This is a genomic window from Arthrobacter tumbae, from assembly GCF_016907495.1.
Lineage (GTDB): Bacteria > Actinomycetota > Actinomycetes > Actinomycetales > Micrococcaceae > Arthrobacter_D > Arthrobacter_D tumbae.
This window is the reverse complement of the sequence record NZ_JAFBCC010000001.1, coordinates 2,049,492-2,280,177: the sequence shown is the minus strand read 5'-3', so window position 1 is coordinate 2,280,177 and position 230,686 is coordinate 2,049,492. Positions and strand designations below refer to the sequence as shown.

194 protein-coding genes, 5 tRNA genes, 4 rRNA genes and 2 pseudogenes (2 of these 205 only partly in view) are annotated in these 230,686 nt (G+C 61.7%); 98 read left to right on the top strand and 107 right to left on the bottom strand.

Features of this window, described 5'->3' with window-relative positions; all coding sequences use genetic code 11:
* The 5 genes from JOD47_RS10955 to JOD47_RS10935 all read right to left on the bottom strand — a co-directional run.
* A 16S ribosomal RNA gene (locus tag JOD47_RS10955) occupies nt 1–1,041 on the bottom strand (it extends 482 nt beyond the left edge of the window).
* A 711-nt stretch (nt 1,042–1,752) separates the two neighbouring features.
* Nucleotides 1,753–1,908, bottom strand: a complete 156-nt coding sequence (locus JOD47_RS10950) for a hypothetical protein (RefSeq protein ID WP_204534239.1) — start codon at nt 1,906–1,908, stop codon at nt 1,753–1,755.
* Nucleotides 1,909–2,091: 183 nt separating this feature from the next.
* Nucleotides 2,092–2,208: ribosomal RNA gene (rrf, locus tag JOD47_RS10945) — 5S ribosomal RNA — on the bottom strand.
* Nucleotides 2,209–2,362: 154 nt separating this feature from the next.
* A 23S ribosomal RNA gene (locus JOD47_RS10940) occupies nt 2,363–5,512 on the bottom strand.
* A gap of 507 nt (nt 5,513–6,019) precedes the next feature.
* Nucleotides 6,020–7,542, bottom strand: a 16S ribosomal RNA gene (locus tag JOD47_RS10935).
* Together the 16S, 23S and 5S rRNA genes form the textbook arrangement of a ribosomal RNA operon.
* Before the next feature lie 96 nt (nt 7,543–7,638).
* On the opposite strand from JOD47_RS10935, the gene JOD47_RS10930 reads away from it, so the two are divergent.
* Nucleotides 7,639–7,848: a hypothetical protein gene (locus JOD47_RS10930; protein WP_204534237.1), complete on the top strand. Its 210-nt coding sequence runs from the start codon at nt 7,639–7,641 to the stop codon at nt 7,846–7,848.
* Nucleotides 7,849–7,959: 111 nt separating this feature from the next.
* Here JOD47_RS10930 and glgB read toward each other — a convergent pair whose 3' ends face one another.
* The 3 genes from glgB to JOD47_RS10915 are packed head-to-tail and all read right to left on the bottom strand — an operon-like array spanning nt 7,960 to nt 15,397.
* A complete protein-coding gene (gene glgB / locus JOD47_RS10925; protein ID WP_204534235.1) occupies nt 7,960–11,616 on the bottom strand; it encodes a 1,4-alpha-glucan branching protein GlgB in 3,657 nt (1,218 codons plus the stop codon).
* Nucleotides 11,616–13,382 carry a maltose alpha-D-glucosyltransferase gene (treS, locus tag JOD47_RS10920; protein WP_204534234.1) on the bottom strand — a complete coding sequence of 589 codons (1,767 nt, stop codon included), beginning with the start codon at nt 13,380–13,382 and terminating at the stop codon, nt 11,616–11,618. Before treS ends, glgB begins: the two co-directional genes overlap by 1 nt.
* Nucleotides 13,382–15,397 carry an alpha-1,4-glucan--maltose-1-phosphate maltosyltransferase gene (locus JOD47_RS10915; protein WP_204536631.1) on the bottom strand — a complete coding sequence of 672 codons (2,016 nt, stop codon included), beginning with the start codon at nt 15,395–15,397 and terminating at the stop codon, nt 13,382–13,384. The genes treS and JOD47_RS10915 overlap by 1 nt, the downstream gene beginning before the upstream one ends.
* A 189-nt stretch (nt 15,398–15,586) precedes the next feature.
* On the opposite strand from JOD47_RS10915, the gene glgP reads away from it, so the two are divergent.
* Nucleotides 15,587–18,199, top strand: a complete 2,613-nt coding sequence (glgP, locus tag JOD47_RS10910; protein ID WP_204534233.1) for an alpha-glucan family phosphorylase — start codon at nt 15,587–15,589, stop codon at nt 18,197–18,199.
* On the opposite strand, the gene glgX is transcribed toward glgP, so the two are convergent.
* From glgX to JOD47_RS10880, 6 genes are all read right to left on the bottom strand, one after another.
* Nucleotides 18,196–20,274: a glycogen debranching protein GlgX gene (glgX, locus tag JOD47_RS10905; protein WP_204534232.1), complete on the bottom strand. Its 2,079-nt coding sequence runs from the start codon at nt 20,272–20,274 to the stop codon at nt 18,196–18,198. The genes glgP and glgX overlap by 4 nt on opposite strands.
* A gap of 16 nt (nt 20,275–20,290) precedes the next feature.
* Nucleotides 20,291–21,283 carry a 23S rRNA (guanosine(2251)-2'-O)-methyltransferase RlmB gene (gene rlmB / locus JOD47_RS10900; RefSeq protein ID WP_204534231.1) on the bottom strand — a complete coding sequence of 331 codons (993 nt, stop codon included), beginning with the start codon at nt 21,281–21,283 and terminating at the stop codon, nt 20,291–20,293.
* An 87-nt stretch (nt 21,284–21,370) separates the two neighbouring features.
* Nucleotides 21,371–22,834, bottom strand: coding sequence for a cysteine--tRNA ligase (cysS, locus tag JOD47_RS10895; RefSeq protein WP_204534230.1), 1,464 nt, complete (start codon nt 22,832–22,834; stop codon nt 21,371–21,373).
* A gap of 52 nt (nt 22,835–22,886) precedes the next feature.
* Nucleotides 22,887–23,375, bottom strand: coding sequence for a 2-C-methyl-D-erythritol 2,4-cyclodiphosphate synthase (gene ispF, locus JOD47_RS10890; protein WP_204534229.1), 489 nt, complete (start codon nt 23,373–23,375; stop codon nt 22,887–22,889).
* Nucleotides 23,372–24,091, bottom strand: coding sequence for a 2-C-methyl-D-erythritol 4-phosphate cytidylyltransferase (gene ispD, locus JOD47_RS10885; RefSeq protein WP_204534226.1), 720 nt, complete (start codon nt 24,089–24,091; stop codon nt 23,372–23,374). The genes ispF and ispD overlap by 4 nt, the downstream gene beginning before the upstream one ends.
* Before the next feature lie 101 nt (nt 24,092–24,192).
* Nucleotides 24,193–24,675 (bottom strand): CarD family transcriptional regulator, encoded by a 483-nt coding sequence (locus JOD47_RS10880; RefSeq protein ID WP_167990786.1) that lies wholly within the window; start codon nt 24,673–24,675, stop codon nt 24,193–24,195.
* 268 nt (nt 24,676–24,943) lie between these two features.
* On the opposite strand from JOD47_RS10880, the gene JOD47_RS10875 reads away from it, so the two are divergent.
* Nucleotides 24,944–25,474 carry a hypothetical protein gene (locus JOD47_RS10875; protein ID WP_204534224.1) on the top strand — a complete coding sequence of 177 codons (531 nt, stop codon included), beginning with the start codon at nt 24,944–24,946 and terminating at the stop codon, nt 25,472–25,474.
* Here the strand turns inward: JOD47_RS10875 and JOD47_RS10870 are convergent.
* Both JOD47_RS10870 and JOD47_RS10865 read right to left on the bottom strand, forming a co-directional pair.
* Nucleotides 25,471–26,151 carry a winged helix-turn-helix domain-containing protein gene (locus JOD47_RS10870; protein ID WP_204534222.1) on the bottom strand — a complete coding sequence of 227 codons (681 nt, stop codon included), beginning with the start codon at nt 26,149–26,151 and terminating at the stop codon, nt 25,471–25,473. The genes JOD47_RS10875 and JOD47_RS10870 overlap by 4 nt on opposite strands.
* Nucleotides 26,148–27,392, bottom strand: a complete 1,245-nt coding sequence (locus JOD47_RS10865) for a sensor histidine kinase (RefSeq protein WP_307836262.1) — start codon at nt 27,390–27,392, stop codon at nt 26,148–26,150. The genes JOD47_RS10870 and JOD47_RS10865 overlap by 4 nt, the downstream gene beginning before the upstream one ends.
* Nucleotides 27,393–27,565: 173 nt before the next feature.
* On the opposite strand from JOD47_RS10865, the gene phoU reads away from it, so the two are divergent.
* Nucleotides 27,566–28,225, top strand: coding sequence for a phosphate signaling complex protein PhoU (gene phoU / locus JOD47_RS10860; RefSeq protein WP_204534220.1), 660 nt, complete (start codon nt 27,566–27,568; stop codon nt 28,223–28,225).
* A 121-nt stretch (nt 28,226–28,346) separates the two neighbouring features.
* Here the strand turns inward: phoU and JOD47_RS10855 are convergent, their stop codons facing one another.
* On the bottom strand, nt 28,347–29,102 hold the full coding sequence (locus JOD47_RS10855) for a phosphoglyceromutase (protein WP_204534218.1): 756 nt from the start codon (nt 29,100–29,102) through the stop codon (nt 28,347–28,349).
* Between the two features lie 80 nt (nt 29,103–29,182).
* Here JOD47_RS10855 and JOD47_RS10850 point away from each other — a divergent pair, with 80 nt between their 5' ends.
* On the top strand, nt 29,183–29,980 hold the full coding sequence (locus JOD47_RS10850; protein WP_204534216.1) for a class I SAM-dependent methyltransferase: 798 nt from the start codon (nt 29,183–29,185) through the stop codon (nt 29,978–29,980).
* Nucleotides 29,981–29,994: 14 nt separating this feature from the next.
* On the opposite strand, the gene JOD47_RS10845 is transcribed toward JOD47_RS10850, so the two are convergent.
* Together JOD47_RS10845 and JOD47_RS10840 are read right to left on the bottom strand one after the other, a co-directional pair.
* A complete protein-coding gene (locus tag JOD47_RS10845) occupies nt 29,995–30,315 on the bottom strand; it encodes a DUF2516 family protein (RefSeq protein WP_204534214.1) in 321 nt (106 codons plus the stop codon).
* A 9-nt stretch (nt 30,316–30,324) separates the two neighbouring features.
* Nucleotides 30,325–31,482: a trans-sulfuration enzyme family protein gene (locus tag JOD47_RS10840; protein WP_204534211.1), complete on the bottom strand. Its 1,158-nt coding sequence runs from the start codon at nt 31,480–31,482 to the stop codon at nt 30,325–30,327.
* Nucleotides 31,483–31,753: 271 nt separating this feature from the next.
* Here JOD47_RS10840 and tmk point away from each other — a divergent pair, with 271 nt between their 5' ends.
* From tmk to JOD47_RS10820, 4 genes are all read left to right on the top strand, one after another.
* Nucleotides 31,754–32,368, top strand: a complete 615-nt coding sequence (gene tmk, locus JOD47_RS10835; protein ID WP_204536628.1) for a dTMP kinase — start codon at nt 31,754–31,756, stop codon at nt 32,366–32,368.
* Nucleotides 32,365–33,528 (top strand): DNA polymerase III subunit delta', encoded by a 1,164-nt coding sequence (locus JOD47_RS10830; protein WP_204534209.1) that lies wholly within the window; start codon nt 32,365–32,367, stop codon nt 33,526–33,528. Before tmk ends, JOD47_RS10830 begins: the two co-directional genes overlap by 4 nt.
* Nucleotides 33,525–35,072 carry an alpha/beta hydrolase gene (locus JOD47_RS10825; protein ID WP_204534207.1) on the top strand — a complete coding sequence of 516 codons (1,548 nt, stop codon included), beginning with the start codon at nt 33,525–33,527 and terminating at the stop codon, nt 35,070–35,072. The genes JOD47_RS10830 and JOD47_RS10825 overlap by 4 nt, the downstream gene beginning before the upstream one ends.
* 80 nt (nt 35,073–35,152) lie before the next feature.
* Nucleotides 35,153–35,225 (top strand) — tRNA-Thr (locus tag JOD47_RS10820).
* Between the two features lie 57 nt (nt 35,226–35,282).
* Here JOD47_RS10820 and JOD47_RS10815 read toward each other — a convergent pair.
* From JOD47_RS10815 to JOD47_RS10750, 14 genes are all read right to left on the bottom strand, one after another.
* Entirely contained in the window at nt 35,283–36,512 is a 1,230-nt protein-coding gene (locus tag JOD47_RS10815) for an MFS transporter (protein ID WP_204534205.1), read from the bottom strand.
* A 40-nt stretch (nt 36,513–36,552) separates the two neighbouring features.
* A complete protein-coding gene (locus JOD47_RS10810) occupies nt 36,553–37,107 on the bottom strand; it encodes a TetR/AcrR family transcriptional regulator (RefSeq protein ID WP_204534204.1) in 555 nt (184 codons plus the stop codon).
* Between the two features lie 4 nt (nt 37,108–37,111).
* Nucleotides 37,112–37,690, bottom strand: a complete 579-nt coding sequence (locus JOD47_RS10805; protein WP_204534203.1) for a sugar O-acetyltransferase — start codon at nt 37,688–37,690, stop codon at nt 37,112–37,114.
* A 47-nt stretch (nt 37,691–37,737) separates the two neighbouring features.
* Entirely contained in the window at nt 37,738–39,639 is a 1,902-nt protein-coding gene (locus JOD47_RS10800) for an amylosucrase (RefSeq protein ID WP_204534202.1), read from the bottom strand.
* Nucleotides 39,640–39,649: 10 nt separating this feature from the next.
* Nucleotides 39,650–40,711 (bottom strand): lactonase family protein, encoded by a 1,062-nt coding sequence (locus JOD47_RS10795; RefSeq protein ID WP_204534201.1) that lies wholly within the window; start codon nt 40,709–40,711, stop codon nt 39,650–39,652.
* 128 nt (nt 40,712–40,839) lie between these two features.
* The gene (locus JOD47_RS10790) at nt 40,840–41,679 is read right to left on the bottom strand and encodes an aldo/keto reductase (RefSeq protein WP_204534200.1); all 840 of its coding nucleotides are present in this window, start codon (nt 41,677–41,679) and stop codon (nt 40,840–40,842) included.
* A gap of 90 nt (nt 41,680–41,769) precedes the next feature.
* Nucleotides 41,770–42,225, bottom strand: a complete 456-nt coding sequence (locus JOD47_RS10785; RefSeq protein WP_204534199.1) for a hypothetical protein — start codon at nt 42,223–42,225, stop codon at nt 41,770–41,772.
* Nucleotides 42,226–42,231: 6 nt separating this feature from the next.
* A complete protein-coding gene (locus JOD47_RS10780; protein WP_204534197.1) occupies nt 42,232–42,870 on the bottom strand; it encodes a bacterial proteasome activator family protein in 639 nt (212 codons plus the stop codon).
* 38 nt (nt 42,871–42,908) lie between these two features.
* Nucleotides 42,909–43,163: a hypothetical protein gene (locus JOD47_RS10775; protein ID WP_204534195.1), complete on the bottom strand. Its 255-nt coding sequence runs from the start codon at nt 43,161–43,163 to the stop codon at nt 42,909–42,911.
* A gap of 104 nt (nt 43,164–43,267) precedes the next feature.
* Nucleotides 43,268–43,507, bottom strand: a complete 240-nt coding sequence (locus tag JOD47_RS10770) for a hypothetical protein (RefSeq protein WP_204534193.1) — start codon at nt 43,505–43,507, stop codon at nt 43,268–43,270.
* A 94-nt stretch (nt 43,508–43,601) separates the two neighbouring features.
* Nucleotides 43,602–46,343 (bottom strand): FtsX-like permease family protein, encoded by a 2,742-nt coding sequence (locus tag JOD47_RS10765; RefSeq protein ID WP_204534192.1) that lies wholly within the window; start codon nt 46,341–46,343, stop codon nt 43,602–43,604.
* Nucleotides 46,344–46,345: 2 nt separating this feature from the next.
* Complete coding sequence (locus JOD47_RS10760; protein WP_204534189.1) at nt 46,346–47,068, bottom strand: ABC transporter ATP-binding protein; 723 nt, start codon at nt 47,066–47,068, stop codon at nt 46,346–46,348.
* Nucleotides 47,065–47,685, bottom strand: a complete 621-nt coding sequence (locus tag JOD47_RS10755) for a PadR family transcriptional regulator (RefSeq protein ID WP_204534187.1) — start codon at nt 47,683–47,685, stop codon at nt 47,065–47,067. Before JOD47_RS10755 ends, JOD47_RS10760 begins: the two co-directional genes overlap by 4 nt.
* A gap of 74 nt (nt 47,686–47,759) precedes the next feature.
* The gene (locus tag JOD47_RS10750; RefSeq protein ID WP_204536626.1) at nt 47,760–48,731 is read right to left on the bottom strand and encodes an NAD(P)H-quinone oxidoreductase; all 972 of its coding nucleotides are present in this window, start codon (nt 48,729–48,731) and stop codon (nt 47,760–47,762) included.
* A 76-nt stretch (nt 48,732–48,807) separates the two neighbouring features.
* On the opposite strand from JOD47_RS10750, the gene JOD47_RS10745 reads away from it, so the two are divergent.
* The 3 genes from JOD47_RS10745 to JOD47_RS10735 all read left to right on the top strand — a co-directional run bounded on the left by JOD47_RS10745 (nt 48,808) and on the right by JOD47_RS10735 (nt 54,382).
* A tRNA-Ser gene (locus JOD47_RS10745) sits at nt 48,808–48,895 on the top strand.
* 165 nt (nt 48,896–49,060) lie between these two features.
* Nucleotides 49,061–49,582, top strand: coding sequence for a septum formation family protein (locus JOD47_RS10740; protein ID WP_204534185.1), 522 nt, complete (start codon nt 49,061–49,063; stop codon nt 49,580–49,582).
* Nucleotides 49,583–49,900: 318 nt separating this feature from the next.
* Nucleotides 49,901–54,382 carry an ExeM/NucH family extracellular endonuclease gene (locus JOD47_RS10735; RefSeq protein WP_204534183.1) on the top strand — a complete coding sequence of 1,494 codons (4,482 nt, stop codon included), beginning with the start codon at nt 49,901–49,903 and terminating at the stop codon, nt 54,380–54,382.
* A 124-nt stretch (nt 54,383–54,506) separates the two neighbouring features.
* Here JOD47_RS10735 and JOD47_RS10730 read toward each other — a convergent pair whose 3' ends face one another.
* Together JOD47_RS10730 and JOD47_RS10725 are read right to left on the bottom strand one after the other, a co-directional pair.
* The gene (locus JOD47_RS10730; RefSeq protein ID WP_204534181.1) at nt 54,507–56,423 is read right to left on the bottom strand and encodes an FAD/NAD(P)-binding protein; all 1,917 of its coding nucleotides are present in this window, start codon (nt 56,421–56,423) and stop codon (nt 54,507–54,509) included.
* A 61-nt stretch (nt 56,424–56,484) separates the two neighbouring features.
* Nucleotides 56,485–58,842 carry an ATP-binding cassette domain-containing protein gene (locus tag JOD47_RS10725; protein WP_204534179.1) on the bottom strand — a complete coding sequence of 786 codons (2,358 nt, stop codon included), beginning with the start codon at nt 58,840–58,842 and terminating at the stop codon, nt 56,485–56,487.
* Between the two features lie 91 nt (nt 58,843–58,933).
* Here JOD47_RS10725 and JOD47_RS10720 point away from each other — a divergent pair, with 91 nt between their 5' ends.
* Nucleotides 58,934–61,024: a prolyl oligopeptidase family serine peptidase gene (locus JOD47_RS10720; RefSeq protein ID WP_204534177.1), complete on the top strand. Its 2,091-nt coding sequence runs from the start codon at nt 58,934–58,936 to the stop codon at nt 61,022–61,024.
* Nucleotides 61,025–61,088: 64 nt separating this feature from the next.
* Nucleotides 61,089–61,176: transfer RNA gene (locus JOD47_RS10715), tRNA-Ser, on the top strand.
* A 70-nt stretch (nt 61,177–61,246) separates the two neighbouring features.
* On the opposite strand, the gene JOD47_RS10710 is transcribed toward JOD47_RS10715, so the two are convergent.
* Nucleotides 61,247–63,361 carry a RecQ family ATP-dependent DNA helicase gene (locus JOD47_RS10710; RefSeq protein ID WP_204534175.1) on the bottom strand — a complete coding sequence of 705 codons (2,115 nt, stop codon included), beginning with the start codon at nt 63,359–63,361 and terminating at the stop codon, nt 61,247–61,249.
* Between the two features lie 123 nt (nt 63,362–63,484).
* Between JOD47_RS10710 and JOD47_RS10705 the strand changes: the two genes are divergently transcribed.
* Nucleotides 63,485–64,891, top strand: coding sequence for a phosphomannomutase/phosphoglucomutase (locus JOD47_RS10705; RefSeq protein ID WP_204534173.1), 1,407 nt, complete (start codon nt 63,485–63,487; stop codon nt 64,889–64,891).
* A gap of 92 nt (nt 64,892–64,983) precedes the next feature.
* Here the strand turns inward: JOD47_RS10705 and JOD47_RS10700 are convergent, their stop codons facing one another.
* Nucleotides 64,984–66,843 (bottom strand): phosphoenolpyruvate carboxykinase (GTP), encoded by a 1,860-nt coding sequence (locus JOD47_RS10700; protein ID WP_204534171.1) that lies wholly within the window; start codon nt 66,841–66,843, stop codon nt 64,984–64,986.
* 293 nt (nt 66,844–67,136) lie between these two features.
* On the opposite strand from JOD47_RS10700, the gene JOD47_RS10695 reads away from it, so the two are divergent.
* Together JOD47_RS10695 and JOD47_RS10690 are read left to right on the top strand one after the other, a co-directional pair.
* Nucleotides 67,137–67,212, top strand: a tRNA-Arg gene (locus tag JOD47_RS10695).
* 96 nt (nt 67,213–67,308) lie between these two features.
* A complete protein-coding gene (locus JOD47_RS10690) occupies nt 67,309–68,721 on the top strand; it encodes a dihydrolipoyl dehydrogenase family protein (protein ID WP_204534169.1) in 1,413 nt (470 codons plus the stop codon).
* Here the strand turns inward: JOD47_RS10690 and JOD47_RS10685 are convergent.
* The 3 genes from JOD47_RS10685 to upp form a co-directional block, all read right to left on the bottom strand.
* Nucleotides 68,718–69,242, bottom strand: a complete 525-nt coding sequence (locus JOD47_RS10685; RefSeq protein WP_204534167.1) for a SixA phosphatase family protein — start codon at nt 69,240–69,242, stop codon at nt 68,718–68,720. The genes JOD47_RS10690 and JOD47_RS10685 overlap by 4 nt on opposite strands.
* Before the next feature lie 31 nt (nt 69,243–69,273).
* On the bottom strand, nt 69,274–70,116 hold the full coding sequence (locus tag JOD47_RS10680; RefSeq protein WP_204534165.1) for a winged helix-turn-helix domain-containing protein: 843 nt from the start codon (nt 70,114–70,116) through the stop codon (nt 69,274–69,276).
* 450 nt (nt 70,117–70,566) lie between these two features.
* Nucleotides 70,567–71,202 (bottom strand): uracil phosphoribosyltransferase, encoded by a 636-nt coding sequence (gene upp / locus JOD47_RS10675; protein WP_204534163.1) that lies wholly within the window; start codon nt 71,200–71,202, stop codon nt 70,567–70,569.
* Between the two features lie 22 nt (nt 71,203–71,224).
* On the opposite strand from upp, the gene tadA reads away from it, so the two are divergent.
* The 3 genes from tadA (at nt 71,225) to JOD47_RS10660 (ending at nt 72,387) form a co-directional block, all read left to right on the top strand.
* Nucleotides 71,225–71,704 carry a tRNA adenosine(34) deaminase TadA gene (gene tadA, locus JOD47_RS10670; protein WP_204534161.1) on the top strand — a complete coding sequence of 160 codons (480 nt, stop codon included), beginning with the start codon at nt 71,225–71,227 and terminating at the stop codon, nt 71,702–71,704.
* Between the two features lie 60 nt (nt 71,705–71,764).
* Nucleotides 71,765–72,247, top strand: a complete 483-nt coding sequence (locus JOD47_RS10665; RefSeq protein ID WP_204534159.1) for a pyridoxamine 5'-phosphate oxidase family protein — start codon at nt 71,765–71,767, stop codon at nt 72,245–72,247.
* A gap of 50 nt (nt 72,248–72,297) precedes the next feature.
* Nucleotides 72,298–72,387: transfer RNA gene (locus JOD47_RS10660), tRNA-Ser, on the top strand.
* A gap of 80 nt (nt 72,388–72,467) precedes the next feature.
* Here JOD47_RS10660 and JOD47_RS10655 read toward each other — a convergent pair.
* Nucleotides 72,468–73,235: a type 1 glutamine amidotransferase domain-containing protein gene (locus JOD47_RS10655; RefSeq protein ID WP_204534157.1), complete on the bottom strand. Its 768-nt coding sequence runs from the start codon at nt 73,233–73,235 to the stop codon at nt 72,468–72,470.
* Between the two features lie 135 nt (nt 73,236–73,370).
* Here JOD47_RS10655 and JOD47_RS10650 point away from each other — a divergent pair, with 135 nt between their 5' ends.
* The 11 genes from JOD47_RS10650 to JOD47_RS10600 all read left to right on the top strand — a co-directional run bounded on the left by JOD47_RS10650 (nt 73,371) and on the right by JOD47_RS10600 (nt 87,152).
* Complete coding sequence (locus JOD47_RS10650) at nt 73,371–73,778, top strand: ester cyclase (RefSeq protein ID WP_204534155.1); 408 nt, start codon at nt 73,371–73,373, stop codon at nt 73,776–73,778.
* Nucleotides 73,779–73,867: 89 nt separating this feature from the next.
* Complete coding sequence (locus tag JOD47_RS10645; RefSeq protein ID WP_204534153.1) at nt 73,868–74,335, top strand: 23S rRNA (pseudouridine(1915)-N(3))-methyltransferase RlmH; 468 nt, start codon at nt 73,868–73,870, stop codon at nt 74,333–74,335.
* Nucleotides 74,336–74,455: 120 nt separating this feature from the next.
* Complete coding sequence (locus tag JOD47_RS10640; protein WP_204534152.1) at nt 74,456–75,055, top strand: hypothetical protein; 600 nt, start codon at nt 74,456–74,458, stop codon at nt 75,053–75,055.
* A gap of 76 nt (nt 75,056–75,131) precedes the next feature.
* Complete coding sequence (locus tag JOD47_RS10635; RefSeq protein WP_204534151.1) at nt 75,132–75,860, top strand: YcnI family copper-binding membrane protein; 729 nt, start codon at nt 75,132–75,134, stop codon at nt 75,858–75,860.
* A gap of 82 nt (nt 75,861–75,942) precedes the next feature.
* Complete coding sequence (locus JOD47_RS10630; RefSeq protein WP_204534150.1) at nt 75,943–76,656, top strand: DUF4232 domain-containing protein; 714 nt, start codon at nt 75,943–75,945, stop codon at nt 76,654–76,656.
* Nucleotides 76,657–76,729: 73 nt separating this feature from the next.
* Nucleotides 76,730–81,439, top strand: coding sequence for an ATP-dependent helicase (locus JOD47_RS10625; protein WP_204534149.1), 4,710 nt, complete (start codon nt 76,730–76,732; stop codon nt 81,437–81,439).
* Entirely contained in the window at nt 81,432–82,226 is a 795-nt protein-coding gene (locus JOD47_RS10620) for a DNA-formamidopyrimidine glycosylase family protein (RefSeq protein ID WP_204534148.1), read from the top strand. The genes JOD47_RS10625 and JOD47_RS10620 overlap by 8 nt, the downstream gene beginning before the upstream one ends.
* 58 nt (nt 82,227–82,284) lie before the next feature.
* Entirely contained in the window at nt 82,285–84,207 is a 1,923-nt protein-coding gene (locus JOD47_RS10615; RefSeq protein WP_204534147.1) for a DUF6541 family protein, read from the top strand.
* 39 nt (nt 84,208–84,246) lie between these two features.
* Complete coding sequence (locus tag JOD47_RS10610) at nt 84,247–85,155, top strand: RluA family pseudouridine synthase (RefSeq protein WP_204536624.1); 909 nt, start codon at nt 84,247–84,249, stop codon at nt 85,153–85,155.
* Between the two features lie 61 nt (nt 85,156–85,216).
* A complete protein-coding gene (locus JOD47_RS10605; RefSeq protein ID WP_307836260.1) occupies nt 85,217–85,924 on the top strand; it encodes a DedA family protein in 708 nt (235 codons plus the stop codon).
* The gene (locus tag JOD47_RS10600) at nt 85,821–87,152 is read left to right on the top strand and encodes a TspO-related membrane protein (protein ID WP_204534145.1); all 1,332 of its coding nucleotides are present in this window, start codon (nt 85,821–85,823) and stop codon (nt 87,150–87,152) included. Before JOD47_RS10605 ends, JOD47_RS10600 begins: the two co-directional genes overlap by 104 nt.
* Here the strand turns inward: JOD47_RS10600 and JOD47_RS10595 are convergent.
* The 4 genes from JOD47_RS10595 to JOD47_RS10580 form a co-directional block, all read right to left on the bottom strand.
* Nucleotides 87,149–88,072, bottom strand: a complete 924-nt coding sequence (locus JOD47_RS10595) for an NADP-dependent oxidoreductase (RefSeq protein WP_204534143.1) — start codon at nt 88,070–88,072, stop codon at nt 87,149–87,151. The two genes, JOD47_RS10600 and JOD47_RS10595, sit on opposite strands and share 4 nt — an antisense overlap.
* Nucleotides 88,073–88,185: 113 nt before the next feature.
* Nucleotides 88,186–89,520, bottom strand: coding sequence for a cytochrome P450 (locus tag JOD47_RS10590; protein ID WP_204534141.1), 1,335 nt, complete (start codon nt 89,518–89,520; stop codon nt 88,186–88,188).
* Between the two features lie 125 nt (nt 89,521–89,645).
* Nucleotides 89,646–90,851 carry an acyl-CoA dehydrogenase family protein gene (locus tag JOD47_RS10585; RefSeq protein ID WP_204534140.1) on the bottom strand — a complete coding sequence of 402 codons (1,206 nt, stop codon included), beginning with the start codon at nt 90,849–90,851 and terminating at the stop codon, nt 89,646–89,648.
* A gap of 39 nt (nt 90,852–90,890) precedes the next feature.
* Entirely contained in the window at nt 90,891–91,667 is a 777-nt protein-coding gene (locus tag JOD47_RS10580) for a 3-hydroxyacyl-CoA dehydrogenase (protein WP_204534139.1), read from the bottom strand.
* A gap of 164 nt (nt 91,668–91,831) precedes the next feature.
* On the opposite strand from JOD47_RS10580, the gene JOD47_RS10575 reads away from it, so the two are divergent.
* The 3 genes from JOD47_RS10575 to JOD47_RS10565 all read left to right on the top strand — a co-directional run bounded on the left by JOD47_RS10575 (nt 91,832) and on the right by JOD47_RS10565 (nt 93,773).
* A complete protein-coding gene (locus tag JOD47_RS10575; protein WP_204534138.1) occupies nt 91,832–92,971 on the top strand; it encodes a glycoside hydrolase family 76 protein in 1,140 nt (379 codons plus the stop codon).
* Between the two features lie 110 nt (nt 92,972–93,081).
* Nucleotides 93,082–93,411, top strand: coding sequence for a PadR family transcriptional regulator (locus JOD47_RS10570; protein WP_204534137.1), 330 nt, complete (start codon nt 93,082–93,084; stop codon nt 93,409–93,411).
* Nucleotides 93,408–93,773, top strand: a complete 366-nt coding sequence (locus JOD47_RS10565) for a DUF1048 domain-containing protein (protein ID WP_204534136.1) — start codon at nt 93,408–93,410, stop codon at nt 93,771–93,773. The genes JOD47_RS10570 and JOD47_RS10565 overlap by 4 nt, the downstream gene beginning before the upstream one ends.
* Nucleotides 93,774–93,803: 30 nt before the next feature.
* On the opposite strand, the gene JOD47_RS10560 is transcribed toward JOD47_RS10565, so the two are convergent.
* Nucleotides 93,804–94,391 carry a DUF2238 domain-containing protein gene (locus JOD47_RS10560; protein ID WP_204534135.1) on the bottom strand — a complete coding sequence of 196 codons (588 nt, stop codon included), beginning with the start codon at nt 94,389–94,391 and terminating at the stop codon, nt 93,804–93,806.
* Nucleotides 94,392–94,421: 30 nt separating this feature from the next.
* Between JOD47_RS10560 and JOD47_RS10555 the strand changes: the two genes are divergently transcribed.
* Complete coding sequence (locus tag JOD47_RS10555; RefSeq protein WP_239548074.1) at nt 94,422–95,180, top strand: glycosyltransferase family 2 protein; 759 nt, start codon at nt 94,422–94,424, stop codon at nt 95,178–95,180.
* Between the two features lie 43 nt (nt 95,181–95,223).
* On the opposite strand, the gene idi is transcribed toward JOD47_RS10555, so the two are convergent.
* Nucleotides 95,224–95,766, bottom strand: coding sequence for an isopentenyl-diphosphate Delta-isomerase (gene idi / locus JOD47_RS10550; RefSeq protein ID WP_204534134.1), 543 nt, complete (start codon nt 95,764–95,766; stop codon nt 95,224–95,226).
* A 35-nt stretch (nt 95,767–95,801) separates the two neighbouring features.
* On the opposite strand from idi, the gene JOD47_RS10545 reads away from it, so the two are divergent.
* From JOD47_RS10545 to JOD47_RS10505, 9 genes are all read left to right on the top strand, one after another.
* Nucleotides 95,802–96,872, top strand: a complete 1,071-nt coding sequence (locus tag JOD47_RS10545; RefSeq protein ID WP_239548073.1) for a polyprenyl synthetase family protein — start codon at nt 95,802–95,804, stop codon at nt 96,870–96,872.
* Nucleotides 96,869–97,783 carry a phytoene/squalene synthase family protein gene (locus JOD47_RS10540; RefSeq protein ID WP_204534132.1) on the top strand — a complete coding sequence of 305 codons (915 nt, stop codon included), beginning with the start codon at nt 96,869–96,871 and terminating at the stop codon, nt 97,781–97,783. Before JOD47_RS10545 ends, JOD47_RS10540 begins: the two co-directional genes overlap by 4 nt.
* Nucleotides 97,780–99,387, top strand: a complete 1,608-nt coding sequence (gene crtI, locus JOD47_RS10535) for a phytoene desaturase family protein (protein ID WP_204534130.1) — start codon at nt 97,780–97,782, stop codon at nt 99,385–99,387. The genes JOD47_RS10540 and crtI overlap by 4 nt, the downstream gene beginning before the upstream one ends.
* The gene (locus JOD47_RS10530) at nt 99,387–99,752 is read left to right on the top strand and encodes a lycopene cyclase domain-containing protein (protein ID WP_204534128.1); all 366 of its coding nucleotides are present in this window, start codon (nt 99,387–99,389) and stop codon (nt 99,750–99,752) included. The genes crtI and JOD47_RS10530 overlap by 1 nt, the downstream gene beginning before the upstream one ends.
* Nucleotides 99,749–100,072 (top strand): lycopene cyclase domain-containing protein, encoded by a 324-nt coding sequence (locus tag JOD47_RS10525; protein ID WP_204534126.1) that lies wholly within the window; start codon nt 99,749–99,751, stop codon nt 100,070–100,072. The genes JOD47_RS10530 and JOD47_RS10525 overlap by 4 nt, the downstream gene beginning before the upstream one ends.
* Nucleotides 100,069–100,932 carry a prenyltransferase gene (locus tag JOD47_RS10520; protein ID WP_204534124.1) on the top strand — a complete coding sequence of 288 codons (864 nt, stop codon included), beginning with the start codon at nt 100,069–100,071 and terminating at the stop codon, nt 100,930–100,932. Before JOD47_RS10525 ends, JOD47_RS10520 begins: the two co-directional genes overlap by 4 nt.
* 71 nt (nt 100,933–101,003) lie before the next feature.
* A complete protein-coding gene (locus JOD47_RS10515; RefSeq protein WP_204534123.1) occupies nt 101,004–101,858 on the top strand; it encodes an ABC transporter ATP-binding protein in 855 nt (284 codons plus the stop codon).
* Nucleotides 101,859–101,903: 45 nt separating this feature from the next.
* Nucleotides 101,904–102,902, top strand: coding sequence for an ABC transporter substrate-binding protein (locus tag JOD47_RS10510; protein ID WP_443623162.1), 999 nt, complete (start codon nt 101,904–101,906; stop codon nt 102,900–102,902).
* A gap of 8 nt (nt 102,903–102,910) precedes the next feature.
* The gene (locus JOD47_RS10505) at nt 102,911–105,004 is read left to right on the top strand and encodes an iron ABC transporter permease (protein WP_204534121.1); all 2,094 of its coding nucleotides are present in this window, start codon (nt 102,911–102,913) and stop codon (nt 105,002–105,004) included.
* A 5-nt stretch (nt 105,005–105,009) separates the two neighbouring features.
* On the opposite strand, the gene JOD47_RS10500 is transcribed toward JOD47_RS10505, so the two are convergent.
* On the bottom strand, nt 105,010–105,588 hold the full coding sequence (locus JOD47_RS10500) for a recombinase family protein (RefSeq protein ID WP_307836259.1): 579 nt from the start codon (nt 105,586–105,588) through the stop codon (nt 105,010–105,012).
* A gap of 113 nt (nt 105,589–105,701) precedes the next feature.
* Between JOD47_RS10500 and JOD47_RS10495 the strand changes: the two genes are divergently transcribed.
* The 3 genes from JOD47_RS10495 to JOD47_RS10485 all read left to right on the top strand — a co-directional run bounded on the left by JOD47_RS10495 (nt 105,702) and on the right by JOD47_RS10485 (nt 107,954).
* Complete coding sequence (locus tag JOD47_RS10495; protein ID WP_204534119.1) at nt 105,702–106,373, top strand: Type 1 glutamine amidotransferase-like domain-containing protein; 672 nt, start codon at nt 105,702–105,704, stop codon at nt 106,371–106,373.
* A 223-nt stretch (nt 106,374–106,596) separates the two neighbouring features.
* Nucleotides 106,597–107,481, top strand: coding sequence for a TIR domain-containing protein (locus JOD47_RS10490; RefSeq protein WP_204534118.1), 885 nt, complete (start codon nt 106,597–106,599; stop codon nt 107,479–107,481).
* A gap of 5 nt (nt 107,482–107,486) precedes the next feature.
* Nucleotides 107,487–107,954 carry a hypothetical protein gene (locus JOD47_RS10485; protein WP_204534117.1) on the top strand — a complete coding sequence of 156 codons (468 nt, stop codon included), beginning with the start codon at nt 107,487–107,489 and terminating at the stop codon, nt 107,952–107,954.
* A gap of 1,460 nt (nt 107,955–109,414) precedes the next feature.
* On the opposite strand, the gene JOD47_RS10480 is transcribed toward JOD47_RS10485, so the two are convergent.
* The 16 genes from JOD47_RS10480 to JOD47_RS10405 form a co-directional block, all read right to left on the bottom strand.
* Nucleotides 109,415–110,563: a glycerate kinase gene (locus JOD47_RS10480; protein ID WP_307836258.1), complete on the bottom strand. Its 1,149-nt coding sequence runs from the start codon at nt 110,561–110,563 to the stop codon at nt 109,415–109,417.
* 163 nt (nt 110,564–110,726) lie between these two features.
* Nucleotides 110,727–111,662, bottom strand: coding sequence for an NAD(P)-dependent oxidoreductase (locus tag JOD47_RS10475; RefSeq protein WP_204534115.1), 936 nt, complete (start codon nt 111,660–111,662; stop codon nt 110,727–110,729).
* Entirely contained in the window at nt 111,659–113,182 is a 1,524-nt protein-coding gene (locus JOD47_RS10470; RefSeq protein ID WP_204534114.1) for a tripartite tricarboxylate transporter permease, read from the bottom strand. Before JOD47_RS10470 ends, JOD47_RS10475 begins: the two co-directional genes overlap by 4 nt.
* On the bottom strand, nt 113,179–113,649 hold the full coding sequence (locus JOD47_RS10465) for a tripartite tricarboxylate transporter TctB family protein (protein WP_204534113.1): 471 nt from the start codon (nt 113,647–113,649) through the stop codon (nt 113,179–113,181). Before JOD47_RS10465 ends, JOD47_RS10470 begins: the two co-directional genes overlap by 4 nt.
* Nucleotides 113,650–113,706: 57 nt before the next feature.
* Nucleotides 113,707–114,726, bottom strand: coding sequence for a tripartite tricarboxylate transporter substrate binding protein (locus JOD47_RS10460; RefSeq protein WP_204534111.1), 1,020 nt, complete (start codon nt 114,724–114,726; stop codon nt 113,707–113,709).
* 43 nt (nt 114,727–114,769) lie between these two features.
* Nucleotides 114,770–115,588 (bottom strand): enoyl-CoA hydratase/isomerase family protein, encoded by an 819-nt coding sequence (locus JOD47_RS10455; RefSeq protein ID WP_204534109.1) that lies wholly within the window; start codon nt 115,586–115,588, stop codon nt 114,770–114,772.
* A gap of 282 nt (nt 115,589–115,870) precedes the next feature.
* Nucleotides 115,871–117,043, bottom strand: coding sequence for an acyl-CoA dehydrogenase family protein (locus JOD47_RS10450; protein WP_204534107.1), 1,173 nt, complete (start codon nt 117,041–117,043; stop codon nt 115,871–115,873).
* A complete protein-coding gene (locus JOD47_RS10445; RefSeq protein ID WP_204534105.1) occupies nt 117,040–118,266 on the bottom strand; it encodes a CaiB/BaiF CoA transferase family protein in 1,227 nt (408 codons plus the stop codon). Before JOD47_RS10445 ends, JOD47_RS10450 begins: the two co-directional genes overlap by 4 nt.
* On the bottom strand, nt 118,263–119,510 hold the full coding sequence (locus JOD47_RS10440) for a YyaL domain-containing protein (RefSeq protein ID WP_204534103.1): 1,248 nt from the start codon (nt 119,508–119,510) through the stop codon (nt 118,263–118,265). Before JOD47_RS10440 ends, JOD47_RS10445 begins: the two co-directional genes overlap by 4 nt.
* A complete protein-coding gene (locus tag JOD47_RS10435; protein WP_204534101.1) occupies nt 119,507–120,769 on the bottom strand; it encodes a CaiB/BaiF CoA transferase family protein in 1,263 nt (420 codons plus the stop codon). Before JOD47_RS10435 ends, JOD47_RS10440 begins: the two co-directional genes overlap by 4 nt.
* A 94-nt stretch (nt 120,770–120,863) precedes the next feature.
* The gene (locus JOD47_RS10430) at nt 120,864–121,631 is read right to left on the bottom strand and encodes an IclR family transcriptional regulator (protein WP_204534099.1); all 768 of its coding nucleotides are present in this window, start codon (nt 121,629–121,631) and stop codon (nt 120,864–120,866) included.
* Nucleotides 121,632–122,663, bottom strand: coding sequence for a 2-hydroxyacid dehydrogenase (locus tag JOD47_RS10425; protein WP_204534098.1), 1,032 nt, complete (start codon nt 122,661–122,663; stop codon nt 121,632–121,634).
* A 43-nt stretch (nt 122,664–122,706) separates the two neighbouring features.
* Nucleotides 122,707–124,233 carry an aldehyde dehydrogenase family protein gene (locus JOD47_RS10420; RefSeq protein ID WP_204534097.1) on the bottom strand — a complete coding sequence of 509 codons (1,527 nt, stop codon included), beginning with the start codon at nt 124,231–124,233 and terminating at the stop codon, nt 122,707–122,709.
* Nucleotides 124,234–124,280: 47 nt separating this feature from the next.
* The gene (locus JOD47_RS10415; protein ID WP_204534096.1) at nt 124,281–124,967 is read right to left on the bottom strand and encodes an RraA family protein; all 687 of its coding nucleotides are present in this window, start codon (nt 124,965–124,967) and stop codon (nt 124,281–124,283) included.
* A gap of 1 nt (nt 124,968) precedes the next feature.
* Nucleotides 124,969–126,093, bottom strand: coding sequence for a zinc-binding dehydrogenase (locus JOD47_RS10410; RefSeq protein ID WP_204534095.1), 1,125 nt, complete (start codon nt 126,091–126,093; stop codon nt 124,969–124,971).
* A gap of 629 nt (nt 126,094–126,722) precedes the next feature.
* On the bottom strand, nt 126,723–126,872 hold the full coding sequence (locus JOD47_RS10405; protein ID WP_204534094.1) for a hypothetical protein: 150 nt from the start codon (nt 126,870–126,872) through the stop codon (nt 126,723–126,725).
* A gap of 721 nt (nt 126,873–127,593) precedes the next feature.
* On the opposite strand from JOD47_RS10405, the gene JOD47_RS10400 reads away from it, so the two are divergent.
* Nucleotides 127,594–127,911 (top strand): hypothetical protein, encoded by a 318-nt coding sequence (locus tag JOD47_RS10400; protein ID WP_204534092.1) that lies wholly within the window; start codon nt 127,594–127,596, stop codon nt 127,909–127,911.
* Between the two features lie 1,376 nt (nt 127,912–129,287).
* On the opposite strand, the gene JOD47_RS10395 is transcribed toward JOD47_RS10400, so the two are convergent.
* The gene (locus JOD47_RS10395) at nt 129,288–130,070 is read right to left on the bottom strand and encodes a tetratricopeptide repeat protein (protein WP_204534090.1); all 783 of its coding nucleotides are present in this window, start codon (nt 130,068–130,070) and stop codon (nt 129,288–129,290) included.
* Between the two features lie 911 nt (nt 130,071–130,981).
* Between JOD47_RS10395 and JOD47_RS10390 the strand changes: the two genes are divergently transcribed.
* From JOD47_RS10390 to JOD47_RS10330, 13 genes and pseudogenes are all read left to right on the top strand, one after another.
* On the top strand, nt 130,982–131,215 hold the full coding sequence (locus tag JOD47_RS10390; protein ID WP_204534088.1) for a hypothetical protein: 234 nt from the start codon (nt 130,982–130,984) through the stop codon (nt 131,213–131,215).
* Between the two features lie 87 nt (nt 131,216–131,302).
* On the top strand, nt 131,303–131,914 hold the full coding sequence (locus JOD47_RS10385) for an RNA polymerase sigma factor (protein ID WP_204534086.1): 612 nt from the start codon (nt 131,303–131,305) through the stop codon (nt 131,912–131,914).
* Complete coding sequence (locus JOD47_RS10380) at nt 131,911–132,873, top strand: CU044_5270 family protein (RefSeq protein ID WP_204534084.1); 963 nt, start codon at nt 131,911–131,913, stop codon at nt 132,871–132,873. Before JOD47_RS10385 ends, JOD47_RS10380 begins: the two co-directional genes overlap by 4 nt.
* A 611-nt stretch (nt 132,874–133,484) precedes the next feature.
* A complete protein-coding gene (locus JOD47_RS10375; protein ID WP_204534082.1) occupies nt 133,485–133,700 on the top strand; it encodes a hypothetical protein in 216 nt (71 codons plus the stop codon).
* A gap of 121 nt (nt 133,701–133,821) precedes the next feature.
* A complete protein-coding gene (locus tag JOD47_RS10370) occupies nt 133,822–134,019 on the top strand; it encodes a hypothetical protein (RefSeq protein WP_204534080.1) in 198 nt (65 codons plus the stop codon).
* 1,287 nt (nt 134,020–135,306) lie between these two features.
* On the top strand, nt 135,307–135,672 hold the full coding sequence (locus JOD47_RS10365; protein ID WP_204534078.1) for a hypothetical protein: 366 nt from the start codon (nt 135,307–135,309) through the stop codon (nt 135,670–135,672).
* Between the two features lie 155 nt (nt 135,673–135,827).
* On the top strand, nt 135,828–136,070 hold the full coding sequence (locus JOD47_RS10360; protein ID WP_204534077.1) for a hypothetical protein: 243 nt from the start codon (nt 135,828–135,830) through the stop codon (nt 136,068–136,070).
* Between the two features lie 301 nt (nt 136,071–136,371).
* Nucleotides 136,372–137,942, top strand: a pseudogene (gene istA, locus JOD47_RS10355) (IS21 family transposase).
* Nucleotides 137,939–138,727: an IS21-like element helper ATPase IstB gene (istB, locus tag JOD47_RS10350; RefSeq protein WP_204532013.1), complete on the top strand. Its 789-nt coding sequence runs from the start codon at nt 137,939–137,941 to the stop codon at nt 138,725–138,727. Before istA ends, istB begins: the two are co-directional and overlap by 4 nt.
* Before the next feature lie 207 nt (nt 138,728–138,934).
* Nucleotides 138,935–139,471, top strand: coding sequence for a hypothetical protein (locus JOD47_RS10345; protein ID WP_204534075.1), 537 nt, complete (start codon nt 138,935–138,937; stop codon nt 139,469–139,471).
* Between the two features lie 207 nt (nt 139,472–139,678).
* Entirely contained in the window at nt 139,679–140,563 is an 885-nt protein-coding gene (locus JOD47_RS10340) for a GNAT family N-acetyltransferase (RefSeq protein ID WP_204534073.1), read from the top strand.
* Nucleotides 140,564–140,677: 114 nt separating this feature from the next.
* Nucleotides 140,678–141,190: an RES family NAD+ phosphorylase gene (locus JOD47_RS10335; RefSeq protein WP_239548068.1), complete on the top strand. Its 513-nt coding sequence runs from the start codon at nt 140,678–140,680 to the stop codon at nt 141,188–141,190.
* A 369-nt stretch (nt 141,191–141,559) separates the two neighbouring features.
* Nucleotides 141,560–142,318, top strand: coding sequence for a hypothetical protein (locus JOD47_RS10330; RefSeq protein WP_204534071.1), 759 nt, complete (start codon nt 141,560–141,562; stop codon nt 142,316–142,318).
* 94 nt (nt 142,319–142,412) lie between these two features.
* Here the strand turns inward: JOD47_RS10330 and JOD47_RS10325 are convergent, their stop codons facing one another.
* The 9 genes from JOD47_RS10325 to JOD47_RS10285 form a co-directional block, all read right to left on the bottom strand.
* Nucleotides 142,413–142,925, bottom strand: a complete 513-nt coding sequence (locus tag JOD47_RS10325; RefSeq protein WP_204534069.1) for a GNAT family N-acetyltransferase — start codon at nt 142,923–142,925, stop codon at nt 142,413–142,415.
* 99 nt (nt 142,926–143,024) lie between these two features.
* On the bottom strand, nt 143,025–143,426 hold the full coding sequence (locus JOD47_RS10320; protein WP_204534067.1) for a ribonuclease E inhibitor RraB: 402 nt from the start codon (nt 143,424–143,426) through the stop codon (nt 143,025–143,027).
* A 616-nt stretch (nt 143,427–144,042) separates the two neighbouring features.
* Entirely contained in the window at nt 144,043–145,515 is a 1,473-nt protein-coding gene (locus tag JOD47_RS10315) for a mannitol dehydrogenase family protein (RefSeq protein ID WP_204534065.1), read from the bottom strand.
* Nucleotides 145,516–145,559: 44 nt separating this feature from the next.
* A complete protein-coding gene (locus JOD47_RS10310; protein WP_204534063.1) occupies nt 145,560–146,261 on the bottom strand; it encodes a nucleoside/nucleotide kinase family protein in 702 nt (233 codons plus the stop codon).
* Complete coding sequence (locus JOD47_RS10305) at nt 146,258–147,316, bottom strand: carbohydrate kinase family protein (RefSeq protein ID WP_204534061.1); 1,059 nt, start codon at nt 147,314–147,316, stop codon at nt 146,258–146,260. Before JOD47_RS10305 ends, JOD47_RS10310 begins: the two co-directional genes overlap by 4 nt.
* A complete protein-coding gene (locus JOD47_RS10300; RefSeq protein ID WP_239548066.1) occupies nt 147,313–148,362 on the bottom strand; it encodes an NAD(P)-dependent alcohol dehydrogenase in 1,050 nt (349 codons plus the stop codon). The genes JOD47_RS10305 and JOD47_RS10300 overlap by 4 nt, the downstream gene beginning before the upstream one ends.
* Nucleotides 148,363–148,387: 25 nt before the next feature.
* Entirely contained in the window at nt 148,388–149,287 is a 900-nt protein-coding gene (locus tag JOD47_RS10295; protein ID WP_204534059.1) for a carbohydrate ABC transporter permease, read from the bottom strand.
* Nucleotides 149,284–150,258 carry a carbohydrate ABC transporter permease gene (locus JOD47_RS10290; protein ID WP_204534057.1) on the bottom strand — a complete coding sequence of 325 codons (975 nt, stop codon included), beginning with the start codon at nt 150,256–150,258 and terminating at the stop codon, nt 149,284–149,286. The genes JOD47_RS10295 and JOD47_RS10290 overlap by 4 nt, the downstream gene beginning before the upstream one ends.
* Before the next feature lie 66 nt (nt 150,259–150,324).
* Nucleotides 150,325–151,692 carry an ABC transporter substrate-binding protein gene (locus JOD47_RS10285; RefSeq protein WP_204534055.1) on the bottom strand — a complete coding sequence of 456 codons (1,368 nt, stop codon included), beginning with the start codon at nt 151,690–151,692 and terminating at the stop codon, nt 150,325–150,327.
* A gap of 276 nt (nt 151,693–151,968) precedes the next feature.
* On the opposite strand from JOD47_RS10285, the gene JOD47_RS10280 reads away from it, so the two are divergent.
* A complete protein-coding gene (locus JOD47_RS10280; RefSeq protein ID WP_204534053.1) occupies nt 151,969–152,895 on the top strand; it encodes a helix-turn-helix domain-containing protein in 927 nt (308 codons plus the stop codon).
* Nucleotides 152,896–153,200: 305 nt separating this feature from the next.
* Here the strand turns inward: JOD47_RS10280 and JOD47_RS10275 are convergent, their stop codons facing one another.
* Nucleotides 153,201–153,611: a DUF6968 family protein gene (locus JOD47_RS10275; RefSeq protein WP_204534051.1), complete on the bottom strand. Its 411-nt coding sequence runs from the start codon at nt 153,609–153,611 to the stop codon at nt 153,201–153,203.
* A 564-nt stretch (nt 153,612–154,175) separates the two neighbouring features.
* Here JOD47_RS10275 and JOD47_RS10270 point away from each other — a divergent pair.
* Together JOD47_RS10270 and JOD47_RS10265 are read left to right on the top strand one after the other, a co-directional pair.
* Nucleotides 154,176–155,219 (top strand): PDDEXK nuclease domain-containing protein, encoded by a 1,044-nt coding sequence (locus JOD47_RS10270; protein ID WP_204534050.1) that lies wholly within the window; start codon nt 154,176–154,178, stop codon nt 155,217–155,219.
* 1,107 nt (nt 155,220–156,326) lie between these two features.
* Nucleotides 156,327–156,638: an ROK family protein gene (locus JOD47_RS10265; protein ID WP_204534049.1), complete on the top strand. Its 312-nt coding sequence runs from the start codon at nt 156,327–156,329 to the stop codon at nt 156,636–156,638.
* 167 nt (nt 156,639–156,805) lie between these two features.
* Here the strand turns inward: JOD47_RS10265 and JOD47_RS10260 are convergent, their stop codons facing one another.
* Complete coding sequence (locus JOD47_RS10260; RefSeq protein WP_204534048.1) at nt 156,806–157,804, bottom strand: ROK family protein; 999 nt, start codon at nt 157,802–157,804, stop codon at nt 156,806–156,808.
* Nucleotides 157,805–157,867: 63 nt separating this feature from the next.
* Nucleotides 157,868–157,975, bottom strand: a pseudogene (locus JOD47_RS17900) (winged helix-turn-helix transcriptional regulator); the annotation flags it as partial.
* A 166-nt stretch (nt 157,976–158,141) separates the two neighbouring features.
* On the opposite strand from JOD47_RS17900, the gene JOD47_RS10255 reads away from it, so the two are divergent.
* Both JOD47_RS10255 and JOD47_RS10250 read left to right on the top strand, forming a co-directional pair.
* A complete protein-coding gene (locus JOD47_RS10255) occupies nt 158,142–159,029 on the top strand; it encodes a LacI family DNA-binding transcriptional regulator (RefSeq protein ID WP_204534047.1) in 888 nt (295 codons plus the stop codon).
* Nucleotides 159,030–159,126: 97 nt separating this feature from the next.
* Nucleotides 159,127–160,134: a cellulase family glycosylhydrolase gene (locus JOD47_RS10250; RefSeq protein ID WP_204534046.1), complete on the top strand. Its 1,008-nt coding sequence runs from the start codon at nt 159,127–159,129 to the stop codon at nt 160,132–160,134.
* Between the two features lie 719 nt (nt 160,135–160,853).
* Here the strand turns inward: JOD47_RS10250 and JOD47_RS10245 are convergent.
* The 12 genes from JOD47_RS10245 to JOD47_RS10190 all read right to left on the bottom strand — a co-directional run bounded on the left by JOD47_RS10245 (nt 160,854) and on the right by JOD47_RS10190 (nt 180,582).
* Nucleotides 160,854–164,105 carry a glycosyl hydrolase gene (locus JOD47_RS10245; protein ID WP_204534045.1) on the bottom strand — a complete coding sequence of 1,084 codons (3,252 nt, stop codon included), beginning with the start codon at nt 164,103–164,105 and terminating at the stop codon, nt 160,854–160,856.
* A gap of 109 nt (nt 164,106–164,214) precedes the next feature.
* On the bottom strand, nt 164,215–165,483 hold the full coding sequence (locus JOD47_RS10240; RefSeq protein ID WP_204534044.1) for an ROK family transcriptional regulator: 1,269 nt from the start codon (nt 165,481–165,483) through the stop codon (nt 164,215–164,217).
* Between the two features lie 296 nt (nt 165,484–165,779).
* A complete protein-coding gene (locus JOD47_RS10235; RefSeq protein WP_204534042.1) occupies nt 165,780–167,912 on the bottom strand; it encodes a glycoside hydrolase family 36 protein in 2,133 nt (710 codons plus the stop codon).
* Entirely contained in the window at nt 167,909–170,356 is a 2,448-nt protein-coding gene (locus tag JOD47_RS10230; RefSeq protein ID WP_204534040.1) for a glycoside hydrolase family 2 protein, read from the bottom strand. Before JOD47_RS10230 ends, JOD47_RS10235 begins: the two co-directional genes overlap by 4 nt.
* A gap of 196 nt (nt 170,357–170,552) precedes the next feature.
* Complete coding sequence (locus JOD47_RS10225) at nt 170,553–171,563, bottom strand: sugar phosphate isomerase/epimerase family protein (protein ID WP_204534038.1); 1,011 nt, start codon at nt 171,561–171,563, stop codon at nt 170,553–170,555.
* 17 nt (nt 171,564–171,580) lie between these two features.
* The gene (locus JOD47_RS10220; RefSeq protein ID WP_204534036.1) at nt 171,581–172,765 is read right to left on the bottom strand and encodes a Gfo/Idh/MocA family protein; all 1,185 of its coding nucleotides are present in this window, start codon (nt 172,763–172,765) and stop codon (nt 171,581–171,583) included.
* An 89-nt stretch (nt 172,766–172,854) separates the two neighbouring features.
* A complete protein-coding gene (locus tag JOD47_RS10215) occupies nt 172,855–173,835 on the bottom strand; it encodes an ROK family protein (RefSeq protein WP_307836257.1) in 981 nt (326 codons plus the stop codon).
* A complete protein-coding gene (locus JOD47_RS10210; RefSeq protein ID WP_239548473.1) occupies nt 173,828–174,799 on the bottom strand; it encodes a glycoside hydrolase family 113 in 972 nt (323 codons plus the stop codon). The genes JOD47_RS10215 and JOD47_RS10210 overlap by 8 nt, the downstream gene beginning before the upstream one ends.
* A gap of 35 nt (nt 174,800–174,834) precedes the next feature.
* On the bottom strand, nt 174,835–177,321 hold the full coding sequence (locus tag JOD47_RS10205) for a glycoside hydrolase family 2 protein (RefSeq protein ID WP_307836256.1): 2,487 nt from the start codon (nt 177,319–177,321) through the stop codon (nt 174,835–174,837).
* The gene (locus JOD47_RS10200; protein ID WP_204534030.1) at nt 177,318–178,214 is read right to left on the bottom strand and encodes a carbohydrate ABC transporter permease; all 897 of its coding nucleotides are present in this window, start codon (nt 178,212–178,214) and stop codon (nt 177,318–177,320) included. Before JOD47_RS10200 ends, JOD47_RS10205 begins: the two co-directional genes overlap by 4 nt.
* Nucleotides 178,211–179,164, bottom strand: coding sequence for a carbohydrate ABC transporter permease (locus tag JOD47_RS10195; RefSeq protein WP_204534028.1), 954 nt, complete (start codon nt 179,162–179,164; stop codon nt 178,211–178,213). The genes JOD47_RS10200 and JOD47_RS10195 overlap by 4 nt, the downstream gene beginning before the upstream one ends.
* Nucleotides 179,165–179,286: 122 nt before the next feature.
* Nucleotides 179,287–180,582 carry an ABC transporter substrate-binding protein gene (locus JOD47_RS10190; protein ID WP_204534026.1) on the bottom strand — a complete coding sequence of 432 codons (1,296 nt, stop codon included), beginning with the start codon at nt 180,580–180,582 and terminating at the stop codon, nt 179,287–179,289.
* 323 nt (nt 180,583–180,905) lie between these two features.
* On the opposite strand from JOD47_RS10190, the gene JOD47_RS10185 reads away from it, so the two are divergent.
* The 7 genes from JOD47_RS10185 (at nt 180,906) to JOD47_RS10155 (ending at nt 188,878) form a co-directional block, all read left to right on the top strand.
* The gene (locus JOD47_RS10185; protein ID WP_204536612.1) at nt 180,906–181,940 is read left to right on the top strand and encodes a LacI family DNA-binding transcriptional regulator; all 1,035 of its coding nucleotides are present in this window, start codon (nt 180,906–180,908) and stop codon (nt 181,938–181,940) included.
* Nucleotides 181,941–181,965: 25 nt separating this feature from the next.
* On the top strand, nt 181,966–182,739 hold the full coding sequence (locus JOD47_RS10180) for a ThuA domain-containing protein (protein ID WP_204534024.1): 774 nt from the start codon (nt 181,966–181,968) through the stop codon (nt 182,737–182,739).
* A complete protein-coding gene (locus tag JOD47_RS10175) occupies nt 182,736–183,848 on the top strand; it encodes a Gfo/Idh/MocA family protein (protein ID WP_204534022.1) in 1,113 nt (370 codons plus the stop codon). The genes JOD47_RS10180 and JOD47_RS10175 overlap by 4 nt, the downstream gene beginning before the upstream one ends.
* Before the next feature lie 68 nt (nt 183,849–183,916).
* Entirely contained in the window at nt 183,917–185,656 is a 1,740-nt protein-coding gene (locus JOD47_RS10170; protein ID WP_204534021.1) for an ABC transporter ATP-binding protein, read from the top strand.
* A 335-nt stretch (nt 185,657–185,991) separates the two neighbouring features.
* Nucleotides 185,992–186,285, top strand: coding sequence for a transposase (locus tag JOD47_RS10165; RefSeq protein WP_204534019.1), 294 nt, complete (start codon nt 185,992–185,994; stop codon nt 186,283–186,285).
* A 174-nt stretch (nt 186,286–186,459) separates the two neighbouring features.
* A complete protein-coding gene (locus tag JOD47_RS10160) occupies nt 186,460–187,083 on the top strand; it encodes an IS3 family transposase (RefSeq protein WP_204536610.1) in 624 nt (207 codons plus the stop codon).
* 397 nt (nt 187,084–187,480) lie between these two features.
* Nucleotides 187,481–188,878: a plasmid pRiA4b ORF-3 family protein gene (locus tag JOD47_RS10155; RefSeq protein WP_204534017.1), complete on the top strand. Its 1,398-nt coding sequence runs from the start codon at nt 187,481–187,483 to the stop codon at nt 188,876–188,878.
* Between the two features lie 180 nt (nt 188,879–189,058).
* Here the strand turns inward: JOD47_RS10155 and JOD47_RS10150 are convergent, their stop codons facing one another.
* Both JOD47_RS10150 and mobF read right to left on the bottom strand, forming a co-directional pair.
* Nucleotides 189,059–189,340, bottom strand: a complete 282-nt coding sequence (locus tag JOD47_RS10150) for a hypothetical protein (RefSeq protein WP_204534016.1) — start codon at nt 189,338–189,340, stop codon at nt 189,059–189,061.
* A 208-nt stretch (nt 189,341–189,548) separates the two neighbouring features.
* Entirely contained in the window at nt 189,549–193,925 is a 4,377-nt protein-coding gene (mobF, locus tag JOD47_RS10145; protein WP_204534015.1) for a MobF family relaxase, read from the bottom strand.
* A 438-nt stretch (nt 193,926–194,363) separates the two neighbouring features.
* On the opposite strand from mobF, the gene JOD47_RS10140 reads away from it, so the two are divergent.
* Nucleotides 194,364–194,825: a hypothetical protein gene (locus tag JOD47_RS10140; RefSeq protein ID WP_204534013.1), complete on the top strand. Its 462-nt coding sequence runs from the start codon at nt 194,364–194,366 to the stop codon at nt 194,823–194,825.
* Between the two features lie 279 nt (nt 194,826–195,104).
* Here the strand turns inward: JOD47_RS10140 and JOD47_RS10135 are convergent, their stop codons facing one another.
* Nucleotides 195,105–195,914, bottom strand: a complete 810-nt coding sequence (locus JOD47_RS10135; RefSeq protein ID WP_204534010.1) for an alpha/beta hydrolase family protein — start codon at nt 195,912–195,914, stop codon at nt 195,105–195,107.
* A 793-nt stretch (nt 195,915–196,707) separates the two neighbouring features.
* On the opposite strand from JOD47_RS10135, the gene JOD47_RS10130 reads away from it, so the two are divergent.
* On the top strand, nt 196,708–197,322 hold the full coding sequence (locus JOD47_RS10130; protein WP_204534008.1) for a recombinase family protein: 615 nt from the start codon (nt 196,708–196,710) through the stop codon (nt 197,320–197,322).
* Between the two features lie 293 nt (nt 197,323–197,615).
* Here the strand turns inward: JOD47_RS10130 and JOD47_RS10125 are convergent, their stop codons facing one another.
* The 3 genes from JOD47_RS10125 to JOD47_RS10115 are packed head-to-tail and all read right to left on the bottom strand — an operon-like array spanning nt 197,616 to nt 200,183.
* The gene (locus JOD47_RS10125; RefSeq protein ID WP_204534006.1) at nt 197,616–198,479 is read right to left on the bottom strand and encodes an ABC transporter permease; all 864 of its coding nucleotides are present in this window, start codon (nt 198,477–198,479) and stop codon (nt 197,616–197,618) included.
* Complete coding sequence (locus JOD47_RS10120; RefSeq protein WP_239548468.1) at nt 198,469–199,236, bottom strand: ABC transporter permease; 768 nt, start codon at nt 199,234–199,236, stop codon at nt 198,469–198,471. Before JOD47_RS10120 ends, JOD47_RS10125 begins: the two co-directional genes overlap by 11 nt.
* The gene (locus JOD47_RS10115; RefSeq protein WP_204534002.1) at nt 199,236–200,183 is read right to left on the bottom strand and encodes an ABC transporter ATP-binding protein; all 948 of its coding nucleotides are present in this window, start codon (nt 200,181–200,183) and stop codon (nt 199,236–199,238) included. The genes JOD47_RS10120 and JOD47_RS10115 overlap by 1 nt, the downstream gene beginning before the upstream one ends.
* 284 nt (nt 200,184–200,467) lie before the next feature.
* On the opposite strand from JOD47_RS10115, the gene JOD47_RS10110 reads away from it, so the two are divergent.
* Nucleotides 200,468–201,871, top strand: coding sequence for a helix-turn-helix transcriptional regulator (locus tag JOD47_RS10110; RefSeq protein ID WP_204534001.1), 1,404 nt, complete (start codon nt 200,468–200,470; stop codon nt 201,869–201,871).
* A 151-nt stretch (nt 201,872–202,022) separates the two neighbouring features.
* Here the strand turns inward: JOD47_RS10110 and JOD47_RS10105 are convergent, their stop codons facing one another.
* Nucleotides 202,023–202,988 carry a DUF2332 domain-containing protein gene (locus tag JOD47_RS10105; protein ID WP_204534000.1) on the bottom strand — a complete coding sequence of 322 codons (966 nt, stop codon included), beginning with the start codon at nt 202,986–202,988 and terminating at the stop codon, nt 202,023–202,025.
* A 101-nt stretch (nt 202,989–203,089) separates the two neighbouring features.
* Here JOD47_RS10105 and JOD47_RS10100 point away from each other — a divergent pair, with 101 nt between their 5' ends.
* The 4 genes from JOD47_RS10100 to JOD47_RS10085 all read left to right on the top strand — a co-directional run bounded on the left by JOD47_RS10100 (nt 203,090) and on the right by JOD47_RS10085 (nt 205,533).
* On the top strand, nt 203,090–203,533 hold the full coding sequence (locus tag JOD47_RS10100; protein ID WP_204533999.1) for a GNAT family N-acetyltransferase: 444 nt from the start codon (nt 203,090–203,092) through the stop codon (nt 203,531–203,533).
* Between the two features lie 138 nt (nt 203,534–203,671).
* Nucleotides 203,672–204,277: a ribonuclease FAU-1 family protein gene (locus JOD47_RS10095; RefSeq protein ID WP_204533998.1), complete on the top strand. Its 606-nt coding sequence runs from the start codon at nt 203,672–203,674 to the stop codon at nt 204,275–204,277.
* A 9-nt stretch (nt 204,278–204,286) separates the two neighbouring features.
* The gene (locus JOD47_RS10090) at nt 204,287–204,865 is read left to right on the top strand and encodes a GNAT family N-acetyltransferase (protein WP_204533997.1); all 579 of its coding nucleotides are present in this window, start codon (nt 204,287–204,289) and stop codon (nt 204,863–204,865) included.
* Between the two features lie 35 nt (nt 204,866–204,900).
* Nucleotides 204,901–205,533: a histidine phosphatase family protein gene (locus JOD47_RS10085; protein ID WP_204533996.1), complete on the top strand. Its 633-nt coding sequence runs from the start codon at nt 204,901–204,903 to the stop codon at nt 205,531–205,533.
* Between the two features lie 68 nt (nt 205,534–205,601).
* On the opposite strand, the gene JOD47_RS10080 is transcribed toward JOD47_RS10085, so the two are convergent.
* A complete protein-coding gene (locus JOD47_RS10080) occupies nt 205,602–206,435 on the bottom strand; it encodes a PP2C family protein-serine/threonine phosphatase (RefSeq protein ID WP_239548465.1) in 834 nt (277 codons plus the stop codon).
* A gap of 240 nt (nt 206,436–206,675) precedes the next feature.
* Between JOD47_RS10080 and JOD47_RS10075 the strand changes: the two genes are divergently transcribed.
* From JOD47_RS10075 to JOD47_RS10060, 4 genes are all read left to right on the top strand, one after another.
* Nucleotides 206,676–207,089, top strand: coding sequence for a VOC family protein (locus JOD47_RS10075; protein WP_204533992.1), 414 nt, complete (start codon nt 206,676–206,678; stop codon nt 207,087–207,089).
* 152 nt (nt 207,090–207,241) lie between these two features.
* Complete coding sequence (locus JOD47_RS17895; RefSeq protein ID WP_204533990.1) at nt 207,242–207,643, top strand: GNAT family N-acetyltransferase; 402 nt, start codon at nt 207,242–207,244, stop codon at nt 207,641–207,643.
* Between the two features lie 291 nt (nt 207,644–207,934).
* Nucleotides 207,935–209,260, top strand: a complete 1,326-nt coding sequence (locus JOD47_RS10065) for an MFS transporter (protein WP_204533988.1) — start codon at nt 207,935–207,937, stop codon at nt 209,258–209,260.
* 53 nt (nt 209,261–209,313) lie between these two features.
* Nucleotides 209,314–210,063, top strand: a complete 750-nt coding sequence (locus JOD47_RS10060; RefSeq protein ID WP_204533987.1) for a phosphotransferase — start codon at nt 209,314–209,316, stop codon at nt 210,061–210,063.
* A 193-nt stretch (nt 210,064–210,256) separates the two neighbouring features.
* Here the strand turns inward: JOD47_RS10060 and JOD47_RS10055 are convergent, their stop codons facing one another.
* Entirely contained in the window at nt 210,257–210,619 is a 363-nt protein-coding gene (locus tag JOD47_RS10055; RefSeq protein ID WP_372432802.1) for a hypothetical protein, read from the bottom strand.
* Nucleotides 210,620–211,024: 405 nt separating this feature from the next.
* Between JOD47_RS10055 and JOD47_RS17890 the strand changes: the two genes are divergently transcribed.
* The 3 genes from JOD47_RS17890 (at nt 211,025) to JOD47_RS10040 (ending at nt 214,225) form a co-directional block, all read left to right on the top strand.
* Nucleotides 211,025–212,026: a cytochrome P450 gene (locus JOD47_RS17890; RefSeq protein ID WP_372432801.1), complete on the top strand. Its 1,002-nt coding sequence runs from the start codon at nt 211,025–211,027 to the stop codon at nt 212,024–212,026.
* The gene (locus JOD47_RS10045) at nt 211,959–212,939 is read left to right on the top strand and encodes a GNAT family N-acetyltransferase (protein ID WP_372432800.1); all 981 of its coding nucleotides are present in this window, start codon (nt 211,959–211,961) and stop codon (nt 212,937–212,939) included. Before JOD47_RS17890 ends, JOD47_RS10045 begins: the two co-directional genes overlap by 68 nt.
* An 86-nt stretch (nt 212,940–213,025) precedes the next feature.
* A complete protein-coding gene (locus tag JOD47_RS10040) occupies nt 213,026–214,225 on the top strand; it encodes a CaiB/BaiF CoA transferase family protein (RefSeq protein ID WP_204533979.1) in 1,200 nt (399 codons plus the stop codon).
* Between the two features lie 43 nt (nt 214,226–214,268).
* On the opposite strand, the gene JOD47_RS17885 is transcribed toward JOD47_RS10040, so the two are convergent.
* Entirely contained in the window at nt 214,269–214,640 is a 372-nt protein-coding gene (locus JOD47_RS17885; protein WP_204533977.1) for a ClpX C4-type zinc finger protein, read from the bottom strand.
* A 67-nt stretch (nt 214,641–214,707) separates the two neighbouring features.
* Here JOD47_RS17885 and JOD47_RS10030 point away from each other — a divergent pair, with 67 nt between their 5' ends.
* Complete coding sequence (locus JOD47_RS10030; RefSeq protein ID WP_239548064.1) at nt 214,708–216,048, top strand: MFS transporter; 1,341 nt, start codon at nt 214,708–214,710, stop codon at nt 216,046–216,048.
* A 338-nt stretch (nt 216,049–216,386) separates the two neighbouring features.
* Here the strand turns inward: JOD47_RS10030 and JOD47_RS10025 are convergent, their stop codons facing one another.
* Both JOD47_RS10025 and JOD47_RS10020 read right to left on the bottom strand, forming a co-directional pair.
* Nucleotides 216,387–217,334, bottom strand: a complete 948-nt coding sequence (locus JOD47_RS10025; RefSeq protein ID WP_204533973.1) for a hypothetical protein — start codon at nt 217,332–217,334, stop codon at nt 216,387–216,389.
* Nucleotides 217,335–217,624: 290 nt separating this feature from the next.
* On the bottom strand, nt 217,625–218,347 hold the full coding sequence (locus tag JOD47_RS10020) for a hypothetical protein (RefSeq protein WP_204533971.1): 723 nt from the start codon (nt 218,345–218,347) through the stop codon (nt 217,625–217,627).
* A gap of 338 nt (nt 218,348–218,685) precedes the next feature.
* On the opposite strand from JOD47_RS10020, the gene JOD47_RS10015 reads away from it, so the two are divergent.
* From JOD47_RS10015 to JOD47_RS10005, 3 genes are all read left to right on the top strand, one after another.
* Nucleotides 218,686–219,021: a type II toxin-antitoxin system RelE/ParE family toxin gene (locus JOD47_RS10015; RefSeq protein WP_204533969.1), complete on the top strand. Its 336-nt coding sequence runs from the start codon at nt 218,686–218,688 to the stop codon at nt 219,019–219,021.
* Nucleotides 219,002–220,087, top strand: a complete 1,086-nt coding sequence (locus tag JOD47_RS10010) for a HigA family addiction module antitoxin (RefSeq protein WP_204533968.1) — start codon at nt 219,002–219,004, stop codon at nt 220,085–220,087. The genes JOD47_RS10015 and JOD47_RS10010 overlap by 20 nt, the downstream gene beginning before the upstream one ends.
* Nucleotides 220,088–220,505: 418 nt before the next feature.
* Complete coding sequence (locus tag JOD47_RS10005) at nt 220,506–220,859, top strand: GNAT family N-acetyltransferase (RefSeq protein WP_307836255.1); 354 nt, start codon at nt 220,506–220,508, stop codon at nt 220,857–220,859.
* 48 nt (nt 220,860–220,907) lie between these two features.
* Here the strand turns inward: JOD47_RS10005 and JOD47_RS10000 are convergent, their stop codons facing one another.
* Nucleotides 220,908–221,405: a GNAT family N-acetyltransferase gene (locus JOD47_RS10000; protein ID WP_204533967.1), complete on the bottom strand. Its 498-nt coding sequence runs from the start codon at nt 221,403–221,405 to the stop codon at nt 220,908–220,910.
* A gap of 75 nt (nt 221,406–221,480) precedes the next feature.
* Entirely contained in the window at nt 221,481–222,287 is an 807-nt protein-coding gene (locus tag JOD47_RS09995; RefSeq protein WP_204533966.1) for an alpha/beta fold hydrolase, read from the bottom strand.
* A gap of 244 nt (nt 222,288–222,531) precedes the next feature.
* On the opposite strand from JOD47_RS09995, the gene JOD47_RS09990 reads away from it, so the two are divergent.
* The 4 genes from JOD47_RS09990 to JOD47_RS17780 all read left to right on the top strand — a co-directional run bounded on the left by JOD47_RS09990 (nt 222,532) and on the right by JOD47_RS17780 (nt 225,339).
* The gene (locus JOD47_RS09990; RefSeq protein WP_204533965.1) at nt 222,532–223,134 is read left to right on the top strand and encodes a recombinase family protein; all 603 of its coding nucleotides are present in this window, start codon (nt 222,532–222,534) and stop codon (nt 223,132–223,134) included.
* Nucleotides 223,135–223,266: 132 nt separating this feature from the next.
* Nucleotides 223,267–223,671: a VOC family protein gene (locus tag JOD47_RS09985; RefSeq protein ID WP_204533964.1), complete on the top strand. Its 405-nt coding sequence runs from the start codon at nt 223,267–223,269 to the stop codon at nt 223,669–223,671.
* Between the two features lie 89 nt (nt 223,672–223,760).
* Nucleotides 223,761–224,315 carry a GNAT family N-acetyltransferase gene (locus tag JOD47_RS09980; protein WP_204533963.1) on the top strand — a complete coding sequence of 185 codons (555 nt, stop codon included), beginning with the start codon at nt 223,761–223,763 and terminating at the stop codon, nt 224,313–224,315.
* A gap of 166 nt (nt 224,316–224,481) precedes the next feature.
* Nucleotides 224,482–225,339: an RCC1 domain-containing protein gene (locus JOD47_RS17780; RefSeq protein WP_204533961.1), complete on the top strand. Its 858-nt coding sequence runs from the start codon at nt 224,482–224,484 to the stop codon at nt 225,337–225,339.
* Nucleotides 225,340–225,383: 44 nt separating this feature from the next.
* Here JOD47_RS17780 and JOD47_RS09970 read toward each other — a convergent pair whose 3' ends face one another.
* From JOD47_RS09970 to JOD47_RS09960, 3 genes are all read right to left on the bottom strand, one after another.
* Nucleotides 225,384–225,965: a GNAT family N-acetyltransferase gene (locus JOD47_RS09970; RefSeq protein WP_239548063.1), complete on the bottom strand. Its 582-nt coding sequence runs from the start codon at nt 225,963–225,965 to the stop codon at nt 225,384–225,386.
* 142 nt (nt 225,966–226,107) lie between these two features.
* Complete coding sequence (locus tag JOD47_RS09965) at nt 226,108–226,716, bottom strand: HAD family hydrolase (protein WP_307836254.1); 609 nt, start codon at nt 226,714–226,716, stop codon at nt 226,108–226,110.
* 29 nt (nt 226,717–226,745) lie between these two features.
* The gene (locus tag JOD47_RS09960) at nt 226,746–227,474 is read right to left on the bottom strand and encodes a class I SAM-dependent methyltransferase (RefSeq protein WP_204533957.1); all 729 of its coding nucleotides are present in this window, start codon (nt 227,472–227,474) and stop codon (nt 226,746–226,748) included.
* Nucleotides 227,475–227,596: 122 nt separating this feature from the next.
* On the opposite strand from JOD47_RS09960, the gene JOD47_RS09955 reads away from it, so the two are divergent.
* Entirely contained in the window at nt 227,597–227,770 is a 174-nt protein-coding gene (locus JOD47_RS09955) for a hypothetical protein (protein WP_204533956.1), read from the top strand.
* A gap of 918 nt (nt 227,771–228,688) precedes the next feature.
* On the opposite strand, the gene JOD47_RS09950 is transcribed toward JOD47_RS09955, so the two are convergent.
* Nucleotides 228,689–229,627 carry a hypothetical protein gene (locus tag JOD47_RS09950; protein ID WP_204533955.1) on the bottom strand — a complete coding sequence of 313 codons (939 nt, stop codon included), beginning with the start codon at nt 229,625–229,627 and terminating at the stop codon, nt 228,689–228,691.
* A gap of 406 nt (nt 229,628–230,033) precedes the next feature.
* Here JOD47_RS09950 and JOD47_RS09945 point away from each other — a divergent pair, with 406 nt between their 5' ends.
* Together JOD47_RS09945 and JOD47_RS09940 are read left to right on the top strand one after the other, a co-directional pair.
* Nucleotides 230,034–230,462 carry a hypothetical protein gene (locus JOD47_RS09945; protein ID WP_204533954.1) on the top strand — a complete coding sequence of 143 codons (429 nt, stop codon included), beginning with the start codon at nt 230,034–230,036 and terminating at the stop codon, nt 230,460–230,462.
* A gap of 12 nt (nt 230,463–230,474) precedes the next feature.
* On the top strand, nt 230,475–230,686 hold the start of the coding sequence (locus tag JOD47_RS09940) for a glycoside hydrolase domain-containing protein (RefSeq protein ID WP_204536607.1). The gene runs 976 nt beyond the window's last position; the window shows 212 of its 1,188 coding nt (coding positions 1–212); its start codon is at nt 230,475–230,477; its stop codon lies off the right edge, out of view.

Sequence of the window (230,686 nt, the reverse complement as noted above, 5' to 3'; positions counted from 1 at the left end):
CGACAACCATGCACCACCTGTAAACCGGCCACAAGTGGCCGACACATCTCTGCGCCGTTCCGGTTCATGTCAAGCCTTGGTAAGGTTCTTCGCGTTGCATCGAATTAATCCGCATGCTCCGCCGCTTGTGCGGGCCCCCGTCAATTCCTTTGAGTTTTAGCCTTGCGGCCGTACTCCCCAGGCGGGGCACTTAATGCGTTAGCTACGGCGCGGAAAACGTGGAATGTCCCCCACACCTAGTGCCCAACGTTTACGGCATGGACTACCAGGGTATCTAATCCTGTTCGCTCCCCATGCTTTCGCTCCTCAGCGTCAGTTAATGCCCAGAGACCTGCCTTCGCCATCGGTGTTCCTCCTGATATCTGCGCATTTCACCGCTACACCAGGAATTCCAGTCTCCCCTACATCACTCAAGTCTGCCCGTACCCACCGCAGATCCGGGGTTAAGCCCCGGACTTTCACGGCAGACGCGACAAACCGCCTACGAGCTCTTTACGCCCAATAATTCCGGATAACGCTTGCGCCCTACGTATTACCGCGGCTGCTGGCACGTAGTTAGCCGGCGCTTCTTCTGCAGGTACCGTCACTTTCGCTTCTTCCCTACTGAAAGAGGTTTACAACCCGAAGGCCTTCATCCCTCACGCGGCGTCGCTGCATCAGGCTTGCGCCCATTGTGCAATATTCCCCACTGCTGCCTCCCGTAGGAGTCTGGGCCGTGTCTCAGTCCCAGTGTGGCCGTCCACCCTCTCAGGCCGGCTACCCGTCGTCGCCTTGGTAGGCCATTACCCCACCAACAAGCTGATAGGCCGCGAGTCCATCCAAAACCACAAAAGCTTTCCACCAACCACCATGCGATGGAAGGTCGTATCCAGTATTAGACCCAGTTTCCCAGGCTTATCCCAGAGTCAAGGGCAGGTTACTCACGTGTTACTCACCCGTTCGCCACTAATCCCCCCAGCAAGCTAGGGATCATCGTTCGACTTGCATGTGTTAAGCACGCCGCCAGCGTTCATCCTGAGCCAGGATCAAACTCTCCGTAAAAAACTACGAACACAACACGAACCCCCCGGAAAAAGAGAAACCCATGCTGCACAAAATTCGAAACCAGCCAAAAAACCAGCCACCCCACGGGGTGAGATGACCAGCAAATCAACCAATCAAAAAACAATCGGTATCAACAAACATGGCACACTATTGAGTTCTCAAACAACAGAAGCACCCGGCACCAAACACAACCCTCAAGGCCGCATCATCGCTCCGGAGCAACTTTTCAAACTTACCGACCAAACCCCACCCCGTCAAATCCGCCCTCGCGGGCCATCTGAGCGAGTGTGGCACGGTGGCCACTCCCCACACCAGGCGCACTCCATGAAGGAATACATCCAGATAATGTTGGGAGTCTGTCGCTCTTGCCGGTAACTTTCGCAGTCCCGGCCGCGGCGACTCAGAAAACATTACACGTCGATCCGGGGGCGGGCAAATCAGCGGTTCCTGGCCCCAAAAACCCCGCGTTTGCACGGATCCAGCCCCGCTGGGTGCGCACTTTCAGCGGGCAAGCAGTTCGTGCAACGGAGTGACGTCAACCACAAGCGGGTCCGGACGACGATGGAGGAAGGCGTTCCTTCGGATGATTCGGGCCCACCTTCCCGACACGCTCAGAATGACGACGCCCGGGGCAAACTGCTTCCCTGGCCGAGCTGCACAGTCCACTATGTGCGGAAGATCTCACTCATACGCCTGCGACCAGTGTGATCAGTCTGTCCGGCTGGACAGCCTCGGCAGCCAGACGTCAATATCGCCGCGGACGTAGGCAGGCTTATCAACCAGACCGAGCCCGAACCAGGAGCCCCATCGGATCCCGCCGCTTGCCCGTACCGCCTTGAGTCGATGAACCGGTGATACTTTCATCCACCATGCCGGCAGCCTCGAAGAAACCGCTACGGACCAAGCCCTACACCTGGTTGCGGGTGTGTGGGGTCGGCGTCGCTGTGGGAGAAGAGGCTGTCCATAGTGGAACTGTAGTGGGTGTTGATCGGGGTGGTTAAAGCAGGAAAGGCCTCACCGTCACGGTGAGGCCTTTCCTTAAGTGTTGTCCGGCGGTGTCCTACTCTCCCACACTCTCTCGGGTGCAGTACCATCGGCGCTGTGGGTCTTAGCTTCCGGGTTCGGAATGGGACCGGGCGTTTCCCCCACGCTATGACCGCCGTAACCCTGTGACCCGACCCCGCGCACCTGGTGTTGCTTGGTGTGTGGGTGGGAAAACTTGTGTGGTTACAACTGTGGTATGTAGTTGTGTTGTGTTCCCTGGTGGGTTGTTGGTTGGGAACCGCATAGTGGACGCGTAGCATAAAAGTGTTTTGTGTGTATCAAGTTATCGGCGTATTAGTACCGGTCAGCTTCACGAGTCGTTAGTCCTCGCTTCCACATCCGGCCTATCAACCCAGTGGTCTGGCTGGGGGCCTCTCACACCAAATGGTGTATGGAAATCTCATCTTGAAGCAGGCTTCCCGCTTAGATGCTTTCAGCGGTTATCCCATCCGAACGTAGCTAATCAGCGGTGCACTTGGCAGTACAACTGACACACCAGAGGTTCGTCCGTCCCGGTCCTCTCGTACTAAGGACAGCCCTTCTCAAATTTCCTACGCGCGCAGCGGATAGGGACCGAACTGTCTCACGACGTTCTAAACCCAGCTCGCGTACCGCTTTAATGGGCGAACAGCCCAACCCTTGGGACCTACTCCAGCCCCAGGATGCGACGAGCCGACATCGAGGTGCCAAACCATGCCGTCGATATGGACTCTTGGGCAAGATCAGCCTGTTATCCCCGAGGTACCTTTTATCCGTTGAGCGACGGCCATTCCACAATGTACCGCCGGATCACTAGTCCCGACTTTCGTCCCTGCTTGAGATGTCTCTCTCACAGTCAAGCTCCCTTGTGCACTTACACTCGACACCTGATTGCCAACCAGGCTGAGGGAACCTTTGGGCGCCTCCGTTACTTTTTAGGAGGCAACCGCCCCAGTTAAACTACCCATCAGGCACTGTCCCTGACCCGGATTACGGGCCGAAGTTAGATATCCAGAGTGACCAGAGTGGTATTTCAACGATGACTCCACCTGAACTGGCGTCCAAGCTTCACAGTCTCCCACCTATCCTACACAAGCCACACCGAACACCAATACCAAACTATAGTGAAGGTCTCGGGGTCTTTCCGTCCTGCTGCGCGTAACGAGCATCTTTACTCGTAGTGCAATTTCGCCGAGTTTATGGTTGAGACAGCGGGGAAGTCGTTACTCCATTCGTGCAGGTCGGAACTTACCCGACAAGGAATTTCGCTACCTTAGGATGGTTATAGTTACCACCGCCGTTTACTGGGGCTTAAATTCCCAGCTTCGCCCGTAAGGGCTAACCGGTCCTCTTAACCTTCCAGCACCGGGCAGGAGTCAGTCCGTATACATCGTCTTGCGACTTCGCACGGACCTGTGTTTTTAGTAAACAGTCGCTTCCCCCTGGTCTCTGCGGCCCCGATCCGCCTCCCCACAGCAAGTGTGGTTCACGGTTGGGGCCCCCCTTCTCCCGAAGTTACGGGGGCATTTTGCCGAGTTCCTTAACCATAATTCTCTCGATCGCCTTAGTATTCTCTACCTGATCACCTGTGTCGGTTTGGGGTACGGGCAGTTGGAACCTCACGCCGATGCTTTTCTAGGCAGCATAGGATCATCGGATCCCCACCAAAAAGCGGGGCCCATCGGGTCTCAGAGACGGTATCCAAACCAGGACCACGGATTTGCCTATGGTCCCTCCTACATCCTTAGACCGGGACAACCATCGCCCGGCCCGACTACCTTCCTGCGTCACACCTGTTAATACGCTTACCTCCCAAGATCAGGTCCCACGCTCCCCACCAACACTGGGTCCGAAGACCACGGGAAGGTGGTTTGGGTGGTTAGTATCCCTTGTTCAGTATGGGCGGTTCTTCACCGGTACGGGAATATCAACCCGTTGTCCATCGACTACGCCTGTCGGCCTCGCCTTAGGTCCCGACTTACCCAGGGCAGATTAGCTTGACCCTGGAACCCTTGATCATTCGGCGGACGGGTTTCTCACCCGTCTTTCGCTACTCATGCCTGCATTCTCACTCGTGTAGGCTCCACCGCTGGTTTACACCGCGACTTCACTGCCCACACGACGCTCCCCTACCACTCCAAACGCCTGAACTCAGGAGAACAAGTCTCCGGCTTGGCTAACATTTGAAATCCACAACTTCGGCGGTGTACTTGAGCCCCGCTACATTGTCGGCGCGGAATCACTTGACCAGTGAGCTATTACGCACTCTTTCAAGGATGGCTGCTTCTAAGCCAACCTCCTGGTTGTCTGAGCAACTCCACATCCTTTCCCACTTAGCACACGCTTAGGGGCCTTAGTTGGTGGTCTGGGCTGTTTCCCTCTCGACTATGAAGCTTATCCCCCACAGTCTCACTGCTGCGCTCTCACTTACCGGCATTCGGAGTTTGGCTGACGTCAGTAACCTTGTAGGGCCCATCGGCCATCCAGTAGCTCTACCTCCGGCAAGAAACACGCAACGCTGCACCTAAATGCATTTCGGGGAGAACCAGCTATCACGAAGTTTGATTGGCCTTTCACCCCTACCCACAGCTCATCCCCTCCATTTTCAACTGAAGTGGGTTCGGTCCTCCACGACGTCTTACCGTCGCTTCAACCTGGCCATGGGTAGATCACTTCGCTTCGGGTCTAGATCACGCCACTCACTCGCCCTATTCAGACTCGCTTTCGCTACGGCTACCCCACACGGGTTAACCTCGCGACGTAACACTAACTCGCAGGCTCATTCTTCAAAAGGCACGCTGTCACCAAAACAAGTCTGGCTCCAACGGATTGTAGGCACACGGTTTCAGGTACTATTTCACTCCCCTCCCGGGGTACTTTTCACCTTTCCCTCACGGTACTGGTCCGCTATCGGTCATCAGGGAGTATTTAGGCTTACCAGGTGGTCCTGGCAGATTCGCACGGGATTTCTCGGGCCCCGTACTACTTGGGATACTCTCCAAGCGGCAGCACGCATTACAGCTACGGGACTCTCACCCACTCCGGTCGGGCCTTCAAACCCGTTCACCTATACGCCTGCACTCACTTCACCAGTCCGGCAGAACTGATACGGAAAGTCCCGCAACCCCAGAGATGCAACGCCCGCCGGCTATCACACACCACTGGTTTAGCCTCATCCGCGTTCGCTCGCCACTACTAACGGAATCACTATTGTTTTCTCTTCCTGTGGGTACTGAGATGTTTCACTTCCCCACGTTCCCCCCACGCACCCTATGTGTTCAGGTACGGGTCACCCAGTCACTCGCGCGCTGAGCGGGGTTTCCCCATTCGGACATCCTGGGATCAAAGTTCGGTTATCAACTCCCCCAGGCTTATCGCAGATTCCCACGTCCTTCTTCGGCTCCTGATGCCAAGGCATCCACCGTGTGCCCTTAAAAACTTGACGATCACACACAACCACCACACCACCCCCCAAAGGAAGCAGTACGACAAACGATTGCGTGCATACACAAAATTTAAGATGCTCGCGTCCACTATGCAGTTCTCAAACAACAACCCCAGTCAACACACCACCCACACCCCACAACCCCAAACAAACAGGATCAAGACGTGAGCAGACATGCCCAGGAAAACCAGAAACCCCAACAACCCACACCCCCAAAAGGATGCAGACTCCTGTTGCCTCAGGACCCAACAGTGTGCCACACAATGAAACCACCACCACCAACCACGCCTTTCCCAAACCCACACCCCCCACACCAACCCCCACACAGGGGACCAGCAGAAGGACACAAGCCCGTACTCAACACGACCAGCACCAGCAGCCATCAATTCGTTGATATTCCACCCATGAGCACCCACCGCAGAACAAACGCCTGCGCAATGGGCATACTCCTGACAACCCCCACACCCCACACAACGTGGAACACGGACAGTTGTAGGCGCTCCTTAGAAAGGAGGTGATCCAGCCGCACCTTCCGGTACGGCTACCTTGTTACGACTTAGTCCCAATCGCCGGTCCCACCTTCGACGGCTCCCCCCCAAAAGGGTTAGGCCACCGGCTTCGGGTGTTACCAACTTTCGTGACTTGACGGGCGGTGTGTACAAGGCCCGGGAACGTATTCACCGCAGCGTTGCTGATCTGCGATTACTAGCGACTCCGACTTCATGAGGTCGAGTTGCAGACCTCAATCCGAACTGAGACCGGCTTTTTGGGATTAGCTCCACCTCACAGCATCGCAACCCTTTGTACCGGCCATTGTAGCATGCGTGAAGCCCAAGACATAAGGGGCATGATGATTTGACGTCGTCCCCACCTTCCTCCGAGTTGACCCCGGCAGTCTCCCATGAGTCCCCGGCATAACCCGCTGGCAACATGGAACGAGGGTTGCGCTCGTTGCGGGACTTAACCCAACATCTCACGACACGAGCTGACGACAACCATGCACCACCTGTAAACCGGCCACAAGTGGCCGACACATCTCTGCGCCGTTCCGGTTCATGTCAAGCCTTGGTAAGGTTCTTCGCGTTGCATCGAATTAATCCGCATGCTCCGCCGCTTGTGCGGGCCCCCGTCAATTCCTTTGAGTTTTAGCCTTGCGGCCGTACTCCCCAGGCGGGGCACTTAATGCGTTAGCTACGGCGCGGAAAACGTGGAATGTCCCCCACACCTAGTGCCCAACGTTTACGGCATGGACTACCAGGGTATCTAATCCTGTTCGCTCCCCATGCTTTCGCTCCTCAGCGTCAGTTAATGCCCAGAGACCTGCCTTCGCCATCGGTGTTCCTCCTGATATCTGCGCATTTCACCGCTACACCAGGAATTCCAGTCTCCCCTACATCACTCAAGTCTGCCCGTACCCACCGCAGATCCGGGGTTAAGCCCCGGACTTTCACGGCAGACGCGACAAACCGCCTACGAGCTCTTTACGCCCAATAATTCCGGATAACGCTTGCGCCCTACGTATTACCGCGGCTGCTGGCACGTAGTTAGCCGGCGCTTCTTCTGCAGGTACCGTCACTTTCGCTTCTTCCCTACTGAAAGAGGTTTACAACCCGAAGGCCTTCATCCCTCACGCGGCGTCGCTGCATCAGGCTTGCGCCCATTGTGCAATATTCCCCACTGCTGCCTCCCGTAGGAGTCTGGGCCGTGTCTCAGTCCCAGTGTGGCCGTCCACCCTCTCAGGCCGGCTACCCGTCGTCGCCTTGGTAGGCCATTACCCCACCAACAAGCTGATAGGCCGCGAGTCCATCCAAAACCACAAAAGCTTTCCACCAACCACCATGCGATGGAAGGTCGTATCCAGTATTAGACCCAGTTTCCCAGGCTTATCCCAGAGTCAAGGGCAGGTTACTCACGTGTTACTCACCCGTTCGCCACTAATCCCCCCAGCAAGCTAGGGATCATCGTTCGACTTGCATGTGTTAAGCACGCCGCCAGCGTTCATCCTGAGCCAGGATCAAACTCTCCGTAAAAAACTACGAACACAACACGAACCCCCCGGAAAAAGAGAAACCCATGCTGCACAAAATTCGAAACCAGCCAAAAAACCAGCCACCCCACGGGGTGAGATGACCAGCAAATCAACCAATCAAAAAACAATCGGTATCAACAAACATGGCACACTATTGAGTTCTCAAACAACAGAAGCACCCGGCACCAAACACAACCCTCAAGGCCGCATCATCGCTCCGGAGCAACTTTTCAAACTTACCCACCAAACCCCACCCCGTCAAATCCGCCCTTCACACACGATCCGCTGCAACCAGAATTGGATCTGATTTTCACGAGTAGTGGATGTTGGCCTGATCCGAAGTGATCGTCGGCGCGGATATAAACTCTAGCACCCCGGAAGCGGAGTTGTAAATCCGGCTTCCGGGGGCCTTCCCGGGCTAGACCTGGGCCGGTGTGAGGTAGAGAACTCCCAGCGGCGGAACCCGCAGATCCGCATACGCCGGCAGTCCGTGGTGCGCTCCTTCGACGGCTTCAACGAGGCCCATGTTTCGTACACCAGATCCGCCGTATTCTTCGGCATCCGTGTTGAGCAGTTCGGTCCATTGCCCCGACCACGGCATGCCCACCCGGTAACCCTCATGGGGCGAACCCGAGAAATTCGCAACACAGACAAGGGGATTGCCTTGGGTATCCCAGCGGATGAAGGACAGGGTGTTGTGGGCACCGTCATTCTCATCAATCCACTGGAACCCTGATGGATCGTTGTCCCGCACATACAGTGCCGGCGTATCCCTGTAGATCGAGTTGAGTGACCGAACCATGGTCTGCACGCCCTTATGCGGGATAGTGTCCGACAGCCACCAGTCCAGCCCGTACTGCTCGGACCATTCCGACTCCTGCGCAAACTCGGTGCCCATGAAGATGAGCTGCTTGCCCGGGTGCGCCCACTGGAATGCCAGGTAGGCGCGCACGTTAGCCAGTTGCTGCCACCGGTCACCCGGCATCTTGCGAAGCAGCGAGCCCTTTCCGTGCACGACCTCGTCATGACTGATCGGAAGCATGAAGTTCTCGGTGTAGGCATACACCATCGAAAAAGTAGCCTTGCCGTGATGATGCATCCGATTGATCGGATCCTCGGAAATGTACTGCAGGGAATCGTGCATCCAGCCCATATTCCACTTGATGCCGAATCCCAGCCCGCCCTGCGCTGTTGGGCGGGTCACGCCGTCGAACGCTGTTGATTCTTCGGCGATCATCACAATGCCGGGCACACGCTTGTACGCGGTGGCATTGACCTCCTGAAGGAACGAGATCGCCTCAAGGTTTTCACGGCCCCCGAATTTGTTCGGCTGCCACTGTCCTTCCTCGCGGGAATAGTCCAGGTACAGCATCGAGGCGACGGCGTCGACCCTCAACCCGTCGATGTGGAATTCCTCCAGCCAGTACAGGGCGTTGGCCACCAGGAAATTACGCACTTCCCGCCGACCGTAATCAAAAATCAGTGTGCCCCAGTCGGGATGCTCGCCCAGCTGCGGGTTGCCGTGCTCGTACAGAGTGTCGCCGTCGAACCGGGCGAGAGCCCATTCGTCCTTGGGGAAGTGGGCCGGCACCCAGTCCATGATTACGCCGATACCCGCCTGGTGCAGCTTGTCCACCAGGTATTTGAAGTCGTCCGGGTGGCCGAACCGGGCCGTCGGTGCAAAGTAGGACGTCACTTGGTAGCCCCACGAACCACCGAAGGGGTGCTCAGCGACCGGCATAAGCTCGATGTGGGTGAACCCCTGCCACTGCAGGTACTCAACCAGCTGTTCAGCGAGCTGTTTGTAATCGAGTCCAAGACGCCAGGACCCGAGGTGAACTTCGTAGACGCTCATCGGGCCGTTGTGTGGATCATTGGAGGCCCGCTTTTGGATCCACTCATCATCTTCGAATACGTAGCGTGACTCCACAACCCGGGATCCGGTGAGCGGCGGGATCTCTGTACCCCGTGCCATCGGGTCGGCTTTCTCACGCCATTGCCCATCACGACCGAGGATTTCGAACTTGTAGCGGGCGCCTGCCTCTGCGCCCGGAACGAAAAGCTCCCAGATCCCGGAGCTGCCCAGCGACCTCATGGCGTGGACCGAACCGTCCCAGCCATTGAAGTCGGCCTTGACCCGGACTGATTGTGCATTCGGAGCCCACACAGCGAAGCTGACTCCAGCGATGTCGCCCAGGGTGGAAGCGTAGCGGCGCACATGAGCACCCAGCGCCGTCCAGAGGGTCTCGTGCCTTCCCTCCGCAAGCAGGTGCATGTCGATCTCGCCCAGAGTGGGCAGGAACCGGTAGGCATCATCAACCAGTTGCGGCGCGCCGTCGTACACCACTTCCAGGCGGTAGTCCGGCACATGTCCCGGCCGTTCAGGTTCCACCGTGCCAACCCAGATGCCGTTGTGTTCGTGGCTCAGCTCGATCCGGCCGGTGCCGGTCACCACAGTGACGCGTTCCGCGAGCCTGCGAAGGGTGCGGATGGTCACGTGCCCATGGTGGTCCAGATGAGCTCCGAGAACGGCGTGCGGTTGATAGTACCGCCCTTCGGAGACTTGCTGGAGAACATCCGGATCCACCTGGATAGGATCACCGGGAGGCGCCGTGGTGGCCTGGTCCTGCGCCGCGGCCGTCCCGCTCGCTTCGCCGGCCTGATCCAATGTTTTCTCCTTGGCGGAACCGCCGCCCTTAAGCATCCGCCGAACTGCTGACACGGGTACATCCACCCAATCTGGCCGGTTTCTCAATTCGTACACCACCTCATAGAGTGCCTTGTCAAGCCATAGCGCACGGAAAAGGGAACCCGCGCGATCGACCGTTGTTCCAGCCTCACTGGAATAGCCGTCGAGGAAGGCAGCCACCGAATCCGTGGCCCAAGCCTCAGCGGCCGATGGCGGGACCACCGTTTCATGTACGCCCACTCCCGCTGCGTACTCCAGAGACCGTACAAGCCCGACGACGTCGCGGACCGGGACATCCGGCACACTTCGTTCGGATGCCGGCCGCAGTGGTTCACCTTCGAAGTCGAGGACGAGCCAGCTACCCTCGCGGGTTGCAAGAATCTGTCCAAGGTGCAGATCCGCGTGGATGCGTTGCAGTTCCGGGAGCGCTTTCAACTCCTGCACTTCGCCGATGACCGCCTGGATCTGCTCGTCGTACGGCCCTACGGTGGCTCCCGCTTCACGCCAGGCCCACTCGATACGGCTGGCCAGGGACTCCCTGAACTCAGCTGATTCCTGCTCGGTTGCGGCGCGGCTCCCGAAGGCATGTGCGAGCTGGTTGTGGATGCGTGCGATGACACGGCCAAGCTCACCCGCCTCCGTGGTGAATGGCTGCCCCGCCTCCAGAGCAGTGATCGCCTGCCGCCAGGCATCCTTGCTGCCCGGAATGAACTCGCGAAGCACGCTGAGATGCCCAGTGACCCATTCGTCGGTGGACCTGGTGTCCTGCCAACTGCCCATCACCCAACCAAAAGTCTGCGGGACGTCAGTGGAACCGGCATCGGTGAGCTTTGCGCTCACCAGCACATCGGGGCTCTCCCCCGCGGCCAGGACGCGGAAGAACTTCAGGATTGTCGGTGTCTCGCCGGAGGAAATAACAACCGATGTGTTTGACTGTTCGCCGCCGAGTACCGAGATATCTGCCGACGGCGCCACGGCGTCGGTGGACGGGAAGCCACCGAGTGATGTTGCCCTGGTTCGGCCGTCATCCGTGCCGCCCCCGGTTCGGATGAGCTCGAGCCACGCGGCGATGAACACGGGATCATGGGTGCCGTCATAGACGTACCTGCGTCCGAGTTCGGCGTGGTCGGTTTCCCCCAGAAGCGCCGATTCGGCCCCTTCAAGAGGCTCCGATCGAAAAGTAAGCGGCACATTGACGACGTCCAGCCTTCTTCCGGACTCGACCGCAACGAGATGCACCTCCAGCCCCACCTCAGCTGCTGGGTCTTCAAGCCGGATACCACCGGCGCGGCTCAGGGAGATTTCCCTGCCCTTCGAAGGGAACCAGCGCTGGCTGGGCATCCAATTTGTAAGCAGTTCGGGAACGGATGACGTGGATTCGGCCATTACTGCACTGCCTTCGAGATAGGGATGACGGGGATGGCTTCGGTAAGTGGCGACGCCACATTGGAACTCGCCGAGCGCAGCCGCAGCCAGTAAAAGTCGTGGCTGCCCAGTGTCAGCGTGAGATCGCCGTCCTCACCGAATGCAGGGAAGGGGGTACCGCCGAAGAGGTCCCGCAGCCCCCTGCCTGAGTACTCGGGCAGGTGGAGTCGTGCAGCCACCGGATGCTGGGACAGGTTGAACACGCAGAGGATGATTTCGGGCTGTTCCCCTTCGGGGTTGTCCTCCGGGACCTCACGGATGAATGCGAGCACCGGCTCGGCCTCAGTGGGTACGTTGCGGTAGGAGCCGAGACCGAATGCGGGATGCGATCGCCGCACAGCGAGCATCTGCCGCATCCAGTGCAGCAGCGAACTCGAGCTTGCGAGCTGCGCTTCGACGTTCACGTGGTTGTAGTGATAGACGAGCGACTGAACGACCGGAAGGTAGAGCTTGCCGGGATCTGCGGTTGAGAAACCTGCGTTCCTGTCCGGATTCCACTGCATCGGTGTGCGGGAGGCATCGCGGTCCTCAAGCCAGATGTTGTCGCCCATGCCGATCTCATCGCCGTAGTACAGGAACGGGCTTCCCGGCAGCGAGAGGAGCAGTGCATGGATGAGTTCCACCTCGGCCCGTGAGTTGTCCAGCAGCGGCGAGAGCCGACGGCGGATACCGACATTGGCGCGCATCCGGGAGTCTGGGGCATACCACCCGAGCATCGCTTCGCGCTCCGCATTGGTGACCATTTCGAGCGTGAGCTCATCGTGGTTCCGGAGGAAAGTGCCCCACTGGGCGCCGGCCGGGATGTCCGGGGTCTCCGCCATCGTTTCAATGATCGGGGCAGCTTTCTGGTCACGCAGCGCGTAGAACAGCCGCGGCATGATCGGGAAGTGGAAGCACATGTGGCACTCCGCGCCGTCGTCGTCGCCGAAGTACTCCACCACCTGGTCCGGCATCTGGTTTGCCTCAGCGATGATCACACGCCCCGGGTAGTTCTCGTCCACCATGGACCGCAGGTCCTTGAGGAACGTGTGGGTGGCGGGCAGGTTTTCACAGTTGGTGCCCTCCTCCTCGAAGAGGTAGGGGATGGCGTCTGCGCGGAAGCCGTCGATTCCCTGATCCAGCCAGAAGCGCACGACGTCGAACAATGCCTCCGTCACCTTGGGGTTCTCGAAGTTGAGGTCAGGCTGGTGGCTGAAGAACCTGTGCCAGAAGAACTGCCGGCGGACGGGATCGAAGGTCCAGTTGGACTCCTCCGTGTCAACGAAGATAATCCGGGCGTCCTGGTACTTCTCGTCCGTGTCGCTCCACACGTAAAAGTCACCATAAGGCCCGTCCGGATCCGTGCGTGACTCCTCGAACCACTGATGTTTGTCCGACGTATGGTTCAGCGGAAGGTCGATGATGACGCGCACACCGCGTGCGTGGGCTTCGGCTACCAGCCGCTTGAAATCGCTCAGACTGCCGAATTCATCGAGCACGTCATAGTAGTCCGCGATGTCATAGCCGCCGTCGCGCAACGGGGACTTGAAGAACGGAGGCAGCCAGAGGCAGTCGACTCCGAGCCACTGCAGATAATCGAGCTTGTCGATCAGGCCGGTGAAGTCTCCGGACCCGTCGCCGTTTGCGTCGGCGAAACCTCGAACCAACACTTCATAGAACACTGCCTTGCGATACCAATGCGGGTCATGCGCAAGGCCCGGGGCATGCAGCTGAAACGGATTCGCCACTAACGAGTCCTCCTGACGGAAAGGATATGAGCCGGTTCCACATGGGCATCCAGCCTGACATAGTTGTGGGCTCCCCACTGCCAACTCTGGCCGGTGACGAGGTCATCCACCCAGAACGTGCCATCCTCATTCCAGTCCCCGCCGGCAAGACCGAGGGCACCGAGATTGAGGGACACGGTGGACTCCCGTGCGCTATGCGGATCAACATTGACGACGACGATCAAGGTGTCCTTTTCCTGGCCGTCCTCGCCCAGATTTTCCTTGTGCTTGGAGAAGACCAGGGTGGCCTCATCCGTGCTGCTGTGGACCGTAAGGTTCTCGAGATCACCGAGTGCCGGATGGGAGCGGCGGATCTCGTTCAGCCGGGTGAGGAAGGGTGCGAGGCTTCGCCCCTGTGCTTCGGCGGCTTCGTAGTCACGGGGGCGGTACTCGAACTTCTCATTGTCGATGTACTCCTCCGCACCCGGCCGGGCAACGTGCTCGTACAGCTCATAGCCGGAGTACACACCCCACAGCGGGCTTGCCATGGACGCGAGCACGGCCTTCACCTTGAACGCCGCCGGCCCACCGTACTGGAGGTACTCGGTCAGGATGTCCGGCGTGTTCACAAAGAAGTTGGGGCGGAAGAATGCGGCCGTGTCCCGGCTGACCTCGGTGAAGTACTGCTCCAGCTCTTCCTTGGTGTTCCGCCAGGTGAAGTAGGTGTAGGACTGCTGGAAGCCTGCCCGCCCAAGGGCGTGCATCATGGCCGGCCGCGTGAACGCCTCGGCCAGGAAGACGACGTCGGGGTGTTGCCTGTTCACCCGCGCGATGAGCCATTCCCAGAACTGCACCGGTTTGGTGTGCGGGTTGTCCACACGGAAGATGCGGACACCATGGCTCACCCACAACAGGACAATGCGCAGAACCTCGTTGTAGATGCCGTCCGGATCATTGTCGAAATTGATCGGGTAGATGTCCTGGTACTTCTTCGGCGGGTTCTCGGCGTAGGCGATCGAACCGTCCACGCGTGTAGTGAACCATTCGGGGTGTTCCGTGACCCAGGGATGGTCCGGGGAAGCCTGCAGCGCCAGATCCAGGGCTACTTCGAGGTTCAGTTCCTGCGCCCGCCGGACAAAGGCGTCGAAGTCTTCGAAGGTACCCAGGTCCGGGTGGATGGCGTCGTGGCCACCTTCCGGGGCGCCGATTGCCCACGGGGAACCGGGATCGCCCGGCCCTGCGTTCAGCGTGTTGTTGGGGCCTTTGCGGTGCGACGTTCCGATCGGATGGATTGGAGGGAGATAGACGACGTCGAAACCCATCTGCGCGACCGCGGGGAGCCTTGTCGCTGCGGTGACGAAGTTCCCCGAGGTCCATTGTGCGGTGCCGGGGTCATAGCTGGCGCCTTCCGAGCGAGGGAAGAACTCGTACCACGCGCCACGGCCGGCGGCCTCGCGCTCCACAAGGATCGGGTACGCACGTGACGGCGTAACCAGATCCCGCAGCGGTTCGCGCTCAACCGCTGCAACAATGTCCGGGCTGTGCCCGGCGGCAAGGCGCTCATCGATGGGCAGCTCCCGGTTCCGGAGCCGCTCAGCGGTGGAGAGGAAAAGGTCCTTCTCGGATGCCGGCCGGAAGGAGGCCTGGGAGGTGAAGAGCACCGCGCCTTCTTCGAGCATCAGCTCGACGTCGACACCCACTTCAATCTTTACGGTTGCGTTGTGGTGCCAGGTTTCGTAGAGATCGCTCCAGCCTTCGATCAGGAAGGAATGAAGCCCGACGGCCGGGGGCCGCAGCCTGCCTTCATAATGGTCCGTTCCCATCCCGAGGGGCGCCAGCCGTACCCGCTGCACTTCCGCACCCTGTGGGTCGAGCAGTACAGCCGATACACCGAGTTGATCGTGCCCTTCCCGGAAAACCGTTGCCCCCACCACGATGTCCGACCCCGGTACGGCCTTCGAGGGGAACCGCCCGCCCTCGACCACCGGAGACACCCTGGTGATGGGAATTCGTCCGAACCGCAAATCTTCGCCCATGGATGCGCCTGCCCTTGTTCGTGTCGCGTCGCTCGAAGTGGTCACAGACTAGACGTTATCCATTATCGCGTCAGATTGCTAAGGCGACTTTCTAAAGGGGATGAGTGTTGCACTTCACATTGCAAGCGTTTACGCACATGCGGGGCCAAGACGTACTCCGGCTCGGAAATGTACGCTAACCTACCCAACGTGAAGGCAATCCGTAGGTTTACTGTCCGTACCGTTCTTCCGCCGAGCATCGCTCCCTTAGGTAAGCTGGCTGGCAATCTGCGCTGGTCCTGGCATTTGCCGACCGCGCGCCTGTTCCATGACATCAATCCTGAGGCGTGGGAAGCCAGCGGCCACGATCCCGTGCAGTTCCTCGGGTCCATCACCCGTGAGCAGCTGAAGCAGATTGCGGCGAACCAGGAACTTGTTGCACGGATCCAGGATCTCGGAAACGATCTCGAGCAGTACCTTTCCGAGCCCCGGTGGTATCAGTCGCTCGGCGAGGACGCGCCGAGGTCCATCGCCTACTTCTCCCCCGAGTACGGCATCAGCGCCGTCCTCCCCCAGTACTCCGGCGGCCTCGGCATCCTTGCCGGTGACCACCTCAAGGCGGCATCCGACCTGGGTGTTCCGCTCGTCGGGGTCGGCCTCCTCTATCAGGCGGGCTACTTCAAGCAGTCCCTGTCCCGTGACGCGTGGCAGCAGGAAACCTATCCTGTCCTCGACCCGGACGGACTCCCACTCACGCTCCTGCGCGAGGACGACGGCACCGCTGCGACGGTAGTGCTGCCGCTTCCCAACGGGCGGGAGCTGCGCGCCCACATCTGGAGGGCCGACGTCGGGCGCGTTCCGCTGCTGCTGCTCGATTCAAACGTTCCGGGCAACGATGAAGCGGCGCGCAACGTCACCGACCGCCTGTACGGCGGCGGCGGTGACCAGCGTCTGCAGCAGGAGCTGCTGCTGGGCATGGGCGGCGTGAAGGCACTGCGCATCTTCCAGCGATTGACCGGGCTTTCAGCCCCCGAGGTGTTCCACACCAACGAGGGACACGCCGGATTCCTCGGCATCGAACGCATCCGCGAGCTCATGGACTCGTCGAATGAGCAGCCTATGTCCTGGGAGGAAGCGCTGACCGCCGGCCGCGCGTCCACCGTCTTCACCACGCACACGCCTGTTCCAGCCGGTATTGACCGATTTGAACGGGCACAGATCCAGCACTTCTTCGATGCAGGCCTGGCGCCTTCCGTCCCCACCGAACGTGTCCTTGAGCTGGGAGCAGAAAATTACGACGGCGGTGACTCGTCGAAGTTCAATATGGCGGTCATGGGGCTGCGGTTGGCGCAGCGCGCCAACGGCGTGGCAAAACTGCACGGCGAAGTATCTCGGGAAATGTTTTCCGGACTCTGGCCGGGGTTCGATTCCCGGGAGGTCCCCATCACCTCGGTGACGAACGGCGTCCATGTACCCACCTGGGTGGACCCCCTCATCGCCGACTTCGCCCGGGAGAACTTCGGTGCGGAGTCCGTGCTGGACCCGCAGTGGGCACGTGTGTATGACGTTGAGGACGCCGACATCTGGCGGCTGAGGCGGATCATGCGCTCGAACCTCATCGATGACGTCCGCTCCCGCCTGCGGTCCTCGTGGAAGAAGCGCGGCGCAGCCGACGCGGAGCTGGCCTGGACCGATCATGTCCTCGACCCGAACGTGCTGACCATCGGATTCGCGCGCCGTGTACCCACCTACAAGCGGCTCACCCTGATGCTGCGCGACGCCGACCGCCTCAAGGCACTTCTGCGTCACCCCACCAATCCCATCCAGCTCGTCATCGCCGGAAAGTCACACCCGGCTGATGAGCAGGGCAAACGCATGATCCAGGACCTCGTTCGTTTCACTGACGACCCGGAGGTTCGTCATCGGATCGTGTTCCTCCCGAACTACGACATCGCCATGGCACGCACGCTCTTCCCGGGCTGCGATGTATGGCTCAACAACCCGCTCCGCCCACTCGAGGCATGCGGTACGTCAGGGATGAAATCGGCCATCAACGGCGGGCTCAACCTGTCCGTGCTGGACGGCTGGTGGGATGAGATGTACGACGGCGACAACGGCTGGGCGATCCCGACCGCCAACAACGGAGCCTCTGCCGACGAGCGCGACGACATCGAGGCGGCCGCCCTGTACGACCTGATCGAGGAGCAGGTGGCTCCCCGCTTCTACAGCACGGTCCGCGCGCCCGGCGTGGGCGCTGCGGGTCCCTCGTCTCCGTCAAGCGACGGCGTCCCGCATCAGTGGGTGGCAATGATTAAACACACCATGGCGAAACTGGGGCCTGCGGTTTCCGCTGAGCGCATGCTTCAGGACTATGTGGGCCGGCTGTACCAGCCCGCATGCCGGGCAGGGCGTCTGGCAGTCCGCGACGGCTACAGCTCGGCGAAGCAGATGGCGTCATGGCGTTCGAAGATCAAGGACGGCTGGTCAGCCGTTCAGGTTGAACACGTCGACTCACTCGGCGTCTCCGAGGAGCCTCAGATCGGCGACTCGCTCACCGTCAATGCCTACGTCTCGCTGGGAAGCGTAGGGCCGGAGGACGTGTCGGTGGAAGTGGTTTACGGCCGCGCCTCCGATAGCGATGACCTGAGCGAGGTAGCCGTAGCCGATCTTCAGGTTGGCGAGGATCTGGGCCGCGGCAGGTTCCTGTTCAGTGGTGAAATTGTCATTGACCACTCCGGCTCGTTCGGCTACACCGTCCGCGTTCTGCCGCAGCACGAGAGCCTTGCATCCAGGGCTGAACTTGGACTCGTGGTGAACGCCTAGACCCGGTAGACAGTTACCGAGTTTGCCGCCGCGGTGTCCGTTTCTCCTCCACGGAGACGGGCACCGCGGCGTTTTCCGTTGGCGGTCGCTGTGGTGAACCGCAGCTCGAACATCTGGTTCTGACTCTCGGGGACACCCAATCCCCGCAGTGCTGCTGCAGTGGGAAGAACCAGGTTGCGGTCCTCCAGATGTCCGTTGACCACAATCAGTCCGTCGAGGTCTCCACCCGGCGACCCAAGCAGCAGCTGGACGGTCCGGCACTCTGGATCCGACCATTGCTCCTGGCGCATGGGCTCGCCGTCCGCATTGAACCAGAGCAGGTAGGAGGTATCTTCCCGCGCGGGGTATCCGGCGGGCTGCTCGGTCAGGAATTCCCGGCGGATGCGCAGCAGTTCGCGTGTTGCCGTAAGCATGCTGCGGGCGTCGTTGTCGTGGTTCCAGTGCACCCACGCCAGCTCATTGTCCTGGCAGTAGGCGTTGTTGTTCCCGTGCTGGGTGCGGCCGAATTCATCCCCGGCGGTGATCATCGGGACCCCGAGCGCGAGCAGCTGCGTCGCCATCAGGTTTCTGGCCGTAAGCGAACGGGCGGCCAGGATGGCCTCCTGCTCCGTTGGTCCCTCGATACCGTGGTTGTAGCTGCGGTTGTCGTTGTGTCCGTCACGGTTGGCCTCGCCGTTGGCCTCATTGTGCTTCCGGTTGTAGGCCGTCAGGTCCGCCAGCGTGAAGCCGTCGTGGGCTGTGACGAAGTTGATCGAAGACACCGCCGTCCGACCGGAACGGCCGAACACCTCGGCAGAGCCGGCCAGGCAACTGGCCAGCCGGGCCACCGTGCCCCCGCGCCGCCCTTCGGCCAGGGCAGCCTGGTCAGACAACCAGAAGTCGCGGGCGGTATCCCGGAAGCGGTCGTTCCAGTCGGCCCAGCCCTGGGGGAAGTTTCCCGTCTGCCAGCCGTTGTACCCGACGTCCCACGGCTCAGCGATCAGCTTGACGCCGCTCAGCACCGTGTCTGCGGCGATCGCGATCAGCAGTGGGTGCCGCGGCGTGAACTGGTGGCTTTCATCCCGGCAGAGGGCGACCGCGAGGTCAAACCGGAAGCCGTCGATACCGAACTCGTCGACCCAGTATCGCAGGGAATCCAGTGCGAACTGGATCACGCGCGGCTCAGTGAAGTTGACCGTGTTTCCGCAACCGGTGGTGTCCAGGTACCGGCCGTCGTCGTGGTGGCGGTAGTACTTCATTTCGCTCAGTCCGCGCCAGCAGAGTGCGGGACCGCCCTGTGGGCCCTCGGCGGTGTGGTTGTAGACGACGTCGAGGATGACCTCGATCCCGGCCTCGTGGAGGAGTCGGACCATGCCCTTCAGCTCGTCCTGCACGGCCTTCGGCCCGGCCTTGCGCGCGGCGTCGGTGGCGTACTCCGGGTGGGGAGCAAAGAACCCCAGCGTGTTGTAGCCCCAGTAGTTGTTCAGCCCGAGCGGTTCCAGGTGCGGCTCATCTATGTGGAAGTGGATCGGCAGGAGCTCAACCGCAGTGACTCCCAGTTCCAACAGGTGCCGGATCATTGCCGGGTGGGCAAGGCCCGCGTAGGTGCCGCGGAGCTCCTCAGGCACATCCGGATGCAGCTGTGTGAGGCCCTTGACGTGCGCCTCATAGATGACGCTGTCCCTCCAGCGGGTACCCGGACGACGGGATGAGCCCCAGTTGAACGCCTGATCAACCACGACGGAGAAGTAGACCGGGGTTTCATCCACCCGGACGGTGTCGATCGCGCGGCCGTACGGGTCCAGCAACAACTGCGCCGTCCCGGGCTTACCCTCCAGCGGCACGTCCGCCGGCCAGAACGCGTACCTGGAGGACTCCCCCATACCGTCCACCAACCCGTGGTGGACACCATCCGTGAGTTCCGGAAGCACAACAGCGTTCCAGCTGCCCTGACCATCCTGGTAATGCACCGCCACCGCATCCAGGTCAGGTGCGTAGACGGCAACGTCGAAGAGGTGCGACTGTTCACCGGCACACCGGCGGACCCCCAGCGGGAAGGCTTGCGAACGTTGGGCGATCTCGGTGGTCATGCTCATGGAGGGAATTCGTTTCCTAACGGGCTTCGGCCGCCCGCTGACGCGAGATTTCATAGAGGCTGATGCCCACAGCCATTGAGGCATTCAGCGATTCCATGGCGGAGTCGATGGGAATGGACACGATCTGGTCGCAGTTCTCCCGCACCAGCCGTGAGAGACCCTTGCCCTCCGAACCGACCACCAGGCAGACAGGCTCGACGCCGAGAGTGATTTCCGGCAGCGAGATATCGCCGTCGCCGTCCAGTCCCAGAACAAAGATGCCCTGGTCCTTGAAGGACTTCAGCGTGGAGTTCAGGTTGCCCACACGGGCAACGGGTACCCGCACGGCCGCCCCGGCACTGGTTTTCCAGGCTGAAGCGGTCACGCCGACCGAGCGCCGTTCAGGCACGATGACGCCGTGGCCGCTGAAGGCGGACAGCGACCGGATGATGGCGCCCAGGTTGCGCGGGTCGGTGATGCCGTCCAGCGCCACGAACAGGGGCGCCTGGCTGATGTGCCCCTTCTTCCATTTGGCGATTACCTCGCCGGCGAGATCGAGGCCGTCGGCGTATTCGTAGGGCGGAATCTGAAGCATCATGCCCTGATGAACGGAGCCATCCGCAAGACGGTCCAGCTCAGGCTTGCCCGTTTCCATGAGCGGGATACCGCGCTCGGTCGCAAGCTTGAGTGACTCACGGACGCGGTCATCCACGTCGATCCGGATGGCGACATGCAGTGCCTTGGCAGGGATACCGGCCCGCAGCGCTTCCACCACGGCGTTCCGCCCGGTGACGTACTCTTCGCCCGGTTTTGCCTTGGACCGGCTGGGAGCTGCCCGGCCGGCAAGCCGCTTTGCCGCGGAACGCTCCGCCAGCTGCTTGCTCTTGTGCGACTTGTGGTACGGCCGGTCCTCAGCCTTGGGCGTTGGCCCCTTGCCCTCAAGCGACTTCCGTCCATGCCCGCCCGTGCCAATGGTGGGACCCTTCTTGGTCTTGCGGATAGCACCAGGACGTCCGTGGGGGTTGGCCATGGGGAAACACCTTCAGATAGGGAACTTGCGTGAGTCCAGTTTACGCGGGTGGATGCCCGGTCCTTCCCCTACCTATTTTGCGGACAGTCAGTCGCGGGCGAGGCTCCAGCGCGCACCGTCCGGGGAGTCCTCGACCACGACGCCGGCCGCCGCCAGTGCGTCCCGGATGGCATCCGCCCGTGCCCAGTCCCTGGCTGCGCGGGCTGCGGCGCGTTCGGCGAGCTGGGACCGGATCAAAGCGTCAAGCGCGCCGTGTTCCGGGCTTTCCCGGTTTCCCTCGGCCGACCTCACATCATCGAGCCCCAGCGCAGCGGTCATGGCGGTGACGGCGGCTGCTGCCCGGGCGGCGCCGTCGTCGTCCTTGCCTGCCAGCGCCGAATTGCCGACCCGCACCGTCTCGTGGAGGACAGCAAGCGCGCGCGGAACGTTGAGATCCTCGTCCATGGCCTCGGCGAAAGCCTCCGGTATGTCCTGCCACTCCGGCGCGCGTCCTGCATGACCGAACTTGGCTGCACCCGCCTTTGCAAGGAATCCATCAATGCGTTCGACGGCGGCAGCAGCCTCCTGGAGCGACGTAGGCCGGTAGTCCAGGACGGAGCGGTAATGCGCCTGCCCGAGGTAGTAGCGGACTACCCTCGCACCGGCGAGCTGCAGCATCTCGTCGGGGCTGATCGTGTTACCCACCGACTTCGACATCTTCTCGCCCTCGTAGGTCACCATCCCGTTGTGCATCCAGAACCTGGCGAACGCATGGCCTGCGGCCTGCGACTGCGCCATCTCGTTCTCGTGATGGGGAAAACGCAGGTCCAGGCCGCCGCCATGAATGTCGAACTCGGCGCCAAGGTACTTCGTCACCATCGCGGAGCATTCGAGGTGCCAGCCCGGACGGCCCGGCCCCCACGGGCTGGGCCACGCCGCGGTCTCCGGTTCGCCCTCTTTCCAGCCCTTCCAGAGGGCGAAGTCTCGTGGGTCCTTCTTGCGGTTGCTGAACTGTGCTTCGACGTCCGGTGCGGCCTGCATGTCATCGACGTTCTGGTTGGTGAGGCTGCCATAGGCTGGCCAGGACCGCACGTCGAAATAGACATCGCCCGACCCGTCCGCAGCCGGATACGCATGGCCCCGGTCGATGAGTTGCTGGATGAGCTGGTGCATTTCCGGGATGTGGCCGGTGGCGCGGGGTTCATAGGTGGGCCGTTGCACCCCGAGGGTGTCGTAGGCCTTGAGGAACTCCTGCTCGTAGCGGTAGGCCAGTGCCCACCACTCTTCGTTGGGCACAGCGTCCGGATCTGCCGGCACCTCATCGAAGGAGGCTTTGGACTTGGCGAGGATTTTGTCGTCGATGTCCGTGACGTTCCGGACCACGGTCACCACGTAACCGCGGATGCGCAGCCAGCGGGTGAGCTGGTCGAAAGCGATGGCGGAACGGACGTGACCTACGTGGGGCATCCCCTGGACAGTGGCCCCGCAATAGTAGACCCGTGCTTCCCCGGAGCGTACCGGTGTGAACTCGCGGACTTCTGCCGTTGCGGTGTCATAGAATCTCAGGCTCACCGATCCAGACTACCGAATCCGGGTGCGCGAGCCGGCGGCCGCCGGCGAAGTGTCAGAGCTGAACGACGACGGCGGTTGCGATCGCCGCGATTCCCTCACCACGGCCGGTGAAGCCCAATCCGTCACTGGTGGTTGCCGAGACGCTGACCGGCGCGCCGATCGCTGCAGAAAGAATCGCTTCCGCTTCCTGTCGGCGGGGCGTGAACCGCGGCCGGTTCCCGACCAACTGGACGGCTACGTTGCCGATTTCGAAGCCTGCCTCGCGCACAATCCGGGCGGCTTCTGTCAGGAGCGTGATGCCGGAGGCACCGGCATACTCTGGGCGGTCGGTGCCGAAGTTGGTGCCGAGGTCGCCTGTTCCCGAGGCCGAGAAAAGGGCGTCGGCTGCTGCGTGGGCAACGGCGTCGCCGTCGGAATGGCCGGCCAGCCCGCGCTCGCCCGGCCATTCAAGCCCGGCCAGCCATAACGTCCGCGGCTGGTCAGCGGGCGCAAAGGCGTGCACGTCGATGCCGATCCCGGTGCGTGGAAGATTGGCGGTCACTGCTGCTCCCCGGCAGTTTCGTGCGCCTGCCGCACGAGCGCTTCGGCGAGCATCAGATCGTTGGGGGTGGTTACCTTGAACGCCAGCGGATCACCCTGGGCAACAGTCACGGGGATTCCGAGAGACTCGACCAGCATCGCGTCATCGGTAACGGCCGCGTGGTCCACGGAGGCCTCGTGCGCGGTCCGCAGCGTGGCGGCGTCAAAGCCCTGCGGGGTCTGGATGGCGCGCAACGTAGTACGGTCCGGCGTGGCTGTGACAGTGTTCCCCGTCACCACCTTGATGGTGTCTGATACCGCAATTCCAGGAACGACGGCGACCGCACCGTCCCGCACCGCACTCACCACAGCGCGGAAAACCTGTGGCGGGGTGAGAGCGCGGGCCGCGTCATGGACGAGCACGATCTCGACGCCTCCCGGCAGGGCATCCAAACCGGCGCGTACGGATGCCGGCCGGCTTGCACCGCCGTCGACGGCGGTGAGGGTGAGCTGTGGGTGAGTATGCGCCTCGACGATCGAGCGCAGCTCTGTGTCACCGGCCGGAACGACCACGCGAACATGGCCGGCAACTCCGGCGGCAAGGACGCCGTCGAGGGCGTGTTCCAGCAGGGTACGGCCGGCACACTGAACGAGCGCCTTGGGCATACCCCGGCCGAGGCGCTCCCCGGCGCCGGCGGCGACAATGATCACGCCAATGCGTGTTGGATCTTCAGACACAGCTTCACCCTACGTGAACCCATACTGCACCTATTACTGAGGCATCCGCACTGGATCGGCCACAAAAAAGGACCGCAGCTATGCGGTCCTTTTCCTTAGTGCTAGGAAGCGAGTACTTCGTCGAGTACCGTCGCTGCCTTCTCTTCGTCCGTTTTCTCCGCCAGAGCCAACTCGGAGATGAGGATCTGGCGAGCCTTCGCCAGCATCCGCTTCTCACCGGCAGACAGTCCGCGATCATGGTCACGGCGCCAGAGGTCCCGAACTACTTCGGCAACCTTGATGACGTCTCCCGATGCGAGCTTCTCCAGGTTTGCCTTGTACCGGCGTGACCAGTTGGTAGGCTCCTCCGTGAATTCGGCCCGGAGTACGTCGAAGACGTGCTCTAGACCTTCCTTGCCCACAACATCACGTACGCCGACGAGGTCGACGTTCTCTGCTGGAACTTCAATGGTCAGATCACCCTGTGCCACTTTGAGCTTGAGATACATCTTCTCTTCGCCCTTGATGGTGCGCATCTTGATCTCTTCGATCTTCGCTGCGCCGTGGTGAGGGTAAACAACTGTTTCGCCGACCTCAAAAACCATGTGGATAAACCCCTTTCCCGCAGATCAGTTTATCACGGAAACGACACGCCGATGACGCGTTTACGCAGGTCAGCGGGACGAAGAGCGATCAATTGGCTATCATTCCGCTCTTGACGCAGAGCAGAATTGGTGCTTGCGGGTTGTGGTTCCACCCTTCACCGGCGGCAGTTGAAGTTCAGTGAAATCCAATAATCACCCTCAATGCCGATAGGCTGTTCTCTAGTGTTGTCCGTCGGTCCGCGCGACCATACCTACAGGAGTTAGTGCCGTGAACAGTGCCCCGAAGAAACGAGTACAGCTGGCAGCTGCCGGAACCGCTGTACTGGCTCTCCTTGGAGCAACCGGCTGTTCCGCAGTGAACGAGCAGGCCACCACCATCCAGTACGCCGCATCGGACGGAATCGTGGACAGCGTGGGCCCGGTCCTTCTGCGCAACATCCTCATCATCACCTCCGCTGAAGGTGAGCCGGGCGCGCTGCTGGGTACTCTCTTCAACGAGTCCGACTCCGCAGTCCAGGTGAGAATTGACGGCGAGAACGAGAATTCGCAGGTCACCATCGAGGCGAACGGCAAGTACGTCTTCGAGGACGAGGTGGACGACGACGGCACCCTGGAAGGCATCAGTGAGGTTCCGGGATCGCTGGTCGACCTCGAGTTCACCGTGAATTCCGAAAGCGAGACCATCCGGGTGCCGGTCCTCGACGGAACGCTTGAGGAGTACCGCGAGTACGTTCCCGGCGGCTTCACTCCGCCGCCTGCCCCCATCGAAGAAGTCGTTGAAGATGAGGAAGAGCTCTAGGGCTCGTATTTGTAACCCAGCCCCCGCACCGTCACGAGGTGCCGCGGGTTTGACGGATCAGGTTCGATTTTCCCCCGCAGCCGCTTGACATGGACATCGAGCGTCTTTGTGTCCCCCACGTAGTCCGACCCCCACACTCTGTCGATGAGCTGCCCGCGGGTCAGCACACGTCCGGAATTACGCAGCAGCATCTCGAGCAGCTCGAACTCCTTCAGCGGCAGCGAAACCTGCTCCCCGCTGACGCTCACAACGTGCCGTTCCACATCCATGCGTACCGGGCCTCCCGCGACGGTGCTGGCCACCAGCTCTTCCGGCTCGCCCTGCCTGCGCAGTACAGCACGCACCCGGGCCACCAGCTCCCGCGACGAATAGGGTTTGGTGACGTAATCGTCGGCGCCCAGTTCGAGTCCCACAACCTTGTCGATCTCTGAATCCTTGGCCGTAAGCATGATGACCGGGACGGAGGAGCGCTGCCGCAGCTGGCGGCATACTTCCGTACCGGAGAGGCCCGGCAGCTGAAGATCGAGGAGTACCAGGTCCGCGCCGCCGCGGTCGAACTCGGTGAGCGCATCAAGGCCGTTATCCACGACGACGGCGTCAAAGCCCTCCTTGCCCAACAGATAGGACAGGGGGTCGCTGAAGGACTCTTCGTCCTCAACGATCAGGATGCGGCTCACGCTTTCACTCCTTGGTTCTGGACACTGCTGCCCTTGTCGTTGCGGGCACTTTCGTGCCTGCTTCCCTGCACCGCGCCGGCGGCGACGCTCGCCGCCGGCCCTGCGCCGTCGTCGTCGGCTGTTTCCATCTCCGGCAGACGGACAGTGAACGTGCTGCCCTGGCCCTGCTGCGACCACACCGTCACTTCGCCGCCGTGGTTCGAGACGACGTGCTTGACGATGCTCAGCCCGAGGCCCGTGCCGCCCGTCTGCCGTGAGCGCGCCGCGTCGATGCGGTAGAAGCGCTCAAAGATCCGCTCCTGCTCCTCGGGGGTGATGCCCAGGCCCTGGTCCGTGACGGAGATCTGCGCCAGTCCGTCGCGTGAGCGCAGCCCAACACCCACCCTGGTTCCGTCCGGAGAATAGCGGATGGCATTGTCGATCAGGTTGCGGAAGGCGGTCATGAGGAGGTCCGGATCCCCGTAGACCGGTGCGTCGATCTTCCCGCCGACCACGATGTCGATCTGTTTGCTTTCGGCAGGAAGCTTGTTCCGGTCCACTGCCTCGGCGAGCACCGCATTGATATTGACCGCCTTGCCGCGGCGGACGACGTCGGTTCCCTGCAGCCGGGACAGCTCGATGATGTCCTGGACCAGGGCCGAGAGCCTGCCCGATTCCTTGTGCATCCGCTGGGCGAACCTGCGGACCGCCACCTCGTCGGAGGCTGCATCATCAAGGGCCTCTGCAAGGAGGGAGATGGCGCCCACGGGAGTTTTCAATTCATGGGATACGTTCGCGACGAAATCATTGCGGATCTCCTCGGTACGGGTGATCTCGGTGCGGTCATCCGCGAGAATGAGGAGGTATTCCTCGCCGAGCGCCGCGATGCGGGCGTGCACAACAATGGTGCCCTGTCCCAGGGGACCGCGCGGCAGTTCCAGCTGGCGCTCCTCGATCACTCCGTCCCTGCGCACCCGTGCGGTCAGCTCAAGGAGCTCGCTGTGCACGATCGTGTGGCCGCGGACGAGGCCGAAAGCGTAGGCCGCGGGACTGGCGCGGACCACGCCGTCGATCCCGTCCACAATGACGTAGGCACGGCCCACCACCGACAGGACATCGGCCGCCCCTTTGGGGAGCACCGGCTCGTCACTATCGAGGCGGGCACGGCGTTGCGACTCGCTGGCACGGAACGCGAGCATGCCGGCCACGCCGATAGCGAGGCCGACCAGCCCAGCCACGAGGGTCAGCAGTACAGGATCCACGGATCCAGCTTAGGCCGTGAATGCGCCTTCCCCTGCTGATCCGGTGGCTTTGGACCGGTGGTTCAACTAACGTTCACCTAAAGATGCGTAACAGTTAAGGGGCAGCTGAAAACGTGCTGGACAGGACTGCGCATCTGCGCCCGTTCAGCACCTCAAAGGGAAAGGACGCCCACGTGCGTAAGGTTTTTCAGGCGGAGCTTCACCAAATCGGCGAAGAACTCATCGAGATCTCGAAGCTGGTTTCGGAGGCCATGCAGAAGGCCACCACGGCGTTCGAGGCAGCGGATACCGAGCTGGCACAGGAAGTCATCGCCGCGGATGCGCGCATCGACTTCCTCCAGAACGACCTCGACGAGCGCGCGATCGACGTCCTTGCCCTGCAGGGGCCGGTTGCGAGCGACCTGCGCATGATTGTGGGTGCTCTGCGGATGAGCGCGTCGCTTGAACGGATGGGCGATCTCGCCCGGCACATCGCGCAGTTGGCCCGCCTCCGCTTTCCGGAGAATGTGATTCCCGAGAGCATCCGGCCCACCTTCATCGAATTGGCGCAGCTCGATATCGCGATCGCGAACAAGGTCACCGAGCTTCTCGAAACGCGCAACCTCGAGCTGAGTATCGAGATCAACGCGCACAATGCGCGGATCAACGAACTGCACGCCGGCGTGTTCAAGGCGGTTGCCGCAGCTGACTGGAACGCTTCCGCTCCGACCACGGTGGATGTCACCCTCGCCAGCCGCTACTTCGAGCGCTTCGCCGACCATGGCATTTCAGTTGCCCGGAAGGTCACCTACCTGGTCACCGGTGAGTGGCAGCCCAGCGCGCCGCTGAACTGACCTCACTGATCCACCGACGACGGCGGCCCGCTTCCTTCCGGAGGCGGGCCGCCGTCGTCGTGCGGGGCTGGGCTCAACCCATGCAGGGTACTTGGCTGCCGGAGCCTGCTAATGCTTGTTGCTAGTGCTTTGCTTTGCCCTGGTTGGCTACCGCTTCGATCGCGGCAGCGGCGGCGTCGGCGTCGAGGTACGTACCGCCGGCCTTGACCGGCTTGAGGTCCTCGTCCAGTTCATACACCAGCGGGATGCCCGTGGGGATGTTGAGGGAGGCGATGTCACCATCGCTGATTCCGTCAAGGTGCTTGACCAGCGCGCGGAGGGAGTTACCGTGGGCAGCGATGAGGACGGTCTTGCCAGCCTTGATGTCAACGCTGATGTCCGATTCCCAGTACGGCAGGAACCGCTCGAGGACGTCCTTCAGGCACTCGGTGCGCGGCAGGTCATCGCCGAGGTCCGCGTAGCGGGGGTCATTGGCCTGGGAGTACTCGCTCGAATCGTCGAGGGGCGGCGGCGGCGTGTCATACGAACGGCGCCACTCCATGAACTGCTCCTCGCCGAACTCAGCGAGGGTCTGGGCCTTGTCCTTGCCCTGCAGGGCACCGTAGTGGCGCTCGTTGAGCCGCCAGTCCCGCTTGACGTCGATCCAGGTGCGGTCAGCCGCCTCCAGTGCGAGGTTCGCAGTGATCGTGGCCCGCTTCTGGCGCGAGGTGTACACGATGTCCGGCAGGAGGTCATGCTCCACCAGGAGCTCGCCGCCGCGGACGGCCTCCTTGCGTCCCAGTTCCGTCAGTGCCACGTCCACCCAGCCCGTGAAAAGGTTCTTTTCATTCCACTCGCTCTGGCCATGGCGCAGCAGGATCAGTTTGTAAGAAGTCATGAATCCAGTCTGCCGTATTTGGCTGGATGGGGCACATGATGTGCTGCGGAAGGCGGTTTCATTACCCGTAACCTTGAACGGTGCCGACACGAAAACCCGGAAAGCCCGTTGGAGCGATCACCCGCGGCACAACCAACCCGAACCGTCTCCGGCGCATGGACCGCTGGCTGGCCGGTCCGCAGGCCTGGCGCATCCGGACCGCGGATGACCCGCTCGTGGTGGATCTTGGTTACGGCGCGACGCCGGTCACTGCCGTTGAACTCTTCACGCGCCTGCGAGCGGTTCGCGCCGATGTCCAGGTGATGGGTGTGGAAATCGATCCCGAGCGCGTCCGGGCAGCGCTTCCGCTTGAGCGGCCGGGCCTGAGCTTCCTCCAGGGCGGGTTCGAGTTGCCGATGCAGGGCCGGCGTCCCGCAGTTGTCCGCGCATTCAACGTGCTGCGCCAGTATGGCGAAGACGAGTACCTGGCTCATTGGGACCGGGTGCGGAGCCGGCTGTCGGAGGACGGCTTGTTCATTGACGGAACCTGCGACGAGATCGGGCGCAGGTCCACGTGGGTGGCGATCAGCGTGAATGGCCCGCTGTCATTGAGCATCTCGCTGCGCTTCGGGTGCTTCGGGGTGCCCTCCGATGTGGCTGAGCGTCTGCCGAAGGCTTTGATCCACCGGAACGTGCCGGGTGAGCGCGTGTTCGACTACCTGCAGGCGCTCGACCGCGCGTGGCTCGACGCCGCGCCCCTCGGTTCCTTCGGCAACCGGCAGCGCTGGATGGCGATGTGCTCTGCGATGTCCGACGCCGGATGGCCGCTTCTCGACGGTCCGTCGCGGTGGCGTCTGGGCGAGATTACCGCTGCCTGGGACGCGGTTGCTCCTCAGTGAAACGGCGGCAGGGCCTACCAGGGCCCGTACGGTCCGCTTCCCTGGACCTCGCTCACAGCGGGCTTCACATCAGCAAGGTAGACGCACGCCGCGATGATGGCAACGAGCTGCAGAAGTCCGAACAGGCCGATACCGCCGAAGAGCGCGGTGAGAGCCCCAATTGCCGCAGCGCCGGCCGTAAGTCCCAGCCAGAAACTCTTGGTGCGCTTGAACGTGGCTTCGAAGGAGGCGGGCTTGCGCCGGGCGCAGTCGACCAGCGCCCACAGTTCAATTGCGAGGGCGAGATAGCCGAGCACCCTGAACAGCCAGAACTCGGTCAGCAGCACAATTTCCACGGATTCAGCCTACCGGGTATTCGCCGCGGAGGAGAGTGCCGAATCAAGGTCCGTCCAGAGATCCTCGATGTTCTCGATTCCGACGGACAGCCGGACCAGCGCCTCGGGCACCGTTTTCGGCTCACCGGGCTGGCGCCGTCGTCGTTCAATCAGGGATTCAACGCCGCCGAGGGAGGTTGCCGGGAGCCAGAGGCGGACAGCTTCGACAAGCGCGTCAGCGGTTTCCCTGCTGTCCAGTTCGATACTGATAATGCCGCCGTAGCCTTTCAGCTGGGCGGTGGCGCGTTCGTGGCCCGGATCCGCAGGCAGTCCCGGGTAGCGGACCCGTTGGACCGCGGCGTGCTGCGCCAGCCTGGTCGCCAGTTCCAGCGCATTGGCCTGGCTGCGTTCCATCCTGAGCGCGAGTGTGCGCAGTCCCCGAAGCGCCAGCCACACCTCAAACGGCCCCGCAATCGCCCCGTGCAGCGTCCGGTAGGAGGTCAACTGGGCGCGCAGCTCAGCGTCCGACGTGACCAGTGCCCCGAGGACGACGTCGGAATGGCCGGCCAGATATTTGGTGACGGAATGGAGTACGACGTCGGCGCCATAGTCCAGCGGCCGGCATACCAGCGGTGTGTTGAAGGTGTTATCAACGACGACGACGGCGCCGGCTCCGTGGGCAGCTTCCGTCAGCACCGCGGTTTCCGCGACCTCAAGCATTGGATTGGTGGGACTTTCGAGCCAGAGCATGTGTGCGCCGTCGAGCTGTGTCAGCACCTGCTCGGTATCCGCGATGTCCACCTGCCGGACCGTCAGGCGGCCGCGGGCTTCCTCCGCGAGCGCCAGCGAGACGGACCCGCCGTATGCGTGGCGGGGAATGACCACCACTCCCCCGGTGGGCACAAGCGATAGGGCCGCGGCGGCGGCACCGAGGCCGGAGGCGAAGGCGAGCGCCGGAAGCGCGGCACCCTCGAGTTCTGCAAGGGCTTCCTCGAAGGGATCCCAGGTGGGGTTGGACATGCGCGCGTAGATGCGGTCGGATCCGGTGGGCGGCGCGGTTTCGTGGAAGGTTGATGACAGCACAATGGGCGGGTTGACCGGGGAATCGTGATCACGGGGCGGGCGGCCTGCGGCCACAGTGAGGGTATCCGGGGCAAGGTGCGCGTGATTCCCGCTGGTGTGCGTCATGGTGCAAGCGTAATTGGCGGTTTCGAAGCGCTGAAACCGTGACGATGCGCAGCTGCGCACCCGGTACGGCGTTCCCGGAAAGTGCATGCTGCATGCACTTTCTTGGGTCGGATGTCAGAGGCTGCTTCAGCACCGTGGTGGCCCACTGCAGGAATTGCCCTGCACCGCCCGGCGGATTGATTCCGTATGTTCTCCACAGGCCGCGCGGCCTGTCAGGCTGAGTCGGTAGGCTGATCCAGTGACATCCCAGACTCCCCGCCCTACCCGCGGCATGTTCATTGCCTTCGAGGGCGGAGACAGCGCCGGTAAGTCCACGCAGGCTGTGCGCTTGGCGGAGTTACTTCAGGCTGACGGCCAAACGGTGGTGCGCACCCGCGAGCCCGGTGGCACCGAAATCGGTGAGAAGCTGCGTTCCCTCGTGCTTGATCACGGGCACGGGTACATCGACGCGCGGACGGAAGCACTGATATTCGCCGCTTCGCGTGCCGCACACGTGCATCAGGTGATCCGGCCCGCTCTGGAGCGCGGCGACGTCGTCATCTGTGACAGATATATCGACTCCTCCGTGGCCTACCAAGGCGTAGGCCGCGGTCTCGGCGCGGAGAGCGTGCTGGGGATCAACCTCTGGGCGGTGGAGGGGCTCCGGCCGGATCTGACGGTGTTGCTGGATGTTGACCACGTGGAAGGCCGCGGCCGTCGAACCTCCACGGCAGCGCAGGAGGACCGCATGGAGTCGGAGCCGGACTCCTTCCACGAGCAGATCCGCGCCGCTTTCCGGGACCAGGCAGCGTTGAATCCGGAGGCATATCTGGTGCTGAACGCGTCGGATCCCGTTGATGAGCTGGCAGCGATAATCGCGGGCGCCGTGCGGGAGCGTGTGGCATGAGCGTCTGGACCTTCCTGACCGGTCAGGCCGCCGCCGTCGAACAACTGCGCCGTGCTGCCGCCGCGAACCAGCCCAATCACGCGTGGCTGTTCACCGGGCCGCCCGGCTCGGGCCGCTCCAACGCCGCGCGGGCCTTCGCCGCGGCGCTGCTCTGCGACCGGCCGCTGCTCGAGGAGCGCGGCTGCGGAGAGTGCAAGGCCTGCACGACGGCGTTGGCCGGCTCGCATGCCGACGTCACCAACGTGACCACCGAGAAGGTCACCATCAGCATCGACGAGGCCCGCGAGCTGGTGCGGAAGGCGCAGGACAAACCGTCCACCGGCCGGTGGCGCGTCATCATCGTTGAAGACGCCGACCGCATGCAGGAACGCAGCACCAACGTCCTTCTGAAGGCGATCGAGGAACCGCCTCCGCGCACCATCTGGCTGCTCTGCGCGCCCAGCCCCGGAGACGTGCTGGTCACCATTCGTTCCCGCTGCCGCTCAGTCAGCCTGCGGGTTCCACCGGTCGAGGCCGTGACGGACCTGCTGGTGAAGCGTGACGGCATCGACCCGATCATCGCCGAAGCTGCAGCCCGCGCCGCGCAGAGCCACATCGGAGTGGCGAAGCGCCTCGCCACGGACACCGATGCCCGCGAGCGGCGCAACCAGATCGTGCGGCTACCCCTGAACCTGCGCAATATCGCTGGTGCCATGAGGGCAGCTGCGGATCTCGTGAAGCTCGCTGAAGCCGAGGCGCAGAGCTCTTTCGAGCAACGTGACGCCGAAGAAAAGGCCGCGCTGCTGGTCTCGCTGGGCGCGCCCACATCCGGCACTCTTCCGCCTGCCATCCGTGCGCAGGTCAAGCGGCTCGAGGACGATCAGAACCGGCGGGCCAAGCGCTCGAAGAACGACTATTTCGACCGCGCACTGACCGATCTCACCTCGTTCTACCGTGACATCCTCATGTTGCAGCTCGGCACCTCCGGGTACCTGGTGAACGAGCCGCTGCGGCCTGAGCTCGAGCGCTATGCCGAACACGGCACGCCGGAGCAGACCCTCGGGCGCATTGAGGCCATCAACAAAGTGCGCACGCGGATCGTTGGAACCAATGTTGCCCCCCTGCTGGCCATCGAAGCGATGGCCGTCAGCCTGCTGCCAGAGAAGGAACTTTCCGCGTGACCCACTCCCAACCCGCGCGCCGCTCCCCGCTGCGTGCGCTGGCAGGTACTGCCGCCGTCGTCGTTGCTCTGGTGCTTTCCGGGTGCACAGCGGGTCCGGAGACCGGCGCGGCGACAGCGCCGGCCGAAGTTATCGGCGAGGTTCCCGAAGACCTTCAGGAGTTCTACTCGCAGGAGGTCGTCTGGGAGGAGTGCGAAGAGGATCTCGCTTGCGCGACAGTCGACGTTCCTCTTGATTACAGTGATCCGGGGCGGGAATCGATCGAGATCGCCGCTATCCGCCTTGATGCGTCAGGGGATGCCCAGGGCTCGCTCCTGGTGAATCCGGGCGGGCCGGGAGCTTCCGGCTATAACCTGGTCCGTGACTCCGCTGAGTTCATCCTCAGCGACCGGCTACGTCAGTCCTACGACGTGGTGGGCTTTGATCCGCGCGGGGTCAACCGGTCGTCCGCAGTGGAATGCCTGACGGACGAAGAACGCGACGAAGCCCGTACCGAGACGATTCCGCCGGATGCCACCGACGAGGAAGCCCTCGAGATCCTCGAAGCGGACTCAGCCGAGTACGCAGAGCTGTGCGCCGAGCGCACCGGTGAGTTACTGGGCTACATCGACACCGTCAGCGCCGCGAAGGACATGGACATCCTGCGCGCCCTTGTGGGCGAGGAACAGCTGGACTACCTCGGGTTTTCCTACGGCACTCAGCTGGGCGCCGCCTATGCGGAGCTGTTCCCCGACAACGTCGGGCGCTTTGTGCTCGATGGCGCCGTAGACCCTTCCCTGAGCTCGGCGGAGATCACTGCCGGGCAGGTCGCGGCATTCGATGAGGCGCTGCGCAGTTACGTCGCCGACTGCCAAAGCCAAAGCGAGTGCCCGCTTCCCGGTGATGTGGATGCCGGTGTGGCCGTAGTGGATGACCTCTTCGAGTCCGTTGAGGAGAGCCCCATGACGGCTGCCGACGGACGTCCGGTCACCATTGGGACGTTCTTTCAGGGCTTCGTGCTTCCGCTGTATGACAGTGCCAGCTGGCCTGCCCTGACCGCGGCGATCGACCGGGCGTTGCAGGGTGACCCCACGGAATTCCTCCGCTTCGCTGATCTCGGCGCGGAGCGGGAACCCAACGGCGACTACCTGACCAACGCGTCCGCCGCCTTCACGGCGGTCACCTGCCTCGATTACCCCATGCCGGCCGACCCGGCGGTCATGGCGGAACAGGCGGAAGCGCTCGAAGCGTCATCTGCGGTCTTCGGCGAGTACCTGAGCTACGGCGCGCTCGCCTGCAAGGAGTGGGCACACGAACCGGTGCTGGAGCCCTCCCCGGCCAGCGCACCGGATGCGCCGCCGATGCTCGTGATTGGAACCACAGGGGATCCCGCGACACCCTATGAGTGGTCGCTGGCCCTCGCGGACCAGCTCGAATCCGCCGTTCACGTGACCTGGGAGGGGCAGGGGCATACCGCCTACGGCCGCTCCGGCGAGTGCATCGAGTCCCTCGTCGATGATTTCCTGATCGACGGCACCGTGCCCGAGATGAGCGTCCGCTGCTGATTTTGACCGGTGAGCTTATGCTCTTATAGAGTTATTCCTTGTGGAATGAGCCTTTGCGCTAGCGAAGTTCACCCGCGCCAGCCTCCTTAGCTCAGTCGGTAGAGCGTCTCACTCGTAATGAGAAGGTCGCCAGTTCGACTCTGGCAGGAGGCTCTTTTTGTGCCCTCGTTGTGGCACAGTCCCGTGAGTGACAGTGTAGGATCTAGCGATTCAGGACCGGTGCTGCTTCGCCCGGTCCGCGGACAGCACACCAGCCAGCAGGATAACCAGCAACCCTGCGAACGGCACCACCAGGAGTCCTACGCGCAGGCTGAGGGTATCGGCGATCAGGCCGACGACGGGCGGTGACACCAGGAAACCCACGCGCATGAGCCAACTGATCACCGTCAAACCGGTCCCGGGCCGCAGCCCGCGCAGCTCATCGGCGCCGTGCATGGCGGCTGGCACCAACGTGGCAACACCGAAGCCGGCGAGACCGAACCCGATGATCGTCCCTGCGACGGACGGAAAGGCGAGCGCCGCTCCCATACCGAGGAAAACAATCACCCCGCCCGCCCGGGCGACCGCGCGCTGCCCGAAGCGGTCCACGAGCCCGTCGCCCAGCAGGCGCCCAATGAACTGCGCGCCCACCATCGCCACAAAACCGAGGGCAGCGATGCTGACACTGGCATCCAGTTGCCCCGAGAGGTAGACCGCCGCCCACGTGCTGCCGGCATCCTCGACCAGCGTCCCGCCGACCGCGATGAACACCAGCGCAGCAAGTGTGAGGTACGGCCCGGTCCGCCGCATCTTGGGGGCCCTGCCGTGGACATCGGGGCTTGGAGGCACCACCGCCCGCTCGACGGGCTCCGGACCGGCCAGGAGGAACCGGTAGGCGATCAACACGGCTGCGACGCAGAGGGCGCCGGTCACCGACAGATGGATTCCGCGCGGTAGATCGAGTGCACCTGCCAACCCTCCCATCAGCCCACCGGCGACAGCTCCGATGGACCACACGGCATGGAACGAGTTGAGGATGGACCGGCCGTACAACCGCTGCACCCGCAATCCGTGTGAGTTCTGCGCCACGTCGGTCACCGCATCCATTGCACCGGCGAAGAACAGCGCGGACGCCAGGGCAACCCAGGTCGGTGAAACGCCCGCAATCAGCACTCCCACCGCAACAAACAGTGTCCCGGCCACCGCCACTCTGGAGGACCGGAATCGGCGGATGAGCGTTGCCGCGGCCAACCCGGCGATCAGCGCGCCCAGCGGAAAGGACGCGACGGCCAGCCCGTACTCTGCGTTACTGAGCCCAAGGTCCTGCTTGATCTCCGGATAGCGCGGCAGGAGGTTGGCGAAGATGGCGCCATTCGTGAAGAACAGCACAGCGACGGCGATCCGTGCGTTCCGTGCTTCCCGTGGAACAGCTACGCGCTGCTCGGTGGTCATTGAGCTCATGATTGTCTTTCTAGAAATGGTTCCGGTGATCGGGGCACGTTCAGGGCGCGGGCGCGTCGGAGAGGAAGCGCCGAACCGCCCGTTCGGTGCCTGCCCGGGAGCGGGGGTGCTGGTCAAGGCTCACGTGGATGAAGAGTCCCTCGATCAGCGCGTCCACCTCGAATGCTGCGGTTGCATCCATGTGCCGCTCAAGGACAGCGCGGCTCTGCCTCATCCAGTCATGGGTGATCCGCCGGAAGGCCGGCTTCCGCGCAGCCAGTGTGTACAGCTCCAGGGTGAGCACCACATCCTCGGGGCTCTTGCTGAGGTCGTGATGCACAAGCTCGGCAATCGCAGCCACCAGTTGGTTCGTGCCGGACACGGCTGCCAAGCGGTCCGCAAAACGCCGGGCGATACGGCTGGCGTATCGGGTGAACGCCTCGCGGAGCAGCTCATCCATGTCTGCGAAGTGGTAGGTCATGGAGCCGAGCGGCACATCAGCATGCTTCGCCACCTTGCGGTGCGTGGTTCCGGCCACCCCATGCTCGGCGATTGTTGCCAATGCGCTGTCGATGATCCTGTCCCGCCGGTCCGGATCATGCCTGCGCTGGCTCATTGAGCTAGATCTCCCGGATCACGCGGGCAGGATTCCCCACGGCGACGACGTTCGCCGGGACATCCTTCGTGACGACGGCGCCGGCACCAATGACGCTGTTCTCACCGATCGTGACTCCCGGCAGCACAATGGCTCCGCCGCCGAGCCACACGTTGTCCCCGATAGTGATGGGAAGGGCCGCTTCGAGTTTGTCACGGCGCGGCTGCGGCTCGACCGGATGCGTGGGAGTCAGCAGCTGCACGTTGGGACCGATCTGGCAGTCCCGGCCGATGACAATGGGAGCGACGTCCAGCGCGGTGAAGTTGCAGTTGATGAAGGTCCCCGTGCCGATGGTGATGTACGTGCCATAGTCCACGGCAAGCGGCGGGCGGATGTGCGCACCTTCGCCAAGGTGACCAATAAGGGATTCAAGGATCGGTCGGGCGGAGTCCACATCCTGGGCGTACGCCGCGTTGTAATCGGAGGCCAGCTTGACGGCCCTCTGGTGACCGGCGGCAAGGTTGGGATCGTCAGCGATGTATAGATCACCCGCGAGCATCCGCTCCTGGTTTGTTCTGGAGTCACCCTCGAAATAGTTCGGCATGCGTACAAGCGTACACATTATGTGGACATCCGTACATATAACGTCCGTCAGGACGTGAGAGCCACTCGCAGCCAGAGGAAGCTGCGGGGAGCGAGCTGGATTCCGACCTCAAGCCCAACGCGCTTACCGGTGACCAGGTTGACGCCCGTGGGGTTGAAGCCCGACAGCGTCTCGGCCGAGATCGTCTGGCTATCATCGGCAAAATTCGCCAGCACAAGCACCACCGTCGTATCTCCCGGCCTTTGGTACCCGAGCACGTGCCGGTTCCCGGTGAAGAAATCGATCAGGTGGGTTCCGGCGAACTCAGGAGTGGCGGTCCGGACCGACAGGAGCACTTTAAGCCCCGAGTACAAGGTGCCCTGTGGCGTCGTCGAGTCGGCTCTCCGCGCGTAGCTCTCCGCGGGATAGCGCGGCCGGTGCACCCAGCGGCTATCAGCCTCATGCCCGGCCTCCCCTGCATAGGCGTAATCGTTCTCCTGCGCCACTTCGTCTCCCAGATAGATCAGCGGAACACCGCCCGTGCTCAGGATGATTGAATGCGCGAGCATGATCCGCTCAACAGCGGCGGCCGGTTCCTGCTCCATGCCCAGGAGCGACGCCGTCGTACCGGAGATCCGGCAGTCTCCGGTCTTGGGGTTGTCCTGGAAGGGAACTCCGTGGGCAAAGCTGCCTGCGAAGCGGTTGACGTAGAAAGAGTTGAGGAACCGGCGGTGTTCGAACCCGTTGATGCCGAGCTCGGCGGCGTCCTCGTCGGCAAAAGTCCAGCCGATGTCATCATGGCTCCGGACGTAATTCACCCAGGACGTACCCTCCGGCAGGTTGTGCCGCCGCTCCAGCGCCTGCGAAAGCAGCGAGACGTCCCGGGTGGCCATTGAATTCCAGATCAATGCCATCTGCAGGGGATTGTAGGAGAGCTGGCACTCTCCCGGGGCGATGTACTCGGCTACCTGATCCGGGTGCACGATTGCCTCGGACTTGAAGAGCAGTGACGGCGCCGCCAGCCGGCACACGGCGTTGAAAGCCTGCAGGAGAAGGTGTGCCTGGGGCAGGTTCTCGCATGAGGTGCCGAGTTCCTTCCAGATGAACGCGACGGCGTCCATACGCAGGATGCCTATCCCCTGGTTGGCCAGGAAAAGCATCTCCTCAGCCATTGCGCGGAACACTTCGGGGTTCGAGTAGTTCAGGTCCCACTGGTAGCTGTGGAAGGTCGCCCAGACCCAGCGTCCGTCCTCGAGTTGGACGAAGGATCCGGGGTGGTCGTCAGGGAAGATTTCCCGCGCATGGGCCTCGAACGCGTCCGGCATGGTGCGGTCGGGGAAGATCCAGTAATAGTTGCTGTAGTGGGGATCTCCCTGGGCTGCCTTGCGCGCCCAGATGTGCTCGTTCGAGGTGTGGTTGAAGATGAAGTCGACCACGAGGCTGATGCCTTCGCTCCGAAGCTCCGCAGCCAATTCGCGGAGCTCCGCCATTGTGCCAAGGTCTGGATTGACCTCACGGTAGCTGGAAACTGCATAGCCGCCGTCGGAATGCGGTTCCGGAGCCAGGAACAGCGGCATCAGGTGCAGGTAGGTAAGACCCAGCTCCTTGAAGTACGGGATGCGCTTGCGCACGCCATCAAGGTTCCCGGCATACCTGTCGACGTAGCAGACCCCTCCCAGCATCTCCTCGGACAGGAACCACGTCGGTTCCCGCTCCTGTTCTTCATCGATCAGCTTCTGTTCGGGCGTCCGGGAGACCCAGGATCGTGCGGTCAGGAGCACGAGTCGGGTTAGCTGGTCCAGCCAGTCGTCCCTGTCTCCGTACAGCAACTCGAAGAGCCGGTACAGCTCCGGAAAATGGGTATCGAAGCGGCGGTTGTAGTCGACCCAGCTCGGCCCGTCCAGGTCCGCATCCGAGCGCACAACATCCCGAACCCGCGTGAACACGCTGTCCAGATTCTGATCATCCATGTGCACCCCGTCAGCCGTGGGTCGTGTCGGCGGAGGGAATGACACAGGCGGGAACCGGCAGCCCGAGGGAGCGCACGTGCTCAGCATGACCGGCGCCGTCCACGCGCAACACATCCAGCGTGGACGAGTACTGGTTCGCCACGACAATGAAATCCGCGCGATCATCGCTGGCGGGTACCACCGCGAAGTGCCGCGGCCACGCGCCACCAATCGGCGTGTCCGACAGATGCCTGAGCGCATGCCCGCCCTCAATCGCAAACACGGCAAGGACATCAGGCCCGCGGGTTGCGGCATACAGCAGGTTCCGCGTGGCCGGGGAGACTCCCACATCGATGTGAGAGGGCTGGCTCGGCTTCCCGGCCGGCACCGGGGTTGCGAGCGCAGGCACGCTCGAGAGGATCGATCCGCTTCCGTCAGGAGCCAGCACGTGCAGGCGGGAGTCCAGTTCACCCACAACGACGACGGCGCCGCCCGGCAGCGCTGCCTGGTGCCGTGGCCCGGTGGCCGGCGGCAGCACCGACGCGGGGTCGCTGGGCCCGGACGCGGTGAAGCGGCGGACCTCATCGGTGCCGAGGTCACTCACCCAGACCGATCCGTCGCCGGCATCATGCACAAAGTGGGCGTGCGGCCCCTCCTGACGTTCGGCGTTGGGTCCTGAACCGGCGTTCGGGTACACGGCCGGCGTCCCCACCGGCTCGCCGTCGCCGTTCAGGTCCAGGCGGCTGACCACGCCGTCACCGTAGTTGGCGACCCACAGTGCGTCATCCAGGGCGAGGAGGTGACATGGGAACGAACCACCCGTCGGCACGGTGGCCCGAAGTAACAGGTCCCCGCCGTCCACGCTGAACGCGCTCACCATCCCCTGCTCCGTCTCCTGGACTGCATAGAGCATGTGTCCGGAAGGGTGGAGTGCGAGGAAGGATGGCGCCGTCGTCGTCGTAATGAGGTGGTCGCCGCTCAGGGCGCCGCTGCGCCGGTCAAGGCTTACACGCCAGATGCCCTCGCCGGAGCCGGGCTCGGCGCCGTCGCTCGCGTAGGTCCCGGTCAGAAGGTTCACGATGTCGCTGTCCATGGGGACTATTGTTCCCACAAAAAGGTGCAGGCACCGCATGCGTTGAAAGCGCGCATGCAGTGCCTGCAGGGTTCTGAACGACCTACCGCTCGGTTGATCGGGTCAACCGAGCCGGTCGGGGCAATCGATCAGGGGAAGTCAGCCGTTGCCGGGTTGGCGCCGATGCGGCCGGCCTCACCCTTGTCGAGGCCGTTGATTGCCTCAATGTCCTCTTCACTCAGGGAGACCTCAAGGGCCCCCCAGTTCTCGATGATGCGGGACTCGGTCACCGACTTCGGGATGACAACAAGCCCGAGCGCGAGGTGCCACGCAAGCACAACCTGCGCCGGAGTGGCGCCCAGCTTCTCTGCGATGTCTGCAAGCACCGGGTCCTCGAGCAGGCCCTTGCCGGAACCGAGCGGAGAGTAGGACTCGTGGAGGATTCCCTTGTCCGCCTCGAAAGCGCGCAGCTCGGCCTGGTTCAGGTACGGGTGCGTCTCGACCTGGTTGATCGCAGGCACCACACCGGTGGCATCGATGATTTCCTGCAGTGCTTCAACCGTGAAGTTGGAGACACCGATGGAGTGGACGCGGCCGCGCTTCTGGAGTTCAACGAGCGCCTTCCACGTGTCCACATACTTGCCCTGCTTCGGCTGGAGCCAGTGGATCAGGTAAAGGTCGAGTGTTTCGAGGCCCAGCCGCTGCATGGACTCCTCGAACGCCTGGAGGGTGCTCTCATAGCCCTGGTCAGCGTTCCACAGCTTGGTGGTGATGAACAGTTCCTCGGGGCTGAGACCGGAGGCTGCAATCGCGCGGCCCACGCCCGCTTCATTGCCGTAGATTTTCGCGGTGTCGATATGCCGGTAGCCGGCCTTGAAAGCGCGTCCGACGACGTCCTCCGCCGTTGCGTCGTCGACCTGCCACACGCCGTAACCCAGCTGGGGAATGGTTCGGCCGTCGTTGAACGTCAGGTTTGGTGAGGTACTCATGTATCCCTTTCGAAGACTGTTGCTCCTGTCGAACTGTGGCAACCCCAGCCCGGCGGCGAGTATTCCGAGACTTCGCTCTTGACCCGGCTTTTAAGCGGGTGCTTCCAGCAAGCGCTCAGCTTCCACGACATCTTCGGCGACTACCTCCGCCCGGCGCCGGACATTCTCCAGTCCGGCAGATGCGATGCCCCACCGCTCGCCGTCCAGGCGCGCCATCGCGGCCGCCTCCGCTGTGGTTGCCAGTGCGTTGCCCGCGCGGGACAGTGCACGATGCACCTGGAGAAGTGCTCCCGGGATGTCCAGTCCCTCGCTGGGGTGCTGGGCTTGAGCGGTCGCGCAGCACTCGCGCACGCGCGGCAGCAACTGGGCAAGCTGGTTGGCGATGCCCGCCAGCTCGTTGTAGACGGCGTCGTCCTCCACGCCCTCGAGGATCTGGTGGTACCGGTCGAGCCCGCGCCGGAAGCGGTCGTGAGCGCGGCGCCACACGCCTGTGCCAAGCTCCGCGTCATCCTTGCGGCCCTGTCGGGCCGCCGCAAAAAGTGCCACCTGCGTTTAGAGGTACTGGCCCGGACCGTGGGTGTCCGGTGTCTGCGCGGGACCGGGCCGGGCTCCGGGAGCGCGCTTCGGTTCACCGTCGTCGCCGACCACGACCCCCGGAGCAAGAACGGTGCCGGGTGGCAGTTGCTTCAACTGAAGTTGCGCAGCCAGCTGCTGGTTGGCCATCTGCTGAGCGGCAAGCGCGGTCTGGATACCGTGGAACAGACCTTCGAGCCATCCCACCAGCTGCGCCTGCGCAACGCGGAGCTCAGCGTCTGTAGGAACCACGTCATCCGTGAACGGCAAGTTGATCCGGTGCAGCTCCTCGACCAGTTCCGGTGCAAGTCCGTCCTCAAGCTCACGCATGGAACGCTCATGAATCTCGGCGAGGCGGCTGCGCCCGGCATCATCGAGAGGAGCGCTGCGCACCTCCTCAAGTAACTGCTTGAGCATGGTGCCGATGCGCATGACCTTGGCGGGCTCGTCCACCAGCTCAGTCAGTTTGGTGCCCTGCGCCTTATCACTGCGGGAGCCGCCGTCGTCGTTCTGTTCCGGAAGGCCACGTCCCGCGTCCAGCTCTCCTGACAGGATCTGGCTCTCCTTCGCCGCGGGCGCGGGGGTGCCGTCGAGGTTCTCGGGCTGCTGTTGGGTCATAGGTTTATGCTCTCATGTGGCGCGGAACCGGAAGCGTGTCAGTCGGTCTCGTCCCTGTGCGCGAGCTCTTCCTCACGGCCCTCCTTGTACTCGCCCCCGGGACTCACGCCCGGAACGCGCTGCCCGGCGTTGAGCTGCCCGGAGGTGAAGTGGCCTTCGGAGAACTCGGGGCCGCCGTCATTTTCTTCCGAGGGAGCGTTGACGTCTTCACGCAAGTGCTCGTCCTCGGATTCGGCGCCGGGGCCGGGCGCGCCAATGTCTTCACGAAGGTGTTCTGGAAGGTTCTCGGTCATCACCCCAGCAAATCACGCGCAGTTCGCGGGCGCTAGGAGGTTTTGCGCACATAAGGCGGGTCCGAGCCGGCCGGACCCGCGTTATCTGCGCTGAATTTCGGCGTTCAGTGCGAGGGATCGTCCCGGCCATCACGGGAGTTGGATCCCTCGCTGAGGCTGGAGTGGGTGTCCGTCCGGGGATCGGGCCCGTCATTGGCGGTGTCGCGGGGATTGTTCTTCACGCCGTCATTCACCTGGTCGGCAAGGTTTTCTGTCCAGCTCTCGGCGGCACGCTCCAGACCGGACTCCTCGTCCTTGCCGTGCGATGCGCCGTCCGGCTCGCCGTCTGCCCTGTGCTTGGCCATGGTTCCTCCTTGGAATTCAGGTGGAAGCTAGCTTGTCACACCGCCCGGAATCCACAAAGCAGCCTTAGTGTCGCGGGTGCGCCTAGCAGCGCATCTACTCAAGGAGCGCCCTGCGTGTCATGGGGAGCCTGGCGCGGGTGAAAAGCCAGGCAGAACCGGCTCCAATCAGCGGAACAAGCACCACAAGCGCCAGAAGCTGGGGCCAGGGGATGATGAGCTGGTACTGCGGCACCGCCGCTAAAACAGCGGCGGCAGGAACCAGACCTCCCACCATGCCAAGAACGACGCCAAGGCTCGCGCCGAGCGCTGTCTGTGCAGCCGCCAGCCGCTTGCGCAGCGCCGGTGCGGCACCGATTCCGGCGAGGGTGACGTGGTCACTGCGACCGTCGGCGAGCGCGAGTCCGGCCGTGATCGCAGCCGAGGTCAGCGCCACCAAAGCGGCAATGCCGCAAATAGCCCACAGGATTTCCTCGACAGGTGGACCTGGAAACTGGAACATGAATGTTGATTGGTAACCCATGGTTTCGATGAGCTCCGCGTTGATTTCATCCGCGATGGCGTTGGTGGGCTGCCGCGGCAGGTCCATAACGACGAAGCTCTCCTGGATCTCGAACCCCAGACCCTCGGCGGTGGAAGGCGAGATGATCCCTTCCAACCCGAGATTGGGTGCTCCGGTAGCAGCAACTGCCTCCACCCGGATTCGTTCGGTCTCACCAGGCTTCCCAGTCTCCGGATCCCACCATTCTTCAAGGATGGTTACGTGGCCGCCCTCGATCCACGCTGGGTTTAGAACCACCATCTTGCCGGACTTCAGCGCAGTGACCACCTCTTGCGAGGGGGCGTGCCCGAAAATCGCTGTGACGGCCTCAACATCATCGGCAACAAACTGGGGCAAGCCCGCGTTGCCACCATTGAAGGGATCGCGGCACGTAGCCGGATCTGCAGTTTCTTCGGCGATCCGTACTGCACACGTATTCGCGGCTGGTAGCTCCAGCCTTCGATAAGTGCACTCTCCATCGAGCGGGCATGAATGCTCGACTCCACTCACGACGGTCGCCTCACCGACGCTCCCCATCACCTTCTCGACCGCGACGGCAGCAGGAGTGGGGTCAATCGAGCTGAGTGACCCGTCCTCCTCGTTGTAGTGCACCAGCCTCACGGATCCTTGGAGGTCTCGAATATTATTGGATTGCCCAAACTGGGCTTGATAGGCCGCTGTTGCTGATCCGACCATCACGATCGCAGCAACCGAGGTCGCCGCGAGAACAGCGGCAACCGCCGGAACAGCGCGGCTCCGGTTGCGGGAAGCATCCCGTGCAGCCATCCGCACTGATGTGGGGGCCCTGGAAGCTGCGCGAGCAATGAGATCCACAATTCTTCCCGTGCACGCCAGCAAACCCGAGATGAAGAAGAGTGTTCCCAGCGCCATGAGCGGAACGAAGAACAGCGCACGCGACGCAGCCTCTTCGCCGTCAGCAGCTGCGAACGCAAGCCAGACACCGGTTCCGCCGAAAACGATCGCAGCGCCCAGACAAGCCAAGCCAGCACGCGGAATACGCCGGGCCGGCCTGGAGGCTGAGTGCGCCGATTTCACTGCAGTGAATACATTCTGACGAGCGATCGCGGATCCGGGCACCAAAGCGGCGATGACGGATGCAAGGAAACCGAGGCAGGCGAAGATACCGATTGGCCACCAGGTCAGGTGAAACCCTGGGAAAGCCGGCGAGTAGTTTGAAAGGTGCCAAACGACCCACGCGGCAGCGGCAGCAATTCCAAGAATCGCCCCGACGACTACGCCAATTGCTCCCAGCACGACACCGGAAGCAGTGACAATGAAACGGATCGTCGATTTCTCTCCACCCGCAGCGGCGAGCAACGCCAGCATCCTGCGCTGACCTTTCGCGCCGACTGCAAACGCGGCACCAGCGAGCAGACCGACTTCAGCGAGAACCAGTGAGCCAATAACGCTGATCGCCACCATTCCCGTCAGGAAACTCTGCGTCTGATAGTCAATCGCAGAGTTGGGGACTTCTGACGCGTCCGGCGGATCAAGTAAGACTGCCCGGGACAACGCCGAAACGCCGACAGCGTTGAGTTCCTTGATTTCCGGCCACGTCAGCGGGTTATCTCCCAGCAGGTATACGTGCGCCGCCGGCGCTCCCTGAGATGCTTCCGAGAGCGGATGTCCGGGCAGGGCATAAACAATCTCCCCGATAGCGGCCCATCCCTTTTCTCGAATGATTCCAGCAATCGGGTAGGAGTCAGAACCGACCTTCAGCTCATCACCTACGCTCAAATCCATTCGTAGGGACAGCGCAGTGCTGAGGTACACCGCGTCTGATTTCTCTTCCTGCGAGCCCTCCACAAGATCGAAGCGTGATGAGAAGGCTGGCTCGAACAGCTCTGTGGTGCGGATCTGCGTGAAGACCGGCACTTTTCCCTTGGCGAGCTCCAGCTGACCTGTCTGCTCAACTATTTTCTTGTAGCCGGATGGCGCCGCTTCAAGGGGAGTCCGCGCCACGAAGTTTGAGTCTGGTGCAGACACTTGCACGCCCGAGTGCGGCTCAGTCGGCATCTGGACGAAACCACCGCCAACTCCCGGCATGAGCACTGCCTGCGCCGTTCCTAATTCGGTGTCAATCCGCTCCTGTGCGGTCATCTGCGAGCTAGTGATCAACAGCGCAACCATGGTCATTCCTGCAACCGGCAAAGCTATCAGCGCCACGATCAGGGCACTGCGTCCCTTGTGCTTCCTCGCATCCCGCCAGGCCAGCCGTAGAGCCATGAGAAACGCCTGCTTCCGGGCGCCCTTGTAGGCGCCGACTTCAACACCCATGGCTAGAGGCCGCTCTGCGCCAATAAGGCTGCCGGGTCATTGGCCGCCTGCGACTCGTCGACAATCCGCCCGTCACGGATGAAGATCACGCGGTCGGCCCATGCAGCGTGCCGCGCTTCGTGTGTGACGAGCATGACGGCTGAACCTTCATCAGCCCGGTGCCGGAGTACGCCCATGATTTCGTCCCCGGTTGAAGAGTCCAGCGCTCCGGTTGGTTCGTCGGCGAGGATCAGGTGCCGGTCCCCCACGATTGCCCGTGCGATCGCAACACGCTGCTGCTGGCCGCCGGACATCTCATCCATGAAGCGGTCGGCGAGATTCTCGATGCCCACGAGGCGCAGGGCGTCCTTGGCCTGCCTGCGTGCCTTTCGGGTGGGAACGCCGTCGAGCTCGCGCGGCAGGGAGACATTTTCCAAGGCTGTCAGCGTGGGCACCAGGTTGAAATCCTGAAAGACGTAACCCACTGCACGACGCCGGAGTCTCGCCAACTCATTCAGTGTCAGACCGCTCAGCGGCGTGCCTTCAACATAGATCTCGCCCGACGTCGGACGGTCCAGTCCTCCGGCGAGCGCCAACAGTGAAGATTTGCCGGAGCCGGACGGCCCCATTACCGCCACGAATTCGCCCTTGCTAATGGTGAGATTCACGTTTCGAAGGGCTGCGACGGACGTGGCACCCTCTCCGTATGTCCGCCCAACCGCGGCAAGTTGCAGAACCTGGCTCATTTTCTTCCCCCATGGATGTGTGATTTGTCCTCCGCCACGGCCCCGGACGCGGGTTCCCCCACATCCCGAGTACGGGACCGGGCGGCATGGTGCTTACTGAGTTGAAGCATCCGGGACTCGCAGTGGTCCAGCCACCGGACCTCGGCTTCGGTGCTGTAGATCAGGGAATCCAGCACCAGCAGCCAGGCTGTGTCCTCCGGCCGATCGTGCGCTGCGGTTGTGCGGCGCACCTTCGTGTAATCCTGCAGCGACCGCATCGATGCGGATCGCTGCGCCTGGATGACTGCCCGCACATCGACCCCAGGAAGGGTCACTGCGAGCGCCAGTTTGATGGCCAGCTCGTTACGCGGCGGATTCGTGGCGGCGACCGGCTTCGCGAACCAGTTCCGCACCTCATCCTCCCCGCTGTCGGTAAGTCGATAGATCACGTGACCGTCGCCGTCGTCGCCGTCGTTGGTCACCAGGCCGTCGCGTTCGAGCCGGTCCAGCGTTGTGTACACCTGCCCGATGTTCAGCGGCCAGGTTGAGCCCGTTCGCTGCTCGAACTCAGCGCGGAGCTGGTAACCGTACCGCGGCTGCTCCTGCAGGAGCGCCAGCAAGCTGTGGCGTACGGACACGGGACCCCCTTTGCATACTCAGTATCTAACGGGATCAGTATTGCATACTGAGTATGCAGCTTCCACAACCGGCACTAAAGCGTCAGGAGTACTTTTCCTGTGTGCTGCCCGGAGTCGAAATACTGATGCGCCTGCACAACTTCCGAAAGAGGGAACGTGCGGTCAACGGGCACGGAAATGGACCCGTTGGAGATGAGCGGCCAGACGTGCTCACGCACCCCCGCCATAATGGCCGACTTCTCCTCCACAGGCCGCGAGCGCAGCGTGGTGCCGGTGACGGACGCGCGCTTGCCCATGAGGGAACCGAGGTTAACCTCGGCCTTCACTCCACCCTGCAGTCCGATGACCACGAGGCGGCCTCCCATCGCCAGGGCTTCAACGTTGCGTCCGAGGTACTTGGCGCCCACGACGTCGAGAATCACGTCCGCGCCCCTTCCCTCGGTGGCTGCGCCCACCTCCGCAACGAAGTCCTGCTCCCGGTAGTTCACGCAGACCTCCGCGCCGAGCGAACGGGCGTAGTCCAGCTTCTCCGGCGTTCCAGCCGTCACGATCGTCCGCGCCCCGAGTGCCCTCGCAAACTGGATAGCCATCGTGCCGATACCGCCGGAAGCACCGTGGATGAGAAGCGTTTCACCGCTGCGCAGCCCTGCAACCAGAACCAGGTTCGAGTACACCGTCGCAGCCACTTCGGGCAGCGCAGCGGCCGCCACCAGATCCACACCGGCAGGTACGGGCAGCACCTGACCGGCAAGCACAGCGACCTGCCCGGCGTAGCCGCCGCCCGAAAGGAGCGCAACGACGGCGTCGCCGCGCAGGAAGGCCGACCCACCGCCGTCGGCTATTCTTCCCGACACCTCAAGGCCCGGATATTCAGAAGCACCGGGAGGCGGCGGGTACACGCCCCGGCGTTGCTGCGCGTCGGCCCGGTTCAGTCCGGCCGCGACGACATCGATCAGTACCTCCCCGGCCTGGAGACTGGGGGGTTCGACGTCGGCCACCTGTAGAACGTCCGGCTCGCCGAAGTCGCGAAGCACTACTGCTTTCATCGTTTCCATTCCGGACCTCAATCTGCTGGCTGGAGTTTTGTGCAACCTGCTCTGCATGAAACACTATTCCCCGTATGGAAGGTTGTCCGAGCGGCCGAAGGAGCTGGTCTTGAAAACCAGTGGACGGTAACCCCGTCTCAAGGGTTCGAATCCCTTACCTTCCGCATCGAGCTGAGCCGGCTCACCAGTTGCACCCCGTCCTGATGGGCGGGGTGCAACTGTTTTCGGAGCCGGTTCCGCCGTGGATCCTGCGCGATTCGCATACACCCCGGCCTCCCCATCCCATCGGGTAGGCTCCCAAAGTGCCGACAACGACGAGGAGCCTTTCAATGATGATCGCTGCCCCGAAGCGATACTTCCTGCCCGCTGCCCTTTTGTGCACGGCAGCGGTGTTGGGTGGCTGCACTTCCGGGAACGACGACGGCGCGCAGCCTTCTGAACCATCGGCGGCGGAAAGCGCTCAGGCGGTTGAGAGACAGGCGGCCTCCGAGGTGGCTCCCAGGGACCTGCAGGAGGGCCAGTGCATGGCTGACTCGGGCACTGCTGCGGATCCCAACCTCCAGGTGCTGCCCTGCGGGGAGCCCCATCCGTTTGAGGTGTTCGCTACGACGGAACTGCCCGCCGGCGAGTACCCCGGGCTCGGCGAGGCGGACGCTCAGGCGCAGGAATTCTGCCGCAGCGAATTCGCTGCGTTCATCGGCCTGGACTACGACGCGTCAGCCCTTGACCTCCAGTATTTCTATCCCGTCGAGTCGGAATGGACTGACGACGGCGGGCGGTCGGTGGTCTGCCTCGTCGGCAGCGCCGGCGGCGCACCTTCGACGGGAACACTCCGCGGCTCCAACGAATAGTTCCCAACAGCAAGTAGTCGTGCTTGAATATGCAAGGCGTTCGGTGTGGTCTACATCACTAAAAGGTGATGCTCCGTACGCCGACGTCCGGCACATCACCGGGCCGATGATGGGAAACGCCGTTGATGGTCTCAACCCGGCTGCTCTGTTCTCCGCGAGGTAACCACCCGTTCACTGCGGCGTGGTTGGCTTGCCGCGACCGGATTGTCACCGGCAGATCCTATTGTCACTTTCGTGGCCAGTTCCGCCGAGGCACAGTGCCGAAGCGGGCATCACTCGCGGCCGTAATCCGGCCAAAAGCAAGGAGAAACAGGACGAATGAAAAATTCGTGGAGGGGCGCGCTGTGCTCAGCGCTTTCGGTCGGGCTGATTGCCTCACCGATGGCGTTCTCGCCAGCCAGCGCAGATGAAACCGTCGACGCCCAAGCGGCCGTCGGCGTCGTTATCAATGAGGCGTACGTTAACGGGGGCAGTGCCAACGCGCCGTTCACGCACAAGTTCGTAGAACTGGTCAACACCACTGACGTCGCAGTAAGCCTCGATGGCTGGTCGCTTCAGTACCGGTCAGCGACGGGGGTTGTTGCCCCGACCGGCGTTGCGCCTCTGAAGGGAAGCATTCCGGCAAACGGAAACTTCCTCATCCAGGCGTCCAGCAATGGCGCCGTCGGCGAAGCGCTGCCGGCGGCTGATGTCACGAGCTCGCTGAATTTCAGCGGGAGCAGGGGGACCATCGTCCTGTCTGATCAAGCTACGGCGGTCGGCTCGCTGCCTGTCGGCACGGTCGTGGGTGTGCCCGGCGTAGTTGACCTGCTGGGATACGGAGACTCCAACACCTTCGAGACCGCAGGCGAGGAAGGCCCTGGCAGCACCCGCAACCCACTGTCGATGAACCGCGCCGAAGGCGTGGACACTGACAACAACATCGCGGACTTCACCGCGCTCGACGCCGTCACTCCCACCAACGCTGCCGGTGAGACCGCTGGAACCGAACCCGAACCCGAGCCCGAACCGGAACCGCCCACTCCCGGCGAAGTGATCCCAATCGACCAGATTCAGGGCACCGGCGGAGCAACGCCGTACGAAGGGCAGGTTGTCACCACCCGCGGCGTAGTGACTGCCACCTACCCCACCGGCGGATTCGACGGCTACTACATCCAGACTGCCGGGACCGGCGGTGATCTGGGTGCGGATCACTCAGCATCCGACGGCATCTTCATCTACTCGACTGCGACGGTTGCGGACGTCGCTGTCGGCGAACTCGTCGAGGTAACGGGCACCGCCGGCGAATTCTTCGGCCTCTCACAGATCACCGTCCTGGCCGGCGGAATGACCAAGCCGGTTGAGGCTGCAGAGGCAGTCAAGACCGCCTCCGTCGCATACCCGGCCGATGACGCCGCACGGGAGGCACTCGAGGGAATGCTCGTCCAGCCGACCAACGGCTTCACGGTCTCGGACAACTACGCTCTGAACCAGTACGGCGAACTCACCCTTGCCGTAGGGGACGCTCTCCTGGTCCAGCCAACGGAAATCGCGCCGCCGGGCACTGCTGAGAATGCTGCTGTCGCAGCTGACAACGCGGCCCGCCGCGTCAAGCTCGACGACGGCGCCACCACAAATTTCCTCAGCAGCGCCAACATGGACCAGCCGCTGCCCTACCTCACGCCGGAGCAGCCGGTGCGGGTCAATTCATCGGCAACCTTCACCTCGCCCGTTGTGTTCGATTTCCGCAACAGCTCCTGGAAGTTCCAGCCGCTGACCGCACTCACCGCAGCGAACGCCGCCGAGGTGCAGCCCGTCGCGTTCGAGGGCTCACGTCCAGACGCGCCGGAGAACGTTGGCGGCGACGTCAAGATCGCGTCCTTCAACGTACTGAACTACTTCACCACCACCGGCGACCAGCTGACCGGGTGCACATACTACGAGGACCGCGACGGCAATCCCGTCACCGTCCGCGGCGGTTGCGATGCCCGCGGCGCCGCGAATGCGGAGAACCTGGAGCGCCAGGAAGCGAAGATCGTTGCGGCAATCAACGCGCTTGACGCCGACGTCGTGTCCCTCGAAGAGATTGAGAACTCGGCCAAGTTCGGCAAGGACCGGGACGTTGCCCTCGCCACGCTGACGGCCGCCCTCAATGAGGCTGCGCCGGGTGTCTGGGACTACGTCCGTTCACCGGATGCGCTGCCCGCCATTGAGAACGAGGACTTCATCCGCACGGCGTTTATCTACAAGAAGGCGGTCGTGGAGCCAGTTGGCCAGTCCGTCATCCTCGATGACAACGTGGCATTCTCCAATGCGCGCAAGCCCCTGGCGCAGTCCTTCAACATCGTCGGCGGTGATGAATCCACCAAGTTCCTCACCATCGCAAACCACTTCAAGTCCAAGGGATCGGGCAGCGGCGAGAACGCGGACCAAGGTGATGGACAGGGTGCATCCAACGCCGACCGCATTGAGCAGGCAAACGCTCTCGTCGCCTTCGCTGAACAGCTGAAGGCTGACGCCGGGACCGACAAGGTCTTCCTTGCCGGTGACTTCAACTCCTATTCGGCCGAGGATCCCATGCAGGTTCTCTACGACGCCGGCTACATCAACCAGGGCGCCAAGACCGACGGATACTCCTACGTCTTCTCCGGACTCGTTGGTTCCCTTGACCATATCCTCGCCTCCCCCGCGGCAGACGCGACGGTGTCCGGCGTGGACGTCTGGAACATCAACGCGGTGGAATCCGTAGCTTTCGAGTACAGCCGCTACAACTACAACGCCACCGACTTCTACGCGCCGAACCAGTTCAGGGCAAGTGACCACGATCCGGTGATCGTCGGCCTGAACCTGGCACAGACGGACACCACGACCGAGCTGAACCTCATGGGCATCAACGACTTCCACGGGCGTATCGACTCGAACACCGTGAAGTTTGCTGGAACCGTCGAGGAACTGCGCGCCCAGTACGGCGAGGAGAACTCGCTGTTCCTCTCCGCCGGGGACAACATCGGAGCATCACTCTTCGCCTCCTCGGTTGCACAGGACCAGCCCACCATCGACGTCCTCAACGCTCTGGACCTCCGCGCTTCGGCTGTCGGGAACCACGAGTTCGACGCCGGTTTCGCTGACCTGAGCGGCCGCGTGGCCGACGCCGCGGAGTTCCCGTACCTGGGCGCCAACGTGTACCAGAAGGGAACCACCACACCGGCCCTGCAGGAGTACGAGATTGTGGACATGGGCGGGATTGACGTCGCCATCATCGGCGCAGTCACCGAGGAGACACCGTCACTGGTGAGCCCGGACGGCATCGCCGACCTCGACTTCGGCGATCCCGTCGAGGCCGTGAACCGGGTGGCGCAGCAGATCGAGGACCAGGATCTGGCCGACGTCATCATTGCCGAGTATCACGAGGGAGCCGGAGACGGCGCCGTCGAGGGCTCCACCATTGAGGGTGAGGTTGCCGCGGGAGGCGCGTTCGCTGACATCGTTACCGCTACCTCGCCGCTCGTGGACGCCATCTACACCGGCCACACGCACAAGCAGTACGCATGGGATGCACCGGTACCGGGCGCTGAGGGCGAAACCCGCCCCATTGTCCAGACCGGTTCCTACGGTGAGTTCATCGGTCACATCACGCTCACCGTGGATAACGCCACCGGAGAGGTCGAGTCGTACACGGTGCAGAATGTTGCACGCACGGCCACTGATTCGGCGGCCCTGGTAGCAACCTATCCGCGGGTCGCCGAGGTCAAGACAATCGTTGACGCGGCGCTGGCCGAAGCAGCAGTCATCGGCAACCAGCCCGTCGGCTCCGTGACAGCGGACATCACCACCGCCTTTATCAACGGTGTGCGCGATGACCGTCTCTCCGAATCGACGCTCGGCAATCTGGTCGCAGATTCCCTGCGGGAGTCGCTTTCATCCGCCGAACGCGGCGGAGCCGAGATCGGCGTCATCAATCCCGGCGGCATGCGCAACGAGCTGTACTACGGCGAGGATGGCGTGATCACCTACGCGGAAGCGAATGCGGTGCTGCCATTCGTCAACAACCTGTGGACAGTCACTCTGACCGGCGAGCAGTTCATTACGATGCTCGAGCAGCAGTGGCAGCCGGAAGGCGCCTCCCGGTCCTTCCTGGCGCTCGGGCTGTCAGACAACGTGTCCTACACTTACAACCCGGATCTCGCTGCCGGCTCCCGCATCACGTCGGTCACGATTGACGGGGCCCCGTTGGATCCGGCCGCAGAGTACAGGATCGGAACAGTCAGCTTCCTGGCCCAGGGCGGTGACAACTTCACCGTCTTCCAGCAGGGAACCGATGTCCGTGACTCGGGACTTGTGGACCGCGATGCCTGGGTCAGCTACATCGAGGCGAACAGCCCGCTCATACCGAGCTTCGACCGTCGCTCAGTGATCGTGAAGGATGCACCGGGCACCGTCACGGCTGGTGACACCGTCACCTTCGACGTTGCAAAGCTGAACCTGACGTCGCTGGGCAGCCCCACCAACACCAGCCTGTCGGCGAGCTTCGTCGACGGCGCCGGCAAGGTTACCGAGCTGGGTACCACGCCCGTCACGGATGGCGCGGCGCAGGTCACGGTCACTGTTCCGAAAGCAACACCGGGAGCGGGCAGCATCGTTCTGGTCGCCAAGGAATCCGGAACGACGGTGACCCTGCCGGTCACCGTCGAGTCGGTCGCCGGAGCGGAGTGCGTCGCCCCGGTCAAGCCGGAGCGGGGCCCAGGCGCCGAGAAACCGAACAGCTACGGCAAGGCCATGGCCGAGTACCGCAAGTGCCTTGCGGCTGCGCGTCGCGGCTAGACATGCGTCGCGGCCGGTGTAAGGCCTTGGTGAACTAACGAAGAAGCGCTCCTCCGCAACACGGAGGAGCGCTTCTTCGTTCATCGCGATGTTGTCCGAAGACTCACCGCGATAGCGGCACCATTCAGGCGAGGAGTGCGCGTGCGATGTCGTCGGCATCCCGCAGCGTACGGCCCCCAGCGTCCAGGGAGGCGCCGGCCTCTGCGGCAATCGACGTTCCCCACTGCACGGAGCTGAGCTGCAGGCCCAGGACGTAGAGGTTCTCCCTCGCCAGGCCATTGGCGCCGATTGCCCGGTACGGCGGCCTGCTGACGTCGATCCCGGGAGATACTTCCGGCACGCCATCTTCCGACATCATGGTGCGCGCCCGGACCAGGCCGTCCTCCAGCAGCCTGCGAAGCAGGACCGACCGATTCTGGGCCACGCGGTTAGCCGGCATCATCGCCTCGACGAGGACGCCGGCGTCGTACTTCCGGCCCTCCACCCAGGGCGAGGAAACAGTGAACCGGCCGAGCTCAGCGTTCAGCTCGAACCGTGGTGCGGGGCCGGCAAAGTGCACAATGCCGGCCCGAGCCAGTGCTGCCAGCTGCTCGATACGCAGGGCGGGTGGCCCGCTGGCAAGGCCCTCGACGAGTGGTTCGAACCAACCGCGCAGCTCCGCAGTCCACGACCCCTCAGTCAGCCCACCGTCGGCCACGACCTCCTTGATGACGGACCGTCCGGCGTTCATGGCTCCGATCGCCATTTTCAGGGGATCAGCCTCGCCGCGGTCGGAACCGGCGGCATCTTCTTCCAGGTAGTTGAGCACGGCACGGTTGTATTCCTCTTCGGACGCGAACCGGTGCCGCCAGAAGGGCCGGGCGAGCGACTCCAGGTCCAGCCGGTCAACGGGAGCCACTGCCCCATCGAGAAGTTCCTCCAGCCTCCGGCGCCAGACATGATCTGCGCCGTCCAGGACGTCCTGGAGTGAGGAAAGAAAAGCGTCCGGCAAGCCGGCGGTGCGCGCCAGGGTGCTGTAGTAGGCCCAAACAGCATCCCGGTGCACCAGCGGCCAAAGGTCGTGGTCAAAGCCGGGCTGGATTCCGTCAGCTGCGAAGCTTCCTGCGCGGGCGGGCGTGCAGTAGCGGAGCTGGATGCCGCGCGGCACATAGCTGTCCAGCTTTGCCTTGGCGCGGTAGGGGGTGCCCCGACGGGACGCGGCGACCACCAGTGGTTCACGGCCGGAAGGATGATAGTCCAGCGCCCGCCCGGCCGGTAGACCGTTGGAAACGAATGTTCCGCCCCTGCCCTCCGTGAGGTGGGTGATGATGTCGAAGAAATTCAGGCCGAGCCCGCGCACCAGCACCGGCTTGCGCGCCGGCAGCCGGTTCCAGTCAACGTCAGCGGGCACGTTCGGCGGCCAGTACTGCAGGCCCAGCCGGGCCGCACCGTCGCGCAGTGCCTCCTGCTCAGGGTTGAGCTGAGCGGGTAGGTGGCCCAGCGCAAGCACGACGGCGTCACTCGCAACCGTGCCGCCCTCGCTGAGCCTCACCCGGAAGCCCGCATTCAGCGCCTTCACATGCTGTGCCTCGGACCGGTGAACCACAACCTCGAAGCCGGCGCCAAGCGTCCCGGTCAGCGAGCTGTAGATCCATTCCAGGTAGCGGCCGTACAGGGCCCGGCTGGGGAAATCAGCGGAGGTAAGTGACTGGAGCTCCTTCCGGTCATCGTCGCTGAGACGGTCATCCGGGGAGTCGACCATCAGCTGCCGCCAGTCGTCGAAGGACAGCGGAACAAGCGATGGCGCCCGTTCCGCTGCAGCCTCGCCCACCGGCACCACCGTGGGAAACAGCGCCGGAGTGTTCATGAGGAAGTGCCGTGACTGGTCAGTACGCCACACATGGCCGGGCCCGGGCTCGTAGGGCTCAATCAGGTGGACCGTGATTCGCGGCCGATTTCCCACGGGCAGGGCGGCCCAGTTCGCCGTCAGGCGTTCGAGCACGGAGGTACCACGCGGACCGGCGCCAATGATGGCTACCGTCACCGTCCGCGTCATGTCCATTCACCTAGGTTATCGGCCGGGCAACATCGGCCCGTTCAGCGCAGTTGTCCGGCGAACCGGGTCAGGTCCTTCCCACATACTCGGCCAGATGCTCGCCCGTGAGGGTGGAACGGCCGCCCGCCACCAGGTCTGCCGGCGTTCCCTCGAAAACGATGGAGCCGCCGTCGTGCCCGGCACCTGGGCCGAGATCGATGATCCAGTCGGCGTGCGCCATCACCGCCTGATGGTGCTCGATGACCAGAACCGACTTGCCGGAGTCGACGAGCCGGTCGAGCAGGCCGAGCAGCTGCTCGACGTCGGCCAAATGCAGACCGGTGGTCGGCTCGTCGAGAACGTAGATGTCACCCTTTTCACCCATCTGGCTGGCAAGCTTCAGGCGCTGCCGCTCGCCGCCGGAGAGCGTGGTGAGCGGTTGGCCGAGGCTGAGGTAGCCGAGACCGACGTCGGCCAACCGGTCGAGGACCTTGTGGGCTGCCGGGGTCTTCGCATCGCCTTCGCCGAAGAACGCCGTGGCATCGGATACCGGCATGGCGAGCACCTCGGCGATGTTCATTCCGCCAAGGGTGTACTCGAGCACGGAAGCCTGGAAACGCTTGCCCTCACAGTCCTCGCAGGTGGATTCCATGGTGGCCATCACGCCGAGTTCGGTGTAGATGACGCCGGCGCCGTTGCAGGTGGGGCACGCGCCTTCGGAATTGGAGCTGAACAGCGCGGGCTTGACCCCGTTCGCTTTGGCGAAGGCCTTGCGGATGGGCTCAAGCAGGCCGGTGTAGGTGGCGGGATTGCTTCTCCGTGACCCGCGGATGGCCCCCTGGTCGATGACCACGACGCCGTCCCGCTTGGCCACCGAGCCGTGGATCAGCGAGCTTTTGCCGGATCCGGCCACCCCGGTGACGACGCACAGCACCCCGAGTGGAATGTCGACGTCCACGTTCTGCAGGTTGTGCGTGGACGCTCCCCGGACCTCGAATGCCTGCGCGGACGATCGGACGGTCTCCTTGAGCCTGGCGCGATCGTCAAGGTGGCGGCCGGTGATGGTGTCGGATTTCCGCAGTCCCTCAACGGTTCCCTCGAAGCAGAGTGTGCCGCCCTTCGTGCCGGCTCCGGGCCCCAGGTCGATGACGTGATCGCCGATCGTGATGGTCTCCGGCTTGTGTTCCACGACGAGCACCGTGTTTCCTTTGTCCCGCAGTTGAAGCAGGAGCCGGTTCATCCGTTCGATGTCGTGGGGGTGGAGACCGATGCTCGGCTCGTCGAAGACGTAGGTCACGTCGGTGAGTGAGGAACCGAGGTGGCGGATCATCTTGGTTCGCTGGGCCTCGCCGCCCGAGAGCGTGCCCGCGGGCCGGTCGAGTGAGAGGTAGCCCAGGCCGATGTCGGCGAAAGAATCCAGCAGGTGCTGCAGCCCTTTGAGGAGGGGCGCCACCGTGGGCTCCCTGAGATCGCGGAGCCAGCCGGCCAGGTCGCTGATCTGCATCGCGCAGAGCTCGGCGATGTTTTTGCCGTTGATCTTGGAGGAGAGCGCTTCCCTGGTGAGCCGCGTTCCTTTGCATTCCGGGCAGGTTTGAAACGTCACCGCCCGTTCGACGAACCGGCGCACGTGCGGCTGCATCGCCTCGGGGTCCTTGGACAGCATCGATTTCTGAATCTTCGGGATGATGCCCTCGTAGGTGAGGTTGATTCCTTCAACCTTGATCTTGGTGGGCTCCGCGTACAGCATGGTGTCGAGCTGCTTCGCCGTGAACGTGGCGATCGGCTTGTCCATCGGCAGGCCCATCCCCTCGAACAACCGGCCGTACCAGCCGTCCATCGAGTAACCGGGAACGGTCAGCGCGCCGTCGGCGAGCGTCTTCGCGTCGTCGTACAGGGCCGTGCGATCGATGTCATTGACGTTGCCCATTCCCTCGCAGCGCGGGCACATTCCACCCAGGTAGACGGCCTGGCTGACGACATTCTTTTCCACCCGGCCGCCCTTGTCCGTCGACATGACGCCGCTTGCCTTGCGGGTGGGAACGTTGAAGGAGTAGGCGGTGGGTGGACCGACGTAAGGGGATCCGAGTCTGCTGAAGAGGATGCGCAGCATGGCGTTGGCGTCGGTGGCCGTGCCGACGGTTGAGCGCGGGTTGGCGCCCATCCGCTCCTGGTCAACGATGATCGCGGTGGTGACCCCCTCGAGCAGATCGACGTCGGGACGCGCGAGCGTGGGCATGAAGCCCTGCACGAAGGCGCTATAGGTCTCGTTGATCATCCGCTGTGATTCCGCCGCGATCGTGGCGAAGACCAGCGAGCTTTTGCCGGATCCCGAAACCCCGGTGAATACAGTCAGCCGCCGTTTGGGAATGTCGACGCTGATGTCCTTCAGGTTGTTCTCCCGCGCACCCTGCACACGGATCAGGTCATGGGTGTCTGCAATATGCATGGCTCTATCCAATCAGGTGGCGCACGCAATGGGCAGACCCTGCGCACTCTGCCGCCGGACACCCACGTGGCAGGTTGCCTAAGATAACGGTATGACGTCCACCGTGCCTGCCCCCATCCCTACAAGTGACGACGAATTTCTTTGGCTTGAAGATATCTACGGGGAGAAACCCCTCCAGTGGGTGCGCGGCCAGAATGCGCAGACTGAGGAGGTTCTCGTCAACGAGACCTTCCTCGCAGACGAACAACGCCTGCTCGAGGTGCTCGACTCCACCGACCGGATTCCGATGGTCGTGAAGCGTGGTGAGCACTACTACAACTTCTGGCGGGACAAGGAAAACCCGAAGGGGCTGTGGCGGCGGACCAGCTGGGACAGTTACCTGACCGATGCTCCGGACTGGGATACCCTTCTCGACGTCGATGCGCTGGCGGCAGCGGAGGGTCAGGAGTGGGTCTGGGGCGGCGCGCTGTTCCTGCGTCCGGCCGACGGCGAGCCCTACCGGAGGGCCCTGATCGCGCTCTCGCCCGACGGCGGGGACGCGCAGCGGTACCGCGAGTACGACCTCGCAGACCGCTCCTTCGTGGCGGGCGGCTTCGATATCCCGGTGGCGAAGAGCCGGATCAGCTGGGCGGGACCGGATGCGCTGCACGTCGGGACGGACTTTGGACCCGGATCGATGACCACGAGCTCCTACCCACGAACCGTGCGGACGCTCCGCCGCGGGGAGCCGCTGGAAAGTGCGCAGCTGTACTTCGAGATCCCCGAGAACTCCATGATGGCCGCCGTGGCCCACGATCAGACACCGGGCTTCGAACGCGACATCGCCGCCCATATTGTCGACTTCTACTCGAGCCGTACCTACCTGCGCCGCGAGGATGAGTGGGTACACATCGACGTCCCCGATGACGTCAACGTGTCACTGCACCGCCAGTGGCTGCTGCTGCGGCCGCGGACCGATTTCGAGCTCGACGGCGCCACCTACCGCGGTGGTTCCCTCCAGTCGGTCCTTCTCGAGGACTTCCTCGCCGGACGCCGCGCGCTGACGACCGTATTCGAGCCGGATGCGCACACTGCCTTGCAGTCCTGGAGTTGGACGCGGGACTACCTTCTGCTCAACCTGCTGAGGGACGTTTCTTCGGAGATCCGCGTGCTCAATCCCGCCGACTCCTGGTCGACCGAACTGCTGGACGCCTGCCCGCCCCTTCACTCCGTGGATGCGTATGCGGTCGATGACGAGGACGACGACGCCGGTAACGACTACTGGCTTGTTGCCACCGGCTTCCTCACCCCCACCACGGTGGTGCGCGGCACCATCGGTGGAGCGCACGCGGAAGTGAAGGAGTCGCCGTCGTACTTTGATGAGTCCTCTTTTGCCGTGTCGCAGCACTTCGCGCAATCCAGTGACGGCACCCGGGTCCCCTACTTCCAGGTGGCATCCAGGGACCTGGTGCTCGACGGAGGCAACCCAACGCTGCTCTCCGGCTACGGAGGATTCGAACATGCCATGACGCCCGCCTACAGCGGCGTGACCGGGCGCGGGTGGCTGGAACGCCGGACAAAGGATGGCCGATCCGGCGTGTACGTGCTGGCCAATATCCGTGGAGGCGGCGAGTATGGTCCCGCCTGGCACCAGGCGGCACTGCACGCCAACCGCCACCGGGCGTACGAGGATTTCGCCGCGATCGCCCAGGATTTGGTGGACCGCGGGGTCACCCGGCCGGAACTGCTTGGCTGCACGGGCAGGAGTAACGGCGGGCTGCTGGTGGGCAACATGCTCACCCAGTATCCGCACCTCTTCGGCGCGATCTCGTGCGGTGTACCCCTGCTGGACATGAAGCGGTACACCAAGCTTTCCGCCGGTTACTCGTGGATTGCCGAGTACGGCGATCCGGACAAGCCGGAGCAGTGGGAGTACGTTCAGACGTTCTCGCCGTACCACCGGCTGCAGGAGGGGACGACGTACCCGAAGACCTTGATCTGGACCGCCACGAGCGATGACCGGGTGGGTCCAGTGCAGGCACGGAAGATGGCGGCGCGGATGAAGTCGCTCGGCGTGAAGAATTTGTGGTTCCACGAGGCGCTCGAGGGCGGGCATGCCGGGGCTTCGGACAACCGCCAGGCGGCGCGCATGCACGCCATGTCCCACGAGTTCGTGTGGAAAGCATTGACCGGCCAGCTGTAGGTCTGCGTTATTTTGCTCTTGCCCGGAGGTTCTGGGTAGTCTTGGGTGGCTAGTAATAGCTGCTGGAGACGTGCCAGAGCGGCCGAATGGGCTTCACTGCTAATGAAGTGTGGGCCTAAAGCCTACCGGGGGTTCAAATCCCCCCGTCTCCGCGTTCCGAAAAGGCGCCCCGGTCCAGGACCGGGGCGCCTTTTCGCTTGCCTGGAGGGTTGGCAGGATCTGTCAGGCTTTCATCGCGAGGGCAAAGGGAAGCACCTCCTGGGCTCCCGCCTGCCGTAGCGCCCTTCCGGCAACGGTGAGGCTCCACCGGCTGTCCGCCAGATCATCGACCAGCAGCACGGGGCCGGGATTCGCCGCGAACCAGGCACGGCCTTCGTCCGGCACCGCAAACCGGTCCCAGACCGATGCGAGTCGGAACGCACTGTTTCCGCCTGAGCTCCCGCTCGGCCATCCCTGCGGCAGTTGGAGTGCGCCGAGATAGGGGATCCGGCCAACGCCGGCCAGGCTTTCGGCGAGCGAATGGATCAGCAGAGGCCGCCGTCGTGACGGCATGCTGACTACCGCCACGGGCCGGGTGTCCCACTGCCATTCTGCGAGCACACGCACACAGGCCTGCACGGCTGCCGGGTCCAGGGCGGCGTCCTCGTTGGAGTCCGCAAGGAGTTCCCGTACCCGGTTTCCCCAGCCCAGGTCAGTCATGCGGGCGAGGGCGCGACCGGCAGAGACCTGCTGCTCCGCCGGAATGCGCCCCTTCACGGGGACGCTGAGCTTGTCCATCCCGGAAGGCCATTGACCTCTGGGCTCCAGGAGAACACCGACCCTGCCGAGCGCGCTGCCGGCGCTCTCCGACGCGTCATGCGACACCTCGTCCGAGTACCAGGACCCGGCACAGTTGTCACAGCGCCCACATGGCGCAGCCAGCGGATCATCGAGTGCAGCGGCGAGGAATTCCATGCGGCAGCCGCCGGTATTTTCGTAGTCGAGCATTGAGTTCTGCTCCTGCACCCGGGCTGCGGAGATGCGGGCGTACCGCTCGCGGTCATACTCCCAGGGCCTCCCGGTGGCCTGCCAGCCGCCGGTCACCTTCTGCACCGCCCCGTCCACATCAAGCACCTTCAGGAGCAGCTCAAGCGGCGAGCGCCGGACGTCGACCCGGGCCTCGAGTGCCGGGGTGGAGAGCACCGTTCCTCCGGCCAGTTCCTCCAGGATCCGCTGCGCCTTGTCTTCAGCGGGCATGGACGAAGTGGCGAAGTACTCCCAGATCTCGCGGTCCTCGTTCCCCGGCAGCAGCAGCACATCCGCGTTGGGGGTTCCTCGACCGGCCCTGCCCACCTGCTGGTAATAGGCGACTGGAGAGGACGGCGCGCCGAGGTGTACCACGAACCCGAGATCGGGTTTGTCGAAGCCCATGCCGAGCGCGCTCGTGGCGATCAGTGCCTTCACCTCGTTGTTCTTGAGCGCTTTCTCCGCCGCTTCCCGATCCGCCGGGTCCGTTCGGCCGGTATAGGCCAGCACGGAATGTCCGCTCTCCCGCAGCAGACGGGCGGTATCTTCAGCTGCGGAGACGGTGAGGGTGTAGATGATGCCGCTTCCGGGCAGATCGTTCAGGTGGGTCAGGAGCCACGCGAGCCGCGAGCGGGGGCTGGGAAGGCGCAGCACCCCGAGCCGCAGCGATTTGCGGGCAAGTTCTCCGCGCAGGGTGTAGACAGCGGTCCCATCGGTGCCGAGTTGATCTTCGACGTCCTTGACCACGCGGGAGTTTGCGGTGGCCGTGGTTGCGAGCACGGGCACTCCCTGCTGCAGCGTGGTGATGAGATCGCGGAGGCGCCGGTAGTCCGGCCGGAAATCATGACCCCAGTCAGAGATGCAGTGTGCCTCGTCGATCACCAGCAGCCCGGTGCGCCGGATGAGTTCGGGCAGCTGGTTCTCCCGGAAGGCCGGATTGTTCAGCCGCTCGGGGGACACCAGGAGCACGTCCAGCTGGTCCGCGTCGAGCCGGGCGGTGATCTCCTGCCACTCTGTCTGATTTGCCGAGTTGATGGCAGCGGCCCGGACACCTGCGCGCTCGGCGGCAGCCACCTGATCCCGCATCAGCGCGAGCAGCGGCGACACAATGAGGGTTGGGCCTGCGCCTCTGGCTCGCAGGAGCAGGCTCGCAACGAAGTACACGGCGGATTTTCCCCACCCGGTGCGCTGCACCACCAGCGCCCGACGACCGCCACTGACCAGCGCCTCGATCGCCTCGAACTGGCCCTCATGAAAAGCGGCGTCATCACGCCCCACGAGTGTTTGAAGAATGGAGAGTGCCTGCTGGTGAAGGGTGGTTGTTTCAGCCATGCGCCTCAGTATGGCAGTTGGTACTGACGCATCCGGCGGGCTTCGGCGCAATGTGGACAACCGTCGTCGTCCACTACTCCCCAGCCTCCGGACGGCCGGAGCCAAGCGGTTAGACTTTCCAGCGTGAACACAACCATCGATCTGTCCGCATCGTTCAAGGCCTACGACGTACGAGGGATCGTCGGTGAGACCATCACCCCCGAGTCCGTCCGGGCAGTGGGCGCCGCCTTCGTTGATGTGCTCAACCTGGCCGGGGAAACCGTGCTGGTCGGTGGGGACATGCGCCCTTCCTCCCCCGAGTTCTCTGAAGCCTTCGCGGAAGGGGCTACCACCCGCGGCGCAGATGTGGTGTTCCTCGGCCTGATTTCCACCGATGAGCTCTACTACGCCAGCGGCAGGTACAAGGCCGCGGGCGTCACCTTTACAGCCAGTCACAACCCCGCCCAGTACAACGGCATGAAGATGTCACGCCCCAACGCCGTCCCGGTGTCTTCCGAGACGGGTCTTGTCGAGATCCGGGAGCTGGCGGAGAAGTACCTTTCCCAAGGCACCATTCCGGAGGGTGAGCGGCGTGGCTCCACGTCCTCGCGGGATGTCCTGAAGGACTACGCCGAGTACCTGCGTTTGCTGGTGGACCTCTCGGGCAGTCGCCCATTGAAGGTTGTCGTGGATGCCGGCAACGGCATGGCAGGACTGACCACTCCGGCAGTGCTGGGGGCCGAGTACCTTGACGCTTTGCCGTTCGACATCATCCCGCTCTACTTCGAGCTGGACGGCACGTTCCCCAACCATCCCGCCAATCCCCTGGAACCGGAAAATCTCCGTGACCTCCAGCGTGCCGTGGTCAGTAACGGCGCGGACATCGGGCTCGCTTTCGACGGCGATGCCGACCGGTGCTTTGTCATCGACGAGCAGGGCAACCCCGTGTCGCCGAGCGCAGTCACGGGTATGGTGGCCCGCAGGGAGATACACCGGGCGCAGGCTGCGGGTGAGCAGGAACCCGTGATCATCCATAACCTGATCACCTCACGGGCCGTGCCGGAACTCGTTCGCGCAGAGGGCGGCCGGCCGGTGCGCACGCGCGTGGGCCACTCCTTCATCAAGGCCGTGATGGCCGAGGAGGGTGCAGTCTTCGGCGGCGAACACTCGGCTCACTACTACTTCCGTGAGTTCTGGAACGCTGACACGGGAATGCTCGCAGCCATGCATGTACTCGCCGCGCTCGGCGAGCAGGACCAGCCGCTGTCCGAGCTCGGCCGTGAATACGAGCCCTACTTCGCCTCCGGTGAGATCAACACCCGACTCGACGACGTCGATGCGGCCACCGCGCGGGTGCGGCAGGAATTCGAGAACGACGGCGTCACTGTGGATGAGGTTGATGGCCTCACCTTCACGGCCGACGACGGTTCCTGGTGGTTCAACCTCCGGGCATCCAATACGGAGCCGTTCCTGAGGCTCAATGCGGAAGCCGAGAAGCCTGAGACCCTCGAAAGCCTCACCACTGCGGTTCTCGAGCAGATCCGCCAGTAAAGCCATTTCTTAAAGCAGCGTGGCCGGCTCCGCCTTGGGCAGAACCGGCCACGCTGTTACGCGCTACACGGCGCCTGACGCACTACCCGCCGCTAGAGCGCGAACCGCTCCTTCAACCGCTGCAGTTCACCGGAAAGCTCCGCGGGCAGTGACTCCCCGAACTGCTGGTACCACTGCTCGATGCCCTCCAGCTCGGCAGCCCACTCGTCGGCATCCACCCGGACCGCCTGCTCAACGTCTTCAGGAGTGAGATCCAGCCCGCTCACATCGAGGGAGTCCGGCGCCGGCACGTACCCGATCGGCGTCTCAACGGCATCGGCCCGGCCCTCGAGCCGTTCGATGATCCACTTGAGCACCCGGGAATTGTCACCGAAGCCCGGCCAGGCAAAGCCACCGTCCGCTGTGCGGCGGAACCAGTTGACCAGGAAGATCTTCGGCAACCGCGCCTGATCTGCCTGCCCGCTGACTCTCAGCCAATGGCTCAGGTAATCACCGGCGTCGTACCCAATGAAGGGCAGCATCGCCATCGGATCGCGGCGCACCCTGCCAACCGCTCCGGCAGCGGCGGCCGTGGTCTCCGACGACAGGGTGGAGCCCATGAAGATGCCGTTGGTCCAATCGCGTGACTGGGTCACGAGGGGAACAGTGGTCTTGCGCCGACCGCCGAAAAGGATCGCCGACAGCTCAACACCCTCGGGATCGTTGAACTCCTCGGCGAGCATGTCGATCTGGTCGATCGGCGTGCAGAACCGGGCATTGGGATGGGCAGCCGGGTCATCCGATGAGGGTGCCCAGTCGTTGCCCTGCCAGTCCGTCAGGTGTGCGGGCACCTCCTCGGTCATGCCCTCCCACCAGACACCGCCGTCGTCGGTCAGCGCCACATTGGTGAAGATGGAATTGCCCTTGGCGATCGCGCGCATGGCATTGGGGTTGGTGTGCCAACCTGTGCCCGGTGCCACACCGAACAGCCCTGCCTCCGGATTCACGGCACGGAGCTCGCCCTCTTTCCCGAAACGCATCCACGTGATGTCGTCCCCGAGTGTTTCGACCTTCCACCCCTCGATGGTCGGGTCGAGGAGTGCGAGGTTCGTCTTGCCGCAGGCGGACGGGAACGCTGCGGAGATGTAGTAGGTCCTGTTCTGCGGCGACGTGAGCTTCAGGATGAGCATGTGCTCAGCGAGCCAGCCCTCATCGCGCGCCATCACCGAGGCAATGCGCAGGGCGTAGCACTTCTTGCCGAGCAGCGCGTTTCCGCCGTAGCCCGATCCGAATGACCAGATTGAGCGCTCCTCCGGGAAGTGCACAATCCACTTCTCCTCGTTGCACGGCCACGCGACGTCCTGCTGCCCGGGCTCCAGCGGCGCACCCACTGAATGAAGGGCCGGAACGAACTCGGCATCGAGTTCGGTCAGCCGGTCCAGAACCTTGGTCCCGATGGTCGCCATGATTCGCATGGAAGTAACCACGTAGGCGCTGTCCGTGATCTCGACGCCGAACTTCGGGCTCTGCGCATCGAGGTGGCCCATGACAAAGGGGATCACGTACATGGTCCTGCCGCGCATGGAGCCGGCAAACAGGCCGCGCAGCTTCTCCTTCATCTGGTCCGGGTCCATCCAGTTGTTGGTGAACCCGGCGTCCCGCTCGTTCTGCGAGCAGATGAAGGTCTGCTCCTCGACCCGGGCAACATCGGCCGGGTCCGAGAACGCTGCGAAAGAGTTGGGGAAGAGCTCGGGGTTGAGTCGTTTGAAGGTGCCTGCGGAGACCAGCTCGTCGGTGAGCTGCGTGTTCTCCTCCACAGATCCGTTGACCCAATACACCCGGTCCGGCTGCGTCAGCGCGGCAGTCTCCTCGACCCAGGCCAGCAGTCCCTGGTGAGTTGTTGGTGCAGCTGTTGCTGCATCGTGGTCAGTCGCTCGGTCAGCAAGCAACGGCTGCCGCACAGAATCGCCCATGTCTCGTCCCTTCGTTGGGTGGGTGGTGTGTATTGATGCTAGGGGCGGTATCGGCGCGAATTTCCGCCGGTGGACGCGTACTGTTGATGCTGCGTCAGCGGCAATCCGCGTGATTCCGCGGTTTTCCAACACGAACGATTCCGTGTCATGTGATAAAGGTCACGTAGACCGGTCTACCCTACTCGGTGGTAGAAGTCGGAGGCCGGCGCCAATTAGCATTAGGTTCCGAATGGCTGTAAAGTTGTCTACGGCCAAACGGCCATGGAAAAGTCACTTCAAAGGGCTTTTGAACTGCGTGCGTAGCTCAACGGATAGAGCATCTGACTACGGATCAGAAGGTTGGGGGTTCGAATCCCTTCGCGCGCACCAGACAAACCGCCCCGGGCAGCCGGGGCGGTTTCGCGTTTAACCGCTGCCCCACTCAAGAGCTTGCCCCGCCGTCGGTCCAGTGCAAAGCTCAGGACCATGAGTGCTGAGCAGACCACCGACGTCATTGTTATCGGAGCCGGCGCGGTGGGCGAAAACGCTGCCGCGCGCGTGATTCAGGGAGGACTTTCCGCCATACTCGTGGAGTCGGAGCTGGTGGGCGGCGAGTGTTCCTACTGGGCCTGCATGCCGTCGAAGGCACTGCTGCGTCCCGGTTCCGCCTTGCACGCCGCACGCGCGGTCGCCGGCTCGCGTGAAGCAGTCACCGGCACTCTTGATGCACAGGAGGTACTCGCCCGCCGCGACGAATTCACATCGCACTGGGATGATTCCTCGCAGGTCGAGTGGGTGGAAAACACGGGCATCGCGCTGGTCCGCGGCCATGCCCGCCTCACCGGTGAGCGGCGCGTCGAGGTGACCACTGACGACGGCGCGACCACCTTGAGTGCGCGCCACGCCGTGGTTCTCGCTACCGGATCCACGCCGACGGTGCCTCCCATCGACGGTCTTGACGGTCTCGACTTCTGGGGTACGCGGGAAGCGACGTCCGCCAAGGAAGTGCCGGAATCGCTGACCGTACTGGGCGGGGGCGTATCGGGCACCGAACTGGCACAGGCCTACGCCCGGCTGGGTTCAGCGGTCACTCTGGTCGCCCGGAGCGCACTGCTAGGCAGCTACCCGGAGCCCGCAGCGCGGCTGGTACAGAAGGGACTGGAGCACGACGGCGTCACCCTCCACCTGAACACCGGTACGGAATCGGTCGCTTACGACGGCGGCCGCTTCCGCGTGAGCCTCGCCGGCGGAACCGTCGTGGAGTCAGAGAAACTGCTCGTCTCCACCGGGCGCCACCCTGCACTGACGGGCCTCGGCGTCGAGGAACTCGGGCTTGAGCCAAAGCACCTTGACACCGATGACTCCGGCCAGGTCAGTGGCCACCCGTGGCTCTATGCCGTGGGCGACGCCGCCGGCAAGGTGCTTCTCACCCACCAGGGGAAATACGAAGCACGGATGGCCGGCGATGCGATCGTTGCCCGCGCCAAGGGCGAGCTTCAGGGGCCGCCGGAGAGGTGGGGGCCGTTTGCAGCCACCGCCGATACCTATGCCGTCCCCCAGGTTGTCTTCACCGATCCGGAAATCGCCATGGCGGGCCGAACACTCGAGGCTGCCCGCAAGGACGGGCTGAACGTCAGCGAGACGTCGCTGGAACTGTCTGTTGCCGGATCTTCCCTCCACGCCGACGGCTACGCGGGCTGGGCGCAGATGGTGGTGGACGAGGACCGGTTGGTCCTGGTGGGCGTAACCTTCGCCGGACCGGACGTCGCCGAACTCCTGCACGCTGCGACCATCGCCATTGCCGGCGAGGTTCCGCTGCACCGCCTCTGGCATGCCGTACCCGCGTACCCCACAATCAGCGAAGTGTGGCTCCGGTTGCTTGAGAAGTACGGACTCTAGGCGCGTCGGACCACGAAGTTCTTGACCTCGGCGTCGCGCCCATCCAGCTCCCCCCACTCGCCGGCATGGCTGAGGACGGTGAGTCCCGCCGACGGATAATGGGTGGCAAGATCAACCACAGCGTCCTCTTCGGAGTCCACCGACGCGAGCCGCATGGCCAGGTTCTGGATCCCGGGCAGGTGCCCGATCACCAGGACGCTCGTCGCAGTCTCAGGCACCTGGTTGATCACCGTGAGCATCTCCGTGGCGGTTGCCGCATAGAGCTTCGGCTCGAGCCGTGGAGTGGGGGCCTTCTCCCCCAGTTCCTGGCATACCCAGATGCAGGTCTGCCGCGCGCGCAGCGCGGTGGACGTGAGAATGAGGTCCGGAAGGGCGTCGTGCTCCACCATCCAGCGCCCAATCAGGGGCGCGTCCCGATGACCCCGTCCGCTGAGTGGCCGCTCGTGGTCTGGCACATCCGAATGCCAGTCCGACTTGGCGTGCCGCAAGAGCATGAGGCGCTTCAGATGGTGGGAGGACATTCCCTCACCCTACTTTGTGGAAAGCGGCACCCTAGATGGAGTACTCCGGAGCGGCCCACACAACAACTTCAGGGTGCTCGTAGAAGCGGTAACCCTGCCCGCGAACCGTGCGCACGGTGTTGGCCAGGCGGCCGAGCTTCGAGCGCAGGCGACGGATGTGCACGTCGATGGTGCGCTCATTCGGAACCTCGTCGGCGTTGCGCCACAACCCGCTGAGCAGCTCCTCACGGCCAACTGTCCGGGAAGCATTCTCAACCAGGTAGTTGAGGAGTTCGAATTCCTTGAACGTCAGATTCAGGATGTCACCGTCGAGGTGCACCTCGCGCCGGGACAGGTCGATCAGCACGCCGGTAGGGCGCGGGGCCGGCGGCGGGGTGGGCTGCTGTTCGCTGCGCGGACGGCGGTTCACCGTCGGATCACCCAGTGCCTGTCGGACAACATCGATATCAGTGCCGACGGCGTCAGCCGGAGCAAGCGCGACGGCGGCGTGGCTTTGAGCGCCGGGAACAAGGGTGCGGACGTAGGCGCGGACGTCCTGTGCCAGCTTGCTCAGCGTGGTGTCATGCTCAGCAGCGGTGTCCTCGTCCAACGCGACGTAGAGGACGAAACCCCGCGCGGTGGTGTCCGCCGTAACCGCCTGCGGTCCGGGAATCCCGTTGGGAGTGACCACCGGGACCGGAGCAGTAATGGGGTTGGCAGAGTCAGCAGGTGTGGGCACTGGCTTCAACTGTCCGTAGGCCGGCGCATAAGACGGTGCGGCCGGTTGGCTGTAGCTCGGAAACCCCGGGCGCTGCCCGTAAGTCTGGCGCTGAAGACTGGCGCGGTCCTGTGCGTTGCGAAGGGAAATGTGGACGTATCCGGAAGAAACGGTCATGTTTAAACAACCTCATGGTGAATCGCCGTCATCACGGCTCGAATGCAGGGGTGTGCCCGGTCGAGATGGAGCTTCTGTGGAGCCCGCCGTTGGGCTAGGGAATGCGTAAGAGGGTGGGGTAAACCGTTACGCGCACATTCGACAACAGCGAAATCCCTGCGCGGACATAATGCCCGGGGAATAAGCTGCGGCTGCAGATGCTGCTGAGTTGGTGTTCACAATCCGAATTATTGCACGTAACAATCAGCTACGCACAAGTAACAATGATAAGGCGTCCGCATGCTGGACGCCTTGAACGAAGACGGAATGTCAAACTCCCCGAATGAAGGCGTGGGAGGTGAGGACGAAAGGGTCCTCAAAAGACACGGCAGGTGACATATCGTCTAAAAATCCGTGAAATGCTGCGAGGGCTCGAGAAACGCCGGCCCGAATAATGGACGACCGGCCCAGCTAGCCGACGACGCCGTAGAGGCGGTCTCCCGCGTCGCCGAGGCCGGGCACGATGTACGCGTTCTCGTTCAACTTCTCGTCGATGGAAGCAAGGACGATGGTGACGTTTTTGCCTTCCAGCTCCTGCTTGAGGATCTCGAGTCCCTCGGGTGCCGCAAGCAGGCAGATGCAGGTGACATCAGCTGCGCCGCGGCGGAACAGGAACTTGATGGCCTCGCGAAGGGTTCCTCCGGTCGCCAGCATGGGATCCAGGACGAACACCTGGCGGCCGGTGAGGTCATCAGGGAGTCGTTCAGCGTAGGTAATCGCCTCAAGGGTCTCTTCATTCCGGGCCATCCCCAGGAAACCGACTTCCGCGGTAGGCACCAGGCGGGTCATTCCCTCGAGCATGCCCAGACCTGCGCGAAGAATGGGAACGACGAGCGGCGTCGGCTTGACCAGCCCGGTCCCGACCGTGGTGGTGACCGGGGTCTCGATCTGCACGGGCTCAACGCGCACATCCCGGGTGGCCTCATAGGCGAGCAGCGTCACCAGTTCCTCCGTGAGCAGCCGGAAGACCGGCGACGGAGTGTTCTTGTCCCTCAGGACCGTCAATTTATGGGACACCAGGGGATGGTCGACAACCAGAACGCGCATTGCTCAAAAGTATCATTGGCACATGTCCGCTCACCCCGCCCCCGTACAGCGGGACCATGCCGCGTGGATGGAGCTGGCACTGCAGGCGGCCCGGCAGGCAGGCGAGACGGCGGACGTGCCGATTGGCGCCGTCGTCGTCGGTTCTGACGGAACGGTGCTGGGCACCGGCTGGAATGAGCGTGAGGCAACCGGCGATCCCACCGCCCACGCGGAAGTATTGGCTATCCGGCGGGCGGCTGCAGCACTGGGCGCCTGGCGGCTGGAGGGCTGCACGCTGGTGGTGACGCTCGAGCCGTGTTCTATGTGCGCGGGAGCGAGCGTACTGGCGCGGATTCCACGGGTGGTCTTCGGCGCCTGGGATGAGAAGGCGGGCGCCGCCGGGTCAGTGTTTGATGTGCTGCGAGAGCGCCGGCTGAACCACTGGACCGAGGTTTTTCCCGGCGTCCGTGAGGACGAGTGCGGCGCCCTGTTGAAGGAGTTCTTCGCTATTCGCAGGCGCTGACGTAGTGTGATTGCTAAGTGTACTTATCAATCACGCCACCGCGGCAGATAGGGAGCAGCAATGAATGAGCAGCAGAACGGCCTGAAGGAGATCGCCAAGATCGTGAAGGACGCTGATATCGCGATCCTTACCACTGTGAACGCGCAGGGTCAGCTGGTCAGCCGGCCGCTGGCGGTGCAGGAGGCGGAGTTCGACGGCGATCTGTGGTTCTTCACGGATGACCCTTCCCCGAAGGCGGACGAGATCCGCGCCAACCCGCAGGTCAACGTCTCAATCAGCAGCGGCAAGGGCTACCTGTCGGTAGCGGGGACGGCCACGCTGACGAAGGATCGCGCGAAGATTGATGAGCTGTGGAGCTCTTCGGTCAAGCCGTGGTTCGACGGCAAGGATGATCCGTCTGTTGCCCTCATCAAGGTGGACGCCCATACCGCTGAATACTGGTCCCTTGATACTCCGCGGGTAGTGGCTGCTTTCGAGATTGCCAAGGGCATGGTCACCGGCGAGCGCCCTGATCCGGGGAAGAACGACGTCGTCGACCTCTAACGCCCTCCGTTTTGGGCGGAGAGTCCCTCAGCCGGTAAAGTGTTGGCGTTGGTGACGTGTCCGAGCGGCCGAAGGTGCAACACTCGAAATGTTGTTTGGTGTAAAAGCCAACGTGGGTTCAAATCCCACCGTCACCGCCACCTGAAAACCCCTGCTTCCCGTTTTTGTTAGACGGGAGGCAGGGGTTTTGTTTTGCCCAAGAGCGGGCCAGGCCAACCGCTCAGTGCTCGGTGTCCGCCGAAGCGGTCTTCCTGGCATCCTTCTCAGCGCGCAGAGCCTCCGCGTCGTGCTGTTCCTCGGCCTTTTCCTGGTGGATGACCTCGGCCAAAAGCTTCTCCATTTCCTTGGCCACTCCAGCAGCTGAGGCCGGATTCTGGCCGGTCACCAACCGGCCATCGACCATGACCTTTTCCGCGAAGACGTCCGCAGAGACGTGGGTGGCGCCCTGTTCCTCAAGCCGGTCCGCCAAAAAGAACGGGATGACCTTATCTTTCCCTGCGGCGACCTCCTCGTCGTTGGTGAAGGCGGCCACCTCCCGGCCCTCGACGAGGCGGAACCCGTTCTCCAGTTCCACGTTCAGCAGGCCGGCCGGTCCATGGCAGACCGCGCCCACCACGCCGCCGGCGTTGTAGATGCTGGCCACCAGGTTCTGCAACCCTTCGCTGTCCGGGAAGTCCCACATGGTGCCGTGGCCGCCCACGAGGTAGACGGCGTCGTACTGGTCAGGATCAACGACGTCGACGCGGGCAGTGTTGTAGAGACCGGCACGCGTGACCTCGTCCTCGGTGAAGGCAACCTGGATAGGGTCCTCGGAATCCACCTCATCACGCGGGGGCTGGCCGCCCTTGATGGACGCAAAGTCGACGAAATGCCCGGAATCCTTGAAGACTTTCCAGGGATGCGCAGCCTCCGCGACGTTGTAGCCGGTCTTCTCTCCCGTATCGCCGATCTCGGAAACGCTGGTCAGTACCATGAGAATTTTCTTCATGAAGTGCTCCTATCGTCCGACTTGAACCCTACGCTCAGCCCACTTCATGGCCGTGGAATCGACCCCACGGGTTGCGTGAAGTGAGCTTTGCCGCAAGGGTGGTTAGTAAGTCTACTGACTATCAAGGAGGACCACATGTCAAGCGAAATCAATCTCAAGGCACAGGAAAAGCTCGGATCCATCATCGCGGACCGGCAGGTCGACCGGCTGGATGAAGTGTTCGCGCAGGACGTCGTGGACCACGATCCCGCGCCCGACGCAGCTCGGGGTGTTCGCGGCATCATCGACTTCTGGGTTGAATTCCTGACCGCTTTCCCGGACCTCGAGCTCAATCCTGAAGTGTTGATGGCCGACGAGGACAAGGTCACCGTAGTACTGACTCTCGCCGGCACACACCAGGGTCCGTTTCAAGGTATCGAACCAACCGGACGCAGCATCCGCATCCGCGGGATCCAGGTGGCCCGCTTCGAGGAAGGGCTGATCGTGGAACGCTGGGGCTCCTCTGATGAGGCAGGCATCCTCAAGCAGCTCGGCGCTGCTTAACGCGATCGCCCACATCGAGTCAGCAGCCATCGTGTCCTTTGCGGCACTACGGCTGCTGACTCGTTGCGTGACGGCGCTAGCGTTGGGGCATGGCATTACGCGCGCTGGCCGTCGGCCGGAAACACGAACCCTGGGTCGCCGAAGGCATTGCCCGCTACGAGAAGCGTTTGAAGAAGCCCTTTGACCTCTCCTGGCAGCTCATCCCGCATTCCGCCCGCGAAGGCGACACCGCTCGGGACGAGGAGTCGGCACGCCTCCTCGAGCGGCTTGGCGGGAAGAACGCTACCGATTACGTCTTCCTCCTCGATGAGCGGGGCAAGGCCGTGGACTCCCCCACACTCGCTGCCCGCCTCCAGCAGCCTCTCGACAACTCCCGTAACGTCACGCTGATCATCGGCGGAGCCTACGGCGTCAATCCTGAGGTGCACCAGCGCGCCGACTTTGTCTGGTCTCTCTCACCGCTCGTCTTCCCGCACCAGCTGGTCCGACTCATCCTGGCCGAGCAGCTCTACCGGTCCCAGGAAATTGCAGGGCGCCGCCCGTACCATCACGAGTAACCGTTCGTACCATCACAAGCAGTACAGGACCGAGCCAAACCGTCGGCGGCAGCGAATAGAGTAGGAAGAGCCCACTACTTCTACGTGAAGTAGAACAGCAATTGCGGGAGGAGGAGACTAATGGCCAGCACACACGCGCGCTTAGTACGCGCGGTTGCCACCGCCGTCGTTGTCTTCTTTCTTGCCGCAGGCGCCCACCTTGCCGGTGGAGCGGCGCTTCCCAGCCCGCTCATCCTCGGAACACTCGCGGTTACCACCCTGCTGGCCGTGACCGTCCTCTCGCGGAAGAAACTGGCACTTCCCGCCGTGCTCGGCATCCTCGGCGCCGGTCAACTACTGCTTCACCAGGCGTTTACAACGCTAACGACGACGGCGGCCTGCGTCCCTGCCTCCAGCGTCCACTTCGGTCCGCAACAGGTTTCCTGCGCGGCCACCGGCGGCATGGAGCACGCCCATGCCTTTTCCATGTTCGACAGCCCGCTCATGCTCGCGGCGCACGCGGGCGCTGTCATCGTCACCGCGCTGATGCTCTATCACGGGGAAACGGCACTGGAACTGGCTGCGCAGTGGCTGCGGCCGCTTACCGCACTGCCACGGCTGGTGACTTTTCCGCCGCTGGCAGATCTCCCGGTCATTCCCGCAGCTCCCGTACACGACTACCTCGCGCCGCTGCTGAGCACGAGACCGCTGCGCGGTCCGCCCCTGTCCACCTCTCACTAGCCAACACCGGCGCCGCACCAGCGCCCTTCCACACTTCAGCTTGTCGTGCAGACAAGCACCTTTGAGAGGTAAGACCATGAAAACTTCAGTTCGCCGTACCCTGACCGCAGCCGCCGCAACCACTGGCCTGATGGGCCTCGGCCTCGCAGGAGCGGCAGCGCACGTCAACATCACCCCTGACACCACGGCGGCGGGCGCACACGCCCTGCTGACTGTGTCTTTCTCGCACGACTGCGAGGGTTCGCCCACCAACAAGCTCACCATCTCCCTGCCGGAACCCCTGGTGGACGCCAAGCCGGAGATCGTTCCCGGCTGGACGGTGGAGAAGGTGACGGAGACGCTCGATGAGCCGCTGACCCTGGATAACGGAAGCAGCGTGACCGAGCGCGTCGGGCAGATCGTATACACAGCCGAGACCCCTGTGGAGGACGGCTACCTGCAGCAGTTCGACATGTCTGTTCAGCTGCCGGAGAGCGAGGGTGAGACGCTCGCGTTCCCCGTGCTGCAGGGCTGTGTGGAGGGCGAGACCGACTGGGCCGAGATTCCCGCCGAGGGCGAGGACCCGCACAGCCTCGAAGCTCCCGCGCCCACGATTACGCTGACTGGCGCGGAGGAGGACGGCCACGCGGAGGAGGCTGCAACCGACACGGCGGCAACTACGGAAGAAGCTGATTTGGAAAGTGCATCTGCCAGCAATGACTCTTCCGGCGCCTCCACCGTGGGCTACGTGGGACTCGGAGCCGGCCTGCTCGGGCTGACTGCCGGCGTTATCGCCCTTCTGCGGACGCGCAACGCCAAGGCGTAAGGACATAACGTTCCCTGAATCAATTGGCCACGCACCGTCGGGGCTGATTGACGCAGGGAACGTTCCCCATAAGGGTGGTTCCATGACTACCCGCGTCCACGCTCCCCGTCTGCTCGCCGCCGCCGTCGCTCTTGGCACGCTCGCCCTGACGGGTTGCGCCTCGGGTGGGCCGGCAGCAGAGGAGACCAGTCCGGCGTCGTCGGCGAGCGCGGAGCCGACGGCGGGAGCTGAGCCGACGGCGGGAGCTGAGCCGACGCCTTCGGAATCGACCTCGGAATCGGCCTCGGGGTCCGCCTCCGCAGAGCCCTCAGAGAGCGGCGAGCCCACTCCATCCGCCTCGCCGGATGCGAGCCCGACGGCTTCCCCTGCGGACGGCGTCTGCACTGCCGACATGCTCAGCGCCGTCCTCGAAACCGAAATGGGCGGCGGCGCCGCGGGCAGCGTCTATCGCCAGATCATCTTTACCAACACGGCGGAAGAAGAATGCGAAATCACCGGCTATCCGGGCGTCTCCTACGTGGATGCTGCCGGCAACCAGGTGGGCGCGCCCGCCGAACGCGAGTCTGCGGAATCCGCCGAGGTGATCCTGGCGCCGGGCGAATCCGCTCTTGCACCCGTCAAGCAGACAAACGCACAGAACTACGGCGCGGACTGCCAGCTGACGGACGTTGCGGGCCTGCGTGTATACCCGCCGAATGACACCGAGTCGCTGGTCGTGGATCAGGCAGGCTCGGCGTGCGCGGCTGAGGACATCGTGCTCATGACGGTCGCTCCCACGAAACCGCTGTCCCCCTAACAGCGGACTCTCCCGCATCACGGGCTCCCACCGCAGCTGACAGAATGTCGGAGGGGTAGGAGATGATGAATCGATGACATCGGTGCTTGAGAAATTCACGCCCGCCACACGCCAGTGGTTCGAGGGCGCCTTCTCCGCACCCACCCCGGCTCAGGAGGGCGCCTGGAACGCCGTCTCCGCGGGCTCGCACGCGCTGGTCGTCGCGCCAACCGGCTCCGGTAAGACCCTCGCGGCGTTCCTCTGGGCGCTGGACAGCTTCATTGCACGGCCGGTTGAGGGCAAGCGGTCCACCCGGGTCCTGTATATCTCTCCGTTGAAGGCGCTCGGCGTCGATGTGGAGCGCAACCTGCGCGCGCCGCTGATCGGCATCACCCAAACCGCCAAACGGCTTGACCTGCCGGCACCGTCCGTCTCCGTAGGCGTGCGCTCCGGCGACACGCCCCAGGCCGAGCGGCGCACCCTGCTCACCCGGCCGCCGGACATCCTGATCACCACGCCGGAGTCGCTCTTCCTCATGCTCACGTCCCGGGCGCGGGAAACCCTGATGGATCTGGACACGGTCATCGTCGACGAGGTCCATGCCGTCGCGGGGACCAAGCGGGGCGCGCACCTCGCAGTTTCCCTCGCGCGGCTCGATGCGATGCTGGAGAAGCCGGTGCAGCGGATCGGCCTCTCGGCAACGGTCGAGCCCAAGGAAACGGTTGCCCGCTTCCTCGCAGGGAATGCTCCGGTGGAGATCGTGGCGCCGCCCTCCAAGAAATCGTGGGACCTCACGGTCACCGTTCCCGTGGAAGACATGACCGAGCTGGGCGGCGCACCCACCAACGACGACGACGACGGCGGCCCCACTGCCTCGCCGAGCATCTGGCCTCATGTGGAAGAGAAGATCGTCGACCTGATCCAGACCAAGCGGTCAACGATCGTCTTCGCCAACTCCCGCCGGCTGGCCGAGCGGCTCACCGCGCGGTTGAACGAGATTCATGCTGACCGACTGGAGGCCGCATCCTTCTGGGATTCGCCTGCAGATTCTCCTCAGAATCCGCCGGCAGATGCGGCGGTGAACTCGCCCGCGGTGGCAAAAACCGAACCGAAGCGCACGCCCGCCGAACTGATGGCGCAGGCTGGTCAGACCGAGGGTGCCGAGCCGTTGCTCGCCCGGGCCCACCACGGATCGGTGTCGAAAGACCAGCGGGCGCTCATCGAGGATGACCTGAAGTCCGGCCGGCTGCGCTGCGTGGTGGCGACGTCGTCGTTGGAATTGGGCATCGACATGGGCGCGGTTGACCTGGTCATCCAGGTCGAGTCGCCGCACTCCGTGGCCAGCGGTCTCCAGCGGGTGGGCCGCGCTGGGCACCAGGTGGGCGAGGTCTCCGAGGGCGTGCTGTTTCCCAAGCACCGCGGGGACCTCGTGAACACCGCCGTCACCGTCGAGCGGATGCTGGCCGGCCAGATCGAACCGCTCTACATTCCCACCAACCCGCTGGATATCCTTGCCCAGCAGACCGTCGCGGCCACCGCCCTCGAGACCATCGATGTGGAGGAATGGTTCGATGTGGTCCGCGCATCCGCACCCTTCGCCACGCTCCCCCGCTCCGCCTTTGAGGCAACCCTCGATCTCCTGGCCGGCCGGTATCCGTCGGATGAATTCGCCGAACTGCGGCCGCGCATCATCTGGGACCGGGTGGAAGGGACCATCACCGGCAGGCCCGGCGCCCAGCGCCTGGCTGTCACCTCCGGCGGCACCATCCCGGACCGCGGGTTGTTCGGCGTCTACCTCGTGGGATCGGAGGACGCCGGATCGAACCGCGGCGGCCGGCGGGTGGGTGAGCTGGACGAGGAGATGGTCTACGAGTCGCGTGTCGGTGATGTCTTCGCCCTCGGTGCAACCAGCTGGCGCATCGAGGACATCACCCATGACCGCGTGCTGGTTTCGCCCGCGTTCGGGCAGCCGGGCAAGCTTCCCTTCTGGAAGGGCGATTCCCTGGGCCGACCCGTGGAACTCGGCCGGGCACTCGGGAAGTTTGTCCGCGAACTTTCCAATGCATCAGAGGACGACGCCGCGGCCCGGTGCCGCGCGAGCGGCCTGGACGAGTGGGCGGCCGGCAACCTGCTCGCGTATCTGCGTGAGCAGCAGCAGTCCACCGAAGTGGTGCCGAGTGACCGCACGCTGGTGGTTGAGCGCTTCCATGATGAGCTGGGCGACTGGCGTGTAGTCCTCCACAGCCCGTTCGGCATGCCGGTACATGCGCCGTGGGCGCTCGCGGTCGGCGCCCGCCTTGAGCAGCGGTACGGGATGGACGGCTCGGCCATGGCCTCGGATGACGGCATCGTGCTGCGCGTGCCCCTCATGGAGGACGAGCCTCCCGGCGCTGACCTGTTCCTCTTCGATGCGGAGGAACTGGACGGCATCGTCACGGCGCAGGTGGGCGGGTCCGCGCTCTTTGCCTCCCGGTTCCGTGAATGTGCTGCACGGGCGCTGCTGCTGCCCCGGAACAATCCGTCCAAGCGCAGCCCGCTGTGGCAGCAGCGGCAACGCTCCGCCCAGTTGCTGGACGTGGCCCGCAAGTTCCCCACCTTCCCGATCATCCTTGAGACAGTCCGCGAGTGCCTCCAGGACGTCTATGATCTTCCGGCGCTCAAGGACATCGCCGCGCAGATCGACCGCCGTGAACTGCGGATTGTCGAGACCACCACCTCCCAACCCTCGCCATTCGCGCGCACCATGCTGTTCGGGTACGTCGCGTCCTTCCTCTACGAGGGCGATTCACCGCTCGCCGAGCGCCGCGCCGCTGCGCTCTCGCTCGACCCCACTCTCCTCAACGAGCTGCTCGGCCGGGCGGAACTGCGTGAACTCCTCGATGCCGGCGTCATCGCTGACACCGAACAGGAACTTCAGCGCCTCGCTCCCGACCGGAAAGCGCGGGGCCTCGAGGGCGTGGCGGACCTGCTGCGGCTGCTCGGCCCCCTGACGCCCGCCGAGATCGCCGAACGGTCCGAGGAACCCGCGGAAGCCGCCACGTCAGCGGATGCCCTCGTCAAGGCCAACCGGGCACTGCGGGTGAACGTCGCCGGGGAAGAACGCATCGCAGCCATCGAGGACGCCGCGCGGCTGCGCGATGCCCTCGGAGTGCCGCTGCCCATGGGTGTTCCGCTGGCGTTCATCGAACCGGTTCCGGACCCGCTCGGCGACCTCGTCGGCCGCTACGCCCGCACGCACGGTCCCTTCACCGCAGCGGAAGCCGCCGCGCGGCTGGGACTGGGTGTCGCCGTCGTCATCACCGCCCTGCAGCGGCTTGTCGCGGATGGCCGGGTGGTGGAGGGCGAGTTTCGGCCTACGGCTTCGGCCCCCGGCCATGAGGCGGCATCGAGCGAGTGGTGCGACGCCGAGGTCCTTCGCCGGCTCCGCCGCCGGTCGCTGGCTGCCCTGCGCCACGAAGTCGAGCCGGTGGACCCTGCCGCCTACGGCCGGTTCCTGCCCGCGTGGCAGTACGTCGGTTCCGGGCTGCGCGGTCTCGACGGCGTGGCCACGGTCATCGACCAGCTCTCCGGGGTGCCGATTCCGGCGTCTGCGTGGGAGCCGCTGATCCTGCGCACGCGGGTTTCGAACTACAGCCCGGCAATGCTGGACGAGCTGGCCGCGACGGGTGAGGTTGTCTGGTCCGGCGCCGGCTCCCTGCCCGGCAACGACGGCTGGATCTCGCTTCACCTCGCAGAGAACGCTCCGCTTACCCTGCGCCCCGACCCGGAGTTTGAGCCCAGCCCTCTGCAGCAGGAGCTCCTTGACCTGCTTTCCGGCGGCGGTGCCTACTTCTTCCGGCAGCTTGTTCAGGGGCTGACCAACGGGGACCAGCCCGCAGACGGCGCGGTGACCGCGGCCCTGTGGGACCTCGTGTGGGCCGGCCGGATCGGCAATGACACGTTTACTCCGGTGCGTTCCCTGCTGGCCGGGGGGAAAACCGCGCACAAGCAGCGCACCCCCACTCCGCGAGCGCGGACCGCCCGGATGGGACGGCTGGGCAGGGCGCCGTCCCTGACCGGCGGCAGCCTGCGGACGGCCTCATTGTCAGCCGGGAACGACGGCGGCACAGGCTACCAGCGCAGCACCCCTCCACAGGTGGCCGGGCGGTGGTCGCTGCTGCCGGCCATGGAGAGTGACACCACCATCCGGGCACACGCCACCGCGGAACTGCTCATGGACCGCTACGGCGTACTCACCCGCGGTTCGGTTGCGAGTGAAGGTATACCGGGTGGGTTTGGGCTCATGTACAAGATGCTGTCCCGCCTGGAGGAGATGGGTCGCTGCCGGCGCGGCTACTTCATCGAGCACCTCGGTGCGGCGCAGTTCGCGGTGCCGGCCACCGTGGACCGACTGCGCTCCTTAAGCGCGGACGCCCGCCCGGACGCCGCCCTCGCGACGAAGCCGGTCACCGTTGCGCTTGCTGCCACGGACCCGGCGAACCCCTTCGGCGCGGCGCTGGGATGGCCCCCGCACGAGGGCGGGCACCGGCCCGGCCGCAAAGCCGGCGCCTTGGTGGTACTCGTCGACGGGCAACTGGCGCTCTATGTTGAGCGCGGCGGAAAGACGATGCTGACCTACACCGAAGACACCGGCTCACTCGCCGCCGCAGCGGAGGCGCTGGTCGCCGCGATCCGCCACGGGGCGGCGGACAAGATGGCTGTCGAAAAAATCAACGGTGAATCGGTCCTCGACTCCCCCGGCGGGCGCGCACTTGCCGACGCCGGCTTCTACAGCACGCCCCGGGGGCTGAGGATCCGTGCCTGAGGGAGATACGGTCTGGCGCGCTGCCCGGGACCTCGACCGCGCACTTCACGACAAGGAGCTCACCCGCTGCGACATCCGCGTGCCGAAGTTCGCCACGGTGGACTTCACCGGGCGGACGGTGCGCGACGTGGTTGCGCGCGGCAAGCACCTGCTCATCCATGTGGAGGACGAGTGGAGCATTCACTCCCACCTGAAGATGGAGGGCCTCTGGCACGTCTATCCGAAGGGCGGCAAGTGGCGGCGACCGGCCTTCAAGGCGCGCTGCATCCTGGAAACCAAAACCTCCACAATCGTGGGCTTTGAACTCGGATTCCTCCGCATCATCCCGCAGCGGCAGGAGGAGGACGCCGTCGGCTACCTCGGCCCGGACCTCCTGGGACCTGACTGGGACGCAGAGGAGGCGTTGCGTCGCTTGCGTGCTGACCCCGGCCGCCCTGTGGGCCTGGCGCTGCTTGACCAGCGGAACCTCGCCGGCATCGGTAACGTTTACCGATGCGAGTTGTGTTTCCTCGCCGGGGAGCATCCGCTCACCCCGGTGGGCGAAGTCAGGAACCTGCCGCGGATGGTGGAACTCGCGCACCGTCTGCTCGAGGTGAACAAGGACCGGTCCACGCGCGTCACCACGGGGTCCCTGCTGCGTGATCCGCTGTGGGTGTACGGGCGGACGGACCGGGGGTGTCTGCGCTGCGGAACCCGGGTGGTGCGCAGCGAGCTCGGCGACAACGAGCTGGAACAGCGGGTGCTCTACCACTGCCCGCACTGCCAGCCAGCGCGGGAGACGGCGTGAGCTCGATCCGCGCCCACATGATCATCGGCACCATCCGCACTAACTACCGGGGGAGACCATGAGCTGGCTCAGCACGCTGCCCGGCTTCCTCGTTGCGCTGCTGGTCCTCCTTGGCCCCGGCCTGCTGTGGGGTGCGATCTTCGGCCTCCGCCGCCTTACCCTGCTTGCCCTGGCCGGTCCGCTGAGCGTCAGTGCCGTGGTCATCGCTTCCGAGTCGGCGGCGCTGGTGGGCGTCCGCTGGTCGCTGGTGCCGCTGCTCGGAGTCACGGCCGCCGTGGCACTGCTGCTCTGGCTCATCCGGCGACGCTTCGGGGATGCGGTCGCCTCGGACCCCGGCGGGCCGCTGCGGCGAACCCTTGCTGCGTGGACCGTTGCAGCAATCCCGGTCGGCCTGATTACGCTGTGGATTTTCGGCGACCCGGAAAACATCGCCCAATCACACGACAACATCTTCCACCTCAATGCCATCCGCTATATCGCGGAAACCGGCAACGCATCCTCCCTGGACCTCGGGTACCTCGGAACACGGGCGGCCACGTTCTACCCGGCGGGATGGCATGCCATCGTATCGGTGGTCCTGATGTCCTCCGGTCTGTCCATACCGGCAGCCATCAACGTGGTGAATCTCGCCATTGTCCTGGCCATCTGGTGCATCGGGTGCCTTTTCCTCGTGACCCGCGTGACCGGCGAGCGCCGCGCGGCCCTACTCAGCGCCGCCGTGCTGTCCGGCGCCTACAGCGGCTTCCCCTACCTTCTGTACGAATTCGGCGTCGTCTACCCGTTCATGCTGTCCATCGCCCTGCTGCCTGGAGTGCTCGGGCTGGTGGTGCAGCTGATGCGTGTCGGCGCGCCCCTGCGTACGACGACGGCGGCCAACCTCCTGCTGCTGCTCGGAGTTCTGCCGGGGCTGGCACTGGCCCACCCGTCGTCGGTCGTCGGCGCACTCGGCCTCAGCCTGCCCATGGTGCTCGCAGCCGCGTACAGCAGACTCCGCCGGAGCGGCGAGCCGGCCTGGCGCACCCTCCTGCCGACGGCGGTTTTCCTGCTGGTCCTCAGTGTTGCCTGGATGCGGCTTCGCCCCGCGCGCGGCAGTTCGGACAACTGGGACGAACTCGGTAACGTCGGCTTCGCCCTGCTCGAGGTGGTCCTGCATTCCCCGCTGTTCCGGCCCCCAGCCTTCCTCGTCGCGGCGCTGACACTGCTCGGAGCCGTGGTCGTGCTCCGCCGCAAACGGCACCGCTGGACGCTGGCCCTGTACGGTTTCGCAGCGATGCTGTTCGTGGTCGCCAACTGGAAGGAAGCCCCGGACCTCCGGTGGATAGTGGCCGGCGTCTGGTACAACGACTACTTCCGGATCAGCGCCATGCTGCCCGTGGCCGGGATCATCATCGCGTCCCTCGGAGCCGTGGCCCTCGTCGACACCGCCAAGCGCCGGCCGAAGGTGCGCTCCCTCCTCCGTGAGGAAAGCAGGAAGCGGGGCGCCGCCGTCGTCGTCGTGCTGGTTGTTGTGGGTGTGCTGCTGGCGCCGCTGGGAGCGGTGCAGCGCGGAGTGACGGAAGCCGCCGCGAAGTACCGGTTCACCGGGGATTCGCAACTGCTGACTGAGGATGAGCTCGCGCTCATCGAGCGCCTGCCGGAGACTGTGGAGGAGGGAGAAGGCATCGTCGGGGTGCCGCTGACCGGTGCGTCGCTGTCCTACTCCTACACGGGCATCCCCACGCTGCTGCCGTACGGAACCCTTCCCGCATCGGCTGCCGGCAAGATCATCTACGAGTCCCTGGATGAGCTCACCACCAACCAGGAGGTCTGCCCTGCTGTGGACGAAATGGGGGTGGGATACGTCCTTGATTTCGGGATCAACTCCGTGCACCCAGGGGAAACGGAGGTTGTGCCGGGGCTGCAGAATCTGATCCCGGAGAACGGGTTTGAACGCGTGGACAGCGAGGGGGAAGCCGCCCTCTACCGGATCGTGGGTTGCTGAGAGCGTGTTGTCACCGGCTCCCGCTACCCTTGACAGGTGATGCAATCCCCTCTGCCCGTGCGCAACGGCGTGAACGCCACGCGGCTTCGACTTCCCTCGGAGGGGCCGTGGGACACCGCGCTGGAGTACATTCTGGACCGTTGGAACCATGTGGATCCGGACGGAATTGCCGAGCGCTTCGACCGCGGTGAAGTGGTTGCCCTGGGAGGCGAGCGGCTCACCCGGGCGACTCCCCTCAGCGAGCACACGTTCATCTGGTACTACCGGGAACTGCCGGTGGAGAAGCGCCTGCCGGTGGAACTGAGCATCCTGCACCAGGACGAGAACCTGCTGGTCGTGGACAAACCGCACTTCCTGCCCACCACGCCGGGCGGCATGTACGTGGCGGAGTCGGCGCTGGTGCGGTTGCGGGTGCAGCTGAATTTGCCAGACCTGATTCCCATGCACCGCCTCGACCGGATGACCGCCGGAATCCTGATGTTCTCGACCAACCCGGCGACGCGCGGCGCGTACCAGCTCCTGTTCGAGAATCGCCGCATCCGCAAGGAGTATGAGGCCGCTGCCAGTATCGACGCCTCGTTGGAGCTCGACGCGCACCCGCGCACCGTCCATAGCCGCATTGTGAAGTCCCGCGACTACCTCCTCGCGCAGGAGGTCCCCGGCGAACCGAACGCGGAGACGCGGGTGCAGCTAATCGGGGAACACAACGGCGTGGGCCGCTACCGGCTGCAACCGCACACCGGCAAGACGCACCAGCTGCGGCTTCACATGGCGGGCCTGGGCCTCGGAATCGTCAACGACCCGTTCTACCCCGTCCTGCAACCCCAGCAGGAGGACGACTACTCGAAACCCCTGCAACTCCTTGCCCGGCACATCGAGTTCACCGATCCGCTGTCCTCCCGGCCGGCGTCATTCACGAGCGGGCTGGAATTGTCGTCGCTCACCTGAGATCCCAGAATCTGCGCCGGCAGCCGGTCACGCCTTGGCGTCGCGCTGTAAATTGGTATGGGTGGACCTGTCAACCCTTGCCGAGTGGTCCCTCATGATCCATCCGGTCACGCTTCTGGTGGTCATCGCTGATGTCTTTGCGCCCATCATGCCGTCCGAATTCCTGGTCATCGCGTCCGGCTCGCTGGCCTCCGAAGGCTCAGTGCTCCTTCCCGTGGCCCTCCTGACGGCGGCAACCGGCAGCCTGCTGGGTGACCTCGCGCTGTACCTGCTCTTCCGGAAAAGACTCACCCATTGGCTGGACCGCTTCCGTTGGGGGCGTGCCGTCCACCGCGGGATCCGCAACGCTGTCGAGAAGGCGGGTAAGTCCCCGACCTACGCCGGCCTGGTGGCGCTCCGGTTCCTTCCGGGCGGGCGGACCGCAGGGATCGCAGCCGCCGGAATCGCCGAACTGCCCCTCCGGCCCTTCCTCGGTTTTGCTGCCCTGGGCGGGGTGCTCTGGTCGATCTGGCTGGTGGGACTTGGCTTCGTTTCGGACGTCACAACCGGTTTCCCCATGTGGGCCAGTGCACTTCTGGGAATGGGGGTGGGTACTCTGGTGGGACTGATCATTGCAGCGTTCTTCGCGCTGAAGCAGCGCCGGGAGGTCCGAAAGACACATGAGCATGCCGACTCCGTCCAACCACCGGCTGCCCCAGGCCCCGCCCGTCCCGCCCCGGAAGAACGCCGAAGCGTCCCCTCCGCAGACCGAGACGAGCACCGTCCTTGAGCGGCTGAAAGCCGCGCAACCGAAGGCACCGGTCTCTCCCGGCGACGAAAAGCCGGGAACGACGACGGCGGCGCCCCCGAGCGCTGGTCCCGCTGGTACTACCCCCAGCCCAACCCGCAACCCTGACCAAGCGCAGGCTGAACAGACGCAAGCCGATCAAACGCAGGCTGACGCGGACGCACGCGAGAAGGCCGCCCGCGCTGCGGACCTCAGGGCGGCGCGTGCGGAGAAGCTTAAAGCGGCGTCGACTGCTGCCTCCACCTGGGCCGCCAAGTCAGGCAGGCAGACCGCGGCCTGGACCGCGACAACCTCCCGGAGCGCCGCCGCGAACGTCCGATCCTGGCGCGCCGATCAGGTGCGGCGCAACCTCGTCACCCTGACCGTGATCGGAGCGCTGGTGGGAACCGCGGCGGCGGCCGGGTTCTTCGGCGGACCTCAGATCTGGACCACTGAGCTGCTGCGCCCTGACCTTTCCCTCGTCTCTCCCAGTCTCAACTCGTTGTATATCTGGGCGCTGATCGGCCTCGGCATGGTCGCCTACACCGTGCACCAGTGGCTGCCCGGCCAGGCAGACAGCCCGCGGCACCGCCGGCTGGGCTGGGTGGTCATTGCTGCCCTGCTGCTCAACCTGGCGTTGGCCCTCACCATCCAGGCGGAGCTCTACGCCCCGAGCCTGGTGGTGCACGGCGTACTGCTGGTCCTGCTCATGGTGTCGTTGCGCTGGCTCAACCGGTGGTCGGCCGCCACGTGGCTGGAAGGAACGCTGGTCGACGTTCCGCTCGGCCTTCTCCTGGGCTGGACGGGCTTCACCGCGCTCAGCCATACCGCCGCGTTCCTGTCCCTGGAAGGGTTCTCCTGGCTTACCGAGAACGAGTTCGCCTGGGCGCTCGCGGGCCTGGGCCTCGTCGTCGTCATTGGAAGCGCGGTGTGCTCGATGGACCGCGGCCGTATTGCGGTTGCCCTTGCGCTGGTGTGGGGCATGGGCTGGATCATTGTGGAGCGGCTCCTCGGGGAACCCGGATCGCTGTCGACAGCCGCTGCGACGGCGCTCGCGGTATTCCTCGTCCTCATCACCGCCGGATCACGCCGTCACCGCGTGGATCATTCCTATCGCCGGGCCCTGCGCCGTCACCAGACGGCCAACCTCCCGCCGATCGACCTCGCCGATGAGGACGACGACGAGTACTACGACGATGAGGAAGTGCACGGCGGCCCCACCCGGGCTTAGCCGACCGTAATCGCGATCTTCCCGCGCGTGTGACCCTCCATGTTGGCTGCAAAGGCATCCGCCGCGCGCTCCAACGGATATGTCTCGGCTAGCACCGGCTTCACCTCTCCGGCTTCGATCAGGTCAGCGAGCGTGGCGAGATCTGCGGCCACCGGGCGCACAAACACGTACCGTCCCCCGCGCTCCTTCGCGTCGGCGTCGGCAATGGACGCAACGCGCCCCTGCCGGGTCAGGACGTCCAGCGATGCCCGCCAGTCGTCGCCTCCCACGAAGTCGACGACGGCGCTGACACCGTCCGGGGCGATCTCACGGACACGGCCTGCAATACCGTCTCCGTAGGTGACCGGTTCCGCGCCCAGTTCCCGGAGGAAGTCGTGGTTCCGCTCGGACGCGGAGGCGATGACGCGGGCTCCACGGGCCCGTGCAATCTGGATGGCGAAGGTGCCCACGCCACCGGCACCGTTGTGGATGAGCACGGTGTCGCCGCTGGAGACATCCAGCGCGTCCAGCGTCTGAAGTGCGGTGAGACCGGTCAGCGGGACAGTGGCGGCCTCTGCCCAGGAGAGGTTCGCGGGTTTGCGCGAGAGGGTGCGGACAGGCGCGGCGACACGCTCCGCGAAGGTTCCCTGGCCAACGGTGTCCATCCGGACGTAGCCCATCACCTCGTCGCCAGCAGAGAATTCAGGGACGGCGGGACCCGGCTGAAGAACGACGCCGGAAACATCCCATCCCGGGATCGCCGGGAAGTGTGCCGTGATCGCGCCGTCGAGGTAGCCCGCCATGACTTTCCAGTCCACCGGGTTGACCGATGCCGCTTTCACCTCGATGAGCACGGTGTCCGGCCCTACCTTGGGTTCCGGCTGGTCGCCGTACTCAAGAACGCCCGGGTCACCATACGTTGAATAAAATACTGCTTTCACTGCTGATTCCTTCCATCGGGTACTGACGCTTCACTCGGTGGAACTCCGGACACCCGTGCGTCATTCCGTACCCCAGCCGTGCATCGGGTCACAGTACGCCGGGCGGAGCTCACTCAGCGGTCGGCCGCCGCCGCCGTGAAACGCAGCGAATAGTTGTCCAGCGCTCCGGGGAGAGGCCCTCCGACGTTCAGCCGCTCCGCCGACTCCAGCTGCAGCGTTGGTCCTTCCAGAAGATGGGAGAGGAAAGCGCTGGTCAGCATCAACACGAGGTGGCGTCCGGGGCACGCGGCAGGGCCCTCGCTGAAGGGGATGAGTGCCCAATCGCCGTCGTCGTCGTTCAGCCAGCGTTCCGGAGTGTACGCATCCGGGTGGGGCACGGTCCGCTCATCGCGGTGGAAGAACGGAGCGTAAATCAGAACGCCGCACTTGGCTGACATGGTCCCCGCATCCCATGCCACGTCCCGGGTGGCCTGCCTCAGCACCATCGGGGTGGTCGGCCACAGCCGCAGGGACTCCAGGACACACGCCCGGAGCCATGGCAGGTACTCGCGGCGGGTGCGGTTCTCGGTGACTTCCCGAAGCGCCCTGGCGCGAACCTCCGGATGCGCCGCCACGGCAGCGAGGGTTCGGAACGTTGCCATGCCCGCCGGATCGAAGGCGAACAGCCACTGCGGGACCTGCTCAACCGGTGCGGCGTCGTCCTGCGGATTCATTCCCGACATCACCGCAGCGAGGCTGCCCGGCGGTGCTGCGTGCATCCGATGCTCGACGGCGGCGAGAAACTGCGAGCGCAGATGCCGTTTGCGCGGCTTCAGAAATGCCCAGTTTCCATCAGCGCGGAGCTGGGCGAGCATGTCGGTGAGTTCCTCGTCGTCCGCGGCCGCATCCCCGAAGACAACCCGCCGGACCAGCCGGTACCAGGAACGGATGAACTCGTCCCAGGTCAGCGCGCCGGACCTGCCCACCATGCGCAATAGCTCCTCCGCCTCCTCGGCGACGACCGGAAGGAACGACTCCGCCAGGTGGTGCACAGGGCTTCCGGAATCCAGGACCTGATCCTGTAAAGCCCGGCGTGCGCTCCTCTGGCTGCCGGATGAGATGAGGGAGTTCCGGGGCTGGAAGTGCGAGAGGGCTGCCTTCTTCTCGCTACTGGCAGCGGTGAAAGGCTCAGGAGTTTCGGCCAGGATCCGGTGAACGTCATTGGGCTCCAGGACTATCGCCTGGCGGCGCAGCGGCAAGCGGAGGAGCACAGGCGAAGCCGGATACTTCGCCGCCAGCTGAGCGAGTATGGCGACTGCGCGCTCATCGAGGTGCAACTTCTCTGCGAGCGCCACCAGCTGTGGCCGTCTGATGATCGGCCCCTTGGCGAGGGTCGGTACCAGTACCTTCGACAGGAAGGTCGCGGTTTCCCGGACGGTTAGCTGCGGCAGCGATCCAGCGGAGCTCATACTCCACTCTGCAGGGCTGCCGCGGGCCCGGCAACCGTGCCCGGTCCTGCGGCACCTTCATCGAGCGGGCAGATATAACGTTTCCGGGGTGGAATACCGTCATAACCGCCCGGTGGATAGGGAAATCAGAGGATCGCAGATACTCCAGTGACCGCGCGCCCAACAATGAGCGTGTTGATCTCGAAGGAACCCTCGTAGGTGTAGATCGCCTCGGCGTCCGCGAAGATCTTCGCCATCTGGTAGTCCGTCACGATCCCGTTGCCGCCGAAGATGGACCTGCCCATTGCCACCGTCTCCCGCATCAGCGACGACGTATAGGACTTTGCGAGCGCGGCCTGCGCCATGTCGGCTCCGCGATGCGGTATCTGCGGCTGCACTTCGTGCAATCCGCGGTGCTCGTCCTGCTGCAGCTGCGCAACCCGCGCCATCATGCCAAGGCTCGCGGTGGTATTGCCCAACATGCGCACCAGCTGTTGCTGGATGAGCTGGAACCCGGCCAGCGGGCGCCCGAACTGGTGGCGCTCGACGGCGTACGCCCGCGCCGCGTCGAACGCCGCGAGCTGCTGCCCGACGGCCTGCCAGCCGACCAGGATGCGGGAGCCGCGCAGCAGGCGCTTGGTGTCAGTGAAGCTGTTGATGCCGGCGAAGCGGTCCGCCTCTGACACCCGCACGTTGTCCAAAAGGATGTCCGCGTTCTGCACTGTCCGCAGTGCAATCTTGTTTTCGATGGCCGTCCGGGTGACCCCCGGCAGCGTTGCGTCCAGGATGAAGCCCCGCACAGCGCCGTCCGCGGTGTCCCGCGCCCACAGCAGCATGTAGTCGCAGAACGTTCCGTTTCCGATCCACCGCTTCGCGCCGTTCAGGATCCAGGTATCACCGTCCCGGGTTGCGGTGGTTGCCATGCCGCCCGCCACATCGGACCCGTGCTGGGGTTCCGTGAGGGCAAAGGCACCGGTGATCGTGAGGTCCATGGCATCGTTCAGCAGCCGTGCCTTCTGGTCCTCTGTGCCGAACTCGTGCAACGCCTCAACGAACAGATCGTGATGCACCATGAAGAACGTTGCCAGCGACGTATCGGCGCGGGTGAGTTCAGCGATGACCATGCCGCTGAACAGGTAGCTGTACCCCTGCTGGACGGGCGTGCTCAGGTTCAGGGCGGCAAGTTTGGGCAGCACCTCCAACGGGAATTCTGCCCGGTTCCACCAGTCAGTGGCGTACGGCGCCACGTCCTTCGCGAGGAAATCCCGCACGTCCTGCAGCTTCGCCCGTTCGGCGTCGCTGAGCAGGGACTCGAATCCGTAGAAGTCTGCGGATGGGAGGCTGCTCTCCATTGAGCTGTCCTTTCGGGTGGTCTCAGAAATCAAGAGGATCTACTTCGGCGCCATGCGGATGGCGCCGTCAAGCCGGATTGTCTCGCCATTGAGCATCTGGTTCTCAACGATGTGCGCAACCAGCGAAGCGTATTCGGTGGCCTTGCCGAGCCTGGATGGGTGCGGCACCTGCTTCCCGAGGGAGTCCTGAGCCTCCTGCGGCAAGCCGGCCATCATGGGGGTTTCGAAGATGCCAGGGGCGATGGTCATGACCCGGATGTATGACCGCGCAAGTTCACGCGCAACGGGCAGGGTCATCGCCGCCACGGCACCCTTGGACGCGGAGTATGCAGGCTGCCCGATCTGCCCGTCGAACGCCGCGACGGAGGCCGTGTTGATGATGACGCCGCGTTCGTTCGTGCCGGTCGAAGTCTGCACCGGCTCGGTGGCGACCATGGCGGCCGCCGCGAGCCGCAGCACGTTGAAGGTACCGATCAGGTTGATGCCGATGACCTTGTTGAACTGCTCCAGCGGCAGCACGCCGTCCCTGCCCAGCACCTTCCCTGGCGTCGCCACTCCTGCACAATTCACAACGATCCGCAGCGGGCCAAGCTCAGCCGCAGCATCCACCGCGGCCTGAACCTGTTCCTCGCTGGTGACGTCAGCCGGAACAAAGCGTGCCCGCTCCCCCAGCGACTCGGCAAAACCCGCCCCGTCCGACTGCGGAAGGTCCAGAATCACCACCGCCGCGCCGTCGTCATGCAGCCGCTGCGCCGTTGCCCGGCCGAGTCCGGACGCTCCGCCGGTTACCAGGGCTACCGTTCCTGCACACTCCATGACATCTCCATTGCGTCGGGGGTTGATTTGGGGATTGAGTCCAAGACTCGGCTACGAACACTCCTTCGAGCCTACTGTGATGCAGCACACCGCAGCATCCACCGGCCCCCGTACTGTGCATAGTGCTCAAACACAACGACGACGGCGCGGTCTAGGGTGGCTCTATGCCCACCGAGAAGCCCACCGGGAAGCTCCCTGCGGAACGTCGGGAAGCACAGCTGCACGCCGCAGCAGCCGCCGCGTCGGTCCCCGCGGCCTTCGGCCACCGGCTGCTCGGCCTCCCCGGAACGCACCTCGCGCACACCAGTCTCCCCAACCCCAGTTTTCTCAAGCGGAGCACAGCTCCATGGCACTACTGGTGGCAGGCGCACTATCTCGACTGCCTCCTCGACGCGGCGGAACGCGAACACGCCCATGCCAGCAAGCACGACGACGGCGCCGCTCACCGCACCAGCGCACGCCGCCTCCTGCGCACCATCCGCCTGCGAAACGGTGGGCGCTGGAGAAACAGCTACTACGACGACATGGCCTGGCTTGCCCTCGCCGCCCTGCGCTCAGCCGATGTTGCCGGCACCCGTCCCCTTCCCACGCTGACCGCCGCCCTGGCCTCGGCGCATACTCCGGACCTCGGCGGCGGCCTCTTTTGGAACACCTCCCGCGATTTCAAGAACACGCCGGCCACCGCACCGGCGGCGCTGTACTTCGCACGCATCGGACGGGCGGATAAGGCCGCGAGCCTGATCGACTGGCTCTTCACCCGGCTGCTGGACCCGGCAACCGGGCTCCTCTTCGACGGTATCCGCATCCCCGGGGAGCGTGTCGTCACCGACCTCTATACCTACAACCAGGGCCCGGTCCTCGGCGCACTTCTGGCCCTCGGCGATGAGCAGAGCCTGCAGCGCGCCGAAGACCTCATCACCGCGATAGCAACCCACCTCGTCCTGCCGGACGGCGCCCTGCGCACCCACGGCGGCGGCGACGGTGGGCTGTTCACAGGAATCCTCGCCCGCTACCTCGCACTTGCTGCCGCGTCTCCCGCCCTTCCGGAGGAAACCCGCACAACCGCCCGGACCCTGATTACGACGACGGCACGCGCCCTCTGGACGGGGCGCGGTGAGCGGGAAGCCGGCGTGCGCCGTCGTCGTACTGTCCTGGTTTTTCCTGCCGCGCCGGGAGATTCGGCCGGGAAGGGCGCGGTGGAGCTGTCAACGCAACTGCAGGCGTGGATGATTTTCGAAGCCGCGCATGTCGCTGGTGGAGCCTCAGTTAAAGCCACCGCCCAGGACCCTCTGAACGCCGCATAGCAGCGAGCGCAGCAGCGCCGTTGAAACGCTCAGCCACTGGCCCTTGCAACGTCGGTACTCGGTGTTACTATGTACTGGTACCTAGTGATGATGATTAGCTGGAGGTTCCGGTGGGCAAGCAGGCAACCGAAATGCTCAAGGGGGTCCTTGAGGGCATCGTGCTCGCGATGCTGTCCGTGAGGCCGGCCTACGGCTACGAGATTACGGCCGGGTTGCGCGGTCAGGGCTTCAGCGAAATCGCCGAGGGCACCATCTACGCGTTACTGGTCCGCATTGAACAGCGGCACCTCGTGGATGTGGAGAAGGTGCCCTCAGAGAAGGGACCGCCGCGCAAGGTGTACACCCTCAACGCCCAGGGTCAGGAATACCTGGACGAGTTCTGGAGGACCTGGAGCTTCCTCACCGAACGACTCGAAGAGCTCCGCGATGGAGGGAAATGACCATGTGGCTGGAAAAGATCATCGGAGACCTCAGCGGCAAGAAGCGCTATCTGGAGTACAAGAAGCGGATCCGGCAGCTGCCGGAGGGGTACCGGCAGGCAGGCGGTGCGCTGGAGCGGTACCTGCTGAATCTCGGCCCCAGCGACAACGGCGAAAGCCTGCTCGCGATGCTGGAGGACCTCGCGGACCTGCTCGAACAGAGCGTGGCTGCCGGCACGCCCATCCGGAACGTGGTGGGCACGGATCCAACCGAGTTCGCCGAGTCCTTCATGCAGAACTATGGGGGCGGAAGCTGGATCCGCAAGGAGCGCGATCGGCTCGGAAAGGCCATCGACCGCGCCGAGGAAGAGGATCAGCAATGAGCACCGGCGTATCACCGGCGCAACGGTGCGCTAATTATGCAGGGTGGGCTGCCGCTCCCGGGTGAGCGCGGCGAGGAAGATTCCGGCCGCGAGTGACCCGAGGGTGGCAACGGCGAGGTCACCCATGGTGTCCGCATAGGTGACATAGATATCCTCAGTCACCCAGGCATCACCGGCCCACTCGGCGAACTCCCAGAGGACGCTGAGCGCAATGCCGAGAAGCACCACCTGCAGCACCACGCCCACCCGGTCCCGGCGCGTGTGTCCGGCGGCAGGCAACACCCCCACGTGCGATGCAAGCACATACGCCATGCCGGCCACGGGCCCGGTGCAGACGCAGTGCACCAGCAGGTCCCACCAGGAAATCAGCTCATACACATTCAGCACGCTGCTCCAGCAGGCGAACATCAGCGCGCACCCGTAGACGGCATCGAACACCGGATGCGGACGCGCATAGCGGGAGAGGGTGAGCCCCCCGAGCGCGAGGAAGAACACCGCGACATCCACCGGCCCCCACCAGAACACCATCACAATGGTGCTGAGTACGGCTGCGGCCCGCACGCCGTCCGCTGCGACTTCGGCGTGCGTAGCCGGCCGGCGGATGAGGTCGGCGATCATGAATCCAAGCCTAGCCATTAGGATCAGCACATGCCGTCCCTGTCCGTGGTGATTCCCTGCAAGGACGACGCCGGTCCCCTGACTCGCTGCCTTGAAGCACTCGCCGCGCAGACAACGGCCCCGCTCGAGGTCATCGTGGTGGACAACAATTCCACCGACGACAGCGCGGAGGTGGCTGTCCGCTTCGGTGCCCGTGTGCTGACGGAGCCGGTGCCCGGGATCGCTGCTGCTGCCTCCACCGGCTACGACGCCGCGCTCGGCAGCATCATTGTCCGCTGCGACGCCGACACCATCCCGCCCGCTGACTGGCTCCAACGCATCGCAGACCGCTTCGACGCGGAACCGGACCTCGCGGTCCTCACCGGTCCCGGCGTGTTCTACGGCACCACTCCCCTCCGCGCCCGCATCGCCGCCGTCGCCTATATGCAGGGCTATTTCCTGTCGATGGGGCTGGCCATCGGCCATTGGCCGCCCTTCGGTTCCAACTGCGCCTTCCGGCGCACGGATTGGGAGAGCGTGCGTTCCCGGATCCACCGCGATGACGCGGAAGTGCACGACGACGTCGACTTCGGCTTCGCGCTGTACCCCACCCAACGCACGGCGTACGACCGGTCACTCAAGGTGGGGATTTCCGCGCGTGCACTCGAGGGCGGCCGGAAGGCCCGGCTGCGTTTCACGCGGGCCGTTCACACGCTGGCCCTGCACTGGCGGCAGGCACCGCCATGGGAACGCTGGAGCTGGACACTGCACGAGAACCGGGAGCGCCGTCGTCGGGCACCGAGCTCGTGACCGGAGTCAGGCTCGTGACCGGGCATCGGACTGGGGCAGGGGATCAGGCGGAGGCAGGGAACCGTTCGGGATAGAGCAGCGGAAGCTGCAGGGTCAGCCACGGGCTGAAGGCCCAGGGCGCGGCGGCGACGGCGGCCGTTAGCTGCAGGGGGTCCGCCCACTGCACCTGCATCACCTCATCCGCGCGGGGGTTTACCGGGGAAACGGCGCGTGCGCTGTAGACCGGGCAGATTTCGTTTTCCACCACGCCCGACGCATCCACGGCCCGGTACCGAAAGTCCGGAAGCCGCAGTTCCACCAGATCCAGCCGCAACCCCAGCTCGTGGTCCGCGCGGCGCGCCACGGCATCTTCAGTTGCCTCACCCGGGCTCGGGTGGCCGCAGAACGAGTTGGTCCACACGCCCGGCCAGGTGCGCTTGGATAGCGCGCGGCGCGTGATCAGGATGCGGCCGTCGTCGTCATACACATGCGTGGAGAAGGCCAGATGCAGCGGCGTGGAGGTGGAATGGACCGTCGCCTTGTCCGCCGTGCCGACGGGCGTTCCGTCGTCGGCCGCCAGGACAACGAGCTCTGCGGTGCGGTTCATTTCCCTCCAATGGGTGACGCGTGTTTACTTTACCTATGGACAAGGAGATCACACTGGCTGGATCCACCGACAGCCAGCTGGTGGATGACGTCCTGACGTCCTTCTTCGCCCGGTCCAAATCCCGCGCCGAAGCGATGCACCCCGATTACCGCACCATGTGGGAGCACCTCGAAACGTGCACCGTGGGAGGCAAGCGATTCCGCCCCCGCCTCGTGATGACCGTCTACAGCCTGCTGGGCGGAACTGAAAGGACCACGGCGGCAACCGTCGCCGCGTCCTTCGAACTCCTCCACACCTCGCTGATCGTGCACGACGACGTCGTGGACCGGGACTTCGCCCGCCGCGGAGTACCCAACGTCTCAGGGACGTACCGCAACCTCGCCGCCGCGCAGGGAAGCAGTCCCTCGCGGGCCGAGCACGCCGGGCTGTCCGTCGGAGTGATCGCCGGTGATCTGGCGCTCTCCAACGCCTACCGGCTGCTCGGCGAGGTGGACACAGACCTCGCTACCCGGCAGCGGTTGGGAGATCTTCTCGATGAAGCCATCTTTGCGTCCGCGGCCGGCGAACTACTTGATGTGCTAGCTCCTTTTGATCCAACACCGCAGCCCGTCGAGGAAGTGCTCGACATGGCCCGGCTGAAAACGGCTGTCTATTCCTTCGAAGCGCCGCTGCAGGCCGGCGCTGTGCTTGCCGGCGGCGATCACCTGCTGGTGAACGCGCTGGGAGAGTTCGGCCGGTGCATCGGGATTGCGTACCAGGTGGCCGATGACCTGATCGGCGTCTTCGGCGACGAGAGCCGCACGGGCAAAGTGGGCTGGAGTGACCTGCGCGAGGGCAAACGCACGGCGCTGATCTCCTACGCCGCGGACCAGCCGCAGTGGCCCCGGATCGCTGCGCTGCTGGCGGATGCGGACCTGACCGCCTCCGGTGCGGCGGAGGTCCGCGAGCTGCTGATTGAATCCGGTGCGCGTGACCAGGCCACCCGTCTTGCCGCCGATCTGACCGAGCGGGCGCTGCAGGCCCTCGTGGAACCGTATGTACCGCAGGCCCTCCGCGATGGTCTGGCGCCCATCACCGACGTCGTCAGCGAAAGGGTCCGGGCGTGAGCCGGGACCGCGATGCGCTCGCTGATTACACGGCCGCGGCCCTGAAGTCCTCCGCGGTGGTGCTGCGCTCCTACTCGACCTCCTTCGGGTTGGCTTCCCGGTTGTTCGAGGGCAGCGTGCGGCGCCAGGTGGAGTCCGTGTACGCGCTGGTGCGGGTTGCTGATGAGATTGTCGACGGCGTCACCTCCGCCGCGGGACTGACTCCTGAGGAGACCCGGCGCCAGCTTGACGAGTTTGAACGCGAGACCGAACGCGCACTGAGCAGCGGGTACAGCACCAACCTGGTAGTTCACGCCTTTGCCCACACTGCCCGCCGCACCGGGATCGGCACTGACCTGACCTGCCCGTTCTTTGCCTCCATGCGTGCGGACCTCGAGCAGGCGGAACACACACCCGAGTCCTTCGCCGTGTACGTCTACGGATCCGCGGAGGTAGTCGGGCTGATGTGCCTGAAGTGCTTCCTCGACGGGCACGCCGTGAGCGCGGAGGAAACCGCGAGGCTTGAGCGCGGCGCCCGGCACCTCGGTGCTGCCTTCCAGAAGGTCAACTTCCTCCGGGACCTCGCCGAAGACTTCGAGTCGCTTGGCCGCAGCTACTTTCCGGACGTCTCCCCCGCCAACTTCGACGAGGCGCACAAGGAACGGCTGCTTGCGGATATCGAGCACGATCTGCGCGAATCCCGCGCCGTGCTTCGCGGATTGCCGCCGTCCAGCCGCAGAGCCGTGGCGCTGGCGCAGGAACTCTTCGCCGAACTGGCCGGACGCATCCGCGCAACCCCTGCCTCGGAACTGATGCGCACACGGATCAGCGTGCCCAACACGGTGAAGCTGCGGATCGCGGCCGCTGTCCTCACCGGCAAGCGCGGGCTGGAACCCTCCAGCCCGGATCCGTCCCGCGTGGAGGCACAGTGAAGGCACGCACACCGTCCGGACGCGCCGTCGTCGTCATCGGTGGCGGTATCAGCGGACTGGCAACCGCGGCGCTGTTGGCCACGGAGGGCCATTCCGTCACGGTGCTGGAAAAGCAGGACGCCGTGGGCGGCAGGGCCGGCTCCTGGAGCGAGGACGGCTTCCGGTTCGACGCGGGCCCCTCCTGGTACCTCATGCCGGAGGTGATCGACCACTATTTCCGGCTGCTGGGCACCTCGGCCGATGAGCAGCTGGACCTCGTGAAGCTCGATCCGGGCTACCGGCTCCTGTCCGAGGGGTACCCCGAACCCGTTGATGTTCCCGCCGAGCGGCACCGGGTGGTGGAGCTCTTCGAGCGGCTGGAACCGGGTGCCGGCGCGAAGCTGGAGCAGTACCTTGATTCCGCTGCGGACACCTACACCATGGCCACCCGCCGGTTCCTCTACTCGACCTTCGAATCGTTCACTTCGCTGCTGACGCCGGACGTGCTCGGGCGCCTGCCGCGGCTCGGCCGCCTGCTGCTGGAACCGCTCCACAACTACGCGCGCCGTTATGTGAGCGACCCGCGGCTGCAGCAGATCCTCGAATACCCTGCGGTGTTCCTCGGGACCTCGCCGTTCACGGCGCCGAGCATGTACCACCTGATGAGCCACCTGGACCTCGACGACGGCGTGCTCTATCCCATGGGCGGGTTCACCCGGCTGGTGGACGCACTGGAGGGCCTGGCCCGAAAAGCCGGCGTCACCATCACCACGGGTGCCGAGGTCACCGGGATCGACACCACCGCCACGGCATCCCGCAAGCGTCCCGCAGCCGTACGCGGGGTGAGCTACCGCTCGGCTGACGGGGCGGAGCGAACCATCGCCGCCGACGTCGTCGTCTCCGCAGCGGACCTTCACCATACCGAAACCACGCTGCTCCCCCGCGAGCTGCAGACCTACCCCCAGCGTTACTGGAACCGCAGCACAGCCGGACCCAGCGCCCTGCTGCTCTACCTGGGCGTCCGCGGAGAGCTGCCTGAACTGCAGCACCACACACTGCTGTTCACCGGTGACTGGGAGGAAAACTTCCGCGCGATCTTCGGACGGACTCCCTTCATTCCCACGCCCGCGTCCATGTATGTGTGCAAACCGAGTGCCACGGATCCCACGGTGGCACCGGACGGACACGAGAACGTCTTTGTCCTGGTCCCGATTCCGGCGGATCCCAGCCTGGGAGGTGCGGGCGGCGAGCGCATCGAGCGCGTCGCGGATGCCGTCATCGAACAGCTCGGCGAATGGGCCGGCATCCCGGACCTCGCGGACCGCATAGTGCTCCGGCGCAGCTACGGTCCGGCGGACTTCGAGCGGGACTACCACTCGTGGAAGGGGACCTCGCTTGGCCCGGCCCACACGCTGCAGCAGAGCGCGTTCTTCCGCGCGGGCAATGTCAGCCGCAAGGTCCAGGGCCTGTACTACGCGGGCGGCTCCACCATCCCCGGCATCGGGATCCCGATGTGCCTGATCAGTGCCGAACTGGTGATCAAGCGGCTGCGCAGGGACCTGAGTACCGGCCCGCTTCCCGTGCCGCTGCGGGCCGGCAGGGTCCGCGAAAACACGGTCACGTGATGGGCGCTGCCTATCTGCTGTTCCTGCTGGTCTCGCTGGGCTGCATGATGCTTCTCGACCAGCGCCTCCGCCTTTTCTTCTGGGACGATCCCCGCCGGGCCGCCGTCGTTCTTGTCACCGGAGTGCTGTTCTTCCTCGTGTGGGACCTCGCGGGAATAGGGCTCGGAATCTTCTACCGGGGCGCCACCGCGATGACGGGGGTGATGCTCGCGCCGGAGTTGCCGTTGGAGGAACCGATCTTTCTCGCCTTCCTGTGTTATCTGGTCATGAACCTGTTCCTGTGGTTCCGGCGGATCATCGCGGAGCGCAACAGCAGTCCCCGGGGCGCACGGCAACTGTCGGACGAGCCGGGAGGGCAGCCGTGACCTACTGGGCCCTCAATGCGGTGTTCCTCCTTCCGGCGCTTCTTGTCGGCGGCCTCGCAGCGGCTGCGTTGAAGGACGGCAGACGCGGGACTGCACTCGTTGCGGCAGGTGCCGCTGCCGTCGTCGTCCTGATTCTCACCGCTGTGTTTGACAGCATGATGATCGCGTTCGGGCTCTTCAGTTATGACCGGGAGCTGATCTCCGGCGTCTACATCGGGTTCGCTCCGATTGAGGACTTCGCCTACCCCGTGGCCGCGGTGCTTCTACTGCCCGCGCTGTGGATCCTGCTCGGCAAACGCGCGGGGAAGCGGCAGCCATGAAGACCCTTTCCACCCTGCTGGTGTCCTCGCGCCCGCTGTCCTGGGTGAACACGGCGTTTCCGTTCGCGGCCGCTTACGTGCTGACCGCCGGGCAGATCGACCTCGCCTGGATTCTTGGAACGCTCTACTTCCTGATCCCCTACAACCTGGCGATGTACGGGATCAATGACGTGTTCGACTACGAGTCGGACCTCCGGAATCCGCGCAAGGGCGGCGTGGAAGGGGCCGTGCTCGACCGCACCATGCACGCGACCACCCTCCGCGCGGCGATCGCCACGAATGTGCCGTTCCTCGTGGCATTGGTTTTGCTGGGCGGGCCGTTGTCCTGGCTGGTGCTGGCCATCAGTGTCTTCGCGGTGATTGCGTACAGCGCTCCGAAACTCCGTTTCAAGGAACGCCCCTTCCTGGACTCACTCACCTCAAGCACGCACTTTGTCAGCCCGGCAGTCTATGGGCTGGTGCTGGCGCAGGCCGAGTTCACGCCGGCGCTGTGGGCACTGCTGGCCTCGTTTTTCCTGTGGGGCGTGGCGAGCCAGGCGTTCGGCGCGGTGCAGGACGTCGTGGCTGACCGGGCCGGCGGTATCGCCTCCATTGCGACGGTGACCGGTGGCCGGGCGACCGTGAGGTTTGCCATCGCCTCCTATCTGGTCAGCGGTGCTCTCCTGCTCTTCACTCCGTGGCCGGGGCCGTTGGCCTCCTTCCTGGTTCTGCTGTACGTGGTCAATATCGTCCCCTTTGGTTCATTGGAGGACGACGACGCCGAGCTCGCCCACCGCGGTTGGGAACGGTTCCTGTGGCTGAACTATGTGACCGGGTTCTTCGTGACCATGCTGTTGATCTGGTACGCGGTAATCCGCTGATGCCGCAATTACGCAACGCTTCTGTTGCGTAATGTTTGTCAGATCACTAAGGATCGCCTTACCTTAATGGGGTGACCCTTACTGAACCTGTGTTCCGCACCGCGCCCGGCGGCCTCGATATCGATGGCGTCAGCATCTCCTATGGCCGCCAGCCCGCGGTGCAGGACGTCTCGTTTGCGCTCAAGCCAGGGGCGGTCACGGCGTTGATCGGGCCGAATGGCAGCGGGAAATCGACCCTGCTGCGCACCATTGCCCGCCTGCACACCGCAGACGCTGGCAGCGTCACCACTTCCGACGGCGCCGACGTGTTTGCGCTGTCACCGAAGGAATTCGCCCGGAAGATCACCCTCCTGGCCCAGAGCCGGCCCGTACCTGCGGGCATCACTGTGCGCGAAGTGGTGGACTTCGGCCGTCACCCGCACCGTGCCCGCTGGTCCGGCACGGATGCGCGGGGCGCCGCCTTCGTCGCCCATGCGATGGAGCTCAGCCGTACCGCGGAGCTCGCCGACCGGCCGGTGGCCGCCCTGTCCGGCGGGCAATTGCAGCGCGTCTGGCTCGCCAGTTGTCTTGCCCAGGACACCGGGGTGCTGCTCCTCGATGAGCCCACCACGTACCTCGACCTCCGCTACCAGGTGGAAATTCTCGACGTCGTCCGGGACCTGGCGAGCCATCACGGGGTGACTGTCGGCGTCGTGCTCCATGATCTGGACCAGGCGGCGGCGATCGCTGACCACGTGGTGCTTCTCGAGAGCGGCGCCGTGCTCGCCCAGGGAACTCCGCTTGAGGTGCTCACGGCGGAGAACCTCTCGGCCGCCTACGGCGTGCGGGTGGATGTCACCATCTCCGGCGGCACTGTCCATACCCGCGCCGTGGGGCGCCATAACGCCGTCGGCAATCATTCGGCCACTGTCCTGCAAGCTTCCTAATTTCCCGTTCAACCCATCGAACGCGCCTATCGCGCCCGCAGAGAAATGACCCCCATGAAACAACCGAAGATCCTCGCTGCCCTCGCGGCAGTTGCCATGCTCGCGCTCTCCGCCTGCGGCACCACCGAAGACGCAGCGGGCAGCACGGAAGAATCTGCTGCAGCATCGGGTGAGTCCATCACCATCACCGACGCCCGAGGCAAGGAAGTTGTCCTCGACGGACCCGCCCAGCGTGTCGCCGGCACCGAGTGGAACGTCGTTGAAAACCTCGTATCCCTCGGCGTCATGCCGGTGGGCGTCTCGGACATCGAGGGCTACAACACGTGGGTGAGCTCCGCTCCGCTGGATGACACCGTGACGGACATCGGCCTCCGCGGAGAACCGAGCATCGACTCCCTCGTTGCCCTTGAACCCGATCTGGTACTGGTCACCGACCAGCTGGTTGAAGGCGCCATCGAGCAGATTGAGAAGACCATTCCGGTGATCGTGGTTCCGGGCGGAGACGCTGCCGACAATATCGGCCAGATGTTCGAGAACCTGGACCTCATCGCGAAGGCCACCGGAACCGGGGATCAGGCAGCAGAGCTCAAGGCGAACTTTGAGGCCAAGGTTGCAGAGGGAAACGCGGCCGTCGGGGAAGCCGGTGCAGCAGGCGCTCCGGTTGCCTTCTCGGACGCGTACGTTGACGCGGGCAGCGTCTCCATCCGCCCGTTTGCCACCGGGTCACTGGTGTCCGATGTGCTCGCCGAGATCGGTTTCGAGAACGCGTGGGAGCAGGAAGGTGATCCGGTGTACGGCCTCGCACAGACCGATGTCGAGGGCCTCACCGCGCTCCCCGAGGACACCCGCTTCTGGTACATCGCCAATGACACCTTCGGCGACCCCTACCAGGACGAGCTCGCGGACAACGCTATCTGGAAGTCCCTGCCGTTCGTGGAAGCCGGCAACGTGCAGCGCTTCCCCGACTCGATCTGGATGTTCGGTGGACCGACGTCGATGGAGCAGGTTATCGACGCGGCCGTCTCCGCTGTAACCGAGAAGTAAAACGCACTATGCCGCCGGAAACTCTGACCCGCGCCGCCTCCTCAGCTGAACGGGTTGCTGACGCGAGGCCAGGGTTCCGGCTTGCGGTGTTTGGCCTGCTCATCGGCACGGCCACCGCGCTCCTCGCGCTGGTGCACATCACTCAGGGCACCTCTACGGTCAATGCGGCGGACATTCTGGGCCTCTTGCTAGGGAACGACGACGCCGAGACGGCCGCCATCGTCGGCGCCAGCCGGGTGCCGCGGCTCGTAGCCGGAGTTCTGGTCGGTGTAGCACTCGGGGTGGCGGGTGTAATCATGCAGTCCGTCTCCCGCAACGCACTGGCCTCACCCGACACACTTGCCGTCAATGCCGGTGCGCACCTGGCCATCGTGGCTGTCGCGGCGGTTGGCTTGCAGGTTCCGCTGCTCGGCGCCGTCGGCGTGGCTTTCCTCGGCGGGATTGGCGCGGCAGCCCTGGTGCTGGCACTGGCGGGCTCCGGCCAGTCCGGCAGCGTGCGGCTGGTCCTCGCGGGATCAGCCATCGCGCTGGCGTTTGCCGCCCTGACCCAGACCCTCCTCATCCTCTTCGCCCAGGAGACGCGCGGACTGTTCGCGTGGGGCGCAGGTTCCCTCGGGCAGAGCGGGATGGACAAGTTCGTGGTCCTCGCCCCGCTGATCGGCGTGGTGCTGGTCATCCTGCTCCTGAAATCGCGCTCACTGGATCTGCTCACCCTCGGGGATGACCAGGCGCGGGTGCTGGGGATCAACGTCCGTGGGACGCAGGTGCTGGCGATTGTGCTCGCCGTCCTGCTCGCGGCCGCGGCGGTCACCATTTCGGGCCCGATCGGTTTTGTCGGCCTCGCCGCGCCCGCCATTGTCCGGCTCGCCGCCGCGAAGATTCCGGGACTTCACCGGCACGTTGCACTCATCCTCGCGTCAGCCCTTATGGGCATCTTCCTCGTCCTCGGCGCGGACGTCCTGCTGCGCGCGCTGGTCGGGGCGCAGAGCGCTGTGGAAGTACCGACGGGTGTGGTGACCACCATGTTCGGTGCGGTCTTCCTTGTGATCCTTGCGCATCGGATGCGGACCTCGGGGCCCACGCGGGAGGCGCGCTCAGTGTCCCTGGGGGGAACGCGCCCGGGTGCGGGCGCCGTCGTCGTGGTGTTGCTTGCCCTTCTGCTCGTTGCGGGCACCGTTGCCGGGCTCCTCCTCGGTGACGCGAAGCTGCTGCTGGGGGACGTTGCCAATTGGATTTCGGGTCAGGCCGGACCGGTGGTGTCGAGTGTGATGGACGCGCGCTTCCCGCGTGTTGGGGCGGCGCTGCTCGCCGGTGCATCGCTGGCGCTGGCCGGGACGGCGATCCAGGCGGTGAGCCGGAACCCGTTGGCGGAGCCGTCGATCATCGGAGTGTCCGGGGGTGCCGGGATTGGCGCGATCGCTGTCATCACCTTCGTCCCGCTGGCCGGGTTCTGGCTGATCGCTGGGGCGGCCGGTGTGGGAGCGGCGGTGGCTGCCGCCGTCGTCTTCGGTCTGGCTTTCCGTGGCGGGCTCCAGACTGACCGGTTTGTGCTGGTGGGGATCGGGGTTTCGGCTGCTGCCATGGCCGCGATCACTCTGCTCATTGTGCTTACGGACCCGTGGAACGAGGCGAAGGCGCTGACCTGGCTGTCCGGGTCCACCTACGGCCGATCGATGGACCATCTGATTCCGATGGCGGTTGCTTTGTTGTTGACTGTACCGATCATTGGGTCGCTGCACCGGGCTCAGGACCTGCTGGCCCTCGATGAGGACACTCCCAAGCTGCTCGGGATTGCGGTTCCGCGGTCGCGGCTGATCCTGTTGGTCTGTGCAGTGGTGCTGACGGGGTCTTCGGTGGCCGGGATCGGTGTCATTGGGTTCGTGGGGCTGGTGGCGCCGCATGCCGCCCGTGCGCTGGTGGGTTCGAGGCATAAGCTCGCGATCCCGACGGCGATGCTGCTGGGCGCGTTGCTGGTGTGTGTGGGCGACATGATCGGCCGGACGATGATCGCTCCGGCGCAGCTTCCGGCGGGTCTGCTGACCGCATTGCTCGGTGCGCCATACTTTGTGTATCTGCTGTTCCGCAGCAGGCTTACGCGGTAGCGGGTTCAGGATCTCGTCGTCGCAGCGCGTCTTTTGATCTCACGATAGATAGTCGTCCGGGAGACTGAGAATATCTCGGCCAATTCCATCTGTGTGTACTTGTCTTCGTCGACCAGCTCGTATAGGTGACGGCGGCGAGTGAGAGACAGTTTGGGTGGCTTGCCCCGCAGCCGGCCTTTGGCTTTCGCAACGGCCATGCCTTCGCGCGTGCGGGCTCGAATCAGGTCTGACTCGAACTCGGCGACCATGCCGAGCACGTTGAACATGAGACGGCCCACCGGGTCAGTCGGATCGTAGACGCTGTTACCCAGGCTTAGCGACACACCTTTTCGGGTGAGTTCATCGGCGATGTCCCGCGCGTCCGGCAGCGACCGCGCAAGCCGGTCAAGTTTGGTGACGACGAGGGTGTCACCTGTTCTCACGGCCGCCATTGCCTGAAGGAGTCCGGGGCGAGCGCGGTTGGTGCCGGTCAGCCCGTGGTCGACGTAAGTGTTGTCCGCCTCTACTCCGAGAGCGGCCAGGCCTTCCCTTTGAATGGTTAGGTCTTGTTCGTGTGTAGAGACTCGCGCGTAGCCGATCTTCACCATTTCAGTGTTGCACTTATCGGGCCTTCACGGGGCTTTTCATCGTGCCGGGTTTACGTGCATCTGATGGCCGTTCGAGTGGCAGCGGCAGCCGCAGCCACTAAGATGGCGCCGTGAAGCTTCTTCTCACTTCGGCGGGCGTCACCAATCCAACGATCCTCACTGCGCTCGAACAACTTCTCGGCAAGCCCATCAGCGAGTCCAGCGCACTGTGCATTCCCACCGCCCAATATGGTCACCCGTGGGTCGGCCCCGGCGTCAAGGCCTGGGAATTTATCAGCGGGAGATCCGAGAATCCCATGGTCAACTTGGGATGGAGATCGGTCGGCGTGCTGGAATTGACTGCGCTGCCGAGCATCGATGAAGAGCGGTGGAAGCCACTCGTTCTTGAGACCGACGTGTTACTGGCGGCTGGCGGTGACGCGCTATACCTCAACCACTGGCTGCAGCACTCGGGTCTGGCCGACATGTTCCTGTCCCTGACGAAAACTGTGTGGGTTGGGATGAGCGCTGGCAGCATGGTGATGACTCCGCAGATCGGTCGAGAGTTCGTCGGCTGGAAGCCGGCAACGGGTGACGACAGCGCATTGGGAGTAGTTCACTTTTCAATCTGTCCGCACCTCGCGCCGGATGGGGGACCCGGCAATTCGCTTGCGGCAGCAGAAAGATGGGCGGCCGGTATAGGCCACCCGTCCTACGCCATCGATGATCAGACGGCCATCAGCGTGACCGACGACGCTGTGGACATCTTCACAGAGGGCACTTGGCGGTACTTCCCAAAGTAGGCGACGGTCAACCTCACAGCCAGAAGGACCGGCTTTCGGCCAGTTAGCTAGCCGGCGGCGCGCCCATCGCGCGCAGAGGGTTCGGCTTATGCAGCACCGACGACCAGATGCCCAGCGTTTGTCAGGAGCACCATCTATCGTGGCGGGTGAAGCTTGTCCACCGAAGATGAGCCTGATTCTCTAGGAGGAGACCCACTTGAACAGTCCGAGTAATAATCGCTCCGTGTTCGTCGTGCATGGTCGCAATGAGGCGCTCCGTAGATCGATATTCGATTTCCTACGGAGTATCAACTTGTCACCAATGGAGTGGACAAGCGCTGTTGAACTCACAGGCGAGGGCTCTCCCTACATCGGGCAGGTGCTCGATGCCGCCTTCGAGCATGCAACTGCTGTAGTCGTCCTGATGACACCCGATGAGGTGGCGTATCTACAGCCCCGCTACGGCCATGGCGAGAATGATCATGAAACGCGGCCCGCGCCACAAGCTCGTCCCAACGTGCTGTTCGAAGCTGGCATGGCGTTAGGCCGTGACGCCAAGCGAACGGTGCTCGTGGAAGTGGGTGAGGTGCGACCGTTCAGTGATGTTGCTGGACGCCATGCAATCCGACTGTCCAACAACCCGGCGAGTCGCCAGGCATTGGCGACCCGGCTCCGAACGGCAGGATGCGCCGTCAACCTCAATGGCACGGACTGGCACACGTCTGGTGACTTCACAGCACCTCCTCCACCGGGCGACGGTCTCCCACTCGGGCGTCGACTATCTGGCGGCGCACCAACGAGGAAGGCGATCGAGTTCGATCTCAAGTACTTCAACAAGGGCGGCAATCGCATCGACAAGCTCCAAGTGATCAACAGAGGAACAGAAACCGCCTACGACGTTGCCCTGTCGATACCTGAGGACGTAGCCCTCGATCTTCGATCAACCAATGCCACTGCGATCGCGAAGATCCCAGGTGGCGGTCGCTCAGTCACCGTGGACGTCCTCAATGAAGGGCGCATGACATTTGGTGGCGCGCAAGGAGGAGATGCCTTCGACGTCACAATCACGGCGCGTACCGAGAGCGGCGATCAGGTAAGCCAAGACGTGTTCCTCGATCTGAACGGATAATGACGATGGATGATGAGATTCAAGTTCCAGTGAGCCTGCCACTCGACAGTGACGGCTTCTTGCGCCGCGAGTGCCCGACCTGCGAACAGGAGTTCAAGTGGTTTAGCCGCGCCGAAGGCGATGATGAAGCCGAACCGGTCTCCCAATACTTCTGTCCTCTGTGTGGTGTCGCAGCGGGTCTAGGTGAGTGGTGGACCCCGGCACAACTCGAATATGGTTTTGGGAGTGCTGGCGGAGCGATTGATCAGGCAATGCAGGACGCCGTAGCGGACGCCTTCAAGGGCATCAAAGGCATGAAATTCAAGCCAAACGCATCATTCAGCCTGGATATTGAGACGCCCGAACCACTCGTCGAGCCCGACGACATGGTCATCGTCGAGCCACCCTGCCACCCGAATGAACCACTTAAGGTTCCTGAAGCGTCCACAGAACGCGCATTTTGTTTGATTTGTGGTGCAGAGTTCGCGGCATAGTCAGTCAGGGAGCAGCAGCTCCATTGCAGAACCACTGGAACTTATTGCTGCGGCGAGTTAGCGAGAGACTCGGGCTTCATGTGGCTCAAGGAGCACGAGTTTTTCAGGCAGGTGGTAACGCTGATGAAACCGTACGACTGACTCTGTGTAGAGCCAACTCAGGTCGTGGAGAGCCCGGCCAAGGTCACCAGTCGTGTGGCTGTGTCCGCTTGGAGCAGCTCTTGAGATCTTTTCGACGAGGGAGAGGAATTCGAGTCGTCCCGGTACAAGGAAGCAGTGGGTGGGAGCCCCCTCGTGATCGTGCGCGTAACCGCCGATGAATCCATACGAAAGACACGCATCAGAACCCGAGCCCGTCTCGTGCAAGCCGACCGTAACTCGCCAGAGGCCTACGCAGCAGTAACCATCCAACAGCGTCAACGGCCGAGGCTCCCAGACCACTGAAGAATCGATCGAGGGTGCCCATTTCCTTCATGAGCATCAACGATGTACATCCGCTTCAGCTCGGCACGTCCGTCGTCGCGGAGCCTCCAACCGTCAATGGCTATGGGAAAATCTCCGTCGTAGCCAACTGCGAAGTCGCCGCAGGGCGACGAAAACTGAGCAGCTCCAATCGGACTGTCATCGCGAGATCCGTAGATTTGCAAGCACTCGGCCCGCAAGCCCTCGACGAGGACTGTTACATCGGGGTGGTAAGGCTTGGGGACGATCCTCATTGTTCGAATTCTCATGCGACCCTCTGAACTGCCGCAGGGCGTGATCCAGCACCTGCCCGAAGTGGCGACTCTGGTGTCCGGCTACAGCCGGAGCGCCGGGGAGCGGATCACATCGATAAACTCCCGGTTGCCACAGATAGGGGGTCCAAATCGTTCCTACCCCCATCCCATAATCGTCCAGTACTACCCACTCCTCCTCGGTGACGCGATACGCGGAACCGAGGTGGGCGGTAGCGGGGTTGGTAAACATCACCTGACCAGAGATGGGATTGGTGCTCATGAGGGGAAATCCTTCTTTCTGGCGGTTATTAGGTCGGGCATAACTGTCGCGCTCGCGGCGGAAGCTCAGGCGGAAATCAGCCCGAAAACGCTGACTCAGGCGTCGAAGGACTCGGGAGAACTTCTTGCTGTCATTCCTCAAGTGAAGATGCCCGCCGCCGCATGGAGTTGGCAGACGGCGATTCCGGGGCCGCCGCCAGCAGCCTCGCCAACACCTGCCACAGCCGCAAGCGAGGGGATCGCATCTGGTGTCTGTTTAGCACCCCGACGTGATCCACCCTGCATCACAGGCCCTATTTGCGGAAGCGAGATGGGAGCGATGGTGTAAAGAGCGAGTGCTTGGAGTCGTCGGCACGACAGGCGATCCGGTTTCCCTACGGCGTGTGCCCCAGGGCGGCGACGGGGCTAGCGGGATGGACTGCGGAAATAAGGAAGAATCTTGTTGTGACCGCCCTCCTTGTGCCATTACCTTCGAACACCTCGAGCGCGCTCGAGCGTCTGGGAGATCTGCCGTCCAACGGCTGTTAAGAGCCGTGCTGAGAGCGCCGAGTCAATGGCACTGTCCTGGTCAGTCATGTTGCTCAGTGAGTAGATCTGTTGAATGTTGTATTCGGGCATCCGGTCCTTCTCAAGTGCATTGTGCCCGACAACTGCGATGACCGGCACAGGCATGGAGCGCCGTGCCACCACAAGCGGTAGCTTCCCCGAGAGGGTTTGATCATCCATTTTCCCCTCACCAGTGATAACCAGGTCACAGTCTTTCAAGGCTTGCTCGAAACCAAGCAGATCCATGAAGAAATCGGCACCGGACACCATCCGCGCTCCGAGCAGCAGTGCGGCGTATCCCAGCCCTCCTGCACTGCCCGCGCCCGGAGAAAGCGCACAAGACGTACCCGGAAGGCCAGCTTCATCCAAGCGGTTGACCAGATTGGCCAATCCCTCCTCCAGTATCACCACATCTGAGGGAGCAGCTCCCTTTTGTGGCCCGTACACTGCCGCCGTCCCCGTTGGGCCGAGCAATGGGTTCTGGACGTCGTTTGCTGCAATGAGATCCACCCCGGAGAGGTCACAAAGCCCGACAAGGTCGATTCTGGTGATGTCCTTCAGGTTTCCTCCGCAGGGCACGAACACCTCTCCCGAGCCATTGAAGAATTGCGCGCCGAGCCCGCTGAGCATACCGGCACCACCGTCGGTGGTGGCGCTGCCGCCAAGCGCCAGGACGATTCGCCTTGGGCCCCGCCCGTGTGCAGCCCGGACCGCTTCACCGAAACCGTTGCTGCTGCTAGCCAGAGGAGCGAGCCTGCCACCTGGGAGCATCTGCAGGCCCACTGTTGTCGCTGCTTCCACTACTGCGGTGAAACCATCGAGGGCCACGATAGTGGCTGCAGGGATGCCCGTCGGACCGGGAACCTTGACTGTGAACGGGCGGAAACCGGCTTCCAAAACAGCCTGGACGCTACCGTCCCCGCCATCTGCCAACGGCAGAGAACGGCAGTAGATGGTGCGTTTGCCCCCATCCGAGATCAGGCCCGATTCCAGCCAGCCGGCGACTTCGAGCGCGCTGAGTGAACCCTTGAACTTGTCCGGAGCCAGCAGGATCCTGAATGGGCTCACAGCTTCGCAGGAGTTTTCTGGTTCTTGCGCTGTATTCATGTTCAACCTTCGAAGGTGAGTGGTGCGGGAGGCTCAAGTGATTGGCCGTTCCAGGCTCCGTTGTGCTCTGTCTCTCAAGCGCGAAATCCAACCGGATAAACAACATGTGCATGCAGTGTGCGGGTCAGTGTTGCTGAGACCTAGCGCACTCAGGAGAGGAAGGACGGCGGGCGGCCTTGTCGATCCTGTCGCCGAACACCCGGTTGACCACGTCGGTCACAGGAGCATTGAGGTCCCGTGCCGCCGTAGCCTGAACTGCCGTCCGGAGATCCTTGTGCCAGGATCGGTGGGACGGGTCCACGCCGGATGCATCATAGGCGCGGGCTGTTGCTTCGAGGAAACCGGGATGTCGGACGCTCCAGCAGTCAGCCGTTCCGCCGCTGAGGGCGGCCAGCAGCGCGTCTTGGTTGACGCCGCTAGCATTTGCAAGCGCGAGCGCTTCCTGCAGCACCGCCTGGGTGCCGAAAAAAACCATTTGATTGGCCACTTTGGCGCTTTGGCCCGCGCCGAGGGGTCCCATGACATGAACCGTGCCGAGCGCTGCAAGTGGGGCACGCCATCGCTGAATCACCTCCGGAGACCCACCGACCATAAGTGAAAGGGAGCCATCAGTGGCCGCTTCGCTGCCACCGCTTACTGGGGCGTCGATGATGTCCGTCTCCCTGCCCCGCAGTTCAGCAGCAAGTTCAGTCAGCGCGTCAGGGCCCACCGTGGCCATGATGACGACGGCGGCCGGCGGGCGAGAGGCCGACGCGATGCCATCCGGGCCGGACAGTACGCTCCTGCACTGACCCCCATCACTGACCAGGATGAATACGACGTCGGCCTTCTCCGCCAGTTCCCTCACCGAAGCGGCAAGGGGTAACCCTTCGGCGGACGCTCGTGCACCGGGATTGACATCGAAACCGAGGACTTCGAATCCGGCGCAGGCAAGCCGCCTGGCGACCGGTAGACCGAGGTTACCCAAACCTGCCACCCCGACAACGACGTCGGGGTGGCCACCGTCGGTTCCCGGCGTCGTCCCGGAACTGGCGCCGGGTCCGGAGGAGCCTGACGTCACTTCCGAGCGTCCTCTGCTTCGCGGTTTTCGCTGTTCGCATTCGCGGGCTTCTTCCGCATTGCCCAGGAGCGGTACAGCGACCAGCCGACGGTCAACACGCTCAGGATCAGCATAACCAGGGGAATCGGCTGGAAGATCCACTCATAAGAGCCGCTACTGATGATCGTCGCGCGGCGGAAACCGGTCTCCGCGAGCGGCCCCACAATGAGGCCAATCACCAGCGGCGCAGGCGGGAAGCCGCCCTTCAGCATGAAGTATCCGAGCACGCCGGCCGCGATGGTGACCATCACGTCCACGGCGCTTGACTGCAGCGCGTAGGCGCCGACGACACTCAGGGCAAGGATGGATGGCCAGAGGTATTCCGTAGGAATGCGGGTGATCTGGCCCCAGGAACGGATGCCGGCGAGCCCGACTACCAGCATCATGGCGGGAATGACCAGCAACGCGATGAAGATGCCGTAAACCAGGTCCGGTGACCCAGCAAACAGGCCGGGTCCGGGTTGAAGACCATGCACGGTCAACGCGCCGATCAGGACGGCCGCGGCCGAGTTGCCGGGGATGCCCAGAATGAGTGTGGGAGCAAGTGTGCCCGGAACTGACGCATTGTTCGCTGACTCGGCAGCTGCCAGGCCACGTGGGTCCCCCTTGCCGAAGTTCTCCGTATTCCTCGAAAGGCGCTTCACTTCGTTGTGGCCGATGAAGGACCCAATATCTCCACCGGTTCCAGGTAGGACACCCACACCGAAACCGATCAAAGAACTGTACGTGATGCCCGGCATGAGTTTGCGAAGACCGGACCACTTCAGACGGAAGGAACCAGGCGCGATGGTGTTGGCGTTCCGATGATGAATGTGTTGTTCGAATCGAACGAGCGCTTCAGCGACCCCGAACAACCCAATGAGGACCGGGATGAAACCGAGTCCGGACTGGAGCGCATCCACTCCGAACGTCAGGCGGGTGATGCCGTTGATGGGGTCGGTTCCCACCGTGGCGATCAGCAGACCGACCAGTCCGCTGATGAGTCCCTTCACCATTGCGCCTTCGGACATCGAGGCGATGAGGGCGAGAGCGAATACAGCCAGCATGAAAAATTCGGCCGGGCCAAACTTCAACGCAAACCCCGCAAGAGTCGGAGCGAACGCCAGCAGCAGCGCGCCGCCGATGATGCCTCCGATTGAGGAAGCTACCAGCGATATAGTCAGCGCCAGGCCGCCCTTACCCTGAAGGGTCATGGGGTGGCCATCCAGCAGCGTGGCTGCAGACGACGGTGTTCCCGGGATGCGCAGCAGTATCGCTGGGATGGAACCCGCATAGACGGCCCCGGAATAGATTCCCAACAGCAGGCACACGCCGGGCAAGGGCTCGGTGACGAATGTGAACGGTAGCAGAATCGCAATGGTCATAGTAGCTGTGAGGCCCGGGATTGCCCCAACGACTATGCCGCCGAGAATGCCGATAAACATGAAGAGCAGCGGCTGCCAGGTCAGGACCGATTCCAGTCCGTTCAGGAAGTCAGTCACGAGATGAGCCTTTCCAGGAACTCACGCGGGAGCGATACACCAAAGATGGAGTAGAAGATGTAGAAAAGCGACACACTGGTGATCACGGGAAGCAGGATCAGCGGCAGCCACTTCCTAATCCCCATCAGGAACAGTGCGCCGAACAGGAACAACGCCGTTGCCGCAATGTAACCAATGACATCGAGTGCGACGGCGTAGATGATCAGCAAAATGACTACGCTAGCTACGCGCAAGCCATCTCTCCGAGCGGGAAGTGGGTCACCGGAACCGCGCTGAAGGGCGAGGAGCACCGCCAGCACAATCAGTGAACCGGCTATTAACCGCGGGTAACCCGCGGCTCCCGGGTCGCTGGAAGCGCCGGATTCGCCCAGAGCTGCTGTCTGTGTGAACACGAGCACTCCGAGGACCAGTAACAGTACGGCGCCGACGATGTTGCCCGTTCGGTCCGAATGAAGCGTTGTTGTCATGAGTACTTTCTTTCAGGAAGGGTTCGGTGCCCGACGCCATTGCCGGGCACCGGCAGGCTAGTAGAGATTGGCAACCATATCCTTGTACCGTGCGAATTCCTCATCCATGAACGACTCGAATTCCTCTCCCTCGACGACCTCGGAGCCGTAACCTTGTGCCTTCATGAATTCCTGGAACTCTTCGGTGTTCGCGGCCTCAGCGAAGCACTCGGACAGTTTCTGAACTCGGTCCTCCGGAGTTCCTTCGGGCGCAACCACACCGAACCAGTTTGCGGCCTTCCAATCGACGCCCACCTCTTCGGTGGTGGGAATGTCGGGCAGAACGTCGAAGCGCTCGTCTGACATGGTGACCAGGCCGCGGAGCTCGCCTGCCTCGATCTGTGAACGCATTTCCGCGCCTGAAGGAGTCAGAGCTTCCACCTGGCCGCCCAGGACAGCAGGGATCATTTCGGCAGCACCATTGAATGGAACGAGTTCGGCGAACTCAAAACCGGCAGCCTCGGCCAGTCCGCGGGCGGCGAGGTCCCAGATACCACCTTGCCCGTTGGTTGCGACCCGGATCTGGTCACCACTCTTCGCACCTTCCACCAAGTCATCGAACGTCTCGTACTCTGAATCGGACGAAACGGCCAGCACGGACGGCGTGGCCTGGAATCTCACGATTCCCCGCAGGTCTTCAGGGGTGACCTCGGCGTTCCCGAGGTGGTTGAGGATGGAGACCTCGACCGTCGCCGTACCGATGGTGTAACCGTCTGGCTCGGCGTCGGCGATTGCCTGGTGCCCGGTGGCGCCGGCTGCGCCAGTCCGGTTGGAAATGATGATGCGGGTTCCACAGGTGTCCTCCGCCTGAGCCGCCAGCTGGCGGGTGGTGAGGTCTGTGCCGCCGCCGGCGGCCCATGGGACAATCATTTCAATTTGCTCTGAGGGGAAATTGTCTCCCTCTCCGCCCCCTCCAGCGGCATCGCCTCCCGCATTCGCTCCACAGGCGGCCAAGGACGCTGAGAGGGCGACGACGCCGCCAACGGCAGCGACGCTCAGACGAGCGGATCGATTGGTACGTGATGTTGATGGTGTCATGAGATGGTTCCTTCTTCGGTAGTGCGGACGTGTGGTGCATGTTCTAGGAGAGGGACCTTGATTCGGTTCCTCTGAAGTTCGGCGGTCGTTTTTCCTGGAAAGCTTTGATGCCTTCCTTGACCGCGTCGGTGCGGAACACTTCTCCGAAAAGCGCTGCTTCAAGCTTCAGTCCCTCAGCGAGAGGCTGCTCAACAGCGGCATTGATCAGCCGGCGAATTCGGGAAATAGCCGTTGTGGGTAGTGAGGCGAGGTGCTCGGCGAAGCTCAATGCTTCGGCAAGCGGGTCACCGGATGCGATGAGCCGGTTGACCAGCCCGATGCGGTGGGCTTCGACCGCATCGATGGGTTTTCCGGTGAGCATAAGTTCAAGGGCACGTGCCGGGCCGATGATTCGGGGTAGCAGTTGGGTGCCACCGTTGCCTGGAAAGACGCCCCTGGTGACTTCCGGCAAGGCGAACGATGCCCTTTCAGTGGCGAACCGCAGGTCTGTGGCCAGGGTCACCTCTAGCCCGGCGCCGTAAGCGACGCCTTCCACGAGTGCAATCGTTGGCTTGCCGCAGTTGGCTATTGCCGACACTAGCTGGTGCCCTTCTTGGGCAATTTGCTCGGCATTCCCATCGGCGATGCGTTGGGGGAACTCGCGGATGTCCGCGCCGGCCGAGAAAGCCCGCGTACCGGCTCCGCGTAAGACAACGGCCCGGATGTCACTCCGCTCCTTGAGTGCGATGAATGTTTCGCGCAGCTTTTCTTTTGTGACCCGCGACAGCAGGTTGAGGGGCGGGTCTTCGATGGTGACCAGCGCAACGTCCCGCTGAAGCTGCATATTTACGAGTTGCGACGCGTGCGTGGTGTTGTACGCCATGGTTCCTCCTTCGCCGTTGAAGTGGATCGGTTGTGGTGGATCTTCACCGGTTACCTGAACTCGCAATCCTCCTCTTCGAGGAACCGGGTTCGTATTTAGGGACCGTATTCATAATGCTAGACCGACATTCGGTTGAATACAAGGGTATTTCTGTACGCTCCGAGCCGATCCAGCGGTTCCCGGGGCAAGATTTGGGCATGACCCCGTGGGCCCGGTACAGCGACTTCCGAAGCCGTACCGGGCGGGGCTGGGCAGGCACCGCCGGAGCAAGCGATGCTGTGGTCAGGAGAGCAGGTCCTTCGCGATGATATTCCGCTGAATCTGGTTGGTCCCTTCGATGATCTGAAGGCCCTTGGCTTCCCGCATGAATCGCTCCATCGGGTAATCGGTGCTGTACCCCTTCGCGCCGAAGATCTGGATGCCGTCGAGCGTGATTTGCATCGCGGTGTCCGTGGCGAAGGTTTTCGCCACGCCGATCAGCGGCGCTGCGTCCCGAGGCGACATGCCGCCGTCGAGCACTGCTGCCGATTTGTACACCAGGTGCCTTGAGGCTTCCAAGCCGATCTTCATGTCGGCCAGCATCCACTGCAGCCCCTGGAAATCGGCGATCCGCTGTCCGAAGGCCTTCCGGTCTTTGGCATAGGAGACCGCGTGATCGAGGGAACCCTGCGCGAGTCCGAGTGCTCGTGCACCAACCAGCGGACGCAGCTTCGTGAAGGTGCTGGCGGCAGTTTTGAAACCGTCCCCCTCCGCACCTAGCCGGTCCTCGGCAGGGACAAAGACGTTATTGAACTCGACCTCGCAGGACGGGATGGCACGGCCGCCGATCTTGTTCATTTTCGCCCCGCGGACCACACCCTCGGCGGTGGTGGGAACCACAAAGGAGCTTAGCCCGCGGTGACCCGGCTCGCCGGTACGGGCGAACGTCACGAAATAGTCCGACACGGGCGCGTTGCCAGCCCAGACCTTCTTGCCATTGAGGAGATATCCCCCGTCCACCCGCTCGGCTCGGGTTTGCAGGTTCGCCATGTCCGATCCGACTTCCGGTTCGGTGTTTGCGGTGGAAAACCGCAAGGTCCCGTTGGCCAGTCCGGGCAGGTACTTCCGCCGCTGTTCCTCATTGCCGGCTGCACTGATCGCGAAGAACGGCTGCCAGGTCATCATGAGCAGGTAGGACGTGTTGTAGCAGGCGCGGGTGAGCCCTTCGATGGCGAGCACGCAGCTTAGGATCCCCGAATTCCTGCCACCGTGCTCGGGGGCGAAAGGCAGCGCCAGGTAGTTCTTCTCAACCAGCAGGTCGAACATGTCCTGAGGGTATTCACCGGTCTTGTCACGGTGGGCTGCCCCAGCGGCAACTGGCCCGTCCGCAAGGACGCGAATCTCTTCCTGGAGCGCGAGCTGCTCGTCTGTGAGCGCGTACTGTTCCTTCTGCATGGTTTCGGTGATGGTGCTCATGATTGCTCCTTGGCATGTGTTCCGTTGGTGGTGGTGCTGTAACTGGTCTTGCATGGAGTGGCCGTGCGGATTATTCCGCGAGCTGCCAGGTCATTGATGTCGGTGTCAGGAAGCCCCAGTTCCCGTAAAACGTCCTGGGTGTGTTCGCCGAGGCGGGGCGGCGGAAGATCAGCAGGCGGCCAGGAAGGATCCGCAGTCACCGGGGTGCGGATCTGCCGCAGGCGCCCAATAGAGGGATGGTCCACTTCGAGGGTTCGAGGCGGTGCTCCGGGAAGGACGTCCGCAAGTCCTAGAACAGGCGCGATGTCCTTCCCGATCTTGCCGAGGGTTGCTAGCCAGTGATCACGCGAATGCGTACGCAGGAGCGCGGCCACCTCTTCACGTCGGTGCACCGTTCCTTGCGCTGACCGGCTCTCTGCTGAACCTGCCCCGATAATCAGCCCGGAGGGCTCGGCTTCAAGCCACAGCGAGAGCCCGTCCGCGCAAACATATGCCCCTCGTACAGACGCAGTGTCGTCATCGTCAGACCGGGGGCAAATAGGCGCAGTGCCGTTTTCGGCCTCCGCGACGGGGGTGATCAGGTCCGTGGTAATCAGGTCCGTCTGGGCATACAGCTGTGTGTCCAGAAGATTGAGCTCGATCGTGGAACCGACCCCGCTCTGTTTCCTCCGGTGGAGGGCAGCCAGTATGCCGGTCACAGCCAATACTCCTGCAGCCACATCAGGGAGGCTCACCCCCATCCGCACCGGCCGGCCCTCGACCCGACCCGTCGCTGCCATTGACCCGCTGAGCGCCTGTATCACCGGGTCGTTGGCGGGGCGGGAAGCGTAAGGACCGTCGCTGCCGAAGGCCGACACTGTGCAATAAATCAGTTCAGGATGCGCTTCGCGCAGCGCCGCCGCGCCGATTCCCAGACGCTCCGCCGTGCCGGGCCTGAAGTTCTGTACGACGATGTCGGCCTGACCGGCCAGCTTCAAGGCAGCAGTAAGGCCCTCGGGATGCTTCAAATCCATGGCTATGCTGCGCTTGCCGCGGTTGAACCCCAGGAAGATGGCCGATTCACCCGTGGTATAGACGCTTCCCATGTCACGGCCGATCTCACCGTCGGGGGGCTCAAGCTTGATGACTGCCGCGCCGAGATCCGCCAGCAGCATGGTGCACCAGGGTCCGGCGACGAAATGCGTCAGGTCCAGTACACGTATGCCTGCCAGCGGAGCACTCATGACGCTGCTGTCCGGTCGGAGGCACGTGAGACTGAATTGATGTGCAGCGGTGCGGACTGTGCAAGCTCCAGCGGGGACCAGTCGGAGTGGAGATAGCGGTACGCCGCCTCAACGACCCAGTAGTTTCCGTAGGGCATCACATCCTCCAGCGGGAAGCGCGAGAAACCTGCTCCTGCCTTCTCCGCCGGCAGCCGTCCCCAGCTGCTGTGCAGCAGCACGCCGCCGGGGCTCAGATAGTTCGTGAACAGTTCTCGGGCGATCGCATCGGCTGCTGTGGAGGCCCAGCCGGCGGATTCTTGGTCGAGCCGCGCCAGTCGCAGCAGCGCGTTCGCGGCGATGGTGGCGCTGCAGGAGTCCCGGGGAACCGCGGGGGCCTGCGGATCCGCGAAATCGTAGAACGGAACGCTGTCCTCCGGCAGGTGGTCCACGTACCATCGGCATACGTTTCGCGCCACCTCCAGGAACCGTCGGTCTCCGGTCGCTTCGTACACGTTGACGTAGTTGTGCATCGCCCATGACTGGCCCCGACTCCACGTTGTGGAGTCGCTATAGCCCTGCATCGAGTAGCGACGCGCGGGCTGACCTGTCTCCAGATCGAACTCAATAGCCTGATAAGCCGATCCGTCACCACGGACGATGCCATAGTTCAGCAAGTTGGTGTTGTGTCGCCGTGCAATATCGGCAAGTTCAGGGTCGGATGCGGCCGACCAGTAGAACGGCAGCAGGTTAAGCCCCGTATCGATGACCGCACGGTTGACCCCGAGGACCTGGAAGAAGACGCCGAGCCGCTCGTCGAAGTTCTTGCTGTACTGCCGGGTGGCTTCCAGCGCCGCGTTTGTCAGCGCTGTGTCTCCGGTGAGTCGTGCTCCGAGGCAGGATGCATAGAAGAGGTCGCTGCCGGCGGCGGAGAAGCGGGGCGGCTCCTTCGACAGGCTGTCTGCGACGACGCGGGCGAGCTTATGTGCGGCAGCGCGGATGCGGTCATCGTCGAAATGGTCTGCCACCAGCCACAGGCGGCCGGTCAGGAACCCCACCCACTGGAAGGTGGACCAGTCATGTGGAAGGTAAACATCGCAGATTTGATAGCCGCCGGTGGTGTACTTGAAACCCGGAACGGCGCCGGCAGGGGAGCCCTCAATGATCTCCAGGACCGGCTCGACGCCGCGGCGCACGTCCTCGAGCGCCTGTTGTGCAAGGTCCTGCATGGTGTCGGGTTGCGCGGGTGAGGTCTGGGTGATGCTCATGAGGCTCCTTCATGACGGCTGGTGGGACGGTGGGTTGAGGCGAGAGCCGGTTCGAGGCCCATGGCGGCCGCGCCGCTGTCGACCAGTCGACGGGCGTCGGCATCGGATACACCGGCCGCATCGAGGATCTCCCGGGTGTGCTCTCCGAGGAGGGGCGGAGCGTTGCGGATGGCCGGTCTCTCACCGTCGAACGTCATTGGCAGGCCGACTGTACGCATCTCGCCGAGTGTTGGATGGTGCATCGTGGCCAACAGCCCGTTATGGAGCACCTGGGGATCGGACATCGCTTCTGACAGGCTGTTCACTGGTGCGCATGGAACGCCCGCATTCTGCAGGGTTTCGAGCCACTCTTGACTGGGGCGTCGACTCATCAGCGAACTAAGCCGGCCCGCAAGTTCCTTCCGGTGCTCAACCCGTCCGACGTTCCGTGCGTACCGGGGATCATCCGCGAGGTCCGGTTGCTCCAGGGCAGAACACAGCAGGCGCCAGAATTTGTCGTTGATGACGGCGATGTAGACGTACCTGCCGTCGCTGCAGGGGAATGCCTGGTAGGGCGAGAACTGGGGGTGCGCGCTTCCCAGCCGAGGCTGGTCTTCACCGTCGATGAGGTATTCCTGCGCCCGGGGACCGAGCGCAAAGACGGAAACATCGAGTAGATTGAGGTTGATTTCGGCTCCCTGTCCGTCACGCTGGCGGCCGACGAGGGCTGCGAGGATGGCGTAACCGGCCATCATCCCTGCGCCGAAGTCCGGAACACTGACCCCCTGCCGGGACGGCGGACCATTTTCCTCACCGGTGATCGCCATGGCGCCGGAGAGCGCCTGGACGATGGGGTCATTTCCTGCGAGGTCCACGTAGGGTCCGGAAGTGCCGAACGCCGAGATAGAGGCATAGATGAGGCCGGGGTTGCGTTCAGCAAGACTGGCACGGTCCACCCCAAGCTGGGCTGCTTTGCCGGGACGGAGGTTTTCGACGACGACGTCGGCTGTCTCCGCCAGTCGGAAAAAAATTTCCTTCCCTTTCGTCTGCTTCAGATCGAGGGCAATGCTGCGCTTGTTACGGTTTAGGGACAGGAAAACGGCACTCTGGTCACCTGCATAGATGTTTCCCGCCTGGCGCGACATGTCGCCGGTGTCGGGGCGCTCAATCTTGATGACGTCCGCGCCCAGGTCCGCGAGGACCATGGTGCACCACGGGCCCGCCGCAAGATGGCTCAGATCGAGAACAGTGATCCCTTCGAGGGGCAATCGTGCATTCATTAGAATCCTCCTTCGTGTTCATATGTAGGAAATTAGTTCGAGAAGCTGCTTAGGCTGCGCAGGTGCCGGAATACGTATGGTTTTGTTCTGGTGGTCAGCGCGTGGAGAGCGCTGTGGAAACCGTCTCTGCTGCGGCCACAATCTGTTTGCCTAATGATCGTTTCTCGACGGCACTCATGCTGGACGCGAGATACGTCAGGCTCATGGCGGCGACTACGTTGCCTGTGTGATCACGAATCGGAGCGGCAAATCCAGTGATCGCGGGGTGGAGTCCCTGGTTGTCCAGGGCATATCCCCGGGAAGCCTGTTCCAGTACGTCTTTCCGGAAGGAGTCAGGATCGGCCAGTGTGTGCGGTGTCATGCGTTCAAAAACATGGTTCTTCAACCATTCCTCCCGCTCCGGCTCCGGCAGCGCGCCCACCAGCACCTTGCCCAGTGCTGTGACATGCGCAGGAATGCGCGTGCCCACATGGGTCACCAGACGCACCAGACTGTCCCGGTTCTCGACCTTCTCTATATAGAGAACCTCGTGTCCGTCCAGGACCGCCAGGTTGCAGGTTCCGCCGGTACTGGCGGAAAGTTCTTCCATCGCCGGCCGGGCTAGCTCCGGAAGGTCCACCAGTTCCAGCGCTGTTGCAGCCAGCGAGAACAAGCGCAAGCTAAGCCGGTACCGGTGGTTGGCGTCCCTCACCACCAGTTCCTTAGCCTGCAGTGTCTGGAGCAGGCCGTGGGTGGTGCTTTTCGGCAGGTCGAGTGCCTGCGCGATCTCAATCATGCGCATCGGGGACTTGCGCTGGGACAGCAACTCAAGGAGTGCCGCGACACGCTCGACTGATCGAACAAAACCGTTGTCGCTAACCATTTACGACTCTCCTTGTTTCCCGACACCGGCACTTGGAACAGTAACAGCATCCCGGCGTGAACCAGTGCTTCCTAGGGTACTAACCGGGGTCAATGGACCGGAGTGATCCAGGACGGCCAGGGCGTTTTTTATGGCCAGGAGGGCCATTCTTGTACGGGTCTGTTCTCCCGCGCTGCCGATGTGCGGAGTCAGCACCACGTTGTCCAGTTCAAGGAGACCCGGGTGGATGGCCGGCTCGTGCTCGAAAACATCGAGCCCGGCTCCGCGGATTCGTCGGTTCCTCAGCGCGTCAACCAGTGCATCCTCATCGATCAACGGGCCGCGCGCGGTATTGATGATCACCGCGCCCGGCTTCATTGATGCGATCTGCCGTGCTCCGATCAGGTGCCGCGTCTCGCCGTTGAGTGGGGCATGGAGGCTGATCACATCCGCTGTTGCAAGGAGCTCATCCAGCGGCATGCGTTCCACACCGCCACGACTACCCGAACCGGAGGCCGCAGCGATGACCCGCATCCCGAACGCGCGTGCCCGTGTAGCGAGCGCTTCGCCGATCCGCCCATACCCCACGATCCCGAGGGTTTCGCCTGCCAAATCCCTGCCCAGGAACAGTCGTGGACCCCAGGACCAGGGTTCACTCCTCCTGAGAAACGCGTCGGCTTCGACGATACGACGGTTGAGTGCCAATAGAAGCCCGATGGCCAGGTCTGCTGTTGCGTCGGTTAGGACATCAGGGGTGTTGGTCACCGTGATCCCGCGGCTCTCCGCAGCGTGGACATCAATGTTGTCCGTGCCGACGGAGACTGCCGCCACAACCTTCAGCTGCGGCCCTGCTCGGTCGAATAGTTCCGCATCCATTGCCTCGGTGAGCAGTGTGATGATGCCGACGGCACCATTGACGTGCTCAAGCAGTTCCTCGCGGGTGGGCGGCAGGTCACGGTCGGGATGAACCACGACCTCGTGTCCGGATTCACGAAGAATCTGCATCGGTTCCGGACCAAGGTCCCGAGTGACGTACAAGTGCCCGTTTGCCATGACCATCTACTCCTTATGGGTCGACTATGTGTACCGCCCGCCTCTACGCCGGGTCGATTTCCCCATCAGCAGGCAACCCGCGGCGCCCGGAGACAACATCGCCCGGCTGCGAGCCCGCCTTTGCCTTCAGGTACACGACCTTCGTCTGAGTGAAGAAGTCAACGTTGGTGGCGCCGATCGAGAACGCACCCAGACCGGACTCCTTGACTCCTCCGAACGGCACATGAGGCTGGCTGAGCGTTCCGTGATTGACGTGAATCATCCCCGCGCGGGTTTCCCTGCTGAAACGCATGGCGACTTCGAGGTCCTCGCTGAAAACGGCCGCCGCCAGCCCGTACTCGGTGTGGTTGGTGATCTCGATGGCTTCATCCACTCCGCCAACCCGAGTGATGGTCAGCACGGGACCGAAGATCTCCTCCCGAGCGACGGTCATGTCCCTGGTGACGTGGTCCAGGACGGTGGGGGCGAAGTACAGTCCCTCCGGAACCTGCCGATCCGGGGTAGTGCGGACGGCACCTTCCAGAATGCCCTGATCTACATACCCGGTGACGCGCTTGAGCTGTGCCTCATTGACCAGCGGTCCGACGACGGTCCCTTCGACGTCCCCCGGGCCCACCTGCATGTTTGACCAGCTTTCGGTCAGGAGTGCCACTAGATCGTCTGCAATTTCGTGTCGGACGATGATACGGCTGATGGAGGTGCAGCGCTGCCCCGTTGCCTGTATCGCTGCACTGGTAATTTCGGCGGCTACGCTCCGCAGGTCTTCGGCGCTGTGCACGTATGCAGCATTCTTGCCGCCGAGCTCAAGCTGCACGCTGCCCAACCGGCGGGCAACTGCCTCATTGACCGTCCGCCCGACACCGGTGCTTCCAGTGAAGGATACTCCAGCAATTCGCCGGTCGTCCGCCAGCTGCGATCCGACCTTCGAGCCGCGCCCGTTGACAACATTCAGCACTCCCTCCGGTAGGCCAGCGTCCCGCAGTAGCGCGGCGAGGGCAAGCGCCGTGAGAGGGGTCTCGAGGGCGGGCTTCAAAACAACCGTGTTGCCGAAAACGAGGGCGGGAGCAATCTTGCGTACAGGGGCAACCGCCGGGAAGTTCCACGGAGTAATAGCGGCGATGACGCCGATCGGTTCCCGTTCTGTGTAGACGAGCAGGCCGGGGGCGCGGCTAGGGATGGTGGTGCCGTGAATCCTTGCCCCCTCCCCGGCTGCATAGTCGATCTCCATGCGCGCACGTCCCAGCTCACCACGAGACTCAGCCAGCGGCTTGCCCATTTCCCTTGTCATGAGCCGTGCGAGATCCTCAGTGTTCTCGCCGATGAGCTCGCTCCAACGCCGGAGGATGTCTCCCCGGACGGGCCCCGGAGTGGCCGCCCAGCCCGGAAGTGCGCGCTCCGCCGCACTGATAGCGGCTTCAATGTCCTCCGCGGTGGAGTCGGGAACGATGCCGACCACGTCGTCTTTGTCCGCAGGGTTCAAGGTCTCGACGGGTAGGCCGGAACTGGGAACCCAGTCGTTGTTGATGAAATTTACCTGGTGGGGGTACTCAAGGGCCTGCTGGTCAATCATGGAAGGATGCTCCTTTGCATACTGGGTGAAAATTGGTGGCGCAGCGCTCATCTGGAGACGCGCTGCACGGTAAGTCCGGCGTCGACCCAGCTGCGGTCCCAGCTGTCGCCGTTGATTGCCAGGGTGATCAGCCGTTCACGTTCAACGACGGCCTCGGCTGCTTCGACCACGGCGGCTGCGCGGTGGCGCGGGACGAAGACGATGCCGTCCTCATCGCCGACAACAAGATCTCCCTGGCAGACGGCAGTGCCACCGACGGCGATGTTTCCCCGGATCACCCCGGGTCCGTCCTTGTAGGGGCCCAGATGGGAAACTCCGCGGGCGAAAACGGGGATGCCCAATTCCGCGAGTTCCGAAAGGTCCCGGACAGCGCCGTCGAGCACTATCCCTGCTACGCCCCGTTTCTGTGCGTAACTCGCCAGGAGCCCGCCGACGATCGCGCGGTCAGTCTGGGCACCGGCGTCGACCACGAGGACCTCACCGGGAACTGCCAGATCGGCGGCCTTGTGGACGGTCAGATTATCCCCGGGACGGGTCTGGACCGTGAGGGCGCGACCTACGAGGTGCACTGCTTTCCTGCCAGCTCCGGTTGAGGTGATGGGCGAGAGCCCCACGGCACCGCCGAAGCGTTGCATAGCGTCCGAGAACGCCGCGGTCGGGAGAGCAGCGCAGCGAGCCAGGAGCGCGTCGTCCAAGGCCGGCACTTCGTCATATACGAGGCATTCCGAGACCATGTCAGACACCTGCCGCCGCAGGCCGGAGCACTGCCTTCATGACAGTCCCAGCCTTGACATCGGCAATTGCCTGGTTCGCCTGGTCCAGCGGGTACTCCGTCAGAATGCTCGCGAGGTCGAATTCCGCGAGCAGCCGCGGCAGCGTCTGGATGTAGCGGATGTAGTGCTGTGGGGAGAAGCCCCACGAGCCTTGCACTGTCAGTTGCTTACGGGTGATGTAGTGCGGGTTGATCGGAGTGGCGCCGTGGTCCGTGTACTGGCCGACGACACAGTACTGTCCCGCCGGACGTACCATTTCGATACCCTCGGCCACAGCCGAAGGAATTCCCGCACATTCGATGACGACGTCGGCGCCCTGGCCATGCGGTGTAAGACCCTTCACCGCGGCAATGCGGTCTTCGGTGCTGGTCCCGTCCATGACATCGAAGTGCTCATGTCCGACACCGAGATTAGCGGTGGTCTCGAGACGGGACGCTGGGCCGCCCACAATGATTACCTTCGCCGCACCGGATAGCTGGGCATAAATGGCGGCAGCCACGCCGACCGGGCCGCTGCCCTGAATTACGACGATGTCGCCGAAACTGATCTTCGTTTCGTACAGGACACCATGAACAGCGGTGGGTCCGGCGCAGCCAAGAGGAATGACGTCCCGGGGGGTGATGCCCTCAGGAAGTTTCACCAATGTGGTTCCGGGCTGGAGGTACATACTGTCAGCCCAGCCGCCGGAAAGATGCGGGAAGGTGTCAGCGCGCTGGTTGATGCCGTAGATCCTTCGAGACCCCGTGCAGAGCGTCGGTTGCTGCTCGACAAGGCAGTACCGGCAACGGCCGCAAGCCACGCTATTCTGCCAGGCAACGGCGTCGCCTACGGCCAGGGGCTCACCGAGGACGTCGTGTGTCAGGCCCTCACCTAGTGCGGCGATGCGTCCCACAGCCTCATGCCCAAGAACGACGGGAGTGGGGATGGGCAACCGGCCGGCCTGGAGGTGAACGTCGGTGCCGCAAATGCCCGCATATTCCACGTCGACGATGGCCGCCTGTGGGCCGGGCTCCGGGATGTCAAAGCTCCTCAACTCGAACGGTTCCTCGAAGGCTGAAAGCACTATTGCTCGACTCTGAGCGGTCATCTGGTTCTCCTTGAGAGAGTTTGTTGTACTCGGTGCAGTTCGTATTTACGGACCGGGTTCTAAATAAGGTACCCCGGCTGTCCGCGCTTGCGCAAGCTTTTTCAGAGATATGGGCAGAGGTACCGCGCTAGTCGCTGGCTCTATTGCTTGTGATCGAGCCGCATAACCTCTACGCGGGCCAGAGCGCATAGAAGGTAGATCTCCGGGGAGAAGGACAGCGCGATGAGCCTCAGAAAGGGCCATCGATCGGAAATCGGCTTATGTGTTGGTGATTCGGCGCTTGAGCGGAGGCTGACGCCGATAACCCGTTTGTTCGGGGGCTCGCTGCTTGTCCGAGCCTGCAGATCAATTGACCGGAGAATTTGGCCACGGAAACCTGTTTTTTCATGCGCGACACCCGTCGCCGGGCTCACTTTCACCCAGGTTGCGGATTAGTTGCCGCCCAAGGTGGACAAGACGGCTATGTTCTAAAATCTGCCCGCACTAGGGCGTCGGCCACCACAGGTCGGCGCTAAGACCCTTGTTCTCAATCCGGCCAATGGCCATCGGTGGCAACAAGGTACATGTAGTGGGTAGCGCTTCGACGATCAAAGCGGGTTGAAGGAGGCCGTCGACGTCGGCGAACGCGGTCATGGCGAGGGGAGTGAGACCTGCGGCCGCTGCGCGGCACCCAACCGCAGCAGGGTCACCGACGCCGCGACGACAAGCGCGGCGGCAACGGCGCTGACGCCGGAGTAGCCGGCGAGGCCCATGACCGGTCCGGCTACGGCGCTTCCCACGCGCCGGCCACAAGACACCTCGAATCGGTAGTGCCTGGTGTACTCGCATCTCGTATGCCCGCTGAGAAGGAGCACGGTGAGGGATTCCCAACGTGCAGCCGGTGTTGCGCAAGGCATATTTGACGCAACACCTGCCCTTGCGAGCGAACACACATGTGATCTGCGAATGTCTCGTGGCGCACTAGTGAGCACAGTAGGCTCAGATCCTTTGAACGTAAATGATATGGGGGACGCTTGTGAAGGTTCGTAGGGCAGTAGTGGCTGGTTCGGTTTTTCTCGGAATGCTCACGATGAATGGTTGTGGCGTTGAAGCTGACGTGACGCCGGCTTCGGAGGTAGCCCCGCCAGAAAACGTGTCGGTTGGTGGGTACGAGGGTTGGTGGAACTCGACTCCTGTGTCAGGTGATGTTTCTGGTCTTCCTGATGAGACGATTACGGTTCGCACTGACACAGGAGAGATCGTTGATGCTTCTGATCGTGACGCGTCAGGCCGGGCGGCTGCCGTCCCTTTGGCTGAAGTCGAGTACTCGGTAGTTCCTGATCCGGGGTGGCCTGAGCACTCGGTAGTCATCATTGATGCGGGAACTGGGGAAGTAATCGACAGCTTCCCCGTTGACGCGGACGGAAAGCCCATCAACCAGTGAGCGGTCAGCACATGGACGCTGACGCAGCCACGCCGGTGAGCGCTCAACCCTCCGCCCGGGCTCATACCGTAACTGCCGTGCTCATCCTCAGCGGCATCGTGGTGTGTTTCCTACCGGCCGCCTTTTTTGGCATGTACTTGGGTCTGCACCAACACCGGATGGTCTGTGACGTCGGCAATGGGTGTTATGAGGGTGAGCTGGGCATCGCTGCAGTTCCGATCAGCGCCGTGTTCGTGATGTGCGCGGTATTTTCAACGATCTTGACCAGGGTGTACCGCTACAACCTCCCTTCCACGCGCAAATGGTGGCCCATCGCCGCGCTGTGTCTGGGCGTTTTAGCCACGGTCGCTGTAGTCACGATCGGGTTCTTCACGGGCCCGCCTCAATATCCGTGACGGCATGCACCGACACCCACTCGGAGCAGGGACCTTGTCAGCGGGTGTCCGGCGGCATATTCCCGCCTACCAGCTGGCGTTGCGTTAGGCGATCCACTTCGTCCAAGAGAAGTAGAAGGCTTCGGAGAACCTAGTATTTCGATAACGATTCGTCGAAAAGGAGATAAATTCTTAGCTCCTCTCCGGTTTTGTCGCCCGCTCTCCCTACGCACGTCTTTCGCATAGTCCATACATTCAAGGGTCCGCATCGTTCCGGCGTCACTCCCATCTCGGCGGAAACGGATTCTGCTGATTGTGGCGGTTCGATCTCTACGACCAGCTCTCTCCAACAACCGCCCGAGCCGCACTTTGTGGAGATTGACCCGATCGTGCTGGGAGGAGGAACAGGAGGGAAAGCTGAGTCGGATGGAACGTTACCGTCATCTAGCAGGCCCCACGCCAATCCGCCGACCCAGATCACTGAGAGCACTCCGAGGGCGATCAAGCAAGCGCGAAGTACGCGCCTAACGTTCATCTTGTTGGCTCTGCCGGCGTCGCCGGTGTGTGACGCCCTGAACTATCAGTAGTGCGAGGGCGCCACTGAGTCCGATAAGGAATAAGTTTGGGGCGAGCTCAGCGAGGTTCTCGAGTACGGTGCTGTCCGTATTCGAACCGTCGAAGGAAGGTAGACCGGTCGCCGCGTCGACTGTGACGACGTTCCCGTAACGCTCGGGTTGTTCTCGGACGAGTCCTAGTAGCCAGAGCGCTCCCAGGCCGGTCGAGAGTGCGACGAGGATCCATGCTCCGATGAAGTACGAATTGTGGCCGCGATCATTCTGAGTTGAATGAACTCTTTCCTCAGGGCTATCTGGAGCAGCGCTGGCTGGTTCGACACCGATTTCGTGAATCCGCACAAATTCGGTTCGGCTATCCCCATAATTCCCCATGCGTCGACCGTACCCGAAAGAGATCACGACCTCGTTGCACAGCTTCGGCCACATCACTGTTGCGTTGGGGGATCACGTGCGCACCGTTACACACTGACTGTTCGCGAGACTGATCGCGCTCTTCCACTCAACGCCGCCCGCCCTGCCAGTCGGCTCGCTTCCTAAGTTTCAGTCCAGCAATCATTAGTACCAACCCGCAGACGCTACTGAGCGCAGCGATGATTCGCACGCTGTCGCTCGACGCCGTCCAAGCGATCAGCTGATTGACAATAACCATTGCTAGCCCTATCAGTGCCAACATCATGCCTAGCCTTTTGGGCGTCATGTCCCGGACACTACCGCTGATCGGCACCGCGCGCGAGGGACAGCGTGCCGACCAGGCTTCTTTAACCCTGCCTTCGATTTGAGTCTATAGAGCGCGCTGAGGGATCCGTTGTTGTGGGATGAGGGCTATCTCTTGCGGCGCTTTCTACGGAGACCGTGCAACGCTTGAGCGGCGAGATGGTCACCGCTTTGCGCAGCTTCCTTCAAGAGTGTTCTGCCTTCCTGGCGGTGTCCTGCTTGCCAAAGCGCTAGCCCGAGATTGTGCAGTGCATTCGGTTCGCTGGCGCCGACGGCTCGACGGAGCAGTTCGATTTCGTCGGCGGCACGGCCCTTTCTCCCATAGAGGTTCGCCAGCGGGATGAGCACGTCGACACCGCCTTCATCCATGTGGCGCTCGAGGAGTTCAATCGACTCGTCAACCTCCAGCTCTCCACTCAGTACGAGCTCGACGGCAGCTGCAGGGTTCTTCTCTCTTGCCTCCAGGAGGATTCTCAGTGCGGTGTTCTCGGCTCCGAGGGAACGGTACGCGCGGGACAGGCGCACCGGCACGTATGGGTGATCACCTGATCGCTCGAACCAGGTGATTGCTGTCTTTGCATCGTTGAGTTCAAAGTAGATCTGTCCGAGTGTCAGGGCAGCATGCGGGTCATCGGCCTCGTAGGCTCGCTCAAGAAGAGGAATAGCCTGCTTGAGCTTGCCTTCGTCCCACAGGAAGATGCCGTAATTCAGCAGAGCGTCGGTAATGCCTGCGTCAATCGCCAGCTGATAGAGCAGCTCGATCGCTTCTGCTCTTGAGATCCGCTGGAGGTCATTGGCTGCGTTATACAGCGTCTCCGGTTCGAGTTCGGCGTCCTCGATCGTTTGGCGGAAGCTCAGCTTCCAATCACTTTCTTGTTGAACAATCTTCACGGCTCTAACCTTCCACAGCTCCGCGAGTTGCATGACGAGGACACGACCGAACTTCTTTCGACGCGTCCGCGGGGAAACCAGGGGGGTGTCACATTATGTCGCAGTGTCCGATGAAGGATCGACCTACCGGACTGGGGCGAGCCGCACTAAGCTCCGGGTATGCCAAGGCCAAAGTTCCTTGTGAATGACTTCCCCCGCATTACATACGTCGTGCTCGGAATTCTCTTAGGAACAAGTGCACTATTCAACCCAGTCTCTAACCCTGTCTGGGTAACCATCAACGTGATAGTCGTAGTCCTCAGCTATGGCCTTGCGTTAGCGAACGCAGTCGGATTAGTTCTTCGCCGGCGTCGCCAAACGCACGCGGACGTAGACACAACAGATTGACGACTACGACACAACGGATTGACGACTACACGATCCGCAACACTGGTTTCGAGCGTTTGGACGAAAGCGAACGCTGAGGGATCCGACGACGGCACGTCCGAAGCGAAGTCCAAATACGGGTTTGAGACTGGCGCTATGGTGACTCACGCTTGCGGCGCCTACGCCGAATTATGGGGATGGCAAATATGGTGACGATCCCTACGCTCATGACTAGCCAGCCCGCGAAGAGGCCAATTGAATCGCGTGTGAAGACACCAGTAGCTATAAGGACCACCCCAACTAGGATTAGCACCCCATACAGGACAAAAGGTTCAGTACGCCGTGATTGATCTACCATTCGTGAAGCGTAGCTGCCACCCTATGCCGGAAGCACCAGGGAGCTGAAGCCGTGCGATCGAGCGATTGATAGTGGGTCGCTGTAGTGCCGAACAGATCGAGGTGACGGTGCGGTGAGGGATCATGAGTCGGACGATGTGTTTCGAAATGAGTATGGGTGAGTTCAGCGCACGAGGGGAATCCAACTAATGGCGAATGACGACTTCGGCCGAAGGGAGACAAACCTGCACTGGTCCCAAACCAGCAGGGCCGGAGTGTTCGCGAGCATTTTCGGAGCGGTTCTCCTCGGGATTGTCACCATCACCTCGTTCACCTCCGGCGATGTGGTCTGGGGATTCATAATGCTTGTCGTGCTGGTTGTAGCGCTTGTCGCTTTCGCGTTGAGGCTGAGACGAGAGCGGCAAAACCGAAACAAGGCATAGCGGTGAGGGATCCGCACGCACTTACGTCTTGACGCTAAACGCTGCCCAAAAGATGGAACCATTCTCCTCGTGCGGACACTATGGGGTATGAGTGGGGAACCTGCAGTCTCGGATGAGACATTGTGGCGGAAAGTGGTCAACGGTGACGGTGACTCCTTCGGCGTCCTTTTCGATCGCCACCGGGACCGGGTCTTTCATCACGCTTTACGTGTGGTGACATCCGCTCATACAGCCGAGGACATCACCGCCATCGTTTTCTACGAGGCCTGGCGGCGGCGTGAGTATGTTCGCATGGTCAACTCATCGATCATCGCCTGGTTGCTGGTGACGACCAATAACACGATCCGCAATCACGGCCGACACCAACGCCGCCATAAGCAGTTCCTCGGACAGCTCCCGGCTCCACTCTCCCAGCCGGACATCGCTGACGAGGTGACCGATGTTGACGAGCGCGAACGGCAAACAATGATCCTGAGGAAAGCTTTTGCGCAGCTCAAACCCTTGGCGCGTGACGTTCTCACATTGTGTGTGATCGAGGGGCTCAGCACTCGAGATGCCAGTACCGCGCTAGGTATCGCTGAAGGAACTGTAAAGTCCCGCCTTCACCGGGCGAAGAGCCAGCTCGGCAACCTCTACGAAGAAGTCTCCAGCACGAGGGAGCCGGTTGGCCGGCCGGTGCACGGAAGGAAAACATCATGAACTCCCCGACGTTTCAAACCGATCGAAGTGAAGCGTTACGCCGGCAGTTGGTCAACCTGCCCTCGGGAACAGCCACAGCATCCGTAGCTGCTTCATCAACTGCGGCTGTAGCGATTCGGCCACAACGAAAGAAGCGGACCGGACGCATAGTCCTGATAGCAGCCGCGACGTGCCTGGGCCTCCTCGGCATCGGCCAAACAAGCGTGACCGTCCAGACAGCCCACGCTGCAGGAATCCTGAACACGGTGGCAGAGCGAATCTCGTCCTTCCATGATCTCCAACCAGCGCCCGGTGAGTACCTTCTCATCAGCACAGACGGGAACTGGATGGGCGGCGGCGTCAACGAGGACGGCCAGGAGTGGCGTGAGATGACAGAGCAGAGAATCGACGTCTACGTTCCCGGGGACCCGACCAAAGAATGGGTACTCGATCGGGAATGGGGGGCGATGGGGCCCATACCAGCACACGAGGAAACGATCAGCGCCCACGACGGCGAATTCTACGAATTGCCCTGGACCGTACCATTCACCGCGGACGACATTGCCAACCTTCCTCGTGACGGACAAGCACTGTACGACTACTTCAACTCCACCTATCAGGGTGGGTCCGCATCACGCGATGAGAACAACTTCGTTCGCATCACCGACCTGTTGCGGACCGGTCTCGTCCCTGCCGACCTACGAGCAGGGCTCTACGAAGCGCTGGCCCTAATCCCCGGAGTCGCAGCATCGGAAAACCAAGCCAACCTCAACGGCAAAACAGGGATCGCAATTGGACGCACGGAGCCGCTCCGCGCCGGAGAACGAGATGAAATCATCATCGATCCCGACTCCGGCCTGATCATCGGCGAACGAACTCTGATGACATACGCCGCATTCGGGTTCGGCGCCAATGAGATCCTCGGGCACACCGCCATCGAATATGAAACCGTCGATGCCGCAGCTGTACCTGAACCATGAGCACAATAAGGGAAGTATCAACGGATCCATGGCTCGGTGTCATAGTGCTAATAGCCCTGCCGCTTACTGCCCTGCTCGTATCTTTGGCGCGCGGAGCAATCGCTAAGGGCCGCTCCAGAATGCACACCACTCACGAAACGGAAGCGACACCGACTGTCCAGCAGTCACCGACCGGACAACTTTCAGGAGATCAATTCGATGCAGCCCGCAAATTAGCGCAACGCGTACTCGACAACGGACGTAGCAATGCTGATGACCCATCGACTCAAGCAGCCACATCACCCCGGACCCCGACACACTAATGCACATTGCGAGGTGGACTTCGGGGCTAGTCACACAGTCTCGAACTGCGGTCCTGCACCTGAAGCTGCTCCACATCAAGAGCATTCCGCGAGACACTTCCATCGGTCTACTTGTATCGGAACGTCGTCGCGATAACCGCTCGATGTGATGTCGACCTGCCTGAGAGCGTCCGTTGAAGGATTCCTATTGTCTTCATGCCTATTTTCACAGGAGAATCACCCGGATAGGGCCTACGTGAGGAATATGAGGATTTCCATGTCATTCACGTCCCTCTAGTCATCTGGCGGATTGCTACAGAACGGCGTGTCATGTTTCCGAAACGAGGGCAGGTCTGGACATACCGCGAACGGGGCAGGTTTATCAGCCTGATCTGGGTCATCCCGATCGTGTTTTTCCTCGCCGCAGGCCTCTACTTCGCATTCGCTGAATCCCAATGGTTACTACTCATCATCGCGCTACTGATGGTTGGGTTCCTTGGGCTGTTCTTCTTCAGCTCAGAACGCAAACACCGCGGCGAGCCGTAGGAGCGGATTTCCCTCCGGCACACGATCGAGTGAATATACGGACTGGGACCCGCTGGACGCTTGGGATGCGCACTGTACAGAAGGCTCTTTTGAGCAAGGTTGGGAAGTTGGAGGAGGCAAAATGGTCGTACCCGGCCCCGGTAATAGAGGTATCTTCGCAGCGGCTTTCTTCGTAATAGCCGTAGTTTTCGTAGTGATCGGTGCCCTGGCGTTCGCGAGAAACGATCTACTGTTCGGTGTCTTGTTCATCCTCATGGGACTCAGCGCAGCAACCGTCGGTGTTCACTATCTGAGGAAACACCCTGCCAATCTTGGATAACTATAAAGGGTTTAGTTCCCTAGGGATGAGAACAAAGGGCCCCTGGTCTAAGGCGCTGTCAATTGGTTTGAAGGTCCAGCTCGCAAGACTTACCAGTTGGTACCCCGTCGACGCTGAACTCGAATCGAAGCCTACGAGCCTCAGAAGGCGGTGCCGGCGTGAATACCCAGGTTGCGTCCCACTCCGTACCGTCCCCCGCGACCTGACCACCAGTTCGTGCGTACTCAGTACCCAGATCATCAGTGACCTTTGTCGTTAGCTGCTCGTGGACAGTGACTCCGGGCATCGTCGGTGGATGGATGCCAGGCTTTCCGGCGCGGTCACCAACGTAGGGCGGGACGGACTTCAGCAGGACCCCTGCAAAGCGGATGTGGATGCCATCGCTCATTGCTACTACTAAATCAGTCGGGGCACGGGTAATGACGGTCATCCAGCCACCCTAGTACGCGCTAAGACCGGAAGGCGCAGTGAGGGATCGCGGTGGAGCACGGCTTAGATGCGGGATAAGGTCGGCCTGTGGATGCTGAAGCGCTCAATACAATTGTCCTAGGCCTCGTCGTTGGAGGCATTTTCTTCTACGTGCTGTATGGGGTTGTGCGAGCCGCGGTGCGTGACGGGATACAGCAGGCTCAAACGAAACGCGACCAGCTCACGGTTCGTTCGGAGAACACAGCAAAGTAATCAGGGCACAGTGAGGGATCGAGGTAGACCTCCGCTCCTGTTGGTCAGACGGCATCGAAGATTGTTCCCCAGCTAAGCAGCCTGTCCTGCTGGTTCACTTAGGATCGAAGAAAGTCGGAGCGTTGATGTCCCTGCGTCTCCGTCGACCAATGGAGGACGAATGCTTCCCAAAAAAGGTCAAGTCTGGACCTACCGCGAAAGAAGCAGGCTTCTTAGCCTCATCCGGGGTAGCGGATCGATAGTTTTGGTTGCGTTCGGTATCTACTTCGGTGTGACCGGGGAGACTTGGGGAATCCTCATCTTCGCGCTTATTGCTCTAGCGGGGTTCGCGCTGTTCTTCTTTAGCAATGAACGGAAGTACCGCGGAGAGCCCTAACAGATGAGGAGTTTGCCCGCGAGCTAAGTGTCCGGTGAAGGATCATCACGGGAATCCGACGCTCATGAACGTCTACTGCGTTGACCGCTCGTGAAGATGCTATGTAGCCGTTTACCTGTCCGATCTAAGGCAGCTTCATACTCAACGCGGTCAAATACCAGCGTTCCAACTGATGTGATTACGTCTTCATCGTCGAAGGTCTCGAGCTCCCCTTCGACTGTGGGTGCGTCGTGCCGAAAATCGCTCCATGTCACCCGGTCGTCTTCGACTTGGATCTTTACACTTACGCCGCCGCAACCCTCGTTGTAACACTCAGGGCAGAAGTAGAGCCAGACTCTGCGCGGGAAAAACGGCCCGGGAAGCTCTCCTTTCAGACGACGGATTTGTTCCCTGCCCATGCTGGACGAGAATCGCTGTCGGCGAAGGCGGCTCGCTTCTCGCTCTTCCATGTCCTCACACTCGAAAATCAACTCACGCAGGAGCACGCCATCGACCAGGAAGTCGAAACCTCCAGTGGAATATGGGCGAAGGTCGAACTTGTGCACTTCAACTCCCAAGGATTTCTTGTTTCTTCAATTCTGGCGCCTGAGACGTGAAGAGTCCTCACCAAGGCCAGTTGCCGCGACTTGTCCAGTTCGACCGTTCTAGAGAGGGCACGGTGGCGGATCCACGAGTTCGACGGGTTGAAGGTTCGATTTCCTGGCTTGTTGCGCAGCTGCTCCCTCCTATGATGAGAGCCATGGAGCTACCGATGATCGTTGCTTTGCGGGAGGCGTTCTGGGATATCGACCCCGTCGGTATTTCTGGGGACGGCTTTCCTGATGACGAGTACGATCGCGAAGTGCACGGATCTGCGTCCAGACTCCTCAAAGGTGAAAACCCTGACGAGGTAGCGGCCTGGGTAGTTCAGTCATTCACCCGCGCCTGGGGCGCGGACATATCGCGTGCGAAGCAAGAGCAACTAGTCAGCGCTTTTTCTCGCATCACACGCTAACTGCGACTGCCCGTGAGTTGAACTGAGCGTCCGGTGAGGGATCCGCTCAGTGACTCACTGAACTCCCGTGCGAGAAGGATTTTTGGTTACTTCCTCGTCTTGTGTTAGCGGCCATGAAAAACTGCCCATAGGCGGCCACGAAAGTGCCCACTGACGGCCAGTAAAACTGCCCACCGGTGGCCATGAGATCTGCCCACTTCCTTACTGTTCCTACCGCGTCTTAAGCGGTACGGGGCCTCTTCCCGGGGTTTGATGACGGTGTCGAATCGCATCAAACCTGACCGAGGAAGAGACCCCTTGTATGAAGTCTGACGGAGAAATCATGGAAATTCTTGCTGCCTACGACCTGACCGGGTCGCTGCGCGCAACAGCGGAGCTCACGGGCTGCTCGCACCACACTGTTGCCAAGCATGTCGCGGCACGCGACGCCGGCCGCCCGATCGCCGAACCCGCTGCCCGGGACCGGGTCACCGACCCGTTCCTGCCCAAAATCGAGGAGTGGGTCCAAACATCCAACGGCCGGATCCGCGCCGATAAAGCCCACGACAAGCTCGTAGCCCTCGGCTATGAAGGCTCTGAGCGCTCCACCCGGCGGGCCATCGCTCAGGTCAAAGCCGCGTGGCGGCTCGGACACGTCCGGGTCCACCGGCCGTGGATCACCGAGCCGGGGATGTGGTTGCAGTACGACTTCGGCGACGGCCCGCGCATCGGAGGGGTGAAGACCGTCCTGTTCGTCGCCTGGCTGGCCTGGTCCCGGTTCCGGATCGTGATTCCGCTCAAGGACCGGACCGCGCCGAGCGTGTTCGCCGCCCTGGACCGGTGCTTCCGGATCCTGGGCGGGGCACCGACGTATGTGCTCACCGATAACGAGAAATCCGTGACCACCGCCCATGTCGCCGGGGTCCCGGTGAGGAACCAGCAGACCCTGGACTTCGCCCGGCATTACGGCGTAACGGTGCTGACCTGCCAGCCCGCGGACCCGGCAAGCAAGGGCGGGGTCGAAGCCGCGGTGAAACTCGCCAAAGCCGACCTCGTACCCAAAGACACCAACCTCCGCACCGACTACAGCACTTTCACCGAGTTGGAGGAGGCGTGCGAAGCGTTCATGGATCATGTGAACCAGCGCGAACACCGGATTACCCGGCGCAAACCCGCGACCATGCTCACCGAGGAACAACCCCGGTTGCACCGGATCCCGGGTGCTGCGCATACGGTCGCGTTCGGGCTCGCCCGCACCGTCCCGGAGAACACCCCCATGGTGACCTTCGAAAACGGGCAGTACTCGGTGCCCGCGCACCTGCTCGGCGCCCGCGTGTTCGTCCGCGCCCACGGCACCGGGCCCGGCGAGCAGATCATCATCGTCCACCACGGGCCAGCCGGTCCGGTCGAAGTCGCCCGACACCGCCGTACCCGCCCGGGCAGCCCGGCCATCTGTGATGAGCATTTCCCCGGCACCAGGACCCGCATCCCGGGCGATTACACGGTCAAGGCCGCACCGCTGACGAGGCCGAGTTCCTGGCCCTCGGGGAAGGCGCCCGGACCTGGCTCATCGAAGCAGCCGCCACCGGCGCGCAGCGGATGAACGTGAAAATGGCCGAAGCCGTCACCCTGGCGAAGATCGCCGGCACCGCAGCCGTGGACCGGGCTCTCGGGACCGCCGCGCTGCATGGCCGGTTCGCCCACGGTGACCTGGCCTCGATCCTCAATGCCACCACCCAACGCACCACCACGCACGCCGCGAATGAAACCACCTCGCTGACTCAAGGAACGAGTGCCTGGGCGGCGATCGGCAACCCCGCCCCGAACCACACCACCACCCCTACCAGCGACACCACCATTACCGCAGATACCACAGCGGAGGACGCCCGATGAGCCCGGTCACCACAACCAACACCACCGCACCGCCCCTGCCTGCGGACCTTGAAGCGCTGATGCGTCAGTTGAAGATGCCGCACGCCCGCGCCCTGGCACCGGAACTGATCACCACCGCTAAAGCGCAGCGTTGGGAGCCGGTCGAGGTCATCAAGGCCCTCTTCACGGAGGAAACCGCCGGACGGGCACGGTCCATGCTCGCCAACCGGCGCAAAGCAGCAGGATTCCCCACCGGGAAAACCTTCGACGCCTGGGACCCCGACGCGTCTTCCATCCCCGCCCCCACCCAACACGCGCTACGGACCCTGGAATGGGTCACCCGGCGGGAAAACCTGGTCGTCTGCGGGCCCTCCGGAACCGGGAAAACGTTCTTCCTCGAAGCACTCGGCCAGCAAGCCGTGGAAGCCGGGATGCGCGTGGCCTGGTTCCGGCTCGAAGACCTCGGCGTCCTGATCCGGGCGCACCGCACCGATGACAGCGTCACCAGGGCCGTGTCCCGGATCCTCCGCGCCGAGCTCGTGGTCATTGATGACATCGGGCTGTTGCCGGTGGCCACGGACGCCGCCGAAGGTCTCTACCGGGTCGTGGACGCAGCCTACGAGAAGCGCTCCATTGCGATCAGCTCCAACCTCCACCCCGCCGGTTTCGATGAGCTCATGCCCAAAACCCTCGCCACCGCCACCGTGGACCGGCTCCTGCATCACGCCCACGTCTGCCAAACAAGCGGCGATTCGATCCGCCTCACCCAAGCCCTCGCCGGTAAGGGGGTCACAGCCCTGAACTAACCGCCCCAAAAATGGCCAACCCCGCCGAACCACTCAGTGGGCAGATCTGTTGGCCATCACAGGGCAGTTTTACTGGCCACCAGCGGGCACTTTTACTGGCCGCCCGTGGGCAGAAACTAATGGCCATTGACAGTCTTGGGGTCGAATCCTCGACGTCGCAGGTAGTATGCGAAAGATGATGACCTCCGCCAGCCGATCAATTTTACGGTGAGCAACCGAACCGGGCTTTTCCTCGCGGCATTTGCACTAACCGCTCTCATCACGGCTTGTTCAGCGTCGGGTACCGGTGGGCCACTTACAGTGGGAGGCGAATCAGAAACATGTACGCCTACCCCCGATGAAGGGTTCGCTGCGTTTGGCGAAGTAGTCACTAATGACGGGGATACAGATTTGATCCTTTCCGGCGCAAACCTGATCACGTCACGAGGTCTTCAGCATGAGGAAAGCTACATCATGCTCATCGAGGAAACGGCCGACTGGGATTCCGGTGCAGTACTTGGAACTGCCAGCACCATTCCCGCTAGCCCAGCCGAGACTGAAGCTTGGGAACGGCGAGAGATTCTCGAGAACTTCACGCTGAGACCAGGAGAATCCGCAAACGTCATAGTTGCTCTGAGCCTTTTTGACCCGGCCACCGATGGAGAAGCCGAGGGTATTCGGATGACGTATGAGGACGGCAGTCGCGACTTCACTGCTGACATTACTAACAGAATTGTGCTTACTGCTGAGGAAAGCTGCGCATAGCGCGGGACTGCACCGAGCATGCTGGGCTTCTCCAGTAGGTCTCGAACGACGGTCGCGCCGCAATGATCTCGGGAGACGAGAACGTCGCCTCGCCTTGAGGGCCGATACCGCAACTACGTCGCCGCTGTGCATCCCTTGCCCGAGAGAGCACGGTGAGGGGTCGCGTGATGGTGCGATTTGGCTCCGTGGAATGGCAGGCTAGGACTCATGGATGTCAACGTGAGAACGCCGGACGTCAACGAGCTCGATCAGATACTTCGTGTGCTGAACCAGTGGCAGTGCGACGAGGGTCCGCTACATCTGCATCCGGGCGATTTAGGCTGGTACTCGCTCCGTGGAGCTGCTGCCACTGCCGCTGCGACGCGGGTGTGGTCGTGTGGTGACACTGTTCTGTCGATCGCACTGGTTGACGGTCCCCAGTTGTTGCGCTTTGCAATGGATCCGGCGCGGCACCAGGACGAGTCTCTCGCCCGTCGCATCGTCGCAGATGTCGGTGATCCGGCGACGGGTGTCCTCGAGGCAGGAAGCGCGACCATCGAGGCGCGCGGCGCGTCCGCGCTTTCGGAGCAGCTCGCGAAGGAGGGGTGGTTGCCCGACGAGCCGTGGACGCCGCTTCAGTATGATCTGAGTGCGCCTGTCGAGGTTGCGGGTCTCCGGATTGAGACCATCGAACCAAATCGCACCGATGAATGGGTGGCTGTTCACTGGTCGGCGTTCCGCGGAACGCCTATGCCGGACGAGCGGGCTCGCGGTTTCGTGAATGGATGGCGGGTGGCCGCGGCGGGACCATTTCTTAACTCAGCGCGCATCCTGTCGCTTTACGACGACAGCGATGCAGTTGCCGTCGCCGCGGTATGGTCTGCTGGCGCGGGGCGTCCCGGTCTCATCGAGCCAATGGGTGTGCATCAAGAGCACCGCGGTCGCGGGTACGGCACAATGATGACGCGTGCAGCCGCGGCAGCGCTTCGCGAGATGGGCTCATCAAGCGCCACAGTCTGTGCAGAGAGCTCCAACGCTGGCGCCGTGTCCACCTATCTGGCGGCCGGATTCTCCGCCCATCCCGAGGTTGCCGACTGGCGTCGCGCCGAGTGATGCCTCGGCGGTGGCCGCCACACAGCACCGGAACGTCACAAGCTGTCCGGAACGCCAGCGTCAACGAGACGCGCAAAACTGGCAATCTGAATCGATCGCAGGAAGATTGTTGTCATGCAGCGAGTTGAACCAGTTGTCATTTGGGAAAGCGCCGTGATGCGCACGGTGAAGGGTTCGTTCTATCGTGCTGTGGACCCCGCTTACCGTGGCCTGGCTCTGGCGGGATCTCGATCTGCCGGCCGGTATTCACCGCCGGACGTGCCAACGCTGTACCTCAGCTCCTCACCTGAAGGTGTCGCCGCTGCAATGATCGCCCACACTGACGACCGGACCCCTGATCTTGAGGTGCTGCGATTCGAGGTAGAGGCCAGTCGGATTGTCGACCTTCGTGATCACGAAGCCTTGAATTCCATGGGGGTTAGTCCCGCGGACTCAGCGGCGGATTGGCAGGGAGCTGTTGCCGCGGGTGACACACCTGCGTCGTGGATGGTTCGAGAGACTCTGCAGAGTCTGGGCGCCAACGGGCTGATAGACCCTTCACGCAAACGGCCGGGCCTATGGCACTTAACGCTGTTCACCTGGAACACCGACGGCGCACCGGATGTCCGGGAGGTCGCCGTCCGCTGATGTTGAGTGAGTTTCCGGTGGCCACAGCGATTGCCAGCAACACTAGTCCTGCGCTTATGGCTTCAAGGCTGAGGGCGTATGGGTATGGGAGCGGCCCGCGTCGAGGCGAGATCTGGGCGATGGAATTGCTGCGAGAAGCTGTCGGCACCGCGGTATGGGCTTTTCAAATCGGCGATACCGACTTCGAAGCACAAGGCCATCCCATGTTGAACGAAGCGATCACTCGTTTCTAAAGGCATGCAGCAGTTGCAGCCGAACCGCAAGCCAGGAGGGCCCCGCCATCCGTAGCTCCCTCTATGAAAAGGCAGAAGAGTGTGCTGTGCCGGTTCAGCTGTCATGGGTCGTCTCGTCTCGCTATACCCTTTGGCTATGGTTTCGGATTCCGGAGCGCCCTCGTCAATGTCACCCCAGGTGGTGCAAGCTTCTGTCTTGCCAATTCCGAAGCATCGCTGGTTTTTCGCTCGCAGCCTCAACAGATTCAGGGCCGGAAGAAGTAAACCGTCCCTTTATGAAGAGCGGTTGGTCCTCATTGACGCACCTACTGCAGCAAAAGCACTCAAGCTCGCGCGAATAGAAGCCAAGGAGTCGCGCTTGAAAGGCCAGCGAGACCTCGGCGTCTTCGATTTGGCCTGGCCATCCACCGGACTGGTCTCAGCGAGAGGGACCGAACTTGTTCACTTCACCTACCGCTCGAACGAGAGCGCGGAGAAATTCGTGTGTCGCCGCTTCGAGTCGGCGGTCTGTCATGCGCGTAAACCCAAGAGAGGTTCGTCAGGAAGTCCAGATACCCCCGGCTCTGACCCCATGCATGCCGTGGAGAAACAGAATTGGACGGTGGTGCGCAGCTTGCACTGTTCGAAAAACCTTCGGTTGGCGTCTAGAAAAACAGAGCACATTTGGGTTGAGCGATTCGCAGCTTTCGACACGGGTGACATGGACGAAGCGTTGGAGTGGGCCACCGCCGACGATGAACTTTATAGTGAAGCTTTCGGCCTTGAAACCTACCCTCTATGGGAGGCGTTTCTACCGTTCGAGCCGCTACAGGACGGTGTAGAGCTCTTCTCCATCCTGCGCGAGTCCAGAAAATCGAGTAAGCGCTTCATGAATCAAATAGCCAAGACCCTGTGAACGCCGGCCGAGCCGGCATCTACCCCACCCCTGCCCCGCCGACGTGTGCGGTGAGGGATGGCGACTGGAATATATTGTCCGATGATGAACGGCTTCATCCAACTTTGTACTTGAACCCTCGATGCGATGCGACGAAGCCCAATTGCTCATAGAAACGGTGGGCGTCCTGGCGTGCCTCGTCAGAGGTGAGCTGTACGAGGGACGCCTCCACAGCGGGTGCTGCAGTTCCAGTCACCCAGCGCATCATGGTTGATCCAATACCACTTGACCGGTGATCGCTGCGGACGCGGACGGCTTCGATCAGAAGCCGAGTCGATCCGCGTCGGGCCATTCCGGGTATTCGTGTGAGCTGCATCGTTGCCAGAGGCTCGTCTGTCTCGCTCACCACCACGAGTAGCTCGTTGGAGGGGTCTGTGATGATCGCGGTCAGTGCAGAGAGGTAGGAGGCGGCGTCAGCTTCATTGGCTTTATCACCCCTCGTCGCGCTAATTGGGTCGTCCGCGAGAAGAAGCATCAGCGCCCCCAGGTCGTGTTCGGTGGCTCGGCGCAGGATGAACTCCTGTGCCTTGGCGCTGAGGCTGACGGGTAAGTTCAGAGAACGAATCACTCCCGCAGTCTCCCATCTATAGCCTGCGCGATGTTCGATGGAGGATCTAAGGAATCTTGCTTAGGCGCGGCTGGTTACCACGGACGCAAAGTCCGAACGTCACCCGTGTTCGAATAGCCGTTTATATCCGAAGAGGAATCCAGCTGTGAGCGGGCGAGGAAGACTGTCCACCAAGTCAGCGCCCCAACCGTCGTACTCACCACCGTTTCGATCAACTGCGGCGAAGACAGTCTTGGTGAATAGCTCCACAGTGTCAGGATCAAGGGCCGTCGTCTTGTCTGCTTCCAGTAAGAATTGGTCGTTGACGGCCGATACTACGGTGCGATATCCCTCGGCCATCAATTCTTTGCCCGCTTCTAGAGCTGCCTCCTTCGTCGGGAAGACACCGTCATGCGCTACCTCGCGAGGTACGTCGAGATGGTCACCCTGTTTCCTGCGCTCCCTCAACTGTTCCACCGAGGATGAAAGATGGCTGGCTAGCCGGTCAGAAGCACTGGTCATGGGCACATGCTATTGGAAGAATCCGCGTTCCTGCTTCTGGAGCGTGTAGCGGTGGCCGGGACGGCTCGAAGGCGCGATGGATGATAGCACTTCCTGACGCCAAGACGGCCTTTCACTTACCTTTGTACAGGGCTGTTCTGCGTCTCTACCTCGTGGGCTTGGCCATCAACGTAGAAGAGCGGCAGGTCTTCTTGGGAGTCCGGCGGGAGCTCGGTGATAGTGAAGAATGATTCCTGCGCTGTACCGCAGCTAATGTTTGTTGGTACCTGACCCAGTGAGATTGCCGCGCGTCCTTGGTCATCGGTGATGGTCAACGGCAGGACGGGGCACCTTTCTGTTCGCTGGGTTGTGATCGTCAGGGTTTCCGTCCGGATGAAGCTCCGCCCGGTGTCCGGCATGACCGATCTCCGCGCCGACGCTCAGGTCCCCGCCAGTAGCTTCAGAAACGATGGGTAGCTGCTCAGTTGGGCCGGGAGCCGGTGGGGTTGCGGCCATAGCAGTCAGCCCCGCTGCTACGAAAGCTGCGGCACCTATGAAGGTTTTGGTTCTCATAGGTACTACGAAGATCAACGGCTACTAGTGAGCGTCCGGACTCCTGCAGGGCAACGCACCTCCCTCAGCTGGCGAGTTCAGCGACAAGCACGGCGGTCCCGGGGCCGTGCAATGTCCCGAGTGCCTCCAGGTAGGCGTTCACGAACACAGGGTGCTCGGCGAGATCGCGGAAGAGGTCCCGCTGGTGAAGGAAGGCGAGAGGGTCGGATCGGGTTTGCGCAGCAGCGTGCATGACACGGTCCCGCAGGCGGTCGACGACGTCAATAAGATTGCCGTCCTCATCGGTGCCCTCCGCATAGCGCGCCCAGGTGGCAATGATCGCCGCTCCGTAGCGGACGCTCCTGCCTGCGGCGAGGTTTTCGTGAATGACGGGGACCAGCCATTTCGGAATCCGGTCGGAGGTTTCGGCGCAGAGCCGGGCCAGAGTGTCGCGCACCGCCGCGTTCGAAAAGCGTGAGAGCAGCTTGTTCCGGTACTGTTCGAGATCGACTCCTGGCACGGGCTGCAGTGTGGGCGTTGCTTCGTGTTCCATGTAACCGAGCAGATACCTCGCGAAAACGGGGTTCTGGCAGACTTCGTGCACCAACCGGTAGCCCGCGAGGTAACCGGGGTAGCACAGGGCCTGATGGCTGATGTTGAGCAGGCGCAATTTCATGAGCTCGTAGGGTTCGACGTCGTGCACGAGTTGTACGCCCGCGTCCTCCCATGGGGGACGGCCCTGCACGAAGGCGTCCTCGACGACCCATTGCTCGAAGTCCTCGCACACCACCGGCCAGGCATCATTTACCCCGAATTCCGAGGCAAGCTGCACGCGGTCAGCTTCCGTGGTTGCCGGGGTGATTCTGTCCACCATGGAGTTGGGGAAGGACACGTTCGAAATGATCCAGGCGGCCAGTGCGGCATCGCGGCGCTCGGCAAAAGCGGTGAAGACAGCACGAGCGGTATCGCCGTTGCTTAGAATGTTGTCGCAGGACATGACGGTAAGCCCTGGTAGTCCGCGTTGGCGACGTCGTGCGAGAGCTTCAGTGACGAGGCCGAAGACCGATGCAGGCACCGCATCCGCCTCGAGGTCCGTGCGTAAGGCGGGGTTGTCGATATCAACCTCACCGGTAGCGGGATCGATGCAGTAGCCGCCCTCAGTGATGGTCATCGAAACGATCCGGATTCCCGGCGCGGCGATCGCCTCGATGACGGCTTCGGGGTCGTCGGGCGCCAAGAGGTAGCCGGTGATTGATCCGATGACGCGGGCGTTGTGCGAGCCATCGGGCGCTTTCTCGACGAGGGTGTAGAGACCGTCCTGAGCGTCCATGACGTTTTTCATGGCGCCGTCGCTGGGCAGTACGCCGACCCCGAGGATCGACCAGTCATGCGCATGTCCGCGTGTCATGAGCCGGTCTAAGTACATTGCCTGGTGTGCGCGGTGGAAGCCGCCTACCCCGAAGTGGACGATTCCCGGTGTCATGGCGGAGCGGTCGTAGATGGGACCCGGGAGGTTGGAGGGGAGGGAGGTGAGAGTTGATGCTGAGAGGGTGATCATGGGGCGCCTTCGCGGAGTAGGTTTGATACGGCTGGGGGAGGGAATCAGGTGGCCTTCCAGCCGGAGGTGTCCCAGTCGGAGGTGTCGAGGATGCGGTCGGCTCGGTCTCTGGTGGCCGCCACGAGAGCGGCGTTGGGGTCGTCGATGCGTCGTACCCATTCCTTGGCGGCCGCCGGTGTCTTACCGAACAGGGTGTGGCGTGCGATGAGCCGCTCCCGGCGAATCTCAGGGTCGACGCGTACGTACCAGATCTCGTCGAGTTGATGCCGTGCGTGCCGCCATCCCGGCCCGTCCAGCAATAGGTAGTTGCCCTCCGTGATGAGCAGTGATGACGACGGCGCGATCGGCAGCGCGTTCGCGAGCGGTTGCTCGAGGTCGCGTTGGAAGGAGGGGGCATAGACGGTTTCGTCGGGGTGAACCCGGAGCCGTGCGAGCAGGGCTGCGTATCCGTGAGCGTCGAAAGTCTCCGGCGCGCCCTTGCGATCGAGAAACCCGAGGGTACGGAGTACCTGGTTTGCCAGGTGGAACCCGTCCATAGGCACGAGCGAGTACGCGGCGGGGTTTAGGGTTGCAATCGCCGCCGCGACAGTTGATTTTCCGGCGCCTGGCTCGCCAACCAGGCCGAGTAAGGTTCGGCGTCCCTTCGCCGGTCGAGGTAGACGATTGATGAGTTCCTGTAGCTCCGTTGTTTCACTCAGCAGGAGCGTTGTATTCTGCGGTGGATCTTTCGCTGGCTGGGTGATCATGGTGTGTTGCTTCGTGGGATCGAAGCACTTGCGTCCTGACTCAGTGACCGGGACGCTGCATTCCGCATCTTTTGAAGTTCGCTGATCGTCGGTGGGTTCGCTCCCTGCCGTGAGCAGGTAATCGCTGCTGCTGTCGAGGCGTAGGACAGCAAGGTCTCCAGTTCATCTGTGTCGAGCGCTGTGATACGTCCTCGGTTGCTTTGCCCGAGGGCGCCAGCGCGTTGCAGGCCTGCGAGGAGAGCGGCCATGAAGGATTCCCCGGCACCCACGGTGTCGACGACTTGGGTCGGCTGAGCCGGTGATGCGGCCCCTGTGGTCTTGGTTGCTGCGATGCTTCCGCTTGCGCCGCGCGTGATGACTATGAGGGATGCACCCATATGAAGCCATAAAGCGACCACTTCCTCCATGTCGAGGTGTGGGTAAAGCCACGCTATATCCTCGTCGCTGGCCTTCACGATGTCGCTCAACGCCACAAGTTCTTCGACAGTTTGTCCTGCTGAGATCCTGTCGGGGGTGATTGTCGGTCGGCAGTTTGGGTCGAAACTGATTGTGCTGACGTGTCGAGCGGCCGTGATCAAGCTGCGGACGTCGTCACGCCCTGGAGAGATAAAGGCGGCGATGGATCCGGCGTGCCAGTGCTGAGCGCGGAGTCTCGCAGCGCTGTCCATGCCAGCACTGATGTCCCACTCAAGGCTGAACTCATACCGTGCTGCGCCGGAGGCGTCTATGCGAGCTGTAGCCGTGCTGGTGGGGGAGGTACCGCCTTCAATGACTCCGACCCCGTTGTCGGTAAGGTGCGTGCTGATGATCGTCCCATGGGCGTCAGCGGCAAAGGAAGTGATCAACGTCGTCGGTATGCCTAGGCGTGCGGAGCCGACTGCCACGTTAAGTGGGCTGCCTCCGGGCCTTTCCGTCGTCCCAGTTCCATGGTGAACGATATCCACCAACGACTCACCTATTACCGCGACCCCAGTGGTGTTGTAGTGCTGTGTCGAATAGCCGGTGGGGCTCTTTTGGGCCTGGTCTTGCGGGTTAGGAAGATTGTCCGTGATCATCGGCCCGGGTAGACGATGGCTTTCAGCTGGCCGGGCTGCCGACCCGCGATCAGCGCATCCTCAGCGTCGGCCAAACCGTAGCGTCCGGTGACGAGGACGTCGAGGTTGACGGCCCCGCTGGCGACCAACTCGATACCGAGGGGCCAGGTGTTGGCGTAGCGGAAAATCCCGGTCAGCCAGATCTCACGGTTCTGCAGGTACGAGACGGGCAGAGCTACGTCGTCGGCGCCCAGGCCCACGAGAATCACACGGCCGGCGGGCTTCACCGCCAGGATGCCATCGCGCACCGCCTGAGCTGCGCCGGATGCGTCGATGAAAGCGTCAACCTCCAGTCCCGCCATGGTCCCGGTCCTTGCGTCTAGAGCATGTGTTGCACCGTGTTGCAGTGCGAAGGCGAGCCGGTCGGGGGAGATATCGCTGATGTGAACTTCGGCGGCCCCGAAGGCTCGGGCGGTCTGCGCGGCGATGATGCCGATTGGGCCCGCCCCGGCGACGAGGACGCGGCTGCCTGGACCGACTTCAGCCTTCTGGCATGCCCAGATCCCGACGGAGAGCGGTTCGATGAGGGCGGCTGCTTCATCGCTCACGCTGTCGGGTACTGGGTAGGCGAAATCGGCTTGAATGGTGACATACTCGGTGAAGGCACCGTCGACCGGGGGTGTGGCGTAAAACTCGATATCGGAGCACAGGTTGTAGCGGCCGTGGCGGCACTGGTCGCACACTCGGCAGGGTCGCTGGGGTTCGACGGCGACACGCTCACCGATGCGCGAGGCGTCGACGCGCGCTCCCACGGCGACGATCCGCCCGGACAGTTCGTGTCCGAGGATCAGCGGGTGGTCGACGACGTAGGGGCCGATCCGCCCGTGCTCGTAGTAGTGGACGTCGCTGCCGCAGACTCCGACGGCGACGACTTGTACGAGGACCTGGTCATCGCCCAGCGCGGGTACGGGCAGCGTCTCGAGGCCGACGTCACCCTGCTTGCGGAGCAACGAGGCGCGCATGGTCGTGGGGACCTGGATGGCGGTGCGTTCTGCTGTTGCAGTCATGATGAGAGGCCTTTCGATGGTCTGTCTACTTCACGGCGCCGAGTGACAGGCCCTGAACGAGCTTGTCCTGGGCGGCGAAGCCGGCGAGGAGGACGGGAAGGGAGATGACTACGGCAGCGGTGCAAACCTTGGCGAGGAACAGTCCTTGGCTTGAGACGAAACTCGTGAGAAATACCGGCGCGGTGCCAGCGACGACTCCCGTAAGGACCCGGGCAAGCAGTAGCTCGTTCCAGCTGAAGATGAAGCAGATGAGAGCCGTGGCGGCGATGCCCGGCATCGCAACTGGTGCCACAACCTTGCGCAGAGTAAGAAGCAGACCGGCACCGTCGATCTGTGCTGCCTCAAGCATTTCAACGGGCACTTCGGCAAGGAAGGAGCGCATCATCCACACCGCGATGGGAAGGTTCATCGAGGTGTAAAGGAGAACAAGGAACCAGATGTTATCGAGGACGCCGAAGTTCCGGGCGAAGAGAAATAAGGGAAGGATGGCCGCGACGACGGGCAGCATTTTCGTTGAAAGAAAGAAGAACATGACATCGGTCCATTTCCGGATGGGCCGGATGGACAGGGCGTAGGCGGCTGGAATGGCGAGCACCAGGACGAGGACAGTCGATGTGATTGAAGCTGTGGCTGAATTGATCAACGGCGGCCATGGACTCAAACCGGAGGCTCCGGAAAAGAAGTCTTGGTATGACTCAAGTGTGAGGTCAGCGAAGAGGGAGGGAGGGTTCGTCGCTGCATCGACCTCGGAATGAAATGATGTCAACAACATCCAAAGGACAGGGATCGCGAAGATCAACGCAGCTGTCCACGCGATGAGACCGGCAACAGTGCTGTTCCGCGTTGCGTCCAGTCGCGACTTCCGCTTCCGGACGAGGAATTTAGGTCCGGCAGCCTTCTTCCGGGTAGGGCTCAGCGTGGTCACCGGGACTCCTCCTTTTGAAACAGTGTAAAGACGGTACGAAGCGCGAAGATCGCAACGATGATAGTGCCGATCACCGCGATGACTCCGGTGGCAGAAGCGAGCCCGTATTCATTGGCGAAGTAGAAAGTCTGGTAGATCGAATAGGGCAGGTTCGCTGTGCCGAGACCGCCCGCTGTGAGGGTGAATACGGCGTCGAAGTTCTGGACGATGTAGATGGTGCCGAGCAGCCCGCCGAGTTCGATGTACTGCCGTAAGTGCGGGAGCGTGAGGTGGCGAAAGATCTGCCAGCCCGACGCGCCGTCGATCTGCGCTGCTTCGATGACGTCCATGGGTCGCGACTGTAGCCCCGCCAGGAGTATGAGCATCATGAAGGGAGTCCATTGCCAAATCAGTGACGCTTCGACTGCGAGGAGAGGAGCCTGAGAAAGAATCTCCGGCTGGGGCGGATTATCGCTGCCGAACAAAGACCACACCCAGGTGAGCGTGCCGTTAATTAGGCCATACGAGGGGTTCAGTAGCGCATGCTTCCAAATCAGGGCGGCAGCCACCGGTACCACCAAGAACGGAGCGATTAGCAAGGTACGTACGACGCCCCGGCCGATGAACTTCTTGTCGAGCAGCAGCGCCAGGACGAGACCGAGTACCAGGCTGACAAGAACGACTGTAGCCGTGAGGATGATCGTGGTGAGGATCGACTGACGCAGATCGGCGTCCGAAAGGACACTCACGTAGTTGTCCAGGCCGGCGAAACTGGTCTCATCCGGCCGCAGGCTGTTCCAGTTCATGAACGAAATGATCAGCGTTGCCAGAAACGGTAGCTGCGTCACCACGATCAGGAAGATCAGGGCTGGCAGGAGCGGGCCGCGGCGGGACCAACGGTCCTTGCGCTGGCCGCGCCTCCCCCTCGAATCCTGCGGGGGACCGGCGGATCGGCTCGCCGAGCGAGGTTTTGTTGCTGTGGCGGTGGGCATGGAACTCTCCTGCCGTCCGGTTGCCCCGCCTCCATCGAGACGAGGCAACAGGACAAGCGTTAGGTATTAGTTGGACTTGTACTGGTCGCCGACGGCCTGAGCGGCTTCTTGACCTTTTGCAAGGGCTTCTTCAACCGTTTGCTGGCCAGCGATGACGGCGCTGATATCTTGTGAAACGGTTGTACCGAGATCGGCGAATTCCGGGATGCCCACGAACTGGATGCCAATGTAGGGACGTTCCTGAACCCCTGGATCACGGGGGTCCGCGTTCTCGATCGCCCGACGTTCGGCTTCGAACTGAGGAGCCGAAGCCTGATATTCCTCATTCTCGTAGGTGGAAATTCGCTTACCTGAAGGCACCTTCGCCCAGCCCAGTTCCTCGGCGACGAGCTCCTCGTACTCTTGGGAACTTGCCCAAGAGATGAACTCCCAAGCAGCGTCCTGCTTTTCTGAAGCAGCCTGGATCCCCCAGGACCAGGTCCATAGCCAGCCGGAGGAATCGGTCTCTTTCACCGGCGCCGCGGCGTACCCGATTTTGCCTGCAACAGGTGACCCGTCCGCCTCAAGGCTGCCAGCCGCCGAAGTCGCGTCGTACCACATGGCTGTGTTTCCCTGTGTCATGTTGGTCAAACATTCAGTGAAACCCGATTGAGCTGCCCCAGCCTGGCCGTGCTCCTTCACCAAATCAGTGTAGAACTGGACCGCCTCAGTGAATTCAGGGGAGTCAACCTGAGCATTCCATTCGCTGTCGAACCAAGTTCCACCGAATGTATTGACTACGGTCGTCAACGGCGCGAACACCTGCCCCCAGCCAGGTAAACCTCTCAGGCAAATGCCTTTCATGTCTTCTTTAGCTTCGTCTACCTGCGCAGCGAGGTCGGCCACTTCATCCCATGTGGGTTCCTCAGGCATGGTCAGGCCCAGTTCTTCAAACACGTCCATGCGGTACATAAGGAAGGAGGATTCACCGTAGAAAGGTTCTCCATAGAGCTTGCCGTCCTCGCCGGTCAATGACTCGGTGTACGCGGGAAGAATGTCGGCCTGATTGAAGTCTTCATCCGCTGCGACGTAGTCATCAAGGGGAGCAAGCCAACCATTTTTCGAGTAGAAGGGAATTTCGTAGTTGGACAAAGATGCGACGTCATACTGGCCGGCTTGAGCGGAGAACTCCTGGCTGATCTTCGCTCGGACATCGTTCTCCGGCAAGCTGGTGAAGTTCACCGTGATACCGGTTTCCGCAGTGAAATTATCAGCGGTCAGGCGCTGCAGATCCTCCATCTGCGGGTTATTCACCATGAGAACACTGATGCTCTGAGCTTCCCCGGAAGCGCCGCCGGCTCCACCCCCGCCACCGGCGCCGGAACAAGCGGTGAGTGTCAAAGCCAAACACGTCAGTCCTGCCGGGACGGCGGCTCGTGCGCGTGAAATTCGCATAAGGACTCCTTCGTTCTTACTAGGTGTGAAACACATCGGACTACGCAGACGGAACGTTTGATGTGGGCATCTATTCGCAGCGAGTACGGTTGGTGCTGTCCCAACAGTACGAGTGTGACGACGCGCACAACTAGCGTCACTGTTGCCGACAACCGATACTTATTTTCTAGGCCGAGATGGATTTCTATAGTCTCCTCGTCGATTTCGAAAGGAGTTCACGCACGCCGCAAGGCATAAGTTAGCAATCATTGTTATCGCTCAGAGGGAAGGACAGCCATGCGTATTTCGCACCGGGATGAGGACGCAGCTGTGAGATTGGCTGAACGTTTGACCGGGTTACGAGCGAACCGCGAGGTAATTCCTCACAACCCCGATCAATCGGTCCGCTGGCACCAACACGATTATCCGACGGCCATCGCTCGATGGAACTATCATCCCGAGTATGAAGTCCACCTGATCCGTGAAGGAAGCGGACGGTTCATCGTCGGTGATCATTTGGGGACTTTTGAGGCTGGTCAGGTGACCCTGATCGGGTCAGGCCTGCCGCATGATTGGGTGAGCGACTTGAAGCCTGGAGAGGTGATCCGGAATCGGGACGCTGTCCTACAATTTGACGGTCAATGGCTGCGTAATTGTGCCGGCTTAATGCCTGAATTGGTCGAGGTCGAGCCCGTACTGGAAGAGTCTGCCCGAGGCATCCTCTTCACCGGTGAAACTGCTACGAAAGCTGCTGAAGCGATCGAGGCTGTAGGCAAAAGTGTAGGGATCGAGCAGTTGCATCACGTGCTGCGCGTGCTGGCAATCTTCTCAAGGTCGCCCCAAACTGACCGTGTACTCTTGGCACGCGAATGGTTTCAGCCGCAACTCGATGGCGAAGCGGCGGCCGTGGTCGACATCGCTCTTGAGTATATTTTCGCGAATCATTCAGGCCCGGTACGAATGTCGGAAGCTGCTTCGCTAGTCGGGATGGCCGAGCCCACCTTCTCGAAGTACTTTCGAAGGGCAACAGGGCAAAATTTCAGCGACATGGTTCGAAAACTTCGCCTAGCCCATGCATGCCGGTTACTGGAGCAAACCCAAACGCCCATCTCTGAGGTCTGCTTTGAGGTTGGTTTTTCCAACTTGTCCAACTTCAATCGTCATTTCCTCGCCGAGACCGGGCTCAACCCACGTCGCTACCGCTTCGAGCGCACGAAGCAATAGATTGACGCGCCATGCACCATACTTTTGGTCATCGCGCCGGGCAGAAATCGACGATTACCTGAAGTTCCGCGCGATTGGCCGAAGTCTGCTGCCTCGCCCAATCACTGGGACGGCCGGCGAGGACGGTCTGCGTTTGCAACCTTCGGGCGGGGTCCGAAGGTTGCAGAAGCGGCAGTAGCACTGTGGACTCGGTTGGCCGTGCACACGATAAGACGCTGGTCCTGATTGTGCGGTGCAGTGACCGATCCCAACTCCCCAAAAATCCCGACATAAGCCAGCCAGACCAACTCACTTTTAAAGCTAGATCATTCCGGGGCTACCGAGAGAGGCAGCTGAATGACCCAGGTGTTCTCTGTAGGACCTGTTCCGATGACAGGAAAACCGAGGGCTGCCCGGTCCTGAAACGCAATTCGATCGGGTGCTTGCGATAACCGTTCTCCTATATGAGTGAGAGCGAGGATCAGCGCTTGAACGGCGTCAATTCCATAGGCCGACTGTTCAACAGCGCCGCCCCGTAATCCGGTGATGCGGTAAGGGCAGAACCAGTCGTACGGTACCGAGTCCATCCTCACCGGCGCGCCTAGGTCTACCACCACGTCCCTGTCAGCGCTGGTGAGTGTGCGCGAAGCAATAACAGTGAAATCCGCTGCAACAGTCACGAGCTCAGCGCCCACTTTGGCCAAGACGGCGTGGAAGGTCGGACGGGAAGTGGCCACGCTCAGCCGAACGAAAACCACTCCGAGAACCAAGCACCCAGCGTCCGCGTGCGGTCAGCAGCGCTCTACCCTGCTGTTGAGCTTGAAAAGACTCGACTGTTGGATGCATCGTCATATTTCGACATTACCAATCCCGCCCTCGAGCCCTCATCACCCCCGGAGATGATCCACACGCGCCCAGAGCCCACCCGAAGGATGACCTCGAAGCCCCCAAAAGAATCCGTAGCGTAGAACAACTCGTCAGGGGAGCAACGCCAAATCGATCCGTTTATTGCCGCTAAGCGGTTATTAACTTTGATTGGCGATGACGGCAAGTAATTTCAGGCGGTCGTAACTTTCGGTACCGAGCGTCGCCTTAAAGACGAGCAGTGACTGTTCCTGATCGGGATCAAGGAGGATCTGGTAGCGATCCTGGGTGTGCCACCGTGGACCGGATCCTCCATCACGCCCACGTCTGCCAAATTAGCGGCGACTCCATCCCGATGAGGGATCATTCGTCATTCCGTCGACCGGCTAAACTGTGCCACACGCTGTGGCACATCTGCTGCTAGATAGGGTTGGGGCATGGTGTCTTCAGAAATCGACCTTCCGGCGGATTACGGTGACCTGCTGGAAGCACTGAAGGCGCGGATCGCGGGTGCGCGAATCCAGGCGCAGCGAACCGTCAACAGCTTGGTTATCGAGCTTTACTGGTCGCTGGGCAAGGACATTCTCGCCCGCCAGACGAGTCAGGGCTGGGGGACAGGAGTCATCAGGCGGCTCGCCGCCGATCTCGCGGGTTCCTTTCCCGAGATGAAGGGTCTGTCATACCGGAACCTGCAGTACATGACTGCGATGGTCCGGGCCTGGGGCGCGGCCGCAAATGTGCCACAGCTTGTGGCACATTTGCCGTGGGGCCACATTCGCATGATTCTGGACAAGGCAGCCACCAGTGAGGAGCGGGACTGGTATGCAGCCGCGGCCGTTAAATACGGTTGGTCCCGGAACGTCCTGCTGAACATGATGATGAACCGTTCGATGGAACGCACCGGTACGGCGCCATCGAATTTCACTCGCCAGCTCGCAGCTCCGGGCTCCGAACTTGCCCAGCAGATGGCTAAGGACCCCTACAACTTCGAGTTCCTCGGCCTGTCCGGTGAGGTCGCCGAACGCGACCTGGAAAACGCCCTGACGAGCCGCATCACCGAAACCCTCCGGGAGCTGGGCCCAGGCTTTTCGTTCGTCGGCCGCCAGGTGCACTTCGACGTCGATGGTGACGACTACTACGTGGACCTGTTGTTCTTCCACATCGAACAACTCCGGTACGTGGTCATCGAACTGAAGACGGGCAGATTCAAGCCTGAATACGCAGGGAAACTCAACTTCTATGTTGCCCTTGTCGATGACATGCTTCGACGCGAGCACCACAACGAAACGGTCGGAATCCTGATCTGCGGGACCAAGAACGACCGCAGCGTCCGCTACAGCCTGGGCCGATCAACGTCACCGATGGCCGTCGCCGCCTACACCTACGACAAGCTACCGGCAGCAGAGAAGAAGGCACTTCCCAACGAGGGACACCTCGTCGCGGCTCTCGAATGGGCTAAACCTATCACCGAGGAAGAATAGACAAAAACCCCTTCTGACTAGGCGCTTTACTGTGCCGATAACCTATCTTATGTCAACTAGAACCCGGTGAATCGCATTGGATGCGAACTGGCCGGACTTTGACACCTGTCCCCTCTCGCGGAACCGGAGCGCTCTGCGCCGAAACCATCACGTTTCTCGACTGGCTCTGGCAGGCCCATAACCGCACCGCTGCACCTGCACCCAGCAGGACGTGGACACCCGGCTCACGTCCCAGTCCACCACTAGGAAAGCCATCCGGACTTTCTTCGTCATCGCAAAAAAATGGACGTTTCCATCCGCGCGGCGAACGTCGGCGGTGACCCCACGGGAGCCGTCATGCCAGCAGCCAGAGCAGAACAGCAGCCCGCCACACCGTTCCAATACTGGTGCGGAAGACGCCCGAGAAGCCGGTCAATCTGTTCGACCGCAAGATCCGACCGAGCGGGCGTGAGGAGGGAAACTTCCTCACGGGGCCAATTTGTGCCTTCCCATTCTTGAATCCAGGTACGCAGCGACTTGTCGTCGATAACGAAGTCAAGGCGACGGTCTCCTCGGCACGCCGAAAAAACAGAAGCCACCTCTTCCAGGTGATCCCCGGAACGCGACGCTCTGCCAGGGTCAGGACATTAGTCATAACGTCGTTCTGCCCGCTTCGTTCCTGACAATACGTCCAACCTTGATACGCAGAGGTGCCAGTAATGCGCAACTAACGTGTAGGCTATCGCGAGCAGCCGGAACCTAGCACAAATCAAGCTTGGTAAAATCTGCCGCTACATTTCCAGATTCTCTCCGGCCGTTCATGTTCTATGCCCTCGTGGTTTTCGTAGTCAGCGTCACGTTCTATCCGAAAAGAATTGGGTGACGCCCGCCCCGCATGGCAATGACCGGAAAAGTATCACTCCGAACGGGCTGACGGTGCTTCCATGGTGGTAGCTCTGTTCACCGAGCGGGTGCTCTCATCGCAACAGGACGTGATCCTGACCGAAGAGAGCATCTGGTCAGCAGTCTAGACCGAAACGAATCGATGAACCTTGAGTCAATAAAAGTTCCGTCCCTCTCCTTAGAGGAGGTGCTCCATGTGCATAGGGGCCGTTCCCAGGAGCATGTTTGGCTTCACTGACCATGGAAACCACCATTCCAACGCCGCTCATTTTATCCGCAGGTGAATTACGGCGGCAGACGGACGTGTTGGCCGTTGCGCTCAGCAACCTGAGGAACGAGTTTAATCCTCAAGTCATCGTGCTCGGAAGATTCTTAGGGGTGCTCTTCGCCGCCGCGGGGCATCGGCCGACGGAAGCTGTGGATGCCGATTCCATCGGCGATTTCGGTGGGGAAGTCCGCCTGGAACGGGCTGCGCTTGGAAACGACATGCTGCTCGTAGGTGCGGCGGAGGCTGTCTTCAGACAACTCACCAAATGACTACGACGCTCCAAAGCTTTTCATGCGAAAGGGTGGATCCGCGTCTCATCTAACCATTGATTGTCGTGCGTATCCGGGGCTTCAGTGAAACCAGGGGCCAAGTGCCTCTAACAGGAGGCTAATCCTCTGTGGGCCGGCGGTTACAAGAACATCGGGTGGGCGGTGCATCACGGCTTGCTGGTTCCGCGGTGTGGTGAGACTGAGCTTTGTAGCATGAGGGCTGCGGCTCCTATCGCAGCGGAGTCGCGCGGATTTGAGGACAGCTCCACCGTGATGGTGTGGGAGTGGCGAGCAAAAGCGCTGGCTACGAGTTGGGAGCGTAACCGGGAGACAAAGGTGGCGCCAGCGACGGCAAAGCCCGGTCCGGCGAGCACGATGTGGTCCAAATCGAAGAGGTTCGTCAGCGTGAGAGCCGCGTGCGTGAGGCGAGTGGCGGAGACGTCTATGAGTGTCGCCGCGGTGTCGTTTCCGCGTACTGCTAAGCGCGCCAAATAATCGAATTGGCCCATAGTGTCCAGTGTCCCAGCTGCAGCGGCAAGTTGCTCCTTCAACTCTTCATTCTGGTGAGCTTGGCCTAGTATCGCATCCGGTGCTGCATAGCGTTCGACGCAACCATGGTTGCCACAGAAACAACTCACGCCAGTGGGGTCCAGCGAGATGTGGCCGAGCTCGGTGGCATTTGAACTGGCGCCGCGGTAAAGCGCTCCATCGACTACGACGCCCGCGCCGATTCCAAGATTCATGTAAATGCACGCAAATGTTCTCGCACGTGAGATTTGCCTCGACCAGAACTCGCCGAGTGCCGCCGAATTCGCATCATTCTCAACCCGAACAGGTATCTCAAGTTCCGCAATCAATGGCTTAGCCATGTCGAAGCGACTCCAGGTTTCCGGTGTTTGCGTGCTCTTGAACGAGCCATCAGTTTGATCGATTGGTCCTGGACCGACCAGTGCCAGTCCTGCACTCGCGCTGTCCGGTAGACGGAGGGCAGCGAGGAAAGCCTTATATTCGTGGGCAACACGAGCGACCATGAGCTTCGGGTCATGAGGTGGAGTTTCGGGAGTGCGTTTTCGCCCGAGGATTCCGCCGCGCATATTAGTCGCCGTCCAAAGCAGACCTTGGGGTCCCAGTTGCATGCCGACACCGAAACGAGCGACTGAGTTCATTGCTAGAAGGCGGGGACGTTTGCCTCCAGTTGAGTCGGAGTGCCCTACCTCTCGGATTAGGTCGTCGTTGAGCAACTTCTTCACGATGGTCGAGATCGCAGGCTGGGTGAGCCCAGTCAGAGAGGTGAGTTCGGCTCGGCTGATGCTTCCAGCAGATCGAATCAAGTCCATGATTAAGGCCCGGCTGCCCGGCCCTGAGCTGGGGTTCTCGTATCGTGCCACTGTTTGGTTCCGTTCGACCTGAATGTTCAGGTAGCTTATATGCGATTATGTGGGTGAGCGCCCAAGTGCCCCCTTTTGTGGCTCGTCCTCGGCCTTCAAGACCCCTGGAGCATCGTTGCACACAAAATCTGACCCACATGATCGTGATGTCACAAGGAGCAAGTCAATCGGATTGTCGCTGAGGCGCACATCCGAAATTCTCCGCGCCGAACCTTTTTACCATGAGTTCATAGCCGGGCTTGAGGTGGCGATGCGCTCTTCTAACTATTCGGTGCTGCTGCAAATACTGCCTGATATGGACGCTGAGCTTCGGACCTACGAACGGTGGAGGATCGAAGGACATGTCGACGCCGTGATTCTTGTGGATCTTTTACCAGATGACATGCGGCTGCGGAAGGTGCGAGAACTGGGCCTGCCAGCGGTGGCAATTAGCGATCCTGCATCAGCTGATAAGTTGACCTCCATTTGGACTGAGGACGATGCCGCAATGCGGGACGCGGTAAACCTACTTCAAGGCTTAGGCCACCGATGTCTGGGGCATGTTGGCGGGCCGCCGGAAATGGCTCATTCGCGGATCCGCGAGGAGTCCCTGCGACACAGTTGCGAGGAACTCGGGATGCAATACAGTTCGTGTTCCGGGGATTATTCGGAGGAAGCTGGATACCGCGGGACTGCTGCCTTGATCGGTGAATCCGCACCCACTGCCATCATCTTCGACAATGATCTTATGACCCTTGGAGGATTGAGAGCTGCACAGGAGTCGGGACTAAACATTCCCAAGGACCTCTCTCTGCTGGCTTGGGATGATTCGGCACTGTGCGAGCTCTCGGAACCTCCGCTGTCGGCAATGAGTCATGATGTGCTTGCGATAGGTGAACTGGCGGGCGCCGCGGTCCTGGAAGCTATAGCTGGAGCTCCGGCTGTAGAAATCCAAGCACCGAGGGTGACGATCATTCAGCGGGGGACGACAGCCCAGCCCAGATTGGAGCGTCCTATCGAATAGTAGGCTCAGCTCTTGATCTTCCGGCTAACTTCCGTAAGTTAATTAAGGAATGAGATGTATTTCATGTCTCACTCTTCATAGACGAAGGAGTCCTGCGGTGCAACCATTCCGAAGAGGTATCACCCTAGTAGTTGTTAGCCTTTTCCTCCTCATAGGCTTGCCCGTTCCAGCGAACGCGGCATCCGGTTTCTACATCAGCAACGGCCGGTTATACGACGCGAACGGTGCGGAGTTCGTGATGCGTGGAATCAATCACCCACATGCATGGTTCCCTTGGGAAACCGGAGCTTTCGAAGAAATCTCGAACCTCGGCGCGAACACCATCCGGGTAGTCCTCTCGAATGGGGACGTGTTCAACCGGACCACAACGACACAGGTGCAGCAAGCGGTGAATCAGTGCAAAACACACAAGCTTGTGTGCGTGCTGGAAGTACACGACACCACAGGATATGGCGACACCGACGGAAACGCCCCAGCTGGCGCGGCGACCCTTTCCCGCGCCGTCGACTACTGGAAGAGTATGGTCGGCATTCTCAAAGGGCAAGAACGGTACGTGATTATCAACATCGGTAACGAAGCGTATGGAAATCAGGGCAGTAATAAGGTTTACAACTGGACCAAGGATTCGGTCTCTGCCGTAAAGGCAATGCGGGCCGCCGGTTTCACTCACACGCTGATGGTCGACGCACCCAATTGGGGGCAAGACTGGACTAACACGATGAAGGAGGATGGCGGCCTTGTCCTGCAAGCCGACCCGCTTCGAAATACCATGCTTTCGGTGCACATGTATGGGGTTTACCAGGATGCAGGCAAGATCGCAGAGTATCTTGATCACTTTATTCGCTGGAACAAGTGGCCGATCGTCATAGGCGAGTTTGGGCATGAACAAGGCGGCCAGAACGTCAATGAGGGAGCGATCATGACCGCTGCCCAGGAACGCGGCGTCGGCTACATCGGATGGTCGTACTCCGGTAACAGTGGCGGCGACGAGACGCTCGACATTGTCCGCAACTTTGACCCGGCCCAGTTGACCTGGTGGGGGCAGCAGTTGCTCTATCATCCAGCCGGGATCAACAACACCTCCCGTAAAGCTTCCGTGTACTAGCCTGCTGGCAGGAGGCGGCACTAGGGCTACAGTCCCAGTGCCGCCTGGCCTCCATCAAGTTTCGTCCCAGGCGATGAAGCCCACCTCCTCTATCACCTGCATTACCGGAGGATCAGCGGGCGACCACTTATTGGATCCTCGATTCAACGTGGTGTAACGGTCCACTTGTCGCAGCCCCTATTTTGCCTGGGCGTGCAGAAGGCCGGACGAGTCCCTTGCGTTTCTCGTAAGCATGCGGATGGCCGCCCACAACGAGGACGGCGCCGCCCGTCTGCCATACCGCGCACGGGACCACGTTGATACGATCTGGCGGGCGCATGCAGTGAGTATCCTCTCGATCGTGACAGCTGCCCTACTCTTCAAGGCACTCAAACCTCAGCAGACGTTCCTCGCGGTCCTTTCAGTGCTCTGTTACCCGTACGATCTGAGCGCCTCACCCGAGATAGTCCGTTTTTTGGGCGCGCCAGCGACTACCGCTTCGCCGATGAGTTAAGGCGATCTCGCTGATCTCACGGGCCTGCGGTCTGGCACCTGCACCTTATCGACGTCATGTTCGGAATCGAACATTGGCCCGATAATGCTGCCGCTGCCCTTGGGAACGGATGGAGCTCTGCAGTACTTCACGTTGGGGCAATTTCGTCGTGACATCGAAAGGCAGCCCTGGACGTTGTGTCCGGAGCTGCCTTTCATTTACCGTCGATCTCGGTGGAGCGCACCAGTTAGCGTTTTCCTCTTTCCGGTTTGACAACGAACTTCTCCCACAGGATGCGTCCGCCGTCTTGTCCGGTCATGGCTAGCTGGTTCGATCCGTTTCGGAGATAATTGGGTACGATGAAGGCCAACTCTATTGCGCCATTCTCGTCCGCACGCACGAAGCCGAGGTCAACACCGCGGGTGACAACGCTCCCCCAGACCCACTCACCCGGTGCGAAGCCAGAAGCCGTAAGTGTAGTCTGCTGGCCTCGAACCATGGGCCTGCGTTCCAGGCCGTCGATGCCTCCTCGATTATTAGCTTTGAGGTCTCGCTTCTTAGCCTCGTAGGTGAGACCTTCGGGCTCGCCTTCGGGAAGCGTCAGAGCCTCGTAGGCGGCGACATGGGAGGTGTAGTAGCCCTGCCCGTCGACCCACTTATAGCCATTTGCGGTGGCGCTTCCTGCTGGAATTTCGGCCGAACCAGTATCGAAGAGGTTGTAGACCGCTTCCCCTGGTTGGACTTTCGAAAATTTCTTATTACCGAAGTCCGTTACCAGACGTATATCGACCGGCACATCCTCCTCATTCACCGCGTGCACCGCGACGTGTACAGTTCCGTCGATGTCCTGTGATTTCGCGTTGACACGCAGGTCTACGTCGTCGTCCACAACCGGCGCGTTCGACGCCCTGATGTTATCGAAGTAGTAGACGCCTGTGGTCCCGGTACTGGTCCCGGTCGACTCGATGAACATCACCAACTGCTCGACGTTAACGAGTTCCTCCGGGCTCGGGCGCAGCGCTGGGTCTCGTCCCTGGAAGGGGGCGGGCGTGAATTCGGAGAAAGGAATCGAAACCTCGGCCGCCTCGGAGCCCGTGACAACTGGAACCGCATCATAGTAGTTTCCATCGGCGACCAGTTGCAGGACGATCTTCTGTTCTGAACCGTCAGGCTGTACCCAGAAGCTCAACTGATCGAACGATGACCAGTCCGCGTTGATGGCTTTCTGGAAATCAGTGAATCCGCCGCTGTAAGGGAACCCTGCTCCAAATTCACCGGCTACCTTATTCTCGGCTGACAGCATGAGGTTACCCGCGCCTGCCCGACTCCAGGCGGCACGCAGTCCTGCCTCGTCAGTGTAACCCTCGAAGGTATCGACAACACCTGGCTCCGCCGGCTCCCCCGGATCTATCCCGGGGTCCGCGGGCAGCGTGGGCTCAGCGTCGCCACTGACAGCTCGGATGTCATCGAGGACAACGCTGCTCGCGGACGGCTCTCCGACCTGGTTGATGTAAACCCAGAACTCGGTCACTCCAGTGAGGTCTTCGCGCGCCAAGGACCTGTTTGGGTCGCTCTTTGCACGGAAATCCAGAATGTCGATAGCGAGTTCTGTGGGCTCCGTTCCAGCCAAGGACGGATATGCTTCGAAACTCTGTCCGTTGGCCGTGTTCACCTGTAGAACCAGCTTCTGGTTACCGCCGTCAGGATCCAGCCAGACGTTGATCTGATTGAAGGCCGACCAATCCTGTGCGCCTTGGAATACCTTGCCGAAACCGCCGTAGGACCTGGCGGTGAAGTCGTAGGCGAACTGCACACCGTAATCTCCTGAGCCCTTGAACTCGCTGGTGAGCGAGATGTCCTCGGCCGTCGCGTTGTTGTAGGCATAAGCGGAGCGCAGTGCGGCGTCGTCGCTGTAGGTCTCGAAATCGTCAACGACGCCAACTGGCAATTCAGTGGGTTCCCCGAGGATGACTGAGGACGCCGTTTGCACCGAGGGCTGGCCGTCGTAGACGGCGAAGATATTCAGAGTGCTCGACTTGTTCGTCAGGTTTTCTTCGCCGATGATCCATTCCGCGGAGTAGTAGCCGTCGGCGTCAAGTGTCAATTCGTACTCTGTCGGATCGCCCGCGACTGTGAAGTACACACGGTCCGGTTCCGCAACGGTGGCTTTGACTCGCACCGTCGTGGCAGGTTCAGTGACACGGACTCCGTCGGCGGGACTGACGATCCGCACCGTTGGAGCGGCAGGTTCAGCGTTGGCGTCGTTGTCATAGACTCCGTTTACTCCGGCGGCGAAGACGCTGTACGGATCGTTGTAGAACTCGAGGAAGTCCTCATACATCTCATGCTCAGGGTTGCCGTCATACGCCGGGTAGGGGACATAGAACTGGTCAAGGCCCCAGTTCGACCACGTTTGCATGTAGGTGATTCGCTTGGCTTTCGGATCATTCTTAATCGCGGTGAAGAGGTCGGTGTAGAAGCTGAGGCTCTTGTTACCGCTCGGCTTGATTGTGCGCTCTCCGTTTCGTCCAAACTCCGTAAATGCCGGAATTTTTCGCCGCTCAGCAGCTAGATCGGTGACCATCCCGAGATCCACCCTCACCGATTCGATGTATGCGTCGGAATCGGCAAGCGAATTATCGTAATCGTAGGAGTCATAACCAAGGACATCCACCCAGTCGTCCCCTGGGTAGGTCGCAAGATACCGCTCGGCGTCGCCTCCGAAGGAGCCGTTGGGAGAGAAAGCGTAGAGCAGATTGGAGACCCCTTTGGTGTCACGCAGGTACTCCACGGTGTACCGGAAGATTTCTTTATACTCGCCGGCTGTGGCGTGCGCGGCGCCCCACCAGAACCACGACCCCGTGTTCTCGTGGAAGGGTCGGAAGATCAAGGGGATGGGATCACCGTTGCTGTCCACTGTGAGATCGGCTGTCAGCGCGATCAGGTCGAGGTACTCGTTGAACTCCGTGTTCTGAGGGCCGCCCGGCAGGATCTGTGAGACTACCCGGCCCGATGTGTCGGTGAAGTCTCTATCGGTGACGAAGTTTTTCATGTGCGCGCTGATCGTGTTGATGCCGCCGAGTTCGTGGGCGTTGATCATCCCCTCCGCCCACTTGCGGGCGTTTTCCTCTCCGTTGGCGAGACTGCCGGTGCCCGGACGCTCAAGGCCCTCGAGGATCAACGTATCCCATCCGAAAATTCCGGGGTACTCCCCCGTCGCGGCCAGGACGTCGGAATTGACACCATTCGCTTCGGAGAAGGTGATGCCGTTGTCTGTGGTGTGCTGATGACCGAAGAGAACGCCCTGCCCCTGTTGCTCCATCAGGTACTGATACAGGGAGTTGGTTGAATAGCTGGCATCGGTGTCGACGATGTCAATCACAGGAGCGCCTGGTATGTCAGGAGCAGCCGAGGCAACACCGGGACCGGTGATGCCTAAAGCGAGTGCTGTTACTGCAGCTGCGGCTGTTCTAGCCGCCCGTAAGCTGGGTGAACGCATGCTGTTCTCCATTGAACTGATTGATAGTGGAGTCCCCGGGCGAATGCACAACGGAGTCTTCCAAGGGTATCTAACTTAATTAACTTAAGGAAGTGTTCCGACTAGATTACTATCCGACGTGACCGGCAGCGACCAGCTGGATATTGCCGGGGGTTCGCCTCGAGCGGGCCGCTAAATGCGGAGTGACTTGATGTTGAAGAACCAGTGCGGCCGCTCCGACAGCGGCTGATTGGTCACCGATAGTCGACAGCTTTGTGTGGACCGGGTGGACCGAACGCATGAAGGTTCCCTCGTTCAAGCGGCCTTGGATGACGTCGGTGAAGATTTCTCCGGCGATCGAAAAGCCGGGCCCCGACAGGTGTACTTCGTCCAGATCGAGAACGTTGCTGAGCGACACTATTCCTTCGGCGAGGTATGCGGCTGCTTGTGTGATCAGGGCGTGTGCCGCCGTGCTTCCCTGGACAGCGCCCTTCGCGATCCTGTCGAAGTTTTCTCTGCTGGATGAGACTTTCGGCGTAAGTCCCAATTCACGTGTCAAATTTTCATTCGCGAGTGCCCGCGCGGCTACGGCAGCTGGAGCTGCGTACAATTCCACGCAACCACGAGACCCGCAATGGCACTTGGGACCGGCGATATCGAGAGTGATATGCCCGACTTCACCCGCATTTGATGATGACCCGTGATAGATCCGACCATCCACCAGAATGCCGCAACCAATGCCGTCCGCCATATAGACAGTTGCTGACACAGGAGAAGTCACCAGCACATTGTTTGTCCAATACTCACCCAATGCTGCACACGTCGCATCGTTATCAAGCACTACGGGAAAGCCGCTCTGCACCTCAAGTCGCTCCTCTAATGGGTAATCCCGCCAAGCTGAGGAGGGCCGGTGCCCCCGTAACGCTCCCGTACGAGTATCCAGAGGTCCAGGACTCGCCACACCGATGCCGACGACGGTGACCGGGTCAATGTTTACTTCCTTGAGCAACTCAGCCGCGCGTGATGCGATCAACTTGATGACCGTCCCGGGATAAGTGTCACCGGTACCCGACGTCTCTGCGCTTCCAACTACTTTCCCTGACAAATCCGCAGCAACCAGCACGAGACGTTCGCGATCCAACGAAACACCGAGCGCATGACGCGCAGAACTGTTGATCTCCAGCAGCGTCCTACGCTTGCCGCCGGTAGACTCGCTAAAACCCGTTTCGATTATCAGGCCCTCGGCTATGACGCGCCGCACGACAGTGGAAATAGTCGCTTCAGTTAGACCAGATTTCTTCGCCAGTTCGACTCGGCTAATTCGGCCAGAGGCACGAATCGCGTCAAGGATTAAACTACGTGTCTGCTCACTTGATCGAACACTCGATGCGGTTGCCAAAGGAGGTACTCCTGCTGGAGGCTGGAAACGTTCTACCAGCCAAGAGTATCCAAAGCTTGCATCATCACACGCCAATCTGGGATGTAATCACACGGCGGTTGCGAACGGTGTGAGGTGACGTGCGCGGTCCCCACTCCTATTGGAGCGGGATTGAAGGCAACGTTTCGCCGCTACCCGGGCTTGCTGTAGAGCTGAACGAAATTAGTGACGACCCTGAGGACTCGATGCCGCACACTACGCTCGGGCAGGTTCCCTGTCTTTTCAAGTTCTGAAGCTAGCTGTCTTTCAAAGTGGGGTCAGACATCCGACCGTGGGGCTGACGGTTCTTGGACTTCGAGCAGAAGGGTTCGCGCAGCAAATGGAACATTCTTGTCGCTGGTGATACTTAGGACGCCTGCGTCCTGATGCCAGTCCGCCCGCCAAGTACCAGTTGCGGGAAAAACCGCAGTGACGGATAGGACGTGCCCGTGAAACTGTGGGAACGGAAGGATGATCCGTGCTTCTTTCGAAGCGCGCTTCCAGATCGTCAATAAGGCGCTTGATTTCTCTCGATCCATCAGCCCGAGAGCGATCCACTCGTCGTTCCAGTCTGGGAGTCCGATCGGCCAGATCGGTGCCGAACTCCGGATCCGATCGCGGATGGCTTTGTGTGCTGTCACTGCCTGTCCGACGATCCGAAGTTGTGCGGGCGTCATTAGATCGATGCGGCCGGAAAGATACATGCGGCCTAGCATCGAGGTGCAGCAGGTGAACGCTATCTCCTCATCAGTCATGTCTGGCTGTGGGTAGGCCCAACTCGCGGCCTGTTCAGGAAGCATGGACATCGGTGCTGAGGCCGAGATGGGAGGGTAGCGTCTTGGATCCTGCTGGTCGGATGTCGACTGCACCTGGACCCGATCCAGGAGTGGGGCGTCTGCCCGCATCGCACCGGAGGCGCAGTTCTCGATGATCACATTGGGGTGGCGTCCGCGCATTTCGTCGAGCCATGCGAGGTAGCCGGTTGTGTGGTTAAGAAGCCCCTCACCGACGCTCGCTGTTGCCAGGTCTGAGCCGGCACCGGCGTCGATGTTGTAGTCGAGCTTTAGGTAGCCGAGTTTTAGCTGGTCGATCAGGCGCTCGATTGCGGATGACACGTGGTCCCTTGCTGCTGCGCTGCTGAAGTCAAGATGAAACCTGCCGTGCTCCCGCACGGGGATGCCCGATCGGCTGAAGAAAGCGTCAGGTGGCAGCGTATTCGCTGCTGGGCTGTTGACTCCGACAACCTCCGGCTCGAACCAAAGACCGGCGCGCATCCCGGTCGAGGTGATCGCGTCGGTTACCTCTTCAATTCCTTGGGGAAAGCGGCGTGTCGAGGGTTTCCACTGGCCTACCTTGTCCCACCAGTCGTCACCATCGTCGTACCAGCCGGCGTCAATACAGTAGACCTCCGCGCCGATGGCGGCAGAGGCATCAACCAGAGGCAAGATCGCCTCTGTTGAAGGGTCACCCATCAACGTGTTCATGAAGTCGTTGTAGACGACCGAGGGTGCTTCGTCGTCAGGATGAGAACGCCGCCGCGACCGGCGAGCGATAGTAAGCTCCGCTAGGGCGGAATCAAGAGTTGGGCCGATGGCGATCGTTGCCGTCGGAGAGGTGAACGCTGCTCCCGGTTCGAGGAGACGCGAGAATGCGTGGTCGAGGTCCGTCGGGCCCGAGAGCGCGAGTGAAAGCCCCGTGTCGTTTTCAGCGAGTTCCCAGCGCCACGGCCCGCTGTGATCGATCTGCCAAATCAGGGCTGTCGAAGCTCGCACCGATTCAATTGCAGCGACCGGGAGGTTTCTTCCCGTCGTCCACGAGCCACTCGATATCACCGAGATCTGCCCCCGCCCATTCGACCCGTGCGCGCCGCGGGACCAGTCGACAAGTGCCGAACGCAGCGGCGTGGACGTCCAGCGCGACTCGGCGAGCCAATCGCTGCGACCGTGGCTCAATGAGGTATCCGGTGCAAACGAGCTGTCTTGGGCGCCGAACCGGAGCTCGAGAACCAGAGAGGGCATGGCTAGGATCAGCGATCGCGCCGCACCATCGTTGATCACTGTTACCCGCGCGGTCAGACTGGCGGAGTTCTCCTCCGACCGCAATTGCAGGGCCGTTCGCAGACCGGATTCATAGTCCTTTTGATGGACAGTGAGCACATTCGCTGAGCCGTCGAGGGTAACCTGATGCGACAGGTACCGCATCCGTGCCCCGACGAGCGTCTCGCTCAGCCGGGACGTGGAGCGAGCGCGTCCCTGCCCAGCAGTCAAAACCTCCACTACAGGGGCGTCGGAGCCTGAGACCAGGTCGAAGCCGTCTGTGCGGATACGATGCACTCCGACGGGCCGGTCGGGGCCAGCGGAGAGTTCTACTCGGATCCGGCCCGCGTTCCAGTCGATGCGATGTTCTGTCATGAATGTTCTCCTGCCCGTCCGAGATCGTTGACGGTTCTCAGCACAGGACGCTTGACGAGTGCGGCCAAATCAAGGGTCTGGTCTGACTCGATTTCAAACATCGCCCGTTCACCGGGGAAGAGCGTAACTAGTGCCTGGCTCACGCGGGCCGTTGGGTCAAGTCTGTCGGGAAAAAGGCACAGGTCCTTTGTGAACGAGTGCGCTTCCAAAGTTAGTTCGCAGCCCAGAACGGTATGTTTGATGCTTGCATCGAACCGGTGCTCAGGAAGATCGAGGGCGATGTCCTCCGCACCGTACCAGTACGCTCTTTGGGCGCCCTGCGCCTCTGCTGTGAGAACCGCGTCAGCAACAGAATCAGCGAAGACGACGCCGGACGGAACCGGGACCATGAGAGAGGACCGGGGCGGGACCTCCACCTCTATTTCAGAAGCGGCCAACGTCGCTCCGTTGAATCGGCGACGACTCAGAGTGACGCCCGCTCGCCATGTGGTCGGGGTGTCATTTCCGAGGACGAGCAAAAGAGCATCGCCGCGTTCGATGAGCATAAGCACCCGGTCGGCGTAGATGGAGCGGATGGCGTGCCAGAGTGGTTTGCGGTGGCGATCGCCGTCCACGGCGGCGTACCCGATGCCGGGCCAACAGTCCTTCAGCTGCCAGACGATAGCGCCTGCCGTCCGTGGCCAGTGCGAGCGGAAGTGCTGCAGTCCGAAACGAACGGCACGTGCCTGGTTGAGCTGGGTGGTGAAGTGCCAGTCGTCGAAATCCTCTGGCGCAGGCAGATGCGGGGTCCATCCGCGTTCTAGTCGGTTGAAGCCGTCATCCGCCTTCTGGTGGGAGATCAACGCCGGGCTGTTGAGCGACGGTTGATCGCCGTCGAGGGCGCGGAGGAGGGTGGAATACGCGGGCGGGCCAAGGAATCCGAACTCGGCAATAAATCGAGGAACGGTCTCGGCGTAGGCGGTGTAATCCCTGCTGTACCAGACTTTCCAACTGTGGGAAGTACCCTGATTGGGATCGGTGGGTATCGACGGATTTTCAGGGGAGAAGGGACTGGAAGGTATGTAGGGGCGGTCAGGATCCAGTTCTTGGAGGAGGTCGGGAAGCATCCGACGGTAGTAGCCGTCCCCCCAGTCCGCGCCCGCCGGCATGCGGTCGCGAAAGCCCCAATTGTAGTACCCCTCGTCGGTTTCGTTGCCACCATTCCAGAGCACGAGGGATGGATGAGGAGCCAGTCGGAGGATGTTCTGCCGTGCCTCGGCAGCGACTTCCGCCGCGAGCTCCTCCGACTCGGAGTAGCACGCGCAGGAGAAAAGGAAGTCCTGCCACACCATGATGCCGGAGTGGTCGCAGAGCGCGTAGAACTGGTCCGACTCGAAGATCCCGCCTCCCCACACCCTGAGCAAATTCATATTGGCGTCCAACGCGTCAGCGATGCTGCGCGGGTAGTCGGCCCCCACGACAGGACGCGCGAAGTCATCCGGGGTCCAGTTGGCTCCTTTGACCAGGATGGGCTGACCGTTGACCTGCAATGTGAACGGAACACCGTGATCGTCAGGGCGTGAGTCGACCCGGACGGTCCGGAAGCCGATCTCCCGGTTCCACTCATCACGCTGCACCCCGTCACTCCACAGCTCGATGGTCAGCCGGTACAGCGGCTGGTTACCGTAGCCTCGTGGCCACCACAGATTGGGGGAGTCGACCGTCATGGTGATACCGAGCTCATCGCCTGAGCCGGAGGACTCTGTCCTCGATCGTGATCCGTCCGGGTGCCACAGATGAGCGATCAGCGTCGCGTCTCCCGGACGGGTCCGCTCCAATCGCGCACAGACGTCTATCCTCCCGCGTCCATCATCGACGCGCACACGTGGCAGGACCTCATCGAGACGGACGCCGTCCCAGCGCTCCAACCCGATCGGCTTCCATAGTCCACTGGTCGGCAAATGCGGGCCCCAGTCCGAGCCGAAGCTGCAGGCCATCTTCCGGATAGCATTGTATGGAGGCGTGTCGCCCACTAGGGGTTTTGGCCCTATGCGATCCTCGAAAGCGCGGGCGCTGCGAACCGCTGAAAGCAGATCAATCGAGATCACATGAGATCCTTCACCAGTGTGGGAACGCAGATCGAAGCGATAGGTCCGGTGCTGGTTGCGGGTGCGGCCAATCTCGACGCCGTCCAGCCGAAGGATGGCGTCCGTGTCGAGTCCATGCGCGACGAGATCAATTCGGTCATCGCCATCCTCCACCTCAATCACCGATTCGTAACGGAAGTCGGCCTCCGCAACCCAGCCGGCCGACGATTCGCCGAGACCTACGTATGGATCGTCAATCACTCTTGCCTCAGTGAGGTCATGCAGGACGCTGCCAGGAACGCTCGCGGGGAAGTAGGTCTTGACGACGCCGTCCGCGAGGTGTCCCATTCGCCAGTCCAGTAGTTCAAGCTTCTTCATGGAACGGCCGACTCCTCTGCTGTGTTTGTTGGTCGGATGTGGGCAGATCACCGGTTGAGAACACCGTCCCGGAAGCCGCCACCTGGCGTCGGGTTGGTACTCCTTGGTTGAAAAGTTGGTCAGATAAGACACCCGGGCTTGCTGTCTTCTCAGTCGCCCCGCATTTTAGGGCTTTGTGTTCGTCGCAGTCTCGAAGTCAGGCTTGGCGCCCGGTGGAGAATGCGGCGTCGAACGCTGCTGCCGACGGCGCTATCCCGCCCAGCTGGCGGACCAGCACCAGCGCCTGGGGTGCGCCGATAAGGCGGTCCATGCCTGCGTCTTCCCACTCGACGCTGACCGGCCCGCTGTAACCGATGGAGTTGAGCATCCGGAATATCGGTTCCCACTGCACGTCACCGTGCCCGGCGGTGACAAAATCCCAGCCGCGCCGCGGATCTCCCCAGGGCAGGTGTGATCCAAGCCGTCCGTTGCGGCCGTTGAGCTGCCGCACGGATTCCTTCACATGTACGTGGAAGATGTGCTCCGCGAAGTCCTGCAGGAACATCACCGGGTCCAGGTCCTGCCAGATGAAATGCGAGGGGTCGAAGTTCAGCCCGAAGTTCTTCCGGTCAGCCATGACATCCAGCGTCCGGCGGGTACTCCAGTAGTCGTAGGCGATTTCCGAGGGGTGGACCTCGAGCGCAAAGCGCACATTGGCGTCGTCGAACGCGTCCAGGATCGGGTCCCACCGGTCCTTGAAGTCCTCATAACCGGCATTGATCATCGACTCCGGCACGGGCGGGAACATGGCCACGCACTTCCAGATGGAGGAGCCGGTGAAGCCGGTGACCGTCTTGGCGCCGAGCAGGGCGGCAGCGTGGGCAGTCGCCTTCAGCACTTCGGCAGCACGACGGCGTACCCCCTCCGCTTGCCCGTCTCCCCACACCCGCTCGGACAGGATGCCGCGGTGTCGCTCATCAATGGGGTCATCGCAGACTGCCTGCCCGGTGAGGTGGTTGGCAATCGCATGAACCTGCAGGTTGTTCCGTTCAAGGATGTCGAGACGGTTCCGGAGATAGGCGCTATCCTCCACCACGCGCTCGGGGTCGAGGTGGTCGCCCCAGCAGGCGATTTCCAGCCCGTCGAAGCCCCACTCGCCCGCGAGCCGCGCCACCTCCTCGAACGGCAGATCCGCCCACTGGCCGGTGAACAGTGTTACTGGTCGCATTCGGTTCTCCCTCTCAGTCATCTTTGGACCCGCTGCCAGCGGGATTCGTTGGTTGCGCTCTGCTCCACCGCGGCCAGCACCCGCTGGACCCGCGAGGCATCAGCGAACGACGGCGACGGCTGGGTTCCGCTGCCCAGAGCGGTGACCAGTTCCACCACCTGATGCGTAAACCCGTGCTCGTAGCCGAGGCCGTGCCCCACCGGCCACCAGTTCCCGGTGTACGGGTGGTCCGGTTCGCCCACCTGGATACGCCGGAAGCCTGAGGTGCGGCTGCTATTGCTGCCGTCGTAGTACTCCAGGACGTTCATGTCCTCGAAGTCGAACGCAAGTGAGCCGGATGACCCGTTGATTTCCAGCCGGATAGCGTTCTTCCGGCCGAGCGCAAAGCGGGTGGCCTCGAAGACTCCGATCGCGCCGTCGTCGAACCTGGCGGTGAAGGCCGCGGCGTCGTCGACCGTTACCGGCCCCTTCTCCCCCGATGCGTCGCCCTTGCCGCCGAGTCCCGACAGGTCGCCGCCCACCGGCCGTTCGGTCACGAACGTCTCCATCAGCGCCGAGACGCCGGCGATATTCGAGCCGATGACCCACTGGGCCGCGTCGATGATGTGCGCACCGATATCGCCCAGGGATCCGGAGCCGGCCTTGGCCTTATCCATGCGCCAGGTCAGCGGCGTGAGCTCATCCGAAAGCCAATCCTGCAGGTACTGTGCGCCGACGTGGCGGATGGTCCCGATCCGGCCCTCCTGCACCAGTTCCCGGGCCAGTGTCAGCGCCGGGGTCCGGCGGTAGCTGTAGCCGCACATGGCCTGGACACCGCGTTGCGCCGCTGTCTCCGCGGCAGCAACCATGCGCTCGGCCTCCTCCACGGAGTTGGCCAGCGGCTTCTCGCAGAGCACGTGCTTTCCCGCTTCGAGCGCCGCGATGGCGATCTCGGCATGCGTGTCCCCGGGAGTGCAGATGTCGATCAGATCAATGTCGTCCCGCGCGATGACCTCGCGCCCGTCGGTGGCCGTCTCGTTCCAGCCCATGCGCTCAGCGGCCTGAGCAGCGGCGCCCGCGTTCCGTCCCGCCAGGACGGACAGCTCGGGCCGCAACGGCAGGTCGAAGAACCGCGGCGCCGTGCGCCAGGCGTGGGAGTGCGCTGCACCCATGAAGGCGTAGCCCACCATGCCAACCCGCAACGGTCGGGATAGACAAGTCATGGCTGTCCTTCCATCGTTTGTCAGTGGGGCAGGAGCACGAAGCCGGCAAGCATCCGCCGGATGCTTGGCCGGATCAGCGCGGGTTCACGCTAGGTTGCGGTCTCGAATGGGTAAATTGCCCGATGATGCACGGATTCAATCTGTCGGCCGACACCTCGATGCACGAGGGCCGCCGCCCCGATCAGGGGCCCATCCGTTCCCAGCCCGGTCGGAAGAATTTCCAGCCCGGTCGAGTAATCCAGTTGAGCGTGCTCTCCAGCAGCCTCCTGCACAAGTTCGCAATAGTCTGGTGTGACTTGAGAGAAGCCACCACCGATCACCACTCGATCCAAGTCGAGCAAGGTGGTCACCGAGGCCAGCGCCCGCCCCACGGCGGACGCGCTGCGCATCACAGCCAGACCCGCAGTCTCGTTTCCCATGGCGTAGGAGAGCGCCAAGTCTTCGCCGGTCCTACCTTTCCAGCCGCGCGATTGCGCCCACCGTACCGTGTGCGGTCCGGAAGCGATTTCTTCGAGGGTGCACCCTTCACCGGGCAGCGTGAAACCTGCCACCTCTATTTGTCCGATATGACCAGCGTTGCCGGTCTTACCTGAAACTACGCGTCCGTCGGCGATGATGCCTCCACCCACACCGGTGGAAACCACCATCCCCATGAGTGAAGAGCACCCCTGACCGGCGCCAACCCACATCTCAGCGAGCGTGATGCAGAGCCCATCCAACCTGAGGATCGCTTCGGTGTCATATCCGGCTTTGGCCGTTGCTCCTTCGACGACTGAGCGCAGCGGGAATGCCCGCCAGACTCCGATATTCACCGGGCTTACCACACCTTCAAGCAAGCCAATCGGGCCGGCGCTGCCGATCCCGGTTCCGAGCAGGGCAGCATCCGTTGGCAGAGCGGCCAGCGCGCCCTGCACTACGCTTTGCACCGCAGCTACGAGCTCTTCCGAGGAGCTCTCTGTACCAGTGGGCCGTCTACATCTGCTTCCCGGCAGAATTAATCCGTCGGCACCGACCAGTGCCGACTCAACCTTCGTTCCGCCGAAATCCACTCCTAGCGCGAACTCAGCCACTCTGTTCCCTCTCATCGTGCGCTTCCCCGAGCCGAACCTCCGAAAGCCATCGCGCAGTCATCTCACCGAGATACTGCCGAACGACGGCGGCGGCTTCCTTACCAAAGATGCAGTAATCGTCATTCATGGGCGCCTCAGACAGCGGGTAGAGCTTCGGTGGCCAATCCCAGAGAATGAAACCGCGGACCCATTCCCGATCGCTGCACGCACTGAACATAGCTTGATACCACCGTGCCTGCTCCGATTCGGATGGCTCGCCGGAAAGTGACCAATCGTTGGGTTTGGCAGCGGAACCGATGCGGCTGGGACATCCCGCTTCCATGAAGAAAAATGGCCTACCCTCCCGCTCGACCACCCGTTCGATGCGGTCTAGTTGAGCCTCCCATTCCAGCTCTGGATAGTAACCGCTGGAAGAGATCACATCTACTGCATCCCACCAGCGCACCCTGTCTTCTTGATACTTGTCGCAGTTGTACGTGATCAATCCGTGGTAGACCGACCGCACATCCGCTATAAGCGTGCGCCACTCGCTTTCCCGCTTATCCGATTGCACCATCTCGCAGCCGATGCACAGCATCTCACAGCCTTCTTCTTCAGCCAGACGTGCGTAGTGCAATATAAAGCGGGTATAGGACTCAAACCATTGCCCCCAGGTCGGTTCGCCCGGCGCGTCCTCGTCGAAGAACCCGATGAAGGCCCGCCAGGTTCCATCTGCGCAGTTGACCACCGGTTTGAGACAGACTGAGTACCCTTCCGCCTTCATCGTCCGAATGGCCCAGCGCACCTCCTGGTCCGACACAGTCGGCTCATCGCTGAACGGGATTTCCGTTGACTGCGCGGTGTCCTGCAACGCGGCGAAAGACACCGCCACCCAGTTGAGGTTGAGCCCCTGCATGAGTCGCACCGACTCTTCGGCCGCCGGAGTTCCCCAGGTTCCACTCACACCGGTCCACCCCCAAGTCATTCCCGCAATTGGTTCCCGCGGAAAAACTGCCCCGATCACGGTGCTGTTTCCCCAACCACTAGCTGGTTCGCACTCCTCAGCACACGGTGGGTGATCAGTTCACCCTCATTCAAAGAGGACTCCGACTGAACGTGGAAGGTAACGCTCTCTCCGGGGAGAAGGGTGACCAATTGATCATCCACACGAGCGCTCGGGTCAACTTTGTCAACGAGTAGCGCGATGTCACGGACCAGGTTCTCGGCTCGTACGCGCATTTCGTAGCCACCGCTCACCGAAATCACCTTCGCTGTAAGCCGAGGCGCTGCAAGTTCGGAATCCCTGTACTCGGCGAAGAACCACAGCGCCCGCACGGCTCCGACAGTCGCGCACACAAGCTCTTCACCGGGCGTCATGCTAGTGGCAACCTCTGCAGGGATAGTGAGTGTAGCCGATTCCCGGGCGCCCAGTTGCAGGGGAACGGTGGCGGAGGCTCGCTCCTCTCCGTTGTAGGAAAGCAAGCGGATCACAACATCGTCCCGCCATTCCTGATCGGTATCGTTGACGACGCATACGGCCAGCCCACTCTCGCGCGGCTGAATGGTCACGAGCCGGTCTTCGTAGGCATGCTTAATCGCGTAGAGAAGCGGCTTCGCCCGCCCGTCGCCGTCGACCGCCGCCCAGGAGGTGACCGGCCAGCAGTCATTGAGCTGCCACACAATGCTTCCCATGCACAGCGGACTTAGGGATCGGAAGTGCTCGATTGCCACTTCGATCGCCCTTGCCTGATTCAACGACATGGCCCAGTGCCAGTCGTCGGTGTCATCGGGCAGCGGCAGATGGTCGACCAGGCCGTCGATGAGTTTTGTGTTTCCCTCCATCGCCTTCTGATGCACAAGCATGCCCGGCGATTCGGGGGTCAGTGGACTGTCGCTGATTGATCGGGTGAGGGTCGACCAGGTGGGCGGTCCCTGCCACCCGTATTCCGCTACGAAGCGTGGCTGGTAGCTGCGGTAGTGCGGATAATCCCGTTGGTTCCATAGATCCCACAAGTGAACGGATCCGTGCTGCGGGTCGTTGGGGAAATGGGCCGGATCAGGAGAGAAGGGGCTGCTCGGAGTGTAGGGCCGGTGCGGATCAAGCTCACGCAGCAGTTCTGGAAGCAACTCATCGTAATAGCCCTTCCCCCAGGTGCGGCCACGCAGGCGTTTGGCCCAGCCCCATTCTTCGTGGCCCCAGACATTCTCGTTGCTTCCGTTCCATACCACCAGGCTTGGGTGCGGAAGGAGTCTGACCACATTATCGCGGACCTCGGCTTCGACCTCGCTGCGCAGCGGCTCCTCTTCGGCGTACGCGGCGCAGGCAAAGAGGAAGTCCTGCCACGTCAGAATCCCCCTTTCGTCGCACAGGTCGAAGAAGTCGTCACTTTCATAGATGCCTCCACCCCACACCCGCAGCAGGTTCATGTTCGCTGATTCTGCCTGAGCCAAGCGTGCCGCGTACCGCGCGCGGTCCACACGGTGAACGAACGCGTCGTCCGGGATCCAATTCGCCCCTTTCACGAAGATCGGGCGGTCATTGATGATCAACGTGAACGGTGTGCCGTGAGCGTCCGGTTCGGTGTCTACCCGCACTGTGCGGAAACCTACGCGGCCCTGCCAGGAATCGATACCGGATCCATCTGAAACCAACGTGACCTGCAGATCATATAGCGGTTGGGCGCCGTGGCCGCGTGGCCACCAGAGGTCAACGTCGGTCACCTCGACGTCGACTACAACCGACATCTCGCCCGCTGGAACGTCGACAGTTTGGGTCTCGCTGGCAACACTGACCACGATCTGGGTGCTGGAGACGACTGAGTGCTCGAGCACCACGCTGACCCGCACCACTCCCCCGGCACCTTTCACAGAGGCAGCCGGGCTGACGGAGGCAAGCCGCGCTGTGGACCAGTTCTCCAGGCGCACAGGACGCCACATCCCTACGGTTGCGACATCAGGTCCCCAATCCCACCCGAAGTTGCAGGCCATTTTACGGATGGAATTGTAGGGGTGATGGTTGACGTGTGGGCGATAACCCTGCTCCAGGCTTGCCTGGTCCGCGTGTTTCACCGGCGACGAGAACGTGACGGTCAAGTCGTTCGATCCCTCGCGCAACAGCGCCCGTACGTCGAATCGGTAGGTGCGGTGCATGTTCGCGGTCTCGCCGACGCGTTCGCCGTTCAGTTCGATGACCGCCACCGTATCCAGTCCTTCGAAGACCAGATCAGTGCGTTGGTGCTGACCCGCCCGCCACTGGAAACTCGTGCTGTAGCGCCAGTCGCACAGACCGATCCAGGCAAGCAGCCGTTCATTGTCATCTAGGTAGGGGTCCTCGATCAGGCCGGCCGCCATGAGATCGGTGTGGATGCTTCCAGGAACCGTCGCCGGTATGGAGCGTCCGGCGATCGCTTCGGGCACCGGGCCTTTCACGACTTCAACATGCCAGTTCTCGTGCAGGAGTGCTTCGTCCTTCGCGAGTTGTCCGGCGTCGGTCGATGTCACTGTCACTTGGTAGCTCCTTGGGTGAGTCCGCTGTAGATGAAACGCTGCAGAAGTATGAATGCGATGAAGGTGGGGATGATGACAATGAGGGTGCCCGCGGAGATGACCTCCCATTGGGATCCGAAGGGCCCGGTAAATCGGAACAGCGCCGTCGAGATCATCGACAGTTCCTCGGAGGGCAGATAGAGGAACGGAATGTAGAACTCGTTGTAGATGGCGATGCCCTTGATGATGACAACTGTTGCGATCGCCGGCTTCAGGAGCGGGAGGATAATTCGCCAAAAAATGGTGAACTTGTTGGCACCGTCGAGCATCGCCGCCTCATCCACGTCCTTCGGGATGGATTGCATGAACTGGACGAAGATGTAGATGGAAATGATGTCAGTGCCGAGGAACAGTGCGATCGGCGCCGCATAGGAGTCATACAACTCAAGTCCCACCACGATCTGGAAGGTCGCGACCTGCGTTGTTACTCCCGGCACCAGAGTGGCCAGCAGGAAAAGCGCAATGACGACTTTCTTCAACTTGAAATCGAAGCGGTCTATTGCATAGGCCGTCATGGATCCGATCAACACTGTGCCGGCCAGCGAAACGATCAGCACGATCCCCGTATTTGCGAATCCCAGCAGCATATTCCCCTGGGTGAAGGCAATCCCGTAATTCTCGAAGTTGAACCAGTTCTCTGGTGGGTCGAGTGGGCCGGTGGTCAGGTATTCTTCGCGGGTCTTGAAGGAAGTTAGGAAGACCGCCACAAGCGGCACGAGGACGGCGACGACAGCGAGCACCAGCGACAGATACTTCAGGAACGTGGCGATTGCCGCTCGGGTCCGGTGGTTCTCCCGTTGCGGGAATCGAAGGGCGTCGGTTGGCCGAGAGCCGCGGCGCAGCAGGTTGCTCATGTCAGGTTCACCTCGTCGTCGGGCACCAGCTTGCGTTGGATGAATGTCACGATCAGGACGATCAGCAGCAGTACGACGGCCATCGCCGATGCGAAGCCCACCTGCCGGAACTGGAACGCGCTCTGAATGGTTTGAATGACGAAAGTGGAGCTGCCGTTAGCTCCTCCGGTCATGATGAACGGGATTTCGAAGACCGCCAGACTTCCTGATATCGCGAGGATGAAGGAAAGGCTGATGATTCGCTTGATTCCCGGCGCGATGATGAATCGGAACTGCTGCCATTTGCTGGCGCCATCGAGGTCTGCCGCCTCATACAGTTGATTAGGGATGGACTGGATGGCCCCGAGGAACAGGACAAAATTCAATCCTGTGTACCGCCAAACGGACGTTGCCGCGAGGGAGACGTTGACGGCGTCGGGATCGCCCAGCCAGGCCGTTGTCGCACTTTCCAGACCCACAGCCTTCAACAGGCTGTCGAGGGTGCCGTCCGGTTGGTACAAGTAGAGGAAGACCAGCCCGATCGCCACCCCGTTAATCAGGTAGGGAAAGAAAAGAACACCTTTGAAGAAGTTACGGAAGCGCGTGTTGAAACTCAGGATGGTGGCGAAGTAGAGCGCGATCCCCATCTGAAGAAAGGACGCGCCGATGTAATAGAGACTGACGAAGAAGACCCGGAAGACTTCGGGTTCCGTGAAGATCTCGATGTAGTTCTCGAGTCCAACGAACTCCTTCTCAAGATCGATTCCGTCCCAGTCCGTGAAGCTGTACCAGATGAGGTTGGCCGCAGGCACGAACGTGAAAGTGATCAGCAGGGCCAAGGGAGCGATGAGAAAGAGATATGGCGTGATTCGCCTGTGCTTTTTGAGGGTGCGTGAGGACCGGGCCTCTCGTTCAAGTGGAGTACCCGCCGTTGGTGGCGCACCACCCGTCGTTCCTGTCATCTGTGACATGGTCACCGGATCCTTTCCGGGTGCGGCGTCTGGTTCAAGTCGAGGGCTGTTGGAAGAAGGCAGTGCTGCGGTGAGCGCCGGCCATCGGTACCGTCCGACGCTCACCGCGTTCGATGCCTTAGCTAGCTGGTTACCTCAGCCCGAGCTTGCGCCCAACGAGTGTTGAGATCCTCGAAGAAGGACTCCTTGTCGCCGTCGGCCGCACCCCGCGCTACGTCCACCAGTTGCTGACGGTAGATCTGGCCGAAGAGGTCAATCTCTGCCTCGTTATAGATGTCCGAGTGCAGCGTGGCATTTTCAGCTGGCGCTGGGGTCAGCTCGATCAGTTCCACACCGAGTTCCTCGAAGGTGGACAGAGACTCGGGCAGTTCGCTGTCCACCTGCGGCGGGATGGCGCCCTGGCTTTCCGCGAATCCCGACTCATTCGCAAACCAATCAACCCATGCGCGCGCAGCAACCTTGTTCTCAGAGTTGACGTTGATGGCGTTCGAGAAGTCGCCGCCGGTCTGCGAGTAGAACGTGCCGTTCTCCTGATAGGGGAAAGGCATGAATCCGATGGTTTCCGGGTCAACACCAGCAGCTTCGGCTGCGTCCTCGAACTGTGTGATTGCCCATGAGCCCAACGCCATTGTGGCGATCTCTCCCGTGGCTGTCATGCCTTTGGAGCCTTCCCATTCCGTGGTCAGCGGATCGTCTTCGCTCAAGCCCTCGGCCACGATGTCGAACAACAAACCGTCGAGCACGTACTGCTCTTTTCCGTCACTCCACGGGTTGTCGATCGAGTTCATCTCGTTGACGGTTTCGGGGTCACCTGAGATGCCGCGGTTACCCTGCCACTGACCGAGTGGCCAGCCGTCTGCGTAGTTGGTGTAGTAGGGAATCGCCTCGGTGTTCTCCTGAATAGCGCGCAACGCGTCGAGGAACTCATCGGGCGTTGTGGGCGTTTCCGTGATTCCGGCTTCCTCCCAGACCGCGGTGTTGTAGAGGAAACCGTTTGCGTTGCCAAAGGTTGCCATACCGTAGGCCGTGCCGTCATAGGCCGCCTTGTCCACGTATCGGTATTGTTCCTTCATCTCCTCAACTGTGCCCAACGGCTCGAAGAACTGTGGCAGCTGATCGGGGGTCACTGAATTGGGAATACCCAGTACGTCGCCGTAATCGCCGGTGCTGAGCCGCGTGGTGACTTCGCCCTCGTAGTCGGTGATTGCCTCAAAGTCGACAGTCACGTCCGGATACTGCTCTTCGAACTCGGCCTTGTACTCCTGGAAAAGAGTGTCGACGAGATCGGTACGATTCGTCAGAACCGTGATCTCGCCCGATGGTTCGCCGCCTTCTGAGCCTGTCTCGCCGCCTCCGGCGGAGCAGCCGGCGAGCAGCAGCGCTGCTGCCGCGACCCCCGCGATGTGCTTCTTTGCCATCTGTAGTCTCCAATTTTCGGATGAAGGAGCTCCTAAAGGGTGATGTACGTCATACATCGGTGGAGCTTGACGCTGACACTACTACCGGCTGCAACACTTCGTCAAGTAATTTATGTCAACGCTGACATCGCAACATAAATTATTTATACACGCACTGGATCGCTGATTTCTCGGGGTTTCTTTCACCGTCCTTAGGAGTGAACTGACCGGTGATGTCAGCGAAGACACGCCGTCGCGGTGGTACTCTTTGTTCCATGAGCGGCCCAGTGACACGTGACACACTCAAATTCGGCGATGGACCGTCGAGTTCCGATGCCGGCACCATGCGTGTTGCCAGTGCTCAACCGCGAGCCACTCTTGCGGATGTCGGCAAGCTGGCCGGTGTAAGTTCGAAAACCGTCTCCCGAGTCATGCTGGGTGACAAGAAGGTCGCTGAGCCCACCCGTGAACGCGTGCTGGCCGCCGCCCGCACCCTGCGCTTCCGGCCCAATCAACTGGCGTCCAGCCTCCGCCAGGGCAGTACCACCAACGTCATCGCATTCGTGATTGGCGATCTGACCAACCCGTTCTACGCTTTGGTGGCCGCAGGCGCAGAACGGGAACTGGCACGTCATGGACTGATGATGATCCTCGCGAGCACTGATGATGATCCAACCAGTGAGGAACGGGTGGTCGAAACGTTGCTTCGACAGCGGGTTCGAGCTCTCATCATGGTGCCGATCTCCCAGGACCAGAGTTATCTGGAGGGTGAGCGACAACTCGGAACGCCTGTAATTTGTGTGGACCGCCCCGCCCATAATCTGATTGCGGACTCCGTAGTACTGGATAACCGGAACGGCATGGCACAAGCTGTTCGCAAGCTCACCGGGATCGGCCACCGTCGCATTGCATTCGTTTCGAGTCCGGTTGGACTTCACACCGACCAACAACGTCTGGCCGGATATGAGGACGCATTGCAGGAGGCGGGGATACCGGTCAGCTCTGAGTTGGTGCAGATGCCACAGGTCTACGGCACCGTCGCGGAATCGGTGAGAGAGCTAATGGCGCTTCCGGAGCCGCCTACCGCGCTCGTCGCAGCGAACAACAAAATCAGCTCGATCATCATCCATGCGTTGCAGCATCGACTTGAGTCTGTGGCTTTCGTCGGCTTCGACGATTTTGAGCTCGCCGACCTCACCGATATCAGCGTTGTTGCTTACGACGCCGCAGAGCTGGGTCGCGTTGCTGCCCGCCTCGCCATCGCACGTCTTGAGGACCCGGTCGGTGCCCCTGCACACCAACAAATTCCGACCACGCTCATCGCTCGCGGCTCCGGCGAGAAACCCCCAATCCTAGCGCCCCAAGAACTGGCGAACTGATAGTCCACAACTGGAAGGAACACACATGGCGCTTGATCGTGGGCCCATCAGGGTCACAGTCTGGAACGAGAATAGGCACGAAGAAACCGACGAGCGGATTGCAAAGATCTATCCGCATGGCATCCATGGAGCCATCTGTGAGGGACTCCAACGGAATCTTGGCTCCGACGTTGATGTACGCACCGCGGTGCTGTCCGACGCCGAGCATGGGCTATCCGAAGAAGTACTTACCAACACCGATGTGCTGACCTGGTGGGGCCATATGGCGCACGGCGAGGTGAGCGACCACGTCGTGGAACGCGTGCACCGGCACGTTCTTTCCGGGATGGGTTTGCTTGTGCTGCATTCCGGGCACTGGTCGAAAATTTTTGTCAAGCTGATGGGTACCTCCTGCTCGCTGCGTTGGCGGGGTGCTCTAGACAGGGAGTTGGTCTGGACGGTTGAGCCCACTCATCCCATCACCCAGGGCATACCGCACCCGCTCGTCATCGACGAGCAAGAAATGTACGGCGAATACTTCGACATTCCCACACCCGAGGAACTTATCTTCCTCAGCTCATTCAGCGGCGGAGAAGTGATCCGCAGCGGCTGCACCTTCCGCCGCGGTCACGGCAAGATTTTCTACTTCAGCCCAGGCGACCAGGAGTACCCCGTCTATCATCACGAAGATATTCGACGGGTACTGTCCAACGCTGTCCAGTGGGCCCAGCCCAGCCAGCGTGAGCGCACCTACCCCGAGCTAGGCGAGTACGAGTTAAACGAATTCTTCAACGGACGCAGCTACGAGGGGACGAAATGAACACCCGCTTTGAGCCCGTTCCAACGGACGCGCCGCTGCCCGTCGTCGTCGTCGGGGCAGGCGGAATGGGCGCAGCATGGATCGCTGCCGTAGAAGAATCGCATCTAGTCGACCTGCGCGGCATCGTGGATCTCAACCAAGACGCCGCCCGGACTGCCGCCATCGCCGTTGGGCGCCCGGACCTGCCCACCGGGACAGCTACGGTCCCCCTTGCCCGCGAGACTGGGGCGCAGGCCGTCATCAATGTCACCATCCCCGAAGCGCACCACCCCGTCACCACGGAAGCGCTGTTCGCCGGGTTGCCCGTGCTGGGCGAGAAGCCGGTGGCTGCCACCCTTCCGCAGAGCCTTGCCCTGGCGGCTACCTCGACGCTGACAAACCAACTGTTCATGGTCAGCCAGTCCCGGCGATACAACCAGCATGTGGTCGACGCCCGGGCCATGTCCCAGCAGTTGGGCACGCTTGGAATTTGCAGCGTTGACTTCTTTAAGGCGCCACGGTTCGGCGGATTCCGGGACGCGATGCCCCATCCGCTCCTGGTAGACATGGCTATCCATCAATTCGACCTGGCGAGGCTGCTCCTCGACGCGGAACCGGTCTCCGTCTCCTGCGAAGAGTACAACCCCACCTGGAGCTGGTACGACGGCGACGCCTGCGCCCTTGCCATCTTCGAAATGACAGGCGGCGCGCGGTTCATCTTCAATGGCAGCTGGTGCAGCCCTGGGCTGGAAACCTCCTGGAACGGCCGATGGCGCATCAGCGGTGCGGGAGGATCGGTGCTTTGGGACGGCGATAACCCGCCTTGTTCGGAGCCGAACCATCCGATCGCGGCCAATGCCACACCGATGGAGGAAGGCATCCGCGGCGCTTTGGTTGAGTTCGTCACAGCACTACGTGACGGGAAGCGCCCGATGGGCGAGGTCCAAAGCAACCTTCTGAGCTTCGCAATGGTCGAAGCCGCGGTACGTAGCGCTTCTACCGGACAGCGCGTCCACATCCGGGAGCTACTCGACGAATCCCTCGCGACGGCGCTCGATTTACCCTTCGACCCGGCAGTTCTGGATACTCTCCGGGCCGGCGACGTGCTGAATTCCCTGCTTCCCGCGTAACAACGCTTCCCTTGGCTTGCGTTACCCCGTGATCGATTTCCACTTGTAGAGGCGAGTTGCAACGCGACATGAACCTCAATACAGCACACCCAGTACGTGCCCTCGCCAGCGCGGCGCGCCCTTACCGCCGCCGCATCTGCGCCGCGCTGCTCTTCAACGTACTCAAGGACAGCCCACTATGGGTGATCCCGGTTATCACCGCGCTGGTCATCGACACCGTCGTGCAGGGCGAAGATCTCCGGCGTTTGGCTTTGTTGATCGGGATTGCAATTCTGGTGCTGGCCCAGAACTATCCCAATCACATCCTGTACGTCCGTCTCTACAGCCGCGTATACCGCTCCATCGCGGCCGACCTCCGCAATCGCCTAACAGAACACCTTCAGGAACTGTCTATCGGATACCACAACCGCAAGAGTGCGGCCGTGATCCAGAACAAGCTTGTCCGGGATGTGGAGAACGTCGAACTGCTGATGCAGCAAGTGTTTCCGGTATGTGTGCTATCAATCAATCTGACGATCGGCGCCATCACGGTCACCGCGCTGCAGGCACCGGCCTTCCTTCTGGTCTTTGCCCTGACTGTGCCCCTGGGTGCCGCGCTGGTCGCTGGAATGCGTCGACGGGCGTTACGCCGGAATGAGGATTTCCGTCGACGTGTCGAGGACCTGTCCGATCGGGTAGGCGAGATGGCAACGCTCATTCCCATCACAAGGGCGCACGGACTTGAGCACACTGCTACTCGACGAGTCGCGGCCACATCCGAAGACGTAAAGCAGGCAGGGTTAGTGCTCGATCGGTTGAACAGCCGCTTCGAAACAACATCCTGGGTCTCATTCAACGTCCTGGCAACGCTCTGCCTAGGATTAGCCGGCTGGGCAGCCATCACGGGTTTTCTGCCGATCAGTGCCGGGCAGGTAGTACTTCTCAGTACCTACTTTGCGACGCTAACCGCAGCCATCACACAGCTCATCGGACTGGCGCCCATCTACACAAAAGGCATCGAGTCTGTCCGGTCCATCCTCGAGGTCCTGGGGGATCCGGACCTGGAGGAAAACGAGGGCAAGGAAACGGTACCAGTTGTCACCGGGCGGATAACCTTCGAGCAGGTCTCCTACAGTTTTCCTGATGACTCGGTGAAAGCTATTAAAAATTTCTCCCTAGATATCGCTGTCGGAGAAACCGTCGCCTTCGTCGGCGCCTCAGGGTCCGGGAAATCAACCACCATCAACCTGCTCCTAGGCTTCATCCGGCCTACCGAGGGCAGAATCCTGCTCGACGGACGCGACATGCATGACCTGGACCTTCGCACTTTTCGGCAATTTGTCTCTGTAGTCCCGCAGGAATCCGTTCTGTTCGAAGGATCCATCTTCGACAACATCACCTACGGGATGGAGGACGCCAACCCCCCGCTCGTCCGTCAAGCACTTGAGCATGCCAACGCAGCAGAGATCGTCGATGCACTCCCCGACGGTTGGAACACCTTCGTAGGCCAAAGAGGAGCTCGGCTTTCCGGGGGTCAGCGGCAACGTCTCACGATTGCACGCGCGCTCATCCGCGATCCCCGCATCCTCGTCCTCGATGAGGCAACGAGCGCACTCGACTCCGCATCAGAACTCAAAGTGAAGGATGCACTCGAAACACTCATGCGCGGCAGGACATCGCTCGTCGTGGCGCATCGCCTGTCTACGATCAGAAACGCCGATCGTATTGTCGTGCTGGATCAAGGCAGAATGGTCGAAGTCGGGTCTCACGACACACTCATCAGCCTGGACGGCCATTACGCCCGACTCCACCGTGCACAAGCGGTGTGACGATGCGTACAAACAACAGCAATGATCTGTCGCTGCGCTCGAAAATTCCACGAACCGCTCACCGGGACGCACCGCGCAGCCATACAGCGACGGAGATCTTCGACCAATTCCCGGCGGAACTAATCTGAGAACCCGATAGACGACATGCTGATACCTATCACCAACATCCCCCAAAACTACGACTGGGGTTGCGTTCGCTGTCATCGCTTCCTGAATCGCTCTTGCTCTGCGTGAGAGCCGCCCAAGGCCAGAAATCAAACGCAGCACCGCTGCTATCACGGCCCTCCTGCGGCCGTATGGTTTTGTGAGACAGCTTGTTAGGAGCCCTCATTTAGATGCCCGAGCGTAAGAAGTACAAGCAGGAGTTTAAGGACGATGCGGTGGAGTTGGTGATTTCCTCGGGTCGTCCGATTGCGCAGGTCTGCGTTGACATCGGCATCAATGAAGGCACGCTGGGTAACTGGGTGCGTAAGTATCGGGCCGATCATCCGGAGCGTTTCACGGCGGAAGAGAAGGCGGCTGTGCCGTGGGAGGAACATCAGAGAACTCTGGCCGAGAACGCGAAGCTGAAGCAGGAAATTGAGTTCCTGGGAAAAGTCAGCGCCTTCTTTGCAGCGAAGCAACGGTAGAGGATTACTACCGGTTCATCGAAGCGGAGAAGGCCAGCTATCCGATTGCCTGGTTGTGCCGGGTCCTGAAGATTTCCCGTGCCTCGTTCTACCGGTGGCGCACCCCGGCAGGACCGTCACCGCGGCCCGTGCGCCACGAGGCACTGGTGACCGCGGTGACCGGTAAATACGCCGATTGCGGCGGTAAGGCTGGCCGGGACCAGCTGGTCCGCTTACTCAACGAGGACGGCGTCAGCGTCTCTTCTGCCACGGTCGGGGCGATCATGCGCGAGCACGGCCTGCGCGCGGTACGCACGCGGGCGTGGAAGAAGACCACTGAGCAGGACCCGCAGGCCAAGACCGCCCATATCGAGAACCACATGCTCGACGAGGACGGGAAGCGGGACTTCACCTGAGGTGCCCGGGAGCCGGTTATGCGGGGACATCACGTACCTGAAAACCGGCGAGGGGTGGCTGTACCTGGCCACCGCGATCGATCTGTGCACCGGCATGGTGATCGGCTGGAACATGGACCAACACATGCGCTCCAGCCTGTGCACGGGTGCGCTGGCGATGGCCCGCGACCACGGATACCTGCACCCGGCCGGAGCGATCTTCCACTCCGACCGCGGCACCCAGTACACCTCCTCCGAGTTCCAAGCCTGGTGCGCCGGTAACGGTGTCACGCAGTCGATGGGCAAGGTCGGGGTGTGTTGGGACAACGCGGTCGCGGAGAACTTCTTCTCGCATCTGAAGACCGAGTACTACCATCACCACAGCTTCGCCAGCCGGCTGGCCGCCAGGACCGGGGTTATGTAATATATCGAGTCCTGGTACAACCGGAAACGCCCTAACGCAAGAGCCGGCCACCGGTCACCAGCGGCAACACTGACTGCCGATCAAGTCCCCGGCCAAGAACCCCTCGCCGCATAACCAAGAAACAACCGAACTGTCTCAAAAACTTGACGTGCGCATCCCTCGTATAGATGGAGCTACGCCGCCGATAGGTGATCTTGGGCCAACTAGTGAAAAGGTTATTCGCATTAGATGCGAACTCGCCGGACTCAAACGCGTTCCCTCTCACCGGCCACCGAAGACGGCGCCAGGCACGCCAGCCATACCCGGGGCAGCTACGCCTCCCGCCGGCGGTAGATGACGATTTCGACGAAGGGTTCGAACTCTGCGCCTGGGAAACATGGACTGGCAGGATGGTGATGTGACGACACACGCTTCCCAGAAAGACGATGGCTCGATCCTGCTGCAGGTGAAAGTTTCCATCGTAGGCGCCGATCCGACCATCTGGCGGTTGCTTGAACTCGACTCTTCGTTGACTCTGGATGAGATCCACAATGTCCTCCAATTAGCCGTCGGCTGGCGGCGTACGCATCTGCATTCCTTTACGGACACTGACCCCTACCAGCGGCTACGGGCCGGCAATGGACAGGTGCCGGAACCCCGGCGCTGGGTCGCACAGGACCTGCTCGATGACAACGAGGAAGACCTGCTCGAGTCAGACTGTGTTCTGGGTCAGATCCTCACGGCGGAGTCCGGTCCCCTATTCTATGAATACGACTTCGGGGATGGCTGGATCCACCGCCTCGAACTCACCGGAAGTGTCCCTAAGCCACCCAACGCCCCACGGGCACGCCTCGTAGACGGTGCACGACGGGCACCATTGGAAGATTCAGGCGGCATAGGCGGCTACCTCGACCTACTCGATACCCTCGCCAGCCCCAGCCACGAGAACCACGCCAACCTGAAGGCGTGGGTGGCATGGACCACCGGACCATGGCAGGAATTTGACCCGGAACAGCTCGACATCGATTCCGTGAACAACGAACTTGCCCTGCTGTTCCCGGCACCCGAAACCAACCAACCGATCACCAGCAGCCAGACGCTGACGGCCGAACTCACTGAACGGCTGCCTCCTGGGGTCCGCCGGGAGTTCCGCTCCTACCTCGCCGCCGCGGACCTGGATCAGCAGGTGAGAGTGGAAGCTGACGTGGCCGAAGCAACGACGGCACCGTACCTCTGGCTGATCCGACGCATCGGGTCCGACGGGCTCTCCCTCACCGCTGCAGGTTGGCTGCCTCCGACCGTGGTCCGTGAAGCGATGACAGCACTTGGCTGGGAAAGGGACTGGATCGGCAAAGCCAACCGCGAGGACCAGACTCTGCCCGTCCTCCAATTGCGTGAAAGTGCCCGGAGGCTCGGTCTCATCCGAAAAGTCAAAGGCACACTCGTCATCACATCCGCCGCTAAGCGGCTGCTCGATGATCCCGGAGGCCTCTGGCTATTCCTCGCCCGAGCGGTAGCCCACCGGCACCGTCATGATTCCGAGCGCGACGCCACGCTGTTACTCCTCCTCGAGATCGCTGCCGGGAAACGTACCGCATGGAACGACTACCTTGAAGCGGTCGCCTTCGGACTCAGCACGCTGGGCTGGAGCACCGGCCCTGGAGCCGAACTAGACCCGAGAACAGTCCGAGGACTCCTCAGCAACACCCGAGAAGCCCTCCTCAACCTCGGCATGGTCGATGACCGCGGTGGGCTGGAAACAAACATCGTCACCTCGCAAGGGCAGGCCTTCGCCCGCGTCGTACTCCAGTCATAACCACCCGTAACGCCACCAAGCACCGAACCGCCCCAAACTGAGACGAGCAATCAAAGCAATAGCACTGGCAGGTCACGAATACACCGGCTCACTGAGGCGCCTGATCGCGGAAGTTTCCCGTGGTTTCGCTATGAGCCACTCAGAACAGGCGGGAGAATCGCTCGGTGCAGCTGTGCGTGATCAGTCATCGAAATGAGTGTGCCGGCCCACGCGGCGTGCGAGATCGAAGGCGGCGCCGCCACCGAGGACGACCGAGCCAGCCACCGCCACGAGGATGAAGTAGAGCCACACGACGTTACCCACGGCGTTCTCGGGGATCTTGAGCAGTGCGAACCACTGCAATGAGCCGCCGACCCAGAAGATCACCACCGCAAGAAGCACTATCAACGCCGGCGCGCAATCCCACCGCATGGTGCTTCGGACTTTCGCGCCGGCTGTTTCCTCAAACTTTTGTGTCCCCATGCGCCTCAGTATCGAACAGCGCACCGGTGAATTCCCGCGTGTCGGGGCTTTGTTAGCGAACCGGAATGACACCGTTATGGTGCCGCGATGCTGGGTATCAGGGGTGGTGCCGACAGCCTAAGGAGGGCGATGCCGGCTGCGGGCACCAGAGAACCGAGTCTCGGACTGCTCTCAGCTCGCACCCATGCTCGCCGTCTCTCATCCGGCCTTATCGGCCAATGGTTGGGCCTTGCCGGTCTGGACCGTCGACGTCGATGTCTTGGCGTGCGTTGGCAGCGCGTTCTTCATCTTCCTGCCGGGCGCGGCGGATCTTTTCCATCGCTTCGGACACGGCTGGTTTGGCGGAGTTCTCGGACCCTTGCCGGCGGTTTTTGAGGTCCTTGAGCTTGCCGGCCATGGCGGCGATTCGTTGGGCGCGTGCTTCCTTTGGTGACAGTGTGGTTTTCTCGGCCCGCGCGGCGCGCAGCGCGTCGGTGACGTGCTCGGCTTCGGTCCTGCCGGCAGCGACGATGGATCGCGCTTCGGCCGCTTCGGCCTGGTGTTCCACGTCGGGTTTGCTGGCTTCGGGTTTGGTGGTGAGCTGGGTGTGTTTGTGCATCGCGGTGACTGCGGCCGCGAGCCTCTCGCCGGTCTCGAGGGCACGATATTTGGTCGGGACGGCTGTGGGCTCGCTGTCAGACAGGTTGTACCGGGCACGGTATGTGTCTACCTCGGCGGCCAGGCGCACCCACTGCTGCTGCTTGAGCAGGTCCGATGGAATCGGGCCGAGCTGTTCCATCCACGCCGGCTTGGTGGTGGCCAGTTCGTAACCGCGGCGGGTCATCTCCCGGTCCATGTCTGCACGGCGGGTGGTGAGTTCCCGTGCGTATAGTTCCGGCGTGCCTTCGGTTGTGTAGGAGGCAGCTGGGGCCATCCACTCCGGCACAGCATCCGGTGCCGCGGTGGTCGGTTGATGGTCTGGGAGGAGTTCGCGGGTGCGCTGCTCGGCGCGGATCCGGGACAGGACAGTCTGCGACTGCGAAACGCGGTCAGTGTCGACAGTGTCGTGTTTCCTGCTGGTGTGCGCGTCGCGTTCGAAGGCCTCAACTTCCCGGGCATCGTCGCTCATTGCCGCGCGGATCTCGGCTTCCTTTTGGAGGGTGCGGGCCAGCCATTGAATCTTCGCCTCCCCTGGTTCCCCAGCCTGCACACCTGCACCGTCTAGGTCGGGTGTGGGTGTCAGGGAGTCAAGGCGCTGCTGCAGGAGCGCGTCAGTCAGATGTCCATGGGTGCGCTGCGTCCACCGCGGAATTACGTCGTGAGCTGCTGCGTGTTGGGCGGCGTCGAGGCGGTTCTGAGCGATGGTGTCCAGGCGTGCCAGGTGTGCGTCGCTGATGTGGCGTAGCGGCCGATCCGTGGCTTCTTCGGCGGCTTGTAGCCCCCGGTCGAGTCGGTTTTCCAGCCGCCAGGCCAGCACGGCCGCCGGATCCTCGCTGCCGGTCAGTCCCGCCTCCACACAGGCTGCTTTGAGGAACGCTGGTCCGTCGTATCCGGCGCGCTCGGCCTCACGCAGGTGGATAGCTACAGCGGCCCAGGACTCGGACCGGGTCATCGGCCCGGCTGTTGTGTCACCGAGGACACGGCAGGCCATTCCTGCCACGCGGAGGCGGTTCGCCTCGAGGTCGAGGTCGCGGTAGCGGGCGCTCATCTCGGCCAGGGATCGGGTTTCAGCCCGCTCAAGGGTCATCTGTTCCTGGATGGTGAGGTTCGTGTCGTGCCGAGCGGCGATCGCGGCGAGGACACCGTCCATGGTTTCCCCGTCCTCGAGGGCGATGTAGAGGCGGTTGTCCTCTCGGCCGCGGGACGCGGCGACGTAGGCCAGGGATCGTTGCAGGGATGAGGTGAGCATTGCGTGGGTGGTGTCCGCTGTGACGCCTTGGGTGCGGTGCACGGTGGAGGCGTAGCCGAGCATCGTCTCGGCCCGGACATATTCGACCGGCAGGACGGTCCGGCCTTGGTGGAGGGTGTGCTGGACGGTCAGGGCCCCGTCGGGGTGGACTTTCTCGACGGTCCAGACGTCGTTGTTTTTTACGAAGTCTTTCCCGCCGTTGAGTTCCATGCGGCGTTCGTTGCGGCGGGTCACGACGACGTCGCCGGTGTGGGCGTTCAGTCCGTCGCGCAGCTGGCTGGAGGCTCCTTCGGTGAGGTCGCCGGTGGTGATGCGGTAGGCCTGGGCGCGGGCGTTGAGTTCGGTGACGGATTCATTGTCGGCGGCCATCATGATCGAATTTTTCCCGGCGTTGGTGTCGGCCTGCCATGCCTGGAAGACCATGGACAGCAGGGTCTCTTTGTTCCCGGCGACGATGCGTTTGTTCTGCCGGTAGAACGCCCACGGGTCATCCTTGCAGTGTGCCGGGGGTTCACGGAGGGCGAGGGTGGCGGCGGCTTCGTCGGGGTTGATGAACCGGTGCAGGTCCTCCAGGTGCACGGCTCCGACTTCGTTTTTAATCAGCCGCAGTGCGCCGCCGGCGCCGACGGCGGAGAGCTGACGTTCGTCACCAAGGGCGCGGACCACGGCGCCGTGTTGTTCGGCGATGCTGACCACGGCGGAGAACATGCGGGTGCCCACCATGCCGGCTTCGTCGACGAAGATGACATCGCCGGGGCGTAGTTTGATCCGGTCCGGGGACTGGCTTTCATGGCGCAGGACGAAGGAGTCTATGGTGTCGGCGGTGGCGCCGAGCTCACCGCTCATCACCTTCGCCGCGGCCGCGGTCGGTGTCACGCCGATGACCCGGCCGCCGGCTTTGCGGATGGTGTCCGCGGCCAGGCGCAGCGACGTCGTCTTACCGGTGCCGGCGGCACCGATACCCACCATGAGGAGTTTGTCCCCGCAGGCGAAGGAGCGTGCCAGGGCGAGCTGGCCCACGTCGAGTTGGCGTTCCTGGAGTGCCCGGGCACGCTCGAACGCTTCCACACCGGCCGGCGGAATGACTTCGGTTTGTGCTGCGGCGAGGAGCCGGTCCTGGCTGTAGAGGACACCGGCTGAGGTGTAGCTTTCGGTGTTCGCCTTCGTGTACACGCTGGACCCATCCGCACGGGTCAGCACCGGGGCTGCGCCCTGATCCGGAGTGTGGAAGGTCTTCAATGAATGCGTCCCCAGCGCCGTGTCCGTGACCTCCCGGATCAGGGCTTCGGGGATCGCGGCTGCGCCCATTTGGGAGCGGAGCTGGCGGCGGGCTTCGGCCCGGACGTGGTGTGCACCCCAGTAGCTGCGGTTGCGTTCCAACCGCGCGATGATCTGTTCGGCAGTCTCGCTGACGTTGATACTCTCAGCCGGGATCACCTCATGTTCGGCTTCCGAGCGGGCTGCCCGGACCCTGCCCAGCAGGTCTTCACCGGTTGCCAGGCCGCGCCCGTTGAAGTCGTTCGTCCACCCGGTAACAAGTTCCGACAGTCGGCGGGCGTGTTTCTTCGCGGGCCTGGTTTCGAGGGTGGCTTGCTGCGCCAGAGCGATCCTGTGTTTGGCCGAGGGTGGGTAGCCGTGCTGTTCAGTGAACTCATCGACGAGCCGATCCAAGGTCTCGCCGATGGAGGCGCGGCGTGAGGATGCGGCGTCGATCGCGTCCACATCGACGCCGGCAATTTCGACCACTGGGCGGTCGCCGCGTACCTTCCGTTCCGTCAGCGCGGCGCCTAACCGGTCGGCGACTTTCTCCATGACGCGCTGGTTGTAGAACTCGGAGATCTCCACGCCGAGCTTGTGCAGCTGCTGCCCGTCGATGGTTCCCCACGTCCCATCCACGCCGAGGACCTTGTTCGAGACCACCACGTGATCATGTAGATGCGGGTCCCCGGTCCGGGAGTCATAGTGCCGGAACCGGGTGGCGATCAGGCCGCCCTTGACGTCGATCTGCCGGACCCCGTTACGTCCCTTCCGCGTATACAATCCGGTGGCCTCGAAGTGCGCCAACGCTTCATCAATGGCCTCGGTATGGGCAGCTTCCACCGCCTTGCGGGTGTCCTGTCCACCCGCGGCCCACAACACCGACGCTGACTTCGCGGGCGCGAACACCAGGTCGTACCCGGCCACGGCTTTCGCTGCCGGCTTCTGTTGAGCGGTCATGAACCGGCCCAACTCTTCCTTGTCCTTCGCATTGCGGCCGTGCAGCTCCCGGAAGTACTCCCCCGCCGCCTTGGTTCTGATCAGACGCCGTTCATCGACGTCGGGTTCGCGGTGCTGCAGACGTTGAAAGTCGCCCATCCGCGTGGCGATACGCCCTGACAGGACGTTCTCTTTCGGATTGGATACCCGGTACTTCTGGCCGAGTTTCACGCCCTTCCAGGACGCCCCAGCTTCCAGCATCGTCGCCGCGTTAGGGTGCACGCCCTGCCCATACAGGGCAGCCATCTGCGCCTCCGTGACTTCACCGGAGACACCCAGATGCTCAATACCGGCACCGATCCACTGACCCGGCGGGTTCCCATCGACGGTGTAATAGTCGCCCAGCTCGCGCCCATCCCGGCGCAACTCGTCCGCGCTAGCCACTTCACGCGTGTAATAGGTGTAACCGTCATCAGCGCTGAGCTTATGAACGGTCATCATCACCCCGAGCCTACCGGCGGGCAACCTCACTTATCAATGATGCAAGAGGTGACAAAAATTTCGGTTTACTGGTTCTTCCGAAGAATGAGGACAGAGCTGAACCAGGAAAGCCTTTTGGCCATACGAAAAGGATGCGGTTGTGCACATGAGAAAGACGGTTGTGGGTAACACGCTTTTCGTTATCCATGGCCGTGGTTCGATTGTGTGCAACCGTAACCCGTGGGCTATCCACAGGTGCGTCAACAAACGAGACACCGCGCACTCTCGGGTTGTCCACGTGTGCGTCAGCCCACGGACATCCAGCCCGAACGCAGCGAGGCCCGACCCGCTCGCAGGGCCTCCCAGTGGTCGGTGTAGCCGTTGCATTTTGGCGGTGGGTGCAGCCGGGCGTGTGGATAGGCTGGGTGGTGTTCCACATTCAGGAAAGGGGTGGCCCGAATGGCAACCAAACGGAAATCAGCGCTGCAAATCGCCGCGCACGAAAAAGCACTGCGGAAAGCAGCCGAGTTCCACAAACGGCACGAGAAACTACTCAATCTGGCCGGTGAGTTCTTCGTCGCCCAGGACGAGGGCGAGCGGATCCGCGACGAAGCGCAGCAGCGTGCCCAGGAACTGATCGACCGGGCCGAAAAGGATGCAGCCGCCGCGGAACGGAAGGCCGCAGGCAAAGCACGTGCCATGATCGCCACCGGCGAACCGCAGTCCGCAGTCGCGCAACGGCTCGGGCTCAGCCCTGCCGCCCTGCGAAAACTACTCAACGACGTCGACCAGGCTGAACCAGGGAACACCGGCGATGAACGTTCCAGCGCCGGCTCGAAGGACGATGGCGCTTCGGGCAACGACAGTCACGCTCAGGGCGACCTCGCTGATCAGGAAGCGGACCGCGAGGAAGCTGCCTAGAACAGAGTCGGAGCTTCCGGATCAATACCAAGCAGGATGGGACGCACATCGTCTGCAGCCCATCCGTGTGTTAGGACGGCATCGCGAAGCGCAACTGGAACCGGGAGCGCTAGTAGAAATCGATGCTCCTCTGAAGAGAAGCGAGCGAAGCCACCAGTAGTGCTCCGTCTGAATCGGCGGCGGATCGGGCGAGAGGGAAGCCATAGGTCCCATCTACTGGAAACGGACACCCACCGACAGGGCGACCCGCTCGTTTCGGGCAGACCATCGTGGCTGTGATCAGGAATGGTTCTCGATGAACGTCAGAACAGTTTCGAGATAGCCGGCCGCTAGGTCACCGGAGTTGCGTCGTTGCATCCGGTGATTACCTCCAGAGATGACGCTCGCCTGGAGTAGTGAGGCGGGCACAGACCGGCGGAGGATGCTGATGCTTCGCTGGACCGGCACCACGCTGTCTTCAGAACCGAAGACGGCCAGGAGCGGTAGGTCGAAGCTGAGCAGACGTACCTGAGGGTCGTAATCACCCATGGAGGCCGCAAGGTCCCAGTGGGTTTGCTCGCCGGGTATGAATACGCCTGCGCTTTCCAGGAGGTTCACGGGTTCCCGATGAGCGGCAGCCCAACTCTTGAAGGAGGCGAAGGACTGGCCGTTCGACAGCTGCTCCAGGATGTGTCCGTAGAGCTCGATACCCTCGGTCACCTGTTCATCATTCAGCCCGTGTGCAGTCAGCGCACTTGTGGCGGCGAAGAGTTCCTGCTGATTCGGTGAGACAGCCGGTCCGGAGCTGGTGATCGCGAAGTCGGCTCCGCTCCGGCTGGCGGCCTCCACGACCACCCATCCACCCTGGCTGTGACCGAAGATGCCGGCCGGAATGTCGGGCAGGAATTCGCGGGCCGCCCGCAGGCAGGCGCAGAGATCATCAGCTTGCAGCTCGATACCCGCCTGACGCCAGTCTCCCTCTGAACCGCCCACACCGCGCTTGTCAAAAGAGACAACCGCGACATTCGCTTCCAGGAGCGCGGTCCTGATGGGAGGGAAGAACGAGTCATTGTTGCGATCGGATGGCCCGGACCCGGGATGCATAAGCATCAAGGACCGCGCCTGACCTGGAATGTATAAGGTTCCGGCGAACCGGTTCCCGTCCGAGTAAGCAGTGACTTCTATCGTGTCCGCCATGGTCCGTCCTCATCACCCTGGATCATCATTGTGAAGTGTCGAAGAACGTCGCCGGTAGGTCAAGTCCGGCGGATCCTGACGGACCCATTCGACTGACCGTTAAACGGCGGCCATAGTTCTCAGATCCCAGTTCCGAGCCGTTTGATTCTCGAGGCGACAGCAGGGACGCTGGACCAGTGGGTGGTGATCGACGCCGTGGCGCGCTTCGCTCCCTCCGGTATTCCACGATCCCCCGACTCCAACCTGCCAACTCACTTCACGCCAAGTGATGACGGCGTTGCCGAAAGGAAAGGTGACAAACAATACAATGGAGACCCACGATGGCCCTCATCTCACCTGAGCAGGTGGCACCACACTACAGTGTCCCAGCAGGTGAACTAGCCTGCGGGCGGCGGGCTGGCACGGCCCCGATTGCGATCGCGCCGCATGTGTTTGTCCGGCACGGCGCGGACCGTCTGGACGATTGGTTCCGCGACCCTCTCAACGCACCCTCACCCGACGTTGGGAGGAAAGAAAACATACAGACATGAGGGATGAAGGTCTCGAACTTTAGGGTTGCAACACATCGGAGTGAGACACCTCCACTCCCCCGCCACTACTACTCGCCCTATGTCTTGCTACCCTGTCTCCTAAGTGGGAGCTTTCCCTCGTGACTGAGAAGTAGGTTGCGAGACAATTATGGGACCAATCGACATAGAGGAGCCGCATGGGCAAGCTCATCGGGTACGCGCGGGTATCAACTCGCGTCCAGGACACCGACCGGCAAGTCGCCGATCTACTCGCCGCCGGCGTCCGCCGCGATGACCTGTACATCGACCACGGCGTCAGCGGTGCCCATGCGCGGCGCCCCCAGTTCGACAAAGCCCTCGACGCACTGCACGAAGGTGACACCCTGATCGTCACCACCCTCGACCGCCTCGGCCGCTCCACTTCCAACATGCTCGCCCTCGCCGATGAGCTCCGAGCTCAAAAGGTGAACCTGCGAGTCCTGAACCTCGGCGGCGGGAACGTCGATACAGGGACACCGATGGGATCCATGGTCTTCACCGTCATGGCCGCCCTCGCGCAGATGGAACTCGAGATCAAACGCGAACGCGTCAACGACTCCAACACCAAACGCCGCACCGCCGGCCTCGACCTCGGCGGACGACGACCTATCTTCAGCGACAGCCAAATCGCCAACGCCCGCCGACTCATCGAACAAGGCCAACCCGCCTCCCACGTCGCCCGCGACCTCGGCATGTCCAGAGCCACCCTGTACCGGCGAATCGCCAACCTCGACGCACAGCAATGGATCACCAAGCTTCCCAGGGAACGATGACGCCTCCGCAGCCGCCTGGTACCTGATACCTAGACCTCTGCACACATCCGTTGCAAAGACCGGAAGTCGGCCCTAACGCATCGCGAAACTCGCTGGTACCGCCTGGTGCGTATGGGTCTACCCCAACGCAACACGCTCTTGGACGTTACGAAACTTTGGGGTACGAGACCTCCGAGGTAAGGGTATGGGCTCGCCGGTTCACTGGCTGAGGTCAAGATGCTCGCCAAAACCCATTCTGTGGGGGTCGCGAAGCCATGTCGCCGCGGAAGCGCCCGAGATGCGAGGGAGCTACTTCAATCATCAAAATCGATGGATCCGTTACGTCTTGCGGATGAGGCAAACCGCTCGAGCAAAAGGACGCTTAGTCCGAACCAAGCGAGAGATACTGCTATAGCCGCAAGCAGGCCGGGAACCGCGACCTGAATCGCACTTCCGACTGGACTGTCGAGGGCGGTCCTCACTGCGCCGAGCCCGTGGGTGATTGGAAAGGTCTGGGCGAACCATTGGATGGGCGTAGGCCAAAATTCGACAGGTACATGAACGCCGCAAATGAGTGCCATCACGGCGTGGACCAGGTTGCTCGCGAGGTTACGGTATTGGGGCGCACGGAGGACCAGCGATGCACACGCAAGAGCGAGGGCGTAGGTGCCGGCCACTGAAATGACGAGACCCACGATGACGACGACGACCGGTTGCAGCCCGGCGTATCGGACTCCCAGGACTGGAGCGAGGACGAACAGCGCAATCAACGAAGTGGTCAATGCTGAGGGAAACCACTGTGTGCTTCTACCGGCGAAAACAGGCCATACCTTGCCGGGGGCGCTGACGAGAAGCGGAAGTGTCCCTTCGTTCCGTTCCCATGCAGACGATTGAATGGTCCACATGATTTCCTGGACGCCGAGGAATAATCCTCTCCCCACGGCGAGGAAGAGCATCGTTTCTCGGTCTTGCAGCAGCACACCGATGAGTGCGAAGAATAGTACCTCGACGAGAACGCGCATGAGCCACCCGAACGTCCACGACTTGACTGTGTAGTTCTGCCTGAAATCCTGGATCCCGGAACGGATGGCTAGCCGGAATATTCTGGCGCTGCTGGGCGCGCTCTGGTTGTCGGCAGTGATAGTGCGCCGGACGTGGACACTTCGATCAGACGACACCAACCTTCCCCTCCCTACGGGCCTTGAGGAGTGTTGCGTGAAGCATGATTCGCCCGACTAGAAATGTGATGACACCTAGCGCGAGCACGATGAGGTTTCTCAACTCCCAATTCGGAACGATCGCGTGACTGGCGGCATCGCGCAGAAGGTCAGCGGACCAAGAGAGGAAGACAAGCGACGATAGAGGTTGTATCCATACTGGATACAACGCTACGGGGGCCAGAACGCCGCCAAGCAGATAAAAGGGGTAGCTCAGAGAGTTCTGGAAGATGCGCGGCGAGCGGGTCCGGATGAAGACGACCGACATCAATATTGCTGTAGCTGTCGTGGCACTGGCCGCCGTGAACATTGAGACCACGAATACGCCTGGTGCGGCGATGCTGATGGTCACGTCGAAGAACAGCCACCCGGTGAAGACTGATTCGATAAACCCGAACATGCTGATAAGGGTCACTGCGCTAATCCGGCCGATTAGTAGCGCAGCGATGGACCCGGGGGCAGCGATGAAAGATTCCAGCGACTGGTTGTTCCGTTCGGTCACAATGATCTCCCCGGAAATCGATAGAGCCATCTGCCACAGCGCGATGAGGGCTGGTGCCATCAACGCGTACACATCCAGATCTGATCGTCCCGCATACCGAAAGATCGAAAGGAAGCCCGCGGTCTGCAGAGGGAGTGTGAAGAAAATGATCATATCGAAGGGCCGTCGAAGCAGCATTCGGCTCTGCAGCACGGCACCCGCGAGGAACACGCGCATCACAGTTTCATTCCTCTATCACCAATGAGATGAACGTAGACCTCTCCGAGCGAAGGGGTTCCTACTTGAATGCTCGTATGCCCGCGCTGCACCAGATCGTTGATGAGAGGAGCGAGAGTTCCTGCTGCCTTCGTTTCAATCCGCAGCTGCCCGCCAGGCAAAACGGTGGCCGAGGCGATACTGGGATCAGCTAAGTAACGGATCCTGAGCTCTGCAGCCTCAGTGTCAGTGAGGGAATGCACGTCGAGACGCTCAAAGCGGCTGATCAGCTGTCCCAATCCGGCGGGAGTTTCCGTGGCGATGAGAGCGCCCTTGTCGATCAGGGAGACACGGTCGCAGACCGCTTCAGCTTCTGCCATATCGTGGGTGGTGATCAGAACAGTCGTTCCACTGGCCCGCACATCCTCAATAAGGGACCTGAAAGCAACAGCGGAGACTGGGTCCATGCCGATTGTCGGTTCATCCAGCAGCAGTACTCTTGGTGCCGGCATAAGTCCCCTGGCTAGATGCAAGCGTTGTTTCATGCCCCGGCTGAAGCGGTCAACCGGACCTACCGCGTCTTCCAGTCCGACGCGCTCCACAATCTCTTGAATGACGGTAGCTGTCTCCTTGCGCCCAATTCCGTACATAGCGGCCCAGAACTTTAGGTTTTGAACAGCGTTGAGTTTGCCGTACAGCCCCTTGTCTCCACCCAGAACAAGCCCTATAAGTCGTCGCACGACATCGGCGTCTTGAACGACGTCATGCCCGAAGATGGTAGCCGTACCAGCACTGGGAAGGAGGATCGTGGACAGGATCTTGCACAGCGTCGTCTTTCCCGCCCCATTGGGACCCAGCAAACCGTGGACTTCCCCTGGAGCGATACGGAGATCGAGACCTCGCAGCGCGGTGACTTCCGCTGGACGACGTTTCGAGCCAGTCCGGTAAACACGATTCAACCCGGACACGTTTATTCCCGATCCAAGATCGGGCTCTGCGGAGGCATGCGCGCTGGGAAGTGTACGGGTTCCGGGTGGTTGTTCCCTCATACGAATCACAGTACGAGCGGGGATCAACTGCTCATCTAGTCAATAATGACTAGATGAGCAGTGCGCAAGAGGTACGACGGCTGTGCTTTTTATCTTCGCAGTTGTGGGTAGACGGGGACGGACTCGGAGCGCGGCAGGCGCTGCAAGCAGCTCGAAAGCTCGTCATGCCGACGCGTTCCAGCCCCATCAGCGGAAGCAGAGGTGTGTCTGTCACCGATGAGGAATTAAGACTTGAGGTCATCGCCGCCTCCGCTCGCTTATTCCTTCGAGCAGAAGAACCATCGAAGGCACTACTTGCCAGCCAAGCCGCGATAGCCCTAGCCGATTCCATTGAGCCGTTAAGCGCGTTCGGTCGCGCAGCACACCTAGATTCGCTCGTTACGTACGCGACTGAAGCACTCAACCTCGCGCCAACACCCGAAACGCGAGAGGCAATGCTTGGGACCTTGGACAGCGTCAGGGACAAGTGCCTACGTTCGGGAGCCGATTTACCCGGTTCAGGTGAGATTGCTGGCAGGGCAATTAACAACGCACTCATACAACGGCTGAAACCCCTGTACACCGGAGTAGATTTTCACTCCCCAGAAACTCAAGTTCAGGCATGGATCTGGGTCGAACAGGCACGATCAGCTATTGCAGAAGCCGGGCTACCAGGAGCCGACCTGCAACCAGTCAATCGCCAAGCCGTCGACCTTGCTCGGCAGCTCGGCGCCTGGGAGCGGGCATGGGTTTCAGTCACGGAATCGCTCCGCGTCGGATACCAGCGCAATGAAAGGGTCACTCTGTTGGCGAAGGCCGCCCGCTTGGCTTGGGAACGAGCGAACCTCGCGGATGCCATCACATTCGGGCAGGAAGCACGGACCGCTAGCATCGCCGTTGGCCTTCCATGGGTCCGGCTGTATGCGTATCAAGCGGGAGTTATAGCCACCGCAGCCGGTTCAGGGAACATATACGCAGCCCTCACCTCGTACGAGAACTGCGTCGATAAGCGTGGCCACGCCTCCCGCCCTGACCGGGCCTGGGAGACAGCCCAGATAGCTCTCGACGCCGGCGCAGACATAGACCGGCTTTCGGACTTCCTACGCAAGGTAAGTTTTCATGAGCACGCATCTAGGCACCGTTCAGCGTTCGCATCAGTAATCCTCGCTGACCACAGCGATAGCACCGCTCCGCGACAAGACTGGGATGGCATTGAGTTTGCCCTGCTCAGCGCTCCTGACCGCGCCCGATTTCACTTGGCTGCGGCGAGAGCTGCCATCCGCAACGACCGCTATAGCGCTGCGGCGATTGAACTGCGCAAGGGACGTGAGTATCTCCGGCTCTGGCCTGGCCGCATCGCAGATTCATTCACCCCCCTGGCCACTAGATTCCTTGATGCGCCGCCTACGACACCTGCACAGCAGCAAGTACTCGACCTACTCGTCGAAGGGCTATCCAATAACGCCATCGCTCATCAGCTAAAGATAAGCCCGCGAACCGTCGCCGTGCACGTCCAGGCCCTCCTCAGAAACGCAGGAGCGAATTCACGCACCAATCTGGCCCTCAGCGAGCTCCGCAGACGGCTCACCGAAGAATCGCCTCAGCCCTTCATCAGCTGGCGGTCTTAGATCAGAACCCGCTGTCCAAGTGCCGGCCAAGATGGCGATCGACATCCGCGACTGTTTCGCGCATCACATAGAATCCGCCGAACCTTGAGCGCCACAGCACGGAAGATGTTTTCACCAACGCATCGCCGTACACATGCGAGGCTCCAACAAGTTAGAGCCGCTCATAGCTTTGCCCGTGAGGACCCACGAGCGCCTGGGCGCGACCATTCATCGAGAGTATGGTGCGCCCGTTGATCGGCACGGTGATCTGCTCGGCGATTTCAGGCAACACATGCTCGCCCTCATTGCTGATCCAGGTCACGTCAGGCATCGAATGCATAAGCTCGACGAACTGGGCACGCCGTTCTGGTTGGAGGTAGACGAGCACAGCGCTGTGGAACACGGCTACTCTCGCACCGTGCGGGGCAGCGCGGACCAGTTCCGGGATAGCGTCGATCAGGTCTCCACGCCGGAGCGCCGGGGGTTCTGCTGCAGTAATCATGGCAGCAGAACGCAGCCGAGCCCGTCGGGCGTCGTGCTCGGGCCAGACCAGCGTTTCGAGCCACTCGGACTCGGAAGGATCGCTGACATCCAGTGGGTTCAAGTCGACTCCGGTTCGCGACACGACCTCAGGCAACCTCTCCGGAACGCTCTCAGCATCGATTCGGCAAGGCAGCTCCACCGCGCTCGGACCTTCAACGGGGTCAAGTGAGATGACGTCATTACCGGTGTCGTAGCGGTAACTGTACTTATCTGGGTAAAGACACAGGCCCGCTGCAGCGCCTGCTTCAATGAGCGCAAGGGGACCCTGAAGCTGACTCAAAACGGGCAATAGCACCGCGCAACGGCCAGCTTCGTTGGTCTGGGTGGACCGTTCGAGCACCACAGGCTCGACCTGTTGCCAGTGCGACAGGAACCAGGACCTGAAATCTGCGTAGCTGGCCACTGGGGCACCCCGAAGGCGCGCGGCAGCGAAGACGAGGTTGGGCTGGCGCTTTTGAGGAGGCAATGTTCCTATCAGGCCGAGGATCTCCTCATCATCGGCGATCGACGTCGCCCAGTCGAAAAAGATGGGAGACACTCCCCGAGCTTCGACCTCGGCGAAGTTTCGGTAGACCGTTGCTGTCCTGTTCTCCATGTCGTTCAGCCTATGGCACGCCGTTCAACGGCGGCTGGCTCATCTCAGCGACACATCCTATTTCGAAGGACCAGCCCGGCGAACCGCGCTAGCGTGGCCGGATGGCAATTACCCGTCGCTACCGTGAAGATGACTTGTATGGTGTTGCTGCGCTTCGTGCTACGTGGGCCAGTAACGCACAGCACCGTGTGTCACCTGAGCTGCGATTCCTTGAGTCCTTTAAGCAGTGGTTGCACAGCAATCCTCGGACCATATTCGTTGCCGAGGACGAAGGTGGACTCATTGGCATGGTGAATCTGCAAGTGTTCCAGCGGATGCCTAAACCAGGCCAGGAAGCCTCTTGCTGGGTGTATCTCAGCAACGCGTTCGTCCTGCCCGGTAACAGGAACGAGGGCATAGGTAGCTCCTTACTTCGGGCGACAATCTCGTACGCGCGTTCTATCGGCGTTGCCCGCATCACCTTGTCGACCACTACCGACTCAATAGACTTCTATAAGCGGGCCGGGTTCAAGCCGGCGGATGAATTACTCGTTCACCGGCTATAAACGCGGCCAGACCCACGATCACATCGGAGCACCTGTGACCAGCGGACATGATCATCCATACAGGAGGAGCTCCTCGAGGAGAAGTGGCTTGTTCACCACCCTCCCCGTTCTCCCCGCTGGAAACGCGGGGAGGTCATTATGTGGTCCTACAAGGACCCTGATTTCCCGGATCTGATTGATTGTCGGCCGGTGACCGTGGTGGACGACGGCGAGGAGAACCTCGTGGTGTGGCTCGCACCAGGAACCCGGATGCTGCACCACGTCCTTGAGGGCGGTGCCGACATCCGCACAATCGACGGGGCTGCCAGGTTCACCTCCCCACGAGCCCAGGCCGTCCGCACCTGGTCAGGTTCCGGCATTCTCGCTGTCTTTCAACCGGACACCATGTACTCCGTGTGGTTCTTCGAAACACAAACCGGGGTACGAGACACCTACTACATCAACATCGAGCAGCCCTACCTCCGAACAGCGAACGGCATCGAGAGTACCGACCTGATCCTCGACGTCGTCGCCTCCGGCACCCAATACAAATACAAGGACAAAGACGAACTGGCTGCCGCCCGGGAAGCCTGCGTGATCAATGATTCCCTGCATGAGCGGATTCACCGCGCAGCCGAGCAAGCCATCGCAGCCTTCCAGGCGCGGGATTACCCGTTCAACGCCGGCTACGAGCAGTTCCAGCCCGACCCTTCCTGGCCAACCCCAGACCTACCGCCCGAAACGACATGGCAGTACGAAACGTGAGGAACCCGCATGCCCACACTTGGCCCTTACCTACCACCACGAACCCTGAACCAGACGGAACAGCCGACCCTAGCCGTCGACGGTCTGCTCCTTCGCCCCTGGGCTGATGCAGACGTTGCAACGGTGATCGAGGCATACACCGATCCGGAGATCGCCCGCTTCAACCGGCGGGTGATCGAGACCGAAACCGAAGCCCTGGAATGGATCCACCGCTGGCCGGCCCGATGGCAGAAAGAGACCGGCGCAAACTGGGCCGTGTGCAAAAGCGAACGAAAAGTGGTCGGGCGCGTGTCGCTAAGCCTGGTCAACCTCTTCGAAGGCGACGCGGAACTCGGCTACTGGGTCCTACCCTCGGCGCGGGGTAACGGCGTGGCGCCACTAGCGGTCACAGCGCTGAGAAGATGGGCGTTCGATATTGTCGGCCTCAAACGCCTCCAACTCACCCACTCAGTCCGCAATCAGGCTTCCTGCCGCGTCGCCGACAAATCAGGTTTCGCGCAAGAGGGGACCAAGCGGAGCGCCATGAGGCACGACGACGGGTGGCACGACATGCACCTTCACGCCGCTATCAACGAGGCTGTCGCCTAAGTCCATCGAAACAGTTCGCCCGTTATGGTCCATATATGCGCGAGATCTACATCGTTACTCATCCCGAGGCCACGCACATCACCGAGAACGTAGTCGGCGGCTGGTACGACTCCTCACTCACGGCGCAGGGAACCCGAGATGCAGAACGAATCGCCCAACGTCTGGTGGAGCTCCTGCCCGAGCGGCCCACGGTGCATCTTGCAACGTCCGACCTTCGTCGCGCCCGACAGACCGCAGCACCGATCGCGCGGGCGCTCGGTGTCGAGGCCATCATAGATGAGGATTTGCGAGAGCGATCCTACGGCGAAGCTGAGGGAACTACACCCGGGAGCACAGTCTTTCTGGCACCTTCCACTGATGCTCAGCGAATGGACCATCACCCTGGCACTCCTGGAACGGAAACCCGTCGTGAGTGGGCTACCCGCGTCTACCGGGCACTCGATCGTGTGCAGCAGGCTGAGACTGACCACTCAGTCATCGTTACCCACGGCGGAACCCTCACCTACCTCCTCACCGCCTGGATCCAGGTACCCATAGATCACGCAGGGTATGCGATGTTCTCCACCACGCCCGGAGGAATAACCCGGCTCAGAGAAGACGACTTCTCCCACGATCGCCACATCGTCAACCTCAACGACACAAGCCACCTCAATCGAGCACCACACTGATCATCGGCAGGTCAGAAATCAGAGCGATTCAGCAGTCTTCAGTGATCTGTTGCGCCTCTGCTCAAGGTTCAGTAACGAGTGCCCGGAGCCGGGAGCTGACCATAAATCTCCAGCGCTGCCCCGCCCACTGCAACTTCAGCTCTTGAGGGGCCCTGCACCAGATCGCAGATGACGGCCGTGATGTTGTCGCGGCTGTCGCACTGCTCGGAGAGGGCGATCAGTGCGTCCACAGTGGCCTGCGGATCGAGGCCGGCGGCAACGGTTTCTTTCACTAGTTCATCCGGCACGTAATCGGTCAGACCGTCGCTGGCTAAAAGCCACCGGTCTCCTTCGCATGGTTGATGGCGTGAGAGCGTGACAGATGAATTTGGGCTGTCATTTCGGCCGGTGAGCACCTTCAAAACTACCGATCGCATGGGGTGTCTCGCGGAATCGGCGGGGGTAAGCTTCTGCGCATCAATGAGCTCTTGTATGAAGGAGTCATCGCGGGAGACCTGAGAGAAATCGCCGTCGCGTAGCAGGTACGCCCGCGAGTCGCCGATATGCGCGAGTATGAGGTCTTCCTCAGCGCAAAATAACGCCGTCAGGGTTGTTGACATCCCACTCAGTGACTCGTCGTGTTGTACCCGGCGGAAGACACCGTAGTTCGCGGTCGCAATGGATTCACGGGCATAGTCATCGCTCAACGCGCGACCACGCATCGATTGGATGACTGCGGCGAGGTTCTGTATCACCATTGCCGAGGCCACCTCACCGCCAGCGTGTCCCCCAACGCCGTCGGCAACGGCAGCAGCAGAGGACGAAAACAAGTACGAGTCCTCGTTATTGCCCCGATGCGCGCCCCGCCAGGAACGCCCCGCCGCCGAAAAAATTAGCCGAGCAGGATGCCTCCCACCCCCCATCGCCGAAGGCGAAGTACTAACCGGGCTACCGTTCTCAAACATGAAGAGAGACTACTAGCTATCCGGGTCCTCTCGACTGCGTGGCGACGGACGGCAGCCAAGTACAGCCGGTTTTCACCATTGATTCGAAGGTCGGGTCGCTTGCCTACCTATGTCGAGTCACCACCATCGACACCGGGATGTGCTTGTTCAAGGCGGTAAGTTGAATGGATAACGTGGATTCTGGTTAGGGGGAATTCGGTGTCAAAGGTCGTTGATCCGTATGTATCCGAGCCTCGTGCAACGGGTTTCGGGCTAGGAATCCATCACGTCCAGCTGGCGTTGCCGGTGGGCGGTGAGGACGCGTGCCGGCAGTTCTATGTTGGCGTTCTGGGCCTCACAGAGGTGCAAAAGCCGCCAGTGTTAGCGGCCCGGGGTGGACTGTGGGTCCGTGCTGACAATCTGGAGATTCATCTCGGCGTTGAAGTGGACTTCCGGCCACAGAAGAAGGCCCACCCGGGGATCTTCGTTCACGACATCGACGCGCTGGCACAACGCGTGCACGCCCACGGGCACACTCCTGAATGGGACGACAACTTCCCCGGAATGCGCCGGTTCTACCTATGGGACAACAACGGAAACCGGCTCGAATTCCTCTCCCCCACAACTGGATGACTAGCCCTCGACCGCTCGTGGAGGTTCCACGGCTGCTATCCATAGAGAAAATCTCACTATGGCCGTTCTGACTGCCCCTGACACTGGCTGGCACTGCCTGGCTTGAAGCACACGCCGAATGGGGTCCGGGCGTACATGAAGATGGCTTCGGGTTGCTGCCTTGCGACGAAGTTGGATCCCAAGCCGGCTTCGCTTCGTGGGTAGGACGGCTTAGCGACGATAAGCAATGCACGTACTGGTGGATTGTCAACGGTGACAAGGTCCTTGGCGGGATCGCACTGCGGCACGAGTCCCACCCGCTTGTGTCGCAGGCTGGCCACATCGGTTATGGGATACGCCCGTCAGCACGCGGCCAAGGGCTGGCAACTTGGGCAGTAGCTCGCGTAGTCGAGGAAGCGCACATGCTGGGGATGGAACAGGTCCTAGCAGTATGCCGGTCCCACAACACAGCATCAGCGAGGACCATCGATCGCCAGGGCGGCGTCCTTGAGGAAACCCCACAAGAGAGCACAGTCCTCCGCTACTGGATCCCAACGAACCCGCCACGCGTATAGCCCCCATAGTCCCATTCGAGTGCAACTGAATCGCTGGAACGATCGTTATTGAGCGAGCTGCCTTTCTGGCCGAGCGACCACTTCAACCACTCGCTTACCCCGTGAGCCACCTTCTGAGTCCATACCTCTCGCAGTGTCAGGACCCGTCTTAACGCATAGAGACGAGCCAGGAATCTGGGACTGGGTACTCTATGTGGAGACGACGACCGGTAGGACGTGAGCTGCACGCTCGGTTGAGAGGGGGACGGGGATCAGCCCCGGGCAGGCGGCGGTTGACACTCAAACAAGCCAATGAAACTGCGTAAGAACTCAGCTTTTGTCCGATTTTGGACCGCCTCAACCGTGTCAGACTTCGGCACCTACATCACCACAGTGGCGCTCTCAGTTCTTGTCCTGGTATCCCTAGACGGCACCGCTTTGGACCAAGGATTGGTCAACGCTGCACGATGGGCGCCGTACCTGCTCTTTGGGTTACTCGCGGGAATCTGGGTCGATCGTTTCCGCCGCCGCACAGTCCTCATAGCCGGTGACTTCGGTCGCGGATTGGTACTGGCCCTCTTGTGCTTGCTAGGTGCCTTGGGTTTCCTCAACGTCCCTACGGTGATGATCCTGATATTCATTTTTGGGGCGCTGGCGCTAATGAGCGACGCCGCCTACCAGTCCTTTTTGCCGCAACTGGTTCCCCGGCCCCTGCTCACGCGAGCCAATGCCCGGCTCCAGCAAAGCGACACCGTCGCTCAAACCACAGGGAGCGCCGTGGCCGGTGGCCTCGTCGCAGTGGTGACTGCGCCCTTCGCCCTACTCTTGGGAGCGATAACCCACTTCCTTTCCGGGGCCGTCCTGCTCTCCCTGAAACACGCGGCGACGAACAAGCCACCCGTACGCACGGACGGTTCCATAAGCCGCAAGATTGGTGAGGGCTTGGGCTGGATCTACGGTCACTCCCGACTGAGACCTTTGGCCTTGTCCAGCCATGTATGGTTCATCGGTTCCGCAATGATGGGCGCGGTCCTTCCGGCACTTGTTCTAAATGATCTGAGGCTTGGTGCGCTAGGACTGGGCCTGGTTCTTAGTGGTGCAGGAATTGGCTCAGTAGTCGGAGCTCTCATTTCTATACGCATCGGAGAGTGGTGGGGTACTGGCAAGACAATCGTCATAACGCAATTGATTCAGCCTGTAGCGCTGGCGCTGATTGCCCTCTCTCCTCTGGTCGCTGTAGCTGTGGCTAACGGTCCTCTCGATGATCAAGCGTATGGTTCACCTGCCGAGTGGCCTGTGGCGCTTTGGGCGGCGTTCGCAGTCGCGGCAGGAGGGCAGTTCCTTTTCTGGCTGTCTATGGGTGTCGCAGGGCCGCTGGAAATGGGGTACTGGCAGGCTGTTACGCCAGACAAACTAATGGCACGAATGAGCGCCACCAGGCGCTCGATAAACCGAGGGATGATTGTCCTGGGCGCACCCCTAGGTGGAGCAATCGCTACTTTCACGAACTCCTCCATCGCCCTCTGGGTCGCCGCCGCGATCATGTTGCTCTCAGCCTTGGTACTGCTGTTTTCAAAGTTTCGAACCGCAAACGTAGAAAACGATCAACTAACAGACGAAGAAGCGCTCACACACTGAGCACTGGACCATCACTGACCATCGTTTGCGGCTGTCCCAGTAGGCTTCGCGGAGTGAATGACGAAGAACAGCTAACCGGCGGCAATACCTCGGACAGTGTTGTTCGCGTGGGAAAGACAGTGCGGAAACCCTGGCAGCGAAAATCCGCGGTAGTCCAGAGCTATTTACAGTCACTTCGCGGTGCTGGAGTAGTTGCGCCAAAACCTTTGGGGCGGGACTCCGACAATCGACACGTGGTCGAATACGTTGCCGGTGATCTCGCATTGAACCATCTGCCCCTCAGCACTGATGCCCTGTTCCGCATTGGTCGAATGGTCCGACAGATCCACGACGCAAGCGAAACGTTTCCACTCCCCCAGAGAGATGACTGGAACCTACCCTTACCCGCTGAAGCTCCGAATTTGATGTGCCATAACGACCTCGCGCCGTGGAACCTCATCGTCGGGGAACGGTGGGTCTTCATTGATTGGGACGGAGCCGGCCCAAGTACACGACTGTGGGACTTGGCGTACGCCGCACAATCATTTAGCTCTATGTTTGAAGGGCAGCCAGTAGAGGAAGCCGCAGTGAACCTAAAAGCATTCGTTGACGGCTACGGCGCGGACATCGAATTACGCAGAGCTCTCCCTGACGCTATGAGCCAGCGGACACAAGCCATGTACGACTTACTGGAAGAATCCCACCGAACAGGATTCCAACCGTGGGCCTCCATGTACGTAGACGGACACGGCGAGCACTGGCGAGATGCCTCCGCCTACGTGCAACAAAACCATGCCGCTTGGGAACAGGCCCTGAGTATCTAAGCCCATTGCCCGGCATAAACGCAGCTCCCAACCATGATCCCCGAGATGTCCTCCCAGCCAGCCGGCCTACGCGCATTAACCGCTGCCGTTTGATGCGTCAAGTCCAGATCTTCGCTTAGATCTGCAAGAGTCAGAAATCGGCTTCAATGCAACGCACTATCCGGTGGTAGAGACCTGTTGCGTATGGGTGTACTCAACGCCACACTTGCGAAGTTATGGCGGTGAAGTACTGCCAGCCCTTCAGCGCCTGCTTGTTCGCCAGCAAGTCCTTCACGAACTCTCGGCGGACGGTCGTCGCTGACTGCATCAGTTTGTTGTTCGCGATCAGAGTTTTCCGCTCGGCCCTCTGCCCATCGGTCATGGGTCCACTGGGTGCAGATGAGCCATAACTATTGCGGAGCTTGAAGCCGAGCACCTTCCAACCGGTGACCACTGGTACGGCGGTGTGCTCGCCGGCGGCGTGCTGATGAGCCCGAACGCTGGTGGAATCAACCGAAAGCAGCGACTCCCGTTCCATGTCATGTGCGTTGGTGTTTTCCTCCACCGCAGCGAACATCCGCTCATAGGATCCGTCGGCTGATCAGCGCGGGTGCCCGTCTTCGAATAAAAACCGTATGCGACGAGGGGAGCACAACAATATATGTCACCATAAGTCGATTGTCCATAGATAACAATGGATTGACATGGAAAGGAGCACCTGCTCTTGATTCGGTAAAGCGCAAATGATAGTGGCAAGTAAACCTGCGCGATCAGAGCATTTGTTGTATCTACTTCGAACTGATAACTTGTTTGCATCGAGCACTGAAAGGGGGAAAGATGCGCATCATTCGTGGAATTTTCAGCAAGAAGTCCAGCATTGCGAACTCACGCTGGGATAAATACGTCGTAGAGTAATTTGAAGAAGGATCGGCTTAGCGCGACTACTTTTCCCGCTAAGCCGATCCTTAATTTTGGGGGAAGTATGTCGTTGTTCGATGATCTATGTAGACGATCCGGGCTAGGCGAATCGGCATTCATTCACGACCGTGAACATCTCGTCCTAACTGATGGAGCACTCGCGCTAGCGTGTCTTACGCAGGAAAATTTCTTGCATCGCTCGCCCGCGATTTTCCCGCCTGGTGCTCGGACCAGTGATTTCAAAGCCATCCACTCAAATCTAGTCAGCTTCACCAAGAGTTGTCGCATGACTTCAGAAGGCGCCCATATTCGATTACAACAGTCGATGAACTGGCCTGCGGATGCAAGGAAACTCGTGCTCGATGCGATCATGCTTCCGTCTCTGGCCGCAAGCGTTGGACGGGATGTTGAAAATGTCGCGAGGAGAAAAGTTTCGCGAGAGCACAGCTTGGTCGGAAGAACTCTGCGGCTGGTTCGGTCGGCGAGAAATCGCTTCGCAAGAATCGGCGCCTCACCTAGAGGGCTTGAGGAATCCGACACTGTCTTGGCAGCGGCACGAATGGCCCAGGGTGGGAGCGCCTCCGTGGCCAGTCTCCTAACGAGCATGGTGCACTATTCGGCTTTGCACCCTGACAGCGCGATCGAAAACTCGACGCGATCCATATTGAATGAGACTTTGAGATCAGCACCACCGGCCTGGCTGATCGTTCGTGAGATAGCTAATAGATCCGCGGCACCGGACGCTCTCCTTCCATTCCTAAGTGCCGATGTAAATTCGATTGCTATTTGTACCTACCTTATTCATCGAGACACGCGATATTGGGAAGATCCTGAGCGTTGGATGCCATCGCGATGGATTACAGCCGATCGCAATCCTCCGTCCTTCATTCCTTTCGGCGCGGGGGTCGAAAGGTGCATCGGGCAGGGAATAGTCTATGCAGTAGCGGAAGCCGTTTATGAGCAAATTAGGCACCAGATTCCTAATTTGAGAATCACGAATGCTAAGCGCTTCTCTGGTGGCCCCCTCTATGCGGCGAGTTCCTTCTCAACGCGGGTTGAGAAGTAAGGCCGCGAGCGTTATGGGATCTATAACTTTTGAACCGCTATCAGACAACCTACATCGACAGGCATGGGAATTCTCCGCCGTCAACTTAGGTGGGCACCCCAGTGAGCTGGCTTGGGACCTTCAGCAGCAAGGTTGCTCATTTGGCAATTCTGTCGTCGCTTTCGACGGAGACGTCATGGTGGGCGTCGTGCTGTGTCGCGAAGCCGTCGCGATTACCTCAGCCGGTGACGTGCCAGTTGCTGCCCAGTCCGGTTTCGCGGTCGCGAAGTCGCACAGGAGGAGGGGAATCGGATTGGAGCTTCTCAAGATGTCAAATCTGGCGTGTCAGCGAAGCGGCCTTGTCGCGGTTGTCGGTTGGCCGGAGAATCGAACCCTCGACGTTCACGCTGGTTTCCGGCCTGCCGGGTCTTTCTGTGACGTCGTGCTCGACAGCGTGCTTCCCACCGACCATAGCGTTGCAAGAAGATATCTCAGGCTATACGAGCTGGAACATGACATCGCCCTACCCAACCTTCATCAGTACCGTAACCGTGACACCTGGCATCTATCCCGCCAAAATCACGATTGGTTCCGCATGTTCAACGACTACAGCGAGTCGGGACGGTACAAGTATTTCATCGCAGAACTCGGGCAAGGTGGATCGGCTCACGCTGTCCTCTCGGCATGCCGCACGGACGGCGATCCTGATTGGCAGATTCTTGAATTGAAAGGCTCTTCTGCAGATGCTCGGAGTGACCTTCTCGCCAGCTTGGTGACCCAAGTTGGTGTGACTAGGGCAAGGCAGCAAAGTCTCGCTGACCTACCGACATTCGGGGTGCTCGACGTGGTTAGCGTCCGCCACTTGTACGTAAACTCTCTCGCGCCCGATGGCGACATACTGTTCGCCCATGATCCACAGATTGAGTACTTCTAGTTCGGATGACCCCTCCTTTTGCCAGAAAGCAAACCTGACCGGGATTCTTCGCGCGGTCCCCCTGATAGAGAACGGAGCCCAACACTATGACCGAACCCGGTGAATCACGAGGCGCACTAGACGACATCAGGGTAGTTGACCTAAGTCGATGGATCGCGGGCCCCTTTTGCTCAATGCTCCTAGCTGACATGGGAGCGGATGTTGTAAAAGTAGAGAACCCGATGGGGGAAGACACGCGCCATTTTGAACCGAAAGTGGCTAATGAGAGCACTTATTTCCTTCACTACAACCGCAACAAGAGAAGCATCACGCTAGATACCAGGGATGCCAACAGCGTTGATCATCTGAAGAAATTGATCGCTTGGGCAGACGTCCTTGTTCAGAACTATCGCCCCGGTACGTTGACGGCCATGGGTCTCGACGACGAAGCGCTTGCGGCAATTAACCCAGCTCTTATCGTTGTTTCGATATCTGGGTACGGCCAGGAGGGCGAGTGGAGCCACCGCCCCCTCTTCAATAGTGTGGCAGAGGCCCTGTCTGGCGCTATGAGTTTGAATGGTAATCACTCGTCTGGTCCGCTGATGAGCGGCACCTATGTCGCAGACCATGCCACCGGACTGCAAGCTGCTTTCGCGGCAGTAACTGCCCTATTCGAGCGAGACCGCACAGGGCTCGGGCAACATGTTGACATATCTCTGTTCGACTCGATGTTGTCGGTTATCGGTCATCCGCTCACGTCAGCGATTAACGGAAAGCCGTACACCGAACTAACGGGAAATCGCGATGCAACAGCTCCCCCAGGTAACTTGTTTGCGACGGGGGACAGCCGGCGAATCTACATCGACGCCGGATCAGACCGTCTATTTCTTGCACTTACTCAAGCAATGGGCTCCCCGGCGCATCTCGGGGATGGTCGCTTCGCATCGGTCGCTCAACGATGGGCGCGGGTCGATGAACTCGAACACGAGATTAACGTGTGGACGCTCAGTCTGGACGCCCAATCCGTTTCTGATGCTCTTGACCGCGAGGGAGTGCCCCATGGCGTGGTACAAACCCTCAAAGAAGCGGTCCAGCACCCACTTCTGATTGAACGCGGAATGCTGCGTCGTGTAGGTGAAGGTGAGGACGCAGTAAATGTCCCGGGCGTGGTTGCCAAGCTCTCACGGACTCCGGGATCTGTCCGCCGGAGGCCCCCTAGGTTAGGTGAGCACACGTCGGAGGTGCTGCGAGAAATATCGGGGCAGAACGAGGATTCAGTTGGTGCGGCACTCGGAGCAGCGAGGTGAGCTGATCTTTCACGAAGGTGGGGCGCTAGGAGAACCGCAGTCATCAACGTCCGGAGAACCGTTCCCAGGCTGACTGTCTGGAGATGTCGAGTGAGGACCCGATGCGCGCCCAAGAGAGTCCACGGGACCTCGCCGCACCTACCCATTGTTGTAAACGCTCTTCGACGCGATCAGCGACTGCTGCAATCTCAGGCAGATGTGAAAGGAGCTCTTCGTCGTTCATTACTTCCCAGCGGGGCTCAATCTGCGCATTTGCGGAAATGCCACTGCTCTTACCGAGTAGGTCCGAAGCTGCCGATATACATGACTCACAAATTGCTATACCGGGACCAGCGATCAAACGTTTGCCATCCGACTTTGGTGAAGCGCAGAAATCACAGAAGGACGGCTCGACCTTCTCACTCGTAGTTGTCAATGGGGCCCTCCAGAGTGTTCGCCCGCCGGGTTGACGCTGTAAGGCTGAACCTGACAGAGTGTCAGGTATGCCCTTACGTAGGACGATCAAGAGTATCAGCCAACCGTCGCACCCAGAGGACGCTAGCGTCCGCCAGTTAAAGCCTGTCTTGCGTCAGCCCAATTTCAGGTGCCTGTGGTTAGCGAATGCGTTTGAGAGCGCGGCTGATGATTTGTTGCGTACGCTTCTGCCGATCATCGCAGTCTCCGCACTTGGTGCAGGAGCATTTCAAGTGAGCATTCTTACGGCACTCAGCTTGAGCGCGTTCCTACTGCTCGGGATTCCGGTCGGGGTTTGGGTCGACCGCATGCGCAAACGGCGGATACTAATCGGTGCGGACATCCTCCGCGCCACGGTTCTACTGACAATACCCGTCGCGTTCGCCACCGATACGCTATCGATTTGGCATCTTTTGGTAGTCGCTGCCGTCATAAGTGTCGCGGATGTTTTCTTCACAACCGCCGATTCCACCGCGCTTCCAATGGTGGTGGGCGCCAACCAACTCGACGAGGCTACTGCTCGTCTACTCACGGCTAAAAATACGATCTCCGTCGCTGCCCCAGGGATCGCGGGGCTGCTGTTGCGAACGATCGCGGCACCGTTCGTCCTGTTGTTGTCAGCACTCGCATACCTGTCTTCGGCGTTTCTGCTGAACAGTGTGCACCTACCTGAATCTGTCCAGACAGGAAGCGGGAAGAAGGTCAACTTCTGGGAATCGGCTAGGGAGGGTTTGGCATTCACACTTAACCATCGTGAGCTGAGACCGTTGTTTACATCGAACATGTTGATCAACGCATCTACGATGCTGGGCGCGAGTGCCAAAGTAGTATTCGCATTGAACATACTTCTGATTTCCCCTGCGATGTTCGCCTCTCTAGGAGTCTTGGGGGCGGTGGGCGCCCTCCTCGGATCCCTAGCAGCCATGCCGATCGTCCGATTTCTCGGTATCGGTGCGTGCAGGGTGTCCGCGAGTCTCTTATCAATCGTGGTCGTCGCATTCATCCCGCTCGCCGGTTCACTACCGGGCTCACCCGTAATCTGGGTAGGGCTCTCAACTGCAGGCTGGTCTTTTCTTACAGCGGTGATCGTCGTTGCTGGATCTGGCATCATCCCGCGGCTAACGGAGACCGCAATGCTAGGAAGAGTCTCATCTTGCATTCGCCTATTCACTCTAGGAATCATGCCGATAGCTAGCTTGGCCGGTGGAGCGCTTGCAGTTTGGCTAGGATTGGTTCCCACTCTTTGGATATGGGCGTGCGTCGCGGGTGCGGCCGCGCTTCCCATACTCGCTTCACCTATTCGTTCGTGGAAGGTCTTTCCTGAGCATCTCGATGTCAACCAGCGGAAGGTAAACCCGCCAAACGCATAATCCTCAGCTGACAGCGACCGTGAGCGACAACTATGGCGTTCTGCTAAATATCTGGGTTGCTGTTTTTCGAAGCTGGGTAGATGGTTCGTGCGAATATGATTTCAGATGAGTTGTGGGCGGCTATCGAGCCTGTCCTGCGGACTGCACCGGGCCGGCTGGGGCGGCCGTGTAATGATTTCGTCAGATCCCGATGAGTCATCCCGCACCGAGCGCTGCCCCTGACGGAGGAAATAAGGGCTGAGCAGTTCAGGCTACTAGGTAGGGTAAATTCGCACTTATCGCAGGCACGGCTCTCCTCTAGCACCCGGTATATGAGTCGGGACTGGTCGGCCGTCCGATCACAACACGGCTCTAATAAGGCGGCGCAGCGAACCAGCAGGAGTTTGTTGTGGCTGCCCGTGTACAGCCTTCGCGGGAGCCGCGAGAACTTTGAGTTTCTTGAGCATCAAGGCGCACAGTTCCTCGCGACGTTTGAGGTCGCAGTATTTCCGCAGCCCAACAGTTGATCTTGTCCAGATGTTGAAGGTACTGAATACGAGTCCAAGGACGACAGACGCTACGCCAAGGAGCATCACGCCAAATGTGGCAGACAGATGCTCCATCACCTGGATCGTCGTCAGGCACGCTACGCTCAGGAGGGCTGCTACTGCAGGCGTTAGTAGCCAGAGCGTTTTCCAGGGGTGTCCTATGGACATGGCCTGCACCATCCGCGGGCTTGTGAGCAGCGCCAGGCGTCGGAACGTTGTATCCCGGTAGTTGCCGTTTAGGGATAGATCGATGGCTGCCTGAAAACGTGAGTGGAGGGGCCGTTTGGATGACATCATTGATCGGCCTCCATCGGTTACCTTGAAGTCTTTCAGCCATCTGTTGTGGAGTGCCAGGCAATGCCTGCTCAACGTCTCTTCCTCCTGCCAGGACTTTCGCAGATCGATTTGAAGGTCGTACACGGTGGCGGGCGCCTCGCTTGCCAGTTCCAATCTGTAGGTGATGAGCGCAGCAATGGCTACAGCGACAAGCGAAACCAGCGGAGAGTAGATAGAAAATTCCGGCCAGACTTCTTTCATGTCTGGCTTCAGGAGAAGGACTGTCACGATCGCGGCTGCGCCGGAAGTGAGAACCACTTTCATGACGTTGTTGACATACTGCTTGCGATGCTTGGCAGCTTGCCCAGTGTCTTGTGTCCGGAAGAAAGCTAGTTCGATTACGCCACCGAGAACCGTTGCTGCGGCAAGAAACCAAATAAGCCCAAGCAGCAAGATCAGCGGAACAAGAAAATTCTGATCCATTATGTCTTTCCCTCTGGACAGACAGGCGGGCGGGATGGAGTGGTTGTTGAGCGCCGACCTGCAATCGATGGATGTAGTCAGGCGAATAATGGGCCTGAGTGGGTTTGCCGCCCGAATCCCGTCTTGTCATGGGCCTATGTTGCGAAGACATGACTTGGCCTCATTGAAGCCCGGAACGGCGGGCACTCGGATCGTAGCTACTGCAACGGTCCGAGTGAAGCGCCGGAAAGCCGCCCCCAGCTGCGCTGAGGACGGCTTTCCGGCGGGACCGGTGCCCGTCTTCCTCCAGCCTAAGCGGTATAGGCGTAGGTGAAGGTAATTTTGGGGTCAGCCTGGAAGGCCCATCCATAGGCCTTCTGAGCTCCTACGAGCACGGGTGTCTCGCCGCCCGCTACCACATTTGCGGTCGGCTGGTTGGGCATGGCTTCCACGAGAGGGGTATCGATCGTGCCATTGAAGTCCAGCGGGAAGATGACGGTGGCCCCGAGCCGGACGTTGCCGACGGGAGCCAGACTCAACTGAGGCGCGTACATGACGAAGCGGTACTTCCGCGGGTCCCCATCCACAGGCAGCAGGACCTGGCTGGCGTGGATCCTCAGTACCTGCCGGCCAGCCGGGATCTTCAGGTCCGCCACCTTGTAGTGTGCGGCGTGTTCCTCGAGCTGCTTCTTTTCATCGGTCGATGGATCCAGCGCGATTCCGGCCTTGGCGAGGATCGGGCGGATGATTTCCGCGTCCTTTTTCGCGATGCGCTTGAACTCTGCCGGATTCTTGAAGTTCTCTTTGGTGCCCGAGACGACCCGAGCGATGGCAGATGTGCCCGCCTCGATGTCCGCAGCGAGGACCAGTCGATAGGTCGCCTCAGCCGGAGATTCGACGGTGGCGGTGATTGTCATGTTCGCAACGTCGTATGCCTCAGCATCGAATCCCCTGACAGGGGCGATCGACTCAATGTCGATGTTAATTCCCTGGTTATGAACGACCAGGTCAGTTGTTATGGGAAGCGTAGTCATGGGTGTCCTCCTTAAGAACACTTGACCGAGATTAGGAGGGTCGCCCTTGCGGCAACTGGTGTCTCCGTTAGAATCGCTAGCACCACTAAGCATGGGAACTTGCGGTTCTTACCTCGAGTTGTAAAGCGGGCCCGTTTGGCGCGGGTCCGCTTTTCTGTGCCCTGAGGGCACACGACCAACCTACTCGACATCCAACTTCAGCGCAAGGATGAAGATGTCGTGTAAGAATTCAGAGATGCGGTGAAGATATTGTACGAGAAACGCGTATCCTGTTGTTATGCACAATTACACTCTCCGGTAGGCTCTATTCACACCAAGGGTGAAAGCGGGTCTACAGGATGCAGGTTGACTACGAGGACGAGGACCTTGAACTCCTTGCCTACGAGTCGACCCATAACACCCCGCGATGGCCCGCAAGCATCACAAGGGCCTATCGGCAACGCATTCAGCAGCTAAGCGCCCTTGTAAGCGAACAGAACCTGTGCGGACTCAAAGCTCTTCACGTCTATAAGCTGCGGGACGGCCCTGCGAGCACCTATTCAATACGGATCCAGATGCAGTACATACTCATATTCAGATTCGATCCCGAGAACGACAAGCGGCTGATCATCATAGGAACCGAATCCGCCGACCACCAGCAGAGGAGTGACACTCATGGCACGGCAGCTCGCTGAAGCGTTTCCTCCAGGAGAATTCCTTGCCGAGGAACTCCAAACCCGCCATTGGTCACAGACGGACTTCGCTCAGATCCTCGGACGCCCGGCGCAGTTCGTTTCAGAAATAGTCGCCGGTAAAAAGGAAATCACCAGAGAGTCAGCGGCGCAGATCGGCGCTGCTCTCGATACACCTCCTGAGTACTGGCTGAACCTGCAAAACGCGTATCTCTTATGGAGCCAATCGCAGAGCACCGAGAGCCGCCAAGAACTAGAAGGCGTACGCCAACGTGCTCGGATGAACAAGCTGGCTCCGGTTACGTTATTGCGCAAACGCGGCTTGATAACAGGCGACACAGTGGCCGAGCAGGAAGCTCAAATTCTAGAGCTGTTCCAAATCCAGAGCCTCGATGAGGACCCGAAGTTTCTAGCGGCCGCTCGTCGATCAAACAGAGACGAAGGACCAACACCGACGCAGAAGGCATGGCTGGCCTGTGCGCGCCAGAAAGCCCAGCGAGTAAAGGCCGCCAAATACGACAAAAACAAACTTGAGCAACTGGCCTCCGAGCTGTCTCGAATTGTCGCCGAACCTGAACAATTCCAAGGCCTGCCTGAGCGGTTCGCCGCCGTCGGGGTACGCCTCGTCTACATCGAAGCCTTTCCCGGAAGCAAACTAAACGGAGCTTCTTTCTTACTCGACGACGACCCCGAACAGCCCGTCATTGCTCTGTCCGGCCGCGGCAAACGCCTAGACGGGGTCCTATTCACCCTGCTGCACGAAGTGGCGCATATAATCCTCGGGCATGTCTCTACCGACCAGTTGTTCATCGATGAAGGTGTAGGCCAAGCCGACGAGCCTCAGGAGCAAGAAGCTGATCGACAGGCAGGGGAATGGCAGATACCTGGCGGCCTTCCCAAGCCACCTCGCGTCATACGGAAGGGCTGGATTCAAACAGCTGCCCAGCAGGTTGGCGTGCATCCCGTAGTGATTCTCGGTCGCCTGCAGATCGACAAACTCCTGGAATGGAGAACGGCTCTCGCCAAGGATGCCCCCACTGTCGATTCGTACCTTGAACACTGGAACTAACTCGATCGGTTTTTGCACACAAAACCGGGACGTCGTTGCGTACGGCTGACGTTGGCTGGACGGAGCCTGTCCACCCGAACGGAGTCAAAAATATAGGGACCATACTGCGATAACCCCAGAGAACGGCCCATTGCGTCAGGGCAAACTGCGGCACCTGAACGTGGATGCTGAGGCGAACCATACGGACACGCGAAACGAGACGGCTATCGTCGGCGTGTCCCTGTGACTGTTAGCTAGGAATGGCGGTTAATCGCAGCTTCGATTGGCGGTTCCGTTGTCACGCGAGCGGATGACCGATCGGCACCATCTTCGCCACTCCCAATGGCTCAAGCTCGGTGTTTGAATCAAGCATGACCACAATTGAAGTAGTGAAGGCCGAAGACCTGCCACTCAGCGAAGTGCTTGAGCTATACGGTGAGTGGAATGGCTGGCCTACACGAAGGACCCAGACAATCTAGTACGAGCACTGCAAGGATCCTCCACACTCGTTGCCGCTCATGATGGCAAGAGGCTGGTCGGACTAGCGCGCGTCATTTCCGATAGTGCTTCGATCTGCTACCTCCAAGACATTTTGGTCCGGCCGTCGCACCATAGAAGAGGTATAGGACGGGCTCTTGCTGAACGAGCGCTCAAACAGTACCCGCATGTGCGCCAGAAAGTTCTAATTACCGACGATGAACCAAAACAAAAAGCGTTCTATGAAGCGCTCGGCTACACCCAGACGGAAGAGTTCCAAAGAGGATCCGTTCGGGCCTTCATCAGATTCGACTAAGCACGAACGTTCGGTGAAGGAGCACCCGACTGATCAGGAGATATGAGGCTACACGCGCGGCGGGCTGGTTCCGATCCAGTAGCGCAGGACTGCGCTCTCTTGTGAGGTCTTATCAAGGATGCCGCCCTGGCGCTCGATGGTCTTCGCAGATGCTGTGTTGTATGACTGGCATACTGCTAATACTTCATCTATTCCCAGCTTGTGCGCTTCCTCGACTACACGAGCTACTGCCCAGGTTGCCACCCCTTTGCCGCGCGCTGACAGGCGAATTCCATAACCGAGGTGGCCGGACTGCGATACAAGCGGGTGGGACTCGTGCCGCAGTGCGATCCCGCCAAGAACCTTGTCGCTCTCGACAATCCACCAGTATGTGCATTGCTGATCGTCGGTGAGCCGTCCTACCCAGGCAGCAAAGCCGGCTTGGGATTTTACATCGTCGCCTGGTAGCAGCCCGAAGCCATCTTCGTGCACCCCCGGGCCCCATTCGGCGTGTGCTTCGAGCCAGGCAACGTGCCAGCCAATGGTAGGGGCAGTCAGAACGGCCATGGTGAGACTTTATCTTTCGGAGCTGAGTGAGGTGTCGTTGCGGGACTTTCTACCGGGATACTCATTAGCTCGGGATCACACACACTGTGGGGATTCGCGGAAGAACTGGATGATGGGCTCCATGACTTCCGTGGTGTGGATGACGGGTTCAAGGTGACCTGCGCCAGGGAACCCGATATATCGACTTTCTGGGATTGCGTCTGCCACCTCCTGCGCCCGCACTTCGAAAGTGTCAGTGTCCTGCTCGAATCCGATGACCAGGCAAGGAACGGCCGTCCTGCTGAGCGGCTCTAAACGCTCTTGGTATGCCCGGATGAAGGCAGCTGATCGCTTTCGCGCCTCGATCGAGGTGGCGCCCGTTGATGCCCATTCCGCTCGAGCTCCTATGAGGGGACTAACGAAAGCATCGGAACCAAGAAGATGCGCCGGGTGACTTGTCAGGAGTCCCATTGCAAGTCGCACAGGGTCCAGTTCCTGCCCCCCGACGGATAACACATCCCAAGCCTCCTGCAGCACTTGGTCCATGCAGTTTTGCCGACCATAGGTGGCGATCAGGGCTGCTGATCGGATAGTGCCCGGGTATGCAAGGGCTACTTCCTGTGCGATCGCTGCGCCCTGTGACCACCCAAGAAGACGAACATCTTTCAACCCCAGATGATCGATCACTCGCTTAACGTCATGTACTACAGACGGAGGGTCGTAAGCCGAGCCCTCGTGTATGAACGTGATGGCTTCAAAGCCCGCCTCTACTAGTAGTTCCACAACCTGCGACGCCCACCATTCCGGATTCGCCTGAGGGTTGCTGAGGATCAGAACCGGATCTCCTTCGCCAATCCTCCGATATCTACCTGACCCCTCTACTACACCGCGGCTCTGCTTCATCGCTCAACGCTATAACCCTTCACTGACCAATCGTCCGAAAGGTTAGACGAACAGGGCCGGGCCGACCCGCTACCGACCGAAATGGTGTCTCGAAAAACTACAGCTTTTCAAGACACACCGTCGAGGTCCGGGTCGAGCTTCACGCGCGCCGGAAATACAGGGCAGTCCGCGTCTCGGAAACCCATCTCACCGCATTTCGTCTCACATGCGCCGGTGATCGGGGTTTCTGAGTCAGAATGACGGTGTGAGGCATCTCGGTTACACCCGCGTCAGCACATCAACCCAAGACGCGCAGCTGCAACTCGACGCACTCATTGCGGCCGGCGTGCATAAGCGTGACATCTTCTCCGATGTCACCTCAGGCACCAGGGCTACGATCGAGCGGCCCGGGATGAAGAAGCTCCTTGAATACGCCGATGAAGGAGACACCATCATTGTGTGGCGCGTCGACAGACTCGGTCGATCACTCATCGACGTCCTGAACACGGTCAACATGCTCCGTGAACGAGGAATCCTCATCCGGTCCCTCTCGGACGGGATAGACCCGGCAACCTCGACCGGTCGTCTGATGTTGAATATGCTTGCCACCCTCGCGGAGTATGAGCGGGAGCTCATCACCGAACGGGTCAACGCCGGCATCGCAGCTGCCAAGCAGAACGGCACCCGATTCGGGCGTCCGCTTTCAGATTCAAAGGTGGTCGCCGACAAGCTAGCCATCGCAGCTGACGCACGAGCCAAGGGGCGAACCGCAGAAGAAGCCGCACGACTAGTTGGCTGGAGTCGCGCCACCCTATACCGGCACCAGCAAGCCCTCGTGATCAGCGAAACCCCGACGATCGATGCGTGATCCATTCCGGATGCGTTAACCGGCCGAGACCGCTATCGCTTTGACTCACCTGTCGGGAGAAGCAGCCGCCGCCTAATGGGGCTGGGTTTAGAGTCGAGATGAACGTCGTACACGCGACCAGATAGGAAAGCGATGTCGGTTGATCAGTATTTGGATGCTCCTGCTGAAACTCCTTTCAAGCTCGGGCTACATCATGTCCAACTCGCCCTGCCGCCTGGCGGTGAGGACGATTGCCGAAAGTTTTACGTGGGCGTTCTTGGTCTGACTGAAGTGGAGAAGCCTCCGGTCCTTGCTGCGCGGGGTGGCTTGTGGGTGCGGGCGGACAGCCTTGAGATTCATTTGGGCGTCGAGGCGGACTTCAGGCCGCAGAAGAAAGCTCACCCGGGAATCCTTGTTCAGGACCTGGACGCTTTGGCGGCCCGAGTTGAGGAACATGGTTTGGTACCTGAATGGGATGACAACCTTCCCGGCATGCGACGCTTCTATCTGCTGGACAATAACGGCAACAGGCTGGAATTTCTCTCCCCAAAGCCGTAAGCGCCGATTCGAGCGATCGATTGGTTCTGCTTCTTTACGCGAAGCTGACGTCAAGAGATTGATGAGTCAGCTCGGGTAGGGTTCTGGAGATGTCGACGTCACAGTCCTCCGCTCCGTCGAGTCTGGATTCCCAGGGATTGTTAGTCCTGCGGGATCCGCTTCCAACGGACGAGGCGCAGGTCCTTGCTGCTCAGTCAGAGCTCGCAGAGGTCGGCTTCAATTTCACACTCCGCCGTGCCGACCAGACATGGGAACAGTATCTCGACAAGGTTGAGCGGGATAGGGCCGGCATTAACCTTTCGCTAGGCCGCGTTCCCGCGACGATGCTGTTCGCGGCAATCGGCAACCAGATCGTGGGGCGGGTCCACGTTCGGCATGAGCTAACCCCGGCACTGCTCGTAGAGGGCGGTCATATCGGCTACTGCGTGCGGCCGGCACACCGCCGCCGTGGCTATGCAACCGAGATGCTGCGCCAAGGGCTGCGGGTGGTTCGTAGCCTCGGCATCGAGCGGGCGCTAGTCACTTGCGACGACGACAATCAAGGATCGATCAGTACGATTGAGCGGTGTGGTGGCGTCCTTGAGGACACCGTAGCCGCTGAAGGGTCTGCACCTAAGCGTCGATATTGGATCGATCTCAGATGAAGACTACGACTATGAACGTGTGCACGATGACTGAATAAATGGGCACGGAAACGAGCACGTTCTGTGTGCGTGTCCTGTCCCAGTCCTCGGCGTCTCGGAATCCATCGTTATCGGACGGCCGTGCGGGACTGATGCTGCCGGTCGAAACTTCTGAGACGATCTACAGGTGGCCGCTCTCAATCTCAACGCACACATCGCCGCCGGCCGCCGGCACTCGGTTGGCATCATTGCAAGCGGCTCAGTGCTCACCGCTGGCCGACCGAACTCAGAAGAGCGGCGCGTGGAAGCCTGGACAGACATCGTTTCGGTGGCGGCTGGCAATGTCCACACGGCCCAGAATACCGGACGTTCGCATACGGTCGGACTACGAAGAGATGGCACGGTGTTCGCGGCTGGTTGGAACGACGAGGGGCAGTGTGACGTCGATAGCTGGACCGACGTCGTGAGTATCGCCGCTGGCTGGCGGCGCACTCTGGCCATCCGTGCAGATGGGACAGCCTTAGCGGCTGGCCGCCGGAATGAGGGAGCTAATGACATCGAAGGGTGGAGCGAGCTGGTCGCTGTTGCGGCGGGAGATTGGCACTCCATCGGGCTCCGGGCCGACGGTACGGCCGTTGCTGTGGGGAACAACCGTCGAGGACAGTGCGCAGTGGCCGAATGGCGTGACCTCTGCGCGGTATCTGCGGGCTACCTCCACACAATCGGCCTCACACGAGATGGAAGGGTGCTCGCAGTCGGCGATCGGACGGCCGGAGTTGAGGACATGTCAGCCTGGCGTGACGTCACGGCCATATCAGCAGGCAGCTATCACACGGTTGCCGTGCGGGAAGGCGGACAAGTCCTTGCGTCCGGCGACAACAACCGCGGGCAATGCGACGTCACTGCATGGCGCGACGTAGTGGCTGTGGCCGCGGGTTCTACCCATACACTCGGCCTTTGCTCCGATGGAACCGTCAACACGGCTGGCAATGACGATGACGCCCAGTGCCAGGTTACAGACTGGCATCTGAGCCCTATCCGCTAACCATCGTTTCCGTTCATTGGGCCCCCTGCTCCACATAGGACCCGCTACAGATGATCCCATTCGCGTTGAAGGATCGACATGATTATTTGATCGTGAAAGGCTCCGTCATAGAACACCGCTTCACGTCGGCGTCCCTCTTCGACGAAACCGGCTTTTGAGTAAGCCCGAATTGCCCGGGTATTGAATGCCCAGGCCTGCAGCTCTATACGGTTGAGACCCATTTGCAGGAACCCGTACCGGATTGCAGTTTTAACGGCATCAGTACCATAACCTTGGCCGGTCTTTACTGGATCGAGGATGACACCTAGAGTTGCTGCCCGCTCGGGAATGGTAGCTCCATAGAGGGCCACATGACCGATAAAATCTTTGGTCTCTTGAATTTCGATACTGAATCCGACGCTTGCGGAGGTGGCGTTCGCGCTCCATTCCCGATAAAGCTCGGCGGCGCTGCCCTCAGGGCGTGGCCGGATAGTGGACTGTTGCAAGACTGCCCATTCCGGTGCAGACCACCACTGATCAAGCTTTTCAAGATCGCTCTCGTGGAGCCGACGGAACCGAACCCGGTCTCCTTCAAGAATTCCGGCACCATAAGCTGTCGCTTCCTCAACATTGGCAAACTGACTCATGCAACCATCATTGCGCATTCGCTAACTCGGGATCGGCGGCTTTCACACACTGGACCCGTCCCATTGACCGAATCGTTTCCTAGCACCCGCTGCTGTGCTCAAGTGCTTTCTGTCCGGGCCAGGGTGCCGGCCACCGCGGTGGTTACGGCAGATTCAGTGCCCGGTGAAGGTTGGTTCCGGGAGAGTATGCCACTGTGCGGATGCCGAGCGCTTGAGCGGTATCAATATTCAGGGCATTGTCATCGATGAAGATGCTGTCTTCTGCACGCGCATGTAGCTCGTCAAGGACATGCTTGAAGACCCGCCTGTCCGGCTTCGTCATGCCAAGCTGCCCACTGAAAAACGTTCTAGAAAAGTGTTTGGTCCACGGCGCTTCGGCAAGGAAGCGCCGTGACATCCCAGCAGGCATGTTCGACAGCAGGGCGAGGTTGGAACCCTTCTGCACCAAAGCCTCTAGAACAGACATTGTCTTGAGGTTCAGGTGGGACCACTGGGATGCGTCGAGGGATTCGAGAACTTCTGTGAACTGATCAGTGATTTGACGGCCAACTACTCTCGACCAGTATTCCAAGGGCTCTAGATCCCCCGCGTCGAATCGTTCGCGATTGGTCCAGTAAGCACTGTTCGGCACCTGCAAGTCGATGCCGGTTGCCTCCTGGAGTAAGTCCCAATCATCCGGTTCGGGTGCAGTCGAGATCACCATCCCGTAATCGAACAGGTACCACGTTCGGCTGTCATCCGGCTTAATCACAGCTTCAGCCTAGTCACAGAGTTCCCCCACTAAGGCTTATGAGCGGTAATGACTAGGCTGCCGTTACCCTGCCCGGCTGGCTCGCCCTCAAATCCTCCGAATACGTCATCTACGACTAATCCGGCTTCGCTGAGCATGGTGCGCAGTTGCTCTTCTGAACGGAAGCGGAGCGTGTCACAACCGACATTCTCAGTGCCATCAACGCCGACTTCGTGCGCACAAAATTCAACCAAGCCGTTCGCCTCGTCAACATGGGTGGTCTGATACCAGTGCTGGCTTTGCCCTTCGGGAAGTTGAACAAGTTTGTGACTGCGCTCTTTTGTCCATGCTTCCCAACCTCGCGCCTTGGGATCACGACTGTTGAAAGCAAGTCGGCCGCCTGGAACAAGGTGTTCTGCGATATCAGCGAAAGACCGGGCTAACTCCGCGTCGTCGAGAATCTCCTGAGGAACATTGGCGCTCATGATTGCAACGTCGAACTCGCGGCCCGGTGGAATCACGGTCGAGTCACCCTCGACCCATTCCACACGCCCGGCCTCCGGCTTCGCCCGCGCCGCTTCGAGTCTTGACCCATTAGGGTCCACACCTGTGACGTGGCACCCTGCCAGGACGACCGCAAGAGTCACTCGTCCGGTGCCACAGCCAAGGTCGAGCACCCGCGCAGCAGGGACCGATGTAGCAAATCTTAGAAAGAACTCGTCATCAACGCCCCACGTATTGACGGCATCGTACAGATCGGAGGAATGAGAGTCAGCCATCGTGCCAGAGTAACCGGAGCTTCGCTCCGATCAGCGCTCTCCTGCACCGCCTGGCATTAGCCGAAATAGAATTGTGAGGTGGCTGCGCGAGGCTGTCATCGGCAGATGGTGAGGGTTTGAAAGTGGAGCTTACGGGAACTGTGCGCAGCGGCAACGAGGCTGCGACAAGCCGGATCACGGCCAGCGACGCGACCTACGACGAGGCTCGCGAGGCCCTGGAGGCGAAGATCTGCGACAACGAGCACATCTGGTCACCCGACGACCGATTCATCTTTCAGCTCGCCCAGCCTGTCTGAAACTCAACCAGGCCGCAGGGCCGTCCCCGGGTAGTTGTCCATGCGCATCTCGAATGCGTCACGATTTCGCCCGGATCCCTCGAGAGATAAGTCAATCAAAGATGCGTGGTGGACACCTCCAAGTCGGATACTCCGCGCCAGTAAGGCAACTAGGGAGACGGACTAAAGATATGGACCGTTCTTGACCTGTCGCCGTTGAAGGGTTCCGCCGCCTCCTGACCACATGTGCACGGCACAAGCTCCCCACGCTCCGCTGCTTGTCCCGCACACACCTGGACAGCAGGGAACCTAGCTGACCGCCTGCACACACCCACCACGTCACCGACACAGATGGCTCACTTCGAGCGAGCGGCGGCCGTGCACAGCCTCCTGTCGCTGCGGTTGCGTATAACAAGAGCTGCTCTCATAGGACCCAACAAAACTGACGGCGGCAATGAGGACGAAAGAAGAGCTGAAGTCATCTGTGGCTGCGGAGTCGGTCATCCACCTGTGGGCGAATGGAGCCCGAAGGGTGGAGCTCAAAGTCGTCCACCTGTGGGTGAGCTGCTAACTCCTCTTAGTACGTTGATCCGATCCGGTATGGAATCTGCGCCAGGGAAGCGTTGCGTGATGTCTAGACCCTCGAATGTCTCCGTTGCGAAAGCCTTAGAAGGACCCTAGAAAAACGGTAATTCAGCGCTAGTGCACTGTTGCGTTGGGGTGTACCTCAACGCAACAGTGATCCATCACACGGACCACAATAATTCTTGTACCAGCTCGTCTGGAGTAGGCAGACCAGGGTGAGCCTCAATGCTCTGTTCTGAAGCTGTTGATCCGCCCGTAGTGCATCCTGGGTCAACGGTCAATCAAAGGTGGTCGCTTCGCGGCGGCTTTCTGCAGTCGCTTTGGGCGTCGCACTCCCGCCCGCAAGCCGGTGGCTCAACGAAGGTTCAAGGACATACTCATCTTTGTGACGTTGATACCGTCGATGGCGTCAGCTCTCAAAAGTCTGTCAATCATCTCTCGGTTGAGAAACTGGAACCTCAGTTTCCTGTCGTCGCCTAGTTTGACTGCGTAATGCGCTTTCGCAGAGTTCCACAGGTTTTCTATCTGGTCAACGATGACTTTGACCCAGGCCAAGTTCCATTGCGCAGACACCCACTGTGTGGATGCTTGCCAAGCGGTTTCACCATCCTTCGTCGTTCGCTCCAAATACGTAAGCGCGGGTCCGTCCTTCTTCATGGGGAAGTCCTCTGACACCTCAAGGGACATCCCAACATTGTGAGGGATGACGGCGAAACCATGCTTAGCCGCGTTGTAGAGCGGGCTGTCATTCAGGAAGGTTTCCGCAGCAAATTGAAAGACGGCTTTCAGCCCCTCGGCGTGCTCAGCCCACTGCTCATCGCTCAGCTCGAACGGTTCGTTCGTCTTCGAGTAGGACACCACCTCGAGTAGGTCTGCGATCCGCTCTGTGGTGTCCAGTGACGTTTGAAGTTTTGCAACGGCGCGTTTGAACTCAGCAAAATTGGTGAGAGATGACATTGCTACCCCCGGGCAGGGATCACGCTCCGAATGAGCCAAATAGAGCCGAAGGAGGATTTCACAGGCGTGGTGGAGTAGGACGATCGAGTCAGCTGAGGCGTACTTAACCTTTTTCTCCACCGCATCAGCTGAGTCGAGATCCGGTACGGACATCTTCAGCCCCGCAAATTCGACACCCTCTGCGACCTGTGTCGCCATCCGGGGGCTTTCGTCTACGAAAGCGATGAGACTGATCAGCCGGAACTCTAAATAATCGTGCGGATTCGTCTCGTAGTACCGCTTGTTGAGTTGTTCAAACTCGCGAGGATCAATTCGCATCACTTTGCGTTTGGCCATGAAAGAAGTCTGTGGGGTTCACGGAATCAGACGGTGGCCGACACGCCCATGCACATTCGGGCTACCGCCTCCCCAGACCGCGAGTCGCGCCCGAATGTGTCTCACAACGCGCAGGACGGTTATTTCCCCGCAGCGGGGCGCGCAGAAAGGGTGGCGGTCTCAATCCAGTCAACGCGCCGGTCCGCTACTTATTAGGTCGCCGCTTGAAACTGCCAGAGTCAGGGCGCCGATGTGCCGGCTCGTTCGATTGCTCGGTACACGGTGGAGCGGGCGACTTTGAATTTGAAGAGGTCTGCAATTTCTGTGGTCGTGTGGGGGCCTTGGCTCGATTGCCGGCTCAGTCGGTCAGCTTAAGTCGGACATGGGCTTCACGAGTGACTCCTACGGGACGGGTTTGACACCGAAAATGGTGAAGGGCCTCATGACGATGGATCCATTCGTCCTGATTGCAGGAGGCGATCCGAAGGTTAGATCAATCCAACAATGGTTGAACGCGAAGTACATAGGGCGAGCTGATTTTTACGTGGTTCCCTGCGACGGTCACTTTTCAAGAGATGTACAGCGCGCCCTCATGCTTGCCATCCAATACCAAATCGGCATGGCCGACGGTGTGGCGAATGGGTTCTTTGGTCCGGGAACTCAAGCTGGTATACGAGCGAACACCTTGTCCGCCGGCTCGACAGGCGTGTGGGTTCAGCTTTTCACAGCTGCCCTAATTTTCAACCGACGCACTGGTGTTTCATTCTCTGACAGTTTCACCACCGCTGTGCGGAGCACCGTCATCGAATTCCAGAGGTTTACCAGATTGCCGCAGACCGGCTCCGGTGATTTTTAGACCTGGGCGTCCCTGCTTGTCTCAACCGGAGATCCCACCAGATCGGGCTCCGCCTGCGACTGCGTCACCGAGATCACGCCGGAGAGAGCGCAGGCGCTACTTACTGCCGGCTATAAGACTGTAGGTCGATACCTCTCCAACGTGGCTTACACCTCACTTAACAAGAAAATTCAAGACGGAGAGCTCGCAACCATCGCTTCGCAGGGCTTGAGCGTCTTCCCCAT

What these genes read in the sequence shown, in the direction of transcription:
- JOD47_RS10735 (WP_204534183.1), top strand. Translation starts at nt 49,901, where the DNA reads ATGAAAAATTCGTGGAGGGGCGCGCTGTGCTCAGCGCTTTCGGTCGGG.
- JOD47_RS10000 (WP_204533967.1), bottom strand. Translation starts at nt 221,405, where the DNA reads ATGGCCGTTCTGACTGCCCCTACCATTGGCTGGCACGTTGCCTGGCTC.
- JOD47_RS10170 (WP_204534021.1), top strand. Translation starts at nt 183,917, where the DNA reads ATGAACCTCAATACAGCACACCCAGTACGTGCCCTCGCCAGCGCGGCG.
- JOD47_RS10180 (WP_204534024.1), top strand. Translation starts at nt 181,966, where the DNA reads ATGGCGCTTGATCGTGGGCCCATCAGGGTCACAGTCTGGAACGAGAAT.
- istB (WP_204532013.1), top strand. Translation starts at nt 137,939, where the DNA reads ATGAGCCCGGTCACCACAACCAACACCACCGCACCGCCCCTGCCTGCG.
- JOD47_RS10010 (WP_204533968.1), top strand. Translation starts at nt 219,002, where the DNA reads ATGGCACGGCAGCTCGCTGAAGCGTTTCCTCCAGGAGAATTCCTTGCC.
- JOD47_RS10310 (WP_204534063.1), bottom strand. Translation starts at nt 146,261, where the DNA reads ATGATCACCCAGCCAGCGAAAGATCCACCGCAGAATACAACGCTCCTG.
- JOD47_RS10765 (WP_204534192.1), bottom strand. Translation starts at nt 46,343, where the DNA reads ATGGGTGTTGAAGTCGGCGCCTACAAGGGCGCCCGGAAGCAGGCGTTT.
- JOD47_RS10065 (WP_204533988.1), top strand. Translation starts at nt 207,935, where the DNA reads ATGAAACTGCGTAAGAACTCAGCTTTTGTCCGATTTTGGACCGCCTCA.
- JOD47_RS10805 (WP_204534203.1), bottom strand. Translation starts at nt 37,690, where the DNA reads ATGCCGAACTATTTCGAGGGTGACTCCAGAACAAACCAGGAGCGGATG.
- JOD47_RS10375 (WP_204534082.1), top strand. Translation starts at nt 133,485, where the DNA reads ATGTTTCCGAAACGAGGGCAGGTCTGGACATACCGCGAACGGGGCAGG.
- JOD47_RS09950 (WP_204533955.1), bottom strand. Translation starts at nt 229,627, where the DNA reads ATGGCCAAACGCAAAGTGATGCGAATTGATCCTCGCGAGTTTGAACAA.
- JOD47_RS10685 (WP_204534167.1), bottom strand. Translation starts at nt 69,242, where the DNA reads ATGTCCTCCCACCATCTGAAGCGCCTCATGCTCTTGCGGCACGCCAAG.
- JOD47_RS10135 (WP_204534010.1), bottom strand. Translation starts at nt 195,914, where the DNA reads ATGCTTATGCATCCCGGGTCCGGGCCATCCGATCGCAACAATGACTCG.
- JOD47_RS10790 (WP_204534200.1), bottom strand. Translation starts at nt 41,679, where the DNA reads ATGAGTACCTCACCAAACCTGACGTTCAACGACGGCCGAACCATTCCC.
- JOD47_RS10030 (WP_239548064.1), top strand. Translation starts at nt 214,708, where the DNA reads ATGCCCTTACGTAGGACGATCAAGAGTATCAGCCAACCGTCGCACCCA.
- JOD47_RS10280 (WP_204534053.1), top strand. Translation starts at nt 151,969, where the DNA reads ATGCGTATTTCGCACCGGGATGAGGACGCAGCTGTGAGATTGGCTGAA.
- JOD47_RS10080 (WP_239548465.1), bottom strand. Translation starts at nt 206,435, where the DNA reads ATGGGGGGTGGGAGGCATCCTGCTCGGCTAATTTTTTCGGCGGCGGGG.
- JOD47_RS10545 (WP_239548073.1), top strand. Translation starts at nt 95,802, where the DNA reads ATGGACAAGGAGATCACACTGGCTGGATCCACCGACAGCCAGCTGGTG.
- JOD47_RS10270 (WP_204534050.1), top strand. Translation starts at nt 154,176, where the DNA reads ATGGTGTCTTCAGAAATCGACCTTCCGGCGGATTACGGTGACCTGCTG.
- JOD47_RS10700 (WP_204534171.1), bottom strand. Translation starts at nt 66,843, where the DNA reads ATGGGCGATTCTGTGCGGCAGCCGTTGCTTGCTGACCGAGCGACTGAC.
- JOD47_RS10485 (WP_204534117.1), top strand. Translation starts at nt 107,487, where the DNA reads ATGGATGATGAGATTCAAGTTCCAGTGAGCCTGCCACTCGACAGTGAC.
- JOD47_RS10450 (WP_204534107.1), bottom strand. Translation starts at nt 117,043, where the DNA reads ATGAGCACCATCACCGAAACCATGCAGAAGGAACAGTACGCGCTCACA.
- JOD47_RS10600 (WP_204534145.1), top strand. Translation starts at nt 85,821, where the DNA reads ATGCCGACTCCGTCCAACCACCGGCTGCCCCAGGCCCCGCCCGTCCCG.
- JOD47_RS10440 (WP_204534103.1), bottom strand. Translation starts at nt 119,510, where the DNA reads ATGAGCATCACCCAGACCTCACCCGCGCAACCCGACACCATGCAGGAC.
- JOD47_RS10565 (WP_204534136.1), top strand. Translation starts at nt 93,408, where the DNA reads ATGACCATGTGGCTGGAAAAGATCATCGGAGACCTCAGCGGCAAGAAG.
- JOD47_RS10230 (WP_204534040.1), bottom strand. Translation starts at nt 170,356, where the DNA reads ATGAAGAAGCTTGAACTACTGGACTGGCGAATGGGACACCTCGCGGAC.
- JOD47_RS10455 (WP_204534109.1), bottom strand. Translation starts at nt 115,588, where the DNA reads ATGGCGTACAACACCACGCACGCGTCGCAACTCGTAAATATGCAGCTT.
- JOD47_RS10330 (WP_204534071.1), top strand. Translation starts at nt 141,560, where the DNA reads ATGGTTTCGGATTCCGGAGCGCCCTCGTCAATGTCACCCCAGGTGGTG.
- JOD47_RS10380 (WP_204534084.1), top strand. Translation starts at nt 131,911, where the DNA reads ATGAACTCCCCGACGTTTCAAACCGATCGAAGTGAAGCGTTACGCCGG.
- JOD47_RS10840 (WP_204534211.1), bottom strand. Translation starts at nt 31,482, where the DNA reads ATGACGCACACCAGCGGGAATCACGCGCACCTTGCCCCGGATACCCTC.
- JOD47_RS10680 (WP_204534165.1), bottom strand. Translation starts at nt 70,116, where the DNA reads ATGACCGTTTCTTCCGGATACGTCCACATTTCCCTTCGCAACGCACAG.
- JOD47_RS10220 (WP_204534036.1), bottom strand. Translation starts at nt 172,765, where the DNA reads ATGACTTGTCTATCCCGACCGTTGCGGGTTGGCATGGTGGGCTACGCC.
- JOD47_RS10300 (WP_239548066.1), bottom strand. Translation starts at nt 148,362, where the DNA reads ATGACTGCAACAGCAGAACGCACCGCCATCCAGGTCCCCACGACCATG.
- tadA (WP_204534161.1), top strand. Translation starts at nt 71,225, where the DNA reads ATGTCCGCTCACCCCGCCCCCGTACAGCGGGACCATGCCGCGTGGATG.
- JOD47_RS10410 (WP_204534095.1), bottom strand. Translation starts at nt 126,093, where the DNA reads ATGACCGCTCAGAGTCGAGCAATAGTGCTTTCAGCCTTCGAGGAACCG.
- JOD47_RS10880 (WP_167990786.1), bottom strand. Translation starts at nt 24,675, where the DNA reads ATGGTTTTTGAGGTCGGCGAAACAGTTGTTTACCCTCACCACGGCGCA.
- JOD47_RS10650 (WP_204534155.1), top strand. Translation starts at nt 73,371, where the DNA reads ATGTCAAGCGAAATCAATCTCAAGGCACAGGAAAAGCTCGGATCCATC.
- JOD47_RS10025 (WP_204533973.1), bottom strand. Translation starts at nt 217,334, where the DNA reads ATGGATCAGAATTTTCTTGTTCCGCTGATCTTGCTGCTTGGGCTTATT.
- JOD47_RS10655 (WP_204534157.1), bottom strand. Translation starts at nt 73,235, where the DNA reads ATGAAGAAAATTCTCATGGTACTGACCAGCGTTTCCGAGATCGGCGAT.
- JOD47_RS10090 (WP_204533997.1), top strand. Translation starts at nt 204,287, where the DNA reads ATGCCCACACTTGGCCCTTACCTACCACCACGAACCCTGAACCAGACG.
- JOD47_RS10285 (WP_204534055.1), bottom strand. Translation starts at nt 151,692, where the DNA reads ATGCGAATTTCACGCGCACGAGCCGCCGTCCCGGCAGGACTGACGTGT.
- JOD47_RS10315 (WP_204534065.1), bottom strand. Translation starts at nt 145,515, where the DNA reads ATGATCACCCTCTCAGCATCAACTCTCACCTCCCTCCCCTCCAACCTC.
- JOD47_RS09945 (WP_204533954.1), top strand. Translation starts at nt 230,034, where the DNA reads ATGGTGAAGGGCCTCATGACGATGGATCCATTCGTCCTGATTGCAGGA.
- JOD47_RS10185 (WP_204536612.1), top strand. Translation starts at nt 180,906, where the DNA reads ATGCGTGTTGCCAGTGCTCAACCGCGAGCCACTCTTGCGGATGTCGGC.
- JOD47_RS10800 (WP_204534202.1), bottom strand. Translation starts at nt 39,639, where the DNA reads ATGGATGATCAGAATCTGGACAGCGTGTTCACGCGGGTTCGGGATGTT.
- JOD47_RS17890 (WP_372432801.1), top strand. Translation starts at nt 211,025, where the DNA reads ATGTCGTTGTTCGATGATCTATGTAGACGATCCGGGCTAGGCGAATCG.
- JOD47_RS10630 (WP_204534150.1), top strand. Translation starts at nt 75,943, where the DNA reads ATGACTACCCGCGTCCACGCTCCCCGTCTGCTCGCCGCCGCCGTCGCT.
- JOD47_RS10645 (WP_204534153.1), top strand. Translation starts at nt 73,868, where the DNA reads ATGGCATTACGCGCGCTGGCCGTCGGCCGGAAACACGAACCCTGGGTC.
- JOD47_RS10725 (WP_204534179.1), bottom strand. Translation starts at nt 58,842, where the DNA reads ATGCATATTGCAGACACCCATGACCTGATCCGTGTGCAGGGTGCGCGG.
- JOD47_RS10720 (WP_204534177.1), top strand. Translation starts at nt 58,934, where the DNA reads ATGACGTCCACCGTGCCTGCCCCCATCCCTACAAGTGACGACGAATTT.
- JOD47_RS09985 (WP_204533964.1), top strand. Translation starts at nt 223,267, where the DNA reads ATGTCGGTTGATCAGTATTTGGATGCTCCTGCTGAAACTCCTTTCAAG.
- glgX (WP_204534232.1), bottom strand. Translation starts at nt 20,274, where the DNA reads ATGAGCATGACCACCGAGATCGCCCAACGTTCGCAAGCCTTCCCGCTG.
- JOD47_RS10560 (WP_204534135.1), bottom strand. Translation starts at nt 94,391, where the DNA reads ATGATCGCCGACCTCATCCGCCGGCCGGCTACGCACGCCGAAGTCGCA.
- JOD47_RS10930 (WP_204534237.1), top strand. Translation starts at nt 7,639, where the DNA reads ATGACCAGCAAATCAACCAATCAAAAAACAATCGGTATCAACAAACAT.
- JOD47_RS10505 (WP_204534121.1), top strand. Translation starts at nt 102,911, where the DNA reads ATGCCGCCGGAAACTCTGACCCGCGCCGCCTCCTCAGCTGAACGGGTT.
- JOD47_RS10390 (WP_204534088.1), top strand. Translation starts at nt 130,982, where the DNA reads ATGGCGAATGACGACTTCGGCCGAAGGGAGACAAACCTGCACTGGTCC.
- JOD47_RS09980 (WP_204533963.1), top strand. Translation starts at nt 223,761, where the DNA reads ATGTCGACGTCACAGTCCTCCGCTCCGTCGAGTCTGGATTCCCAGGGA.
- JOD47_RS10305 (WP_204534061.1), bottom strand. Translation starts at nt 147,316, where the DNA reads ATGATCACGGACAATCTTCCTAACCCGCAAGACCAGGCCCAAAAGAGC.
- JOD47_RS10815 (WP_204534205.1), bottom strand. Translation starts at nt 36,512, where the DNA reads ATGAGCTCAATGACCACCGAGCAGCGCGTAGCTGTTCCACGGGAAGCA.
- JOD47_RS10210 (WP_239548473.1), bottom strand. Translation starts at nt 174,799, where the DNA reads ATGACTTGGGGGTGGACCGGTGTGAGTGGAACCTGGGGAACTCCGGCG.
- JOD47_RS10770 (WP_204534193.1), bottom strand. Translation starts at nt 43,507, where the DNA reads ATGGCCAAGCACAGGGCAGACGGCGAGCCGGACGGCGCATCGCACGGC.
- JOD47_RS09960 (WP_204533957.1), bottom strand. Translation starts at nt 227,474, where the DNA reads ATGGCTGACTCTCATTCCTCCGATCTGTACGATGCCGTCAATACGTGG.
- JOD47_RS09970 (WP_239548063.1), bottom strand. Translation starts at nt 225,965, where the DNA reads ATGAGTCAGTTTGCCAATGTTGAGGAAGCGACAGCTTATGGTGCCGGA.
- JOD47_RS10150 (WP_204534016.1), bottom strand. Translation starts at nt 189,340, where the DNA reads ATGGGGACACAAAAGTTTGAGGAAACAGCCGGCGCGAAAGTCCGAAGC.
- JOD47_RS10200 (WP_204534030.1), bottom strand. Translation starts at nt 178,214, where the DNA reads ATGAGCAACCTGCTGCGCCGCGGCTCTCGGCCAACCGACGCCCTTCGA.
- mobF (WP_204534015.1), bottom strand. Translation starts at nt 193,925, where the DNA reads ATGATGACCGTTCATAAGCTCAGCGCTGATGACGGTTACACCTATTAC.
- JOD47_RS10360 (WP_204534077.1), top strand. Translation starts at nt 135,828, where the DNA reads ATGATCGTTGCTTTGCGGGAGGCGTTCTGGGATATCGACCCCGTCGGT.
- JOD47_RS10625 (WP_204534149.1), top strand. Translation starts at nt 76,730, where the DNA reads ATGACATCGGTGCTTGAGAAATTCACGCCCGCCACACGCCAGTGGTTC.
- JOD47_RS10385 (WP_204534086.1), top strand. Translation starts at nt 131,303, where the DNA reads ATGAGTGGGGAACCTGCAGTCTCGGATGAGACATTGTGGCGGAAAGTG.
- JOD47_RS10040 (WP_204533979.1), top strand. Translation starts at nt 213,026, where the DNA reads ATGACCGAACCCGGTGAATCACGAGGCGCACTAGACGACATCAGGGTA.
- JOD47_RS10730 (WP_204534181.1), bottom strand. Translation starts at nt 56,423, where the DNA reads ATGGACATGACGCGGACGGTGACGGTAGCCATCATTGGCGCCGGTCCG.
- JOD47_RS10120 (WP_239548468.1), bottom strand. Translation starts at nt 199,236, where the DNA reads ATGCGCGTGTTCCTCGCGGGTGCCGTGCTGCAGAGCCGAATGCTGCTT.
- JOD47_RS10225 (WP_204534038.1), bottom strand. Translation starts at nt 171,563, where the DNA reads ATGCGACCAGTAACACTGTTCACCGGCCAGTGGGCGGATCTGCCGTTC.
- JOD47_RS09995 (WP_204533966.1), bottom strand. Translation starts at nt 222,287, where the DNA reads ATGAAGCAGAGCCGCGGTGTAGTAGAGGGGTCAGGTAGATATCGGAGG.
- JOD47_RS10640 (WP_204534152.1), top strand. Translation starts at nt 74,456, where the DNA reads ATGGCCAGCACACACGCGCGCTTAGTACGCGCGGTTGCCACCGCCGTC.
- JOD47_RS10710 (WP_204534175.1), bottom strand. Translation starts at nt 63,361, where the DNA reads ATGGCTGAAACAACCACCCTTCACCAGCAGGCACTCTCCATTCTTCAA.
- JOD47_RS10245 (WP_204534045.1), bottom strand. Translation starts at nt 164,105, where the DNA reads ATGCGTTCACCCAGCTTACGGGCGGCTAGAACAGCCGCAGCTGCAGTA.
- JOD47_RS10915 (WP_204536631.1), bottom strand. Translation starts at nt 15,397, where the DNA reads ATGGGCGAAGATTTGCGGTTCGGACGAATTCCCATCACCAGGGTGTCT.
- JOD47_RS10100 (WP_204533999.1), top strand. Translation starts at nt 203,090, where the DNA reads ATGGCAATTACCCGTCGCTACCGTGAAGATGACTTGTATGGTGTTGCT.
- JOD47_RS10165 (WP_204534019.1), top strand. Translation starts at nt 185,992, where the DNA reads ATGCCCGAGCGTAAGAAGTACAAGCAGGAGTTTAAGGACGATGCGGTG.
- glgB (WP_204534235.1), bottom strand. Translation starts at nt 11,616, where the DNA reads ATGGCCGAATCCACGTCATCCGTTCCCGAACTGCTTACAAATTGGATG.
- JOD47_RS10095 (WP_204533998.1), top strand. Translation starts at nt 203,672, where the DNA reads ATGTGGTCCTACAAGGACCCTGATTTCCCGGATCTGATTGATTGTCGG.
- JOD47_RS10775 (WP_204534195.1), bottom strand. Translation starts at nt 43,163, where the DNA reads ATGACCGAGAACCTTCCAGAACACCTTCGTGAAGACATTGGCGCGCCC.
- idi (WP_204534134.1), bottom strand. Translation starts at nt 95,766, where the DNA reads ATGAACCGCACCGCAGAGCTCGTTGTCCTGGCGGCCGACGACGGAACG.
- JOD47_RS10575 (WP_204534138.1), top strand. Translation starts at nt 91,832, where the DNA reads ATGCCCACCGAGAAGCCCACCGGGAAGCTCCCTGCGGAACGTCGGGAA.
- JOD47_RS10175 (WP_204534022.1), top strand. Translation starts at nt 182,736, where the DNA reads ATGAACACCCGCTTTGAGCCCGTTCCAACGGACGCGCCGCTGCCCGTC.
- JOD47_RS10610 (WP_204536624.1), top strand. Translation starts at nt 84,247, where the DNA reads ATGCAATCCCCTCTGCCCGTGCGCAACGGCGTGAACGCCACGCGGCTT.
- JOD47_RS10465 (WP_204534113.1), bottom strand. Translation starts at nt 113,649, where the DNA reads ATGACAACAACGCTTCATTCGGACCGAACGGGCAACATCGTCGGCGCC.
- JOD47_RS10830 (WP_204534209.1), top strand. Translation starts at nt 32,365, where the DNA reads ATGAGCGTCTGGACCTTCCTGACCGGTCAGGCCGCCGCCGTCGAACAA.
- JOD47_RS10105 (WP_204534000.1), bottom strand. Translation starts at nt 202,988, where the DNA reads ATGGAGAACAGGACAGCAACGGTCTACCGAAACTTCGCCGAGGTCGAA.
- JOD47_RS10445 (WP_204534105.1), bottom strand. Translation starts at nt 118,266, where the DNA reads ATGAGTGCTCCGCTGGCAGGCATACGTGTACTGGACCTGACGCATTTC.
- JOD47_RS10235 (WP_204534042.1), bottom strand. Translation starts at nt 167,912, where the DNA reads ATGACAGAACATCGCATCGACTGGAACGCGGGCCGGATCCGAGTAGAA.
- JOD47_RS10615 (WP_204534147.1), top strand. Translation starts at nt 82,285, where the DNA reads ATGAGCTGGCTCAGCACGCTGCCCGGCTTCCTCGTTGCGCTGCTGGTC.
- JOD47_RS10855 (WP_204534218.1), bottom strand. Translation starts at nt 29,102, where the DNA reads ATGACTTCTTACAAACTGATCCTGCTGCGCCATGGCCAGAGCGAGTGG.
- JOD47_RS10015 (WP_204533969.1), top strand. Translation starts at nt 218,686, where the DNA reads ATGCAGGTTGACTACGAGGACGAGGACCTTGAACTCCTTGCCTACGAG.
- tmk (WP_204536628.1), top strand. Translation starts at nt 31,754, where the DNA reads ATGTTCATTGCCTTCGAGGGCGGAGACAGCGCCGGTAAGTCCACGCAG.
- JOD47_RS10635 (WP_204534151.1), top strand. Translation starts at nt 75,132, where the DNA reads ATGAAAACTTCAGTTCGCCGTACCCTGACCGCAGCCGCCGCAACCACT.
- JOD47_RS10585 (WP_204534140.1), bottom strand. Translation starts at nt 90,851, where the DNA reads ATGGAGAGCAGCCTCCCATCCGCAGACTTCTACGGATTCGAGTCCCTG.
- JOD47_RS10130 (WP_204534008.1), top strand. Translation starts at nt 196,708, where the DNA reads ATGGGCAAGCTCATCGGGTACGCGCGGGTATCAACTCGCGTCCAGGAC.
- JOD47_RS10190 (WP_204534026.1), bottom strand. Translation starts at nt 180,582, where the DNA reads ATGGCAAAGAAGCACATCGCGGGGGTCGCGGCAGCAGCGCTGCTGCTC.
- JOD47_RS10340 (WP_204534073.1), top strand. Translation starts at nt 139,679, where the DNA reads ATGGATGTCAACGTGAGAACGCCGGACGTCAACGAGCTCGATCAGATA.
- JOD47_RS10950 (WP_204534239.1), bottom strand. Translation starts at nt 1,908, where the DNA reads ATGAAAGTATCACCGGTTCATCGACTCAAGGCGGTACGGGCAAGCGGC.
- JOD47_RS10740 (WP_204534185.1), top strand. Translation starts at nt 49,061, where the DNA reads ATGATGATCGCTGCCCCGAAGCGATACTTCCTGCCCGCTGCCCTTTTG.
- rlmB (WP_204534231.1), bottom strand. Translation starts at nt 21,283, where the DNA reads ATGGCCAACCCCCACGGACGTCCTGGTGCTATCCGCAAGACCAAGAAG.
- JOD47_RS10460 (WP_204534111.1), bottom strand. Translation starts at nt 114,726, where the DNA reads ATGACACCATCAACATCACGTACCAATCGATCCGCTCGTCTGAGCGTC.
- JOD47_RS10420 (WP_204534097.1), bottom strand. Translation starts at nt 124,233, where the DNA reads ATGATTGACCAGCAGGCCCTTGAGTACCCCCACCAGGTAAATTTCATC.
- JOD47_RS10665 (WP_204534159.1), top strand. Translation starts at nt 71,765, where the DNA reads ATGAATGAGCAGCAGAACGGCCTGAAGGAGATCGCCAAGATCGTGAAG.
- JOD47_RS10750 (WP_204536626.1), bottom strand. Translation starts at nt 48,731, where the DNA reads ATGAAAGCAGTAGTGCTTCGCGACTTCGGCGAGCCGGACGTTCTACAG.
- JOD47_RS10045 (WP_372432800.1), top strand. Translation starts at nt 211,959, where the DNA reads ATGCTAAGCGCTTCTCTGGTGGCCCCCTCTATGCGGCGAGTTCCTTCT.
- JOD47_RS10260 (WP_204534048.1), bottom strand. Translation starts at nt 157,804, where the DNA reads ATGAACTCAGTCGCTCGTTTCGGTGTCGGCATGCAACTGGGACCCCAA.
- JOD47_RS10335 (WP_239548068.1), top strand. Translation starts at nt 140,678, where the DNA reads ATGCAGCGAGTTGAACCAGTTGTCATTTGGGAAAGCGCCGTGATGCGC.
- JOD47_RS10370 (WP_204534080.1), top strand. Translation starts at nt 133,822, where the DNA reads ATGGTCGTACCCGGCCCCGGTAATAGAGGTATCTTCGCAGCGGCTTTC.
- JOD47_RS10760 (WP_204534189.1), bottom strand. Translation starts at nt 47,068, where the DNA reads ATGAGCCAGGTTCTGCAACTTGCCGCGGTTGGGCGGACATACGGAGAG.
- JOD47_RS10320 (WP_204534067.1), bottom strand. Translation starts at nt 143,426, where the DNA reads ATGACCAGTGCTTCTGACCGGCTAGCCAGCCATCTTTCATCCTCGGTG.
- JOD47_RS10555 (WP_239548074.1), top strand. Translation starts at nt 94,422, where the DNA reads ATGCCGTCCCTGTCCGTGGTGATTCCCTGCAAGGACGACGCCGGTCCC.
- JOD47_RS10415 (WP_204534096.1), bottom strand. Translation starts at nt 124,967, where the DNA reads ATGGTCTCGGAATGCCTCGTATATGACGAAGTGCCGGCCTTGGACGAC.
- JOD47_RS10510 (WP_443623162.1), top strand. Translation starts at nt 101,904, where the DNA reads ATGACCCCCATGAAACAACCGAAGATCCTCGCTGCCCTCGCGGCAGTT.
- JOD47_RS10435 (WP_204534101.1), bottom strand. Translation starts at nt 120,769, where the DNA reads ATGAATGCACGATTGCCCCTCGAAGGGATCACTGTTCTCGATCTGAGC.
- JOD47_RS10590 (WP_204534141.1), bottom strand. Translation starts at nt 89,520, where the DNA reads ATGAGCTCCGCTGGATCGCTGCCGCAGCTAACCGTCCGGGAAACCGCG.
- JOD47_RS10140 (WP_204534013.1), top strand. Translation starts at nt 194,364, where the DNA reads ATGGCAACCAAACGGAAATCAGCGCTGCAAATCGCCGCGCACGAAAAA.
- JOD47_RS10195 (WP_204534028.1), bottom strand. Translation starts at nt 179,164, where the DNA reads ATGTCACAGATGACAGGAACGACGGGTGGTGCGCCACCAACGGCGGGT.
- JOD47_RS10520 (WP_204534124.1), top strand. Translation starts at nt 100,069, where the DNA reads ATGAAGACCCTTTCCACCCTGCTGGTGTCCTCGCGCCCGCTGTCCTGG.
- JOD47_RS10530 (WP_204534128.1), top strand. Translation starts at nt 99,387, where the DNA reads ATGGGCGCTGCCTATCTGCTGTTCCTGCTGGTCTCGCTGGGCTGCATG.
- JOD47_RS10780 (WP_204534197.1), bottom strand. Translation starts at nt 42,870, where the DNA reads ATGACCCAACAGCAGCCCGAGAACCTCGACGGCACCCCCGCGCCCGCG.
- JOD47_RS10580 (WP_204534139.1), bottom strand. Translation starts at nt 91,667, where the DNA reads ATGGAGTGTGCAGGAACGGTAGCCCTGGTAACCGGCGGAGCGTCCGGA.
- JOD47_RS10690 (WP_204534169.1), top strand. Translation starts at nt 67,309, where the DNA reads ATGAGTGCTGAGCAGACCACCGACGTCATTGTTATCGGAGCCGGCGCG.
- JOD47_RS10795 (WP_204534201.1), bottom strand. Translation starts at nt 40,711, where the DNA reads ATGGACAGCGACATCGTGAACCTTCTGACCGGGACCTACGCGAGCGAC.
- JOD47_RS10085 (WP_204533996.1), top strand. Translation starts at nt 204,901, where the DNA reads ATGCGCGAGATCTACATCGTTACTCATCCCGAGGCCACGCACATCACC.
- upp (WP_204534163.1), bottom strand. Translation starts at nt 71,202, where the DNA reads ATGCGCGTTCTGGTTGTCGACCATCCCCTGGTGTCCCATAAATTGACG.
- JOD47_RS10290 (WP_204534057.1), bottom strand. Translation starts at nt 150,258, where the DNA reads ATGCCCACCGCCACAGCAACAAAACCTCGCTCGGCGAGCCGATCCGCC.
- JOD47_RS10425 (WP_204534098.1), bottom strand. Translation starts at nt 122,663, where the DNA reads ATGGCAAACGGGCACTTGTACGTCACTCGGGACCTTGGTCCGGAACCG.
- JOD47_RS10810 (WP_204534204.1), bottom strand. Translation starts at nt 37,107, where the DNA reads ATGAGCCAGCGCAGGCATGATCCGGACCGGCGGGACAGGATCATCGAC.
- JOD47_RS10055 (WP_372432802.1), bottom strand. Translation starts at nt 210,619, where the DNA reads ATGTTCGCTGCGGTGGAGGAAAACACCAACGCACATGACATGGAACGG.
- JOD47_RS10430 (WP_204534099.1), bottom strand. Translation starts at nt 121,631, where the DNA reads ATGGTTAGCGACAACGGTTTTGTTCGATCAGTCGAGCGTGTCGCGGCA.
- JOD47_RS10020 (WP_204533971.1), bottom strand. Translation starts at nt 218,347, where the DNA reads ATGACTACGCTTCCCATAACAACTGACCTGGTCGTTCATAACCAGGGA.